Origin of the sequence: Lactobacillus sp. ESL0785 (genome assembly GCF_029395455.1) — a bacterium.
Lineage (GTDB): Bacteria > Bacillota > Bacilli > Lactobacillales > Lactobacillaceae > Lactobacillus.
This window is the reverse complement of sequence record NZ_CP113916.1, coordinates 346,027-576,712: the sequence shown is the minus strand read 5'-3', so window position 1 is coordinate 576,712 and position 230,686 is coordinate 346,027. Positions and strand designations below refer to the sequence as shown.

At 37.2% G+C, this 230,686-nt stretch carries 202 protein-coding genes, 32 tRNA genes, 3 rRNA genes, 1 riboswitch and 2 other annotated features (2 of these 240 running past the window's edge); of the genes, 38 read left to right on the top strand and 199 right to left on the bottom strand.

Features of this window, described 5'->3' with window-relative positions; all coding sequences use genetic code 11:
• Positions 1 to 293, bottom strand: the 5' portion of a protein-coding gene (locus OZY43_RS02880; RefSeq protein WP_277165774.1) for a PTS glucitol/sorbitol transporter subunit IIA. Its footprint begins 88 nt before the window's first position; only the first 293 of its 381 coding nucleotides appear in the window; it begins with the start codon at positions 291 to 293; the stop codon falls past the left edge of the window.
• Positions 294 to 370: 77 nt separating this feature from the next.
• Positions 371 to 3,136: a cation-transporting P-type ATPase gene (locus OZY43_RS02875; protein WP_277165772.1), complete on the bottom strand. Its 2,766-nt coding sequence runs from the start codon at positions 3,134 to 3,136 to the stop codon at positions 371 to 373.
• A gap of 158 nt (positions 3,137 to 3,294) precedes the next feature.
• On the opposite strand from OZY43_RS02875, the gene OZY43_RS02870 reads away from it, so the two are divergent.
• Complete coding sequence (locus OZY43_RS02870; protein WP_277165770.1) at positions 3,295 to 4,320, top strand: lactonase family protein; 1,026 nt, start codon at positions 3,295 to 3,297, stop codon at positions 4,318 to 4,320.
• A gap of 50 nt (positions 4,321 to 4,370) precedes the next feature.
• Here the strand turns inward: OZY43_RS02870 and OZY43_RS02865 are convergent, their stop codons facing one another.
• The 8 genes from OZY43_RS02865 to OZY43_RS02830 form a co-directional block, all read right to left on the bottom strand.
• Entirely contained in the window at positions 4,371 to 5,729 is a 1,359-nt protein-coding gene (locus tag OZY43_RS02865) for a HAMP domain-containing sensor histidine kinase (RefSeq protein ID WP_277165768.1), read from the bottom strand.
• On the bottom strand, positions 5,696 to 6,379 hold the full coding sequence (locus tag OZY43_RS02860) for a response regulator transcription factor (protein ID WP_277165767.1): 684 nt from the start codon (positions 6,377 to 6,379) through the stop codon (positions 5,696 to 5,698). The genes OZY43_RS02865 and OZY43_RS02860 overlap by 34 nt, the downstream gene beginning before the upstream one ends.
• A 23-nt stretch (positions 6,380 to 6,402) precedes the next feature.
• Entirely contained in the window at positions 6,403 to 7,149 is a 747-nt protein-coding gene (locus OZY43_RS02855; protein WP_277165765.1) for a lantibiotic immunity ABC transporter MutG family permease subunit, read from the bottom strand.
• Entirely contained in the window at positions 7,146 to 7,883 is a 738-nt protein-coding gene (locus OZY43_RS02850; protein WP_277165764.1) for a lantibiotic immunity ABC transporter MutE/EpiE family permease subunit, read from the bottom strand. The genes OZY43_RS02855 and OZY43_RS02850 overlap by 4 nt, the downstream gene beginning before the upstream one ends.
• Positions 7,876 to 8,589: a lantibiotic protection ABC transporter ATP-binding protein gene (locus OZY43_RS02845; protein WP_277165762.1), complete on the bottom strand. Its 714-nt coding sequence runs from the start codon at positions 8,587 to 8,589 to the stop codon at positions 7,876 to 7,878. The genes OZY43_RS02850 and OZY43_RS02845 overlap by 8 nt, the downstream gene beginning before the upstream one ends.
• An 84-nt stretch (positions 8,590 to 8,673) precedes the next feature.
• Complete coding sequence (locus OZY43_RS02840; RefSeq protein ID WP_277165760.1) at positions 8,674 to 9,567, bottom strand: RluA family pseudouridine synthase; 894 nt, start codon at positions 9,565 to 9,567, stop codon at positions 8,674 to 8,676.
• The gene (locus OZY43_RS02835) at positions 9,554 to 10,360 is read right to left on the bottom strand and encodes an NAD kinase (RefSeq protein WP_277165758.1); all 807 of its coding nucleotides are present in this window, start codon (positions 10,358 to 10,360) and stop codon (positions 9,554 to 9,556) included. The genes OZY43_RS02840 and OZY43_RS02835 overlap by 14 nt, the downstream gene beginning before the upstream one ends.
• Complete coding sequence (locus OZY43_RS02830; protein WP_277165756.1) at positions 10,357 to 10,989, bottom strand: GTP pyrophosphokinase family protein; 633 nt, start codon at positions 10,987 to 10,989, stop codon at positions 10,357 to 10,359. The genes OZY43_RS02835 and OZY43_RS02830 overlap by 4 nt, the downstream gene beginning before the upstream one ends.
• Before the next feature lie 73 nt (positions 10,990 to 11,062).
• On the opposite strand from OZY43_RS02830, the gene OZY43_RS02825 reads away from it, so the two are divergent.
• Both OZY43_RS02825 and OZY43_RS02820 read left to right on the top strand, forming a co-directional pair.
• Entirely contained in the window at positions 11,063 to 11,695 is a 633-nt protein-coding gene (locus OZY43_RS02825; RefSeq protein WP_277165754.1) for a CYTH domain-containing protein, read from the top strand.
• 72 nt (positions 11,696 to 11,767) lie between these two features.
• Complete coding sequence (locus OZY43_RS02820; RefSeq protein ID WP_277165752.1) at positions 11,768 to 12,409, top strand: DsbA family protein; 642 nt, start codon at positions 11,768 to 11,770, stop codon at positions 12,407 to 12,409.
• Here OZY43_RS02820 and OZY43_RS02815 read toward each other — a convergent pair.
• The 6 genes from OZY43_RS02815 to OZY43_RS02790 all read right to left on the bottom strand — a co-directional run bounded on the left by OZY43_RS02815 (position 12,372) and on the right by OZY43_RS02790 (position 17,039).
• Complete coding sequence (locus OZY43_RS02815) at positions 12,372 to 13,244, bottom strand: competence protein CoiA family protein (RefSeq protein ID WP_277165750.1); 873 nt, start codon at positions 13,242 to 13,244, stop codon at positions 12,372 to 12,374. The genes OZY43_RS02820 and OZY43_RS02815 overlap by 38 nt on opposite strands.
• 69 nt (positions 13,245 to 13,313) lie before the next feature.
• On the bottom strand, positions 13,314 to 14,045 hold the full coding sequence (locus OZY43_RS02810) for an adaptor protein MecA (RefSeq protein WP_277165747.1): 732 nt from the start codon (positions 14,043 to 14,045) through the stop codon (positions 13,314 to 13,316).
• Between the two features lie 107 nt (positions 14,046 to 14,152).
• On the bottom strand, positions 14,153 to 14,551 hold the full coding sequence (gene spxA / locus OZY43_RS02805) for a transcriptional regulator SpxA (RefSeq protein ID WP_277165745.1): 399 nt from the start codon (positions 14,549 to 14,551) through the stop codon (positions 14,153 to 14,155).
• Positions 14,552 to 14,747: 196 nt separating this feature from the next.
• Entirely contained in the window at positions 14,748 to 16,478 is a 1,731-nt protein-coding gene (gene ptsP / locus OZY43_RS02800) for a phosphoenolpyruvate--protein phosphotransferase (RefSeq protein WP_277165743.1), read from the bottom strand.
• Positions 16,478 to 16,744: a phosphocarrier protein HPr gene (locus OZY43_RS02795; RefSeq protein WP_277165741.1), complete on the bottom strand. Its 267-nt coding sequence runs from the start codon at positions 16,742 to 16,744 to the stop codon at positions 16,478 to 16,480. Before OZY43_RS02795 ends, ptsP begins: the two co-directional genes overlap by 1 nt.
• 112 nt (positions 16,745 to 16,856) lie before the next feature.
• Entirely contained in the window at positions 16,857 to 17,039 is a 183-nt protein-coding gene (locus OZY43_RS02790) for a hypothetical protein (protein WP_277165739.1), read from the bottom strand.
• Between the two features lie 228 nt (positions 17,040 to 17,267).
• On the opposite strand from OZY43_RS02790, the gene OZY43_RS02785 reads away from it, so the two are divergent.
• Positions 17,268 to 19,475: an ATP-dependent Clp protease ATP-binding subunit gene (locus OZY43_RS02785; RefSeq protein ID WP_277165737.1), complete on the top strand. Its 2,208-nt coding sequence runs from the start codon at positions 17,268 to 17,270 to the stop codon at positions 19,473 to 19,475.
• 127 nt (positions 19,476 to 19,602) lie between these two features.
• Positions 19,603 to 19,884 (top strand): DUF1827 family protein, encoded by a 282-nt coding sequence (locus tag OZY43_RS02780; protein WP_277165735.1) that lies wholly within the window; start codon positions 19,603 to 19,605, stop codon positions 19,882 to 19,884.
• Positions 19,885 to 19,999: 115 nt separating this feature from the next.
• On the opposite strand, the gene OZY43_RS02775 is transcribed toward OZY43_RS02780, so the two are convergent.
• Together OZY43_RS02775 and OZY43_RS02770 are read right to left on the bottom strand one after the other, a co-directional pair.
• On the bottom strand, positions 20,000 to 21,571 hold the full coding sequence (locus OZY43_RS02775) for a peptide chain release factor 3 (RefSeq protein ID WP_277165732.1): 1,572 nt from the start codon (positions 21,569 to 21,571) through the stop codon (positions 20,000 to 20,002).
• A 104-nt stretch (positions 21,572 to 21,675) separates the two neighbouring features.
• Entirely contained in the window at positions 21,676 to 22,545 is an 870-nt protein-coding gene (locus OZY43_RS02770) for a hemolysin family protein (RefSeq protein ID WP_277165730.1), read from the bottom strand.
• Between the two features lie 101 nt (positions 22,546 to 22,646).
• Here OZY43_RS02770 and OZY43_RS02765 point away from each other — a divergent pair, with 101 nt between their 5' ends.
• Positions 22,647 to 23,108 (top strand): hypothetical protein, encoded by a 462-nt coding sequence (locus OZY43_RS02765; protein WP_277165728.1) that lies wholly within the window; start codon positions 22,647 to 22,649, stop codon positions 23,106 to 23,108.
• Positions 23,109 to 23,112: 4 nt separating this feature from the next.
• Here OZY43_RS02765 and OZY43_RS02760 read toward each other — a convergent pair whose 3' ends face one another.
• A complete protein-coding gene (locus tag OZY43_RS02760) occupies positions 23,113 to 23,589 on the bottom strand; it encodes a hypothetical protein (RefSeq protein ID WP_277165726.1) in 477 nt (158 codons plus the stop codon).
• Positions 23,590 to 23,598: 9 nt separating this feature from the next.
• Positions 23,599 to 24,414: a recombination regulator RecX gene (gene recX, locus OZY43_RS02755; protein ID WP_277165724.1), complete on the bottom strand. Its 816-nt coding sequence runs from the start codon at positions 24,412 to 24,414 to the stop codon at positions 23,599 to 23,601.
• Positions 24,415 to 24,537: 123 nt separating this feature from the next.
• On the opposite strand from recX, the gene rlmD (OZY43_RS02750) reads away from it, so the two are divergent.
• Positions 24,538 to 25,917 carry a 23S rRNA (uracil(1939)-C(5))-methyltransferase RlmD gene (rlmD, locus tag OZY43_RS02750; protein WP_277165722.1) on the top strand — a complete coding sequence of 460 codons (1,380 nt, stop codon included), beginning with the start codon at positions 24,538 to 24,540 and terminating at the stop codon, positions 25,915 to 25,917.
• A 171-nt stretch (positions 25,918 to 26,088) separates the two neighbouring features.
• On the opposite strand, the gene OZY43_RS02745 is transcribed toward rlmD (OZY43_RS02750), so the two are convergent.
• Entirely contained in the window at positions 26,089 to 27,045 is a 957-nt protein-coding gene (locus OZY43_RS02745; RefSeq protein ID WP_277165720.1) for an alpha/beta hydrolase, read from the bottom strand.
• 71 nt (positions 27,046 to 27,116) lie between these two features.
• Here OZY43_RS02745 and OZY43_RS02740 point away from each other — a divergent pair, with 71 nt between their 5' ends.
• Complete coding sequence (locus tag OZY43_RS02740; protein ID WP_277165718.1) at positions 27,117 to 27,401, top strand: hypothetical protein; 285 nt, start codon at positions 27,117 to 27,119, stop codon at positions 27,399 to 27,401.
• A 32-nt stretch (positions 27,402 to 27,433) separates the two neighbouring features.
• Here OZY43_RS02740 and OZY43_RS02735 read toward each other — a convergent pair whose 3' ends face one another.
• The 6 genes from OZY43_RS02735 to map all read right to left on the bottom strand — a co-directional run bounded on the left by OZY43_RS02735 (position 27,434) and on the right by map (position 33,831).
• The gene (locus tag OZY43_RS02735) at positions 27,434 to 28,597 is read right to left on the bottom strand and encodes a hydroxymethylglutaryl-CoA synthase (RefSeq protein ID WP_277165716.1); all 1,164 of its coding nucleotides are present in this window, start codon (positions 28,595 to 28,597) and stop codon (positions 27,434 to 27,436) included.
• Positions 28,597 to 29,805, bottom strand: coding sequence for a hydroxymethylglutaryl-CoA reductase, degradative (locus OZY43_RS02730; RefSeq protein ID WP_277165714.1), 1,209 nt, complete (start codon positions 29,803 to 29,805; stop codon positions 28,597 to 28,599). Before OZY43_RS02730 ends, OZY43_RS02735 begins: the two co-directional genes overlap by 1 nt.
• Positions 29,806 to 30,954: a thiolase family protein gene (locus OZY43_RS02725; protein ID WP_277165712.1), complete on the bottom strand. Its 1,149-nt coding sequence runs from the start codon at positions 30,952 to 30,954 to the stop codon at positions 29,806 to 29,808. It lies immediately after the preceding gene.
• Between the two features lie 161 nt (positions 30,955 to 31,115).
• Positions 31,116 to 32,012, bottom strand: coding sequence for a UTP--glucose-1-phosphate uridylyltransferase GalU (gene galU / locus OZY43_RS02720; RefSeq protein WP_277165710.1), 897 nt, complete (start codon positions 32,010 to 32,012; stop codon positions 31,116 to 31,118).
• Between the two features lie 68 nt (positions 32,013 to 32,080).
• Complete coding sequence (locus tag OZY43_RS02715; protein ID WP_277165708.1) at positions 32,081 to 32,998, bottom strand: YihY/virulence factor BrkB family protein; 918 nt, start codon at positions 32,996 to 32,998, stop codon at positions 32,081 to 32,083.
• A gap of 5 nt (positions 32,999 to 33,003) precedes the next feature.
• Entirely contained in the window at positions 33,004 to 33,831 is an 828-nt protein-coding gene (map, locus tag OZY43_RS02710) for a type I methionyl aminopeptidase (protein WP_277165706.1), read from the bottom strand.
• Between the two features lie 132 nt (positions 33,832 to 33,963).
• Between map and OZY43_RS02705 the strand changes: the two genes are divergently transcribed.
• The 3 genes from OZY43_RS02705 (at position 33,964) to OZY43_RS02695 (ending at position 36,303) form a co-directional block, all read left to right on the top strand.
• Positions 33,964 to 34,410, top strand: a complete 447-nt coding sequence (locus OZY43_RS02705) for a flavodoxin (RefSeq protein WP_277165704.1) — start codon at positions 33,964 to 33,966, stop codon at positions 34,408 to 34,410.
• Positions 34,403 to 34,891 (top strand): GtrA family protein, encoded by a 489-nt coding sequence (locus OZY43_RS02700; protein ID WP_277165703.1) that lies wholly within the window; start codon positions 34,403 to 34,405, stop codon positions 34,889 to 34,891. Before OZY43_RS02705 ends, OZY43_RS02700 begins: the two co-directional genes overlap by 8 nt.
• 218 nt (positions 34,892 to 35,109) lie before the next feature.
• Entirely contained in the window at positions 35,110 to 36,303 is a 1,194-nt protein-coding gene (locus OZY43_RS02695) for an MFS transporter (RefSeq protein ID WP_277165701.1), read from the top strand.
• A gap of 141 nt (positions 36,304 to 36,444) precedes the next feature.
• Here the strand turns inward: OZY43_RS02695 and aroD are convergent, their stop codons facing one another.
• The 4 genes from aroD to OZY43_RS02675 are packed head-to-tail and all read right to left on the bottom strand — an operon-like array spanning position 36,445 to position 41,135.
• Complete coding sequence (gene aroD, locus OZY43_RS02690) at positions 36,445 to 37,200, bottom strand: type I 3-dehydroquinate dehydratase (protein WP_277165699.1); 756 nt, start codon at positions 37,198 to 37,200, stop codon at positions 36,445 to 36,447.
• Positions 37,201 to 37,213: 13 nt separating this feature from the next.
• Entirely contained in the window at positions 37,214 to 38,128 is a 915-nt protein-coding gene (locus OZY43_RS02685) for a shikimate dehydrogenase (RefSeq protein ID WP_277165697.1), read from the bottom strand.
• 37 nt (positions 38,129 to 38,165) lie between these two features.
• The gene (locus OZY43_RS02680; protein ID WP_277165695.1) at positions 38,166 to 39,920 is read right to left on the bottom strand and encodes an FAD-dependent oxidoreductase; all 1,755 of its coding nucleotides are present in this window, start codon (positions 39,918 to 39,920) and stop codon (positions 38,166 to 38,168) included.
• A gap of 15 nt (positions 39,921 to 39,935) precedes the next feature.
• Positions 39,936 to 41,135, bottom strand: a complete 1,200-nt coding sequence (locus tag OZY43_RS02675) for an MFS transporter (RefSeq protein ID WP_277165693.1) — start codon at positions 41,133 to 41,135, stop codon at positions 39,936 to 39,938.
• A gap of 183 nt (positions 41,136 to 41,318) precedes the next feature.
• Between OZY43_RS02675 and OZY43_RS02670 the strand changes: the two genes are divergently transcribed.
• The gene (locus OZY43_RS02670; RefSeq protein WP_277165691.1) at positions 41,319 to 42,230 is read left to right on the top strand and encodes a LysR family transcriptional regulator; all 912 of its coding nucleotides are present in this window, start codon (positions 41,319 to 41,321) and stop codon (positions 42,228 to 42,230) included.
• Positions 42,231 to 42,465: 235 nt separating this feature from the next.
• On the opposite strand, the gene wecB is transcribed toward OZY43_RS02670, so the two are convergent.
• Positions 42,466 to 43,608, bottom strand: coding sequence for a UDP-N-acetylglucosamine 2-epimerase (non-hydrolyzing) (gene wecB, locus OZY43_RS02665; RefSeq protein WP_277165689.1), 1,143 nt, complete (start codon positions 43,606 to 43,608; stop codon positions 42,466 to 42,468).
• Between the two features lie 95 nt (positions 43,609 to 43,703).
• Between wecB and OZY43_RS02660 the strand changes: the two genes are divergently transcribed.
• Positions 43,704 to 43,883, top strand: a complete 180-nt coding sequence (locus tag OZY43_RS02660; protein ID WP_277165688.1) for a hypothetical protein — start codon at positions 43,704 to 43,706, stop codon at positions 43,881 to 43,883.
• 117 nt (positions 43,884 to 44,000) lie between these two features.
• On the opposite strand, the gene OZY43_RS02655 is transcribed toward OZY43_RS02660, so the two are convergent.
• The 6 genes from OZY43_RS02655 to OZY43_RS02630 form a co-directional block, all read right to left on the bottom strand.
• On the bottom strand, positions 44,001 to 44,663 hold the full coding sequence (locus OZY43_RS02655; protein ID WP_277165686.1) for a hypothetical protein: 663 nt from the start codon (positions 44,661 to 44,663) through the stop codon (positions 44,001 to 44,003).
• A gap of 156 nt (positions 44,664 to 44,819) precedes the next feature.
• Positions 44,820 to 45,026, bottom strand: a complete 207-nt coding sequence (locus tag OZY43_RS02650; protein WP_277165684.1) for a hypothetical protein — start codon at positions 45,024 to 45,026, stop codon at positions 44,820 to 44,822.
• Positions 45,027 to 45,689: 663 nt separating this feature from the next.
• Positions 45,690 to 46,673 carry a tyrosine-protein phosphatase gene (locus tag OZY43_RS02645; protein ID WP_277165682.1) on the bottom strand — a complete coding sequence of 328 codons (984 nt, stop codon included), beginning with the start codon at positions 46,671 to 46,673 and terminating at the stop codon, positions 45,690 to 45,692.
• 25 nt (positions 46,674 to 46,698) lie between these two features.
• The gene (locus OZY43_RS02640) at positions 46,699 to 47,754 is read right to left on the bottom strand and encodes an alpha/beta hydrolase (RefSeq protein ID WP_277165680.1); all 1,056 of its coding nucleotides are present in this window, start codon (positions 47,752 to 47,754) and stop codon (positions 46,699 to 46,701) included.
• A gap of 20 nt (positions 47,755 to 47,774) precedes the next feature.
• Positions 47,775 to 49,667 (bottom strand): glucose PTS transporter subunit IIA, encoded by a 1,893-nt coding sequence (locus tag OZY43_RS02635; protein WP_277165678.1) that lies wholly within the window; start codon positions 49,665 to 49,667, stop codon positions 47,775 to 47,777.
• A 94-nt stretch (positions 49,668 to 49,761) separates the two neighbouring features.
• On the bottom strand, positions 49,762 to 50,610 hold the full coding sequence (locus OZY43_RS02630; protein WP_277165676.1) for a PRD domain-containing protein: 849 nt from the start codon (positions 50,608 to 50,610) through the stop codon (positions 49,762 to 49,764).
• 318 nt (positions 50,611 to 50,928) lie between these two features.
• Between OZY43_RS02630 and OZY43_RS02625 the strand changes: the two genes are divergently transcribed.
• Positions 50,929 to 51,144: an SHOCT domain-containing protein gene (locus tag OZY43_RS02625; RefSeq protein ID WP_277165674.1), complete on the top strand. Its 216-nt coding sequence runs from the start codon at positions 50,929 to 50,931 to the stop codon at positions 51,142 to 51,144.
• Positions 51,145 to 51,590: 446 nt separating this feature from the next.
• Here the strand turns inward: OZY43_RS02625 and OZY43_RS02620 are convergent, their stop codons facing one another.
• Positions 51,591 to 51,713, bottom strand: a complete 123-nt coding sequence (locus OZY43_RS02620; RefSeq protein ID WP_277165672.1) for a hypothetical protein — start codon at positions 51,711 to 51,713, stop codon at positions 51,591 to 51,593.
• A 304-nt stretch (positions 51,714 to 52,017) separates the two neighbouring features.
• Here OZY43_RS02620 and OZY43_RS02615 point away from each other — a divergent pair, with 304 nt between their 5' ends.
• Positions 52,018 to 52,275: a type II toxin-antitoxin system HicB family antitoxin gene (locus OZY43_RS02615; protein WP_348535304.1), complete on the top strand. Its 258-nt coding sequence runs from the start codon at positions 52,018 to 52,020 to the stop codon at positions 52,273 to 52,275.
• Between the two features lie 83 nt (positions 52,276 to 52,358).
• Positions 52,359 to 52,664, top strand: a complete 306-nt coding sequence (locus OZY43_RS02610; RefSeq protein ID WP_277165671.1) for a type II toxin-antitoxin system HicB family antitoxin — start codon at positions 52,359 to 52,361, stop codon at positions 52,662 to 52,664.
• A gap of 139 nt (positions 52,665 to 52,803) precedes the next feature.
• Here OZY43_RS02610 and OZY43_RS02605 read toward each other — a convergent pair.
• From OZY43_RS02605 to OZY43_RS02560, 10 genes are all read right to left on the bottom strand, one after another.
• Positions 52,804 to 52,876: transfer RNA gene (locus OZY43_RS02605), tRNA-Arg, on the bottom strand.
• 53 nt (positions 52,877 to 52,929) lie between these two features.
• Positions 52,930 to 54,258: a PTS transporter subunit EIIC gene (locus OZY43_RS02600; RefSeq protein ID WP_277165669.1), complete on the bottom strand. Its 1,329-nt coding sequence runs from the start codon at positions 54,256 to 54,258 to the stop codon at positions 52,930 to 52,932.
• Positions 54,255 to 55,499, bottom strand: a complete 1,245-nt coding sequence (locus tag OZY43_RS02595; protein WP_277166332.1) for a DEAD/DEAH box helicase — start codon at positions 55,497 to 55,499, stop codon at positions 54,255 to 54,257. Before OZY43_RS02595 ends, OZY43_RS02600 begins: the two co-directional genes overlap by 4 nt.
• A complete protein-coding gene (locus tag OZY43_RS02590) occupies positions 55,496 to 56,206 on the bottom strand; it encodes a GH25 family lysozyme (protein ID WP_277165667.1) in 711 nt (236 codons plus the stop codon). Before OZY43_RS02590 ends, OZY43_RS02595 begins: the two co-directional genes overlap by 4 nt.
• Before the next feature lie 140 nt (positions 56,207 to 56,346).
• A complete protein-coding gene (locus tag OZY43_RS02585; protein WP_277165665.1) occupies positions 56,347 to 57,348 on the bottom strand; it encodes an NAD(P)-dependent oxidoreductase in 1,002 nt (333 codons plus the stop codon).
• Between the two features lie 108 nt (positions 57,349 to 57,456).
• Positions 57,457 to 58,938 carry an MFS transporter gene (locus OZY43_RS02580; protein WP_277165663.1) on the bottom strand — a complete coding sequence of 494 codons (1,482 nt, stop codon included), beginning with the start codon at positions 58,936 to 58,938 and terminating at the stop codon, positions 57,457 to 57,459.
• Positions 58,939 to 59,070: 132 nt separating this feature from the next.
• Positions 59,071 to 60,252, bottom strand: a complete 1,182-nt coding sequence (locus OZY43_RS02575; protein WP_277165661.1) for an amidohydrolase family protein — start codon at positions 60,250 to 60,252, stop codon at positions 59,071 to 59,073.
• A 115-nt stretch (positions 60,253 to 60,367) separates the two neighbouring features.
• Positions 60,368 to 61,552 carry an amidohydrolase family protein gene (locus OZY43_RS02570; protein WP_277165659.1) on the bottom strand — a complete coding sequence of 395 codons (1,185 nt, stop codon included), beginning with the start codon at positions 61,550 to 61,552 and terminating at the stop codon, positions 60,368 to 60,370.
• Between the two features lie 44 nt (positions 61,553 to 61,596).
• Positions 61,597 to 61,836: a binding site (T-box leader), on the bottom strand.
• A 57-nt stretch (positions 61,837 to 61,893) separates the two neighbouring features.
• Positions 61,894 to 63,078 (bottom strand): amidohydrolase family protein, encoded by a 1,185-nt coding sequence (locus tag OZY43_RS02565; RefSeq protein ID WP_277165657.1) that lies wholly within the window; start codon positions 63,076 to 63,078, stop codon positions 61,894 to 61,896.
• A 28-nt stretch (positions 63,079 to 63,106) separates the two neighbouring features.
• Positions 63,107 to 64,306, bottom strand: coding sequence for an amidohydrolase family protein (locus OZY43_RS02560; protein WP_277165655.1), 1,200 nt, complete (start codon positions 64,304 to 64,306; stop codon positions 63,107 to 63,109).
• 171 nt (positions 64,307 to 64,477) lie between these two features.
• On the opposite strand from OZY43_RS02560, the gene OZY43_RS02555 reads away from it, so the two are divergent.
• Positions 64,478 to 65,665, top strand: coding sequence for a hypothetical protein (locus tag OZY43_RS02555; RefSeq protein WP_277166330.1), 1,188 nt, complete (start codon positions 64,478 to 64,480; stop codon positions 65,663 to 65,665).
• A 73-nt stretch (positions 65,666 to 65,738) separates the two neighbouring features.
• Here the strand turns inward: OZY43_RS02555 and OZY43_RS02550 are convergent, their stop codons facing one another.
• The 4 genes from OZY43_RS02550 to rlmD (OZY43_RS02535) form a co-directional block, all read right to left on the bottom strand.
• Entirely contained in the window at positions 65,739 to 66,206 is a 468-nt protein-coding gene (locus OZY43_RS02550) for a GNAT family N-acetyltransferase (RefSeq protein WP_277166328.1), read from the bottom strand.
• Positions 66,207 to 66,539: 333 nt separating this feature from the next.
• Positions 66,540 to 68,429 (bottom strand): AbiA family abortive infection protein, encoded by a 1,890-nt coding sequence (locus OZY43_RS02545; protein WP_277165653.1) that lies wholly within the window; start codon positions 68,427 to 68,429, stop codon positions 66,540 to 66,542.
• A 245-nt stretch (positions 68,430 to 68,674) separates the two neighbouring features.
• The gene (locus OZY43_RS02540; RefSeq protein WP_277165651.1) at positions 68,675 to 69,007 is read right to left on the bottom strand and encodes a hypothetical protein; all 333 of its coding nucleotides are present in this window, start codon (positions 69,005 to 69,007) and stop codon (positions 68,675 to 68,677) included.
• A 321-nt stretch (positions 69,008 to 69,328) separates the two neighbouring features.
• Entirely contained in the window at positions 69,329 to 70,675 is a 1,347-nt protein-coding gene (rlmD, locus tag OZY43_RS02535) for a 23S rRNA (uracil(1939)-C(5))-methyltransferase RlmD (RefSeq protein WP_277165649.1), read from the bottom strand.
• Between the two features lie 243 nt (positions 70,676 to 70,918).
• On the opposite strand from rlmD (OZY43_RS02535), the gene OZY43_RS02530 reads away from it, so the two are divergent.
• On the top strand, positions 70,919 to 71,629 hold the full coding sequence (locus tag OZY43_RS02530) for a Bax inhibitor-1/YccA family protein (protein ID WP_277165647.1): 711 nt from the start codon (positions 70,919 to 70,921) through the stop codon (positions 71,627 to 71,629).
• 70 nt (positions 71,630 to 71,699) lie between these two features.
• Here the strand turns inward: OZY43_RS02530 and OZY43_RS02525 are convergent, their stop codons facing one another.
• From OZY43_RS02525 to OZY43_RS02425, 21 genes are all read right to left on the bottom strand, one after another.
• Positions 71,700 to 81,224, bottom strand: a complete 9,525-nt coding sequence (locus OZY43_RS02525) for a DUF1542 domain-containing protein (protein WP_277165645.1) — start codon at positions 81,222 to 81,224, stop codon at positions 71,700 to 71,702.
• 334 nt (positions 81,225 to 81,558) lie between these two features.
• Entirely contained in the window at positions 81,559 to 82,479 is a 921-nt protein-coding gene (locus tag OZY43_RS02520; protein ID WP_277165643.1) for a diacylglycerol kinase family lipid kinase, read from the bottom strand.
• Between the two features lie 29 nt (positions 82,480 to 82,508).
• Positions 82,509 to 83,939: an Asp-tRNA(Asn)/Glu-tRNA(Gln) amidotransferase subunit GatB gene (gene gatB, locus OZY43_RS02515; protein ID WP_277165641.1), complete on the bottom strand. Its 1,431-nt coding sequence runs from the start codon at positions 83,937 to 83,939 to the stop codon at positions 82,509 to 82,511.
• 3 nt (positions 83,940 to 83,942) lie between these two features.
• A complete protein-coding gene (gene gatA / locus OZY43_RS02510; protein ID WP_277165638.1) occupies positions 83,943 to 85,382 on the bottom strand; it encodes an Asp-tRNA(Asn)/Glu-tRNA(Gln) amidotransferase subunit GatA in 1,440 nt (479 codons plus the stop codon).
• Positions 85,382 to 85,684, bottom strand: coding sequence for an Asp-tRNA(Asn)/Glu-tRNA(Gln) amidotransferase subunit GatC (gene gatC, locus OZY43_RS02505; RefSeq protein WP_277165636.1), 303 nt, complete (start codon positions 85,682 to 85,684; stop codon positions 85,382 to 85,384). The genes gatA and gatC overlap by 1 nt, the downstream gene beginning before the upstream one ends.
• A 13-nt stretch (positions 85,685 to 85,697) precedes the next feature.
• Positions 85,698 to 86,834, bottom strand: coding sequence for a CamS family sex pheromone protein (locus tag OZY43_RS02500; RefSeq protein WP_277165634.1), 1,137 nt, complete (start codon positions 86,832 to 86,834; stop codon positions 85,698 to 85,700).
• 1 nt (position 86,835) lies between these two features.
• The gene (ligA, locus tag OZY43_RS02495; protein ID WP_277165632.1) at positions 86,836 to 88,860 is read right to left on the bottom strand and encodes an NAD-dependent DNA ligase LigA; all 2,025 of its coding nucleotides are present in this window, start codon (positions 88,858 to 88,860) and stop codon (positions 86,836 to 86,838) included.
• Positions 88,861 to 88,893: 33 nt separating this feature from the next.
• Positions 88,894 to 91,137, bottom strand: a complete 2,244-nt coding sequence (pcrA, locus tag OZY43_RS02490; protein WP_277165630.1) for a DNA helicase PcrA — start codon at positions 91,135 to 91,137, stop codon at positions 88,894 to 88,896.
• A 78-nt stretch (positions 91,138 to 91,215) separates the two neighbouring features.
• A complete protein-coding gene (locus tag OZY43_RS02485) occupies positions 91,216 to 91,863 on the bottom strand; it encodes a glycoside hydrolase family 73 protein (RefSeq protein WP_277165628.1) in 648 nt (215 codons plus the stop codon).
• A gap of 158 nt (positions 91,864 to 92,021) precedes the next feature.
• Positions 92,022 to 92,107 (bottom strand) — tRNA-Leu (locus tag OZY43_RS02480).
• Positions 92,108 to 92,175: 68 nt separating this feature from the next.
• The gene (locus tag OZY43_RS02475) at positions 92,176 to 93,927 is read right to left on the bottom strand and encodes an ABC transporter ATP-binding protein (RefSeq protein WP_277165626.1); all 1,752 of its coding nucleotides are present in this window, start codon (positions 93,925 to 93,927) and stop codon (positions 92,176 to 92,178) included.
• Between the two features lie 31 nt (positions 93,928 to 93,958).
• Positions 93,959 to 94,642: a MarR family transcriptional regulator gene (locus tag OZY43_RS02470; RefSeq protein ID WP_277165624.1), complete on the bottom strand. Its 684-nt coding sequence runs from the start codon at positions 94,640 to 94,642 to the stop codon at positions 93,959 to 93,961.
• 125 nt (positions 94,643 to 94,767) lie between these two features.
• A complete protein-coding gene (locus OZY43_RS02465; RefSeq protein WP_277165622.1) occupies positions 94,768 to 95,220 on the bottom strand; it encodes a SprT family protein in 453 nt (150 codons plus the stop codon).
• Between the two features lies 1 nt (position 95,221).
• On the bottom strand, positions 95,222 to 95,920 hold the full coding sequence (locus OZY43_RS02460) for a glycosyltransferase (protein WP_277165620.1): 699 nt from the start codon (positions 95,918 to 95,920) through the stop codon (positions 95,222 to 95,224).
• Positions 95,921 to 95,922: 2 nt separating this feature from the next.
• Positions 95,923 to 97,353, bottom strand: a complete 1,431-nt coding sequence (locus tag OZY43_RS02455; protein WP_277165618.1) for an oligosaccharide flippase family protein — start codon at positions 97,351 to 97,353, stop codon at positions 95,923 to 95,925.
• A gap of 9 nt (positions 97,354 to 97,362) precedes the next feature.
• On the bottom strand, positions 97,363 to 98,517 hold the full coding sequence (locus tag OZY43_RS02450; protein ID WP_277165616.1) for a CDP-glycerol glycerophosphotransferase family protein: 1,155 nt from the start codon (positions 98,515 to 98,517) through the stop codon (positions 97,363 to 97,365).
• Between the two features lie 100 nt (positions 98,518 to 98,617).
• On the bottom strand, positions 98,618 to 99,271 hold the full coding sequence (locus tag OZY43_RS02445; protein ID WP_277165614.1) for an amino acid ABC transporter permease: 654 nt from the start codon (positions 99,269 to 99,271) through the stop codon (positions 98,618 to 98,620).
• A gap of 15 nt (positions 99,272 to 99,286) precedes the next feature.
• Positions 99,287 to 99,925 (bottom strand): amino acid ABC transporter permease, encoded by a 639-nt coding sequence (locus OZY43_RS02440; RefSeq protein ID WP_277165612.1) that lies wholly within the window; start codon positions 99,923 to 99,925, stop codon positions 99,287 to 99,289.
• Positions 99,922 to 100,737, bottom strand: a complete 816-nt coding sequence (locus OZY43_RS02435; protein ID WP_277165610.1) for a transporter substrate-binding domain-containing protein — start codon at positions 100,735 to 100,737, stop codon at positions 99,922 to 99,924. The genes OZY43_RS02440 and OZY43_RS02435 overlap by 4 nt, the downstream gene beginning before the upstream one ends.
• Before the next feature lie 12 nt (positions 100,738 to 100,749).
• Positions 100,750 to 101,487 carry an amino acid ABC transporter ATP-binding protein gene (locus tag OZY43_RS02430; RefSeq protein WP_277166326.1) on the bottom strand — a complete coding sequence of 246 codons (738 nt, stop codon included), beginning with the start codon at positions 101,485 to 101,487 and terminating at the stop codon, positions 100,750 to 100,752.
• 200 nt (positions 101,488 to 101,687) lie between these two features.
• A complete protein-coding gene (locus tag OZY43_RS02425; protein WP_277166324.1) occupies positions 101,688 to 103,094 on the bottom strand; it encodes a DHA2 family efflux MFS transporter permease subunit in 1,407 nt (468 codons plus the stop codon).
• A 143-nt stretch (positions 103,095 to 103,237) separates the two neighbouring features.
• On the opposite strand from OZY43_RS02425, the gene OZY43_RS02420 reads away from it, so the two are divergent.
• Complete coding sequence (locus OZY43_RS02420; protein ID WP_277165608.1) at positions 103,238 to 103,687, top strand: GAF domain-containing protein; 450 nt, start codon at positions 103,238 to 103,240, stop codon at positions 103,685 to 103,687.
• 98 nt (positions 103,688 to 103,785) lie between these two features.
• On the opposite strand, the gene OZY43_RS02415 is transcribed toward OZY43_RS02420, so the two are convergent.
• The 6 genes from OZY43_RS02415 to OZY43_RS02390 form a co-directional block, all read right to left on the bottom strand.
• Positions 103,786 to 106,455, bottom strand: coding sequence for a calcium-translocating P-type ATPase, PMCA-type (locus OZY43_RS02415; RefSeq protein WP_277165606.1), 2,670 nt, complete (start codon positions 106,453 to 106,455; stop codon positions 103,786 to 103,788).
• Positions 106,456 to 106,646: 191 nt separating this feature from the next.
• Positions 106,647 to 108,269, bottom strand: a complete 1,623-nt coding sequence (locus OZY43_RS02410) for a peptide ABC transporter substrate-binding protein (protein ID WP_277165604.1) — start codon at positions 108,267 to 108,269, stop codon at positions 106,647 to 106,649.
• 12 nt (positions 108,270 to 108,281) lie between these two features.
• Complete coding sequence (locus OZY43_RS02405; RefSeq protein ID WP_277165602.1) at positions 108,282 to 109,178, bottom strand: proline iminopeptidase-family hydrolase; 897 nt, start codon at positions 109,176 to 109,178, stop codon at positions 108,282 to 108,284.
• A 59-nt stretch (positions 109,179 to 109,237) separates the two neighbouring features.
• Positions 109,238 to 109,475: a binding site (T-box leader), on the bottom strand.
• A 76-nt stretch (positions 109,476 to 109,551) separates the two neighbouring features.
• A complete protein-coding gene (locus tag OZY43_RS02400; protein ID WP_277165599.1) occupies positions 109,552 to 110,724 on the bottom strand; it encodes a nucleoside transporter C-terminal domain-containing protein in 1,173 nt (390 codons plus the stop codon).
• 10 nt (positions 110,725 to 110,734) lie between these two features.
• A complete protein-coding gene (locus OZY43_RS02395; RefSeq protein WP_277165597.1) occupies positions 110,735 to 111,928 on the bottom strand; it encodes a metallophosphoesterase in 1,194 nt (397 codons plus the stop codon).
• Positions 111,929 to 112,162: 234 nt separating this feature from the next.
• Positions 112,163 to 114,562, bottom strand: coding sequence for a phosphoketolase family protein (locus OZY43_RS02390; RefSeq protein WP_277165595.1), 2,400 nt, complete (start codon positions 114,560 to 114,562; stop codon positions 112,163 to 112,165).
• A gap of 285 nt (positions 114,563 to 114,847) precedes the next feature.
• Between OZY43_RS02390 and OZY43_RS02385 the strand changes: the two genes are divergently transcribed.
• Complete coding sequence (locus OZY43_RS02385; RefSeq protein WP_277165593.1) at positions 114,848 to 115,612, top strand: DeoR/GlpR family DNA-binding transcription regulator; 765 nt, start codon at positions 114,848 to 114,850, stop codon at positions 115,610 to 115,612.
• 85 nt (positions 115,613 to 115,697) lie between these two features.
• On the opposite strand, the gene OZY43_RS02380 is transcribed toward OZY43_RS02385, so the two are convergent.
• The 7 genes from OZY43_RS02380 to OZY43_RS02350 all read right to left on the bottom strand — a co-directional run bounded on the left by OZY43_RS02380 (position 115,698) and on the right by OZY43_RS02350 (position 121,153).
• Positions 115,698 to 116,423 (bottom strand): GntR family transcriptional regulator, encoded by a 726-nt coding sequence (locus OZY43_RS02380; RefSeq protein WP_277165591.1) that lies wholly within the window; start codon positions 116,421 to 116,423, stop codon positions 115,698 to 115,700.
• Between the two features lie 11 nt (positions 116,424 to 116,434).
• Complete coding sequence (locus tag OZY43_RS02375) at positions 116,435 to 117,355, bottom strand: nucleoside hydrolase (protein WP_277165589.1); 921 nt, start codon at positions 117,353 to 117,355, stop codon at positions 116,435 to 116,437.
• Between the two features lie 99 nt (positions 117,356 to 117,454).
• Positions 117,455 to 118,147 carry a ribose-5-phosphate isomerase RpiA gene (rpiA, locus tag OZY43_RS02370; RefSeq protein ID WP_277165587.1) on the bottom strand — a complete coding sequence of 231 codons (693 nt, stop codon included), beginning with the start codon at positions 118,145 to 118,147 and terminating at the stop codon, positions 117,455 to 117,457.
• Positions 118,148 to 118,273: 126 nt separating this feature from the next.
• Positions 118,274 to 118,744, bottom strand: a complete 471-nt coding sequence (locus OZY43_RS02365) for a DNA starvation/stationary phase protection protein (protein ID WP_277141253.1) — start codon at positions 118,742 to 118,744, stop codon at positions 118,274 to 118,276.
• Positions 118,745 to 118,910: 166 nt separating this feature from the next.
• Positions 118,911 to 120,272, bottom strand: a complete 1,362-nt coding sequence (gene celB, locus OZY43_RS02360; RefSeq protein WP_277165585.1) for a PTS cellobiose transporter subunit IIC — start codon at positions 120,270 to 120,272, stop codon at positions 118,911 to 118,913.
• Positions 120,273 to 120,309: 37 nt separating this feature from the next.
• Complete coding sequence (locus tag OZY43_RS02355; protein WP_277165583.1) at positions 120,310 to 120,804, bottom strand: PTS cellobiose transporter subunit IIA; 495 nt, start codon at positions 120,802 to 120,804, stop codon at positions 120,310 to 120,312.
• Positions 120,805 to 120,817: 13 nt separating this feature from the next.
• Positions 120,818 to 121,153, bottom strand: a complete 336-nt coding sequence (locus OZY43_RS02350) for a PTS sugar transporter subunit IIB (protein ID WP_277165581.1) — start codon at positions 121,151 to 121,153, stop codon at positions 120,818 to 120,820.
• Between the two features lie 186 nt (positions 121,154 to 121,339).
• On the opposite strand from OZY43_RS02350, the gene OZY43_RS02345 reads away from it, so the two are divergent.
• On the top strand, positions 121,340 to 122,788 hold the full coding sequence (locus OZY43_RS02345) for a 6-phospho-beta-glucosidase (protein WP_277165579.1): 1,449 nt from the start codon (positions 121,340 to 121,342) through the stop codon (positions 122,786 to 122,788).
• A 75-nt stretch (positions 122,789 to 122,863) separates the two neighbouring features.
• On the opposite strand, the gene OZY43_RS02340 is transcribed toward OZY43_RS02345, so the two are convergent.
• The 6 genes from OZY43_RS02340 to scrK form a co-directional block, all read right to left on the bottom strand.
• A complete protein-coding gene (locus tag OZY43_RS02340; RefSeq protein WP_277165577.1) occupies positions 122,864 to 124,330 on the bottom strand; it encodes a DASS family sodium-coupled anion symporter in 1,467 nt (488 codons plus the stop codon).
• 124 nt (positions 124,331 to 124,454) lie between these two features.
• Entirely contained in the window at positions 124,455 to 125,750 is a 1,296-nt protein-coding gene (locus OZY43_RS02335; protein ID WP_277165574.1) for a glycosyltransferase, read from the bottom strand.
• 201 nt (positions 125,751 to 125,951) lie between these two features.
• Positions 125,952 to 126,146: an immunity protein gene (locus OZY43_RS02330; protein WP_277165572.1), complete on the bottom strand. Its 195-nt coding sequence runs from the start codon at positions 126,144 to 126,146 to the stop codon at positions 125,952 to 125,954.
• Between the two features lie 109 nt (positions 126,147 to 126,255).
• Positions 126,256 to 126,642, bottom strand: a complete 387-nt coding sequence (locus tag OZY43_RS02325; protein WP_277165570.1) for a PTS lactose/cellobiose transporter subunit IIA — start codon at positions 126,640 to 126,642, stop codon at positions 126,256 to 126,258.
• Between the two features lie 204 nt (positions 126,643 to 126,846).
• The gene (locus OZY43_RS02320; protein WP_277165568.1) at positions 126,847 to 127,062 is read right to left on the bottom strand and encodes an immunity protein; all 216 of its coding nucleotides are present in this window, start codon (positions 127,060 to 127,062) and stop codon (positions 126,847 to 126,849) included.
• A 304-nt stretch (positions 127,063 to 127,366) separates the two neighbouring features.
• On the bottom strand, positions 127,367 to 128,239 hold the full coding sequence (gene scrK / locus OZY43_RS02315) for a fructokinase ScrK (RefSeq protein WP_277165566.1): 873 nt from the start codon (positions 128,237 to 128,239) through the stop codon (positions 127,367 to 127,369).
• A gap of 415 nt (positions 128,240 to 128,654) precedes the next feature.
• On the opposite strand from scrK, the gene udk reads away from it, so the two are divergent.
• Entirely contained in the window at positions 128,655 to 129,296 is a 642-nt protein-coding gene (gene udk / locus OZY43_RS02310; RefSeq protein ID WP_277165564.1) for a uridine kinase, read from the top strand.
• A gap of 35 nt (positions 129,297 to 129,331) precedes the next feature.
• Here udk and OZY43_RS02305 read toward each other — a convergent pair whose 3' ends face one another.
• The 12 genes from OZY43_RS02305 to OZY43_RS02250 form a co-directional block, all read right to left on the bottom strand.
• On the bottom strand, positions 129,332 to 129,910 hold the full coding sequence (locus tag OZY43_RS02305) for an ECF transporter S component (RefSeq protein ID WP_277166322.1): 579 nt from the start codon (positions 129,908 to 129,910) through the stop codon (positions 129,332 to 129,334).
• A gap of 22 nt (positions 129,911 to 129,932) precedes the next feature.
• Positions 129,933 to 130,511: an ECF transporter S component gene (locus tag OZY43_RS02300; RefSeq protein WP_277165562.1), complete on the bottom strand. Its 579-nt coding sequence runs from the start codon at positions 130,509 to 130,511 to the stop codon at positions 129,933 to 129,935.
• A gap of 48 nt (positions 130,512 to 130,559) precedes the next feature.
• Positions 130,560 to 130,648: riboswitch (TPP riboswitch) on the bottom strand.
• Between the two features lie 63 nt (positions 130,649 to 130,711).
• Positions 130,712 to 131,032, bottom strand: a complete 321-nt coding sequence (locus tag OZY43_RS02295) for a hypothetical protein (protein ID WP_277165559.1) — start codon at positions 131,030 to 131,032, stop codon at positions 130,712 to 130,714.
• Positions 131,032 to 132,129 (bottom strand): MupG family TIM beta-alpha barrel fold protein, encoded by a 1,098-nt coding sequence (locus OZY43_RS02290; RefSeq protein WP_277165557.1) that lies wholly within the window; start codon positions 132,127 to 132,129, stop codon positions 131,032 to 131,034. The genes OZY43_RS02295 and OZY43_RS02290 overlap by 1 nt, the downstream gene beginning before the upstream one ends.
• 66 nt (positions 132,130 to 132,195) lie before the next feature.
• Positions 132,196 to 132,507 carry a PTS fructose transporter subunit IIA gene (locus tag OZY43_RS02285; RefSeq protein ID WP_277165555.1) on the bottom strand — a complete coding sequence of 104 codons (312 nt, stop codon included), beginning with the start codon at positions 132,505 to 132,507 and terminating at the stop codon, positions 132,196 to 132,198.
• A gap of 21 nt (positions 132,508 to 132,528) precedes the next feature.
• Entirely contained in the window at positions 132,529 to 133,842 is a 1,314-nt protein-coding gene (locus tag OZY43_RS02280; protein ID WP_277165552.1) for a PTS transporter subunit EIIC, read from the bottom strand.
• Positions 133,843 to 133,882: 40 nt separating this feature from the next.
• Positions 133,883 to 134,212 carry a PTS lactose/cellobiose transporter subunit IIA gene (locus tag OZY43_RS02275; protein WP_277165550.1) on the bottom strand — a complete coding sequence of 110 codons (330 nt, stop codon included), beginning with the start codon at positions 134,210 to 134,212 and terminating at the stop codon, positions 133,883 to 133,885.
• Between the two features lie 36 nt (positions 134,213 to 134,248).
• The gene (locus OZY43_RS02270; protein WP_277165547.1) at positions 134,249 to 135,118 is read right to left on the bottom strand and encodes a BadF/BadG/BcrA/BcrD ATPase family protein; all 870 of its coding nucleotides are present in this window, start codon (positions 135,116 to 135,118) and stop codon (positions 134,249 to 134,251) included.
• Positions 135,115 to 136,920 carry a penicillin binding protein PBP4B gene (gene pbp4b / locus OZY43_RS02265; RefSeq protein ID WP_277165544.1) on the bottom strand — a complete coding sequence of 602 codons (1,806 nt, stop codon included), beginning with the start codon at positions 136,918 to 136,920 and terminating at the stop codon, positions 135,115 to 135,117. Before pbp4b ends, OZY43_RS02270 begins: the two co-directional genes overlap by 4 nt.
• Positions 136,913 to 137,755: an alpha/beta hydrolase-fold protein gene (locus tag OZY43_RS02260; RefSeq protein WP_277165541.1), complete on the bottom strand. Its 843-nt coding sequence runs from the start codon at positions 137,753 to 137,755 to the stop codon at positions 136,913 to 136,915. Before OZY43_RS02260 ends, pbp4b begins: the two co-directional genes overlap by 8 nt.
• A gap of 183 nt (positions 137,756 to 137,938) precedes the next feature.
• The gene (locus tag OZY43_RS02255) at positions 137,939 to 139,162 is read right to left on the bottom strand and encodes an MFS transporter (RefSeq protein ID WP_277165539.1); all 1,224 of its coding nucleotides are present in this window, start codon (positions 139,160 to 139,162) and stop codon (positions 137,939 to 137,941) included.
• A 98-nt stretch (positions 139,163 to 139,260) separates the two neighbouring features.
• Positions 139,261 to 140,343 (bottom strand): M42 family peptidase, encoded by a 1,083-nt coding sequence (locus OZY43_RS02250; RefSeq protein WP_277165537.1) that lies wholly within the window; start codon positions 140,341 to 140,343, stop codon positions 139,261 to 139,263.
• A gap of 239 nt (positions 140,344 to 140,582) precedes the next feature.
• Here OZY43_RS02250 and hpt point away from each other — a divergent pair, with 239 nt between their 5' ends.
• Positions 140,583 to 141,152 (top strand): hypoxanthine phosphoribosyltransferase, encoded by a 570-nt coding sequence (gene hpt, locus OZY43_RS02245; RefSeq protein ID WP_277165534.1) that lies wholly within the window; start codon positions 140,583 to 140,585, stop codon positions 141,150 to 141,152.
• Between the two features lie 51 nt (positions 141,153 to 141,203).
• On the opposite strand, the gene OZY43_RS02240 is transcribed toward hpt, so the two are convergent.
• The 39 genes from OZY43_RS02240 to OZY43_RS02050 form a co-directional block, all read right to left on the bottom strand.
• On the bottom strand, positions 141,204 to 142,547 hold the full coding sequence (locus OZY43_RS02240) for a hemolysin family protein (protein WP_277165531.1): 1,344 nt from the start codon (positions 142,545 to 142,547) through the stop codon (positions 141,204 to 141,206).
• Positions 142,548 to 142,633: 86 nt separating this feature from the next.
• Positions 142,634 to 143,290, bottom strand: a complete 657-nt coding sequence (locus tag OZY43_RS02235) for a nitroreductase (RefSeq protein ID WP_277165528.1) — start codon at positions 143,288 to 143,290, stop codon at positions 142,634 to 142,636.
• 455 nt (positions 143,291 to 143,745) lie between these two features.
• Positions 143,746 to 144,201, bottom strand: a complete 456-nt coding sequence (gene smpB / locus OZY43_RS02230) for an SsrA-binding protein SmpB (RefSeq protein WP_277165526.1) — start codon at positions 144,199 to 144,201, stop codon at positions 143,746 to 143,748.
• A gap of 12 nt (positions 144,202 to 144,213) precedes the next feature.
• Positions 144,214 to 146,559, bottom strand: coding sequence for a ribonuclease R (gene rnr, locus OZY43_RS02225; RefSeq protein ID WP_277165524.1), 2,346 nt, complete (start codon positions 146,557 to 146,559; stop codon positions 144,214 to 144,216).
• 72 nt (positions 146,560 to 146,631) lie between these two features.
• Complete coding sequence (secG, locus tag OZY43_RS02220) at positions 146,632 to 146,865, bottom strand: preprotein translocase subunit SecG (RefSeq protein ID WP_056970831.1); 234 nt, start codon at positions 146,863 to 146,865, stop codon at positions 146,632 to 146,634.
• Between the two features lie 70 nt (positions 146,866 to 146,935).
• Entirely contained in the window at positions 146,936 to 148,996 is a 2,061-nt protein-coding gene (locus OZY43_RS02215) for an LTA synthase family protein (protein ID WP_277165521.1), read from the bottom strand.
• A 69-nt stretch (positions 148,997 to 149,065) separates the two neighbouring features.
• Positions 149,066 to 150,091: a lysylphosphatidylglycerol synthase transmembrane domain-containing protein gene (locus OZY43_RS02210; protein WP_277165518.1), complete on the bottom strand. Its 1,026-nt coding sequence runs from the start codon at positions 150,089 to 150,091 to the stop codon at positions 149,066 to 149,068.
• The gene (locus OZY43_RS02205) at positions 150,091 to 151,134 is read right to left on the bottom strand and encodes a glycosyltransferase family 4 protein (RefSeq protein WP_277165515.1); all 1,044 of its coding nucleotides are present in this window, start codon (positions 151,132 to 151,134) and stop codon (positions 150,091 to 150,093) included. The genes OZY43_RS02210 and OZY43_RS02205 overlap by 1 nt, the downstream gene beginning before the upstream one ends.
• Positions 151,127 to 152,287 (bottom strand): glycosyltransferase family 4 protein, encoded by a 1,161-nt coding sequence (locus tag OZY43_RS02200; protein WP_277165512.1) that lies wholly within the window; start codon positions 152,285 to 152,287, stop codon positions 151,127 to 151,129. The genes OZY43_RS02205 and OZY43_RS02200 overlap by 8 nt, the downstream gene beginning before the upstream one ends.
• Before the next feature lie 118 nt (positions 152,288 to 152,405).
• Positions 152,406 to 152,490 (bottom strand) — tRNA-Leu (locus tag OZY43_RS02195).
• Positions 152,491 to 152,533: 43 nt separating this feature from the next.
• Positions 152,534 to 152,604: transfer RNA gene (locus tag OZY43_RS02190), tRNA-Cys, on the bottom strand.
• A 21-nt stretch (positions 152,605 to 152,625) separates the two neighbouring features.
• A tRNA-Gln gene (locus OZY43_RS02185) sits at positions 152,626 to 152,697 on the bottom strand.
• A 7-nt stretch (positions 152,698 to 152,704) separates the two neighbouring features.
• Positions 152,705 to 152,777: transfer RNA gene (locus OZY43_RS02180), tRNA-His, on the bottom strand.
• A gap of 12 nt (positions 152,778 to 152,789) precedes the next feature.
• A tRNA-Trp gene (locus OZY43_RS02175) sits at positions 152,790 to 152,860 on the bottom strand.
• Between the two features lie 4 nt (positions 152,861 to 152,864).
• Positions 152,865 to 152,946: transfer RNA gene (locus OZY43_RS02170), tRNA-Tyr, on the bottom strand.
• 7 nt (positions 152,947 to 152,953) lie between these two features.
• Positions 152,954 to 153,026: transfer RNA gene (locus tag OZY43_RS02165), tRNA-Phe, on the bottom strand.
• A 6-nt stretch (positions 153,027 to 153,032) separates the two neighbouring features.
• Positions 153,033 to 153,106 (bottom strand) — tRNA-Asp (locus tag OZY43_RS02160).
• A 3-nt stretch (positions 153,107 to 153,109) separates the two neighbouring features.
• Positions 153,110 to 153,183: transfer RNA gene (locus tag OZY43_RS02155), tRNA-Met, on the bottom strand.
• A gap of 10 nt (positions 153,184 to 153,193) precedes the next feature.
• Positions 153,194 to 153,280: transfer RNA gene (locus OZY43_RS02150), tRNA-Ser, on the bottom strand.
• A gap of 32 nt (positions 153,281 to 153,312) precedes the next feature.
• Positions 153,313 to 153,384: transfer RNA gene (locus OZY43_RS02145), tRNA-Glu, on the bottom strand.
• A gap of 524 nt (positions 153,385 to 153,908) precedes the next feature.
• Positions 153,909 to 153,998, bottom strand: a tRNA-Ser gene (locus OZY43_RS02140).
• A gap of 2 nt (positions 153,999 to 154,000) precedes the next feature.
• Positions 154,001 to 154,074: transfer RNA gene (locus tag OZY43_RS02135), tRNA-Ile, on the bottom strand.
• A 4-nt stretch (positions 154,075 to 154,078) separates the two neighbouring features.
• Positions 154,079 to 154,149, bottom strand: a tRNA-Gly gene (locus tag OZY43_RS02130).
• 17 nt (positions 154,150 to 154,166) lie between these two features.
• Positions 154,167 to 154,239, bottom strand: a tRNA-Phe gene (locus tag OZY43_RS02125).
• Positions 154,240 to 154,245: 6 nt separating this feature from the next.
• Positions 154,246 to 154,319: transfer RNA gene (locus OZY43_RS02120), tRNA-Asp, on the bottom strand.
• 3 nt (positions 154,320 to 154,322) lie between these two features.
• Positions 154,323 to 154,396: transfer RNA gene (locus OZY43_RS02115), tRNA-Met, on the bottom strand.
• Positions 154,397 to 154,431: 35 nt separating this feature from the next.
• Positions 154,432 to 154,505, bottom strand: a tRNA-Ile gene (locus OZY43_RS02110).
• Between the two features lie 12 nt (positions 154,506 to 154,517).
• A tRNA-Met gene (locus OZY43_RS02105) sits at positions 154,518 to 154,591 on the bottom strand.
• A 33-nt stretch (positions 154,592 to 154,624) separates the two neighbouring features.
• Positions 154,625 to 154,698, bottom strand: a tRNA-Pro gene (locus OZY43_RS02100).
• 8 nt (positions 154,699 to 154,706) lie between these two features.
• Positions 154,707 to 154,780, bottom strand: a tRNA-Arg gene (locus OZY43_RS02095).
• A gap of 9 nt (positions 154,781 to 154,789) precedes the next feature.
• A tRNA-Leu gene (locus OZY43_RS02090) sits at positions 154,790 to 154,875 on the bottom strand.
• Between the two features lie 9 nt (positions 154,876 to 154,884).
• Positions 154,885 to 154,956, bottom strand: a tRNA-Gly gene (locus OZY43_RS02085).
• A gap of 12 nt (positions 154,957 to 154,968) precedes the next feature.
• Positions 154,969 to 155,041: transfer RNA gene (locus tag OZY43_RS02080), tRNA-Thr, on the bottom strand.
• Positions 155,042 to 155,072: 31 nt separating this feature from the next.
• Positions 155,073 to 155,154 (bottom strand) — tRNA-Leu (locus OZY43_RS02075).
• A gap of 12 nt (positions 155,155 to 155,166) precedes the next feature.
• A tRNA-Lys gene (locus OZY43_RS02070) sits at positions 155,167 to 155,239 on the bottom strand.
• A 4-nt stretch (positions 155,240 to 155,243) separates the two neighbouring features.
• Positions 155,244 to 155,316 (bottom strand) — tRNA-Val (locus OZY43_RS02065).
• A 3-nt stretch (positions 155,317 to 155,319) separates the two neighbouring features.
• Positions 155,320 to 155,436 (bottom strand): 5S ribosomal RNA (gene rrf / locus OZY43_RS02060).
• 83 nt (positions 155,437 to 155,519) lie between these two features.
• Positions 155,520 to 158,430, bottom strand: a 23S ribosomal RNA gene (locus tag OZY43_RS02055).
• A gap of 217 nt (positions 158,431 to 158,647) precedes the next feature.
• Positions 158,648 to 160,215, bottom strand: a 16S ribosomal RNA gene (locus tag OZY43_RS02050).
• The 16S, 23S and 5S rRNA genes sit together here with 16 tRNA genes alongside, the layout of an rRNA operon.
• 460 nt (positions 160,216 to 160,675) lie before the next feature.
• Between OZY43_RS02050 and OZY43_RS02045 the strand changes: the two genes are divergently transcribed.
• A complete protein-coding gene (locus tag OZY43_RS02045) occupies positions 160,676 to 161,653 on the top strand; it encodes an NAD(P)/FAD-dependent oxidoreductase (RefSeq protein WP_277165509.1) in 978 nt (325 codons plus the stop codon).
• Between the two features lie 11 nt (positions 161,654 to 161,664).
• The gene (locus tag OZY43_RS02040) at positions 161,665 to 162,315 is read left to right on the top strand and encodes a VTT domain-containing protein (RefSeq protein ID WP_277165507.1); all 651 of its coding nucleotides are present in this window, start codon (positions 161,665 to 161,667) and stop codon (positions 162,313 to 162,315) included.
• 13 nt (positions 162,316 to 162,328) lie between these two features.
• Here the strand turns inward: OZY43_RS02040 and OZY43_RS02035 are convergent, their stop codons facing one another.
• The 5 genes from OZY43_RS02035 to OZY43_RS02015 are packed head-to-tail and all read right to left on the bottom strand — an operon-like array spanning position 162,329 to position 166,020.
• Positions 162,329 to 162,937, bottom strand: a complete 609-nt coding sequence (locus OZY43_RS02035) for a TIGR01906 family membrane protein (RefSeq protein WP_277165504.1) — start codon at positions 162,935 to 162,937, stop codon at positions 162,329 to 162,331.
• Positions 162,934 to 163,707, bottom strand: coding sequence for a TIGR01457 family HAD-type hydrolase (locus OZY43_RS02030; protein WP_277165502.1), 774 nt, complete (start codon positions 163,705 to 163,707; stop codon positions 162,934 to 162,936). Before OZY43_RS02030 ends, OZY43_RS02035 begins: the two co-directional genes overlap by 4 nt.
• Positions 163,708 to 164,298, bottom strand: coding sequence for a YutD family protein (locus tag OZY43_RS02025; protein WP_277165500.1), 591 nt, complete (start codon positions 164,296 to 164,298; stop codon positions 163,708 to 163,710). It lies immediately after the preceding gene.
• Between the two features lie 5 nt (positions 164,299 to 164,303).
• Positions 164,304 to 165,674: a bifunctional UDP-sugar hydrolase/5'-nucleotidase gene (locus OZY43_RS02020; RefSeq protein ID WP_277165497.1), complete on the bottom strand. Its 1,371-nt coding sequence runs from the start codon at positions 165,672 to 165,674 to the stop codon at positions 164,304 to 164,306.
• Between the two features lie 13 nt (positions 165,675 to 165,687).
• Positions 165,688 to 166,020 carry a hypothetical protein gene (locus OZY43_RS02015; RefSeq protein WP_277165495.1) on the bottom strand — a complete coding sequence of 111 codons (333 nt, stop codon included), beginning with the start codon at positions 166,018 to 166,020 and terminating at the stop codon, positions 165,688 to 165,690.
• A gap of 84 nt (positions 166,021 to 166,104) precedes the next feature.
• On the opposite strand from OZY43_RS02015, the gene OZY43_RS02010 reads away from it, so the two are divergent.
• Positions 166,105 to 167,475 (top strand): glycerophosphodiester phosphodiesterase, encoded by a 1,371-nt coding sequence (locus OZY43_RS02010; protein ID WP_277165493.1) that lies wholly within the window; start codon positions 166,105 to 166,107, stop codon positions 167,473 to 167,475.
• 49 nt (positions 167,476 to 167,524) lie between these two features.
• On the opposite strand, the gene OZY43_RS02005 is transcribed toward OZY43_RS02010, so the two are convergent.
• Positions 167,525 to 168,526, bottom strand: a complete 1,002-nt coding sequence (locus OZY43_RS02005; protein WP_277165491.1) for a substrate-binding domain-containing protein — start codon at positions 168,524 to 168,526, stop codon at positions 167,525 to 167,527.
• 150 nt (positions 168,527 to 168,676) lie between these two features.
• Between OZY43_RS02005 and OZY43_RS02000 the strand changes: the two genes are divergently transcribed.
• Positions 168,677 to 169,783: a Xaa-Pro peptidase family protein gene (locus OZY43_RS02000; RefSeq protein WP_277165490.1), complete on the top strand. Its 1,107-nt coding sequence runs from the start codon at positions 168,677 to 168,679 to the stop codon at positions 169,781 to 169,783.
• Between the two features lie 75 nt (positions 169,784 to 169,858).
• Here OZY43_RS02000 and OZY43_RS01995 read toward each other — a convergent pair whose 3' ends face one another.
• Both OZY43_RS01995 and OZY43_RS01990 read right to left on the bottom strand, forming a co-directional pair.
• Entirely contained in the window at positions 169,859 to 170,224 is a 366-nt protein-coding gene (locus OZY43_RS01995; RefSeq protein WP_277165487.1) for a DUF1269 domain-containing family protein, read from the bottom strand.
• Between the two features lie 18 nt (positions 170,225 to 170,242).
• The gene (locus OZY43_RS01990; protein WP_277165485.1) at positions 170,243 to 170,668 is read right to left on the bottom strand and encodes a DUF948 domain-containing protein; all 426 of its coding nucleotides are present in this window, start codon (positions 170,666 to 170,668) and stop codon (positions 170,243 to 170,245) included.
• A 111-nt stretch (positions 170,669 to 170,779) separates the two neighbouring features.
• Between OZY43_RS01990 and OZY43_RS01985 the strand changes: the two genes are divergently transcribed.
• Positions 170,780 to 171,595 carry a mechanosensitive ion channel family protein gene (locus OZY43_RS01985; protein ID WP_277165483.1) on the top strand — a complete coding sequence of 272 codons (816 nt, stop codon included), beginning with the start codon at positions 170,780 to 170,782 and terminating at the stop codon, positions 171,593 to 171,595.
• A 36-nt stretch (positions 171,596 to 171,631) separates the two neighbouring features.
• On the opposite strand, the gene OZY43_RS01980 is transcribed toward OZY43_RS01985, so the two are convergent.
• Together OZY43_RS01980 and murI are read right to left on the bottom strand one after the other, a co-directional pair.
• Positions 171,632 to 172,252 (bottom strand): XTP/dITP diphosphatase, encoded by a 621-nt coding sequence (locus OZY43_RS01980; protein ID WP_277165481.1) that lies wholly within the window; start codon positions 172,250 to 172,252, stop codon positions 171,632 to 171,634.
• Positions 172,245 to 173,054 carry a glutamate racemase gene (murI, locus tag OZY43_RS01975; protein ID WP_277165479.1) on the bottom strand — a complete coding sequence of 270 codons (810 nt, stop codon included), beginning with the start codon at positions 173,052 to 173,054 and terminating at the stop codon, positions 172,245 to 172,247. The genes OZY43_RS01980 and murI overlap by 8 nt, the downstream gene beginning before the upstream one ends.
• A gap of 81 nt (positions 173,055 to 173,135) precedes the next feature.
• Between murI and OZY43_RS01970 the strand changes: the two genes are divergently transcribed.
• Positions 173,136 to 173,543 carry a YslB family protein gene (locus tag OZY43_RS01970; RefSeq protein WP_277165478.1) on the top strand — a complete coding sequence of 136 codons (408 nt, stop codon included), beginning with the start codon at positions 173,136 to 173,138 and terminating at the stop codon, positions 173,541 to 173,543.
• A 69-nt stretch (positions 173,544 to 173,612) separates the two neighbouring features.
• Positions 173,613 to 173,987, top strand: a complete 375-nt coding sequence (gene mscL / locus OZY43_RS01965; protein ID WP_277165476.1) for a large-conductance mechanosensitive channel protein MscL — start codon at positions 173,613 to 173,615, stop codon at positions 173,985 to 173,987.
• 30 nt (positions 173,988 to 174,017) lie between these two features.
• On the opposite strand, the gene trxA is transcribed toward mscL, so the two are convergent.
• From trxA to OZY43_RS01895, 14 genes are all read right to left on the bottom strand, one after another.
• Positions 174,018 to 174,329: a thioredoxin gene (trxA, locus tag OZY43_RS01960; RefSeq protein WP_277165473.1), complete on the bottom strand. Its 312-nt coding sequence runs from the start codon at positions 174,327 to 174,329 to the stop codon at positions 174,018 to 174,020.
• Positions 174,330 to 174,407: 78 nt separating this feature from the next.
• Entirely contained in the window at positions 174,408 to 176,759 is a 2,352-nt protein-coding gene (locus OZY43_RS01955; RefSeq protein ID WP_277165471.1) for an endonuclease MutS2, read from the bottom strand.
• Positions 176,760 to 176,815: 56 nt separating this feature from the next.
• Complete coding sequence (locus OZY43_RS01950; protein ID WP_277165469.1) at positions 176,816 to 177,121, bottom strand: DUF1292 domain-containing protein; 306 nt, start codon at positions 177,119 to 177,121, stop codon at positions 176,816 to 176,818.
• 1 nt (position 177,122) lies between these two features.
• Positions 177,123 to 177,551 (bottom strand): Holliday junction resolvase RuvX, encoded by a 429-nt coding sequence (ruvX, locus tag OZY43_RS01945; RefSeq protein ID WP_277165467.1) that lies wholly within the window; start codon positions 177,549 to 177,551, stop codon positions 177,123 to 177,125.
• Positions 177,551 to 177,808, bottom strand: coding sequence for an IreB family regulatory phosphoprotein (locus OZY43_RS01940; RefSeq protein ID WP_004045418.1), 258 nt, complete (start codon positions 177,806 to 177,808; stop codon positions 177,551 to 177,553). Before OZY43_RS01940 ends, ruvX begins: the two co-directional genes overlap by 1 nt.
• 53 nt (positions 177,809 to 177,861) lie before the next feature.
• Entirely contained in the window at positions 177,862 to 180,501 is a 2,640-nt protein-coding gene (alaS, locus tag OZY43_RS01935; RefSeq protein WP_277165461.1) for an alanine--tRNA ligase, read from the bottom strand.
• Positions 180,502 to 180,776: 275 nt separating this feature from the next.
• A complete protein-coding gene (locus OZY43_RS01930) occupies positions 180,777 to 181,241 on the bottom strand; it encodes an isochorismatase family protein (protein WP_277165459.1) in 465 nt (154 codons plus the stop codon).
• 320 nt (positions 181,242 to 181,561) lie between these two features.
• Positions 181,562 to 182,155, bottom strand: coding sequence for a histidine phosphatase family protein (locus tag OZY43_RS01925; RefSeq protein WP_277165457.1), 594 nt, complete (start codon positions 182,153 to 182,155; stop codon positions 181,562 to 181,564).
• A gap of 101 nt (positions 182,156 to 182,256) precedes the next feature.
• Complete coding sequence (locus tag OZY43_RS01920; RefSeq protein ID WP_277165455.1) at positions 182,257 to 183,318, bottom strand: LLM class flavin-dependent oxidoreductase; 1,062 nt, start codon at positions 183,316 to 183,318, stop codon at positions 182,257 to 182,259.
• A gap of 172 nt (positions 183,319 to 183,490) precedes the next feature.
• On the bottom strand, positions 183,491 to 184,780 hold the full coding sequence (locus OZY43_RS01915; protein ID WP_277165453.1) for an SLAP domain-containing protein: 1,290 nt from the start codon (positions 184,778 to 184,780) through the stop codon (positions 183,491 to 183,493).
• 146 nt (positions 184,781 to 184,926) lie between these two features.
• Positions 184,927 to 185,757, bottom strand: a complete 831-nt coding sequence (nadE, locus tag OZY43_RS01910) for an ammonia-dependent NAD(+) synthetase (RefSeq protein ID WP_277165451.1) — start codon at positions 185,755 to 185,757, stop codon at positions 184,927 to 184,929.
• Positions 185,754 to 187,232, bottom strand: a complete 1,479-nt coding sequence (locus OZY43_RS01905) for a nicotinate phosphoribosyltransferase (RefSeq protein ID WP_277165449.1) — start codon at positions 187,230 to 187,232, stop codon at positions 185,754 to 185,756. Before OZY43_RS01905 ends, nadE begins: the two co-directional genes overlap by 4 nt.
• Positions 187,233 to 187,307: 75 nt before the next feature.
• The gene (locus tag OZY43_RS01900; protein ID WP_277165447.1) at positions 187,308 to 188,405 is read right to left on the bottom strand and encodes a glycosyltransferase; all 1,098 of its coding nucleotides are present in this window, start codon (positions 188,403 to 188,405) and stop codon (positions 187,308 to 187,310) included.
• Between the two features lie 2 nt (positions 188,406 to 188,407).
• Complete coding sequence (locus tag OZY43_RS01895) at positions 188,408 to 189,139, bottom strand: WecB/TagA/CpsF family glycosyltransferase (RefSeq protein WP_277165445.1); 732 nt, start codon at positions 189,137 to 189,139, stop codon at positions 188,408 to 188,410.
• 126 nt (positions 189,140 to 189,265) lie between these two features.
• Here OZY43_RS01895 and tagD point away from each other — a divergent pair, with 126 nt between their 5' ends.
• Positions 189,266 to 189,652, top strand: coding sequence for a glycerol-3-phosphate cytidylyltransferase (gene tagD / locus OZY43_RS01890; protein WP_277165443.1), 387 nt, complete (start codon positions 189,266 to 189,268; stop codon positions 189,650 to 189,652).
• Between the two features lie 76 nt (positions 189,653 to 189,728).
• Here the strand turns inward: tagD and OZY43_RS01885 are convergent, their stop codons facing one another.
• Together OZY43_RS01885 and OZY43_RS01880 are read right to left on the bottom strand one after the other, a co-directional pair.
• Positions 189,729 to 190,427 carry a GntR family transcriptional regulator gene (locus tag OZY43_RS01885; RefSeq protein ID WP_277165441.1) on the bottom strand — a complete coding sequence of 233 codons (699 nt, stop codon included), beginning with the start codon at positions 190,425 to 190,427 and terminating at the stop codon, positions 189,729 to 189,731.
• Between the two features lie 81 nt (positions 190,428 to 190,508).
• Complete coding sequence (locus tag OZY43_RS01880; RefSeq protein WP_277165439.1) at positions 190,509 to 191,624, bottom strand: hypothetical protein; 1,116 nt, start codon at positions 191,622 to 191,624, stop codon at positions 190,509 to 190,511.
• 224 nt (positions 191,625 to 191,848) lie between these two features.
• On the opposite strand from OZY43_RS01880, the gene OZY43_RS01875 reads away from it, so the two are divergent.
• A complete protein-coding gene (locus tag OZY43_RS01875; protein ID WP_277165437.1) occupies positions 191,849 to 192,811 on the top strand; it encodes an SLAP domain-containing protein in 963 nt (320 codons plus the stop codon).
• 269 nt (positions 192,812 to 193,080) lie between these two features.
• Positions 193,081 to 194,901 (top strand): BspA family leucine-rich repeat surface protein, encoded by a 1,821-nt coding sequence (locus OZY43_RS01870; RefSeq protein ID WP_277165435.1) that lies wholly within the window; start codon positions 193,081 to 193,083, stop codon positions 194,899 to 194,901.
• A gap of 109 nt (positions 194,902 to 195,010) precedes the next feature.
• Here the strand turns inward: OZY43_RS01870 and OZY43_RS01865 are convergent.
• The 6 genes from OZY43_RS01865 to OZY43_RS01840 all read right to left on the bottom strand — a co-directional run bounded on the left by OZY43_RS01865 (position 195,011) and on the right by OZY43_RS01840 (position 198,738).
• A tRNA-Gln gene (locus OZY43_RS01865) sits at positions 195,011 to 195,082 on the bottom strand.
• Between the two features lie 5 nt (positions 195,083 to 195,087).
• A tRNA-Tyr gene (locus OZY43_RS01860) sits at positions 195,088 to 195,169 on the bottom strand.
• Between the two features lie 61 nt (positions 195,170 to 195,230).
• Positions 195,231 to 196,412 carry an aminotransferase class I/II-fold pyridoxal phosphate-dependent enzyme gene (locus OZY43_RS01855; RefSeq protein WP_277165433.1) on the bottom strand — a complete coding sequence of 394 codons (1,182 nt, stop codon included), beginning with the start codon at positions 196,410 to 196,412 and terminating at the stop codon, positions 195,231 to 195,233.
• A gap of 98 nt (positions 196,413 to 196,510) precedes the next feature.
• A complete protein-coding gene (locus tag OZY43_RS01850) occupies positions 196,511 to 197,209 on the bottom strand; it encodes a glycerophosphodiester phosphodiesterase family protein (protein ID WP_277165431.1) in 699 nt (232 codons plus the stop codon).
• An 856-nt stretch (positions 197,210 to 198,065) separates the two neighbouring features.
• Positions 198,066 to 198,137, bottom strand: a tRNA-Gln gene (locus OZY43_RS01845).
• Between the two features lie 82 nt (positions 198,138 to 198,219).
• Complete coding sequence (locus tag OZY43_RS01840) at positions 198,220 to 198,738, bottom strand: GNAT family N-acetyltransferase (protein ID WP_348535301.1); 519 nt, start codon at positions 198,736 to 198,738, stop codon at positions 198,220 to 198,222.
• 84 nt (positions 198,739 to 198,822) lie between these two features.
• Between OZY43_RS01840 and OZY43_RS01835 the strand changes: the two genes are divergently transcribed.
• Positions 198,823 to 199,632 (top strand): Cof-type HAD-IIB family hydrolase, encoded by an 810-nt coding sequence (locus tag OZY43_RS01835; RefSeq protein ID WP_277165429.1) that lies wholly within the window; start codon positions 198,823 to 198,825, stop codon positions 199,630 to 199,632.
• Between the two features lie 53 nt (positions 199,633 to 199,685).
• Here OZY43_RS01835 and OZY43_RS01830 read toward each other — a convergent pair whose 3' ends face one another.
• Positions 199,686 to 200,732, bottom strand: coding sequence for an SEC10/PgrA surface exclusion domain-containing protein (locus OZY43_RS01830; protein ID WP_277165427.1), 1,047 nt, complete (start codon positions 200,730 to 200,732; stop codon positions 199,686 to 199,688).
• Positions 200,733 to 200,928: 196 nt separating this feature from the next.
• On the opposite strand from OZY43_RS01830, the gene OZY43_RS01825 reads away from it, so the two are divergent.
• On the top strand, positions 200,929 to 202,095 hold the full coding sequence (locus OZY43_RS01825) for an MFS transporter (RefSeq protein WP_277165425.1): 1,167 nt from the start codon (positions 200,929 to 200,931) through the stop codon (positions 202,093 to 202,095).
• An 88-nt stretch (positions 202,096 to 202,183) separates the two neighbouring features.
• On the opposite strand, the gene OZY43_RS01820 is transcribed toward OZY43_RS01825, so the two are convergent.
• Entirely contained in the window at positions 202,184 to 202,867 is a 684-nt protein-coding gene (locus tag OZY43_RS01820; RefSeq protein ID WP_277165423.1) for a hypothetical protein, read from the bottom strand.
• 649 nt (positions 202,868 to 203,516) lie between these two features.
• Here OZY43_RS01820 and OZY43_RS01815 point away from each other — a divergent pair.
• Positions 203,517 to 204,053 carry a TetR/AcrR family transcriptional regulator gene (locus OZY43_RS01815; protein ID WP_277165421.1) on the top strand — a complete coding sequence of 179 codons (537 nt, stop codon included), beginning with the start codon at positions 203,517 to 203,519 and terminating at the stop codon, positions 204,051 to 204,053.
• Position 204,054: 1 nt separating this feature from the next.
• Complete coding sequence (locus tag OZY43_RS01810) at positions 204,055 to 204,639, top strand: NAD(P)H-dependent oxidoreductase (RefSeq protein ID WP_277165419.1); 585 nt, start codon at positions 204,055 to 204,057, stop codon at positions 204,637 to 204,639.
• A gap of 38 nt (positions 204,640 to 204,677) precedes the next feature.
• On the opposite strand, the gene OZY43_RS01805 is transcribed toward OZY43_RS01810, so the two are convergent.
• The 7 genes from OZY43_RS01805 to OZY43_RS01775 all read right to left on the bottom strand — a co-directional run bounded on the left by OZY43_RS01805 (position 204,678) and on the right by OZY43_RS01775 (position 218,971).
• Positions 204,678 to 205,844, bottom strand: coding sequence for a mannitol-1-phosphate 5-dehydrogenase (locus OZY43_RS01805; RefSeq protein ID WP_277165418.1), 1,167 nt, complete (start codon positions 205,842 to 205,844; stop codon positions 204,678 to 204,680).
• Positions 205,845 to 206,291 carry a PTS sugar transporter subunit IIA gene (locus OZY43_RS01800; RefSeq protein ID WP_277165416.1) on the bottom strand — a complete coding sequence of 149 codons (447 nt, stop codon included), beginning with the start codon at positions 206,289 to 206,291 and terminating at the stop codon, positions 205,845 to 205,847.
• A gap of 14 nt (positions 206,292 to 206,305) precedes the next feature.
• A complete protein-coding gene (locus OZY43_RS01795; protein ID WP_277166316.1) occupies positions 206,306 to 208,087 on the bottom strand; it encodes a PTS mannitol transporter subunit IICBA in 1,782 nt (593 codons plus the stop codon).
• A gap of 127 nt (positions 208,088 to 208,214) precedes the next feature.
• Positions 208,215 to 210,269 carry an HTH domain-containing protein gene (locus OZY43_RS01790; protein ID WP_277165414.1) on the bottom strand — a complete coding sequence of 685 codons (2,055 nt, stop codon included), beginning with the start codon at positions 210,267 to 210,269 and terminating at the stop codon, positions 208,215 to 208,217.
• Positions 210,270 to 210,482: 213 nt separating this feature from the next.
• Positions 210,483 to 211,478 (bottom strand): tagatose 1,6-diphosphate aldolase, encoded by a 996-nt coding sequence (locus tag OZY43_RS01785; RefSeq protein WP_277165412.1) that lies wholly within the window; start codon positions 211,476 to 211,478, stop codon positions 210,483 to 210,485.
• Between the two features lie 117 nt (positions 211,479 to 211,595).
• Positions 211,596 to 212,939, bottom strand: a complete 1,344-nt coding sequence (locus OZY43_RS01780) for a histidine-type phosphatase (RefSeq protein ID WP_277165410.1) — start codon at positions 212,937 to 212,939, stop codon at positions 211,596 to 211,598.
• 104 nt (positions 212,940 to 213,043) lie between these two features.
• Complete coding sequence (locus OZY43_RS01775; protein WP_277165408.1) at positions 213,044 to 218,971, bottom strand: Rib/alpha-like domain-containing protein; 5,928 nt, start codon at positions 218,969 to 218,971, stop codon at positions 213,044 to 213,046.
• Positions 218,972 to 219,197: 226 nt separating this feature from the next.
• Here OZY43_RS01775 and OZY43_RS01770 point away from each other — a divergent pair, with 226 nt between their 5' ends.
• A complete protein-coding gene (locus OZY43_RS01770; RefSeq protein WP_277165407.1) occupies positions 219,198 to 221,219 on the top strand; it encodes a hypothetical protein in 2,022 nt (673 codons plus the stop codon).
• A 72-nt stretch (positions 221,220 to 221,291) separates the two neighbouring features.
• Here the strand turns inward: OZY43_RS01770 and OZY43_RS01765 are convergent, their stop codons facing one another.
• The 14 genes from OZY43_RS01765 to OZY43_RS01700 form a co-directional block, all read right to left on the bottom strand.
• On the bottom strand, positions 221,292 to 221,693 hold the full coding sequence (locus OZY43_RS01765) for a PTS sugar transporter subunit IIA (protein WP_277165405.1): 402 nt from the start codon (positions 221,691 to 221,693) through the stop codon (positions 221,292 to 221,294).
• Between the two features lie 21 nt (positions 221,694 to 221,714).
• Positions 221,715 to 222,530: a PTS system mannose/fructose/sorbose family transporter subunit IID gene (locus OZY43_RS01760; protein ID WP_277165403.1), complete on the bottom strand. Its 816-nt coding sequence runs from the start codon at positions 222,528 to 222,530 to the stop codon at positions 221,715 to 221,717.
• The gene (locus OZY43_RS01755; RefSeq protein ID WP_277165401.1) at positions 222,517 to 223,419 is read right to left on the bottom strand and encodes a PTS sugar transporter subunit IIC; all 903 of its coding nucleotides are present in this window, start codon (positions 223,417 to 223,419) and stop codon (positions 222,517 to 222,519) included. Before OZY43_RS01755 ends, OZY43_RS01760 begins: the two co-directional genes overlap by 14 nt.
• A gap of 11 nt (positions 223,420 to 223,430) precedes the next feature.
• Positions 223,431 to 223,919, bottom strand: coding sequence for a PTS sugar transporter subunit IIB (locus OZY43_RS01750; RefSeq protein WP_277165399.1), 489 nt, complete (start codon positions 223,917 to 223,919; stop codon positions 223,431 to 223,433).
• A gap of 187 nt (positions 223,920 to 224,106) precedes the next feature.
• Complete coding sequence (locus OZY43_RS01745) at positions 224,107 to 225,276, bottom strand: SIS domain-containing protein (protein ID WP_277165397.1); 1,170 nt, start codon at positions 225,274 to 225,276, stop codon at positions 224,107 to 224,109.
• A 26-nt stretch (positions 225,277 to 225,302) separates the two neighbouring features.
• A complete protein-coding gene (locus tag OZY43_RS01740) occupies positions 225,303 to 226,019 on the bottom strand; it encodes a GntR family transcriptional regulator (protein WP_277165395.1) in 717 nt (238 codons plus the stop codon).
• A gap of 280 nt (positions 226,020 to 226,299) precedes the next feature.
• The gene (locus tag OZY43_RS01735; protein WP_277165393.1) at positions 226,300 to 226,761 is read right to left on the bottom strand and encodes a hypothetical protein; all 462 of its coding nucleotides are present in this window, start codon (positions 226,759 to 226,761) and stop codon (positions 226,300 to 226,302) included.
• A 62-nt stretch (positions 226,762 to 226,823) separates the two neighbouring features.
• Positions 226,824 to 227,261: a PTS sugar transporter subunit IIA gene (locus OZY43_RS01730; RefSeq protein ID WP_277165391.1), complete on the bottom strand. Its 438-nt coding sequence runs from the start codon at positions 227,259 to 227,261 to the stop codon at positions 226,824 to 226,826.
• A 23-nt stretch (positions 227,262 to 227,284) separates the two neighbouring features.
• Positions 227,285 to 228,094 carry a PTS galactosamine transporter subunit IID gene (gene agaD / locus OZY43_RS01725; protein WP_277153275.1) on the bottom strand — a complete coding sequence of 270 codons (810 nt, stop codon included), beginning with the start codon at positions 228,092 to 228,094 and terminating at the stop codon, positions 227,285 to 227,287.
• Complete coding sequence (agaC, locus tag OZY43_RS01720) at positions 228,084 to 228,887, bottom strand: PTS galactosamine transporter subunit IIC (RefSeq protein WP_277165389.1); 804 nt, start codon at positions 228,885 to 228,887, stop codon at positions 228,084 to 228,086. Before agaC ends, agaD begins: the two co-directional genes overlap by 11 nt.
• A 30-nt stretch (positions 228,888 to 228,917) precedes the next feature.
• Positions 228,918 to 229,409: a PTS galactosamine transporter subunit IIB gene (agaB, locus tag OZY43_RS01715; protein WP_277165387.1), complete on the bottom strand. Its 492-nt coding sequence runs from the start codon at positions 229,407 to 229,409 to the stop codon at positions 228,918 to 228,920.
• Between the two features lie 216 nt (positions 229,410 to 229,625).
• Entirely contained in the window at positions 229,626 to 230,144 is a 519-nt protein-coding gene (lacB, locus tag OZY43_RS01710; RefSeq protein ID WP_277166314.1) for a galactose-6-phosphate isomerase subunit LacB, read from the bottom strand.
• A 70-nt stretch (positions 230,145 to 230,214) separates the two neighbouring features.
• Positions 230,215 to 230,643 (bottom strand): galactose-6-phosphate isomerase subunit LacA, encoded by a 429-nt coding sequence (gene lacA, locus OZY43_RS01705; protein WP_277165385.1) that lies wholly within the window; start codon positions 230,641 to 230,643, stop codon positions 230,215 to 230,217.
• A gap of 23 nt (positions 230,644 to 230,666) precedes the next feature.
• Positions 230,667 to 230,686, bottom strand: partial view of a DeoR/GlpR family DNA-binding transcription regulator gene (locus OZY43_RS01700; protein ID WP_277165383.1) — the end only. The gene runs 736 nt beyond the window's last position; 20 of the gene's 756 nt are visible here — the last part of the coding sequence; its start codon lies beyond the right edge, outside the window; the stop codon is at positions 230,667 to 230,669.

Sequence of the window (230,686 nt, the reverse complement as noted above, 5' to 3'; positions counted from 1 at the left end):
AACGGATTTTGCGGGACTTTTTGTCCAAAATACAATGTTACGTGCCCCATAGTTTTCATGTTGCTCTGCGTCATCGCACCAACAAAAGTAGCAGCATAAGTTTGCCCAGCAATTGTGATTGTATCACCTTTTTTAAAGATAAAATCATTAAGTGATGTTGCCTGAGCAAATCGCTGTGTAATTGCTACTTTCTTTAAATCTTGATTAACATTTTCACCGAATAAAATTACCATTTTAGTCTTCGGTTCGAGTGCTTGTGCACCAATATTAACAATCTTTGCTATCCATTTCATTTTTGCACTACTCCTTAAAGGTTAATTTTAGCATAAATAAAAATCGCTTACCTAACAAGATAAGCGATTTTATTTTTTTACTTATTAGTTTCCTTGTGGAAAAACAGCCATTTACGTAATTCATCAATTAAAACCAGTGGGATTGGCAGACAGAAGAGGAATAACCAATCTGTTGGCAATAATCTAGTGGTATTGAATAATTGCTGTAAACCTGGTGTTACCGTCAAAACTAAGAAAAGCAGAACTTCAAAGATAATACCATACCAAATATTATGGTTACTGAACAAGCCCTTCTTAAAAATTGAAACCTTGTTAGTCCGGCAATTTAAAACATTAGCAATTTGCGTAAAGACGATTGCTCCTAGAACCATCGTCGTTGCCCGCATGTAAACAGAACCACTGGAAGCTAAAGCAGCTTGCGGCCATCCATTTTGAGTATTAACAAAGAAGTAGGCACCAATCGAAATAATACTTGAAATAAGACCGTACCATAAAAACGCATGAAGAATAACACTGCGATTAAGCAAATGTTCATTTCGCTTTCTTGGCGCCTGTTTCATCACATCTGGATCAACAGCTTCACCACCAAGCCCTAATGCTGGCAGCATATCTGTTCCCAAGTCAACCGTTAAAATCTGCATAACTGTCATTGGCAGTGGAATTAAGCCACCAGAGAACAAGAACAAAATTGATGGAAAGGCTTCAGGAACATTAGAGGTCAAAATATATGTTAAGAACTTCCGAATGTTACTGTAAACAGCTCGGCCTTCTTCAATTGCGGCAACAATTGAAGCAAAGTTATCATCAGTTAGAATAATGTTAGCAGCATCTTTGGCAACATCTGTCCCGGTCATTCCCATCGCAATTCCAATATCGGCTTGTTTCAAAGCAGGAGCATCATTAACACCATCACCAGTCGAAGCTACAATTTCACCATTTTCCTGCAAGGTCTTAACAACCTTGTACTTTTGCTCAGGTGCAACCCGTGCAAAAATAACTTCACCCTTGAGTGCCTCACGTAATTCACTGTCACTCATTTCTTCAAGCTCAGTTCCTGAAATAACTCGTGCCTTATCCGAAGTTAATCCGATTTGAACAGCAACTGACTTAGCCGTCAATTTTGAGTCACCAGTAACCATAATGATTTTGATTTTAGCTTCATGACACCGTTTAACTGCATTGTAAATTTCTGGACGTGGCGGGTCACTCATTGTTGTCAAACCAACAAAGACTAAGTGCGTTTCAGCATCAGCAATTGTGAGCTTGTTAACATCCGTTGCCGCACGTTCAACAATCCGATAGGCCATCGCCATACTACGTAAGCCTTTTGCTGCATAATTAGCATTCACTTTGTCCGCACGTTCATGATCATCCTGCGTTAATTCACGGACCTGACCATCAACTTGAATTTGGTCACATTGCTTAATTACATCACTGAAAGAACCCTTAGTAAAAATAATATATTGCTTGTCATTCCAGCGGTGAATTGTTGACATCCGTTTTCTATCAGAATCAAACGGCAATTCGCGTAGTCTTGGATACTTAACCAAAACTTTTTGCCGGTCAAAACCAGCCTTTTGCGCCATGATAATTAATGATGCTTCAGTTGGCGTACCTAAAATCTTAGGTTTGCCGCCCTTAACCTTGCTTGGCTGCACCGCGGTATCATTATCAAGAGAAGCAATCTGAATTAATTTATGTAAGTCGGGATTTTCTTCATACCATAATTGCTTACCATTTAATTCAACCTGACCATTGTTAACATAGCCATTGCCAGTTACCTTATATTCGTTTTTAGGTGTCCAAATATAATGAATCGTCATTTGGTTTTGCGTCAAGGTACCAGTCTTATCAGAACAAATAACCGTTGTTTCACCTAAAGTTTCAACCGAATTTAATTCCTTAACTAGTGCGTGCTTTTTGGCCATTCGGCGAACACCCTGAGCCAAACTCAAAGTAACTGTTGGTAATAATCCTTCTGGAATAAAAGCAACAATCATCCCTAAGGCAAAGATAAATGCCTTAGCAAACGGATATTTAACGAAGAAAATAGCGGCAATTAAGAAGATAACCCCAATTGAAACAGCAATAATTGATAATTGCTTTGTCAGCCGGTTAAGTTCCTGCGTCAACGGACTATCAACTTTTTCTTGCTTCTGCGTTAATTGGGCAATGCGACCAAATTCAGTCTCCATCCCCGTTGCAAACGCAATTGCACGTGCTGTTCCGGCACCAACTGTTGTCCCTGAATAAACTAAATTGGTTTCAGCATAGCTGCCTTCACCTGCATCATACTTAGTTGTCTTAGATTCAGGAACTGATTCACCATTTAACGCACTCTGATCAACCTGCATTGAACTAGCTGAAATCAACCGTGCATCAGCTGGGATTGCATTACCAGCCTGCAAAATAAAGACATCTCCTGGGACTAATTCTTTGGAATCAATCTGCATCTTTTTGCCGTCACGAACAACCTGCACATACGTTGGCAGCATATTATTCAACGCATCAGTTGCCCGTTTGGCAGCACGTTCCTGCCAAAAGCTAAACAAGCCGTTAATAATATTAACCAACCAAATGGCAATTCCTAATTCAATTGTGCCGCTTAACATTGCAATTGCACCAGAAATCCACAGCAAAATCGCCATCATGCTAACGAAATTCTTAAAGAATACTTTCCATTGCGATTCATCCTGAGATTTTTTAATCTCATTAGGGCCATACTTCTGCAGTCTTTTAGCAGCTTCCGCGGAACTCAAACCATCAGATGAGGAATGTAAATTTGTAAAAACTTCTGCAACATCATTTTTGGCATAAAGTTCACGGATTTTATTTTCATCCATTTTAGTGTTACCTTCTTAACTAAAAATTTTCACTTTTGCTAAAGTCGACAACTTACTTTAACACTTTTTTAGGTATATTAACTACTTAAATTTTAAAGATATGTCGTGCTATACTAATTATGCCAATTATATTACAAATTTTAAATGGAGGCTCAAATATGAAGTTATTAATTGGAGGTTACACCAAAAAAAGTGCCACTGGCATTTATGAATTGGTCCTCTCTAACACGGGTTCACAGCCCCAAATTGGTTCTGCAAAAGAAATAATTAAAGTTGGTGGACCAACCTACTTTGTTCAAGATCATGACTTAATTTTTACAATTAACAATGCTGGTGAAAAAGGTGGTATCAGTGCCTTTAAACTAATTGATGGAACTTATCAGGAAACTGATTCTTACTTAACCCCCGGTTCTTCACCCGCCTATGTCGGCATTAACAAAGAAAAGCAATTAATCTACACCGCCAACTATCACACTGCTGTCTTAGCTGTCCTTTCGTATACCTCTCAAGGCAAATTGACTTTACTAGATTCAGTTACCCACACCGCTGATACCTTAGGACCACGACCTGAACAAGTTGACGGCCCGCACCCACACTTTTTTGATGAAACACCTCAAGGTAACTTAGTTAGTTGTGACTTAGGCAATGACCGCATTGATTTTTATAGCTTTAAGGAGCAAAAATTAACCCACTTAGCCAGCTACCATAATGATCCCGGCTTTGGCAGTCGTCACATTGTCTTTAGTCAGGACGGCAAGTACTTTTACGTTGCTGGTGAATTGTCTAGCAAGATTAATGTCGTCCAGTTTAATGAACAAAATTGGACTTTTGAAAATATCGCCACTTACTCAACTATTCCTGCTGGTTTCACTGATCACAACGGTGCTGCGGCTATTCGGATTAGTCAGGATGGCAAATTCATTTACGTTTCTAACCGCGGTCACAATTCGCTTGCTGTCTTTGCCATTAAAGCTGATCATACTTTGCAATTAGTACAGCACATTGCCACTTTTGGTGAATTTCCCCGCGACTTTAATTGGGACGAAAATGAACAATACGTGGTAGTCGCTAACCAAAATACTGACAACGCTACGCTTTACACTCGCAATGCAGATAATGGCTGCCTGACACCTATCCAAAAAAATATTGCTGTTCCAGAAGGTACTTGTGTTTTATTTGAATAATTAATTTTAACCTGACAAAAAGGAGTTCATTCACTAAGAATGGGCTCCTTTTAGTTTTCACGTTTATTGACAACTTTTGCTAAATCTATCAAAACAATGCCACCACTAGAACCATTTTTGATAATTAGTTGTCCCTTATTTTTACTAACAACATCATTGGCAAACCATAGCCCTAGGCCACTATGCCCATTAATCTTGCGTGCTTGGTCTTCTTTCCAAAAACGTCTAGTTGCATTCAACAAGGCACTTTTAGAAAAGCCTGGACCTTGGTCATAAATACTAATTTGTACTTGCCCTGGTTGATTTTTAAAAGTTAACTTAATTTCCCTGTCTGCAGGCGTAAAGGTAACTGCATTTTCAATAACATTAATTATTGCTCTAATGACATGATTTTTTTGTAAATAAGCATAACCTGACATGGTGCCTCTTACTATTAACTTAATTTTTTTAGTATGAACTAATTCTTCGGCATGCCGAAGAATTACACTTTGCAAAGTATTAAGATTAACATTTTCTGCCTGTTCAACATTGCCATTAGTTGCCGCTCTTAACGAATTTAAATATTCATTAGCCTGCAAAGTATTACGCATAATACTTTGTAAATCTTTTCGCTGCTGCTGAGTCAAATTATTATCTTCGAGTAACAACTCACTATTACCGTGAATAATAGTGAGCGGGGTTTTCAGGTCATGACTAAGAGCAGAGATTTCCTGCTGCTGGCTTTGTTCCTGTGCCCATTTGCTCGTCAAAGACTTTTTTAAAGCTGATCGCATTTTTGCCATTGCATTCAAAGCATGCTCAAATTCTCTAATATTGGATTGTGGTATTTTAAAATCTAAGTTCTGTTGAGCAATGTTTTCACCAACTTGATGAAATAAATTGACTGACCTAACAATCTTATTTCTTAATAAAATTGTCGTCACAACCAGGCAAAACAAAATTAAGAATAACAATATCCCTAAAGAAAAATATTCATATGGAGGCAAAATTTTCTGCAAAACTGGATTAATATATCGAATTAAATAGTAATAATGCAAGACCACAACTGATTTATCCGGATAACGTACAAGTTGGTAATCATAAACAGTCTGGTCAGGATAATGCAAATACTGACTCATTTTTTGCCTGTCAGTTTGAGTAGCATTAGTCTTCAAGATGTGATACTGAGTATTAAATAAAGCATAACTTACATTATCAGGTACTGCATCAGCATTAAACACACGCTTATGACGTTGTTTTTTAACAAACTGTTGAACTTTCTGTTCATCATAATTAGCTGGATGGACAACACCACTATTCGACAAATACTGGGCACTAAAAAACCAGATACAAGTCAAAAAAATAATTATTCCACCATTAATCAGTAAAAATTTAATTAGTAAGTAGGAAATACCCCTTCTTCTTGCCATTTATAACCCACTCCCCAGACAGTCACAATTGGTGTTAACGAAAATATTTTTAATTTAGCACGAATATTCTTGATATGCTCAGCAATTGCGGCATTGTCATGAGCAGTATTAAAACCAAAAACTGTTTCATACAATTGTTCCTTGGTATAAACCTGCCCTGGATGCTCTGCTAGCTGAGCTGCCAACTGAAACTCACCTTTGGTAAAAGGAACAGTTTTCCCATGAACATAGGCTTTTCTCTCTGATAAATTAAAGAGTACACCTGAGCGTTCGTACGCATGAAGTGGCTGCCGCTGCTCACGACGCAAATGAGCATTAACTCGTGCACGTAATTCAGCCAAGCTAAACGGCTTTTTAATATAATCATCACCGCCTAGTCCTAATCCACGCACCAATGCAGTATCATCAGTTTTAGCCGTTAAAAAAATAATTGGGCCATCATATACTGGCCTAATTCGCTGACAAAAATCAAATCCATCTTCATCAGGCATCATTACATCAACTAGCAACAATTGATAAAAGCGACAACTTTCAGCAGTTAATTCTTTTGTTGAACACCTAGTATCAACAATGTAGCCTTCACGAGTTAATGCTCTTTTAACCAATACTAGCAAATCTTGATCGTCATCAATGGCAAGAATTTTAGACATAATCTTCTCCTCTCGATAAATCATCAACCTTCATTCCTGCGTCCTTCCCACTGATTGAACCAACAAAAAGAAAAAATTAACATTGCTAATGTCAAACTAATAATTATTGATAAAGCAAAATGTATTGGAATAAATGAGACGACTTTTAAATTAAAGAATGCCATTGTATAAATTCGCACGAGGTGTTCACCCCAACTACTAGGAAAAAATGGCCAAAGCAAATTACCTAAATCTGTTAGTAACAGGGCTGCTAATAAAAATTCAAGAGCAGCACAAACTAAGCTAACATTATGACCAAACTTTAATTCCAAAAAGCTATGAACAAGATATGCTAAGCAGTTACTGCCCCAAAGTAACAAACACATTCCTAACAAATAACTTACATTAATTAGTATTTTAACGCGCATTATTTTAAGCAAACAAATAAATGTAAAGATTGCCATCAAGCAAGAAACTAAGCTACCAATTAATAGATAAAATAATTTAACTAGCAGAATTTGCCAACGACTCGTTACACTTAAGAGATTAAAACAATCACTACTTATTTCTTGCGCAAAAATACTGTTACAAGCGTAACTACAAGCAAATGGATAACAAAGCGCAATTACTAAGAAATAATCAATTAAAAAGCTAGTAAATTGATAATTAGTCATCAAAAAGTAACCAGCACATAATGTTCCCCCTAATAAAGGAAGGGCCATATGAATTAGAAAATAATTTGTATGCCGTAATTTAAAAAACTCAGCTTGGATTAAATTTAGTAACTTCATAACCTATCTTCTTTAAAGTAATAATTAAGTACAAGTACGCAAATTCCAAATAGTGTAATAGTAAGTAAAACACCTGGTAAAATAACATTCTTTGTATGTAAAAAACTATTTTTGGCTAACACAACACCATTAGGATTCACACCCAAGATAGCCGCCATTAGTCTAGCAGGAATTGCAAAAGGAATTAGCCACAATATCTTATTGCCAGCAAAAGTTTGGCTAGCAAAAAATACATTTACAGTAACCATAACAATTAAAGTAAAAACTGCTGGTAATTTAAGTTCTAACAACATACCAAGTGGAATTTGCCAGGCAAAGCTTACCGTCAATAAAATAGTTGCCAGAAAGACCTGGCCAAACATTAACTGCTTACCAAACAGCCTTCCCACTAATAAAACCAAAAGCATCATAATTAAATTAGTAAATAACAAATAGCAGCAACCCGTTAAAATTTTGGCAAGACAAATTTTAAGGGTAGGAATTGGTGTCAGCTTAAGATTAAAATAATTCTGTTGTTCATCGCTTTCGAGCAAATAAACACTAATTAAGGCAACTTCTGCAGGCAACATAACCATATACCACCAATTAAAGACAGCCTGCTGTAATTGTTTTCCTGCCAATAAAAAGGTTGCTAAAATTGTTGTTATTAAAGGTAACAGCCATAGACTGAGTGCGATAAAAGTATGACGATTTTTAATAATTTCTGCCTTAATTAAATTTCGGATTTTATTCATTAACCCGCTCTTTTCTTACTACTGTCATAAACAATTTCTCTAGTTTCTCAGTATTATCTGGTATTTTGCCTTGGTAACCTAACTTACCAGCAGCAATAATCCCAATTTCATCGGCTACATTCTCAACCTCAGCTAAAATATGACTTGAAAAAATAACCGTAACTCCCTTTTTAGGAAGAGAACAAATTAATTTACGCAAAAATTCAATTCCCAGAGGATCAAGACCATTGGTTGGTTCATCCAAGATAAGTAATCTAGGATTATTAATCAACGCAAGAGCAATTCCTAAACGTTGCTTCATCCCTAAAGAAAATTGCTTAACCTTTTTCTTACCTGTATTCGTTAAATCAACTATTGCCAATACCTCATTGATTCTCTCTTTTGGTAAACCTAAAGAAGTTGTCCTAACCAGTAAATTTTCAAATGCAGTTAAGTTGCCATACAAAGGTGGATTTTCAATTAGCGCACCAATTTCATGTAAGTCCTGTCTTTGCCATGGTTTACCTTTATACCAAATACTCCCACTAGTTAGTCGAACGATTCCGGTAATCATTTTAAGTGTTGTCGATTTTCCCGCACCATTTGCTCCTAATAGACCATAAATTGTATTTTTAGGAATTGTTATCGATAGATTTTTAATTACTGCAGTTTGACCATATTTTTTAGTCAAATTTTTTGTTGCTAACAATAATTCATTGTCACTCACTGTTTAACCTCCCTTTTTGATAAGCTTATCAACTATTTATCAGGAAATTATAAGGAAAAAAATAAAAGTATGCTTTGCATACTTTTATCCTTGTAAATTCTGCCATAACTGTTGCATATCAAGCGGCTCGGGAATTTTAATTTCTACTTGTTGATCTAAATCAAATGGATCCGGAAAAGCCAAATAGTAGCAATTCAACGCTTGCCTAGAAAAAACATCTTTAACACCATACAATGGATCACCGAATAAAGGATGTCCCAACGACTGCATATGAACACGAATTTGGTGCGTGCGGCCAGTAAACAAGCGTAATTCAACTAAACTTGCACCTTTGACTTGCTCAAGAACATGATATTCAGTTGCGGCTGTCTGACCAGTAGGATCAATTTGACGAACAACAGTGCCATTCTTTTGACCAATTGGTGCCTTAATTATCCCTGTTAACTCGCCGTGGTTAAAATTGCCATGAACAATCGCGTGGTACTTTTTAACAAAATCAACCTTACTTAACTTAGCAAAACGTGCATGGGCAATCGGATTCTTGCCAATTAATACCAACCCCGATGTATCACGATCAAGCCGAGTAATCACATGCGGCTTTAGGTCAGATTGTCTTTGATAATTAAAATAACCCAGTACCCGATTAACCAAGGCATCATTATCTTCATAACGTGACGGAATCGACAAAACGCCTGCAGGTTTATTCACAACTAAATAATTTTGCTCTTCTTTGACAATTGTTAGCGGCTTATCTGATGATTTAAGCCACGGATTAGCTTGCTCACATCCCGGGACAAAAATAATTTCATCACCTAAGTGAAGCTTATAACTCGTATAACGACGTCTATGATTAACTAAAATCAAGCCTTGATGATTTTTAGCATTATTAATGGCTTGTTTAGAAAAACCATTTTTCATTAAAAAAGCCCCCAACTGCTGTGGACTTTTACTTTGGACAGTTAACTTAAAGTTTGTCATTACGCTCACCAATAAAAGCACTCTGAACCCGAGACCAAAAATGCGTATGACCAAAACGATCAAAACGAATTACCTTGTTTGAAATTCGATAATTGATTTTTTTCGCATTTCGAACATCAATTCGCTTACCGTCAACTGTCATTACAAAGTGGTCAGCATTGGGTACAATAGTAATCCATTGATCGGGAGCAATTACAATCGGCGACGAAAGCGTCCGAAAAACTCGATTATTAATTGACGCAATCTCTGCCATCTGCAGAGCCTTTAACTGCGGATGGATAACTGCACCACCAAGTGACTTGTTATAACCAGTTGAGCCTGTCGGTGTTGAAATGCAAAGCCCATCCCCGCGGAAGTTCTCGAACAATTGGTCATCAATATAGACATCGGCTTCTAGTGTATGTGATACCCGCTTAACTGCGGATTCATTTAACGCCAAAAAGCGTTTTTTCTCGCCTGCTTCTGTTACCAGTTCAATTTCAAGCAACGGATATTTAGCAGATTCTGGCTCACGCAAAAAAAGCGCATCTGTCATTTTACCGACATCCTGCCCGCGCCAATCAGTATAAAAGCCCAAATGTCCCGTATGAATACCAATAAAACGAATCGAGCTGACCTGATTTTCATAGCGATGGAAAGCATTAATTAAAGTTCCATCCCCGCCAACTGTAATTACCACATCCGGGTATTTTGCATCAAAGACAACACCATCTTTTTTTTGCAAAAGGGTCTTGAGGTGAGCCACAACCTTTAAAGTTTTATCATTGGTATTATGAGCAATCGCTATTCTCATGATTTTTCCTTACCCTTATTTTTGGTAAAAATTTTCTGTGCTTCCTGCACTTCATCCTTAATTAATGACATCTCTTCATCAAGTTTATAAGCCGTTTCGGCTGTTGACTTCAACCGTTTCGAAATATCAGCTGGATATGAGCCCTGATACTTATAATTCAAGGTGTGTTCAACTGTTGCCCAAAAATTCATCGCCAAAGTGCGTACCTGAATTTCGGCAAGCAATTTTTTAGCACCTTCAGGTAAATATACTGTATAAGCAATTACCATATGGTAAGAACGATACCCTGATGGCTTAGCGTTCTGCACGTAATCACGTTCTTCCAAAACTTCCATGTCTTGGCGTCCATGAATTAAATCTACCACTTTATAAATATCATCAACAAACTGACAGACAATGCGAATTCCTGCAATATCCTGCATATCCGTTTCAATTACATCAGGACTAATTACCCGCCGCTTCATTTTTTCCTTAATTGAATCAACTGTTTTAACCCGGCCAACTACAAATTCAATTGGCGAATGTTCTCCCTTAGTCAGAAAACTCTGTCTTAAGGAACGGAACTTTACTTTTAACTCGTTTACTGCCTCACCATAAGGCCATAAAAAATTATCCCAATCCATTTTCATCGAATTAATTCCTTTCTCAAGCAGCATATTCATTTTACCATATAATATAGATAAACAGATTGGAGTAATTATTATGTCAGAAAACAACGAAATTGAAGCCAAAACTATTTTAACTAAAGAAACTTACCGTACTTTATGCCGTGCTTTTCCCATTAAACATGACTTACAGCAGGTCAATTATTATTTTGACACTGCTACTAGCTTACTCAAGCAGCATCATATCAGCTGTCGTATACGTTTGTTCACTGATTATGCCGAACAAACATTAAAAGTCCCCAACTCACAACCAGTGCAGCATCATTTTCATGAAGCACTAGAAATTAACGATACCTTAAAATTATCTGATGCACAAAATTTACTTACTCAAGCACAAAAAAAGCACATCATTACCTTTAGTGCCAACGTAGGAATATATTTACAAGCACATTTTGGTTCTAATTTAAAATTAGAATTGCAAACTTTTAGTAAAACACACCGTATTTTAGCTGCTGGTCCCCAAAATTGTGAGCTAACCTTTGATGCCACAAGTTATCCTGATGACTACGAAGATTTTGAATTGGAAATCGAAAATTCTAATCCTAATCTAATCAAAAAGGTACTAGAGCAATTAGAAGAAAAGTATCATTTTCAGCAAACTAAGACTACTAAAAATCAACCTAAAATTGCTCGTGCTTATCTCCATCAGAAAAAAATCAATAATATGTGAGCGTATTCTTTGTTTATATAGCAGTTATTTGGTAAAGTAAAAATTGATCGTTAGATATGGAGGAGCTTGGTTATGTTTGAGATTTTTCTTTTCGTTAATCCAATTGGCATTTATTGCTACGACACAGAAGTCTTAATTAAACAAGCGATTAATGAACTTAATATTGATACTAGTTTTCATTTTATTCCCATTACTAATACTGAAGTTATTAAGCATGACATTATTCGCCGCAAAAAAGATGGGCAAAAAGCCATTGATATTCCGCAATATACTATTGCTGCATTCCAGACTTTGCGGATTTATCATGCAATTAAGTTCGAATATGGTAATAAAAAAGCCCGCTATTATTTAATCAAATTACAGCAGGCACTAAATCGTGATTTTAATGTCTATTCTGAAAAATTGCAACAAGAAATCATCAAAAAATTAAATTTAAATTTTAAACGACTTAAAGATCCTAAAATTAGCAAATATATTGATGATTCAATTGAGCGCGATAAGCAACTAGCAAAGAAATCTAAGGTTTACAACATTCCAACAACTGTTATTTATAATGAGAGTGGTAATTACAACGGTATTATGCTTGAAGGGCTGGTCGCTCATGACAAGTTAATCCGGCTATTTAAGAACGATAGTCGTTTAATTGACGAAAAAAAACAGCCAACAGCAAACGTCTCTAGCGTTTCCTCTGGTTGTCACTTGCGTTTAATTTAAAATATTGTGTTACATTATCTGAATAGTTAACTTCCCTCATTTTACCAAAAACCCAACTAGGCAAATCATTAATTGTCATCTGCCGTTGGTATAACTGCCACGCAATTTGACTACCCTTTTTACTTTTTTCAGCAAGTTGCAGCTCTAAGTAATGCTTTTGCTTAGCAGGCTGAACTTCATATTGTTTAAGTGCAGGCTGAAATTGCCATAAGGCTCGTAACCCCGTAGCATCTAGGCTAAAATATTCTATCTGATAATGTAATTTATTCGTTAATGGTTCAAGCAGCACGTTATATTTTAAACGTAGCTGCCTATGATAAGGATCTATTTCAAAATAATAAGTACGCCACACCTGGTTTTTGCGAAAGAAAATTAGCTGTGACGTTTTTATTTTTGCCTGTAAATAATGACGACGACCAACTACCCAAAGATCAGCAATTCCTATTTGACAATATAACTGATGACGATGAGTAAACTCTGTTTTACTCAAAGGAGCACATTGGACCTCAAATGCTAGCTGTGAACTAGCTAAAACATCAGCGCGCAACTGACCAGCTGCAAGTGTAACTTCTGTTTGTGCCCTAAAACCAGCAGCACATAAAGCCGACTGCAATAAAGCCTTGCTCATTGCGTGCTCCTCTTTTTCGCCCTGCAGATGGCTAATTCTTGGTCGATGCTTAAAGTAAGGCTTACTTGCTTTAATAATTAATTGCACTCTTTTATGGCAACGGGGACACAAATATTGCTGACCGACCAACCTTTTTTCGCCCCGCCTAATTAAATCAGCTTCCGTCACTGCCAAAACTAAATTTTTATTTAAAAGTGCTGCATACAAAATAATCACCCATGATTAAGTACGCAAAAAAGGCAGGTTTTTACCCTGCCTTTAATTATTAATTACAATTTAACGCTTAGCATGACCAAAATAATGCCGTAATTGACCTAACGCATCACTAGCAATCAAACACTTACCTGTTGTTCTAACACGCGCCATTTCTTCTGACTTAACTTTTAAGCCATACTCATTGGCAATTGCCCACGCATCAGCTGGTTTAATCTCCGCATAATCTTCATTTGCAAAAGTTAATTCAAGGAAAAACTTTCCCCGTTCAAAGTAAAGACTCGATCCCAAATCACTAACTCGTAAGTTATCTGCCAACTCTGTCAGAGCATCTAAATCATCAAAGCTGTAAGCCTGTTTCTTTTGAAATTTCCAAAACGACTTGTCCTTTTTCGGAGTAGCCGTTTCTGCTGGGATAGTGGTGGGAGCAGGTTGTGCTTGCACCTCATTATCAGCATCCAAATCAATAAATGAACGCCGCGAGTCTAAATCATCTTCTGCTTCTGCAGTTTCACCATCATCATTCAAAAACTGGGCTAAATTATTACGATCCTTATCAGTTACCTTGCTAATTAACAGGTCAAGTCCACCCTTATTTGGCATTACCTGAAAAGTTACTGGTGCATCCTGACTAAAAGAATGGTCCGTATCAACTTCATCTAAAATTGAATAGAAAAAGTGCTGAATCTTACTTTTATCACCCAGCAAATCTAACACCTTGAGTCCGCGGTTAGCTAATTCATTTTTATCTATTCTTACCCGAATAGTATTTTCGTTAATATGATCAACATGCACGAGTTCTCACCTCCATCGGATTCTTTTATCCATTGTAGCGTATTTTAGAGATAAAAGAAAAGCGTTAGTCGAAAAAACTAACGCTTTTTAATAAAAAGCTGGTAAGATTACATGTCAGCAATCTTTTGCATTTCCTCAAGCTCAAGACGACGAACTTTCCGTGGCAAAAACCGCCGAATTTCATCTTCATTATAGCCAACCTGCAACCGCCGATCGTCCATAATAATTGGTCGTCTTAACAAACTAGGATTTTTCTCTACTAAGTCAAGCAACTGATCAATTGATAAATCATCAAGATTAACTTTTAATTGTTGAAAAGCTCTTGAACGCGTAGAAATAATTTCTTCGGTACCATTTTCAGTCATTCGTAAAATTTGAATAAGTTCGTCTTTAGTTAACGGCTCAGAGAAAATATTTCTTTCTTTAAAAGCAATGTCATGCTTCTTCAACCAAGCTTTCGCCTTCCGACATGAGGTACAACTCGGAGATATATATAAATTTACCATATATTTCACGCTCCTTTGAACAATACACTTTTTAACCTTAGTAATATTATAACACATTACTTCTTTTTTGTAAGTAGTATTTTAATATTCCAGCTATATTTTTATCATAGGAGCTAAAAGTGAATAAATTGTGAAGTTTTTATCAAGAAATAATAAAAGAACATATTGACGAAGTCAATATGTTCTTTTGCAATTATTAGTTAACTTTTTTCATCAAGTCAGCTACTAATTTTTCATTCTCTTCTGCCGTTTCGGAAACGTAACATGCTTTGTTAGCTAATTCCTTAATATCCGCAGTTGAAAACTTCTTCATTAAGCTTCTAATCCGCAAAATCGAAGTAGCACTCATTGAATATTCATCTAGACCCATCGACAGTAAAATTGGGAACATAGTGTTATCACCAGCGGCTTCACCACACATGCCACACCAAATACCATTTTCATGGGCTGCATCAATCGTATGCTTGATTAAACGCAAAACCGATGGATTAGCTGGTTGGTAAAGATAAGAAACATTGTCATTACCCCGATCAGCAGCCATTGTGTATTGAATTAAGTCATTGGTTCCAATTGAGAAGAAATCAACTTCCTTAGCAAATTGGTCAGCTAAAACAGCTGCGGCTGGAACTTCAATCATCATTCCAACTTGTAAGTCTGCACCAACTTTAATACCCTTAGCAGTTAATTTATCTTTTTCTTCAGCTAAAATTGACTTGGCTTTGCGCAATTCACCCAAAGTACCAATCATTGGGAACATAATTCCCAGCTTGCCATAAGCAGAAGCTCTAAGCAAAGCACGTAACTGTGTCCGGAAGATTTCTTCATTCTTCAGCGATAACCTAATTGCCCGAACACCTAAGAAAGGATTCATTTCATCTGGTAAGTCCCAGTAATCAAGGTGCTTGTCGCCACCAATATCCATGGTTCTAATGATAACTTGCTTACCATGCATTCCTTCGATTACTTCTTTATAAGCAGTGAATTGTTGGTCCTCAGTTGGAAAGTCTTTAGAATCCATGTACAAGAACTCAGTTCTGTACAAGCCAACGGCTTCAGCACCATTGTCATTAACACCCTGCATATCATTTGGCGTACCAATATTAGCAGCGATTGTAAACTTCTTACCGTCCTTAGTTACCGAAGGTTCGTTCTTCAACTTCTCCCATTCAGCCTTTTGGACTAAGAAAGCTTCGCTCTTCTTTTGATAATCAACAACTTGGTCATCACTTGGTTCAACAACAGCATCACCGTTAAGACCATCTACAACTAAAGTCTGACCATTTTGGACATCCTTAGTAATTGAATCAGTCCCAACAACAGCTGGCAATTCAAGTGAACGTGCCATAATAGCTGAGTGCGCAGTCCGACCACCAATATCGGTTACAAAGCCCTTAACAAATTTCTTATTTAATTGAGCAGTGTCACTTGGCGTTAAGTCGTGCGCAACTACAACTACTTCATGATCAATTGCGGCTGGATTAGGCAATTCTTTATTCAACAGGTGGGCCATTACTCGCTTAGACACATCGCGTACATCAGCAGCACGTTGTTGCATATAAGCGTTATCAGTCATACCTTCAAAAATCGCAATAAATTTTTGTGCAGTTTCATCAAGAGCAGCTTCGCTATTAACTTGTTGATCCTTGATTTCAGTTTCAATGGCACCAGTAAATTCAGGGTCATTCAAAATCATTAAATGAGCTTCAAAAACTTGAGCTTCATCCTCGCCTAAACTCTTCTTGGCACGATCACGAATTGCCTCAACTTCTTTAGTTGAAGCCGCAATTGCCTTTTTAAAACGAGCCAATTCACTATCAGCATCACTGACAGTAGTCTTTGTAAAAGAAAGATCTGGTTCTACCAAGAGATAGGCTGGAGCAACAGCAATCCCGTCACTAGCAGCAATTCCTTTTAAAGTCTTGGTCATTATTCAGCTAAGCCCTCTTTTTTCATTGTGTCAGAAATAGCACTGATTGCATCTTTTTCGTCATCACCATCAGCAGTGATTGTAACATCTGCACCCTTACCGACACCAAGTGACATAACGCCCATGATTGACTTCAAATTAACTGACTTGCCGTTATATTCCAAGTTAATATCTGAACCAAACTTAGAAGCAGCCTGTACTAAAAGTGTGGCTGGACGAGCATGAATACCTGTTTCTGCAACAACATGAAAATCGCGTTTCTCCATTATAATTATCTCCTTTAATATTGAAAAATCAAAACGGTAGTAAATACCTATTCGAGTATTAGACTATCATTTTTTTGTGAATTAGACAACATAAATGTAACAGTTTACATCATTAATTTTCAGACTTTGACTGTGAATAAATAATTTTCCCACCACGTAAAGCCCGACCTGTGATATTTTGTCGTTTACCAAAAGCTCGCAACGCTGCCTGAAAATCAAAGGCATCCTTAGGTTCAACAATATACTGCTCAAGCTCACCGTTGACAAGTTGTTCAAGAATTTTTTGATAATTCAATAATTTCACCATCTTTTTAAATTTATGTTAAAAATTCCACTTAAATTAAAATCTTACATTAAAGTTTCTCTTTAAGTCTTTTTATCATAATCCAAAATTTACTAAAATTGAAATTGCAGCCCTTACGCAGTTGCTTACAAAAAATAAGTTTTTAAGTTTTAGCACTTGATTATTGAGAGTGCTAATTATATAATTTAGTAAACTTGAAATGAAAGGCGGTAAATATAATTGCTTTGTCAAAACTGTCAAAAGCGGCCTGCTTCCATTCACCTCTATGCAAAGGTTAATGGTCAAAGCCGTGAAATTAATTTATGTGGACAATGTTATCAAGAACTTAAACAACAAGGAAATATTAATATGAATAATGACAACAATGGTTTCTTCGGCGACTTTGATGATTTATTTAATAATCTAGGCGGAAATAACGCTGCGTTTAACAATGCTGGTCAAGGCGGTCAAGGTCAACCACGGATGAGTAACGGCGGTTCTGGTCATGGCGGCAATCACAGCTTACTTGACCAATATGGTACTGACCTAACAGCCCTAGCCAAAAAAGGTAAGATTGATCCGGTAATTGGCCGTGACAAGGAGATCGCCCGCGTAATTGAGATTTTAAATAGAAGAACTAAGAATAATCCGGTATTAATTGGTGAAGCCGGTGTAGGTAAAACAGCAGTTGTTGAAGGCTTAGCTCAACAAATTGTTGATGGTTCTGTCCCCGCTAAACTACAGGATAAACGCATCATTTCTTTAAATGTCGTTTCACTTGTTCAAGGTACTGGTATTCGTGGCCAATTCGAGCAGCGGATGCAACAATTAATTAAAGAATTACAACAGCATGACGATATTATTTTATTCATTGATGAAATTCACGAAATTGTTGGTGCAGGTAATGCTGAAGGCGGTATGGATGCCGGTAATATCATTAAGCCAGCCTTAGCTCGCGGTGATTTACAACTAGTCGGTGCAACTACCTTAAAAGAATATCGGGAAATTGAAAAAGATTCTGCTCTAGCCCGACGGTTTCAACCAGTTGACGTTAAAGAGCCTTCAGTTGCCGAAACGATCCGTATTTTAAAGGGTATTCAGAAGCGGTATGAAGACTACCACCATGTTCATTATACTGATGATGCAATCAAGGCAGCAGCAGAATTGTCTGAGCGTTATATCCAAGACCGGTTTTTACCAGACAAGGCCATCGATCTCCTTGACGAAGCCGGTTCAAGAATGAACTTAACCATTCCTTACGTTGACAAGGATAAAATCAAAGAACGGATTGCAGCGGCACAGCAACTAAAGCAAGAATCGCTTAAAAACGAAGATTACGAAAAAGCTGCTTATTATCGCGATCAAATTGAAAAGTATAACAAAGTAAAAGATCAAAAAATTGATCCTGACAAATCCCCTGTTATTACAGACAAGATTATGAATAAGATTGTTGAAGAAAAAACAGGTATCCCGGTTGGTGACTTACAAAAACAAGAAGAAAATCAACTGCAAAATTTAGCACCTACTTTGAAAGCACATGTGATCGGCCAAGATAGCGCTGTTGACAAAGTTGCCCGTGCAATTCGCCGCAACCGGATTGGCTTTAACAAATCCGGTCGGCCAATCGGTTCCTTCCTCTTCGTCGGTCCTACTGGTGTTGGTAAAACAGAATTGGCTAAACAGTTAGCTAAGCAAATGTTTGGTTCAGAAGATGCCATGATTCGTTTTGATATGTCCGAATATATGGAATCATATTCTGTTTCCAAATTAATTGGTTCTGCCCCCGGCTATGTCGGCTATGAAGAAGCAGGTCAATTAACCGAACAAGTACGCCGCCACCCATACAGCCTGATTTTATTAGATGAGATTGAAAAAGCTGATCCGTCAGTCATGAATTTGTTCTTACAGATTTTGGATGACGGTCGCTTAACTGACTCACAGGGTAGAACAGTTTCCTTCAAGGATACAATTATCATCATGACTTCAAATGCTGGTCAAGGAATTAAAAAAGCTAGTGTGGGGTTTGCTGCTGAAAATGCTACTGAAGAAAAAGATTCTGCAAGAAGTTCAATGAGTCAATTCTTCAAGCCAGAATTTTTGAACAGATTAGATGATGTGATTGAATTCAATGAATTAACGAAGGATAACCTCATTCAAATTGTTAATTTGATGCTTGATAAAACCAATGAAATGGTTAAAAATCAAGGCCTACAAATTACAGTTACTGACGCTGCTAAAAAGAAGCTCGTTGAAGACGGCTATAATCCAGCAATGGGTGCTAGACCGTTACGTCGAACTATTCAAGAAGAGATTGAAGACAAGGTTGCTGATTTTAAATTAGACCACCCTGAGAGTAAGCAGCTCACAGCTGACGTTAACAATGATCAAATCATTATTAGTGCGCAAGATCCTGAACAAGCAGTTACACCTGAAAGTCCAAAACTTTAATTATTAAATTGATTTTTAAACATGATTATTACTAATGATAATAATCATGTTTTTATTTACAGAAAAAAGACCAATTTAGCGTTATACTTAGAAGAGAAGAATTACTACAAGAAACGGGTGAGGTTTTATGCATTTAATAGATGTAACCAATAGTTATAGCAATCTAGTCCATAATCAGCTCAATTCGACTGATGCCAATTATATTAAAGTTTACTCTTTGGGCAATACTTCAGTTATTTACACTGAAAGTGATCAGGCAATTGGTATTGCTATAGAAAATCATGATCGACGTGTGCGTAAAGATGAAGTCGAATTTATCATCAAGCGTTTAATTAAAGAAGCAGATCCTTCATATCAGTTGACTTTTGATAAAAATCAACAAGTAGTTGAAATTCACATTGATAAATAGTGACTTGCTATTTTAACCGGCACTTCAGCTTTACTCTAAAATACCGGTTTTTTTAGTTTCACTATTCTACATATAAAAAATGGTTGACAATCAGTGCCAACCATTTTTATTTTGTTTATAACTTTTCTGTTAATTTAACATCCGGATACTTATCTTGGAAGAATCGTTCTGCAAATTGATTTTCAAATAAGAAGAGCGGTTGATCATAGCGATCTTTAACTAGCAAGTTACGACTATTTGACATTGCCGGATCAAGCTGGTCTGGATCAATCCAACGTGCCACCCGATGACCAATGCTAGTCATTTCTACATCAGAATTATATTCGTTCTTCATTCTAAACTTGAAGACTTCAAATTGCAGTTGTCCGACAGCACCTAAAATGTATTCGTCAGTTTGGTAATTACGGTAAAGTTGGATTGCACCCTCTTGTACCAATTGAGTCATCCCCTTGTGGAATGACTTTTGCTTCATTACGTTTTTAGCGGTGACACGAACAAATAATTCAGGTGTAAATTCAGGTAAAGCCGGATACACTATCTTATGTTTACCCGCATAAATACTATCACCAATCTGAAAATTACCTGTATCATAGAGTCCGACAATATCACCAGCAACGGCATCAGTTACTTGTACCCGTTCACTAGACATAAATTCCGTTGCATTGTTTAATCTAATCGGCTTACCTGTTCGTGCCAACGTGACATCTAAGCCCTTTTTAAATTCACCGCTGCCTACTCTGACAAAGGCGATTCGATCACGATGATGTGGGTTCATATTTGCTTGAATCTTAAAGACAAAACCAGAGAATTCCGCGTCATCAGGACTAAGCTGCTCATCGTCATTAACTGTATGACTTTCAGGCGCTGGCGCTAATTGCACAAAACTCTTTAAAAAAGTTTCCACACCAAAATTAGTTAAGGCTGAACCGAAGAAAACAGGTGTCTGATCACCTTTGATAATTTTATTAATGTCAAAAGTATTACCCGCTTCTTTAATTAAGTCAATTTCATCTAAAGTATCTTGGAATTGCGGATTTTGACTAAAAGGTTCGCTATCTGCCAATTTGCCATCCTTATCTAACGGTAAGAAACGGTCTGGGCCATCCTTGTGGTACATTTCAACTTGATTGTTGGCAATATCATATAGTCCCTGCAAGGTTTGTCCTGAGCCAATCGGCCAGTTCATTGCCACGCCTTCGATCCCAAGCAAATCTTCCAATTCGGCAATTAGGTCTAACGGCGGCCTACCATCACGATCGAGTTTATTCATAAAAGTAAAAATCGGAATCCCACGCTGCTTAACAACTTTAAATAGCTTTTTCGTTTGCGGCTCAATTCCCTTAGCCGAATCAATTACCATTACAGCAGAATCGACGGCCATTAGTGTCCGGTAAGTATCTTCTGAGAAATCTTGGTGTCCTGGGGTATCAAGAATATTAATTCGCTTACCTTGATACTCAAACTGCATAACTGAACTAGTAACTGAAATTCCCCGCTGCTTTTCAATTTCCATCCAATCACTAGTAGCATAATGACCCGTCTTACGAGCCTTAACGGTACCAGCACTCCGAATAACACCACCAAAAAGAAGCATTTGCTCTGTAATCGTCGTTTTTCCCGCATCGGGGTGTGAAATAATTGCAAATGTTCTTCTTGTCTTTACCTTATCTAATAATCCTGCACTCATTAATTACTCTCTTTTTCTTTTGCTTTACTACCCAATTAATTGATAACTTTTTAATTTTATAAAATAGGCATCAATTAATGTTCACAAAGAAGTTCTTCACTCATTTAATTATCTTGCTCCTCTTTTTCTTGCTTGTTTTCTGGAATTGTCAATAACACGGTTAGCAATCTTGACCGCATCATTCTTCTAGTTGTTAAGACCATGCCATTATCTAACTTAACCGCTAATTTTTCACCTTTAGCCGGAATAATTCCTAACTTAGTAATCATAAAGCCAGCAATAGTATCAACATCTTCCATCTCAAGATCGGTGCCAAATTGCTCATTAAAATCAACTAGTGGCATTTTTCCATAAATCACATACTTATTAGGTGCAATCTGGTTAAATAATACTTCGGTATGATCAACTTCATCATCAATATTACCGACAATTTCCTCAATTAAATCTTCAATTGTCGCAATCCCGACAACTCCACCGTATTCATCCGTTAGAATTGCTAATTGTTGCTGGGTCTGCTGCATCTCTACTAACAACTCGCTTAAGTCAGTTGTTTCTGGTGCAAACAACGGCGGATTCATCACATCATCATAATCAATATTGGCAAAACCCTTCTCACGTGCCTTACGCAAAACTGTTCGAATATGAATTACCCCGATAATCTTATCTTTATCCTGTTGATAAACCGGAATTCGTGAATACGGCTCACGCAAGATTTCATCAAGATTGTCTTGAAAACTATCACCGCAATCTACCATATAAGCGTCAATCCGTGGAACCATTACCTCACGGACCATCCGCCCTTGAAAATCCAAAACATTATTTAACATGGAATATTCGGTTTCGCTGATCTTTTTCTGCTCGTGCAAAGCCACAATTTCCTTAATTAAATGTTCCTTCGTTTCTTCATCACTTGCAGGGGAAAATTTATTTTTAAAACGTTCAAATAAATTCCCCTTGGCAGGGTCGCTAGTCATAATTTTTCTCTCTTTCTTAAAATCTCAATATAAATAATAACATTATATCATGTTAGGTGCTTGATATGTTAGAATAGCACGTAAGAAACGAGGTTATTCCAATGAAAAAAAGTCACGTCTTACTTGTCTTTACATTTTTACTACTAATTCCTTATTTATGCAGTTTATTAATCATCGGCATTGGCTATGACGCGCTAGTGCTGCACTCAGCTGACTTATTCAGAACAACTATCGGTGCACTTGTCGGTGCTTTAATCATGTTTGCTATTAAAGCAACCATCCAGCGACCTGTTGACCTACTTGCAATGGAAGTTAATGACAGCCTGCTAAAACAACTACTACGCTTCTTTAGTATCCGGCGACGTTACTTTTTGTTATTAGCCAACATGATCCTAGACTTTATCCTTTGCTTTGCGGCTACTTTTATCGTGCGCAACTTTCTCACCCTTGACCAAATTGTCGGCAAGTCTGTCGGCATGGTCTTCTTGATTATGCTTTTATCAACTTGTCTTGGCGCCTACGTTGAATATGACAACCTGTCAATTGATCCCCAACAACACTAACTTACTAGTTGTCTTCAAGATACAAGTCTTGAGACAATTTTTTTGTGCTTAAATTTAAGTGTTGCAAAATATACGGCGTCAAACTGTCACCTGGGTTCTCATAGACTTGAATACCTTCAGCACTAACCTTAGCTAAGAATGGCGGCAATACCGTATTCAGCGGCTGATTAAACCAGGCTAGTGTTTGTTCAGATAGTTCTTCTTCAGCTACTTGGCCTTGTGGCAGAACAAACCGCATTAAACCAGCAGGTGCAACAGTTTCTGCTGGCGCAATTACCCCATACCAGTACATAAAATGCTCTGGTCCAAAGACAATTAAGCTACTGCGCTTAGATTGTAACTTGTTATCCTGCAAGAATTTTTGAAAATTTTGATCATTCTCCATTTGAGCATTACATTCAGCAAAAGATTTTTGTTGATCCATTAAGCTATCTGCAAATGGGCGACCAATAAAAGCAAGCTTTTCTTGTGATTTTTTCATTTTATCCTCCTAATATTCAGCCAATTCATCTAATGGAATAATCTCACCCGCCAGAAAAGCATCGATCTCACTGCTAGAAAAACCGTGAGTAAACAAATAATTTCTAATCTTAGTTTTTCGCTCACCTTCATTAAAACGGCGAAAACGTTTGTAGGCTTTCACACCCTGCTTTTTTAATGCTTCAACTTGAGCGGCTTCATCAGGCTGCAGATCAATTTCAGCAATTATTGAACCAACAATTGCACTATTGAAACCATGACTCATTAATTTAGCCCGCATTTTGCGTGTTAATTCACGTTCAGAAAGCTTGCCAACCTTATTTTTCATTGATTTTAAAACACGCTGTCCAGCACCCAGCCAATCTTCGTCAGCAATTCCGTCTAATTCCGTCTGAATTAATGCTGGATCAATTCCCTTTTGCGTCAACTTCCGCGTTAATGTCAACGGGCCATCTGTTCCCGAGCGTAAATTTTGCTTAATCGCCAGCGCAACATATTTTTGATCATCCAAAAAGCCCATTGCTGATAGCTGTGCTACTGCATTTTGCGCTGAGTCATCCGCAATGTCGTGCTTTTTCAGATATTGCAGAACCTCATAGACAGTCCGTGCTTGGTAACTCAAATAATTAGAAGCCAAGCTTGTTGCCTTACTATCAGCATCAAACTGTTTAACTTCAGCTATTTTTTTAGGTGTTAATTCTTGTCCTTTTAAAAGGACAAAGGTTGCAACTGTCTGTTCACTTGCCGCAAAAGCATATTGACCATCCAAAAAGATATTGTAGCGTCCTGGTCGCTTTTGACTACTGACTTTAGTAATAATTGGCATCTTTTGTCACCTTTCACTTTCCTACCTTATATGCTAGCAAATTTTTCCTATTCTTGCTAAAAACTTTTTTGAAGGAGTACAATAAACTATTAGTAGTTAATAGATTATTGTAGAAAGAACATTATGCGAAAAAATTTTAAACGACATGAACCAAAAGAAAAAGACGTTATTATTACTGTTAAACGTCTAGGAATTAACGGTGAAGGTATTGGTTACTACCGTAAAAAGATTATTTTTATTCCCGGAGCTTTACCAGATGAGGTTGTGGTAGCCAAAATCCTTGAAGAATTTCCTCACTATATTCAAGCAGAACTCGTCCGCATTAAGCAGCAAAGTCCCGACCGCGTTACTTTTCCTAAGGGAGTTAATCCCGCAATTGGCGGCTTAGAACTAGCTCATTTGACTTATGACAAACAACTTGAATTTAAACGCGATAACATGCTTGAAGCTCTGAAGAAGTTTCATCCTCGTGGCTACAACAAATATAAAGTCAAGCGGACAATCGCAGCACCTAACCCATGGCATTACCGTAATAAAGCGCAATATCAAATTGAACAAGATCACGGCAAGGTTAAATTAGGATTATTTGCTCCTAATTCTCATGAACTTTATGATCTGCCGGTAATGCCGACACAAAGTGAAGCTACCCAGAAAACAGAACGGCAAATCAAGGCCTTAGTTGAAAAAATGCACGTGACAATTGCTAATCCATACCGTCGTTCAGCTGGATTAAAAACTATTGTTGTTCGGCAGGCAGAAGCTACGCAAGAAATTCAGGTAACTCTAATTACTGTTGGCCACGAGATCAAAAATCTTTTACCATTAAGTAAGGAAATTATGAAATTGCCTAACGTTGTCAGTGTCTATCAAAATGAAACTGATTGGCGCAATCCACAAGTTTGGGGCAACAAAACCGAAAAATTAGCTGGCAAAAATCAAATTACTGAAGAAATTCTTGGTAAGAAATTCGCCTTATCGCCACGCGCCTTTTTCCAATTGAATCCAGTACAAACCGTTAACTTATATTCCGAAGCATTAAAATTCTTAGATCTAAATAAAGATGAAACCTTAATTGATGCTTACAGCGGCGTTGGTACTTTAGGAATTATTGCCAGTGACCACGTTAAACAAGTTATCGGTATCGAAACCATTCCAGAAGCCGTTGATGATGCTAAACACAACGTTGAACTTAATCATATTAAGAATGCGGACTACATTCAAGGTAGTGTTGAAAAAGTTCTCCCCCGTCTGCAAGAAGATGGTATTGCAATTGATGCTTTAATCGTTGATCCACCACGCACAGGATTGGCTAAAAGCCTAATTAAAACTTTACTGCGAATTAAACCACGGACTTTTGTTTATGTCTCTTGTAACCCTTCCACATTAGCTCAAGACCTCGTTTTATTAAGTGAAGCATACGATGTCCGCTTGATTGAGAATGTTGACATGTTACCGCAGACACCGCGGTGTGAGTGCATTGCTAAATTAACTTTACGTAAATAAAAAAACAGTTGCCTCTATGATGGGCAACTGTTTTTATTTAGAAGATAACGTATATTACTACTAACACACTTATTTAGTAGAGCATTTCGACAATATACATTTTTAAGATTTAAAATTTTACTTTTATCTATTATATCAGTTATTGTAAGCGCTAGCAAGAACATCTAAAAATTACTTGAGATATTTAGCCAAAAAACTTTTAACATGCGCTTTATATGTTTGCGGATGGTCCGCAAAAGAATCAGCATGTTTAGATTTGGGTGCTACCCATAATTCTTTTGGCCCCTTAGTGGCCTGATAGTTACGATAAACCATCTTTGTTGGCACAAACGTATCATTACCACCATGAATAAACAGCATTGGGCGGTAATTATGGTGCAGCTGCTTAATGCTGGAACCATCATTCAAAAAGTAGCCTACTTTGATGCGATTAATCCCGCTCAAAATCTCAACCATTGGAAAACGCGGAAAGGCCGGCATATTATACAAAGCTTGTGCTTCATGTTCAATTTCATCTTTTACGCTGGTATAGCCACAATCTTCGACAAAAGCCTTAACTTGCTTAGGCAATTGCAAGCCACTGACCATCATCGTTGTTGCCCCACCCATGCTGACACCAAAAACAACAATCTGCTGGTCAGGACCGTTTTTAGCAAGCAAGAGGTTAATCCATTTTTTAATGTCGGCCTTTTCAACCCAACCATAACCAATGTACTTACCTTGGCTCTTACCTTGAGCACGCGGATCTGGCGTTAAAGTGTTATAGCCCATTTCATGAAAAAGGGCATCATACTTACCCATATCTTCCTTAACATTCATGTAGCCGGGCAAAATAACTGCTGTCTTATGTGAATCTTTACTAGGAATATAATTGGCATCCAACCGGTACTTGTTATCCGCAGACTTCATGTACCACTTATCCTTTTTGGCTTTTTTAAACCAAATTTTCTGTTTATACAGTGGATCAGACTTCTTAATTACTTTGCTTGATGATGATAAAAAGCTCTTGTGTCCTGGCACACAAGCAACTTTAAAGAAGTAACAACCTGCACCAATAAATAATAAACAAATTAATAATATGACTGATACTAATGAAAGCCATAATTTTTTGTGTTTTAATTGTCTCAAAAGACGAAACCAACTTTCTATTAAAATCTGATAGCATCAGTATAACATTTTAATTTTGTATAGGAAATATTATGCGACTAACCGACTTATTACAACTTACCAACGATTTAAATGAACAAACCAAATTTTACCTGACAATTAACGGTGCCATGCAGCCACTGGCTCGCTTAAAAATTTCGAGTAGTTGTTGTCTACTTTATCCGGGCAAAAAACCAATTACCAAGGCAAAAATTATCAGCCTCGTTAGCCACTTACACGGCCGCAGTATTCCCCTTAGGATAAAGCTGGATGACACTCAGCTAGCCATTTATGGTGTGCAGATTTTGCCGGCAAGCAATGCCGTTAGATTAACATAAAAAAACTAATGAAAAAATTCATTAGTTTTTTCTTAAACTTGACGATATTGCCGCACTTGGCCCTTGGTCCCAGCAAAATACCAGTAACCCACCTGCTCATCACTAGTCAGCTCAAGTCCATCACTAGGATCAAGTAATGCATTATTAAAGACTTGTTCATACTGCGCAACGGTCAAACGTTGACGCCGTGCTAACATTTTTTGATCTTGCACCACATCGAGCTGCCGCTCATAACCTGACACCACTTGACCTGAATAAAATTCTCCCATTGCTCCCGAGCCATAAGAAAATAATCCTATTTTATTATCAGGCTGTAATTTTTTATTCTCTAACAAACTTAACAAACTTAAGTACAGTGATGCGGTATAAATATTCCCTACTGTGCGACCATACTGTGCGGCAGCGGTAAAATTCTTTTCTAAGCGTGTTTTAGTTACTTCAGCTTGACCAGCAACGGCCAACCGATTTGCCTTCAGACCCATTTTAGTAAATGGCAAATGATAGGCTAGCGCCGTAAAATCACTGGTTTGCCAACCCTTTAACTTTTTATACTGCTTAAATGTTTGCGTAAAAAAATCCAAATAAACTTGGGTTGAATATTTACCGTCAACTAGAGCCGTTGCCATTCCATTAGGTCGCCAAAAGTCATTAATATCCTGACTAAAAGCACTATGGCCCTCATTAATAGCCAAAATTCGCGGCTCAGCTGCAATTAATAAGCTAACACTACCAGCTCCTTGCGTCACTTCGCCGCCACTGCCAACACCATAGCGCGCAATGTCACTACCAATGACAATTGCCGTCTGGTGTGGATGCAGACGAACATAATCGCGCGCAATCATTACACCAGCAGTCATGCCAAAGCAGGCTTCCTTAACCTCAAAAGTCCGTACCTCTGGTGGTAATTTTAAGGCACTTTTAACAAATAGAGATGCTGATTTAGATTGATCTACCCCACTCTCAGTTCCAAAAATTAGTAAGCCAACTCGTTGGCGCTCTATCCGCTTAAGATAGAATTGCGTGGCATTAATTCCCATTGACACTGCATCTTGCGTTTGATCAGCTACACTCATCTGACTCTGACCAATACCAATTAAATATTTATCAGGATCTTCCTGACGAGCATGAGCTAAATCAACCATGTCAACGTACTTATTCGGTGTATAAAAACCGATCTGATCAATTCCAACCCGCATTATTGTTCCCCTCTGATTTGCTTCAAATACTCAGCGACAGCTGCCTGTGAATATTTTTTATTTTTAACCATTAACTTTAACACATGTGACCGCTCAGCAGCTGTCATTGGTATATTAGCGACTAGGTTGCGAGCTTGTAATTTCATATGGCCTACCTGAATGCCTGTGGTAGCAATCGCCAGCAGAGCTGCGAGATTATTAGCTAGACCAACTGCCGTAATTATGTTAGCTAACTCGCTTGTAGTAATGTTACCTAATATCCGATAAGCTTGCTGGACATCCTTGCGAGCTGTAATTGAACCGCCAACGGTCCCAATAGCGAGTGGCAACGTCAACTCACCACACAATTGGTTATCGACAACTTGCCACTTACTCAAACTAGAATATTGCCCACTTTGACTAGCCAAAACTCCACACGCAGCTTCAACTGCACGTACATCATTACCAGTTGCCGTTAAGACAGCATCAACGCCATTCATAATACCCTTATTATTGGTAACAGCACGGTAAACATCTGTTTGACCAATTTGACTAAGTAGGGCAATTTTTTGCGCAACTTGCAGGCCGCCAAGTAAGCTAAGATCCAACTTAACTTGTGCCTTAGTCAATTGACTGGGATAATTCGACAAGATTGCAAACAGCTTAGCTGTAATTCCTGGCAGCTGAACTAATTTTTCTGCCAAAAATTCCAAAATCGAATTTACCTTATTAGCACCCATTGCTTCTGCTGGATCAACTAAAACCTGTAAATAAAGCAGTTCAGCTTCACGCCGCATTTTGATATTTTTTACACCACCGCCATGATTGACTAAACTGCTAAATTGTTTATTAGCTAAAGCAATTAATTGTGGAAATTGTTCCTGCAATTTAATTAAGTCGATATCTGCAGTAATTTGCAGAATAATCTGCCCATAGATACCATCACGCTTACTAACAGATTGAACTCCGCCACTACGTGCAAACAGAGTCGCGCCATGATTAGCAGCTGCCACAACTGAAGGTTCTTCCGTGGCTAGTGGCACAAGATAACTGTGGCCGTTAACCAACAATCCTGTTACTAAACCCAAAGGTAGTCGCAATTGTCCAACCACATTTTCACTTAATTGATCTAACCGTTCTAACGTTGACGCCTCAATTTCATCTAATTTAATTCCTTGTTTACTTAAAAGTGCCCGCCTTTGAGCTGGTGTTAATTGATAAAATTTCATCTAATTATCTCGAATTAATTCACACGCAATTGCCTGACCGCCGCCAATACAAAGCGTAATTAAAGCTCGGTGACCATGAAGCTTTTCCAAGCCATTAAGAGCCGTTGTTACTAACCGCGTTCCCGTTGCCGCCAAGGGATGACCCAAAGCAATCGCACCACCAAAGGGATTTAGACGCTTTTCAGGGATTGCTAAAGCCCGCGTTAAAGCAACACTTGGTGCCGCAAAGGCTTCATTAACTTCAATAACATCATAATCAGCAATTTTTTGACCTGTTTTTTTAAGCAGCTTTTTAACAGCATAATATGGTGCCATTCCCATATAAGCCGGATCCGTTCCTGATTCTGCAAAAGCACCAAGACGAGCCAATGGCCTTAAGTGTAACTCCTGTACCTTAGTAGCCGTTGCTAGTAATACCATACTGGCGCCATCACTTAAGGGTGAAGCATTACCAGCAGTAACTAACCCATTTTCTTTAAAAGCTGGTCGTAATTGTCCCAAGGCTGACATACTTGTATCCAACCTAATATTTTCATCACGAGTAATTTGGTGGTTATGAAGATTAATTGGCACTATTTCAGTTGCTAAATCACCTCTAGCAGCAGCTCGTGCAGCCTTTTGGTGTGAGTGCAGACTGTACTCGTCCATTTCTTGCCTCGTAATATGATATCGCATTGCCACATTTTCTGCTGTCAATCCCATATGCTGATGTGAAAAAGCATCTGTCAAACCGTCTTTAATCATTGTACTTGCTAACGGCATATTTTTTTCAGCAGCATAGTAAGCAGCATTAGTCATACTCTCACTGCCGCCAACTGCTACTAATTCACAATCACCTAGTTCCATTTGTCCTTGTGCTAATCGCAAGGCCTTCAAACTGGACCCACAAACCTCGTTAATTGTCACACTACTGCTGGTTTCTTTCATCCCCGCAGCGAATGCCACCTGCCGGGCCACGTTTTGCCCCAGACCAGCACTAAGAACGTTACCCATAAAAAGCGCATCTAATTCCGTAGGTGCAAGTGCCGCACTTTCAATTACTCCAGTTAATGCCAGCTGGCCTAACTCAACAGCAGTTTGTCCAGCTAGTTGACCACGAAAACGACCAAACGGCGTTCTTTTAGCAGCAACCAAAAAAATATCTTTCATCAATTTTCTCCTGCCTAATCTAAAATCTACGACAAATCTTACCTAATCTTGTTTCCGCAGCATAGCTATTGACCCGACATTAAGGAAAAATTTAAAGTTAGCGCCAATAATAAGACTAATACAAAAAGAAGCCGCTCTGTGCGGCTTCTAATAACTTTAGTTTACTTTTTCTTATCTTGAGCTGCTAATTGCTTACCTAAAGCAATAATGTATTGCTTCAGGTCATCTTTAGTCTCAGGGTGGTTCAGACCGTACTCAATTGAAGTTTCAAGATAACTTTCCTTATTACCAACATCGTGACGCTCACCCTTAAAGACATGGGCAAAAACCCGCTGCGTCTTATTCATGGTGTCAATTGCGTCCGTTAACTGGATTTCACCACCACGACCTGGCTTTTGATTTGCTAAAACATCAAAGATTTCCGGTGTTAACAAATAGCGGCCAATAATAGCATAATCACTCGGTGCCTTGTCAATTTCCGGCTTTTCCACAAATGACTTAACGTTAATTAATCCCGGCATAATTTCTGTGTCTGGTTCAATTACGCCATACTTAGAAACTTCTTTATGAGGTACTGGCATCACTGCAATCGTTGATGCATGAGTTTCATTATAACGATTAATTAGCTGCTTCGTCAGCGGCACCTTATCAATCATTAAGTCGTCACCTAACATGACAACAAATGGCTCATCCCCCACAAAACTGCGACCACGCGCAATTGCATCACCTAGACCAGCAGGAGAAGGCTGCCGTGTGTAATAAATATTAATCCCTAAATGCGTAATTTCTTGCGACATTTTAAGAAGATCAGTTTTCCCTGTTTTCTGTAAATTCTGCTCAAGTTCAGGATTAGAATCAAAGTGATCCTCAATCGGACGCTTGTTTTTACCAGTAACAATTAAAATATCTTCAATTCCAGAGTGCTTGGCTTCTTCGACAATAAACTGAATCGTTGGCTTATCGACAATCGGTAGCATCTCTTTCGGCATAGCCTTAGTGACAGGCATAAATCGCGTTCCTAAACCAGCAGCTGGAATAATTGCTTTTCTTACTTTCATGTTTTTACGCTTTCTTTTTCAAGTCTTTAAAAACCAATATAGCAGATTTTTAATAAATGTGCTAGTCCCTATTGTTTCCGCTTTCTTTGAATATATTCAGCTAAGTGCCCAACTGAATATTGTACCTGGCCGACACGCAAAGCAGTAATTGCGGCATTGACACAAGTCCCTAACAGCAAGAGAATTGATGCAATATTAAGCCATAACATGAAAATAATAAAGGTCCCAATAATGCCATAATTTTCCCAGCTAATATGAAAATGATGTAAATAAAAACTAAACAAATAAGATAGCAATAGCCAACCAACTAAAGTTGTTAAAACACCAGGCCAAATAACCCGTTTTTTAAGGCGAATATTCGGCAAAACATAGTTTAAATAATACAGTGTAAAAATCAGTATAATCAAAACCACTGGATAGCGATAACTGAAGATCTTTTCAATTTCGCCAACCGAAAAAAAGAAAATTGGCCGCAAAAACTCCAACACTTGTTGCCCAAAAATCAAAGTAAGGCTAAGTAGTGTAAAAATAATAATCATCAGGTTGGTCAATAAAATCGTAATTGACCGCGTCCAAACTGTTACTTGCCATTTTTGCCGCAATTCAATTGCCCGAACACCATAAACACGGTTCATCCCAATGCGAATTGCGTTAACTAATGATGAAACTGACCAAATCGCCAAAATGATACCAAAAGAAATATAACCAGTAGACTTCCGTTTTAACAACGAATTAATAATTGGCATGATAAACTTAGCAATTCGATCTGGAAAAATCAAATCAATATAACTGGCAATTGGCGTTGTATTGATATGAAACAATGGCAAAATATTTCCGATAATAATAATTAACGGAAAAATCGAAAATAAAACATAATAAGCAATCACAATTGCACTTGTCAGAACTTCACCTTGTGAAAATTTAAGTGACAAGGTTTTATAAAATAAGGCAACCCGATTTGGTGTTGCCTTCTTTTTACTATTCATGCACGCTAATCATCCATTTCATCAAAATGTGGCAAATATTTTTCATAGCCATCATACGGCTTTTGCAAAGTTAAAATCTTTGGCCCATCCTTGGTAATGGCAAAAGTATGTTCAAACTGTGCCGACTTAGAACCATCTGGTGTCGCATAATAAACCCAATCATCGTTAGGATCACTAACTGTCTTTTGTTCAATGCGCCAGTCGCCGCCAGCTTCAACCATTGGCTCAACCGTGATTGTCATGCCTTCACGCAACCGCAAGCCATGACCAGCCTTGCCCCAATGCGGTACTTCTGGATCTTCATGGATACTTGGCTGGATGCCGTGGCCAACTAACTCTTTAACATCGCCGTAGCCGTGTTCATCTTCGACAAAATGTTGGATTACCGCACCAATATCACCAATTCGGTTACCCAAAATCGCTTGATCGATTCCGAGGTACATTGCCTTTTTGGTTGTTTCCATCAAATCACGGTCGGCATCCGAAATTTTACCAACTGGGTAAGTGGTACAAGAATCAGTTTCAAAGCCGTTAAGATTACAAGTAACATCAACCTTAACCAAGTCACCTTCATTTAAAATGGTGTCTTTACGCGGCGTTGCGTGAGCAATCTGGTCATTAACTGAGATACAGGTACCGTACTTATACCCTTCAAAACCTTGTTCAGACAGACGTCCGCCGCGGCTCTTAACAAATTTTTGACAAAACTCCTCAATCTCCCAAGTTGTAATTCCCGGCTTAATCACAGCGCGCAAACCTTCAAACATTGATGCTAATAACCGGCCTGAAGCCTGCATCCCTTTAAGTTCTCTAATCGATTTAATTGTAATCAAAACTAACTCTCCTCTTAAAAATCATCTTTGTTTACATTATAGCGTTTTTTAAAAGTTTACTAAAGATTTTCATCAATCTGTCTAAATTATGTATAATAATATGATGAATTAAATACGAAAGGTATGAAAAGCATGAAGGCAAGAATTGTCTACGCTAGTATGACTGGTAATGATGCAGATATGGCAGATATTTTAGAAGAAGATCTGCAAGATTATGATTTTGACGTGGAAACCAGTGAGGCTGAGTTTACTGATGCCAGCGATTATTTAGCAAGTGACCTTTGCATCTTCGTTACCTACACCTATGGTGAAGGCAAAATGACTGATGATGTTGCTGATTTTTATGAACAATTAAGAGAACTAGATTTAAGTGGTAAATACTTTGCCGTAATGGGCAGTGGTGATAAGACTTACAATGATCATTTTTGTGAAAATGTTTTTGATTTTGAAAAAATGTTTAAGCAAGTCGGCGCTGAAGAAATCGTTAAACCTGTAACAATCGAAAATGCACCAGATGATGCGGCTATCGATGCAATTGACAAGGCTGCAAAGGAAATGGCTGAGCGATTAAATGGCTAATAGAATTAATCCATGGCGGCATCCCATTAAGTTTGTTAAACGACACCGCAACTTATTTGTCTATATGATTTTTGGCTTTATTGCTGCATTAATTAATACAATTGTCTTCATGGCTCTACACAAATGGTGGGGCGGTTCAGTTTTCTTTTCTAATATTATCGCGTTTGTAATTTCTAATTTAGCTTCCTACTTCTTTAATCAAAAAGCTGTCTTTATCAACAATGTTGACCAAGATCACTCAACCTGGCATAAGTTGATTGTTTTTTTCACTTACAGAATTATTAGTTTAATTCCTGACCAGATGATTATGTCCGTTGGTATTTCATGGCTGCATTTAAATGCCTTACTCGTTAAGATAGTTGATCAACTCCTGGTTGGGATTTTCAATTATCTGACAACAAGGTCAGTATTCCAAGCACAAGAAACAACCATGATTGAACGTGCTAAGAAGCGAATTCAAAATCATAAAAATAACAAATAAAAAAGGCAAAAATTCTTAATTGAATTTTTGCTTTTTGTTTTGACTAGTTTTTACTTTTATCAAATAAAAACAAATCATTTTTTATTCAAAATGTATTAAAAAAATTAATTTTACCTATTTTTAGAACTAATTGATAATAATGATTGTGTAATTAGCAACACATCATTAAAGTGTCTCATGCTTTACAATCAATTATTAGTTCAAATATAGGAGGTTATATGAAAAATACTGCCACATTATCAGCCAAACAACGTATGCGTTTAACTACAAGTTTATACCTAAATTATTTGGTTCACGGATTTAGTTTAATTATTATTGCGCAAAACATGGCAAATTTAAGTCAAACTTTTAATACAACGATTGCTCAAATTTCTTTTATCACATCAGGAACAGGAATTGGTCGTTTGCTCGGTTATCTTCTCACTGCCTATCTTTCTGATCGTTACCCACGTAAAGCTACAATTATTAGTGGCATGCTTTGCTACTTTATCTTTGCTTGGGGTATTATCCTTGCACCAAACTTAATCGTTTTATATTGCATGACAACATTAACCGGATTAGGAAATTCACTACTTGATGCTGGAACTTATACTACTTTAGTTGAAATTAATCATGGTGAAGGCTATGCTACCATTTTAATTAAAGGATTTACTTCAATCGGTGAGTTCATATTACCCTTAATTGTTACTGCTTTACAACAAGCAAATTTATGGTATGGCTGGTCATTCATTATTATGGGATTATTAATTTCCTTAAACTTTTTCTTGCTTTTACCAATTCATTTTCCAAATTTGGGTATTGAAGAAACTCAAGAAATTGAAAACTTTTCAGGAATATCAAACAAAACGAATCTTTTCTTAACAGTTTTGTTAAGTATTTATGGCTATGCTTCCATGGCGCTAATGATTTGGTTTACACAATGGATTAGTATTTACGGTACTCGATTCTTACATTATTCCAACATCATTAGTCACGGCTTAATGTCTTCCTATAGCGTTGGTTCTATGCTTGGTGTTATTACACTTTATTTATTATCCCGCAAAAAAGTAAACAATACCAAATTACTAGTTATTTGTAATAGTTTGGCCCTTCTAGCCTTAACAATAATTTTAATCAACAAACAAACAGTGATTATCACTTTAGCCTGTATGACATTCGGCTTCGGTTCAGCGGGTGGAGCTATGCAACTTGGTTTAACTGTTTTAATGAACCTTCATCCTAAACACCGAGGACTGATGACTAGTCTTTATTACTTTTTTGGTAGTTTAGCTTCAATTTCGGTACCAATTATCTCAGGACAACTTTTTAAATCAAGTACTTATTTGGCATTAGGATCTGACATCATCATTGCATTCCTTGCAGTACTTTTAGTATTCACCATCGCTATCATGTTAAAGCCTAATCGTGAATAACTTCTAGTACTTTATGAAACCTTAGTTACACTTACATCAGTCAACAGCTAAAATTTCTTTTACAATCAAAATATTCTAGCTTTTTACTACTTATATAACAAAAAAACCACAAGATAATTTATCTTGTGGTTTTTAGCACTACTAAAAAGCCAAGTAGCTTTCAGTATTACGTAAATCTTCAATTGATAACTGGCCTGGTGCTGATGTTTTACCAACAGCACCAAAGGATAGACTTGAGCCGAATAACTGACCAGCCACTCTTGTTACCTTACCAATTTCACCCATTGCCATCGTAATTAATGGTTGATCAATAGCTTGATGAACCTCATTAGTTGCTGCGAGTAACGTTAAAACATCTTTAGCATTATGTGGCATGCAAGCCAACTTAGCAATATCTGCACCCAATTCTGCCATCTTCTTTAATCTAAATTCAATAACATCCTTAGGTGGTACTTTTTCAAAATCATGATTACTCATGATAACAACAACATTGTAGTTATGTGCCATTTGAACAAGTTCTTTAACTCTCGTTTCATCATGGAACAATTCAATATCTACTGCATCACCTAAACGCTGCTCAATAATTGTTTGTACTAAATTTAAATAAATTTCATCACTTAAACGTAAAACGCCACCCTCATTTTTAGTTCTAAAGGTTATCAAAATTGGCAAGTCAACAACAATTTTGCGTAGTTTTTTAGCTGTTGCAATTAACTTAGTATTATCTTGAATTCCAGCAACATAATAATCAATGCGCCATTCCATTAGATCGGGCTTAGCAATAGCAATCTTTTCAGCAGCAGCAAAGATTTCTTCTTCATTAGTTCCGACATTAGGAACTGCTATTTTGGGCAAGCCCTCTCCCAAAATAATATTTCTAATTTTTACTGTAGACATAATTTCCCCTTAATTATTTGTCTTCTTCAGAAAACATGATTTCTCTAATGTAATCAGTTGGCATATCTTGTCCTGTCCATAATTTAAATGAAGCAGCACCCTGATCAATCATCATGCCGATGCCATCAAAAACATGCTTAACACCTGCTTTTTGAGCAACTTTCATTAATTTAGTTGTTCTAGGTGCATAAACCGTGTCAAAAACAACCATATCTTTATGGAACCAAGAAGGATCTTCTACTAAAGATTGATCTTCGAGTGGTTTCATCCCTACACCAGTAGCATCACAATAAATGTCACTAGCTGCAATCGCTTCTTTAAAAGCATCTTGATCTGCTAAATCTGTTAGAGAAACTTTACAGTCAGTCTTTTCACTGATAATTCTAACTGTCTTTTCAGCTCGAGCCCATTTATCGTCTTTAATATTAAAAATTTTAATTTCTTTAACACCATCTAGGGCAGATTGAACAGCAATTGGCGTTGCTGCACCACCTGCGCCTGCTAAAGTCATAACCTTATCTTTAACGTCAATTCCTTCATCTTTGAGAGATTGAACAAAACCAATCCCATCAGTTGTGTATCCAGTCAAAACACCATGATCATTAACAATAGTATTAACGGCATCACACATTTCAGAAGCTGGAGACAATTTGTCCAAATATTGAATAACTTCTTTTTTATTTGGCATTGAAACGTTGGAACCGCGCATATCCAAAGTCCGAATTGCATCTACAGCTCCTTTTAACTTATCATTACCAATTTCAAAACAAAGATAAGTGAAATTTAAGCCCAATTTAGCAAAAGAATTATTATGCATCGTTGGTGACATTGAATGACGAATTGGATATGCCATTAATCCGATTAAATAAGTATGACCATCAAGCCAGCCGGTAATTGGACCATTTACACCTGTAATTTCGTTTTTCATTATTTTTCTCCTTTATAAATTATCTTAACTATTAATTTTACTTACTAGAGGCTCCAGAAGCTGCATCAGTTGGTTCTACTTGATAAAAATTTGTATTATCAGCAGCCGCTGTTCCTGCAACAAATCCAGAAGCATAACTCCATGAATTCATCATACTTGGCATCGAATCATGACCATTAGCCCCACCAATAATTTCACCTGCAGCATAAAAATTCTTAACAGCAGTTAAGTCTGTATTAAGCAATTGCATTTGGTTATTAGTCTCATAACCGCCTAAAGTTGTACAATACCGCAATTTTTGTTCTATAACATAATATGTAGAACCTTCAAATTCGTGCATAAATTTAGCCGGACGAGCAAACTCAGTGTCCTGTCCTGCCTTAACAGCTTCTTGATATGAAGCAACAGTTTTTTGTAAAACTTCAGCATTAATTCCAGCTTTTTGAGCAACTGTTGCCAAGTCGCCCTTAACTAAAACTGGGCTCTTTTTGCCATCAAGGTCAAAGAATCCTTGAACTTCATCAGCTGTAAAGCCATATTTAAGTAGCAATTCATAGAAACGATTCCATGTTCTTTCATCCATAACAATGTATGCAACTTGATCTTTTTGCTCAGCGATTGCATCCCTAAAATGAGTATATGGTGCAGATTCATTTACAATACGTTTACCATCTGTATTAACAAAGATTGCACCCATATCAGTTGCTTCTTTAGTCGAGTAAGTTGTTAATTTTGCAATACCAGGTTCAACCTCTAAACCATGTGGATATACCTTGTACCAATCAAGATTACGACTAATTAGGTTTAAATCCTTAGTAAAATCGAAATAGTCACCCGTTGATGTCATTGGACCATAATAAGGAATATTAGTTTTATGCTTTTGATAGTCTCTAGCTCCCCAGCCACCAGCAGCTAAAATTAATGATTTAAAGTTAACTTTAAGTGTTTGGTGCCTTCCTTCAGCAACTAAAGAAACAAGTTCACCTTGATTGTTTTGCTTTAATTGCTCTACTCGAGCATCAAGTATAATCTTGCCACCTTTTTCTTCAAATGCTTTAGCAACCTTCATTACAATCTCATAAGAACTCTGAGTTGGCATTTCAACTTGTCGATCAACTGAATGTTCAATAGTTTGTGTTTCAGCCTTTTGATAAGTTAAATCAGCAAAATCAGTAATAAAGTCAATTGCTCGACCAATATTGTTTACTAATAAGTTAGATAGTTGTGGATAGTTAGTACCACGACTTTCACGTGTTATATCATCGAATAATAGTTTAGCTGTGTCTTTCTTAGCATCTTGACCAAACAGTTTACTTGCCAATTTAGAACCAGTAGCAACAACATTAGAGCCATTTAAAGCAGTTGCACCACCAAGATAGCCATTCTTTTCTAAGACAATAACGCTTTTTCCCATTGACAACGCACGTGAAGCGGCCATCAATCCTGCCATACCAGAGCCAATAACAACTACATCAGCAGTTAATATTTCTTCTTTATGACTAATATTTTTAGTTTTAGAGTTCAGAGTAACATTATTTTCTAGTAATGCTGCTTTACCTGAATCCAGCATTGCTTGTGTCATAATTGATGCTCCAGAAATTGCGTCAACTTCAAAACTTTGTTCAGAAATAACTTCATCCTTTAGCTTAGCAAAGGCTTGATTAAAAATTGCTGGTGTTTCAGCACTTTTTGTTACTGTCAAATCATTAATGTAGTTATCATTAATTTCAATTTCAAAATCGATTTGACCATTACGACCTTCTGCTTGTGTTTTAATTGTTTTCTTTACCATAGCAAATTCCCTATTCTAATTTTCAACTTTGAAATTACGACTGCGAATAATTAATACTAGCGTTAAAATAACTGAAACAATCGTAATGATTGCTGTAAACCAAAATACTGCTAGAGTACTGATTGAATTAGCTTTCAAAACGAAAGCAGCTACCAATGGAGCTACAAAATACACAACTGCAGGTGCAAAACTGTAGTAAGAAGTGATCTTACCATGACCTTGTGGGAAATATGATGTCAAAACTGACAAGCCGACTTGCCAAATTCCACCAGCAGCAAAGAAACCAATTAATAATGAACCAATTTCACCAGCAATTAATGACGGTCTAAGTACCATAAAGAGGAGACCTAAAGCTGACACGATAGAATAGATTATAATCAAAACTAATCGTTTAATTTTGGTTACCAATACCGAAGTCACAAAGACAGAAATTAACGAAGCAATTGAATACCAAGAAACTAACTGATTAGCATTTGCTGCGGATTCATTCAAAACATATTGTCCATAATATGGTGCATACAATGAAAAGATATAAAAAGTAAAGCACATCGTAAAGCCTAAAATAATTAGCATTAAGCCATCAATTGCCAATTTAGGTTGACTCCCACCCTCTGCTTTATCTTCAGTACTCTTTTCTTGTTCATCAGCTTCTGCTCCTTCAAGTTGTGGTGCAAACGCTGTTTTCATGGTAATAATTGTATCAATTATTATCAGCAAAACCAGCAAACACGCCGTAATTCTTGGATCATGAATCAACTTAACACAAAACGGAAAAATCATTTGCATAATCTGCATTGCTGCTTTTACAAATGAATTCATTGTTGCAGTTTTGTCTGGAAATGCATCAGCTAAAGCAGGATAGCCAGCTGTATCACCAAATGAGTTAGTTGCACCAAAGAACATGGCAGCAATGCCAGCCACCCAAACATTATTAGCAAAAGCGGCACCTATTAAGAAAATTGCATCACACACTAAAGCAATCAATAAGGTCTTCTTTCTACCAATTCTATCTGAAATTGCACCAGCAAATAGAATTGTAATAATTCTACCTAGGCCAACCATTGCCATTACCAATGAAATTGCTGCAGATGTTGCGTGCCAAGACTGCGCTAAAACTTCGCGATATTGACTAATAAAAATTGTTGCAGCACCGACAACTGCATAGTTTAAATAAACTGAAGCTGCTGCTCCAACGTAACTTTCTTCTTTCTTCATAAAACCACCTTTTAAAAAATCACAAATTTCGTAATTTATTATCTAAACAAAACTCTAAATAGTAAAATTCATAATTATTTAACATGTATCATTTTTATGAATAATAATAAAAATCACAAATTTCCTAATCGACGATGACAAAAGTGTATACTTTTTAGAGTAAAACTTTTAAGAGGTATTTTTATGAATCTAAATCAACTCTATTATTTTCGTGAAGTAGCCGATCAAAAACAATATACTAAGGCTGCAGCTAATCTTTTTATCGGACAACCTACTCTTTCGGTTGCAATTAAACAACTAGAATCAGAATTAAATTGTCAACTTTTCATCCATTCAGGTCATAATGTTGTATTGACAAAGTACGGTCGCAACTTTTATGCTACCGTTACTAAAACCTTAAATTCTTTAGAAAATGGTAAAAAAAGACTCACTCAAATGGTCAGCCAAGATCAACATAACATTCATATTGCTAGTATTCCAACTGCAATTGGTACTTTACTACCTAAGATCGTTAAAAAATTTAAAACTGATAGCTTAACAAAAGCACATTTTATTTATCACGACAATCCTTCACTGCAAATTTGCCAAGGGATTAACGCCGGGCGATATGATCTAGGAATTTGTTCATTTGTACCAGAATTTGATAATTTCACTTACCTACCCTTATACACTGAAGATATTATTGCAATTGTTGCTAAAGAAAGTAATCTTGCAGAAATCACAGAAATATCACCAGAAGAATTACGTGGCGACAACTTAATTACTTATTCACAAAATATACAAATTGGTAAAGATGTTACAGCTGCACTTTTAGCAAGTACACCAGATCTAACAATTATCAATCGTTTACACGATGAATTAGCAATCGCTGGTCAAGTGATTGCCGATAATGCAGTTGGAATTGTTGCTAATACTATTTATTTAAGTGGTTTCAGTATTCACAAAATCAAACTTACTTTACCTAAAAATACTAGACAAGTTTATCTTGTTTATAACTCTGACAGAGAATTATCACCTGAAATTTTAAATTTCATTGATTTCTTAAAGAGCAACAAAGATTTCATTCAAAAAACGGTTACTCAGGCCTTAATTTAATTTTGCAAGATTATAATTAAGCAGCATAGCCAACCATGTTACTTTTAAAATCAAGGCCATCAAAATTATACTTTCTGTTAAAATTACAATCTATAATGAACATTGTTCAAAATAAAATCATCGTAAAAAAATAAAGCTGTTAGAGTAATTCACTCTAACAGCTTTATTTTTTGTCAATATTGTATATAAATAGAAATTGAAGCAAAATTTGTTAAACCCAAGTACAATACATTTCCTATTCAAAATCTGCTGGTTTTTTTCCGTGCGGCTTTGCAAAATAATATGCAATATCATCCATAATTCGGTCGGAAGCATGACCGTCACCATATGGATTTTTGGCGCTAGCCATTTTTTGATAAGCTGCCTTATTTTCAAGCAAATTAAGCATCGCTTCACGTACCGCATCAACTTCAGTACCAACTAATTTAAGTGTACCAGCCTTGACACCCTCTGGACGTTCTGTTGTATCCCGCAAAACTAAGACCGGCTTATTAAGTGAAGGTGCTTCTTCTTGCACACCGCCTGAATCCGTCATAATGAAGTAACTGCGTTTGGCTAAATTATGAAAATCGACCACATCAAGTGGTGCAATCAGATGAATGCGTGGATCATTACCTAAAATTTCTTGAGCAACTTGTTGAACACGCGGTGACAAGTGGACAGGATAGATAATCTCAACATCCTCATGACTGTCAACCACCTGCTTCATCACCTTAAACACGCGCCGCATCGGTTCACCCTGATTTTCACGGCGATGCATCGTTACCAAGATGACCTTATGACCCGGTGCGATTAAATCAAGGACATCATGATGATAATCTTGTTGAACCGTTTGCTTGAGAGCATCAATTGCAGTATTACCAGTGACAAAAATATTATTAGCACGATGATTTTCTTTTAACAAATTCGCTTTACTTAATTCAGTTGGCGCAAAGTATAAGTCAGCTAAATCATCAGTCATCTGCCGATTCATTTCTTCAGGATACGGCGAATACTTGTTCCAAGTTCGCAGCCCTGCCTCAACGTGCCCAATTGTACTCTGCTCATAAAAGCTAGCTAAACTAGCCGCAAAACTAGTCGTTGTATCACCGTGTACCAGCACAATATCCGGCTTTTCTTTCCTAATCACTTTGGCTAAGTCAATCATTACCTTGGCCGTAATTTCTTCAAGTGATTGATTCTGTTTCATAATGTTAAAGTCGTAATCCGGCTTAATTTTAAAAATTTCTAGAACTTGGTCCAGCATCTCACGGTGCTGCGCACTAACTACCGTTACTTCATCAAAACGGTTATCTGCCTTAAGCTTAAGCACTAATGGCGCCATTTTAATTGCTTCAGGTCTAGTACCAAAAACCGTCATTACCTTAATTTTCATCATAAAAGCCTCCATCTTGATACAATGATACCTGATTTAATAGGTTAAAAACAAGCCAGTATGGTTTAATTAAGTCATAAATTAGAAAAGAGCGCTCAATGTTTATTTTATTATTAAGTACCGGCATCTTAATTGTCTTTGCCAGTTTCAGTCTTGTTTTTAGTTTTGATAATACAAAAAGTCGCCATTTTCGGCAACTTTTATTTGGTATTAGTGTTGTTTTATTTGTCATCATTAGTTTGCTCATTAAACTAATGATGGCGCGACCAATTGGATAGCCGTAGCCTTTTAAAAATTAAATTACTTTAACAATAATCAAAAAAAAACGCCCTAAACAATAACTTAGAGAAGCTATCCAGGACGGATTTAAAAAACATTATTAACTTCTAAGATTGCTAGAAGCTTGTAACAACTGTAGTGCCAATATCAGGGATAGCTGCCTTACAAAGTGAGCTGTCTTTCTTTCCCGGCCGCTCTTGTCTTACATTAAAGTGACCAACTTTATTCTTAAGTTCACTAGCAGGCAAGACTACCTGCGTATTTTCAGCAGTAACTTTAACAGCTATAATTTTTTCATTACCATAATAAAAGTCTAACGTACAACCCTTATTAGTTTCTACATTATAGGTAGCAGAACCATCTGATTCCCGCACAGCTTTTATCACTGTTGGAGTTGGAGCGGCATATTGCTCTCTACTTACTTTCATTTTAGGTGTTGCTTTTTGATTATTTTTATTCACACCATACAAAGTTAATCCTTGATATCCTTTGAAGGTTAAATTAGCGTTAAAGTTACCTTGTTTGTTAACTTTAGTTGTTTTTATTTTTTTATTATTATAAAAAATTTTAACTTTTTTCAATCCTTTGGCATTACCTTTAACTTGCAACTGTTTCTTATCAGTATCATAAGAGAATTTGATATTACTCAATTTATAAACTGTCTTAGTATTATAACTAGCAGCACTGATATCAGTTATATTCACGGCACTTAAGCCAGCAACTCCTAGTCCTAATACAATGGCACACATGTACATTAAGATCTGTTTTTTTACTTTCATAACATTTGTACCCCCTTAATAAAAGCTCATTATTTTCACATTAATAATACCACTATTTTTTAAAATCACACAACCGTAAATATCAGCTGCAAGTTTTTAAGCCAAGAATCATTTGATTTCCTGATCAACTAGCTAATTAAGTGTATCAAGCTACTATTAAAAGTAGTACAATAATTTCAGATTTAACAACCCATTAGCTACCAACATTAAGGTAATGTAATTGACATTAGCACAACGTTTGCCTACTTTATTATACCAATGGATATCAGTTTCATAATATAATTTGGCTTCATAAATATAATTCTTATTTTCAACATAGTCAGGTCTTTCATTTAGCTTAAGCAAGTTCTTATCAACAAACAAACCAAGTTACCCAATGGCTATGTAAGTTTTCTTACTTACTTCATACATTGAAGGCTCAAATTTATTTATCGCTGCTATCAATTCCTGATTATCTGTATTTACTACAAAAATCTTAATATGGTTTTCCATATTTTTTCTTCTAGTCTATTTATTTCTTACAGTTCTTTCCATTTACTTTCTTAACTTCTCATTAATTATCTCCATACAAAAAAGGAGCATTGCCAACATCAATGTTCCTTTTTTTACTTATTATTTTTATCTGACACATGATTTTCCAAAAATAAATACTACATTTCAATCCTCAATTGAGAACAAGATAAATAAAACAACAGAGTAGAAAATTACTACTAATCGAATTCAAATAAATAACATATTTTTCACTTCAAGTGTAGCATAGCTACTTGTTCCCTTTATCAATTTTTTCGGAATAAACTCCAATTTTTATTATTATAGAGTTCATTAGTATACTTCTTAAAATGCTGGTGTGCATCCCGATGTAAATTGTCTTCTGACATCTCATTCATTATCTTTAATAATTTCAATATTTTTAGCGAATCGTTTACTAAATTAAATATATCAAGCAATTTATCTATTACAATACTTTCAATAAATTCAGTATCATTTGTTTCAAAATACGACATGATCGTATCTCTGAAAACGTTTTTACTTTAAAAACTTATTTTGCAACTGTTTAATTTGCTTGTTGGTTAATCCTACTTGATTAATTAAATAAGACTTAGTAGAGCCATAATTAGTATCAATTTCGTCAAAGAAGGCATCAAGGCAAGTTGAAGAAACTCCGATTATAGCATTTTGAGCGTCAATGAATCCTTGAGGAAAATTTTTAGCAGCCAATTCCTGCTTTCTGGCAGTGATTGCCTTTTCATAATAATTATTCGACAATAAATAATCTTGCTTAATTTGCTTACGGCTAACACCCAGTGCTGATAAGACCAAAGCTACAGTAGTTCCTGTGCGATCTTTTCCGGAAGTGCAATGGATATCTGTGGCACCCCTACTCTTCAATAAGACTTTAAACACTTGGCGATAACCTTGCTGGCTGTTTTTAGAACTAGCTAAGCTACGCATCACATCAGAAAAATTTTGTACATAAGCAGTAGGACTGCCGCCCCAATTCATATATTCGATATATTTGGGTTCCTGAGCAAATTCAGCTTCCTTCCCCTCCTGTGCAATCAGGTTTTCTTTAACAGCGGCTTGCTTTTTAGCTAAATCATTTAAAAAGTCCGTACCATATAAGTCAATAACATGTTCTTTGACATCAGTGATCTTGGGATCAGGTTGAGTAGTGGCATCTGTTTGACCACGCAAATCAATGACATCAGTCAAATGATACTTTTTAGTTAAAGTCTTTAAATCACCTTTTGTGGCCGTATATAATTTGCCAGTTCGCAGCAATTTATTAGCTTTCAGCTTGCGCTTCTTAGTCCCGATTAAACCAGTGATTTTTCTTGCGTTATCGACACCTTTCAGTTTTAAGCTGTACGGTAATTTCTTACTACTTACACTTGCCTTAGTTGCAGCAACTGCAGGTACACCTGAATTACCAATAGTTTCAGCACCAGCAGCACTAAGCATTACCAATGCTAACAAGCTGGTAACTGTTTTGACAGAACATTTTTTCATCTTACATACCTTAGATCTTTAGAAACTATTCCATAACTTTATGAATTTCATCCGCTATTTCTAAACAGACTTCTTCTGCTTGAGGTGCGATCCCAATTAGGTCAAAAAAGCCGTGATCGCAGCCTAAATAGCGTATTGAATTGATTTTTTTGCCTTGCTCAGCCGCCTTCTTAATAAAGGCATCACTGCCTAATTTAAGCAGGTCATATTGGCTGGAAATGATGGTCATTGCTGGTATCTGATTAAAATCAGAAATTTCACCTAAATTAACTATCGGATCAGCTGTTTTAACTTTGTCCATTAAATATAAGGACTCGTCTTGAGAATTTTTCATCTTATTTAATCGTGAGTAAACCAAATCCCGTTCTTCCGAAACAATCGGGAATTTGTCGGCAATTTCCAGTTTACTAATCTGATTGTCAATGACTGGATACAATTCAACGATTAATTTAATATCTTTAAATTCATTTTTCACCAAAACTGAATTGATTAAGTTGCCGCCAGCACTGTCGCCAATCATAACCACTTTTTCAGTTCCTACTCCTAGCTGAACATGATTTTTCTTAACCCACTGTAAAGTTTCTAGGCAGTCATCAATAGCAGCCGGATATGGATTTTCTGGTGCCAAACGATATTCTGGGAAGATCACTAAACACTGAGTTGTTTCTGCTAAATACCGCATTTCATTACGATACAAATCAATATTTCCCGCGGTAAAACCACCACCATGCAAATAAATCAAAATTGGCAAAGTATTATCAAAGTTAGCGGACTTAAATATAAAAACATCAATGTATCGTTCATTGCCGATTTTGATTAGCTTTTCTTCTTGCGCTACATCTTCATGAGTAATATCATAGTTGACCTTATCAGGGCGATTCCGCGTATGATATAACGAATAACCTCTACTTTTAGACTTGGCAGCTGCCTTCTTTTTAATGACTTCCTTAATCCGAGGATCCAAGATGTTTCTCGCTTCGCTATCAGGTACCGGCTTAAAGATATAGGTTACGCCATTTTTCTTAATCTGTTCAACATTTGTATGCAACTTAGTAACTAATTCATCAGGATATTTCTTCATAAAAATAACCTCCCTAACTTTTAAATTTCTGTCGCCATTATCTTAGTATCAAGGGTAAGTGGACTTGTTACTGTAGAAAAGCTAATTTTCTTATAGCTGGTGGAATTGGTAATCGCTACAATTGTAGTATCGTCAATATTATTGTCCGCAAATACCTGTTTATCGTATTCAGCTATTAACTGACCTACCTTTACCGTCTGACCTGTTTCAACCAAGTTAGTAATACCTTTGCCGTTAAGATTTACCGAGTCAATACCAATATGAATTAAAACTTCGGCACCATGTTCACTAGTAATACCAATCGCATGTTTAGTCTTAAAGACCATTGTGACTTTACCTGCACAAGGAGCATAAATTTTACCATCTTCGGAAATAACACCGTAAGCCTGACCTAAAGTACCCTGAGCAAACACATTATCGTTGATTTCTGCCATCGGAACATATTGTCCTTTAGCTACTGCTGTAAACTCCTCAGCACTTGTTTCTACACTTTCCGTAGCTTTTTCATCATCACTATCGCTAGCATCTTCTGCAAAACTAGAATCATCAAAGCCTAAGACCAAAGTTAAGATAAAGGAAACACCAATTGAAATCGCTGCTGTGATACAAGCGTTAATAAAGTTAGGCATATCATGAGCATTACCTAAGTAAGCTGCCAAAGCAGTAATCGAATAACCACCAAAGGCATAAGCCTTTAAGCCAGTAAAGCCAGCGTAAACACCAGCAACAGTTGCACCTATTACTTTGGCAACGAATGGTCGCTTCATTTTATACTCAATACCGTAAAGTGATGGTTCACTTATTCCACCAAATAAACCAGCTAAAGCCGCTGGACCGGCAATACTCTTTAATTTATTTTGCTTAGTTTTTAAGAAAGTTGCTAAAGCAACACCACCAGATGCAACCGTATTGCACAAGAACCAAACATTAATAATCTTATCGAAGCCAACCTTAGCAATTGATTGCACAGCAAGTGGAACTAATGCGAGGTGCATGCCACCCATCGAGATAATTGGTCCAACTGCCGTAATAATTGGAACCGCAATAGCTCCCATATTATTAGACATCCACTGAACAGCAATAGAGATGTAATTACTCAGAACTTGTCCCAAAGGACCAGCTGCAGTTAACAGAATGATTGCCATAATTAGCACCAAGCTTAATGGCTTCAAGAAATTCTTTAACGCGTCAGGAATGATTTTATTGAGCCACTTGTCGAGTTTACTCATAATCCAAACCGACAGGATTATTGGAACTACTGAGCTGCTGTAGGCCGTTTTTATTACTGGGATGCCAAAGAAAGTTAGTGCTTTTTTGGATGCCAGTAGAGTTGTCATATCGGGATGCAGAATAAAGCAAGCCAGAACTACAGCTAGAACCACATTAGTATCAAACAATTTAGCTGATGTTATTGCTAGATAAACCGGTAAAAAATAAAAAACTGCATCAGTTAGAGTGTTAAGAATTATGTATGTAGAACTGGTTGTCGTTATTATCCCTGTCATCTGTAACAAGATTTGAATAACCTTAACAAAACCAGCTACTGATAATGCCGGAACAATCGGTGCAAAAATTCTAGCCAACAATTGCATAAACTTTTCAATTAACTTAATTGGGTTCAAGCTAGTTTTTTCTTTATGTTCATTTTTTCTTGCACCACCACCTATTTGGCGATTAATTTCATCTACTACTTCTTCAACATAAGTACCAATTACAACTTGATATTGCTCAGTACTCTTATCAATCCCGACTACCTCGTTAATCCTGTTTAAAGCTTTTTCATCAACCTTAGCACGATCAGTCAGATACATTCTGACCCTGGTTGAGCAGTGATCTGCTAACTCAATATTTTCTTTTCCGCCCACAGCTGCAATGATTTTTTTAGCTAGTTCAGGAATATTTCGTTTTGCCATAAGAATTCCTTTCAAAAAAATACCAAGTAATAACTCTAGGTAGCTAGAGTTATTACTTGGTAATGCCAACAATAATTGTTGTTACAATCCAATTTTATTTTTTAACCGTTGAGTTTATATAAATTTCATGAATGTGAATCGCCAAATACATCAATTCAGAATTTTCAACCTGTTTACCGTATTTCTTCTTGATAAATTTTGCGACTTGTTCAGCACATTCATAACTTTCATGATAGGCCGTTTTAATGTAGTCATACATGTGTGTATCTACGGGCCGTTTTTCTTCTGTATCAGTAGATAACAAACGCTGTGAAAAGAACTTTAGATGCGTCAAAAACCTTTGATAAGCAAAACTTTGCTCATCAATATCTAAAAGCAATTGATACTTCACGATATTAAACACTTCGTGTATCAAAGTCATCGCCTTTTGCGCGCCAATTTGCCCACTGCCATCTTCATAGTTCACAATATGAAAAGCAATAAAGCCCGCTTCATCTTTAGGTAAGCTGATTTTTAAATAGCGATTTACAATTCCTAAAGCTTCTAAGCCAATTTCATATTCTTGCGCATAAAAACGACTGATATCACTTAACAAAAAGTTGGGTAAATCTACACCTGCTAGTAGTCTTTTAACTGCTTGTTGTAAATGATCTAGCAAGGCAAAATAAAAACTACTATCAAATTTCTGTTTAAGCCGCTTTTGTGCAATTTGAACTATCTCATTACAAATTTCAAAGTATTCAGGTCTAGTATTGTTTAAAAGGCGATCAAATTCTTTTGAATTTTTTGTTTTTTTATTCCAAAAGATTTGGTCTATTCTAGCCTTTGGAACAGTATCATTGGCTTTTAAATTAAAACCAATTCCCTTTCCAAATACAATAACTTTTTCTCCTTCTTCTTCAGCGATGACCACATTATTATTTAGTTTTCTTACAACTCTCAATGGAATCACCCACTGTTCTAATAACAATTTTTGTGGGTAATGCTTGCACTAACACAATTACAATCCCCAAATGACTCATGAGTCATTTTAAGCATATAATAGTTGGTAAGCGCTGTCAACATATTTTTTAAAAATGAAAAAGAGCAGCTACTTAAAAAATATCAGTGCCGCCATTTTGATTATTACTATCTTTTTTAAATATTATCTGCTATCACGTCAGCAACATTCTTGCTTGAATAGAGTACAAATCCAGCCTCAGTACTGGGCATAACTGATAATAGCGAATTTGAAATTAAATTTGTAATTATCAAAAGTGAGATGACCAGTGCTCGTGTCAATAGCGCATATTCTCAATTAGAACACGTAATTTCCATTCTTGATACTTGGCAGGATTATGAAACAGAAAAAAAGCAAAAAAAGAAACAAACTAACGACATCATGAAAGAACTAATAAACTATAAAGCATTATTAGAAGCTGATATTATTACCAAAGAAGATTTTGATGCTAAAAAGAAACAATTATTAGATCTTTAAATAAAAAATAAGACCTAGCTGTTAATTCAGCTAGGTCTTTTAGTTCAAATTTTGTCTACCTATCTTTTAATAACTCCAGTGTTCTATTAGATAGATGCAAGTGAAATTTAAGCTTAGTAGCTCTCTTCTCAATCCGAAATGTAATTCTTAAATATTTTATTTAATCAATCAGCCTTTTGCGATTATCTTTCTAATTATATCTAATATGATTGCCAATATAATCGCTATCACAGCAGATGTATAATATTTCTTTTCTTTTTTAGTCATGTTATTCCGCACTAGTCTAGTCAATCTTCAAAAGTACCTTTCTAATATATGTAAGAACTTTATGGTAATAGTTTAAAAATTATTGTTATTATTGAACAAACGAATATTATTGTCTGAGCTGTACATTTACTCATTGTTTTCTCCTTTATTAAATCTTATATGTTCAATGCTTCTCTTAGTTAAGGCTTAATACCATAGTACAAAAGAATTGCAATAACTGCTGAAATAATTGATGCAATTGCTGCAGCTATATCCAAAGCAGATGCTTTATCTTTTTGTTTTTTCATGTTTTTACTTTTCATTTTTCTTTGCTCTAGTTATTTTAGCAATTTTATTATTTCTGCGATTACTATAATTATCAATCCTGCTAAAACTAATTTTTTAGGTCTTAAATCAATTGTTGTATTGATAATGATATTACCTTTTTTATTTTGGTAATGATATTTGTATATTTTCACTTGTTTATTTCCCTCATCATTCTTAGACTCCTTACATATTATCAAGGAATTATTATTAGTTAAAAATAATAAATGCTTTCATTACTTAATCATTATACACGTTTATTGTATATAATGATTAGGAAAGGATGATAGAGATAAAAAATTAATTTATCCAGTTATTATTACTGAAGTAACTGATGAAGACGGTCATTATTTTTGTGTAAGTTCGCCAAATATAAAAGGCATGGTTACTCAAAGTGACACTTTTGAAGATGCGGTGTCTTGGGCAGAAGACGCCATTGCCACTATGATTGAGGGTGAAGAATATCCTGAGCCACAAGACCCAAAGAATTGGGAATTAGAACCTAATGAAAGCATAGTTTATGTCACTGTTGACATGGAAAAATGGTTACAGGACAAGTAACCTAAAATCATAAATCGCACCTAGGTATTTGGCAAAAAATTTATTAAACTAAACACGTAAAGTTAAGAAGGATTGTATAATTTATGCAGAATTTATTGGCTTACCCAGTAATTATTTGGCCAGCTGAAAACGGCTATAATGTTCTAGTACCAGATTTTGGGAAAAATGGATTAGCTACTCAAGGAACTGATTTAGATAATGCTATTTATATGGCAAACGATTTAATTGGCTGCATGCTAGCTGATACTACTGATTATCCTGAAGCTACACCACTTGATAAAGTTGTAATTCCTCATGAAGCTAAAAATGCTATTACAACGATGATCCCAATTAACATTAAAGAATACGGATATCAAACAGCTAAAACTGTTAAGAAAATAGATTATTAAAAGACTAAAAAAAAGACCTTTAGATACATAAATAAACCCCAAAAGCTAGTTACTCTAACTTTTGGGGTTTACTATATCTATCCTTGGCTAACCATAATACTAAAAGCTTGATTTGTAAGACATTACAGCTATATTTCAATGACCCTGGTGAGATTCGAACTCACCTCTACGGTTTAGGAGACCATTGTTCTATCCAGATGAACTACAGGGCCGTAATAAATTAACTTTACCAAATTTACGTGATAAAAGCCAATTTTTTTAGTAACTAATATTGTCTTGTATAATATGGCCGCGGGCTGTTTGTATCTGCTAACTTGTCAGCGGCAAATACAAACGGCGTCCAGATTGCTAAAGCAATTAACATATTAATGATGCTCAAGACAATTGCCCGCCAATCATAATTGCAAGCCAAAAACGGACCGAGAATTGGCGGCATAACTGCCGGAACCGCTGCTTGCACCGGATTAACTAACCCCATCATCGTCACCCAATAAGAAAAAGCAACATTAACTAACGGCGCAAGAATAAATGGAATAAAGTAGACGGGATTAAGAACTACTGGCAAACCTAAAACAACTGGTTCATTAATATTAAAAATTCCGGGGGCTAATGCTACCTTGGCAATGGTACGATAATCACTACGTTTAGAAAAAAGTAGGATCGCGATAATCAGCATCAACGTGCCACCAGCACCGCCGAACCAAGCAAAAACATCAAAGGAACTACGCGCCCACAATAATGGTGCAGCTTTACCGTTACGAACTGCTGTAATATTAACATTTTGCGCAGTCAGCCAGATTGAATCAAGCATCGGTGCCATTACACTTAAGCCATTAATGCCAAAGAACCAAAAAATTTGTACTAATAAGGTAACCAGCATTACCATGCCAAACCCTTGCCCCATTCTGACCAGCGGCCATTGAATTGTATGCAGCAACCAATTACCAAAAAAGGTCCCCGTCACTGATTGAAAAACAAAATTAATTGCCCCAACACCAAAAATTGCAATAATTGCTGGTACAAGTGAATCAAAAGCACGCTGTTCAGCATATGGCAAATTAGTTTCCAAATGAATCATTATACGGGCTTTAAAGCACATTGCATAAATCGACACTCCAATTGTGCCAAATAAAATTGCTGTAAAAATTCCCGTTGTCGAAAACTGTTCAATATCAAAAGCATGTGGTAAGAAAATCACTTTGCTATTAACTTGCAATTTAGTTAAATTAGCAATACTCATTGCTAAAGACGACAAAGAAACAATTGCACCTGCAAGTGAATCAACTTCGAAACTTTTAGCCAAGTGATAACCTAATGATAATGCTAAAAAAAGTGCAAATAAGGCAAAAGTTCCCCGCCAAACAACGTCACTGATTAACACTAACGGTTGCATTGTCCAAGCAAAAGCTTTCCAACCTAAATTTGTCTTTGCAGCAGCAATTAAGCTCTTAATTAGAACGGCCATTGAACCTGCAATTGTAATTGGCATTACTGAGATAAAGGCATCCCGCAATGCAACCAGCCAACGCACCTGACCAATTTTACTTGCCAGCGGTAAAACATAATCCTCCAGCCAGGCTACTAATCGACTCATTTTTGCTCCTTTTTCTTTAAATAATGGGGATGATATCCCTTATTTTTATTCTTATGCTTTTGGTGCTTCTTCTTTTTAATTGGCGTAACGACTTCTTTAGCCGCAGCTGAGGCCACAAGCTTCTTCTTTTTTTTCTTCTTGGGCAGTTCAGGCGTTAACCTAAATCCAGCAAAATATACGCGCTCTAAGTCAACTTCAGCATCTAATAGCTTCTTTAAATCACGAAAATCATGGTCATCTCCCAAAGTTACAACATAACCATTAGCACCCATCCGACCTGTACGCCCAGCTCGATGTAAGTAAGTATTGCGATCACTAGGAAGATCAAAATTAATAACATAAGTGACACCTGGAATATCAAGCCCCCGCGCTGCTAAATCTGTCGCTAGCAGCAAGCCTGTTTTCCCAGTTTTTAAGTCACATAATGCTTGTTCTCTTTTTTCTTTGCCAAATTCATTCGCCAACAATGTAAACTTAGTCTTCGTATGGGCAAAGATACCAGCAAAACGCATCATTGTTTGGTTAGAATCAAAAAATAATATACCTTTAAAATGATCAAGACGTGTCAACCGCTGGACAAAATCAATTTTATGAGCATTATCAATTTGCAAAAAATAATTTTTTACCGTTGTTGCTTGCCTTGAGCGGACATCAATCAATAAGAACACCCGACCAAAAATTTCTTCAGCACTTTGTGTAATCTCTGATTCGGTCGCACCAAATAACAGAATTTGAGCATCAGAAGCCATATTCTGCCCTAAAGAACTAAGCAGCTCCATTTTACTAAATTCTAAAATATCGTCAGCTTCATCAATTACCAAAGTTTTAATCTGATCAACTTTAATTCGGTTACTTGAAAAGAAATCAAAAAAGCGGCCTGGTGTAGCTACAACAACTTCCGGATGTTTCTTTTTTAAATTATCTTCTTGACGCTTACGGTTACCAGCGCCCACCAAACTCACCCCAGTTAATCCCAAAGCATGAATAAAAGGATTAATGGCATGTCTAATCTGCACCGCCAGCTCAGTTGTCGGGGCAATAATCACGAGACTATTTGGTTCTCCAGAAATGACCCGTTCTAGAGCTGGCAAAGCATAGGCCAGTGTTTTTCCTGTACCTGTTTTTGCCAGTGCCACCAAGCTTGCACCATTTAAAATGGCAGTTTGGGTTTCTTGTTGAATTAAAGTCGGCTTAGTTAAGCCCAATTTGTTTAAGACTGTTATGATTTCTTGTTTCATTATTGTGTTAATTGTCCATATTTCTGTTTATATTGTGCTACCGTACCATTATATGCCAGCATTGCAACGCCACCACTTTCTAGTTCATGTACATTATTTACCCGACCATTATTTGTGTACCGCCAAAATGAATACTGTAATTTATTCGGTTCTTTCTTACTATCCGTCATAAACTTGACGTCTGCTGGAAAATACGACTTATACTTAACCGCCAAATCAACCATTACCAACTTACCGCTGCGCTCAAGGATTCGGGTAAAGGCAGCCATTTGCTTAATATAGCTTAATTTACGCTCACTTACAGCTGGTTCAATTAAAATCGGTAAACTGCCCGTATCCCCGCCGACCTTTTTTACAAAATAGCGATAGTGTTCTTGCGGAGTTGACTCATTACTATAAGCAATGCTTGTTCCAAAAGCCAGCTTCGTCCCCAAAATTTGATCGCGATAAGATAGATAATCATCATCAAAATATGACCTGCCCTGTGTGCTGCGCAAATAAACAAAAGAAATTCCATTAGCCTGTAATTCATGCAAATCAACATAGCCATAACTTTGGTTCAATTCCACGCCAATTGCACTAGAATTAGCATCTGGTGGGAGCGTCGTTTGCTTTTTAAAATTAGCCAAGCCTACTAAAAGAAGACTCACCACAATTAGCAGCATCATTAAAATAGCTGGCAGTGTATATTTATGATGAAACCTCTTCATCGTAATTCTCCATTAAATTATAACAACGTCAATCAATTATACCAACACTTTAATTATAAGCGAAGAACAACACTTTTGATAATCAAACAAAAAACAAGTGACTAACAGAAGTTAGTCACTTATTACATTAAATCTAACAATTACAATTCAACAAGATAAACCGGCTTTTGTCCGTTTAATACCCGTTTAATATCAGTCAAGCTATGAACAATCATATTTTTAACCGAAGTCTTAGTATAGTAAGCAGAGTGTGGTGTTACGACAACATTCGGCATTTTCGCCAATTCTTGATAAGTCTGCGGCAATTCCGAAATATCATTGAATTTCTTCATAAAGAAGTCATTTTCCTCAGTCAAAACATCTAAAGCAGCACCAGCAATTTCGTGCTCTTTTAGAGCTTCAACTAAGTCTTGAGTATTAATCAACGGTCCCCGTGCTGCATTAATTATAATTGCGCTATTCTTCATTTCCTTAAACTGCTTAGCACTAATCATATCAACAATTGACGGATCAAGTGGCGTATGCAAAGTCAAAATGTCTGCATTCTGAATAACGGTGTCAAAATCAGTATATTCAAGAAAAGCTTCATTAGCAGGATTTTCAATCAAATCATTTCCAATAACCTTAGCTCCCAAAGAACTAAAAATTTCGGCAACAGCAGACCCAATTCGACCCAAGCCAATAATCCCGACTGTCTTATTGTAAATTTCGTCACTCATTAAGTTTTCTTCACGAACAAAATTTAAATCATGCTGTTCGTTATAGAAGATTTGTCCCCAGTTACGCAACAAATACATTGCAGAAGTCAATACGTTTTCAGCAACAGCACGCGGTGAATATGCTGGTGTGTTGGTAACGAACAAATCATATTTATGAACGTAATCCCAATTAATAATATTGTAACCAACTGAACGCAAAGCAATTTGTTTAATCCCAAATGAAGCCAGCTTCTTATAAACTTCCTCTTCATCAATATCAACAACTTGCATTAAACTTACACAGTCAAAGTCCTTAGCCTCATCAACTGTTGACGCATCCAAAATTTCTTCAGTTGTTTCGATATCATCTTCTGGATGTTCTTCACGCCATTGCTTAACGTAAAACATTTGCTCTGGTGTCATATTATACAGTAAAACTTTCATTAAGAATAAATCCTCCTTTAAATAAAAAATTCTTTGTTTCTATTTTACCCAACATGGACAAAGAATTAAAGATTTATTGGAAAATTATTTAAAATAAATTTGAAGAAATTAATTTTGACTAAACTTATGATGTTGCTGTACATCTACATGCCAATTAAAATAAAAATTAAGAATTAACGCGATTACCAAGAGCAATAGTGAAACAGCCATAATTTCTTTAATCCCAGCATGAAAAATCTGACGCATTAGCGGTAACAATTGATGTGGTAATAATTTAGCTGTTTTGGCATCACTCAATTCATTCATCATGTGCATGGTAATCCCTGAATGACGCTGTACTCCGCGCGCTAAAGCCATATTCATAATAACGCCATAAACAGCAGACATTATTGTTTGCGCTAAAATCCGAATTAAATACGAAGTTGATGTCGCTGTCGCCATATTAGTCAAACCCGCATCAACCTGCACTTTCACCTGCAGTGCAACAAAGATAAAACCAACACCAATTCCAGAAAAAGCACAAACAAAAGTTAAAAATTGAATTGGTGTATGCAAGTCAGCCCAAAACAAGCCGCTAACAGAAATACCGATACTGATAATTCCAATCAAAACTAGCGTAAAAGTCCGAACTCTACCGCTAATAAACGACACACTCTGCGATGCCATAATATCAACCATTGAATTGGGGACTAATGTCATGCCACCGATTAATGCTGTAGTACCAAGCAATGCCTGAGCCCACATTGGCAGATAAGTATTAACCGCAAGATATGCGCCCCAAGTAAAAGCAAACAGTAAGAAGTCACCATTCAATGCCCGATTTTTGAAAATTACTAAGGGAATAATTGGGTTAGTTGCTCGTTTTTCCCGCCAAAGAAAACCACCAATAAAAATCAGACTAATTACAACTAGCAATCCTACAAGTAAGTTACTGGTCAAGCCCAAAAGTTGAATTCCCATTAAGAAAGTTAACAATCCTAAAGCCAATAAAAAGGCACCAGAAAAGTCAAATTTACGTTTAGACTTTGGTGTAACAGGTCTAAAGTAGAGTACACTCAAAACCACGGCAACAATACCAATGGGAATATTCAAATAAAAGACCCAATGCCATGACATTGCATCAATAATTGTGCCGCCAACCAGCGGCCCCATAATTGCTGCTACATTAAAGCTAGCTGTCAAATAACCTAAAATCCGCGTCCGTGTTTTAATATTAGGATAAATGTAACCAACAATGATATAGGGTAACGATCCCATCCCACCGGCACCAATGCCCATCACTAGTCGAGCAGCCAAAAAGAAGAAGATATTTGGTGCCAATCCTTCAAAAATCGAACCGATAATGAATAAAACTAATGACAATTCAAAGGCTAGTTTGTTAGTAATCTTTTCTCCGATTTTAGTCCACAAGGGAATTGAAATCGACATCCCCAATAAAAAGATAGCAACAATCCACCCCATAAACTGAATCCCATGCAAGGCCGCAACAATCGCGGGGATCGCGGTATTAATTATCGTTCCATCCAATCCTGACATAATGTTACCAAGCATCAGCGCCAGCGTAACATATTTAATCTGTTTCTTAGTCATTCTACTTCCTCTAAATCAATTCAGACAAAAATTCCTACCACGGCAAAGTGATAGGAACTTATTTTTCTTGTTACAATTATGAAACTATCTGCTAAAAAATCAAGGGATTAATAGTCATTTTTGAGCAAAAATTTAATATGCCCTGTGGCCCTTCTTGTAAACAGCCTTATCTTCTTGAGCAACGGCCTTAATATCTGCTAATGGATCGTTATCCAAAACCAAGAAGTCCGCATATTTACCAGCTGCTAACGTACCATATTCATTAGCAATTTGCATCAACTTAGCGGAATTAACACTAGTTTGCAAGGCTTCAAATGTACTGAAGCCATCATCAACCAACAGTTGCAATTCAGTTGGCGTCTTGTCAAAACCGTTAAAAGTTGTACCAGCATCAGTACCTAAAGTAATCTTAACGCCACGGTCCTTGGCATGAGCAATATTTTGGCGTAAATCAGCCAAAGCTTTCTTTGCCTTGTTCATTTCCCAATCTGGCGCAATCCCAGCTGCATATTCTGGAAAAGCCCATGCTGCAATAATTGTTGGTGTCAAGTAGGTTCCTTTTTCCAACATCAGATCAATGGCTTCATCATTGACATAAAAACCGTGTTCGATTGAGTCGACACCCGCTTCAATCGCGTTCATAATACCAGCAATTCCTTCCGCATGAGCCGCAACCGTAATGCCTTTATGGTGCGCTTCATCAACTGCAGCCTTAATTTCGGCAACACTAAGTTGAGGATCATCCATAAAGTCACGCTCAGTCATAATCCCACCAGTGGTCATCACCTTAATTACCTTGGCACCGCGCTTTAAGCCTTGACGAACTGCCTTACGCATTTCATCTGGTGAATCAACAACGTAGCCAAAATTAGGAATATCCCCGTGACCGCCAGTCATTGAATATGGACGTCCTGATGGCATCACCTCAGGTACATCAGTAATTTTGCCTTCATTAATCATTTGTGCAATTGTTAAATCAATGTCAAAAGTCGAACCGCACTCACGCACATATGTAACCCCAGACCTAAGCATTTCATGCAAATGCTTAACAGAATCAACTGTCGTCTCCACCACGTTAAAGTCAGTTACGCCACGTGGATCAGTTGGATCCATCACCATGTGGTCGTGACAATTAATTAGTCCCGGCATCACATACTTGCCTTGCAAATCGACTACTTTATCAGCTTGTGGTGCATCGCCGCTGCCTAAAGCCATAATTTTACCGGTTTGTTCATCAACTTCTAGCCAAGAATTAGTTTGAATTTGGTTATGTTCACCGTCAAACAAATTCAAATTTTGATATACAGTTTTCATTCATTATCTCCTTTATCTTATTAATTATATTTTATTCTGTTTGACTCGCACTAACAACTACCAACAACCACGTAAAAAACGCCTCTTCATAATGAAAAGACGTTTTTCAATAAAATTAATATGCTCGTTGCCCCTTTTTATAGACTGCCTTGTTTTCTTGAACAACAGCGGTAATATCAGCTAGCGGGTTTTTATCTAAAACTAAGAAGTCCGCATACTTGTCGGCTTCTAGCGTGCCATATTCATTGTCAATCTTCATTAACTTGGCATCATTGAGGCTTGTTTGCAAAGCTTCAAAGTTGGTAAACCCTTGCTCAACTAACAGCGGCAACTCTTGCGGTGTCATCGTGAAGTCATTAAATGGCGTACCGGCATCTGTGCCTAATGTAATCTTAACACCAGCATTTTTGGCTTTAGTAATATTGCCCCGCAGATCTTTCCAAGCGGCAGAAATTTTAGCCATTTCCCAATCAGGAATCTTACCGGGAGCGTACGCAATAAAGGCCCACGCACCAACAATTGTTGGCGTTAAATATGTTCCTTTTTCAAGCATCAATTCAATCTCTTCATCATTAACATAAAAACCATGTTCAATTGAATCCACGCCTGCCTTAATTGCATTCAAAATCCCCGGATTGCCTTCAGCGTGCGCCGCAACAATCAAGCCCTTGTGGTGAGCTTCCTCAACTGCCACATGCATTTCGGCTTCACTCAATTGCGGCTGGTCTAGTGCATCACTTTCGGTCATGACACCACCAGTCGCCATAATTTTAATTGCTTTTGCCCCCTCTTTAATTCCCTGACGAACGGCCTTGCGCATTTCATCAGGCGAATCAACCAGACGACCAAAGTTTGGCATGTCACCATGACCGCCAGTCATTGAAAAAGGATGACCTGCAGGCATAATTTCGGGTACCCGACTTAACTTACCTGCCTTAATTAATTTATCCAGTTCAATATCAATATTATAAGTACTGCCGCATTCACGAATATAAGTAACGCCAGATTTTAACAAATCATGCAAATGCTGGACGGCACGGACAGTTGAGGGAACAACCCCAGCACTTGAACCACCATCAGGAGTTGTCGGATCCATAAAAATATGCGTATGACAATTCATTAATCCCGGCATCACATACTTGCCGACCAAATCAACTGTCTTATCAGCTTGTGGCAGCTCACCAGAACCCACCTGGACAATTTTGCCCGTTTTGTCATCAATCAACAAGTAGCTGTCTGCCTTAATTTCATTATCTTTGCCATTAAATAAATTAATATTAGTAAAAACCGTCTTACTCATCAAAATGCCTCCTATTTTGGCAATTAAAAAAGCACCCGTCCTAATTCAAGGACGAGTGCTCGTGTTACCACCTTTAATTTGTTTGCCATTCACACGACAAACCTCACTAGCTATCTGACAATAGCTTGCATTGATAACGGCTGCAACCCCGCTGCTAGTTAACTATCACCAGCAGTCACCAATTCAAAGCCCATGTTCACTACCACAAGCCTAACAACTTTCATCATAATGTCGTCTCGCTTTAAAGACTGGCAAATAGCTACTCTGCTTTTCAAGATGTTTAATATTTAGTTATAATAAATTTATCATCACTATTTAATCTTGTCAATGACATATCATAATTAATATGCGCGTTGACCCTTCTTGTAAACAGCCTTGTCTTCTTGGGCAACAGCCTTAATATCCTCCAGTGGATTACCATCAAGTACCAAGAAGTCGGCATACTTACCTTCTGCCAAAGTGCCATATTCATCATCAATCTTCATCAATTGTGCAGAATGGACACTGGTTCTTAAAGCTTCATAATTGGTAAAGCCTTGCTCTGCTAGTAATTGCAATTCAGTTGGCGTCATTGAAAAGTCATTAAATGGCGTACCGGCATCAGTACCCAAAGTAATCTTAACGCCACGATCCTTAGCATGAGTGATATTTTTACGCAAATCGCCAAGTGCATCAGAAGCCTTCTTAATTTCCCAATCCGGAACTTTACCTTCGGCATAAGTTGGAAAGGCCCAGTCAGCAACAACTGTTGGTGTTAAATACGTCCCCTGTTTAAGCATCAAGTCAATTTCTTCATCGTTAACATAAAAACCATGTTCGATTGAATCAACGCCGGCCTTAATCGCATTCATAATTCCTGGATTACCTTCAGCGTGGGCAGCAACAATCAAACCCTTGTGGTGTGCTTCTTCGACTGCGGCATGAATTTCAGCGACGCTCAATTGTGGGTCGGTCATAAAGTCGTTCTTGGTCATAACACCACCAGTAGCCATCACCTTAATTGACTTCGCACCCTTCTTCAAGCCTTGACGAACTGCCTTACGCATTTCATCGGGTGAATCAACTAAGTGACCAAAGTTTGGCATGTCACCGTGACCACCAGTCATTGAATATGGGCGACCAGATGGCATAACCTCTGGCACCTTAGTGATTTTACCTTCATCAATCATATGGGCAATTGTAATGTCGACGTCATAAGTTGAGCCACATTCACGAACATAAGTAACGCCAGATTTAAGCATCGTGTGCAGATTTTTGACAGAATTGACAGTTGTCCGGACAACATCTGTTGCCGTTCCACCAGTTGGGTCATCTGGATCCATAATCATATGATCATGGCAGTTAATTAGCCCCGGCATTACATATTTACCAGCCAAGTCAATTGTCTTATCGGCAGTAGGAGCAGCTCCTGTACCAATTGCTGTAATTTTGCCAGTTTCATCATCGACAACCAAATAACTACCAGTAGTAACTTTTTCTTGTTCACCATCATAAAGATTCATATTTGTATATGCAGTTTTAGTCATTTAAAATACCTCCTAAAATTATTTTTAATTATTTTACTAATTTACCATTTTGATAAACTTGCTTATCTTCTTGAGCAACAGCCTTAATATCTTCTAACGGATTATCTTTCAAAACAAGGAAGTCAGCTTTCTTACCTGCTGCCAAACTACCGTAATCCTCACTTAATTGAATTAATTCTGCAGCATACTTAGTTGCACCAAGTAATGCTTGCAATGGAGTTTCACCAGCTTCTACCAATAATTGCATTTCCGTTGTTGTTCCATTATCAAAGCGATTGAATGGCGTACCAGCATCTGTACCAACAACAATTTTGACACCCTTCTTGATAGCTTTACCGATATTCTTAAAGAAAATATCCTTAACCTCAATATCTTTTTTAATCATGTAATCGGGAATTGAGCCTTTTGGTGCATCAAAGATACATTGACAAGCATTCAAGGTTGGCACTAAGCAGGTACCTTGCTTGATCATCAGGTCCATCTGTTCTTCATCAACATAAATACCATGTTCAATTGAGTCAACACCAGCTTCAAGTGATAATTGAATACCACGGTTACCTTGAGCATGTGAAGCTACTGTCATATGTTTAGAGTGGGCTTCTTCAACTGCGGCATTCAATTCTTCAGCGGTTAACTCAGTGTCATCAACACGATCAGTTGGTGACATAACGCCGCCAGTAGCCATGACCTTGATATTCTTCGCACCATGCTTGAATTCTTCCCGTACGCTTTGACGCATATCAGCTGCACAAGTAGTCAAATGGCCCCAAACTTCCTTACCATCATCACCTTCTGGGAAGTCACCATGACCTCCCAAAATACTCATTGGTCTACCGGAAGGGACAATTTCTGGGCCTTCAACTCTGCCTTGGTGCATTAACTTCATTAACTTAACGTCCGTGTCACTAACCGCACCACAATCACGAATGGCCACGACACCGTTACGCAACAAAGTCTTCAAGTTTTTAATTGCATTGACAGTCGCTTCAGTTTCCGTTAAGTAAGCCGTGTGATTGTCCATTGGATCCATCATGATGTGCGTATGAGCATTAATCAAGCCCGGAATCACGTATTGTCCCTGCAAGTCTACCGTCTGATCAGCTTTAGGTGCTGGGCCTTTACCGCTAGCACCAACTAAGCCTTCATCATCAACTAACAGCCAGGCAGCTTCTTGCATTTTTTCTTTATCTGTATCAAGCAGATTGCAATTCTTATATAAAGTTGTCATTTTGCACTCCTTATTTTATTTATTTTTTAATTTAATGATTATATTTTAAGATTGTTTTTCATATTTTACAATGTTTTTTAAAAAAATATTGCTAAATTAAAGTTTATCTTTTATAATCAATTTCATACAAATTTAATTTATTTTTTAGGAGGAGCATTTATGAATCCAGCAATGTATGCTGCAATTTCATTTGCAGTTGTTATGTTATTTATTATGATTGGTGAATGGGTATCGTCTCTAACCAACGCTTATGTACCGTCTGTCTTTATCACAGCTGTCTTGTTCGCTATTGGTTATTGGACATTCTTGCCAAAAGACTTCGTTGCCAAGGCTTCTTTTGGTCCTGACTTTGCTAACATCTGTATTTCATTATTGCTGGTTCACTTGGGAACTCTCATGAATCTGAAAGAATTGATTCAACAGTGGAAGGCTGTTTGTATTTCTTTACTGGGAGTTGCCGGCACACTACTGTTAACCCTAACTATTGGTACCAAAATCTTTGACTGGCATACAGTAATCGCTGCTGTTCCACCATTAACTGGGGGGTTAGTTTCCGCATTACTCATGACTAACGGCTTAAAGGCTGCTGGTATTACTACTTTAGTCGCACTGCCAATTGCCATGTTTGTTATGCACTCAGTTGTCGGCTACCCATTAACAGCTTGGATGCTCAAGCGTGAAGGTCGCCGTGTTGCTAATGAATACCAAAAAGGTAACATTCAAAAACCTGTTTCAATTGAAGAAATCAAAGAAAAAGAAGGTAAAAAATCCATTTTTAAACTGCCAAAAGAGTACCACACAGCTGCCTTTATCTTAGTTAAAGTTGGTATTGTCGCTGCTCTTGCTAACTGGTTATCATTCTGGTTAAAATCTTCATTCAATTTTGACTTGAATGCCAACGTTGTTTGTTTAATCTTCGGTGTTATTGCGCACCAAGTAGGTTTCCTTGAAGATAGTGCGTTAAACAAGGCTAACGTCTTTCAATGGTTAATGTATGGTCTGCTTGCTTACATCTTTTCCCAATTAAGCATCACTACCCCACAAATCATTTGTCAGGTTTTCGTTCAGATTATAGTTTTAATGTTGCTTGGGATCTTAGGAATGTTCATCGCTTCAGCGATCTTAGCTAAGCCTTTCGGCATGAGTCCAGAAATGGCCTTTGCCTGTTCCTTAACTGCACTCTTCGGCTTTCCTGCTGATTACATCCTGACAACTGAAATTTGTCATAATGTTGCTAAAGATAAAGATGAGGAAGCAGTTTTAGTTGACCAAATTTTACCAAAAATGTTAGTCGGTGGCTTCGCAACAGTATCAGTTGCTTCTGTTATCATTGCTTCCATCTTCTTAAAGCTACTGTAATTTTAAACAATACCAATTTATTAAAAAACGTCTTCTCACAATTAGTGAAAAGACGTTTTTGTTATGTCAGTAATTATTCAACTTTAAAATGGTAAAACCCTGAACTCATCTGCTTTAATGTTGCAATCACTGATGCAGTATTAAGCTTTTTACCCGTTGTTAAAATCTGAAACTCACCATCAGCATCCATTAATTTGGCTGATGTCTGGTGAAAACCATTCCGCTCATAAAAGTGCAGCCGGCGCACACGCTGTGAATAATTCTTAGCAGCTTTAGTTACCGGCTCAATATCCAGCGTTAACTGCTTATCTGGAAATTCAGCTTGAAGATGTTGCAAAATCTGCGTGCCATAACCTTGCCCGCGCAGATTAGGATTAACCGCCAAGTAAAGCAAATAAACAGTTTGGCTGCCGACAGTATAATATACCAAGCCGCAAAATTTGCCATTATCATAGAGTGCTTGAAAATGCACATTCTTATGCCGTGCCATCAAGTTAAGCTGCCATAATGGAAATCGTTCCCACTTAGGAAATGCTGACAGATACAGACTTTTAGCTTCACGATAAGCTTGATTAGGATAAATAGCAGATTTAGAAATTAAAATAAATAGTCACCTTCACTAAGAAAATAATACTATTTAATAGTATAACCTACTTGGTCTGTAATGCCAGAGACTTCTGCAACTTTCGCCATAATGGCAAGAATATCACGAGCCGAATAATTCGTTTCAATTTGCAGACCATTCTTCAAACTAGCTGGGTTACGCTGAAAATAACTAAATAGACTAAATCCGAAGCGAACAAATATTACCTATCAAGTTTTGGCTTTCAAAGATTACCCATAGATGATTTATTATTATACAATTCTAGGCAAGCTAGTCTATCCTTTTTTCTAAAATAATTAAAATTTTATTCAATTCGTAAATACTTTCTTGTATTTCAGTATTTCTTACATTATCATTACTCAAAATTTCCGAACTTGCATGATCTATAGGATTATGATTTCTTAATTTACATGCTTGCTCTACAATACTTTGGAATTCTTCATTTTCACTTTGAGAAATATATTTTTTATTATAAAGTTTTTTAAAATATTTTGTTGCCTGTTTTACCGTGTACGTAGCATTATATGCAATCGGCTTTTTAAAACACCTAAATAAATTTAGAGTATTAGTCAGCTTTCTATCAAAATAATTCTTATAGTAAGCAAATTTTTCAAGAACCATAGATTTATTAGCATTTGACTTATACATTAAATATAAAAAGTTCTGCTTAAAGTCTGAATACAACTTATTATTACCTATAACAAATAATTGCCTAAAGTCTTCTTCAGTATAATGATAATATTTACTTTGCTTACAATATAATTTTATATAATTAAATATTTTCGGATTTTCATCTTTTATTAGATTTAACAAACTACTATGGCAAAAATTTCTCGCTAACAAATATTGAATAGCCATCAGCAAATTATATTGAGAAAAATAAGTACTTCTGCTATTTTTAAAAATTTCATTCAAGAATTTTTTTATATAATTCGTATCATTTGTATTCAAAATCATTTGCATAAATTGTCTACTATAATAAATAAAAATATATTTTTTATGATTTGCAATATTAAACAACAATTCTTTTACTTTAGATTCTTTGAAATAATCTTGTTTATCGTAAATATACTTATTAATAAGCTCATTACTATTATAGTCAATTTTTTCTTTTTTTAGTGAACACTCAATTGTATCCTTAACTTCATTAAAAGAACATGTACCTTCCAACTTATTAAGATTTTTAAGTAAATTAATTAACGTATCTAAGTCGCAATATTTATCTTCATCCAAATCTTCATATTCAAATGCATAAATGTTGCATGAATCATTATATAAATCAAATTTTATATTTTCACATTTATCAAATTTTCGTTTAGCAACATTTTCAGTAATTCTTGAATCTTTAACAGCATCTTGAAATTTAATTAATATTTCTAATTTACAATCTTTATACAAATCATCATCACAATCAAAGAATATATATGCATCATCTACATATCTCACAATTTTATATTTTTTGATAATATTGCTTTTCCCCAATAATTCGTACAATAGTTTATCAAAATTATATAAATAACAAATTGTTGCAATGTATGAAAGCCCAACATTACCATCAACTATAGGAAATTTACCATTTCCTATGTATTCAATTAAATTTCTATATATTAATAATGATCTTTCACTCTCATTTGGACATAAATTTCTAATACGCTTAAACAATAATCCAACATCAATGCTTGGAAAGAAATTGCTTAGATCAGTTTTACAATAATATTTATATTTTTTACTATATTTTTTTAATTTATCAGTATATTTTTTATATGGAATCTTATAATAATAAATATTATTTTCAAAATCTCCCACATAATAAGCTTCGGAATATTTATTTATTTTGATATTTCTTGAAAGATGATATCCAATAACTATTAATAGTAAGTATATCAATGGTGTAACTAATTCGATACTACGCAGACTTCCATTACCCTTTTGAATAAAGTTATCAATTACCTTTAAGTACATATCTTTACCAATAACTATTCCATTTTTTATATATTGATCAAAAAATTTTTCACTTTCTATATACTCTCTTTGTTTATTAGTAAATCTAATAAATGGATATGTCTGTAGATGTTTATCTAATTGTGAATTTAAAATGCTAAAAAAGCCTGTAACTGCTGCATTCCAATCTTCATAAGTCAAATCCCATAATTCTTCCATTATTTTTCCTTTTTTACCAAAAAAAATATTAATAAAGTATCCAATGTAATACATTATATTATATTTAATTAAGCATATTCAAAAGAGCCTTTTAAATTAAAAATAAATTATTACCTAAATATACTTAAGATAATAGTCCAGCCTTAAGATATTAAGCTTTTTAATTATAAAAGTATATACATGCTCCATTTCTATTTTGAAATAGTTACAAAAATCAAATTTATATCTTTTAGCCTAAAATAAACTTAATTTTCAGATGCAAGCCAATTATATTTTATGTCCTTAAGAATTTTTTCAGTTGTTAATAATTTAGCGTCTAAGGTTGGATCTATAACAATATATAATCCAAAGAACATAACTAAAATTCCTGAAATTTCAATAAATAATTCTATAACATTTTTAAAAAGTAGTAAATTGATGGAGATCAACTTACTATCAACAATTTTAAAAAATAAACCCATAACTATAACAGAAAAAATCACCCAAATAGAATTAATAAATAATGAACCTACTCTAATATAATTGCTCACCTTCTCTTTTCTATTTTGTTTTAATTCATTAATTTCATTTAAAAGCATATCAACTTGCTTTATATTATAAATTCCATTTTCATATAGTACTTTTCTTACTTCAAAATAAGTATATTTAGGATAAAACTTCGGTATGACATTCATTTTAAAATAGCGATAATAAAAATAGATGATCACAGTAAATATTGTTGTACTGATCCCTGATTCATTTTAAAAAAAGTAAGTCATATAAATAACATATCCAGACCAAAGCATTGCTCCTATATATGATCTATAATCTATAATCTTTAAGTGATAATTTAATATATTGTGTAGTTATTTTAAAAAATTCATTTTTAATTTTTTGTAAGCAGTTACTCATTTATTATTCTATTTTCTTGTCAATACCGCCACTGCTTCGACATGTGGCGTTTGTGGGAACATATCAACAGGATCAATTCGGTTGAAGTCATAACCAAGCTTTTGGAATTCCTGCAAGTCGCGCACAAGTGTGGCAGGGTTACATGAAATATAAACAATCTTCTTCGGGCCAGTCTTAACTGCGCCGGCAATAAATTCTGGCGTCAGACCCTTTCTTGGGGGATCAACAAAAATCACGTCGCTAGTGATGCCCTTGTCGGCCCAACGCGGCATCAATTCTTCAGCTTTACCAACGAAATATTTGGCATTGTGAATGTCGTTCATTTCGGCATTGTCATTGGCATCCTTAACCGCGTCCCGCACAACTTCAATTCCACGCACGCTCTTGACGTGCTTGGCAACGCTCAAACCAATTGTCCCGATACCAGAATAAGCATCAATCACCGTATCCGTTTCCTTTAAGTCAGCTTGCTTAATTGCCAAGTCATACAATCTTGGCGTTTGCAACGAGTTAATTTGAAAGAAACTTTCCGGCGAAATTCTGAACTTAACATCACCAATTTGGTCAACAATCTGTGGTTTACCAAAGATTAAGTAGTCTGCTTTACCTAAGATGACATTGGTCTTCTTCGGGTTATAATTCAAAACTAGGCTCGTGACACCTGCAATTTTCTTAATTTCTGCGGCAATTTTCTCTAATTGCGGAAAGTCCTTGTGCAGACAAACCAAGATAACCATAATTTCACCATTAGCTTTGCTGCGGCGTACATCAAGATAACGAACCTCGCCCTTATTATGAATTTCATCATAAGCTGGCACATCGCTGGCACGTAAAATGTCACGCACGGCAACTAAGACACGATCAATCTCGGGATCAGTCGTAAAGAAGTTTGTTAGTGGCACCAAGTCGTGTGAATGCCGTCTGAAAAAGCCAATCTCCAATTGGCCATTAACTGTTCGCACCGGCACTTGCGCCTTGTTGCGATAGCCTGTCTCTTCTGGGCTTGGCAAAGTCTGACCAACTTCCACATTATCCAAGTGCGCCTTTTGCAGTAAGTTAACGACCTGATTGCGCTTAAATTCTAGCTGCTTGTCATACTTAATGTGTGCTAATGATGCCAGGCCAGTCTGCACCCATTGATTAAGCTCAATATTTACCCGGTCGGGACTTTCCTTAATAATCTTTTCGATTTTAGCAAAAGCAAACCGCTTCTTAACCTTTAAAATTTTAGCACTGACTGTTTCACCCGGCAGCGCATTGGTGACAAAGACGGTCATCCCTTCGTAATGCGCTACTCCCATTGCCTCGTAAGACAAGTCGGTGATTTCTAAGTCAATAATTTGATTCTTTTCCATTTTTCGTCCTTTTTTACAAACACTGATTAACATTTCTATTTTACATGAAAATGCGAGAAAAGTATTGTAGTAAAAATATTAAACATTTTAAATGGCTAAGGGAAGAATTAATTTTAATATTAATTGATCTAGGTACACATGATAACTTAAATAGATTAGCCTAATTTTTAATTCTTTTCCTTCACTCTTAACCATAATTGTGTTAATTTAGTACAAACAATCATAGCTAGAAAGGAAGTTTCTATGAATAATTTTGATACTAATCCTGAACATAGGCGGCAAATTCACACGCTCTCTGAAACCAATGGCTTTTTAACCAAGATGTACGCGTTAATGGGTGTCGCAGTGCTGGTCTCAGCTCTAACCGCCTACTTAACAATGACTGTCTTTAGAAGTGCGGTCATGCAAATGCCGGTCGCAATGATGTGGATCATCTTACTGGTACCCTTGGGCTTGTCAATGGGCATCAGCTTCAAGGCCAATCGTAATCCGGTTGCCAGTTTAATTATGTTAATGCTTATAGCCGTCATTTACGGCTTCGAATTTGCTTTAATCGCGGGGTTTTACACTGGCACGCAATTGACAACTGCCTTTATTTCATCAGCAGCCGTCTTTATTGCCATGGCAGCTTTTGGCACCTTCACCAAAAAAGATTTAACTAACTGGGGTTCTTACTTTAGTGCTGCCTTGTTCGGCTTCTTGATTGCTTGGATTGTCAACATGTTCTTGCACAACCCAACAATTACTTACATCTTCTCCTTTATTGGTGTTATTATTTTTACCGGCTTAATTGCCAGCGATGCCAACAAAATGAAGTTAATCTACAATAACTATGGTGACCAAGTTTCAAGTAATGGTCTCGCCGTCTTAGGTGCATTGCAGCTCTACCTCGACTTTATTAATATTTTCCTTTTCATTTTGGAAATTTTTGGTTACGGCAACAATAATAATTAATTTCTATTCTATAATTTTGCATGAAAAAAGGTTAAGCTCTTCAGCTTAACCTTTTTCTTTAGGTAAAAAATTAATAAGGAACTACCTTAACTGTAAAATTACCTTGTTTGACATATTGATTCTTACCAACAATATAATATTTCTTACTGCCAATCTTGACGGCATCACCATAAACAGTGACCTGCTTGCCACGTTTCAAGGCCTTCTTGTTAGCCCGTTTGCCTGCGCCATTGTAAATATAAGCATTGTGAATTAGACTAAATTTTTGTCCAAAAATATTAGTAGCTACCACATAGTATCCGTTGGTTAGCTTAGCAAATTCACGACCGTTAATCGTTGTTGTCCCAACAACTTCCACGACTGAACTAGTAGTCAAGGTTGCCTGCCCAACACGTTTACCTTGGTCATCATATAAGTATGCATCATGCATTATCCACTTTTCGTTTTGTGCTAATACTACATTAGCACTTGGTGTACTGGTATTTGTTGTCAAGCCAAAGTTAACTGCTTTGACATATTGACCAGCACCAACAATGAAGTATTGCTTGCCACCAATTTTGACAGGATCACCATAAGTAGTAAATTGTGCACCCTTCTTGAGCAAAGTCTTACCAATTCGTTTACCATTCTTATTATAAATATAGGCATTACGCGTCAATTTTTGCTTAATACCAGTAATATTACCAGCAGCTAAGTAGTACTTATGACCTTGATTTTTCAAGACAAAGTAACTTTGACCGTTAATCTCTTGTGTACCATAAGTCTTAACTATTGAGCCAGCCTTTAGCACTACTTTATTAACTCGCTTACCATTTTCATCGTAAAGATATGCATTGTGCAATAAAGTCTGATCAGTTCCTACTGAATCTTCTGGCTTAGGAGTTGACGTGGTTGGTGGAGTAGTTGTACCGCCACTAGTTGGATTACCGGTAACTGCAGCCACAATATTGTTAATTGCCGTTTGGCCATTATTCAAAGCATCATTAATTTCACTAGCATTAGTTGCACCATCAACTTTATCCTTGGCTGTATTCAAAGCATCTTGAACTGCCTGCTTCTGTTCATCCTTTTCGGCTGCTGACAAACTTGAATTATCAATTGCCGTATTTGCTGCAGCAGCAGTTTCGTCTAACTTATCCTTGGCTTTGTCTTTGGCTTTGTCTATACCTTGGTTTAGATAACTATTGATATCCTGAACCGCGTTAGTACTTAGATCATTGATCTTGGCTTCTTTACCTGCAACATCCCCATCAGGTTGTGTCACACCATTAATTGCTGCAATTGCTGTAGCCGCTGCTTGATCAATTTGATTAAGCAAGTTGGTCTTATCAGCTGGGCTAAGCTGATCATCAGGAATGTTATTAACGTTGTCCTTGGCTGCTTGTGCAGCTGCATTGACCTTTTGTTCAGCGAGAAGCTTATTCAAAGCAGTCTTACCTTGATCGTAAGCAGCAACTGCTTCTTCCAAGTTACTTGCTGATTTCAAGCCATTAATTCCAGCTTCAATATCATTAATTAAAGCACTATATTTAGCTTTTTCCTCAGCAGTTAAAGTTAAGCCTTGATAACTAGTTTCTAAGTCAGTAGTATTTTCAATTTCGTGATTGAACCATGGATAGCTATGAGCATTATCTTTATTTAAAACATCCTGAACCTTACTGATTGCCCCATCTTTAGCAGCTGCAAGTTCAGTATCATTAGTTGTCGCCAAGATTGCTGTCTTAATACCATCGTAAGCAGTATTAATATCAGAAATTGCAGCTTCCTTTTGTTCAGGAGTCAAACTTGATTTATTAACGATTGCAATTAATCTCGCTTGTTCATCCTTAACCGCATCTAGGGCTTGACATTGGCGACCGGCAAATTCAGCTGCTGTCGTAATCTCATCAAGTTTCGTTTTACCACTGGCTAATTCTGCATCAGCTGCACTAACATCAGATGCTGTTAAGATACTATCCTTAGCGGCATCAACCGCAGTTTGAACAGCATCTAACTCCTTTTGTTGCTTATCTGCTGGCAGACCTGATTGTTCAATCTTCTGCTTAGCATCTGCTGCGTAATCTTCAAGCTGCTTAATATTATCTTGCTTATGTTCATAAGTTGCTTGATCAGCTGCTGCACTATGAGCAACTGCAACAATTTTGTCAATTCCTGCTTCACCAAAGTTAACAGTTTCACCTGCTGTAGCAATACCCTTTTCAGCATTCTCCACTTGCGTCTTAGCTGTTGCTAAATCAGCAGTTGTAGCATTAGCCGGCAGTTGTACATCGTTAATCTTGTCAACCGCCTTCTTACGAGCAGCTTCAACTTGTGCTTGTAAGTCAGCCTTATGCTCATCAGTTAAGTCCAAGCCACTGATTTCAGTATCTTTAGCAGCTGCATAAGCATTGATAGCAGCAATTTGCTGGTTCTTTTCAGCTATCAACTCAGTTGGCAGAGTTGCATTAGTAATTGCTGATTCTCCAGCAGCCTCAGCTGTAGCCAAAGCAGTACTATCAGCAGCACTATTAATCTTAGAAATTGCATCATTTAATGCAGCATCAATCAAGGCACCAGCAGAATCTAGTTGATTACTACTCAAGAATGGATGATTAGCATCCGCTGGATTATTAGCAATTGTTGTCAAGTGTTCCTTAGCGGCCGCAGCTTGATCTTGCAAATCTTTGATAGCCTCTGCCTTATCAGCAAACAAATTACTAATATTTTCAATTGCAGTAACACCGTCATTTTTGGCATTAGTCATATTAGTAAACGGATCTGAACTGTCCTTAGCTTCCTTAACTTTATCAGCAGCCTTAACACGTTCATCTTCAACTTCGGCCTTCATCTGTTGCTTTTGTTCTGGAGTAATTCCGGAAAGTTGATCAATTGCAGTATTAGCTTGCGAAGCTGCTGTTTGCAGGGCCTGTAAATTATTATTAAGGGCTTCTTCAACAGCTTGGGCTGCACTAACAGCATTCAAAGCGGTTGTTCCCGTTGCTTCAGCTTGATTGACTTCCGCTGGTGTAGTTGCTTGATTAATTGCCGTAATTGCGTTATCCAAAGCAGTTTGAACTTGATTAGTTAAAGCAGTATATTGCTCATGGTCAAGTTTACCATCTTGATATGCTTGGTTCAGATCTTCTTTCAATTGATCAGCATGTTCCGTTAATTTGTTTTTAGCATCACTAGCAGCTTCTATTAATTCAGAATCTTCACCATGATCTTTAATATTCGTAATTGCTGTTTGACCGGATACTAAAGCAGCATTAACACCGGGTTCATCCGTTGCAGCATTAACATTATTCTGTGCTTTTTCTAATTCACTAGCAACTAAACTCTTCAGTTCATCCTTCTTAGTTTGACTAACAGCTAAAGCATCAATTGCCGTAGTTGTTTCTTGAGCAGTCTGTGCTAGCTCTTGATTAGCAGCATTCTTCTTGCCTTGCAAATTAGCATCAACTAGTGCTTGATTAATGTTAGTAATTCCTGTGTGCTTTTCGGCAGCAATTGTGTTAGCATCTTGAGCACCATTAATTGCAGCAACTGCTTGATCATAAGCATGCTCTGCTTGCGCCTTGTAAGTTAATTTTTCTTCAGCAGTTAAATTATTATTATTGCTAATTTGGGCCAAGACACCCAGATTAGCTGACGTACCATCACCATTTAATTCTTTATCTAATGCAGCAATTGCATCATCCTTGGCACTATTTAGTTCAGCGCTTGTCTTAATATTATTAATTCCCGCAATTGCTAATTCCTTAATATTGTTAACTTCTGTCGAACTAGTAGCAGCATCAATATTAGTATTAGCGGCTGTTTGAATTGATTCTGCCCGTGTCTTTTCAGCGGCATCAAATTGAGCAGCATCAATTGCATCTTGAATTGCCTGCTTAGCAATCCGTTTATTAGCTTCTAACGTTGCTAGACTGACTACTTGGTAAATGTTTGACTTACCTGTATCTTCTGCACTCGTTACACCAGCGACATTAGATGCAGCATTAATTGCAGTATTCGCAGCAACAGCAGCAGCATCAATTGCCTGCCGAGCAGCTGCCTTTTCTGGCTCTGTCATGCCCCGACTTGGATCATCAAGCTGTGATTTAGCATTAGCAACAGCAGCCGCAATTGCTTGATTGGCAGTATTTTTAGCTGCGGCTAAAATTGTATCATTTTCAGCTTGCAAAATAGCCGTTTCACCAGCTTGTTCAGCTGCCTTAATGTCTGCCAAATTATCCTTAGCAGCAACATTTGCTTTTGCAGTATCGCGAGCAGTATTAATTGCTGCTGTTGCAGCCTGCTTATCCTCATCTGTCATGTCTGCTGCATTAACCCGATCAACTGCCTCTTGAGCAACTTGATCCAGTTTATCTTGATATTCTTTAATCGTGGTATCCAAGTCACCAGCATCAATCAGAACATTTTGCATCTGGTCAATTCCCGTGTCACGCTCAGTATTTACTTGCGCAATCGTTGCTGGGTTAGGATTGTTAACCTTGTTAACAGCAGCAGTATAGAAATTATTAACCTTAGCAATTAGAGCAGCCTTACCAACATTATCAATATTATCTAAATTATTGATGGCAGCAATCACTGCTGTTTGTTTTGCCTGCAAAGCTTTCTCAGCAGCAATCTGAGCCGATTTCAAATCAGCAGCATCTTTAACTTGGTTAATTGCATCCCGACCATTAGTGGCAGCAATTGCAACTTGGTCTTTAGTTGTTGCTCCAGTAACATTGGCCTTGGCCTGATTCAATGCAGCATCAACTTGGCTTTCGTAAGTTAATTTTTCATCAGGGCCTAAGTTAGCATCATTTCTAATGTGTTCCTTAACCATTTCTGCCAATTGATTTAAGCCAATTGGGTCACCTTCATGATCAATTGCATCATTCTTTGCAGCAACAATTTCTTGATCAGCAGTATCTTCTGCATCAACTGCTACACCGTTCATCGCGTTAATACCAGCAGTTTTATCAATGATAATTTGCGTGCTAGTTGTGTCTGCATTTACCTTTTCAGCAGCAGCAACATAAAAGTCATCGATTTGACCTTTGAGTTGAGCTTGTTTAGCGGCATCAATCTTGTTGGCAGCAGCTAAAGCATCAATCTTTTGTTTATTAGTAGCTTGAGCTGCCTGCAATTCTGCTAGTGCCTGTGACTTAGCTGCGGCCAAATTAGCAGCAGCTTGAACTTGAGCTATCTCAGTTTTGCCTGCAGTTGCCGCACTTGTGACTGCTTCAGGAGTAGTTGCCGCATTAACATTATTCGTTGCCGCCGTTAATTTTTGATCAACTTGCTGCTTATAGCTTTCCTTTTCACTTGAACTTAATTGATCATCTGGAATCGCATCAATTGCTGCTTTAGCTTCTTGGGCTGCTTGATTAAGTTCACCAATCGCAGCACTTTGAGCTGTTTGCAATTCCTGATTTTGGTTATGCGCCTGTGACACAATATTATTAATATTGGTTTCAGCGGTTGTTTTGGCAGTGTCAATGGCTGTTGGCGTAGTTGCAGTTCCTATTGTACTTGCTGCTTGATCAACTTGATCTTGCACATCTTGCTTGGCTTTTGCCTTATCTTCAGCACTCAAACTTGTTTGGTCAATTGCTGCATTAGCATTATTTTGTGCCGTATGCAGTTGATCCATTGCTTCATTACGCAATGAAGCAATAGTTTGTTCTGCCAGTAAAGCAGACATTGCTGCAAGACCTTGAGTTACAGCATCACTTACTTCAGATTGACTTGTAGCGGCAGCCACCTGATCTCCATAACCAGTATGTTGGCTATTAGTCAACAAGTCTTTAGCCGTTTGAATTGCATTGTCACGTTCTTCAGCACTCAGGCCAGAAAGGTTATTCAAGCCATTCTCAATTTCTTTTAACTTTTGATTAAGCTGTTCTTGCGCACCAACCTTGTCAATTGCAACTAACCCAGCAGTCGTTACTTGCTCTAAATTAGCACTCGTAGTTGTGTCACTTGTGACATTAGTAATTGCATCGTTTAAAGCAGTATCAATGCCTTGATTGATTTTGTCAACAATTGCTTGATTATCACTTGATCCAGATATTGGATACATTGCAGCATATTCTGCCTTTTGATCATCTGCTTCTTTTTGTAATTCAGTTAAAGCATTTAACTTATTAATTGCATCTTGAGCTTCTTGCTTTTTAGTAGTTAAATCAGCTTCACTAGTTGCATAATCAAGTGCATTAATCTTTGCTTGGGCAGCAGTTAGTGCATCTTGAACTTGTGAATTAGTACTACTTTGCAATGCATCATGAGCCGTATTATAGGCATTTTGTAAATCAGTCTTAGCTGAACTGTGGTAAGCTGAGACGATTTGGTCAAGAGCAGCCTTCCCAGCAGCTAAATCACTAGTACCGTGATCAATCTGATCTTCATAGGTTGCTGATTCACTATCCAATTGGTCAGCCAAACTTGGATATGCAGTCTTTAAATCATTTCTGTACGTCCGTAAAGCTGAAACTGTATTAGCAGTATCAAAAACTTTCTGCGTATTTGTTTTTGCATCTTGATAAGCTTGCCCAGCAGTATCTAAATTATCTGCTGCTGCAATTGCACCCAAACCTGCACTAGAAGCTGCTTGCAATTCATCATCATACTTAGTCTGTTGTGCTGATGACAAAGCTAAAGTATTCTTAATTTCATTTGAATTAGTATTCGTATTCGCTGTCACAGCTGCTTGTGCTTTAGTCTTAAACTCAGCTAAAATATTATCCTTAGCCGTAGTCACAGCAGTATTAATATCTGCACCAGTGGCAGCATCAATCGCACTATTTGCCGCATCAACATAAGCCTTGATTGCTTCATCTTCAGTTGTACCCAAATATTGATTAGCCTTTTGAGCATACTCGGCAACTGCTTGTTTGGCAATAGCACGGGCAGCTCCTGCATTCTCCGTTTGGGCATCTATTACTTGCTGATTAATGGCAGTAATTGCGTTATCACGACGCGTCGTAATTTCAGTATTATCTGTTGTCCCATAAACTGAATCAGTCGAAGTTGGGTCATTAGCCGTTGACTTGGTGACCCACTCATCAATTGCATCTAGATATGGTTGTGCCTTAGTGGGATCTGAACCCAATAAAGCATTTATTTCTTGCTTAGCTGCTGTAGCGGCATCGTTAATTGCCTTAGCTGCATCTGCTTGCCGCTTAGGTATTAGTTCAGCTGCGGAATAGAGTTTTGCAGTCTGCGGATTTTGCGAGTCTGTAAGTGATGGGTCACCTTCAACGAAATTCTTCGTTGCCGTTAATGTGACTACACTACCTGATGTAACACCAGCAAGCTGACTACTTGGAATTGTTACCGTAAACTTAAACTTACCTTGATGATCGCCACTAGTTTCCGCAGTCGCTGCAGAAACCGCTGCATATTTAATTCCTTGATCTGCTTCTTTATGGTATGGACTAGTTACTGTACCCACGCGGCTATTATTTGGCATTACTGCTGCAATGTATGCATCACCTTCATTCGCATAACCAGTAATTATTTCATTACCATCATCATCAATTGTAATATCGTTCTCATTAATTGGATCAATTGTTAAAAAGCCTTCATTGGCATTAATAAATTCTAAAGTTGGCAAATTTTTATTATTAATTAATGCAATCGCAGCATCTTCATCGCTTGGACTAATCCCTTCAATTGCATTACTTAAAGTTGATATCGTACCAGTGCTATTACCTTTAAAGCCGAACGTTCTGAAGGCCTTAGAAATTGTTTCACCTGGCTGCTTCAATCTAACACTGTTAAGCGTGAAGTTACCTGTTGAAATGATATTAGCTAAATCATTCGAACCTCTATCAAGCAAGAAATCATCGGGATTAGTGATTGTCGTGCCACTACCAGGATTAAGCAAGGTTAATTTACCAGTACCTGGATTAGCAGTTAATTTGATCCTAAAATCACTGCCAGTGATTGCAGAAGTACCACTAATATTCATTAAGGTGCCAGCAAAGTTGCCCATATTGGACCCAGTAATATTAAAATAAGCTTTCTTGCCAACGGTTAAATTACCACCAATATTAACTAAAGTATTTGCTGGTCCTCTTTTAGACTGATCACTAATATTACCGTTAGTTACAATATTTAAATTACCACCGTCTTCAACAGTTAAATTCGAGCCGCTATCTGCTAAATTAATTGCTTTAGCCTTACGATTATTAATCGTACCAGTATAATCAGTTGTCCCACCAACATTGATATTAATCGTACCACCTCGTTGAATGTCAACTAAGCCTTTTCCACTGTAAATTAAAATCCCATTAGCAGAGTTACTATTTTCAACACTATTAGGACTATCAGGCATTGCTCCACCTTTAGGATTCAAAGTAACGTTAGCACCAGTTTTAACAATTACCTCGTTATCATTAGCCAGTTGCACACCATTAATTGTATCAAAGCCGGTTGACCCATTAGACATCTCAATAACGTTGCCACTATATGTTGTCCCTGTAAATTGAGTGCCATCCTCAAAAATTAACCGGCCACCTTCATTAGTAAATTGAAATAATTGCTGAGTAGTAGATTGGGTATTATAAGTTCCCCAACTATTGGTATAACTCTTAACTGTTTGCGCTGTATTAGTGCCATAAAAATGCACTTCAGTATGAGCACCAACGTACATCATCTGCGAGCCAATAAAATCAATATCCTTAAAATTAACAATTGCTCGCGTATTACTACTTGTTTGCATCAAGCCAAAATAGGTCTGACTATAAATTTTCAAGTTCTCATAAGTTACGTTTACATTAGGTGTGATATTAAAGTCTCGTGGTTGATACATTTGAAAATCAATCGTGTAACGTGGATTATCAGCAGGATTATCTGGATCAGTAACTGCAGATTTAATTACCAAGTTTCTAGTAGCAACCCGGATATCACCGAGACTATAAGTAAATGCTTGAATATCATTAATAATATTAATTTCATGAATATTACTATTATTGTAAGCTGCAACTAAGCCAGTCCATGAACCAACGTTAACAGAGGATTCTGTCGTTGTTGCCAAATTGAGCGTTTCCAGTAAGCCTTGAGCTTGTGGTGTTTGTTTTTGTCCTTTAGTAACTGAATTAGTTGCAGGCTCTTTAGCAGTTGTATTAGTTTCTGCAGCTGAAGTAGTTGGTGCATCATTAGTAGTGGGATTCTGATCAGTTGTTGTCGCCGCTTCAGTTGGTTGTGCTGTCGTTGAATCATCAGCAACAGGCTTAGTTGATTCATTATTATCTGATGAAACTGTTTTTTCTTGTGTACCAGATTTCAAAAAAGATTTCAAATTTGCATAGGTGTCTAATTTCACATCATCTTTTACAGAAGTATTCTTTGCTGCAGGCTCCTGTTTGGAAGTGACTGAATTACCATCAGCTGTTGCCTCCGGCTTAGTTTCATTTGCACTTGTATTCGTCTGCTCAACTTGTGTTTTAGCTGGATCAACAGCGTCAGCCTTAACTGTTTGCCCTTTTACTCCCATAAAAGTAAAACCCAACAGGACCGAAGCTGTTCCTACAGTGAGTTTTCTAATCGAAAAACGGTCTTTTTTAGATTGTAAGTCAATTTTTCCCAACTGTTCTTTATAGTTATTTTTTCCTAACATATTTCTACTCCTATATTAGCTATACAAAAATGCGTTATTTATAAGCGCTTTCTAAACTTTACAAATTAATAATATAACCTAAGATTTTTATTAGCAATAAATCAGCTTTGTAACTATATGAAACAATGCTTTGGGCATTTTAAGTCTAATATAATTGGGTTTTTAGGATAATAAAAAACAGGAAAATGTCGATTTTCCTGCTAAAGCAAATATTATTACTGTCATTATTTACATTGAAGTTATCAATAATTTTCAAGCAAATATATTGATTGATAGCATTAATAAAAATAAAAAAATAGTGTTATCAATCTACCAGAAAAATAACACTATTAATTTATTCACCAACGTAAAATTCAATTCGCTTTTGTAAATTCTTAAAAGTAACTGGGCAATAGTCGCCAATTTCACCATCTAAATTAACCGGTAACTTTTGACCAATACTCTTACCAACTAACTCAATTTTTAAGCTCCGAGTTTTAGTATAAATAATATCCGGGTCATCTACATGTTTGCCATTCAAGGCTAACGCAATCAGCCGCAACAATTTAACTGGATCAGCTGGTTTAACAATGATTAGTTGAAACAGGCCATCACTAAGTTGGGCATCTGGCATAATTTGTTCAAAACCACCAATCGAATTAGTCATCCCCAGCAGCAGCATTGACAATTTACCTTCATAAACACCCGCATCATAAGTTAAACGCAATTCATTTTCTGTTAAATGCGGTAGCATCTCTGCACCCTTGATTAAATAGGCAGTATACCCCAAAGCTGATTTAATTTCAGACGGAACACCATAAGTTAATTCTGTCAGCGACCCACATGCAGCAATATTAATAAAATATTGCTCTTCACCAGCAAAGTTTGCTTGACCGATATCCATCTTGCGTGTTTTATTATTTAAAATCACTTCAGCAGCTTCGCCAATATTATCTCGCGGAATATTCAAGGCACGTGCATAATCATTAGTTGTTCCTGCTGGAATAATTGCCATTTTCGGTCTTTCTTCCAAAAAGGCAATGCCATTAACCACCTCATTAATCGTGCCGTCACCACCAGCGGCAACAATCAAATCAAAGCCTTCAGTTGCTGCCCGTGTAGCTTCTTTTTGCGCACTTTTTTTGGCTGGTGTAGTTCTAAAAGCACTTGCTTCATAACCAACACGTTCCAAGACGTCCAAAATATCAGCGACATTTTTAGGCATCTGTTCATGACCAGATACAGGATTATAAATCAGCCTTGCTTTTTTAGTCATAGTTACACCTTATTACTTAAAAATTTTCATTAGCGCTTATTTAATTCTTCATTAAGCAACTTATTGATTACCTTTGGATTAGCTTTACCACGAGTTTGTTTCATGATCTGGCCAACTAGATAACCAATTGCTCGATCCTTCCCATTCTTAAAGTCTTCAACTGATTGCGGATTGTTGTCAACAACCTTCTTAACCATTGGTGCCAAGACACTAGTATCAGATAATTGCACCATGCCTTTATCTTCAACGTATTTCTTGGGATCAGTACCATTGGCAATAGTTTCAGCAAAAACCTTCTTAGCAATTTTAGAAGAAATCGTACCATCTTTGATTAACTTAATCATCGCAGCTAAATGTTCCGGCGTTAATTTAATCTCACTCAAGTCAACACGATTATCATTTAAATAACCGTTAACTTGTGTGTTCATCCAATTAGCAGCAAGTTGAGGATCAGCACCTGCAGCAACTGCCTGATCAAAGAAATCAGAACTTTCTTTAGTTTGCAATAAAACCTTAGCATCATAATCTTTTAAGCCAAAATCAGTAACATATTGGCTATAACGCTCTTCGGCAGACCGTGGCAACGTCTTAGCGATTTCATCAATCCAATCTTGACTAATATGATCAGGCGCAATATCTGGCTCTGGGAAATAACGATAATCAGCGTCGCCTTCCTTAACCCGTTCTAAGACAGTCTTACCTGTTGCTTCATCAAAACGACGGGTGGAAAGTTGAACCCGACCACCGGATAACAAAACTTGAGCTTGCCGCTTTTCTTCATAAGCTAAAGACTTACGTACGTGCTCAAAAGAGTTCAAGTTCTTCATTTCTACCTTGGTGCCTAGTTCTTTTTGACCAGCAGGGCGAATGGAAATGTTAGTATCGACCCGCATTGAACCCTCTTCCATCTTAACGTCAGAAGCACCAGTAAATTGTACAATCTTACGTAACTTTTCTAAGTAAGCATAACCTTCATCAGGATCAGCAATTTCTGGTTCAGAAACTACTTCTAGCAATGGCACACCTTGACGGTTCAAGTCAACATAAGAAAAGCCATTGGTTCCGTGGGTGTTCTTACCTGCATCTTCTTCAATATGCATTTCATGAATACCAATACGCTTCTTCTTACCATGAACCTCAATTTCAACATAGCCATCACGAGCTAATGGTTGAAAGAACTGCGTAATCTGATAAGCCTTAGGACTATCTGGATAGTAGTAATTTTTTCGGTCAAAATGCGTTGTCGGCAAAATGTGAGCGTGCGTAGCTAAGGCAACCATAATTCCTAAACGATAAACGTCCTTGTTAACAAATGGCAAGACACCAGGCATTGCCCAATCAATGACGTTTGTTTCTGTGTTAGCTTCAGCACCATAACTTACTGGAGAAGGTGAGAAAATTTTACTCTTAGTTTTTAATTCGAAGTGAACTTCGAATCCAATTGTTGATTTAAAATTCATCAGTTAATCCTCCATTCCTGCTGGTGTTTTTTCATAAAACTTATTCGTCCGTTCAATAAAGTCAGCTGTCTTAAAAATGCTGCCTTCATCAAAACGCTTAGCCATAATTTGCAAACCTACAGGCATCCCATCAACTAAACCAGCGGGAACACTAGCAGCTGGAATACCGGCTAAATTGGCAGAAATTGTTAAAATATCGTTATTGTACATTTTAATTGGGTCAGAAATCTCACTACCAATGTCAAATGCTGGCTCTGTAGTTGTTGGCCCTACCATGACATCATTATTAGCAAAGATTTCATCAAATTCATCACAAATTAAGGTTCTCACCTTAGCTGCTTGTCTAAAGAAGCGGTCATATGAACCAGCTGACAAGGCAAATGAACCTAACATAATCCGCCGCTTAACTTCAGTACCAAAGCCTTCTGAACGTGACTTAACGTAAACATCAAGCAAGTTCTTAGTGTCCTCAGCCCGGTAACCATAACGAATACCGTCATACCGCTGCAAGTTAGATGAAGCCTCACTTGAAGCAATAATGTAATAATCAGGAACAACATATTTCGTTAATGGCAATGAAACTTCACTAATAATTGCACCTGCATTTTCCAAAGCATCAATTTGTGCTTGAATAACCTTGCGCATTTCACCATCAACGGCATCCATATATTCCTTAACAACTGCAACACGTAATCCCTTAACATCTTGACCAATAAATTGGGTAAAGTCAGGTACTTCTCTTGTAGATAAAGTTGAATCATGTTCATCGCTACCGGCAATAACATTCAAGACCTCAGCTGCAGACTTAGCCCGTTTACTCATAACCCCAATTTCATCAAGTGATGAACCAAAGGCGATTAAGCCCCAACGTGATACACGGCCATAAGTTGGCTTAATACCGAAAATTCCATTAAAGGCAGCCGGCTGCCGAATCGAACCACCAGTATCTGAACCTAAAGCCGCAACAACTTGACCAGAAGCAACAGCAACAGCTGAACCACCGGATGAGCCGCCAGGCACCTTATCCAAATTCCACGGATTATGTGTTGCACCAAAATAGGAATGTTCAGTTGAAGAACCCATTGCAAATTCATCCATGTTAGTTTTACCAACAAAAGTTGCTTGGGCCTTCTTCAATCTTTCAATAACAGTTGCATCATAAACTGGAATATAGTTGTCCAAAATATGACTGGCAGCCGTAGTCTTAACACCATCAGTAATGATGTTATCCTTAATAGCAATTGGAATCCCAGCCAATTTATTCTTCGCAAAGTCTAAATCAGCTGCAGGCTTCGCGTCTTCTTGAACTGTAATCCAAGCATTCAGCTGGTCGTCAGTCTTCTTAATATTTGCTACAGTATCTTGTGCAAGCTTTTCAGCTGACAAGCTGCCTTGCGCAAGTTTTTCATTTAATGAGTCAATATCTTCATTTAAGTAGTTCATTACTCGTCCTCATCTTTATTAATAATTACAGGAACCTTAATAAAGCCATTAGCTTGTTCAGGAACATTCTTCATTAATTCAGCACGGTCTTGCCAATGTGCTGGCTTATCTTCTCTAAAAACAGTATCACGATCAACTACTTGTACTGTTTCACTGACACCATCAGTATTGACCTCTGATAATTGATCAGCCATGTTGATAATCGAATTCATTTGTTCGGTAACCTTACCGATTTCGTCTTGATTGAATTCAAGCCGCGACAAAACTGCTACGTGCTTGATTGTGTCTTCTGTGATTTCCACTGTTAGACCCTCCTTATTCACCGCCATAAATATGGACTTGATAACTACTATCTCCTGTTTCTTTAGCAACTAATGCCTGAATATCATTAACTGAACCAATCTTTATCTCAATCGGTACATCATTTGCTAAATACTTTTTCGCTGTTGATAAAACGAGCCGGGTAAAACTCTGCACCTGCTCATACCCATAGAACTGAGTCGTAATTGAAATATTTTCTTGGCTTAATTTACCATTTTCATAGCGTAATATTGCTGTTACACCACTGATATTCGGGAAATAATTTTGAATTGATTCCTTAAAGCTATTAAAACTTGAAGCATCACTACTATTAATTGCCTTTTTATTGCCAACAGTCGGCAGTACTTCCGCCTGTGCGGAAATAGATTTCCATTTAGTTATTTTACTACTATTAGCAGCCGCTGTCCCGCTCAAAAAGTATGTTCCGCCAACTAATGAATCTTTACTAGTTTTAGAAAATAATCCAATAGTAATCGGAATTTTCTTCAATGCCTTACGTTGACGCAAGCGCATCACTATTTGTTCAGCTGCAGTTTGCCCAGCAGTGGTTTGAGCAGTACGAGAAATTTGTTCTTGATATTCGGGACCACCCGTTGTTTTTTGATAATAATCAATCGAATTCATGGCTAAGCCAATACTAATTCCACCAATATGGTAATTTGAGCCCGAGCCTGTCAAATAATCCTGCTCTAATATTTCTTCTAAATAAAACGGCTTATAATGCTTCTTTTCTCCCTGCTCAGGATTAAGCCCTGAGGGATTCGACTTAGACTTCCGAGCCAACCAATCATTAGCAGTAGCGGCACTAATATACTGTCCTTCTTGAAAAACATAAGAATTAGTTGAATATACGCCCTTAGAAATTTGAACAAGACCCCGTTCAATTTCACGGGTATCAACTGAATTATCATTACCAGTTGCAGTTAAGCCGGCAATAGGACTAGTAACATAGTGACCATTCTTTAACAAAACAGTATAGCCATTATTTCCCGTATCAGTTGTCTGATATGTTTTCGTCTTAGTATTTGACGTTTTTGCATTATTAGCTAAATCCGAATTTTTTAAATTACCACAAGCTGTTAATGTTAAAGCTGCTGCCAAAAGTACCAAAATGTGCAAAAATTTTTTCAATTTAGTTATTCCTTTGCTTTATTTGAGCAATTGCTGCTTCCTCAGTTAAAACTGGTACTCCCAGTTTTTGAGCTTTGGTAAATTTAGAGCCCGCATCCTTACCATAAATAACATAGTCAGTCTTACTTGAAACAGAACCAGTAACCTTTGCCCCAAGTGACTGCAGCTGCTTGGTAAATTCACTACGCGTATAATGCGCCAATGAACCTGTCAGAACAACCTTTTTATCCTTAAAATAATTATCTGGAATTGCAGCAGACTCTTCAGCAGTTACACCAAGATAAGCCATATTAACGCCACTCTGTACCAATTCATTAATTAATTGCGTAACTTCGGGCTGAGCAAAATAAGTTGTGAGCGATTCAGCAATCGTCATGCCTATTGTAGCGATTGCTGCCACATCTTGCACGCTAGCTGCCATAATCTTTGTCATATTTTTAAATTTTTGGGCAATTAACCGCGCAGCTTTTGCACCAACATGATCAATTCCCAAACCTGTTAAAAGCAGCTCCACCGAGTTTTTCTTAGAATTAGTAATTGCGGTCAACAGATTATTAATTGATTTTTCCTTAAAATGATCTAACTTAGCCAAATCCGTTTCATCTAACTTATAAAGGTCGGCAACATTATGCACAAGTTCATTACTAATTAATTGCCGCACAATTTTCGGCCCTAAACCATCAATATTCATTGCCGGACGTGAAGCAAAGTGGGTAATCCCCTCCTCAATTTGAGCAGGACAAGATGGATTAACGCAACGCAATGCGACTTCACCTTCAAGCCTAATTAACTTTTCGCCGCAAGACGGACATTTAGTTGGAATTGGATATGGCAGCGCATCTTTAGGTCTTTTAGCTAAAACAACTTGTGAAATTTCCGGAATAATATCGCCAGCTTTATGCAGCAAGACTGTATCACCAATGCGGACATCCTTTTCTTTTAGTAAGTCGGCATTATGCAAAACTGCATGGGAAACCGTTGTTCCCGCAAGCTGTACTGGATCCATAATTGCTGTGGGAGTTACTACCCCTGTACGCCCAACTGTCCATTTTATTTCATGAACCACTGTTTCCTGTTCTTCTGGTGGAAACTTATAGGCAATTTCCCACCGCGGTACCTTAACAGTATTGCCCATCGTCTTTTGCAGACTAAGGTCATCAACCTTCAAGACAATTCCGTCAATCCCATAAGACAACGTATCTCTTTTAGCAGTATATTCGTCAATAAAAGCAAAAATTTCGGCCATTTTTGCCAATTTTTGCCCCGTTTTATTAGTATGGAAACCCAGCCGCGCCATTTCGCTAATTGCCTGATGCTGACTGGTAATTGCTTCAGGTGGATTAACCCACGTATAAATAAAAGTACTTAAATGCCGCTCTTTAGTTATCCGCGCATGCAATTGTCGCAGTGAACCAGCAGCCGCATTACGCGGATTAGCAAAAGCAGCTTCACCTTTTTCATCACGTGCTTGGTTCAACTTTGCGAAGGCATCCTTATCCATATAACATTCGCCACGCACTTCGGTCGTGATTTTTTTCGGTAACGTTTGGGGTATATCTGCAATATAGCGTGCATTAGCTGTTACATCTTCACCCACTTGACCGTTACCCCGCGTTGAAGCTCGCACCAGCTTACCTTCTATATATTCAAGATCAATTGACAAACCGTCAATTTTTAATTCAACATTATAAGCCACTGGATGACCAACTAGCTTTTGCACACGGTCATCAAATTCCTGTAATTCCTGTTTAGAAAAAACATCTCCCATTGACAACATTGGAATTTCATGATCAACTTTGGTGAACTCAGAGTTAATTCGACCGCCAACTCTTTGCGTAATTGAGTCCGGTGTTACTAACTGAGGAAACCGATGTTCGAGTTCAACTAACCGCCGATATTTTTGATCATAAACATTATCTTCAACCTGCGGTGCATCCTTAGTATAGTAAGCCTCTGCCCACTCATCTAATTCTATTCTAAGTTTGATAACCTCTTTTTGGGCTTCATCAAGAGTTAAATCTGTCATTTTCTTCCTCCTGACTAAATACTATTAAGTTAATTATACCTTTTTAATTGGGGCGAAGGCTGCTAAAAGCCGCTTAATTCCCTTGCCTGTGAAGGCAATATCAAGTTCCATGTCCTCACCTGTCCCGTTAACCTTAGTAACAACACCACGACCCCAAGACTTATGTTCTACTTGGTCACCGATATTCCAACCCTTCTTTTCAGCACCAACTGCTCCTGCTGGCTTAACTCTTGGAGTGTAAACTTGAGCTCGCGCCCGTTCATCAACCTTAGCAAAGGGAGCTGTTTGAGCTTGAAAGTCACTGGCAATAATATTACCAGCATTGGGATTTTCAACTTCTAAGTCCTTAGCGTCAATTTCTTCTAAAAATCTTGAAGGGGGATTATTCTGCATTCGACCAAACATCATTCGCGAATATGCATTAGTCAAAAACAGTTCCTGTCTAGCTCGGGTAATGCCAACGTAGGCTAGCCGGCGTTCCTCCTCTAATTGATCATCTTCTAATAAAGCACGAGAAAGTGGAAATAACCCATCTTCCATACCAATTAAGAAAACAACTGGAAATTCCAAACCTTTAGCAGCATGCAAAGTCATCAATGCCACTTGCTCATCATTATTAGCTAGATCATCTTGATCACTCAATAATGAAACTTCTGCCAAAAAATCACTCAACGGATTGCTATCATCATTTTCCGCTTCGTATTGTTCATCAAAACGTTTAGTAACTGATAAAAATTCATCCAAGTTTTCCAGCCTAGTTGCAGCCTCAATTGTATGTTCAGCTTTTAATGCCGCTGTATAGCCAAAATCCTGTAAAATCTTTTCTGTCAATCCAGTGACACTATGATCTTGAGCAAATTTAATTGCATCGCGTAATTTAACACCAAAATCAGCCAATTTAGCAGCCGCACGCGTTGAAATACCTGCGTTTGCTAAATTAGCAAATGCTGCCAATAATGATAAATTGTTTGCTTGAGCAAAAGTCATGAATTTATCTACTGTCACTGCACCAATTCCGCGTTTAGGAACATTGACGATCCGATTAAAGCTCAGAGCATCACTGGGATTAGCTACCAGTTTAAGATAAGCCATAATGTCCATAATTTCTTTGCGATCATAGAACTTGTGACCGCCAACTATCTGATAAGGAACATTTGCCTTCACAAAAGCCTCTTCAACCGTTCGCGATTGCGCATTAGTGCGGTACAAAACCGCAAAATCTTTGTAAGAACGCTTTTTTTCCTTAAATTCTTCCTGAATTTTGCTAATGATAAAATGAGCCTCATCATCACCACTTTGTGCTTTATAATAGGTAACCTTGGCACCTTCGCCTTGATCAGTCCACAAATTTTTAGCTTTTCGATTATGATTATTCTTAATAACTGCGTTAGCAGCAGCTAAAATATGACCAGTTGAGCGATAATTCTGTTCCAATTTAACTGTCTGCACACCAGCGTTTTTATAATCCTGCTCAAAATTCATGATATTTTCCATATTAGCTCCGCGCCAACCATAAATTGACTGGTCAGCATCCCCAACAACACAAATGTTTTGGTACTGCGCTGCTAATTCATGACATAATTCGTACTGTGCCTGATTGGTATCCTGATACTCATCCACAAGCAAGTAACGAAATTTATTTTGATAATAATGAAGAACCGTCGGGTCTTTTTTGAACAATACCAAAGTCTGCATGATTAAATCATCAAAATCCATAATTTGGTCATGCTTGAGGCGTCTTTGATATTCCGTATAAACTTGAGCTGTTACTTTGTCAAAAGGAGAACTCGCACTAGCAGCGAAGGCATCTGGCGTCAATAAATCATTTTTAGCATTTGAAATCGCTGATAAAATTCTCCGTGGTTCGTACATCTTGGGATTAATATTTAATTCCTTAGCAATATGCTTAACTAAAGTTAACTGCTCTGCCGAATCTGCAATTGAAAAATTATGACTATAAGCAATCTTATCGGCATCACGGCGTAAAATTCGCACACATAAAGCATGAAATGTTGACATCCAAATATCATTAGCACTTGGTCCCAACAGTTTTTGTTCCCGTTCGCGCATTTCACTAGCTGCTTTATTGGTAAAAGTAATTGCCAGAATATTCCACGGCAATACCTGCTTTTCTTCAACTAGGTAAGCAATTCGGCGCGTTAAGACTGAGGTCTTGCCTGATCCAGCACCAGCAACAACTAGCAAAGGTCCTTCAGTAATTTGGACGGCCTTTTTTTGCTGCGGATTTAATCCTGCTAAAATTGATTCTTCGCTCATTCTAATTCCCTTCACAAAATTTTTTTCATAACTATTTTATTGTACCAAAAACCAAGACAAAATCCGGCTAGTAGCCTTTTAATTATCAAACCGGTCAAGATTATACTGCTTGATTAAATTAATCAACTTGTCGGCGTAATCGGGATCAGTCGCATAACCATCTTGCACAAGTGCGTGTGCCTGCTTTTGGTAATCTTTAGCAGCCAAAACATGCCGGTATTGCTTGTTATTCCAACTAGTACCCTTCTGAAAAAGTTCTGCATGGGCACGAATTGATGCTTCATAAGAATCATAGATTTGAAAGCGCGCCTTAACAACAAGCCATTTATTCTTAACGTATTCTTTAGTTGTCAACACTGCCGAGGTATTGGGATTAGTACCCTTAACGCCAAACAGATTATTATACTTTTGTGACAAACTACTCTGACCATAATCACTCTCAAGACAAGCCTGAGCAATCGTAATACTTGGCAGTAAATCATATGATTTATCCACTTCTTTAGCAATTGGACCAATTTTTTTAATAAATGTCTTATGCTGCTTGATAATTTTTTCTCTTGCTTGCTCGCGCTCTAACTGTTCCTGTCGAATTTGCTCCGATTGAATTGCCTGTCTACGATAATATCGTAAAGCCACAAATGCAATTATTAATAAAAACAAGATAATAAACGCGCGCAAAATAATTTGCCAACTTGATTGTGTCTTATGTTTACGTCTTTTTGCCATGAAAATTTCCTTACTTAAAAATGTTTACTTTAAGTATAACCTGTCTAGAGAAATAAACTATGCAATGTAATTAATTTTTAAAACAAAAAAAGGATCTTCTTCATCAAGAATATCCTTTTGCCCAACAAAAAATGGAGCCTAAGCTCCATCATAGTTAGTGCGGGCAAGAAGACTCGAACTTCCACGATCTAAAAACGATCACAAGATCCTTAGTCTTGCGCGTCTGCCATTCCGCCATGCCCGCAACACAATCAATACTATAACGCAAAATTGTTTTCAGCACAAGACTTTTCTTCATCTTTTTTCTAAAAGTTAGTCAACCATCTGCTCTTGAACGTAACGCGCGTATAATTCATGTGTTGCTAACAGTTCATGGTGCGTGCCTTGTCCAGTAACACGACCATTTTCAATAAAGTAAATTTGATCGGCATCGACAATTGTTGACAACCGGTGTGCAATTACCAAAGTCGTCCGTCCTACCATTAACTGATCAAGAGCCTGTTGTACCTTACCCTCTGACTCAGAATCAAGACTAGCTGTTGCTTCATCCAGCATCAAGATTTTGGGATCACGCAAAAAGGCACGTGCAATTGCCAAGCGTTGCTTTTGCCCACCTGAAAGTTTGATCCCACGTTCACCGATTTCCGTTTCTAATTGATGTGGAAACGCACGTACGAATTGCTCGGCATAAGCTAACTGCAACCCATGCCATAATTGAGCTTCCGTTAATTCATGTGTTAAACCGTACTGTAAGTTCTCCCGAATAGTTCCAGAAAAAATCGCACTGTTTTGAGAAACATAACCAATTTGTGACCGCCAATTGTGTAAGTCAATTGCTGCAATATCTTGCCCACCAATTGTAATTTGGCCACTTTCTGGTTGATAAAAGCGCTCCAATAAAGCAAAAATTGTTGATTTGCCACCACCACTAGGTCCCGCAAAGGCAATTACCGTATTAGGCTTGGCAGTAAAAGAAATTTCATGCAGAACCGGTTCATCTGGCTCATAGCTGAAGACTAGATTGCTAGCAGTTAAGTTTTTACCTTCTACATTAATTCGTTTATGTCCCATTGCTTGTTCTGGCTTTAGCTGCAGAATTTCTTGAATCCGTTCGGTTGAACCCATTGCTTTTTGTAATTGTGAAAAGAAAACTGCAAAATTGCCAACTGGAGCAATCACGTTAAATAAGTACAAAATAAAGGCTACTAATGTCCCAGAAGTCAAGGTGCCTTGGCTCATCCGCACAATACCATATGCCAAAATTCCGGCAAAAACGGCCATCATAATCGTTGTCATAATTGGCTGCAAAACTGCTTCAACCCGCGCATCCTTAATTCCAATCGCAAAAATCTGAGCAATAAAATTTTCGCCGCGTTCTTGCTCAATTTGTTCTCCATTACTGGCCTTAATTAAGCGCATATCGGCCAATTTTTCACTAACATCACCATTAAAGTTAGCCGTAGCTGTTTGCAGTTTTCGCCCTAATCGCGCCATGATTCGCCCTACTGGCACAAAGACAGCCACAATAAATGGCACACTAATAAACATTAATGTAGCCATTTGCCAATCCATTATAAATAGGATAACAACTGAAAATACCAATTGAATTGCACCCGTAATAAAGTTAGGAAATTGGGAAGCAATTAAATCCTTAATCACGCCAGTATCATTAACTAACCGCGAACTACTTTCGCCAGCCTTATTAACATCAAAATACGCTACCGGCAGGCGCAAAAGTTGCGTCCACAATTTTTCTCGTAAATTTTTAACTGCACTCTCACCAAAATAACGCAAGACATAACTGCCAATTGTTCCCAAAATAAGCTGCAAAATAAATAGTCCAACTAAAATAACTAGCACGGTAAAATTAAATTTTGTCAAGCTGCTCGTGTCAATCAGCTGCTTAGTCAACAGTGGCAATATTAAATTAGCACTACTAGTAATCAAGCTAAAAGCAAGTCCTAGCAAAAATAACGATTTTTTTAGTTGCAGAGATCTCAGCAAGTGAAAAAAATCTTTTAGCTTAACCCGTTTTTCCTTGTCTACTTTTGACTTAGACACCATTTAATTACCACTTTCTTATTTGTATTTTTAACTATATTTCATCATCTTCATTATGCCAAAAATTATGCCAAAAGTCTCGGTTATATTCGCACATTTTTTCATAATCTTCTGGGTTGCATCGTGCAACATTATTATCACAATCATAATGGCAGCTACGATGGTGCCAGTTTCTTATTTTTCGGCGACAAGTGCGCATTTCAGCTGGAGAGTCATCATTCTGTCTTAACCTACGCCAATTCATCATTGCTTCCATTCGCGCAGTCGGATCTAAAAAGCGCTCTGTTTGCTGGCGAAAATCCGTATCCCAGCCAGTTGCAATTTTTTCTAAATATTGACTAAATTGGTCTTGCTCAGTAGCAGTAAGACCTGCAAAAAAATCATTTTCAGAATTTGGGCTAGCCAATTCCTCTAATTCGGCAAGTGTCTCTTTGCCTGCAGCCGTTAAATAAACCCGCTTAACTCGCTTATCATCTGCATCAGTTTCACGGCGTATCTCACCTTTTATTTCCAGCTTTTTCAGTAATTCAGCTAATGAACCCGGCTTTAATGCCAAAACTTCAGCTAAATAGTTTTGCGTTAAGCCATCTTCAAGTTTTAACACTGCCAAAACTCGTTTTTGCCCCGAAAGTGGCCGTTGATTTTGATGCAAAAAGTAACGACTTGCACGCATAATAAATTGCAATTGATTCATTAATTTTTGCCCAGTTTGTGTCATAATAGCTCTCCTTTATTTAATTGTGTCACGTACATAATACTACTAATTCAAATTATAGTTAGGTACCTAATATTTTGTCAAATAAAAATAGCTTTAAGATTGTACAGTGCCTCTTAAAGCTACTTTTATTTTTTAATTAAACTTAATTGCGCACCACATTTGCCGCAACTATATCGGTGAACGTTTATTTTACGAACTCGGAAATATTTTTGCCCGCACTTACGGCAGACATAGACATATTTAGCCTTTTGCTGGTGACGTAAGCCAATATCAGGGGCATAACGCAGACCACCAACATGCCTAAGCAATAATTTAAAGTCAGCATCACGATGACGAAAACCGCGACCAGCCAAGTGTAAATGGTAATGCACTAGCTCATGTTTAATAATGCCAAGTAGTTCTTCATGATATTGCGGTGCTAAAAAATGCGCATTAATTTCAAGATGATGATCAGTTAAATGATACCGACCGCCGGTCGTTGTCATTCGCCGATTAATCTTAACTCGATGGCGAAAACGCCGACCAAAATATTGCAACGACAGCTTTTCAACTAACTGTTGTAACTCTTGCTCCGTCATTTTACCTAATCAGGCGCGCATACAAGGCAGCCTGCCGTTTGGTCTTAATTCGAACTTTAAGTGCAGTCACTAACTTACGCTTGCAAGGCTTAGATCCCTCCATCCAAGTTCCAGTAAAAACGTGGATTGTCTTACTAGCAGGCGATGGATTACAGAGCACGCCATCAGGGTAGACATGAATATCACTTTTTAAAATTTGTTCCTGATTATTAGCAAGCGCCCCATATTTTTCTTTTAAAATATCAGAAACAGACACCGTATTGACACCAGCTAATTGATCTTGACTATCAAAAGTAAAATTGCGGTTATTATAATAATCCAACATATCTTTTAATAACGGGTGACCCGCTTCAGCACCAAAAACTGCAGTAAACGGGTTAGCTTGATTTTCAAAGCCCACAAAAGCACGATTATTAAGTAATTCCGTTAAGCTATCTAAAACTAAAACATCAGTATCTAAATATATACCACCCATTTCATAAACCGCTTTAGCTCGAATATAATCAGAAACAAAAGCCCATTTTCGTGCTTGATAAGCCTGTTCAACATACTTATTTTCGTGGATATCAAAATTATCTTCATTCCATTCAATAATTTGATAACCCTGTAAGTGCTTTTGCCATGTCTTCATACAACGCTGAATATTTTTAGGCTTGGGATTGCCACCAACCCAAACATAATGAATAATTTTCGGAATCATTTTTAACCTCGCTTAAAAAATTTCTTAAGTAGCTGCATAATATCTTGATTAAAATCTAGCCGCATCAGCCACATCAAGACAAGATACAAAGCAAACATTATAATCGACTTAATTATCATATTTAAAAAATCTGATGCTACAACTTGTGGCATTAACAGCCCCACTGCTAAGACCACTGCCGCAATCACAAAATATTTAGGTATTTCTTTAAAAGAATACCTAAAATCATAACCATCACGGACAATCCATAACCGTAATAATAAAACGACAAATTCTGTAATTAGAATTGCGATCATAGCTCCAGTTGCACCATAAAATCGATCTAAGAAAAAGCTCAAAACCACTTCCAAAACTGCTCCCACAATCACTGGTAAAGCATAATCTTGATCGCGATGATTGGCTAAGGCAAATTGATTGGCAAATACCCCACCGGTGGGAATCATAATGATTGTCAAAGTAAAGAAAAACATTAATGGCACCATGGGCGTAAATTTGACTCCAAAGAAAAACGGCACAAATTCCCGTGTATTAGCCATAATAATTACCGCAAACATCGTCCCCAGCCAAACTGTTGCTTCCAACGATTTTTTTAAGACAATCCGTTGTTCATCTTTACCCTCACTTGCCATTTTGGGCATAATTACAAGTGAAATACTAGTAATCACACCTAAAACCATGTTCGAAATTCGCTGTGAATTATCATAAAAAGCTACTTGCGTCGAATTTTGAAAAATACCCAGAATTGGTTTATCTAATGAAGTATAAATCTGCGTGGCAATTTGTGGAATTAGCAGTGTAATAATTGCCTTAATCGTCGTTTGGTACCGGTAAAAATGCTTAACCGGCCCGCCAACATAACGGTGAATGTCAAACCAAAAGACAAACGAACCCAGCATTGTCGATACTGACATAATTAACATATATTTCCACAAGTCACCAGGATTTTTTACCCATAAAAGGATTAACACAACCGAAACCAGCTTCACTGCCGTGTTTTTCACAACTACCCGACCAAAATCAGCTAATCCTTGAAAAAACCACGAAATGTCTACTTGCGCTGAAATCAAATACGGCACCATTAGGAGCAGGTAATTCCAATATTTAATATGAAAAACACTTGCAACACTGATAACCAGCACAATTGTAACTACTCCAGCTAATGCTTGAAAGTACCATAACCCCCAAAAGGCTTCCGTTAGTTCTTGCTTAGTTCCAAAAGTTCGCGTCTGTGAAATCGTCCGCATTCCGATATAAGAAATTGATAACGTACAAAAGATCATCAAAAACTGCATGATATTATTGACGTTACTATAAATTCCGTAAGTCTTAGGACCCAAAATCCGTGACAAATAAGGTACCGTAATTATCGGCACTAAAACAAGGAAAATTTGGTAAACTGCATTATATAAAATATTTAAAAATGTTTTCTTCACAATTTCCCTCTAATAATTCTGCGTCATAAAATTAAATACCCGCGCGCAATTATCACCAGTCTGAACTTCATTAATTAAATTAAGCCAATACTGCCGCTTTTGCTTGTAATCATCTTGACCGCAAGCTACTTGCGTTAATGCCGCCAATAATTCTGTCTGCGTCTTAACACACGGCCCCGGTACAATTTCTTCATAAGGACTTAATAATAGTCCCCGTGTCTGCTCGTATTTTTCTAAATAATTAGTAACAAAAATCATGGGCTTCGCCAAATTTAAGTAATCAAAATAAATTGACGAAAAATCCGTTACCAAAAAATCTGTTGCACCAAGTAATTCATACAAATCATAATCATTTTTAGCTAAATAATCATTATTAAGAAACGCAATATTAGAAAAATCACTAGTTAACTTATTAAATAATTGCATTTCGTAAGGATGGAGTTTAACAATTAAATATTGATGCTGCTTTTTTAAAGCTTCATTCAATCTAGCACCGGCAAAATCAGCTAAGGCAAAAAAATTGCCAGCTTTAATCCGCGACATTACTTCTTGATCTTCTAATTCATAACGAAAAGTCGGCATGTAAATTCCAACTTGTGCTTGACTATCATCTGTATCAAATAAGTCCTGCACTAGCTGCTCTTTGCTAATTATTGACTGACGTAAAGCATCCAGCCGCGGAAAACCCAATTTTTGGTACTGCTTTGCTTCAATCCCAACACAGGCACTCATCAAAGTTTCATACAAATCCGAGCTTGAACACACTACATCTGCTTTATGCTGCCACAATTTGCGATTACGCTGATTATCCCTTGTCTTAGTATTATTAGCTAACAAGCCCATACGCTTCAACGGAATACCATGCCAAAATTGGATGTTAACCTGCTTTTGACGTATTTTAAAAGGCTGATGGGTAGTTACAACGTACTTGGCCGCACCAATTTTACGCCAAGTAGCCCACGGCAAATGAGCTGACGGCCACGGTTCAACTAATGTGACCACATAATCTGGCTGCTTTGCCCGCACGTACTTAGCAAACAAGTAGCCATTTGATCCTGACCGTCCCGCACCATTCAGAACGACAATTTCCTTATTATTTATTTTAGTAAAATGAGCCAGCAGCTTCATTACCTGTAAATAAAGGCGAAACAAAAAACTTTTCATAATCAATCTTTCTTAAATAATCTCTATTTTAAGCCTACAAAAAAAGCTCGAGCAAACTCAAGCTTTTCCGTATTATTTTTTAAAAATTTATAGTTTATCCTTATGACAATCGTTTACCAATCTGATTACCAATCACTGATAATGTGAAGCAAACAATAAAATATAACACTGCTAAGGCCGCAAACATCGGCAAAATATAGTTGGCATTTTGCCCATAAATAACCTGTGCATGTTGCATCATTTCCGGTACCACAATAATCGTGGCTAATGATGTATCCTTAATCAAAGAAACAAATTGACTGATAATTGTGGGGATCATATTCTTATATGCTTGCGGCAAAACAACATGCCATAAAGCCTGTACAAAACTCATTCCAGTCGAGCGAGCACCTTCCATTTGCCCCGGATCAACTGATTGAATACCTGAGCGCACAATTTCGGCAATCATCGTCGATTCAAAGACAGTCATTGCAATAATTGCCGCAGGAATTGTTTCTGGTCGTAAACCAAAATTCGGCAAACCAAAATACGTAAAGAAAATAATCAACAATAGTGGCACATTACGGATAATATCAATAATAAAGCCAACAATTTTAGAAATAAACTTAATCTTTGAATAACGAATAATTCCTAAAATTGAACCTAAGATAAAACTTAAAATAACTGATATAACTGAAATATAAATCGTTACCCACAGCCCCATCAACAAAAAGCGAACGTTGAGCCACGAAAAGGCGTTAATCCAATTTTGCATTTTCCTGCACCTCCTCTAGGCCAACTTTTTCTCTAAATGCTGCATATAATAACTAAGCGGCAAAGTAATTATTAAATATAAAACACCAACAACCAAGTAACTGTTGATTGTATCAAAAGTAGTTGAAGCAATTGAGTTAGCCTGATACATAAGATCAAAGCCAGCAACAAAGGCTAAAACCGACGAATTTTTTACCAAATTAACAAATTGATTACCCAGCGGTGGAATTACAATCTTAAAGGCTTGCGGCAAAATAATATACCGCATTGCTTGCCAATAGGTCATCCCCGTTGAACGAGCACCTTCCATCTGACCACCAGAAACCGATTGAATACCTGAACGTACCGTTTCAGCGATAAAAGCTGAAGTGTAGAGCGTTAACCCAATTGTTCCCGCTGTAAAACCGTTGATTTTAACAACATACATTGGAATAACAAGGTAAAAGAACATCGTAATTACCAACAGCGGAATATTTCGAAAAATTTCTACATAAGCACGACCAATTGTCCGCAAAACTTTATTTGGTACAATTTCCATAATTGCAAATAAGGTACCGATAATCAGGCTGAAGAATAAGGCAATCACGCTTGATAACACAGTCCAACCCAAGCCAACCAGCAGTTGACTGCTAAAATGAGAGAAAATATTAATCATTTGCGATACAACTCCTTATACTTAAATCCCGGTACATCACCAAACCATTTTTTAATTAAGCGGTTATATTCGCCATCGTGCTGCATTTCCAAAACCGCTTTGTCAACAGCTTTAGTAAAACCAATCTGCCCTTTGTTGACTGCAACACCATACGGCTCAACTGTAAATGTTCCACCACGAACTTCATAGCCCGGATTTTGAACAGCTAACCCAAACAAAATTCCGTTATCTGTTGTTAGTGCATCACCTTGGTGAGACTTTAATGCATTCATTGCCTGAGCATAATCCTGCAATTCAATTACACGTGCCTTAGGTGCCACTTTTTTAATATTAGGAACTGAATTAGCCCCCACAACACCAATTACTGTCTTGCCATTAAGGTCTTTAACACTATGGATTGACGAATTTTTGGGTACCAACAGTGACTGCCCCGCATCAAAATAAGACTTAGAAAAAGAAATTACCTTTTTCCGTTCCGGTGTGATTGACATCGTTGCAATCACCGCATCCACATTTCCGTTCTTCAATAGCGGAATCCGTGATTGCGAAGTTGTTGTTGTAAATTCAGCTTTACCCGTTGGACCTAAAATATGTTTGGTAATTGCCTTGGCCATATCAACGTCAAATCCTTTTTGCTGACCATCTTTAACATCAATTAAGCCAAATAATTTAACATCGCCCTTGACACCCCAAGAGATTGTATTAGTCCGCTTTACATTATCTAAAACCGATTGGTCACTCAAACTGCGACCACAACCAGTTAGCAAAAATAAACTAGCTACCAGAGAAAACAACCAAAATTTCTTTTTCATGATTGATCCTCCTTAGTGAGCAATAATTTTACTCAAAAATTGTTGTGCCCTTTCCGTCTTAGGCTGTTTGAAGAAACTTTCACTTTGATCATCTTCAACAATTCTACCCCGATCCATAAAAATCACTCGGTTAGCAACTTCTTTGGCAAAGCCCATCTCATGCGTCACAATTAATGAAGTCATGCCACTATCAGCCGTGACTTTTTTAATAACTTGCAGCACATCGTCAATCATTTCTGGATCAAGTGCAGAAGTTGGCTCATCATATAAGATCAATTTTGGCCGCATGGCTAGCGTTCGAGCAATTGCCACCCGTTGCTTTTGACCACCGGAAATCTGTGACGGCATATTATGCGCCCATTTTTCAAGGCCAACCATCTCAAGCAAGTGCATTGCCTGTTCCTTATTTTCTTTTTCCGGCATGTGGCTAACAATTCGTGGAGCCAACATAATATTTTCCAGAACATCTTTGTTCTTATATAAATTAAAATGCTGGAAGACCATTCCAACATCACGCCGCAAAATATTCAGATCAGTTTTAGGATCAGATAAATCATGATTATTCACAATCAATTGTCCCTTTTGAATTGATTCTAAGCCGTTAACAGTTCGTACCAATGTACTCTTTCCTGAACCAGATGGCCCAATTAGGACCACCGTTTCGCCTCGATCGATCTTTAAATTAATGTCATGCAGTGCGTGAAAATGGCCGTAAAACTTTTGCACATCATGAAATTCTATCATTGACATCATTGTCGCCCCTTTCATTATCATTGCAATAAAATTTAATCTATAACTATAGCTATTTTACTATACCAATTTATTTTTTAAAAAAATTAAGGCTTATTTTAAGTAAAATATTAAATACTTAATATTTTTTTAATTATATCAGTAAAAAATAACTTTTACCTCAAATTAAAAGATAAAAGTTATTTAAGTAGTATTATTTTTTAAGCATCAAGATCTTTACTTGGCGTTCTTGCACCAAAATTAATTCCCAATAAGACACCGACAATGGCTAATACAAGGGTAAAGAACAAACCATAGTGCACTCCGTTAGTAAACCGAGCGGCGTTGTCAGCACCTTGATAAGCTGCTTGTCCTAACCCAAGCAAGCTAGTAGCTAAAGCCGTTGCCAAGGCACCAACAATCTGTTGCATGGTATTCAAAATCGTACTGCCATCAGCCGATTCTTGCCCCTGCAAAGAATTTAAGGCGTAAGTTTGTGCCGGCGACATCGCTAACGGACAACCCACCATCAAAATGATGTGTGCTGCCACAACATAAGCCAAGCTGGAATGACTGTTAGACATTAATAACATCACGATCCCAACAATAGCCAAGATAAAGCCAAGTATTGCTGGAATTTTTGCTCCAAGTGAATCATACATTCTCCCAGCAAAAGCTGAAACTACTGCATTAATAATTCCACCTGGCAACATGATTAACCCAGTAATCGCAACTGGTAATGATAACCCTTTTTGCAAATATTGTGGCAATAAGTACATCGCTGACAAAATAATGGCAAAGTCGACCATCACACTTAATGCACCCAAAGTAAAGGCACGTTTATTAAAGACATGCAGATTCAAAACCGGCTCAGTCAAGTGTAATTGACGCTTGCCATAAAAGAATAAGACAATTATGCCAAGAACAAGTAATCCTAAGACAACTGGTGAACTCCAGCCCAAGCCACTTGCCAGGCTAACTGACATAACCAAACTTGAAAAACCAACCACTGACTCAACTACAGATAAGAAATCAACGCGCGGTTTAGTAATTTGACCAACGTTTTTTAACCCAAAAATGGCTAAAATTAATGCAATAACTAAGAATGGTACAAACAACCAGAAGACATAGCTCCACGATAACTTACCTAAGATAATTCCAGTTAAAGTTGGGCCGATTGCCGGTGCCAGCATAATAACCAAGCTGCAGACACCCATTGCTGTCCCCAACTTGTATGGTGGGAAAATCAACATCGCAACTGTAAAGGTAATCGGTAAAATTAAGCCCGTTCCAATTCCTTGAATCATTCGGCCAGTCAATAAAATGACAAAATTAGGTGCCATAGCTGAAATAACTGATCCAATAATAAAGGCCAATAACCCGGTAATAACGATTTTTCGTGTACTAAACCATTTAGTTAATAAACTTGAAAATGGCAAGATAATCCCAATAATTAACATGTAGCCTGTTACTAAAAATTGAATTTGTGAACTACTGACGCCAAAAGTTTTCATTAATTGGGGCAATGCGATGTTCAGTGATGTTTCTGACAGCATCCCCACAAAGGTGCCGATTAACATCCCTGCCATTACAAGCCAAGGCTTTTCCACCTTGACAATTGCGTCCATTTTTTTCATCAAAATTCCTCCTATTTCGTCCCTAATTTTTAGACGACTTATTTAGAATAACAAAATGAAATTAGTTTCGTAAGTTTGTTATCGTTTTCAAATTTAACGAATTAGTTTACACTAACTTTAATAAGGAGAAATAAATGAATAAACAAGAGAATTATCAATTGTTGCTCAAGCAGGCCAGTAGCTTACTTGCATGCGAACACGACCTGATTGCCAACATGAGTAACATTAGTGCACTATTATTCAGTGGTCTACCCAACGTTAGTTACGCCGGCTTTTACCGCTATCAAGATGGTGAATTAATTTTAGGACCATTCCAAGGACCCGTCGCCTGCATGCATATTCAACTTGGTAAGGGCGTTTGTGGCACAGCCGCTAAACTCAGGCAAACGCAAATTGTCCCAAACGTTCATCAATTTGCAGGTCATATTGCCTGTGATGCCACAACTAATTCCGAGATTGTCGTGCCACTAATTAAAAATGACAAATTAATTGCTGTCTTGGATTTAGACAGCAATGATTTCGCAACTTTTGACGAAGTTGACGCAGAATTTTTAAGTAAAATTGCAGAGTTAATTTTAAGCTAAAAAATATTATCCAGCATTTAGTCACCTAATATAGTAGTTTAAGTGGTTTTTTTATAACAAAAAAGGCGACCTAATACGATCGCCAATAACATTTACTTCTAATTTTTCCCCAATTTTCTCTGGGCCAACTTCACAATTTCTACAATGACAATCATACTAATTCCGGCTAAAAGCACAATCGACCATTGCCGACCATTTAATTCAGTTACATCAAAGAATTTCGTCATGAACGGTAATTCGACCGACGCCATCACTAATGCTGAAACCAAGATTGCCCAGTTAAACCATTTATTAGCAAACGTCTGCTTAGTAAAGATTGATTGGTGAATGTACTTTGAGTTAACCGCATGGAACAGTTGAATTAATCCTAGAGTTAAGAAGGCCATTGTTAGCGCATCTCCGTGCTGCAATTGACTATTGCCAACATGCGGGCCAAAATTAAGCCCCAATTGATAAGTTATTAATACCAAAATTCCTTCTAATATGCCTTGATAAATAATTGAGCTGGCAACCCCGCCACTAAAGAAATTAGACTTTTTACCCCGCGGACGCCGTTGCATAATACCTTTTTCCACGGGTTCAAGGCCTAGTGCAATTGCTGGCAAAGTGTCAGTAACTAAATTAATCCACAATAATTGCACAGGTGCCAAAATATCCCAACCTAACATGGTCATCATGAAGACCGTTAAAACTTCACCGACATTACAACTCATCAAATATAAAATGGCTTTTTGAATATTACTAAAGACCTTACGTCCTTGTTTAACTGCTTCCACAATCGTTGCAAAATTATCATCAGCTAAGATCATATCACTGGCACCCTTAGAAACTTCTGTTCCTGTAATTCCCATACCAATGCCAATATCCGCTTGCTTCAAGCTTGGGGCGTCATTAACCCCATCACCCGTCATGGCCACAATTTTGCCTTGAGCCTGCCATGCTTTAACAATTCGCACCTTATGCTCAGGTGAAACGCGGGCGTAAACACTATAATCTGCAACATGTTCAGCTAAATATTGATCACTCAATTCATCAAATTCAGCACCAGTCAAGACTTGTTGCTCTTGTCCCGGCTCTAAAATTCCTAATCGCTCGGCAATTGCCTGTGCAGTTACTTGAAAGTCACCGGTAATCATTACCGTTCTAATCCCTGCTTGGCGCGCCTGTGCAATTGCGGCTTTAGCTTCAGGCCTTTCAGGATCTATCATCCCAACTAAACCAGCAAAAACCAGATCTTGTTCAACATTTGCACTTGTCGGTTCAGTATAAATTTGATCAACATTTTTATATGCTAGTCCTAAGACGCGCAATGCTTTTTGTGCCATTTCCTGATTAACTGCTAAGATTTGCTCTTTTTGGCTAGCAGAAATTGGTACAATTTGCCCATTTTGCTCAATTTTGGTTACTCGCTGCAATAATTGGTCAGGTGCACCCTTAACTGCTACTAAAAAATGTGCGTCAAACTTATTTACCGTACTCATTAATTTGCGTTCAGAATCAAATGGTACTTCTTGAACACGTTGATGTTCTTGCAAAAGTTGCTGCACATTAATTTTTTGCTCCAATGCAAACTGCACTAATGCCGTTTCGGTGGGATCGCCCAAAAGCTGCTGGTGATTGGCAATTTTCGTATCATTTGCCAAAAGCATTGCAAGTAAAGCCGGGTTATCAGCTGGCATCAGCTGGCGGGCTTGGTGCTGCTGGCCATCATAATATAACTGCTCTACGGTCATTTTGTTTTGCGTCAGCGTACCCGTCTTATCTGAACAAATAACATCAGTTGCCCCTAAGGTTTCAACAGCTGGCAACTTACGCACAATCGACTTATGTTGGGCCATTACTTGCGTTCCCAAGGCTAAGATAATCGTGACAATAGCTGGCAATCCTTCTGGAATTGCCGCTACCGCTAACGAAACCGCCACTAAGAACATATCAATCGCTAATTTATCAGTCGGCTCAGTTCCTTGTTTAGTAAAAAAGCCGACAGCAAAAACAACGGCACAAATCACTAAAATCATGATCGTCAAGGTTTTACCCAACTGGTTCAAATTTTGTTTTAATGGTGTGTCTGTCTCATCAGTATTATTGAGTAAAGCCGCAATTTTACCTACTTCTGTCCGCATCCCGATTTGGGTAACTACACCTTCACCGCGACCATAAGTAACGTTAGTATTAGCAAAAGCCATGTTATCTTGATCAGCCAAAGCAACTTTTTTTGCTGCTAAAGGAGTTGCTATTTTATCAACAGGAATCGATTCACCTGTTAAAGCCGACTCTTCCACTTTTAGACTATTAACCGTAGTTAATCTTAAATCTGCTGGCACTACATCGCCGGCTTCTAACAGCACCACATCTCCTGGTACTAATTCAGTACTAGGAATTTCCACAACTTGACCAGCTCGTTTAACATGGGCATTCGGTGTCGCCATTTTTTTCAAAGCATTAATTGCCTCTTCCGAACGGGCTTCTTGGAAAACGCCTAAGCCAGCATTTAATAAAACCACAATCATAATAATCGCAGCATCAGTCCATTCTTGCGCAACCAAACCAGATAGTAACGCTGCAATAATTAAGACAATAATCATCAAATCTTTAAATTGTGCTAAAAAGCGTTGCCAAAGACTAACCTTCTTTTTACCTGCCAAACTATTCGGGCCATATTCATCTTGCAATTGCTCAACTTGCTTGGTTGTCAGGCCAGAAACCAAAGACGTGTCCAACTCTTGCGTCAATTCTTGGTTAGTTTGTGCATAATAATCTTGCGCCATTTACATACCTCCTAATAAAAAAGAGACTTATATGCTCACCGCACACAAGTCTCACTAATTAAGATAAGCCCAGAAAGTTTTGCTTTCGGCTGTTGGACTTATCGCAAGTAATTGCTGTTACTCCCTTATGATTATGTTAATTATATATTAATTATTATCACCAGTCCACTTTCAAGCTAAGTTTGCCTAAACTATTTTAAATAAGCCCGCGTATAATCATCTTCACCTACTGGATGACGCAGAACACCTACTAATTTTGAATTAACCAAATGACTTTCAACCATTTGATAGAGTGGAATGACCGGCATTGTTTGATTCAGATGCTTTTGCATTTTTCTCATTATTTGCCAATATTCCTTAGAACTGCTGGCTAAAGTAGCTTTTTGATACATTTTATTAAATTTGGCATCATTATATTTGCCACGATTTTGAGGATTATTACTCGTTAAAATGCCCATAAAACTTATTGGATCAGAAAAATCCGCCAGCCAAAATGTTTGGCCTAAATCAAACTTACCAGCCTGTGATTCACTAGACGAAGCTTTTTCAGGAATATTACGGATTGTTACTTTAACCTTAGGCAAATTCTTTTGCAGCGAATCCTGTAAAAATTCGGCAACATTCTTAGTAATCGTTTGGTCATCACCTAAAATTTCAAGATTAATTGTTTTAGTCAAATGACTCTCTTGGCACCCAGCTTGCCATAACTTCTTTGCCTTAGCAATATTAAGAGTTGTGTTAGTACTGGTTTCTTTAGCAAAATCCATCTTAGTAGTTGGGTCTATTGCCAAGTCTTTAGCTGTAAAAGTAGTAGCGGGCAGCGACCCATCAGCTAATATTTTTTTAGTTAATGCCTGCCGGTCTAAAACTAAATTTAATGCTTGCCGCATCTTAACATTAGTCAATGGTCGCCCATTACGTAAATTAACCCGTAAATAATAATTACCTGCTTTACGCTCATGCAGCAATGCCTTATCGCCCTGCAATTCTTTAGCAGTTACTCCCGTAATTGTTGCATCATCTAACTTATGTTGGTCAAACAATTCATGAGCTGTATTAGCATCTTTAACCACCAAATATTTCAACGCTGTTAAATGAATTTGCTTTTTGGCATAATAATATTTATTAGGCTTCAAGACCCAACTATCACTAGAGCCATTCCACTGTGTTACCTTAAATGGACCGTTGTAGTAAAGATATTGTGATTTAGTACCATAACGCGTTTTGAACTTCTTTAAAGCTGTACGATTTTCTGGGAAAAAGGCCGGCATTACCATCATTTTATTAAAATACGGCATTGGATGTGCTAATTGAACTTGCAAAGTATGATCATTTAATGCTTTAACCCCCAATTGACTAACCGGTTTCTTTCCCGCGATGATTTCATCAGCATTTTTAATTCCAGAAAAAATATAATTGTAGCCTGATTTAGAATTAGGAGAAATCGAACGTTGCCACGAAGTAACAAAATCTTGGGCATCAACGGGATCGCCATTACTCCATTTGGCATCTTTACGTAAATGAAAAGTATAGGTTAGACCACCATTAGTTGGCTTTACTACCTTAGTTGCCATCGCTGGCGCTGGTTGATTGTTACTATTAGCCTTATACAAGCCTTCCATCGAATTTTCTAAAGTATTCCAAGTTGGTACATCAGCATGCTCTGATGTATCCAATGATAACAAATCACTAGTCTGCATTAATGTAATTTCTTGTTTAGCCTTACCTGAAGTTGAATTACTTTTTTGACTGCAGCCAGTTAAAGTAACTGCTGCCAAACTCGCTACTAGTACTGCTAATGCTTGTCGTTTCATTATCATCATCTCCTAAAATCGACCATTTTCAACATCTGTCAAAAATTGTCGCAAAGTCTGAAAGAATGCCTGCGGATTATCAACACTATGACAGTGACCGCCATCAGGAGTTAATACAAACCGTGAATGTTTAATTTCATGGTGCATTCGTTCAGCGGCAGCTAATGGCATCGTATCATGATCGCCAAAAGTAAGTAGTGTTTTGTTAGTAATTTTATGAGTTTTCGAGCGGTGATCCCAATCTTTCAGAGTACCCGTCATCACGAATTCATTGTCACCTTGAAAATAATTATAAACAGCAGTGGCCCTAGTTGAAACAGTATGGTGACCATCATTTTCTGGATGCCGCGTGACGTATACCTTATACAGTTTAGCAACTAATTCATTATATTTGGGATCATCAAACCGCCCGTCTTTCTCAACTTCTTCCATATAATTAACTTCAAATTCAGGAAACATTTGCTTACGCAAATAATTAATATTTTTAATATATTCTGGAATATTATCAATCATGCTCATGATAATTAAGCCCTTAAGATGCTTGCCGTATTTCAATGCATATTCTTGGGCCAATATTCCACCCCAAGAATGACCTAATAAATAAAAATTATCTAAGCCTAATTTCTGCCGAACTTCCTCCAACTCAGATAAATAATAATCAATTGTCAAATACTTTTGATTAGCAGGGTCAGAAAAATCTGGTTGGTCAGAATAAAACGAACCTAATTGGTCATACATTGAAACTTGAACATGAGCGGGAGCTAGCTGCTCAGCAAAATTTTCAAATTCCTCATGGTTGCTGCCGGGACCGCCATGCACACATAATAATTTAATATTTCCTTCACCTACAGTTCTAGTAAATAAATGAAAGCCATTATCTAAAGTTAAAATTCTACTTCCTGTTGTCATATTTCTTCTCCCTTTACATTTTTGATAATAAAAAAATACCCTAATTAAGAATTGATCTTAATCAGGGCGCTATTGGCGTGGTACCACCTAATTTTGCTTTTTAATCAAAGCCTCTATTCACAAACAGCAATAACTGCAATTTGCTGCGAAAATAACGGTGGCATCCCGGCAATGCTTACTATAATTTCAGCTTGCAGCTCAAAAGTGATTTTCAACTACAAATACTCGTCTCTGCTTACACTAGACCAGATTCGCTAACCGAGATTTTTGGTTTACTTACTTCTTCATTGCTTTTTAATTTTATTATCATTTATATTTAACAAAAATAATAGGAGTTTTTTTAGTATTTGTCAACTACTTTTAGCATAATTTTTTAAAATGAATAGAATAATCCGGCTAAGGCACCGTTAATAATGCTGACACCGGTTGCCACTAAGAATAAACGTAACGCATGACTGGCAATTGCTTCACCATGTTCTTCATCAACCATGGTATGCATAATACCCAAAGTCGTTCCTAAATTAGGTAAATTAGCAAACGAAATTAAAAAGACACTAACTATTGCCTGTGTTTTAACTGGTACTGTATGCATATTAATTTGATTAATTGCAACAAAAATATTGGTAAAAGCTTTGGTTGCAAGCACTGTTCCAGCACTGACCATGGCATGAGGATCAATTCCCATCAAAAAGGCTACAGGTGCACATACATAACCAATCAAGGCAGTCAACGTTTTTCCACAAACCGACTTAAAGATAATATTAACAAATGTAATTAAAGCAACAAAGCCAATAATCGAAACAGAAATATTTATTGCCAATCTAAAACCAAGATTCATACTGTCAATTAGCCGTGTAATCAGTGATTTTTTGTTGGTATTTTTAGTTGAAATCTCATAATTAACCTTACTAATATCATAGGGAGCAACAATCTTAGCGACAATAATTGACGTAAATAAATTTAACACTAAGGCGACAATAATGTATTCCGACTTAATAATATGCATATAAGAAGCAATCATCGTGACCGTTGTGTTAGACAACGTATAGATTGATAACGTAAATAACTGGTTAGGTGCCATTTCTTTCATCTGGTCTTTAAAGGGCACAAAGACACCATTGCTGACAAACGGATAACTCAAAATGGTAAAGGCATTAATTTCATCAATATGAAACAACTTTTTAAGAACCTTCCCAACATACTTGATAATAAAAGGCAAAATTCGCAGATACTGCAGTAATTCAATTAAGGCACAAATAAAAATTAATGGTAACAAAACATCCAAGAAGAATTGTGAAGCAGCCGCTGGATTCTTTAAATCGCCAAAAACAAAATTAACTCCCTTGCTGCTAGAAACACTAATAATATTCAAGCTGCCCGCCAATCCCTTAAGCATCCAACTACCAACAGTTGTTTTTAAAATCAAAAATAAAATAACAATTTCCGTAATGAATAAGTAAATAATCGACTTATAGTCAATATGCTTGCGATCAAAACTTGCCCAATATAACAGACCAAGTACAGCTGCAATTCCAATTAATCCCATTTCTATCTCCTTAGTTATGCTTCTTTAAATAATATGAATATTCATCAAAAATATTGTCAACAAATTGTTCTGTTAACCGATATTCTGGAACCTGATAAGAGTTCGTCAAAATAACAAAATCTTGTGCACCCGGAGCAAAATGTTCAATCTTAAACGTCCAATCTTGTTGACAGAATGCCTGATATTCTGAATTATTCAAATGATAAATACGAACACCATAAGGAATTGTAAATGAAGCAATGACTTCTCGCCGTGTTTTCCCCTGTAAATTAATAAAAATACCCATATCTTGCCTAGCAAATTTATGTTGCAAAAATGCAACTAAGTAATCCAAGTTCAGTGGTTCTGCCAACCAATTTTGATACTCAGCTTCATCATAAAAATTATTAGAAACAGCGGGCAAAGTATTCGTCATGATAATTTCTTCTTTACGTTCTGTAATCTGTTTTTGATCATCAAAGGTAAAACTCATTCTGCCAAAGCATTGTCCCTGATAGCCACCTTGAACAACCAGAGTATCATTAATTCGTCCATGATTAATTCGGTGCTGGTGTCCACAACTGAAGCCATCAATTCCCGGTGTCTGTGAAACCAACTTAAAAGTTTCATCTTCACCAGTTGCATAATTTGTTTCACGTTGAGTTATCAAATCACGTTCAATGCCGCCATGATAACCAACTACGACTAAATCAACCTGATCACGTAAAAGCGCTACCTGTTTTTGCAATTCAGGTAACGCATCTTTTACAATAACTCCTGTTGTCACATCATAGTCACTAATCATTGCCATTCTGCTTGTTAATAAGCCAATTATGCCAACCTTAATACCTGCAATCTGCTTAATTGTAAAAGGTGGAAAAATCAAACTACCATTTCCTGAAAAAACATTGCAACAAACATAATCTGCCTGTAAATGTTTAACTTGCGTCTGCAAGTAAGTAAGACCGTGGTCAAAATCATGATTTCCAGGAATCATAACATCATAACCAACACGATTAGCATATTCTACCAGTGGTGAGATATGTTTTTGATCACAAAAGAAAGTTGTCAATGGGTTACCTACAAAGAAATCACCACTATCCATTAATAATGAATTAGGATATTGCTGCTTTAATCCTTGTAAAGCCAAAGCTGGTGATTGGCCCTGATTAGCAATAAAACCGTGAATGTCCGTTGTTGTTAAGATATTTATTTGCTTAGTCATATTTCCTTCCTTTACTTTGATTTGATAATATTAACTATTTTCTTAATTTTACACTATATCGTTCGTTAATATCAACATGAATTTGATTTTAGCAGCAACAAAATATTTATTACTGCAAATTTAACAAACAATAGCTTATCTATTGTTACTATGCACATGCAATATTAAAAAGAGCCTAACTTCATTCTCGAAGTTAAGCTCTTTTCTTATTTAGTAAGTTTTATTAGCGTGACTTTAGTTTAAGCCAGTCCATTTCCATTCAGTAACTTCTGGCATATCCTTACCATTATCACGAATATATTGGTGGTGCTTAGCAAGCAAACTATCCATCTTAGCAACAAAGCCGGCACTCTTGTCAGCTAAACGTGGTACGCTCAAAACGGCATCCTTAGCCAAGTGGAAGCGATCAAGTTCATTAACAACCCGCATATCAAATGGTGTTGTAATGTCGCCTTCTTCTTCGTAGCAGTGAATATGAATATTGCTGCGCTTGCGACCAAACCAGATTGATTGCATCATTGCTTTAAAACCGTGCCATGCAAAGATTACTGGTACATCACTTGGGAATAATTGATCGAATTCTTCGTCAGAAATTGCATCTGGATTGTCCTTAGTATTCATCAATTTCATGATATCAATCACATTGATGTAACGCATCTTCAAATCTGGAAATTCTTTGTGCAAAATATCAATTGCAGCCAGTGATTCCATTGTCGGTTCAGTTTCAGTTGAAGCAAAGACAACATCTGGCTTAGCATTATGATCAGTTGAAGCCCAGTCAATATATGACAACCCATGCTGCGCAATCTTAGTTGCTTCATCAATCGAGAACCATTGTGGCCGTGGCTGCTTAGAAGTAACCAAAATGTTGATACATTCACGTTCAGTTAAGGCCTTTTGTGAAATTGCCAACAGTGAGTTAGTATCTGATGGCAAATATTCATGAACTAAATCTGGACGGTTCTTTTCGTACATATGAGTCAAAATACCTGGGTCTTGGTGGGTATAGCCATTGTGATCTTGTTGGAACACAGTAGAAGTAGCAACAAAGTTTAACGATGGATAATCATGACGCCAATATTGTTCTTTTGCTTTACGCAACCACTTCATGTGTTGGGTTAACATTGAGTCAACCACGCGACCAAAGGCTTCATAAGTTGCAAAGAAACCATGACGACCAGTTAAAACGTAGCCTTCAAGCCAACCTTCATCTTGGTGTTCAGATAATTGTGAATCAATAATCCGACCACTTGGAGCCAAGTTTTCATCATTTGGATCATGAATTGGTTCTTCCCATTGCCGCTTTTGGTCATCAAGCAACTTAAACATCCGATTTGACTTGGTTTCATCTGGACCAAAGCCGCGGAACGTATCTGGGTTCAAATTAGCAACTTCGCTCAAATATTTTGCCCATTCAGCCATGTCTTGAGCTTCAACTGAACCTGGCTTGTCAAACTTCAAAGCATACTTACGGTAATCAGGCAAAGCCAAACGTTTAGGGTCTTTACCACCATTAGTAATTGGGTTCATTGCCATTCTTTGATCGCCGTGAACCATGTTCTGCTTAACTATTTCAGTTGGTGCACCATTTTCATCAAACAATTCTTCTGGCTTATAACTCTTAAGCCAGTCAATCAGCATATCCTTGTGTTCCATATCGTCTTGTTCAACAGGAATTGGAATTTGGTGTGCTCTAAATGAGTTTTCAATTGGATTGCCATCAAGGTCAAACTTCGGACCAGTCCAACCCTTAGGTACACGGAAAATAATCATTGGCCAGTGTGGCAAAGTAGCATCATTATTTTCACGAGCATGTTTCTGGATTGCCTTGATTTCTTCAATCACAGTATCCATTAACTTAGCCATTTCTTCGTGAACTTGCATGTGGTCCTTGTAACCATTAAATTCGCCGCCATTATAAGCAGAAATAATGTATGGGTGCCAGCCCATGCCTTCAAAGTACTTGGTCAATTCTTCGTCAGTCATTCGCGAAACAATGGTTGGATTAGAAATCTTAAACCCATTAATTTGTAAAATTGGCAACACTGCACCGTCTTTAACTGGGTTAATAAACTTATCGCTGAACCAACTAGTTGCTAGTGGTCCGGTTTCTGACTCACCATCACCAATTTCAACAGCAGCAATGACGTCTGGATTATCCAAAATTGCACCTGTACCGTGTGAGAGTGAATAACCTAACTCACCACCTTCATGCAACGAACCCGGTGTTTCGGGAGCCGCATGTGAAGCTGAACCACCTGGGAAACTGAACCGCTTGAATAACTTAGCCATACCTTCTTCATTTTGCTTGATATCAGGGAAGCGTTCACTATATGAGCCGTCAAGGTAGGCATTAGAAACCATTACTTGACCACCATGACCTGAACCTTCGATATAGAACATGTCCAAGTTGTACTTCTTAATTACTCGGTTTAAATGAGCATAAATGAAGTTCTGTGGTGAAATTGTGCCCCAGTGACCAATTGGCTTAGGCTTAACATCGCTGGCTTTTAAGTCGCGTTTTAATAGTGGATTGCTCATTAAGAAAAGCTGTCCAACAGATAAATAATTGGCTGCACGCCAATATGCATCAACACTCTTTAAATATTCTTGTGAATCGTAATCAACTGCCATAATTTTTCTCCTTTAGCAATTACTTACTTAATTTCTCTTTACACAACATATTATAGCAAGTTTTTTATAAAGTTCAACCATTTTAAAAATTGGTTCGTCCCAATTTTATAAATCAGCATTTACTGAAAATATAAATTAAAAAATATTGTTATAACGACATTTCATTAACTTACAATCAGTTAATATATGCTAAAATGCCAATAAATACAGATAATAATTCTGATTTTTTACAGATTTTGTTTCAAAAAAGCTATAAAATGTTAAATTAATCTCCGAGGAAAAAAGATGTCACAAGAGCAAAGACTACACGAAATTAAACAAATGCTAATCCAGCAAAATCACCTAATCACTCGTGATTTAGCTGACCACTTTAATATTTCATTTGATACAGCAAGACGCGATGTTATCCGGCTAGTCTCAACTGGTCAGGCAATTCGCGTTCATGGCGGGGTAATCAATAATAACTATGATGATGACGTACCATTTTTAACGAGAAATCACATTGACTCACCCATTAAAACAAAAATGGCAGAAATGGCTAAGCGTTTTATTCATCCTAAGCAATGTGATTTTATTGGACCATCGACAACATTGAAAAAACTATGTCAATTGATTAGTGGCACTAATTTACAGATTGTTACTAATTCAATTGATAATTCCCTTGAGTTGATGCGCACAGAATTCCCTGAAGTAATTATGCTAGGCGGCACAGTTAATAAGGAGCATCGCTTTAATTACTCTCTTGCTGCCCTTGATCTATTAAAACGAACTAGTTTTAATACTGCCTTCGTTGGTACCGCCAACGTTAAAAACGATGGTATCTATCTACCGAAAATTAACGATGCAGAATTAATTAGAACGGCTGCTTCCCGAGCAAAACGGGTAATCGTAGTCGCCGAAAAGCACAAGTTTAACAATCCTAAAGTTACGCCCTATCTGGCTGTTCCTCTCGATCAGATTGACGTTGTCATCACTGATGAACCATTGTCTGATGACATTCGGCAAAATTTTGCCAAAACAACGCAAATTATTCCAGTACTAAGGAAGTGACTGCCATTAGTTTCTCTTTTATATCGAATGTATCCAAAATAAAAACAAGTCGTAACCCAAAATTATTGAGCTACGACTTGTTTTTTTATTTATTCAAATTAACAAAGGTATTGAACCGCATGTATTTATAATGAATCCGCATCGTTGAAAATTCAAACGGTGTCCCATCATCTAAGAAAAAGATGCCGGCCATTACCCCAACTGGTTCAACTGGCTGAAGTTGAAGCCGCTTTTGGTCTTCTTCACTTGAAGATGCAACCGTAATATTTAAATATGCCTTGGTCACAACCTTATTCTGAGTATCCTCTAAGTAATTAAACAATGAGTTTTTCAAATGCTGCGGTTTCAATTCAGGTACAATTTTAATTGGTACATAACCTGTTTCAATCAAAAAAGGTTGATTATCCATTAATCGCAAACGGCGAAATTCATAGACAAAGTCATTTTTATTTAAGAATAGATCTTGAGCGATGCTTTCAGGTGTCTTAACAACGTGAAAATCAAGCAACTTAATTTTTTGCTGTTTACCGGGAACCTTTAAACTATCGGTTAAGCCCAAATTAGAACCTTCATAGCGAAATAAGGACTGATTTTTCAAATAAAGTGGGTTAATAAACGTGCCACTGCCGCGTTTTTTAAAGACAATTCCTTGTTGCGACAACAATTCCATTGCCCGCTTCATTGATGAACGGCTAACTTGATAGTGTTCGGCCAAGCTGCGCTCGTCAGGCAACCTCATCCCCTCGTATTTATTATTTAAAATGTTCTGCTTAATATCATGCATCACTGTCCGATAAACAAAGTCTGCCATTTATTGCCTCACTAATTTGCTTGCTTAATTGCCTGAATAATCCAATCGGAAAATACGTCTTGCTTTATCTTAACGCCAACTTGGGCATTAGCTGGTTTACCAAAGAAATTATTAAAGTCCATAATTGATGCGCCATACGCATGTGGGCTCTTAGTATCAACCACAATATAAGCCGGTTTAAAAGTGTACATCTTAGGATTTAACAGTATCCCTGCAGCCAAGGCATCATAAATCTCGCGACCATCAGTTTCTGTTTCATCATGCAAGTTAGTTAAAAGATGGTACAACATATCACCGGTCTTGCCCAAAACTTTAATCTTCTGCAGCGTTTCTTGGGTTATAAATGCTTGATGACCTAATTCAAGTGGTGCCACCTTGATTGGCACGCCACTGTCAAAAACAATCTGAGCAGCTTCGGGATCACCGGCAACATTATATTCACTATATGGACCCCAATTGCCACGACCAATCGCACCACCCATAATTACTAATTCTTCAATCTTAGCAAGGTCATCAGGATATTGTCTAAAGTACAAAGCAAAGTCTGTTGCCGGGCCAATCTGCATCAAAGTTACCTTGGTTCTACTTTTAGCAACTACTTCATGGATCGCTTCGGCAGCTATACCCGGAACCAATAACGAATTGTCAGCTTCAGGGAAATTATAGCCAGCCATGCCAGATTTACCGTGAACACTTGAAGCGTCAATTGCAGACCGTAATAATGGTCTTGAAGCTCCAGCTACTACTGGGACTTTAGTTCCTAAAAAAGTTTCTAACTTTAAGGCATTTTTTAATGTCTTATTCAGTGTCACATTACCCCAAGTTGCCGCAATTAATTTGACGTCTAATTCTTTGGCGAATAAGGCAATTGTAATTGCAACGGCATCATCAATTCCCGGATCTGTACTGATAATTAAAGGTTTCTTTATCATTGGTTTTCCTCTTTTAAAAAGTTTATATGTCAATCATACCAAATCTGTGAATTGTCTGCCGTTTTAATGTCAAAAATAAATATCACTAAAACTAGTCTACTATTTCTTCCGATCCTCAATCTCACCGTTGCGATGAGCAATAATAACTTCATCACACATATCAAGGAATAAGCCGTGTTCCACAACACCCACAGTGTGGTCAAGATAATCTGCCAACCCATGCGGTACGGGAATGCGATCAAGGTCTAAGTCAATAATATAATTACCATAGTGAGTTACGAAACGTTTACTATCAGCCATACGCCACTTAGGCTTTAAACCTTCTGCTTCAAAACGACGGAAATTTTGCTCACAAGAAATTGGTAAAACTTCCACAGGCAGCGCAAAACCACTCAAATGTTCTACAACCTTCGATTCATCAACAATCCACATTACTTTTTTTGAATTAACCGCAACGTTTTTTTCCAGTGTTAGGGCGCCGCCGCCGCCTTTAATGCCATCAAAGTTAGTCGCAAAGCGATCCGCGCCATCGATTGTTAAGTCAAGCTGGTCAATTTCAGCAAGCTGGTCAACTTTAAAGCCCCAACTCTCCATCTGCTTTTTACTTCTACTAGAAGTAGTGGCAATGGCAGCTAACTCCAAACCTTCTTCTTTTTTGCGTTTACCTAGAGCATCAATCAAAAAGGCTACTGTTGAACCAGTACCAATCCCTAATTTCATGCCCGGTTTAACCAAGCTAGCAGCTTTAATCCCAGCTTTTTGCTTTAATTTATCCTGTTCTTCTTTATCCATCGTCATACTTTCCCACTATTAAATCATCAACAACTCATAAATCAACCTTATTATAGCAAAATTTTCTATTAGTAATCACAATAAAAAAAGAGTAGCTTTATTCAAACTACTCTCTAACAATTATTTTTATTCTGGATCAATTCCTGGTGCCTGATTAATCTCTGCAGACATCATCCAAATGCGCTTTTCAACTTCTGTATGACAAGTGGTAAACATATCATTGGTTGAATAGTCGCCTTCTTCATCGCTGACTTCCAAACCCTTTTGGTAGTCTTGCTCCAATTGACGATAACCAGCAATAATTTTACTATAACGTTCATCAATTGTTTCATTCCAATTTGGCTCTTCGTCCTTGATGTTAGTCATTTTAGCAATATCGCTAAGTGTTGAAACTGGTGAACCATCTAAAGTAATTAATCGCTCTGCAACTAAATCTTGTTGATTAGCCAATTCGTCCATTACTTTATCAAGATATGGGTGCAACTTCAAAAAACGTTCACCACGCATGTACCAATGGTGCTGGTGCACAATCATGTGCATTTGCGTCAAATCTGCTACTAATTGATTTAAAACTTCTTTTGTCTTAGGATATTTCATAATAAAATTCCTCCTATTCAAACACTCTTGGTTACATTTTTATCATAACAAAAAGTGAGTTAGATTACTTAAAACTTGTTTGTGAAAAAGTGAGATTCAATGTCATTTTTTAAAACAAAAAGCAGTTAGTTCTAATAACTAGCTGCTTTTATTTATAAACTATCTTCTAAGCATTTTCTTGTACAGAAGTTTCTTTTTCTTGCTTCAATAAAACATTATCGTAATGCTTGATGAATGGATACCAAACAACAAACGCAACAATTGCACAAACGATTGACAAAACTGCACCTTGCCAACTTCCCGTTGCAACCAATCCACCTAAGCCAACTGGTGATGGCCATGGCTGTTGCGCAATAATTTTTGGTACTAGATGCGTTGCAATCCCTAGGTATGCTATCAAACTTGAAGCCATCGGCGCTACAATAAATGGAATCATTAAATTAGCATTGTAAACTACTGGCAAACCAAAAATCAAAGGTTCATTAATATTGAAGATTGCTGGAACAATTTCTACTTTACCAATTTCCTTTAACTGTGCCGAACGAGCTCGCAGTACTAACCAAATAGCGACACCTAATGTTGCTCCAGAACCACCAATCGTGACAAATGCATTCGTAAATTCACCAGCAAACACATGGTAAGCACCTCCGTGTTGATTAGCTTGTAAGTTAGCCAATACAATTGGAGTATAGAAAGAACTGATAATTGTTGCACCATGAATTCCAAACCACCATAAGAAGTGGATTAAGAACATGATAACTAGGATTCCCCACCAACTATCAGCAATATTGCTAATAAATGAGAATGGAACAAACAATACCTTAAATAAATCTGTTCCCATCAATACCAATGCCATATTAATTACAGCAACGATAATTGATACACAAGCTGTAGGAATTAACGCACTAAATGAGTTCGATACCCCAGCTGGTACTGAGGCTGGCATTTTAATTCGCCAATTATGCTTAATTGTATAGCGATAAATTTGAACCGTTAACCATGCAATTACTAAACCAATAAAGATCCCGACAGCACCAATCCGATAAATACCTGCAGTTTGTGATGCTTGGTAGCCACCTGCGAGCATTTTATCTTTAGTAAACATAGTAACAAATTGAACTGTACCATTCTTCCAAATTAATTCCGGTACGGTAATAAAGAAGGCCATTAAGAACATCATCAAGCCATTGACTGGAACTAAATTAATGTGTTCTTCATCGCGATATATCTTAGTATATGAGTATGCAAATGTCCCTGAAAAGACTAGTGCCAAAATACCCATCGTGGCATTATAAACAGCTTGATATAAATTATCAAATCGACCAATTGTACTATTATAAAAGCTGGTAAATCCAGGATTTCTAACTACATCAGGTAAAACCGTTAAAATTAAGAAAAATGCTCCGACAATAGTAAATGAAATTACACTGTAACCCGCATCCATGATAGCACGGACAAATCTAGTAGCCGCAAACTTACCAATTAATTTAGATATTCGATCTTTCATCGGCTTCTTCTCTTCAGCCATGACGTTCCTCCTCTAACACTAAAGCCTCTATCTGGCTTTAGTGATTCTTTTTAAATGTTGCAATTACTTTGGTATAGCGATCTTTTCCATTAATAATATTTTTAATTCGGACTTCACAACAACCAGCAAGAGCAATTCCAACCAATAAAATCGTTAAAATCAATACTTTACTGCTTTGATCAACAGCAAACGGGAAAAAATACTTTTCTATTGGAAGCTGTAACAAAATAATCAACAAAATATTTACTACAATTTGAATCCAAAAATAAATTCTAGTTATTGGCACATTTAAGTCGCGATTATGCATTTTACTTAGCTGCTCAATAGCTGCTGCCGCCGCAAAAATTGTCATTATTGCCGCCGCAATAATTCCAGCTATTCTTTTATATGGTAATGAAAATATCAACCAAAATATGTTTGTAAATAAATATGCTGAAACTGAATATCTCAACATTAGATAACGACTAAAATAAAGATATTTCAGATTATCTTCATATTTTTTACGAGCTATTTCATCCTTTTCATCAGCCATCTAATTAATACCCCTAACCGTTAATTAAATCTTCGGCTTGTTTAAGGACTTTTTCGCCATTCATCATGCCATAAGCTTGCATATCAATTACGGCAACAGGAATATCTTGACCATCTTTACCCTTGCCTTTAACCTTATCCTTCATATCATCTTCCATATAACGAACTTGCGGCCCAAGTAAGACACAATCAATACTCTCTTGACTAATATGCTGGGGTGCTTCCGACGCTGGACAAGCAAAGATCTTAACATCAAGACCTTGCTTTTTTGCTGCTTCTTGCATTTTGGTTACCAGCAATGATGTACTCATCCCTGCTGCACAATTGAGCATTATTGTTTGTTCTGCCATTTTAAATTCCTCCTGAATGTATCCAACAAATTATAATTGTTATACTTATTATTATAAAAACGCTTGCAAAAAAGTCAAACAAACATTAACTTTTTATTATGTTTAAATTCATACTTGAAGTGTATAAAAACCTTATAGTAAAATGCTTTTTGTAAACGTAATCAAATTTTAAAAAGAGGTTTTAATATGTATTCAGCAAAAATGCCAAATAACTTTTTATGGGGTGGCGCTGTTGCTGCCCATCAATTAGAAGGTTCCTGGAAGGAGGGAGGCAAGGGCGTATCAATGGCCGATGTCATGACTGTTGGTTCGGCTACTAAGCCTCGTGAAATAACCGATGGCGTTATTCCGGGTAAAAATTACCCCAATCACAGTGCCATTGACTTTTATCATCATTATGATGAAGATATCAAGTTAATGGCTGAAATGGGGTTTAAGGCCTTTAGAACATCTATTGCTTGGACACGAATTTTTCCTAATGGCGATGATGCTGAACCCAATGAAGCCGGATTAAAATTTTACGACAACTTATTCGATACCTGTCATAAATATGGTGTTGAACCTGTAATTACGCTATCTCACTTTGAGATGCCTTTCCACTTAGCCAAAAAATACAATGGCTTTACTAATCGCAAAGTCATTGACTTTTTCTTACGTTTTGCAACAGTGTGCTTCAAGCGCTATCAAAATAAGGTTAAGTATTGGATGACATTTAACGAAATTGATAATCAATCCGAATATAATAATGACTTTTCAATGGCCACTAACTCTGGTATTTTATTTAAACAAGGTATGACAGATGAAGAAAAAGAAGCTGCAATGTATCAAGCAGCCCATTACGAATTAGTCGCATCTGCTTTGGCTGTTAAGGTCGGACACAAAATTAACCCTAATTTTCAAATCGGCTGCATGATTAACTATTCTCCTGTACGGCCACTAACATCATCTTCAGATGATGTATTACTAGCCGATAAGTTTGAACAACGGCGTGATTGGTTCTCGGATGTCCATGTTTTTGGTGAATATCCTAAAGCAGTCGAGGCCTATATTGAGCATCATGGCTATCGTCCAGACATCACTGACGAAGATCGGATTGTTTTAAAAGAAGGCACTGTTGACTATGTCGGCTTCAGTTACTATCAGACAACAACCGTTTCTGCAGAAAAGGTTAAGCCAGATGAATTGACTGACTTGGCAAAAGCAATTGCTGTAAACCCAACTTTAGAGCGCAGTGACTGGGGCTGGGAAATTGACCCAGAAGGTCTACGCATCGCTTTAAATCATTTAACTGATCGCTACCACTTACCATTATTTATCGTTGAAAACGGTCTTGGTGCTTATGACAAAGTTGAAGCAGATGGCTCCGTTCATGATGATTATCGTGTTGATTACCTGCGCAAACATATTTCAGAAATGGAAAAGGCAGTTGCTATTGATGGTGTTGATCTCATGGGCTACCTTCCTTGGGGTCCAATTGATCTAGTTTCAGCTGGAACTGGTCAAATGGATAAACGTTATGGCTTTATCTACGTTGACAAAAATGATGCCGGCAAGGGAACCCTAAAGCGTTCACGTAAAGACTCATTCTATTGGTACCAAAAAGTAATTAAATCTAATGGTCAAGATTTAGATTAACTATTAAAATAAAAATAAATAGGACTTCTGCATTAATACAGAAGCCCTATTTGTTTCAACAATTTTTACCACATTTTACCACATACCCAAAACTTTCATCCATAATGTACCAATTACACCAAAGATTACTAGATAGACTAGACCAATAATAAAGTTGTTCTTCCACCATTCTCCCTGAGTAACATAACCCGTTGTTGCCAAAATTGATGCTGATGGATTAGCATAATGTGTTGACGAATTATTGATTACTGTAGTAAATGCTAATAACATCGCAGCTAATGGCAATGGTGCACCAGTTGCAACAGCCACTGACAAAAACGGTAAGTATAAAGCTGTCACATGAGCCGTTCCACTAGCAAAGAAATAATGCGTATAGAACATTACTAACACTAAAATAATTAAGACAATACTCCAACTAACACCATGCAAACTCCTCTGAATGGTCTGCGAGAACCAAGCAATAAAGCCAAATGAAATTAATTTCCCTGCCATAAAGACTAAGATTGACAGCCAAACCAAAATATTCCAAGCACCTGCTTGGTTAAAAATATCTTGAGCAGTTAATACACCTGTCAGAAGTAGCAAAGTGACTGCTAAAAAGGCAACAAAAGTTGCATCCAATTGTGGAACTTTGAAAATTCCTGACAAAATCCATAATAAAATTGCCAAGGCAAAAACAGTAGCCATAATCTTCTCAGGAACTGTTACCTTACCCATTTTTGTCAAATTATCTTTAGCCCATTGCTTAGCATTCGGTGTTTCCTTAATTTCCGGCGGATATATTTTATAAAGAAGCCACGGAACAATTACTGCTGAAATTGCGACTGGAACAATTGCTGTAATAAACCAACTTGCCCATGTCATTTGGTAGCCCTTTTGTGCTGCCATTTGCTGTGCAACAACATTTGCTGCCGCACCTGTTAAAAATAATGCCGTAGATAAGATATTGGCATGAAAAGCAACCAAGTCAATATAAGAACCTATTTTTTTACGTGACGGATCATTAGGTTTAGAATCATAACTTTTCGAAATTGATTCTGTCAGCGGCCAAACAACACCACCCGTTCTTGCACTATTAGATGGAATCAAAGCGCCTAAAATCAATTCTAGACCAGTAATTGCATAACCAATACCCAACGACTTTTTACCAAAACGTTCGATCATCCAATACGCAATCCGATTACCTAAACCTGTCTTAGTAATGCCATATGCCATAATGAAAGCCATAGCAATTAACCAAGCTGCAGAATTACTAAATGCGCTCAAGATACCCGTAGTTACAACGCCAGTTTTGGGATTAACAACGTTATTAATTGGCGCTAACCCAACTAACACCATAACTACTAAACCAGTTAAGGTAGTCCCACCAATTGGCAACGGCTTAGTAATACAACCAACAATTGTCGCCACAAAAATAGCAAACATTTCCCAAGCCTGCGGCGTCAGTCCAACAGGTCGCCATGGTGTAGCGCACCACAAAATAACGCCAACTATTAAGGGCGAAATAAACCCTTTATAGTTCACTCTTTCTAAAGTCTTCATATTTCCTCTCTTTCATATTGTGAATAATTTATTTTATACAAAATATTATATGTTTTTTATTAATTATTTACAACAACAAAAGGAGGACTTATTTTTAGAAAAAATGTAATTACTTTAATTTCAATTAAATTTTAAACACGACATTATCACACAAAGCTCTAACCGTAACTACATGAACATCAAATAAGTCTGCAGCATAATTTTTATTATTAATAATCAATTCATTAATCTTTTTTAGCTTATCTGCACTTCCGCGCAAAAAGTTAATTAATGGATGTTTGGGCTTGATACCCAACATTATGCACTTATTGCTATCATCTACAACAACAAAATTACCAATTGCTCGCAAATAACCAATAGGTGCTTGTAATTTTATTGGCTCAAATACAGCAATACCACCATAACGATCAAGTTGATCAATTAATTCTGTCACTTGATCATTAATAAATATTTTAAAGTATTCATTATTTTGATATTTTTGCCAGTTGTTTAAGTCAATTTTATTAGATAAATAAAAATTATTAGGCAACAGTGAAACTTGCGAATAGTATAAACTATCAGCAGCAAACTCACTGTTTTTTACTAACTGATTAGCTGCTAAATTTAGATTTTGAATTAACTCAATAAAGTACGACAAGTAATATCTAAATCCTGGCGTTTTCATATTAATTATCATTCTTTTTAACGCACAATATTCAGCTGCTATTCGATATTCTGTGGCACAATTATTAATTAAATCCTGATAAGCAGTAAAAATTCCAAATAAACGCGGATTAGTATACGAAGATGTTGTACTATCAGCATGCTTATAATAATTATAAAGTGCCTTAGGAACATATGAAAGTCTCTTACAATGACTAATTAGCGGAATCAAAATATCCAAATCTTCATAAGCCATCTTTTTAAAGCTATGATGCTGCCAAATTTCACGACGATATAGCTTATTCCATGAATAAGAATTACTCTGAGCCGTTGTAATATATGTAGCAATATCAATCACACCTTCACCACAAGGCAAAGTAACAACATCTTGTGCAGTTGCATTTTCTACAAAAATTTTATGAACATCACAAATTGCAATATCACTTTGATACTTAATTAGATTATTATATAACTCGGATAAATAATTCGGCTCAACCCAATCATCAGCATCAGTGAAACCAATATATTTACCTTGAGCACATTCTAATCCCACATTTCTTGCCATTCCCTGACCTTGATTTTTTTGATGAATAATTTTAAAAACATCCGGATATTCATGTTCAAATTGTTTAGCAATTGTCAAAGTCTGATCCGTACTGCCATCATCAACTACAATCACTTCATAGCTTTGACTAAAATCTTGCTCAGCCAAAGAAGTCAAACAACGACCCAGTAATTTTTCTTCATTATAGGCTGCAACAATAATTGAAATTTCCATTAATATTTACTCCTGCTAAATTTAACCTTCAACTCGACATAAATTATAACGGTAATCCATTAGTAAATAAATATATTTACGGATAATAAACTATTGGTGGCAAAATAATAACTGGACTCAACATAAGGTGAATTAACATTAAATCAAGTATAAAAAAGCAGTATTACAATTCGTAATACTGCAAAACAAAATTTATTTGAATTACTTAAACAAGTAATTCAAACCCAAAACAATTAATACTAGACCAAAAACGATTCCAGACCATAAAGCAAGTGGTAAAAATGCTGACGTACCCTTACCACCATGCTTCCTAACACCTTGATAGGACTTATATACTGCATACAACTCCCAGATTCCCAATAAAATAAGAATAACCTGAAAAGCTTTTTCAATCATTGTTTTCCTTCCATTTTATTTAAAATGTTACATTTAAATAATTATTATAATCACTCATAATATTTTGTAAATAAAAAAAGAAGACCAACTTGATCTTCCTTAGGTTAACCTATTCACCAGCCTTTTTTAGAGCATCTGCTTGATATAATTTTTCATATAAATCAACCATTTCTCCAGCCAAATCTCTAAAAGTTATCGCATTCATTAAGTGATCTTGTGAGTGAACAACTAGCAAAGTGATGTGTGTATGATCACCCTGAGCTTCCTTAGTTAACATATTGGTTTGCGAATTATGTGCTTGCAGTAAAGAATCATCTGCTTCTTTTAGCTTGGACCGTGCGGTATAAATATCACCCTTCTTGGCAGCTCTAATTGCCTCAAAAGCTAAACTTTTAGCATTGCCACCGTTAGCAATCAAGCCCATTGCAGCCATTAAAGTTTCTTGTTCCTTATCTTCAGCAGTTTTCTTTTCTGCATTTTCTTTATTATCAGCCATGTTATCTCCTTAATTTCTCCTAAATATTAATTTTATATAATATCATTATAGCGCTTTCAAATAAACAGTAAACAATTTAAATATTAAATTGTTTACAAGGCTAAAAATAAACGTTGGATCAGTCCCATACTACTAACTAGACCAAATATTAACTAAAAAAGCTTCTTAGACGTATCGCTCTAAGAAGCTTTACTTATTCATTAATTACAGCAATATCTTTAGCAAACAAATTACACCAGCAATAAAAAATAAAACACTGAAAACAATACTAAACCAATAAGAATTCAACAAAAAAGTAGAAGTTTCCTTATTACCATTAGTCCGAATAAACTGTAAATGCTTTCGAAAAGCATAAAATTCCCATAACCCAGCAAGAATACATACTACTCCCATGATTAGACCAATTAACGTATTACTCATTTATATCACCCTTTACATTATAAATATTGCTGGTTTTATATTAAGCTTAAGCAGTTGCTTTTGCAATACAACGTTATTTATTACATTTTTTATGCTTTTATTTATTACGAACTTGTATTTTTAAATAGCTGTAAATATATTATGTTTTATTAAGTAAAATATTACCAATAATTATCGGTATACTTTTTCCTGTTTCCAGACTAACCACAGAAATAATCTGTCGTTTTAATTTTGCTACTATTAAAGACACCTAGGAAACGTACAAAGTTCTCTCACATACCATCCCAATTATTTTATCAGCGATTTATTCCTTTAATAATCGCTTAGCCAAAGCAAAGTTACCCACAGTTGCTGAGCCATTATTAGCAATTGCTGGCATCACAATATACTTGGTTAAATCTGGTATATCAACATAGCCGTTTAACATCTTAGCAAAATCGCGTCGTACTTTTTGTAAGAACTTTTCACTTGTTACGCCGCCACCAAAAATAATTTTATCTGGTCGCAAAATTAGGGTTACCTGTAACGCAGCCTGAGCTACATAATAACTCATAATATCCCAAACAGGATCAGTCAATGGCACATTCTGTCCCGCTTGATGCAGCCTTGCTTCAAAGGTTGGTCCTGACACTAAGCCTTCAAGACAATCTTTGTGATATGGGCAGACTCCAGCAAAATCAAGATCATCTGGATGACGCTTAAGTAGAACGTGCCCCATCTCAGGATGACCTAATGCACCGACTAACTTACCATTAATAATTGCTCCGCCGCCGACACCAGTACCAATCGTGTAATAAACCAATGAATCAAGATCTTCGTTTGACAATAACGACATCACATATTCGCCATAAGCTGAGCCATTAACATCAGTTGTAAAGAACATTGGCACATTAACCTGTTTTTTCAAAAAGCCAATAAAATCAGTATCCTGCCAACCTTTTTTAGGGGTTGTCGTAATATAACCATATTTAGGCGATGTTTGACGGATTTCCAAAGGACCAAATGAGGCAACACTAATTGCATCAACAGTGAATTGCTTAAAATAATCCGCAGTCTTCTGTAAAGTTTCCTCTGGAGTAGTTGTTGGAAAAGTAATTGTATCCTTAACTTGATAATTTTCGTTACCGACTGCACATACAAATTTAGTACCACCGGCTTCAATTGAGCCTAATAACATAGTTTTTTCTCCTTAATTGCTTGTAATTTATAACTATAATCTCTACTTACTCGTATATTGTCTAAAATCTGTATCATGAGCATGTTTTTGCTCAGTTCATTCTGATATAGAACACCTATTTCATAAAAGTCAATTTTCTTTTTAATATTTCCCATCTCTTCAAAATTATTTTTTATACTGCCTTTTTTCATTTTTATTATCTAATATAATAATTATGTTAGCGCTTATATATTATCAATTCAAGTTTTTAAATAAGATAAAAGTATTGCAACTGTAAATTTATATAATAAATTACCTAGCTACTCTTTCACTTGTAATCCTTAGAGAATGTAATAAATTTTCACTTTAATCTTTTTTTAGTGGTATTCCGATAAAAACTAAAGTAAAATATTATGTGATAAAAAAGGAGAGTCTAATGTCTAAACTTGAAAAACCCGTCGTAATTGGCATTACTGGCGGCTCAGGCAGTGGAAAAACAACCATTGCCCATAAAATCGTTGATCAAATGCAAGAAAATGAGCATGTCTTGATTATGACGCAAGATTCATATTATAAAGATAATACTGGAATTCCAATGAGCCAAAGAATGACGATTAACTATGATCATCCCGATGCCTTTGATATTCCCCTATTAAAAGCTCAAATTAATGATCTGCTTAATTACCAACCAATTGAAATGCCTGTATACGACTTCAAAGAACACACTCGAAGCAAGCAAACAATCCATGTTGAACCCGCTGACATTATTATTCTAGAAGGAATTTTAGTCTTAGCCAGTGAGGAGATTCGTGATTTAATGGATATCAAAGTTTATGTCGATACTGATGATGATATCCGTTTCATTAGACGACTCGAGCGCGATATTCAGGATCGTGGTCGCTCAATTGATTCTGTAATTGAGCAATATTTAGGTACAGTTAAACCAATGTATCATCAATTCATTGAGCCAACTAAACGTTATGCCGACATTATTGTTCCCGAAGGCGGCGAAAACGACGTTGCAATCGATATGTTGACAACTAAGGTACATGCTATTTTAGGAAAAAAAGAAAAATAATAAAAAAGCCACGATATTAATCGTAGCTTTTTTTATTATTTAATTTTCGGTTTTAATCCTCGTGCAAATAACTTAGTAATCAACTTAACCAAAATGCCATCAAAAACAATGGCCGAACAAAGATCAATTAAAAAAATACTAAGTTGTAATTGCCACGAATAATAATTTAAACCATAAACAAGGTATCTTCTAACAAACGCACCAATGCCAGCGCAAACAGCTCCAGTTAAGACACTTTTCCACGAAAACTTTTGATATCGTTCTTTTTTCGGGAAAAAACCTATTTCATTTGTCGCTCCCTGAACTAAGCCAGAAACTATTGTCATAATGCCCCATTGACCACCTAGCAGCATTTCAACCACAGAAGCCAAAACTTCACCAATTATTCCAGCCCCTGGCAAGGGAACAAAGTACATGGTTAACGGTGCTGCAATTAGCCATAACCCTGTAAAGATAGAATCCGTTGCTGGTGCAAAGCCTGTCGGTACCAATAAGATTTTGCCTAAATTATATAAATTATCAACACCAAACTCGTAGATAAAACCTAATAAAATCCCAATTAAGACAACAAAAATAATTGCTTTAATATTCCATTTTGAAAATCTAATAAACATCATTCGCCAGATTCAAATTAATTTACGCTAAGCGCGGCCGCAAAGCACGATCAAATAAGTTGGTAATCAACTTTACCAAAACCCCGTCAAATACAAGTGCAGAAACAATGTCAGTAATAAACATGACAACTTGCAAAGTTATGCTAAATTTATTCCAACCATATAAGAAATAAGTTGGAATAAATGCACCTAGTCCTGCAAAAAATGCTCCAGTCATAACACTTTTCCACGTAAATTGTTGGTAACGTTCTTTTTTCGGGAAAAAGCCAATCTCGTTGGTTGCTCCTTGAATTAAGCCAGAAACAACGGTAATTGCACCCCATTGACCACCAATCGCCATTTCAACAATTGCTGCTAAGACTTCCCCAACTGTACCTGAACCTACAGTAGGGACAAAGTACATAGCCAATGGCGCTGCAATTAACCATAAACCAGAAAAGACAGTATCTGTCACTGGCGCAAAACCGGTTGGCAATAACGCCATTTTAACTAAGTTATAAGCCCAATTAAAGCCGTATGTATAAATGATACCCATAATAATACCTATTAAAGCCACCAAAATAATCGACTTCACATTCCATTTGGATGATCTTGTGAACATAAAAAATACTCCTAACTAACTATGACGTCAGCAAGGAGTACAAATTAAATGCTTGTATTAACACTTCCCTAACGCAGGTATTGTCCTGTTCAGGTTCCAAGGGTATTTCTCAGCTATCAGCACCCCTAGTGACGTTACTTATAAATTAGATATAGTATAGCACAATCATTACTATAAAAAAATCCCCCAATATAGCTTAATTAATGCTTTTTATTTTTGGTAGTTGTTTTACGAATCCATTTAGCAATTATTCCCTTGCCTTCACCCTTCATTGTCGCCTGAAAATTACGACTAAAGGCAATCAAAAAGACCATACAGCAAAAGGCAAAGATAACCATCGCTAACATAAGTACAACTTTATTTTTGCAATAAACCAGAATAATTGTTAGCAATACAATACTGATTACTTCAAGAAGAATACTGTAAATGCGATAACCCGCGCGATAAACCTGCGCGACCAATTTAAGAGCTACTAAAAACAAGACCAGCAAAACTACGACAATAACTAAAGCAGTACCCATTATTCATCCTGATGGCTTTCAAACTTAAATTTAGTCCACGGCCGCAAATATTTGAGTAATGACAATTCGCTTGGTTTAATTGCAGCAATCTTATTTTTCCGTTTATCACTATGCGGCTGTAAAACAACTTGTAGCTCATTCTTATAAATCCCGAAGTCATCATTACCAATTAAGATATCGCCGACTTGAAATTGTTCTTGATTATCATGAGCAGGATTAGCTTCATCACGATGCCAAACTCGTGGCATAGTTGAACGAGCTACTAAGGCATTGCTATCACCACGGCGAAAATGCTTATCTTCTAACAAAATTTGCTTTTCTAATGGACTAATACTTGGCAACAAATCAACATCAAAAGAAAGCATATATCTGTCTAATTCGCTCAGCCGACGTAATTCATCTTCACTAGCATATGAATTACCAATAATGACATCATCAATTAAATTAGTCATAAATAATGACTTAGCCTGTACCTCAATCGGTAAGTATCGGTCGTTTTCACGTGTTGGCAAACCATCATTCACATCCCATGGACCATGTTTACCACATTGACTAGAAACAAACGCAGCTGTATGAATACCATGCTTCTTAAAATTTTTACTACATTCCTCAAAGAAATGGTCTTCTAGGCCGCAACCTACTTGAGGATAAAAGTTATGACAACCATAAATAAACGGTTCATTAGCCTGATAGCTTAAAATATTATCTAAGTAGCCCGTATTGTTACTCATATTTAATTCAATAATCATCTGTTCAGGATTATAAGTCAATTCGGCCTCGGTCTTACCATCAAACCCTTCATCAAGCCTAATTGCTGCAGCACCTAACTCTTTAAAAAATGATAAATCAGTATATGAAACTCCTAATTGCTTAAAAATCCGGGGTGACACATCCAAAGTTGTACTGAAGCCATGCTTATTACCAAACTGAATAATATGTTGAAACTTTTTCTTAGTTGCTTCAACATCCTTAGCTTCTAACATACTCATAAAAATTCGGGTATAGCCATACTTTTCTCCCAGCAATAAATATTGCTCGTCTTTTTGGGCATCACTATGATCAGGATAAATGGATAACCCAATATGTCGCATTGTCATAAAATTTCTCCTTATCGTTTTAACAAAAAGCACTTCACCAATATCTGCTGAAGTGCTTTTTACAAATTATTTTTTCAATTCTTCATTTACTAGGTCAAGCAACTTACCCGCAGCTAGAGGATTATACATTGTTCGCGGAATCATAACAAACTTAATATTATGATCCTTAGCCTCATCTGCAACTGCTTGCTTACGGTAAACAGCCTGTGGTGCCAGTAAGACAACATCATATTGGTCAGCACTCAAATCATCAGCGACATTTTCAGTGCCTGTAGCCTTAACAATTACATCTTGACCACGTTTCTTACCTTCTTTTTCAAGACCTGTAGCAATCAATGATGAACTCATTCCACCACTGCATGATAATAAAATTTTCATCAGGTATCCTCCTAAAATTAATTAAGCCTTTGCAGCTTGAGCTTCTTCAGCAGCTGTTTCAGCTTCAATCTTAACTTGGTGCTTATCCCACATCTTGAAGAATGGGAAGTAAATCAAAGCAGAAACCGCAATATTAATTAACGTAACGATAATTGCCCGCCAATCATAACCAGTAGCCAGAAAGGCACCAATTGGTGCTGGAAGCGGCCATGGAACCATTGACGTTGTTTTATTTAATAGTCCCATTACTGTAGCTGCCCAAGTGATAATCCCATCAGCCATTGGCGCTAAAATAAACGGTACTGCAAAGTAAGGGTTTAACACAATTGGCAAACCAAAAATAATTGGCTCATTAATATTAAAGATACTTGGTACTAAAACAACTGCTCCCATTGCCTTACCAGTCTTAGACTTCGACATGAAAGCTAATAAAATACAAAGTGCCAAAATTGAACCAGAACCACCAATATAAACGAAGAATTGCAAGAATTGTTCAGTCATAAAGTGTGGCACAGTTGCAGCAGTTGCTCCATGAGCAATAGCAGCCATATTTGCATTCAAGTGTGCGTACCAGTATGGGACAACTGGTGTTGACGTAATAGCTCCGTGAATACCGAACATCCAAAACAGTGAATTAAAGAAGATTGGTACTAATACGGAAATCAAATTATCTTTACCAAAGTAAGCTAATGGTGACAATAATTGCATTAAGAAGGCATTAAAGTCAAAATTAAGTCCTACTCTAATAAACCAAGCTACAATAATTAAAACTGCAGCTGGAATTAACGAAGTAAAAGCATTTAAAACAGCTGGCGGAATAACATCCGGCATCTTAATAACTAAGTTATGCTTTTTAAAGAAACGAATAACTTCAACTGATAAAATGGCTACTACCATTGCGGTAAACAACCCGTAAGCACCAAAGTTTTGTGCTGGGAAAACCGTACCAGCTGCAATTCCAGTCGTTTTAGCCATTTGCGGCGTAATTGTTCCTGGCTTAATTGCTAATAGTAAGAAAACCATCGTTGCAATTGTACTGGTTGAATTACGATCCAGCTTATAAGTTTTAGCTAAACTTGCAGCAATTGCATAACAAGAAAACAACGCCATTAACCCAATTGAAAATGTTACTGGAATTGTTAAATCAGCTAAATATGGCGTTAAAGCTGGTTTTAATGCTGGGATCAATGTTGGCAGCTGTGCTACCAACGTAAAAAATGAACTAACAATTGATACCGGAATAATTACCGACATCCCATCACGAATAGCAGTAAAATAACGATTCCCAGCTAAGGATGCCATTCCGTTAGCTATTTTTTCTGAATTAAATTTCATATGTACTTCCTTCATAAGTGAATACAATTAATTTTTATAATTATTTTTCCTTTTCTTTTAGCTCAACTAGTTGCTTATTAATATTAACAATATATTGAGCTAAATCGCGAATCAACTCTGCCGCCATCATTTGATCTTCGGCATGAACTAATAGAATACTAAAAGGTAATTTCTTCTGATCTGCTTCAGAGCTAATTACCTTCAAATGCACCTTCTGTGCTGTTTTCAAGCAGTCATTAGCTTTCTTAAAATCAGCTTCATAATTATCAAAATTACCTTTATCTGCATCATCAATAATCTTCATCAATAACGATCTGGCTTCACCAGTATTGCTGATCATTTCAAAAGCAACCTGTTCAATTCCGTCCATTGGCATCACCTTCTTTCTTAATTTTACTACTTGCTATTAATATAAAACACCACAACTATTATTATCAGTAACAATATGTGCTTGAATTTGTGGATAAGTCTGCTTAATTTGTCTTAACAAGGTTACTCTAAATTGCTGGTTATTAGTCAAAACTGAACCAGATAAAGCTAGCAGCTTCGGCATTGGCTGCGGATAACGCTCTAACAAGCCCACAACTTCTACAGCCAAAGCTGCTGCCTGTTGGGTAATTACCTGTTCAGCCAAATGATCACTTGCAGCCAAAACTGCAATTTCTTTCGCAAAAGCAGCAATTTCTTCACGACTTAATTGATAATATTTTTTCACTAAAGCCGGCATTGTTGCTGTTTTAGTCAGTTGCAACAGCAAGCTTCCCAGAGTTGTTTCTTTTCCCTGATCATATTGTCGCAATGCTATTTGCGTTGCAGCTGCCGCAATCTTATAAGCACTGCCAGCATCATCCAGCAAGTTGCCCCAACCACCGAAGCGGTAACTTTGTCCCTGACAAGTGCCATAAACAATTGAACCTGTTCCAGCAATTACCAAAGTGCCATCTTGTCCGTGCAAGCCGTTAATTAATGCCAATTGTGCATCACTAACTAATTCAACTTTAAGCTGCAGCTGCTTCTGTAGTTCACTAGTTACTTCGTGCACATTACCATTAGTTTCAAGACCAGCAATGCCAATTAAAATTCGTGTGCAGTCAGCCTTACCCAATGCAGCCGTTAACTCATTAATTACCTCCAGCAGACGCCTAATTGTTCCTGTCTGATCCAAAAAAATATTCCCCGGACCAGCTGTCACCTGCTTTAGTAATTGCCCCTGCTCATCGAAGCTGCTAGCAACAATATGCGTACCGCCACTATCAATACCAATTCGATATTTCATGATTTTTCACCTAAATCTTCAGCTAAAAACTGCTTAATCTCTATTCCTAATGATGATTGAAGCAATTGACAAATATCGTGATTACTCTGAGCACGATCAATTACAGTTTGATACAGAGCCGCTAAATCCTGCTTATCAGCTTGAACAGCTGCTGCAGGCTGGATTACGATCTGAATATACTTTGATCGCAATAGATCCCATAATTTTTGATCATTAGCTGCAACACTATCTTCATCTAGCGCCGCATAAACTAAACTAATTAGGTCACCGTACTTGCCCACTAGATAATGGCTACCAGCAAAATCCTTCGTCTGCTGGTTAATAATCGGCGAATTACGCTTATTAGTCAGCAAAATAATTGCTATTTCACGTTGAAAGTCAACTAATGTCACCGTGCCTGTCCAACCTGTATGCCCAATTGTATTAGATCCAGGCTGGTTAGAAAAAATTCGTGCATAACCATCATCAGCCTGCCGCCGCCAACCCAAGCCAAAAGTTGGATCAGCAGATTTGGGTTTAGCAAATTCAGCTAAAGTATTCAAGTCAAAGAACTGTTGTCGCGCGTAGCCACCATAATTAAGTACCATTTGAGCTAAAACTGCTAAATCAGCTGCATTACTGAACAGACCAGCATGACCACTAACACCCTTCATTGTGTAATAAGCCTTAGAATCATGCACCTCACCTTGAATTGTATTCGTTCGAACATGATTAAAATAATTACAACCCGCAAAAGTGTTTCCGTCAAGTTCAGTTGCTGCAATCTGTTCACGATTAAAGCCATGTGCAAGTGGATTAAAAGTAATATGCAGCAATCCTAATGGCTCATAGATATTCTTAAAAACATATTCATCTTCACGTTGACCAGTAATTTTTTCAATAATTAATCCCAAAAGCATGTAGTCAACATCAGAATAAATTGTTTTTGTACCCGGCTGATAACTTAATGGTGTCGCACTAATCTTTGCTAAAATTTGACTCCGATCTTGGGTATAAATCCTAGCAGCCAGTGGATCATGATTATCAAAATACTGTGGGTCAGCTGGAAATCCAGCCTGGTGCTCCAACAAGTCTTGAACAGTCAAATCATTTTTACCCTTAATCTGATCGTCAGGTTGATCCTTAAAGATAGGAAAAATACTAGCAATCTTCGCTTTTAAATCTAGTTGCTGCTCATAAACTAATTTTTGTAAAGCTAAATTAGTAGCCCACATCTTAGTATTAGAAGCAATATCATAAAGTGTTCCATCAGTTACTCTAGGTGCAGCTGTCAACATCTGACCGGTTTGCGAATAGCGATTAACCCGTCCATAAGACTTCTGCTTCACAATTGCACCATTATGAATAACTACTAATTGTGCTGACGGAAAGCCTGCTGCAATTTCATTTTCAATTAACGTATCAATTAACTTAAAGCCATTATTTTTCTGATATTGCTTTGTCTGATCCACTAAAACTGGGTAAGGAATTTTAAGCTGCAGCTTTTGGTTAACGGTATTTAAACCAACTTGCAACTTATTAACCCCGTTAATTGTATAGCTGCTAATATCAACCTTTACCCAAACCAAAGCTGGTAAAGCCGCAAGTTCCAACGGTTGACCATTAATCAATAATTTATCTTTAGTCGCCGTTGCAGCCAATCTTAGATAAAGCACTCCTTGGCCAAAATATGACTGAAAAGTTTGCATTTGCAAGTTAAGAAGCGCCGTTGTTAAGTTCACTGCTGGTACTGCTTGAGGATAAGTAATATCCTGTTGAAAAGAGCCGTGTGGTTCACTTTCAAGTGCGATAAATTCAATCATGCTTGGCTTCACCATTATTTTTTAATTGCGCAATTACCCAACTATAAGCCTTAGGAGCTACTTTAGCCCAATAAGTCCAATTATGATCATCAATATTATCTTCGACGAACTTAACCTTAACCTGATTTTGCCGTAATTTTTGAACAAAATCTCTAACATCAGCAACTGGAACAACTGTATCTTTAGCCGTTGTTTCTACATAAAAACTACTTTCTTTACTTTGCGAATTAAGATAAGCCGTCGGAAAAGTTGCGTTATATAACTTAGTTGACCACGATTCTTCTTCATTCTGCCAAGCATGCAAAGTCTGCCGAAATTGATTATCTTCAGGTAAATCCCGCCACACAGCTGGTGACAGTAATATCGCCTTACTCCAATAATCAGGATACTTTAAGGCTAATCGGGCAGCACCATAACCGCCCATCGAAATTCCACCGATTATATGAGCTGCCTTTTCAGATTTTATCCGATATTTATGTTCAATTAACGAACACAAATCCTGCATAATTGCGGCTTCCATCTGCATCCCGCCAGCTTGGCCATTAATATAAAAAGAATTGAAGCCATCAACAAACACGCCAATCAGCTTTACACCACTTGCAGCAATCAGCTGATCTAGCATCTGTTGGGAATCAAATCGTTCTAACAAATTACGATGATTACCACCCAAGCCATGCAATAAATACAAGACAGGGTAACCGCCAGGATTATTTTTGTCATAGCCTGCCGGCAAGTAAACATCATAATTCCAATCCAAATTTAATTTAGATGAATAAAACATGTCAGTTATAACTTGACTCTTGGTTTCAATTCGATTATGTATATTTGTCATCATTATTATCTCGATAATTTTCTTAGTAATCGCTTACAGATAAATTGTATTATATCTGAAACAATGTTACCATATTTTTCTGTAAAATTTGTAATAATCTTTCGAGATTTTTTAATTATAACTTAAAAAAGTTCACGGCTGCAACTACGCAACTATGAACTTTTATGTTATTAAAATCAAACTACACTAATCTGCTAAGTTCTTTAATCCGGGCAAGCTAAACATAATTAGCAAACTAATGACATACAGACTAGACAAAAAGCCCATCACTACCGTTAAGTTGTAGTGATCCATTAAAATGCCAATAATTACCGAAGAAAAACCACCAATTGCTCGGCCAATATTAACAATAATGTTGTTAGCACTTGAACGAATTTCTGTTGGGTATAACCTACTGATAACCGCGCCATAGCCGCCAAACATCCCGTTAGAAAAGAAACCGACCACTGCCCCAATTAATAACAAGCTGAGTAAGCTATTCGCTAAACTCAAAGTGTATACCATGACTGCAGACCCAATTAAAAAAATTGCAAATGCGCGTCGCGGACCAAAATGATCAAAAATCGTTCCAAAAGTCATCATGCCAATACTCATTCCCACAATTGTTGCAATCATCCACAAACTTGAATTAGCCACATTTAAGTGTAACTGCTTCTGTACAATCGTTGGCAACCAATTCATTAAGCCAAAATATCCAGCAATTTGCACAGTCATCATGATCATTAATCCGATACTTTGCCAAGCAAGTCGAGCAGAAGCAAACATTTTTTGCGCAACATTAACTAATAATGAGCCCTTTTCTTCTGCTTTAACTGTTAAAAACTGCTTACTCTCATGTAAATGTCTTCTCACAAAGATAATTAAAACAACTGGTACAATTCCCACTAAAAATAACATGTGCCAACCTGCAGTTGGAATAATCCAAGCTGCAATTAAAGCGGCAAAAATGGCACCAACTTGGCCACCAACGGCTGCAATTGAAGTCATTTCCCCAATCTGATTTTTAGGAAAGGCTTCAGCAATTAAAGCTATTCCTACACCATACTCGCCACCAGCACCAATTCCAGCCAAAAACCGCAAGCCATAAATTAAGTAAAGATTATTCGCAAATGCCATACAAGCTGTTGCTACGGCAAAAATAATTACAGTATGACTAAAGGTCTTTACCCGACCAATTTTATCGCCCAAAATACCAAATACAATACCGCCAACTAGCATCCCCAAATTAGTAACTGATGAAATTAGCCCAGCAGCACCACCAGACAAATGTAGGTCGCTAATAATTGAGCTCATCGCAAACGATAAAAAAAGTACATCCATGTTCTCCAACATAAAACCAGACGAAGTTGACGCAATTGTCCACTTCTGTTCCTTAGTTAGGCCATGACTGTACTCATTAATTATATTCATCTTTAATTCCTCCGAAACAAGCGCTCTCTGTCGCTTAATTATTTCTTTGAAAGTTTATTTTACTCGTTTATTAATATTTTGCAACTAAAAAATTATTTTTAAAATTGACTAAAACTGGCTAATTTTTCCTTAGTTAAATCACGAATAATTGCCACTGTTAAATCAACTGCCGCCTTAAAATCTTGGTAAGCAGTAAAGCAATATGGCGAATGCTCATAACGAACTGGAATGCCAATTACAATCGTTGGTGCCCCATTTTCATAATAAATTGCGGCGCCATCTTGACCCCCACCAGTTCGAACTGAACGAGTATAGGCAATATGATTTTTATCAGCCTGATCACAAGCATATTGTTCAAACTTAGGATTAGGCAAAAACGAAGTATCCATGTCACGGATCATTGGACCATGCTTCAGAGCTGTTTGCGATAACCAATCAGGTGTAAAAGTGTCATCTGCTGGACATGATTCCAGCACAATGCCAACATCTGGTTTAATTGTTTTTGCTGTCACATAAGCACCACGCAGACCAACTTCTTCTTGACTAGACAGGGCCGCAACAACATTAAATGGAGTCTCTTCACCTTTTAAATTATCCAAGACATCAGCCATTGCTGCTGCACCAAAACGGTCATCAAAGTCTTTACCAAAAAACAAACCAGACTTTTCATGATATTCACACTTAACATCAACAAAAATAGGACAACCAGTATCGATTTTATAATCATTAATCGTTTCTGCACGAGAACTTGAACCAACATCAATTGACATTTCAGCAACTTCAGGTACATTGTTCCGTTCTTCTTGAGTCATAAAATGCGGTGGCTTAGTTGCAACCACACCTGGAATATACTCACCATCACGATTTCTCACTTTAACTCGCAAAGCTGGAATATTGTACTTCACCCAGCCGCCAAGGGGCACAAACTTTAACATACCACTCGGTCGCACTGCCTGCGTAATAAAACCAACCGAATCAGAGTGGGCATCAAGTTGAATGACGGGCTTATTAGCCTGATTCTCTTTTTTGGCTGCATACACATTCAACATCCCGTCGACCTTAACATCAGCAATATCTTTAACTGTCTTAGTAAACAATTTGACAAATTCTTCTTCAAAGCCAGAAGTTGAGTTAGCATCCGAAAATGCCTTTAACATCTTTATTTCTTGTTCTTTTTTCATTTGCTTAGCCTTTCACTTAAAAATATTTACTTTCATTGTAACAAAGATTCTTACGCGTGCCTTAATCAATTTAATCATTTTTTCAGATAAAACGATAAATTTTAATTTTTACAGAAGTTTAATATTGTCTTAGTCCTTAACCCCCTTAAAAAGTGCTAATCATCCTTCTTTTTCATCTAAAAAATGATATAATCAAACGTATTAGGAATCTTGAATTAGTTGAAGTGAAGGATAGATAAATGCCAAAAAACGACAATATTAATAGAATTATTGATCATAAATTATTTACTGAGGATGATATTCATCAAATGTGTGTCCGCTTAGGTAAGCAGCTGACCGAAGATTATGCCGGAAAAAAGCCACTAGTGGTTGGTGCTCTTAAGGGTGCGATTTTCTTTTTAACTGATTTAGTTCGTGAGATGGATGTTGAAGAAGAATTAGACTTTATGGACGTTTCCAGCTATGGCGAAGGATTCTCATCTTCAGGTAAAGTTGAGCTTGTCTCAGATTTAACTACTGATGTTAAAGATCGTGATGTTTTAATCGTTGAAGATATTGTTGATACCGGTTTAACTCTCCAATACATGAAGGATTTACTTAAAAAGCGTGGTGCTAAGAGCGTTAAATGTTGCGTTTTGCTTAATAAAGAAGCTAACAGAGCTACTGACGTTGAAATTGAATATTACGGTTCAAAAGTTGGTAATGAATTTGTCGTTGGTTACGGCCTTGATTTCATGAATGCTTTTCGCAATATCCGCTACATTGGCGTTTTAAAACCAGAAATCATTAAAATTGTTAACAACAAATAAGCAATAAAAAAGGACTACTTCATATAAGCAGTCTTTTTTTGTTAGTCAAAATTATTCAGATTTTTGCTTGGTATCCTTAGCCAATGGCTTCACAATAAACCAGCGCATAAAGCCCTGTTCAATGCTGTCAAGTTTAAATTCAAAGCCACCAAATTCAACTGCTTCATCCTTTTTAAGATCTGGATAATGCTCCATCATATAACCACCAATTGTTATGATATCACTATTTTGAAAGCTCTTTAAATCACTTCTGAAATAACGTTCAAAGTCATATAAGGTAGTCTTGCCAGACACATGAATTTTACCTTCTTTATCTTTGATAATGTAATCATCGGATACATCATCAATTTCATCCTTAACAGTACCGAACAATTCTTCATAAATGTCCTTATCTGTGACGATACCGCTTGTTCCACCATACTCATCTACTACGAGTACAATTGGTGTATGCTTTTTGATCATTAAATGCAGAATATCTTGAATTGGCATTGATTCCGGAACTGTAATCATTGTCCGAATGATCCGAGTAACGGCTACCTGAGCATCAATGCGACTCTGCTGCACAACATCAAAAGCATAAACATAACCAACAATGTCATCTTTATTATTGTTACGCACAACTGGTAATCTGCTCGCGCCTTCTTTAAGGTATGTTTTCAATGCTTGCGCAATTGTATCAGTCGAATTAATCACAATCAATCGCGTACGATCAGTCATAATATCTTTGGCAACCTTATCATTTAATTCAAATGCCCGCTTCATATAAGTTAAGTCATTCTTATCAAGTGAGCCACCATGAACTGCCTTACGTGATAACTTAATAATTTCGGATTGTGAATAAACCTGATTTTCTTCATCAGCAGGTTCAAAGCCTAAAATTTTCAACAAGCCATTAGAACTAGTATTAAGCAACCAAACAAAAGGATAAACAAGTGTGTGAAAACATTGTAATGGTGTTACTAATTCCAGCAGCATTTTAACAGGCATATCGATTGCAATATTCTTAGGTACAATTTCAGTTACTACTACTTCCAAGTAAGTTAACAAAATCACTCCTAGTAACGCGCTAATTGAACGAATAAGTGAATGGTTCAGATTAGTTAGATTAAGTAAATTAGCAAAAAGAGCTGCAAATGTATCTGCTGAAAACCAACCCAAAATGACACCAACAAGTGTCGTACCTACTTGGGTAGTTGATAAATATTCATTTAAATTATGCACCATGTGCAGTGCACGCTTCACCTTGCGGCGGTTGCCATTATTATTAGCTAACATATCTTCTAGCTGGCTTGATCTAGTCTGCACTAACGCAAACTCAGCCGCTACAAAGAATGCAGCAAAGATAAAAATTACTAAAGTCGCTATTAAGTAAGTAAGTATTTGGGCTGTACTCAAAATTATGATCACCTTTTGTTAAAAATTAAATCTTATAACTTATATTTTAGCATTAATAGCATTTTTTCTTCATCAAAAACTAGATTTTACTTAACTAATTTATAAATTTTTTCAAATGGTAATCGATCTGGATAAAATTTTGGATCATTAACTTCTGCTGATTTATCTTTATAGCCAAGGCCAATTGCCATCCCCACTAACTCATTTTCTGGAATCTTACCATACTTACGCACCAATTCAGGATACGAAACCATCGAGTGTGCCGGCATTACTGACAATCCTTCATCAAGTGCCAGCAACATAATACTCTGCGCAAAAATCCCTAAATCAAAAACTGACCAAGCAGGTGACGTTCGCGGAATTGTCAAAAAAGCAACATCCTGTGCGTTAAACATTGTATCATTAGCTTGCGTAAACAATTCCATGCGATTGCGGAAAAAGTATGGCTGTGACGCACCAACTGCTGCCATATTTTGACTCGGATATGAATCCCAATTAAGTGACAACATCGTCGCAAAATCTTCATGGGGATTAATATGATTCTTGATTTGCTCGGCAACTTCCTTCTTTAAACCGCTAAGTGCATCGCCGGTTACCATATAGATACGCCATGGTTGTGAATTAAGTAATGATGGTGATTGCTGTGCTTCTCTGATTATTTTAGCAAGTAATTTTTCATTAACTTTACGATTAGTAAACTTACGCGTTACACGTTCATGATTATATACATTATTAAATTCCATTCCCATTCAAATCCTTACATATAAACTGAGCATATTTAAAACACTCGTTATTATTAAATGAATAACTTTATAAATAAACCAAACACAGGTAGAGTCCTTTCCGCCACATAGGTATTCGCTAACTATTCCTTAAAAAAGCAATAAATTACGAACTACCATTAATTAAGTCAGTCATATACACACTAATAATATTAATAAATAATGCGCAATAATGCAAAGGTTATCAGTAAAGATAACAAATAATTTTTACTTATTTTTTTAATTAAGTAATATTAAGTTAATAATTGGTTTAATCGGCGTAATAGATACGAATATTACTTTAATGTTATTATTTTTTCAATAAATAACTTTCGTTTGTATTAGTCAAAACAGTTGCTTTTCCTTCTTTTCGTTTTTTAATAGCCGCAATATACAAAAATAGTAGTTTAATTAGGCAAACTAATTAAACTACTATTTTAAACTTTATACTTACGGCGAAGTTCACGTTCTTGATCGCGTTTCTTAATTGTTTCGCGCTTATCATATTGCTTTTTACCTTGACCAACGCCAATCAGAACCTTGGCAAAGCCATGCTTTAAGTATACTTTAAGCGGTACAATCGTAACCCCACGTTCTTGCTGTTCCTTAGCCAAGCGCGCTAATTCTTTTTTATGTAACAGCAGGCGACGACTACGAAGTGGTTCATGATTATAACGGTTACCTTCTTTATACTCACTGATATGCACATTTTCTAAAAAAGCCGAACCATTAATCACCTGAACATAACCATCACGCAGCGTAATTCTACGAGCGCGTACCGATTTGATTTCAGTACCAGTTAGTGCAATTCCTGCTTCATAGGTATCCTTGATGAAATAATCATGATGCGCTTTTTTATTTTGAGCAATTAAGTTTTCATTTTTTTCTTTCATCAGTTATCTGCCCTAGTGCTTATATTTACTAAAATGCGGATGATTTCCGTTTTTATGAAAACCACCATGTCCATTACGACTATTACCATTATGTCCGCCGCGATGACCATGATCATTGTGAAAGCCGCGATTGCCGCGCCGCCGGTTATTGTTACCACGGCTATTATGTGGATGCTTCGGTGCGTTAGGATCATAGACTTCAAAATCTAACTGATGTTGTTCAACATTAGCATTAATTAAGGTTACCTTGATTGGCATCCCTACTCGATATTGTTTGTGCGTACCACGCCCAGTTAAAGTTAAACTCTTTTCGTTAAAACTATAAAAGTCATCAGTTAAATTCGAAATATGAACTAAGCCTTCAACGGTATTCGGTAGTTGAATAAACATTCCAAAACTTGTAACAGATGAAACTACCGCATCAAAATGTTGCCCCACTTGATCGGCCATATACTCAGTCATCTTTAAATCATTAACTTCACGCTCAGTATCAACAGAAACTCGTTCTTGTGTTGAAGTTTGATCAGCTACATCTGGCAAATAATTAGCAAAATGTTGCTGCACTTCTTTACCAGTTCCTTGGTCACTATACGCATGAATCATGCGGTGCACCATTAAATCAGAATACCGTCTAATTGGTGAAGTAAAGTGAGTATAGAACTTAGCAGCTAACCCAAAGTGACCCAGTGCTTCTTCAGAATAATGGGCTTGCTTCAAACTACGCAGCATCATCATCTGCACAACAGCTTCTTCAGGAGTGTCCATTGTCTTAGCAACAACCTTCTGCAAATCAATCGGCTTTACATGATTAGGATCAGCTTTAATATTCAAACCAAAGGCACTACAAAATTCAAAGAAGCTCTTAATTCTTTCACCATCTGGAGTTTCGTGAACTCGATACAAAAAGGGAACATGCTTTTTGAAAAAATCTTCAGCAACTGTTTCATTGGCAATTAACATGAATGACTCAATCATTTTTTCGGCAGTACCACGATCATGTAAAACAATATCAGTTGGTTTACCCTGCTCATCAACGACAATTTTAGCTTCTGGTTCTTCAAAGTCAATTGCCCCACGCTCATGGCGCTTTTTGTATAAAGCATTATGCAATTCTGCCATGTCTTGCAACATTGGCCGCAATTTAATGTATTTTTCTTCTAATTGTTCAGTGTTATTTGGATCAAGGGCCTTATTAACATTATTATAAGTTAAACGTCCATGCGACCGCATTACCGACGGATGAATCCGGTAATTAACCCGATCGCCTGCTGGCGTAATTTCCATTTCACAAGATAAAACTAACCGATCTTGGCCCTCATTCAATGAACAAATTCCGTTAGATAATCGAAACGGTAGCATTGGAATTACGCGGTCAACTAAGTATGTACTATTACCTCGAGCAAAAGCTTCTTCATCAAGTGGTGTTTTTTCTGTCACATAGTGAGAAACATCGGCAATATGAACGCCCAAATGATAATTACCATTAGGTAATTTCCATAAAACAACGGCATCATCAAAGTCCTTAGAATCATCGCCGTCAATAGTAACTGCCGGTTGAGCCGTAATATCCTCACGATTAGCACGCTCTTGCGCTTCAATATGGTCTGGAATAGCATTGGCCTGCGCCATCGTATCTTCTGGCCATTCTGTCCGTACATCATGAGCGGATACAATTGACATAATATCAACACCGGGATCGTTCTTATTACCAATAATATCAATAACTAATCCTGCCATTGAATCAGGGTTATCCTTACTTGGATAATTAGCAATGGTGACTTTAACCATATCACCCATTTGCGGTCTTAAACCATCTTCACCGACATAAACACGGTACTTATGCAGCTTTTTATTGGTACTCAAAACATAGCCAACAAAATGACTTATTTTTACCTGCGCATCAGTTAAAGGATGAAATTCCCCAACCAAGGTCTCGAGACTACGCTCAATGATTTCCTCAACTTGACCTTCTGGTCCCTTACCATTCCATGGATTACCACCAGCTGTAATTTTAACGCGAACCTTATCACCATCAATTGCATAGGCGGTATAATCACTAGCAACAAAAATATCATCAGTCTCTTCATCTTCTAATTTTACAAAGCCAAACCCCTTATCATTAGCCTTGAAAGTCCCTTCAACTTCAGTATTTTCCTGTGCCAATTGATAATGACCATTACCATCGGTAATAATCTTTTTTTCTTGTTCCAAAAAAGAAAGAGCCTTAACAATATCTGAAAAACTGCCTAGACGATCTCGCCGCAACATTCGATCAATCTGCTCTACTTGATATTGACTTTTGGGATTACGGCGAAAGATTTCTAAAACATTAGCTAAGATCTTTTCATTTTGTGCCATGCACTAATCTCCGTTTCTTATTTAAAAATATAAAAAAATTCCTCCCATCGTTTGATCGGGAGGAACTATCACTTACTTTGAAGACAAATAAGCTAATATGATAGCAAAAGCGAAAAAGAGAACCAGCAAAACGGCCGTTACTTTTTCCATAAATGCTTCAAAACCACGTTTCTTCGTTTGGCCACTAAAAACTGCGCCGCCTGACAAGGCATTCAATGCATCCTGTTGCTTCTGCGGCTGCATCATTGTCGCAATCACGATTAAAATCGAGACAATAATTAGTAGCGTCATAAATAAATTGTACAATGCGCTGCCTCCAATATCCAGATACGATTATTCATCAATTTTATCATAAAAGTCGACTTTTTTCGAGTATTTATTTTTTAAGTTCTGGTGCATCTGTCTTAAATTTAGACTGCGTTGATTTCCGATGATTCTGATACCACAAAGATGATTTAACAGGTTTAAACAGCTTCTTTAAGGCTTTGTCCTTGTTATAGTCATAATCACGTGCCTTAACCTTTTTAAACCACTTTGGCTTGTAAAAGCGCAGCAAATTACCATCAATTACACGATCAGATAAAGATAACTGCGTCGTTACCTTGTTGGAAATTGCCGTTAACTTCAATTTGAGTTTTTTATTCGGCGCAACAAGTTCTGTTCCTGTCTTAGTATCATAATAAGTACCACTGACCTTAGCATATTGCGGTGTGATAAAGTCGCCATTACGCTGGGCGACAATCTGTGGTGCCTTATTACTTAATAAATCATGGCCAAACTGAATAGTACCTTGATTATTAATTCCCAATAAATTAAGCAGCGTCGGTAAAACATCAATTTCGCCGCCATAAGTCTTCCTAATGCCGCCTTTAAGGCCTGCCATATGAAACATTAATGGCACCCGTTGAAACTTCAAATTATCAAAATCCGTAAATTCATCCTGCTTCAGCAATTGTGCACTTGCCTTGTGGTGATTACCTGAAATACCGTAATGATCGCCATACAATACAACTAAAGTTTTTTTATCAAGTCCTGTTTTCTTCAGCCAATGCATTAACTCACCAATTGCTTGATCCAAATAATGAGCTGTCTGCACATAGCCGTCAACAGTTTCATCCCCAGTATCTGTCTTTGCAATTGTTTGGTTTTTCTTATCAATGTCATAGGGATAATGGTTAGTTACCGTAATCAGCTTTAAATAAAATGGCTGCGGTAAACGTTCAATATACTTAATTGACTGATCAAAAAAGATTTTATCTTTCAAGCCATAGCCAACATAATATTTCGGCTTATTTTGATAATAAGATAATGGCATAAAATACTGATAGCCAAATTGCTTATAGGCATTATTACGATTCCAAAATGAACCAGCGCCACCGTGCATGACCGCAGTTGTATAGCCAGCCCGCTGATTTAAAATCGCTGGTGCACTTTCAAACGTGTTCGACGTGCCGTAACTCGACATTGCAGAGCCTGATTGCAAACCATAAAGCGAATTTTCCAACATCATTTCAGCATCAGATGTCTTACCTTGACCGACTTGATTATAAAAGTTAGCAAAACTCAAAGTATCTTTAGCATGATATAACTTACTTAGGTTAGGCGTAACTGCCTTTCCCTTCCATTTATACCCAATCAAAAATTGCTGAAAACTTTCTAAGTGAATAACTAGGACATTTTTCCCCTTAGCTACACCAGTATATTGCGGATTCGGCTTAACATAATTTGCCTGCAGATATTTTTGCACCGAACTCAAATCCGAAACATTTGCTTTAGCCATCTGGGCACTTGTCTGTGCAGTCTTAAAGCCATCATAGACAGCATAATCGTTCATCCCCAGATACTTAACAATATAATTATTATCAAACGTCCGCGTCAATAAACCCGAACGGTCTTTTTGTGCCATTAATACGTTAAGACCAATTAAAACTACGGCTAATCCTTCTAATAATAGATTGAATTTCAACTTAAATGGTCGTAAGTCATACTTAATAATGCCACTACAAAGTAAACAAATAATCGCACCTACATCAATAAACGTTAGAAAGTCAGTAGCGTGTGTAATCCCAACAATACTTTTACCAAGATTATCTGCAGTTGAACCCGAAGTCTTAATAATTGATAACGATAAAAAATTTGAAAACTCACGGTAATACAAAATGTTAGCAAATAACCATAAGCTCAGTACAAAATCAATTGCAATAACAATCCAATACGATTTGCGGCCCTTAAAGAATAAACCAATTCCTAATAGAAGCAAGCCTGCTGGTAATGGATTAAGTAAGAGTAAAAAATTTTGAGTTGCTCCTACTGCTCCCAAATTAAATTTTGTTAAATAGATTGCGTATGTTTTCAGCCAAAAAGTCACTAAAACAATAGTGAAAAAGCCTAATTTGGTTCCTGTCAACCTTTGCAAAAAAGACTTGATCCGTGTCATTTCCTTCTCCTCTCACCACGTTAATATACTACGCTAAAGCGAAATTAAACATAGTGATTTTAGCAAAAATTAATCATTTGCCGGACTAATAATTTTTTGTGGTTTAAATATCCAACCGAAAATTCCTAGAATCATCCCAAAGAAATACGTCACAAACCGCCACAAAAACATCCCTAAAACCAAGGTCCCATTAGTTGAAATAAAAGTAGCAAAGAGCGTCTGAAAACTGTATTCAGCACCACCTGAAGCTCCTGGAATCGGAATAATTGCCATAAACATAATAATCATAATATTCATTTGCGTTACACTAGCCCAGTTAGCTGGTACATTCAAGGTTACTAATACCAGATACGGAATTGAATAAAAACAAAGCAACTGTAAAATCGTAAACACACCACTTAAAAGCAGCTTGGTTTTTTCTTTTTTTAATTTTTGACTTTCACGATAAAAAGTATCAATTTTAACCATTGTCGCTTGCCGCCAAACAGCGACACGTTGCGGATTAATCACTTTTGCCAGCAGATTCATTAACCAATCAGCTGCTTTTTTAGTCCAATTATAAGCAAATAAAATCGCTAGTAAAAAAATGATCGAGCTAACATGAATTAAAAAGCCAATTGCAATAAAAAATGCAAGTCCGGCAAATTTAGTTACGACCATATGAAACCCGCTGATAATGGTCACAACATAAGCTAAAAATACTACTATTTGATAAATAATAAATTTCATCAGCAATAGTGATGTTGCACGACCACCTTCAATACCCATTTGTACCATAGCCGCTAATTGTGATGGCTGTCCACCCGTCGACATTGGTGTGATGGCATTAAATAAGGCTTGAATAAGTGGAATCCTCATAAATGACCATTTTGAACGCTTAGGCTCATTCTTTCTATGTGCTAAGACTGCCAAAATACTTGCTTCAAAAACATAAGATAATAACATTAAACCAAAAACAGCAATTAAACTCCAAAGATTGATTTTCTTTGCTGCCGCTAAAAGTTGTGCTACTGGCGTTTCTTTTAAGTCAACAAACAAAACACCGCTGCTGATTGCTAAGACAATAAGTATTCCCCACAAATGTTTTTTATTCATCAGTGGATCTGCCCCATTCTTTTACCAATTTCATATTGTTCATGATAAAAATTATTCCAAATTTGTGCCAAATGCTCCTCAGAATACTTTTGACTAGCTAAATTAGACAAATTTTGGTACTTATTCAGCAATTCCTTGTCATTAACTATTCTTTGCAGCTGGGCATTCATCGCCTCAAAATCAGGCCCACTAAGATAGTAGCCACTAATAATAGCCTGATATAAATCCAAATCTCGCAACAAAACTGGTGTACCACAGCTAAAGGCTTCGAGCACAGACATCGGGAACAACTCATCATAAGACGGCAAAACGAATAAATCTGCAATATTGAGGTAGTCAACTAATTCTGCACGCTCAATAATTCCCGTAAATTTAAGGTTTGCTGGTGGATTATCAACTAATTTTTTAAAATGATCATACCCATCCGTGATTTTTCCAAAAGAGAAACCACCAGCCCAAATAAATTGAATATCAGGATTAGCTGTAGCCATTTTAACAAAATCATCAACACCCTTACGAGCTTGTACCTGACCGTCGCCAAAGACAACAAATTTGTCTAGCGGTATCCCCAATTGATGACGAAACGCATTTTTCTTCTCTTGCCGCTCAGGATAAAATTCCGTCTTCGAAACAAAATTGGGAATATATTTTACTCGGTCACGTTTAATGCCATACTTAACCAATTTATCAATAAAAATTGGATTAACAACAACAATTTGATCCATTCGCTTATAAAAATCAATTACATACTTGTAAAAAACTTTTTTAGCAAAACCGGGTAACTTAATTGAACCTTCCAAAGTTTCCGGCAAAAAATGCACGTAGCCAATTTTACGACCACGACTCGGTGAAAAGCTATTAGCAAAATACGTGGGATTAATCGTATGGTAATGCGTTAAATCACTTGCACCATACTTATTATTGGTCACATAAAACTCATCAACTAAGCGTGTCCTAAGTAAGCCAATTAATTCGTTATAGGCTGAGCCAACACCCTGGCCTTTAACTGAAGCAGCTTGAGAGAACATATTTATTCTAATCATTAGATTCCTCTTTATAGTTATCAATTACTTCCTGGTAAAACTGATGAACACTCCTACCAAAATGTTCGGCTGAAATTTGGTCAAGTTTAGCAGTCAATTTTTCTTTAGGAATTGTGTATTGTCCCTGCCGCAAATAACCTAGAATATCTGTCAGCATCTCACTTGGCTGAGTAAACACTTGACCAAAATCAGGATCATCAAAAACGTGTTCAGTATAATCCGTATCATAAACAACACACTTGGTTCCAGCAGCCAAGGCTTCAATGTAAGTCAAGCCCTGCGTTTCCGTATCACTAGCAGATACAAAAAGATTGGCCATTCGATAATAAGCACCCACATCTTCATGCAAAACATTACCGGCAAAAATAACATAATCTTCGAGAGTTAGACGTTCAACTTGCTGTTTGAGATCATCAACATCTGGACCATCGCCAGCGATTACTAAGCGTACCGTTGGAAATTCATCAATGATTTCAGGCATTGCATTCAATATCCGGTCAATTTTTTTCTCACTTGCAATGCGACTGAGCGTTAATAGAACGGGAGCGTCTTTAGCAATTCCAAGTTCTTGACGAACATCATGAATTGCCGCTTGATTCATTTCTTTAATGTCCACACCAGTCGGAATTACGCGCATAGGTATACTTACACCATAGCGGTACAAAAGAGCTTCTACGCGCTTACTTGGGGCAATTACACCGTCCATATTTTTAAGAAAAACATTGGTAAATTGCTTAACGTGATATGGCCGCAGTAAATGGCCATTCAGAACATAATGCAGATAATCTTCATACATTGTGTGATAGGTATGAATTGCCGGAATTTTAAGTTGATGGGCAACATACTTACCAATCATTCCTAATGCAAATTCAGTTTGTGTATGAACAACATCTAGCTTAACCTCACGAGCAACCTTAGTTGCTTCAAAAAAGCCGCGAAAGGCCACTCGACGAGCAGTAAATGAAATAAACGGTACACTGCTAAAACGAAAGACATTAGCTTCAACTGTCCCTTTTTTGACATGTGGATCAGTCGTTGTAAAAATAAAAACATTATGCCCCTCTGCTTCAAGGGCATCCTTAAGCGTTTTAATCGATGTTGCCACACCACTAATTTGTGGAAAATATGTATCGGTAAAAATACCAATATTCATCTGAATACCTCCGTATACTGGTATTATAAAGATTATGCATTGCATGTGCAATTATTATAAGAAAAATTATTATTTATAAAACAAAAAAACAACTCCCGTTAGGAGCTGTTTCTAATAATAGCGGTGATCGGGGTCGAACCGATACGTCCGAAAAGGACACCAGATTTTGAGTCTGACGCGTCTGCCAATTCCGCCACACCGCCATAATATTAAATTATTAATTAATAGTCCGTGCAATGAACCAAAAGGCGGGGATCGGATTTGAACCGACGATTAAGGTTTTGCAGACCTCTGCCTTACCACTTGGCTACACCGCCATTAGCTATTTTAATAATAGATTGGGATAGCTGGATTCGAACCAGCGCATAATAGAGTCAAAGTCTAGTGCCTTACCGCTTGGCTATATCCCAATGCTAGGGCGGAATATGGGATTCGAACCCATGTATGCCGGATCCACAAACCGGTGTGTTAACCCCTTCACCAATTCCGCCATGAAGGTAAACAGGGATAGTAGGAATTGAACCCACACTAGCGGTTTTGGAGACCGATGTACTACCTTTATACGATATCCCTATTATGGAGGAGGGTGGATTCGAACCGCCGAACTCAGAGAGAGCGGTTTTACAGACCGCCGCGTTTAGCCACTTCGCTACTCCTCCAGGCTGATGGCGCGGGACGGAATCGAACCGCCGACACAAGGAGCTTCAATCCTTTGCTCTACCAACTGAGCTACCGAGCCATCTTACGGTCCATATCAGATTTGAACTGATGATCTTCTCCGTGACAGGGAGACGAGATAAACCACTGCTCCAATGGACCATATTGCGGGAGATGGATTTGAACCACCGACCTTCGGGTTATGAGCCCGACGAGCTACCTAACTGCTCCATCCCGCGATGTTATTAAAGGAGGATGTGGGATTTGAACCCACGCACGAGAAACCCGTCTAACGGTTTTCAAAACCGTCCCCTTAAGCCACTTGGGTAATCCTCCAAAATGTAAAAAATACCAAAACTTGTTGGCAATGACCCGTACGGGATTTGAACCCATGTTACCGCCGTGAAAGGGCGATGTCTTAACCGCTTGACCAACGGGTCATATTCTTTTCTTCTTACAACATAAGACGCTTAATTATAATACCTAATATTGTCTGAAAAGTCAACTATTTTATTTTGTAAATTCAAGTGTTGCATTACATACCTGAATCACAACGTTATTAATAATACAGGATTACACCGAATCTTGCAAGACTTTTATATAAAAAAGTTTGCTTTTTTGTATAACAGTTATCTAACCATTGATATTTCAACCTTTTATCTATCAAGTAAATGGAAGTTTTATTCTAAAAACTACCTAAGTTTGCTATATTATACTTACTCTGCAAACAAATTTTTACTTATGTGAACTAATCTTGAACCTAAAATAAAAATCACTCTTCAGTATAACGAGTAGTCAAGAATAACTTGAAAGTTATCAGAAAATATATAAACCTTATTTTGACGACTGCTGAATAATAACGTTAGCCAGTAAATACTAATCTGAATTTTTGAAAATACATTATACCAAATAAAACACTTTAAGAATTAATACTCAAAGTGTTTCTAAAATAATATTCAATTAACGGAGACTGAGGGATTCGAACTCTCGCACCGGAATAACCCGATCTACACCCTTAGCAGGGGCGCCTCTTCAGCCACTTGAGTAAGTCTCCAATGGGCCTAAATGGACTTGAACCATCGACCTCACGCTTATCAGGCGTGCGCTCTAACCAGCTGAGCTATAGGCCCATTAAGCGGGTAACGAGAATCGGACTCGCGACTAAAGCTTGGAAGGCTTTCGTTTTACCACTAAACCATACCCGCACAAATATGTAAAATAATGGCGCGGGACGGAATCGAACCGCCGACACAAGGAGCTTCAATCCTTTGCTCTACCAACTGAGCTACCGAGCCATCTTACGGTCCATATCAGATTTGAACTGATGATCTTCTCCGTGACAGGGAGACGAGATAAACCACTGCTCCAATGGACCATATTGCGGGAGATGGATTTGAACCACCGACCTTCGGGTTATGAGCCCGACGAGCTACCTAACTGCTCCATCCCGCGATGTTATTAAAATAAAAAGTACAAAATCCAAATTATGGACCTTGTAGGACTCGAACCTACGACAGGACGGTTATGAGCCGTCTGCTCTAACCAACTGAGCTAAAGGTCCAAGCTCTAGCAATAGCGGCGGGGGGGATCGAACCCTCGACCTCCCGGGTATGAACCGGACGCTCTAGCCAGCTGAGCTACACCGCCAAGAAGTAATCACAAAAAACATAAGATTACAAATCGGGAAGACAGGATTCGAACCTGCGACCCCCTGGTCCCAAACCAGGTGCTCTACCAAACTGAGCCACTTCCCGTTTATGCATGCGCCCTGAAGGATTTGAACCTTCAACCTTCTGATTCGTAGTCAGACACTCTATCCAGTTGCGCTAAGGGCGCGTCATTATATGCCGAGGACCGGAGTCGAACCGGTACGGTTGAAACCAACCGCGGGATTTTAAGTCCCGTGCGTCTGCCAATTCCGCCACCCCGGCAAGTAATGAAGCGGAAGACGGGATTCGAACCCGCGACCCCCACCATGGCAAGGTGATGTTCTACCACTGAACTACTTCCGCGTAATATATAAATGCCGATTATACGATTTGAACGTACGACCCCCTGTTTACAAGACAGATGCTCTACCAACTGAGCTAAATCGGCATGATGTAAATATGGTAACTATATTGGCCAATACGGGTGGTGGGACTTGAACCCACACGTCCGAAAACACTAGAACCTAAATCTAGCGCGTCTGCCAATTCCGCCACACCCGCAAAATGGGGTCATGAGTCGTGACGGGCTTGAACCGTCGACCCTCTGATTAAAAGTCAGATGCTCTACCGACTGAGCTAACGACTCGGTATGGAGGATACAGGGCTCGAACCTGTGACCTCCTGCTTGTAAGGCAGATGCTCTCCCAGCTGAGCTAATCCTCCAAAGCACGGCAGCGTCCTACCCTCGCAGGCAGTCTCCCACCAACTACTCTCGGCGTGAAGAAGCTTAACTGCTGTGTTCGGCATGGTTACAGGTGTTTCCTTCTTGCTATTGCCACCGTACTTTTTCTGTTTGAGTTCTTACACTCAAAACTAAATATAATCTCTTAAAAAAAACTTACTTACAATCCCAGATTGCTCAAGCTCTGGTCAAGTCCTCGACTGATTAGTACTAGTCCGCTCCAAGTCTCACGACTCTTCCACTCCTAGCCTATCTACCTCTTAGTCTTTGAGGTGTCTTACTACTTTCGTATGGGAAATCTCATCTTGAGGGGGGCTTCGCACTTAGATGCTTTCAGCGCTTATCCCTGCCATACTTAGCTACCCAGCTATGCCTTTGGCAAGACAACTGGTACACCAGCGGTATGTCCATCCCGGTCCTCTCGTACTAAGGACAGCTCCTCTCAAATTTCCAACGCCCACGACGGATAGGGACCGAACTGTCTCACGACGTTCTGAACCCAGCTCGCGTGCCGCTTTAATGGGCGAACAGCCCAACCCTTGGGACCTACTTCAGCCCCAGGATGCGACGAGCCGACATCGAGGTGCCAAACCTCCCCGTCGATGTGAACTCTTGGGGGAGATAAGCCTGTTATCCCCAGGGTAGCTTTTATCCGTTGAGTGATGGCCCTTCCATGCGGTACCACCAGATCACTAAGCCCGACTTTCGTCCCTGCTCGAGTTGTCTCTCTCGCAGTCAAGCTCCCTTATACCTTTACACTCTGTGAATGATTTCCAACCATTCTGAGGGAACCTTTGGGCGCCTCCGTTACTCTTTAGGAGGCGACCGCCCCAGTCAAACTGTCCATCTGACACTGTCCTATATCTCGCTTAGAGATATTAGTTAGAGCAGCCATCAAACAAGGGTAGTATCCCAACATTGCCTCTGATAAGACTAGCGTCCTATCTTCTCTGGCTCCTACCTATCCTGTACATGTTTAACAGCTACTCAATATCAAATTGCAGTAAAGCTCCATGGGGTCTTTCCGTCCTGTCGCGGGTAACCCGCATCTTCACGGGTATTATAATTTCACCGAGTCTCTCGTTGAGACAGTGCCCAAATCATTACACCTTTCGTGCAGGTCGGAACTTACCCGACAAGGAATTTCGCTACCTTAGGACCGTTATAGTTACGGCCGCCGTTTACTGGGGCTTCAGTTCGAACCTTCGTCTTACGACTAAGCTCTCTCCTTAACCTTCCAGCACCGGGCAGGTGTCAGCACCTATACGTCGTCTTACGACTTTGCAGATACCTGTGTTTTTGATAAACAGTTGTTTGGGCCTATTCACTGCGGCTGGCTCTTACACCAGCACCCCTTCTTCCGAAGTTACGGGGCGATTTTGCCGAGTTCCTTAACGAGAGTTCTCTCGCTCACCTTAGTGTTCTCCACTCGACTACCTGTGTCGGTTTGCGGTACGGGTACGTTAGCTCTCACTAGAAGCTTTTCTTGGCAGTGTGACTTCCAAACCTTCGCTACTTTAATTTCGCTCCTCATCACGACTCATGATTATTAAAAGCAAGCATTTAACTCACTCTCTCACTTATCGCTTGAACATGGCTTCCAGCGCCATGCGTTCTTTGCCTCCTGCGTCCCTCCTTCGTTTTTAACGATCTAACGCAGTACAGGAATCTCTACCTGTTGTCCATCGGCTACGCCTTTCGGCCTTACCTTAGGTCCCGACTTACCCTGGGCGGACGAGCCTGCCCCAGGAAACCTTAGTCTTTCGGCGGATAGGATTCTCACCTATCTTGCGCTACTCATACCGGCATTCTCACTTCTAAACGCTCCAACTATCCTCTCGATTAGCCTTCACCGCATTTAGAACGCTCTCCTACCACGTGTATTACTACACATCCACAGTTTCGGTACTATGCTTAGCCCCGGTAAATTTTCGGCGCAGCGTCACTCGACTAGTGAGCTATTACGCACTCTTTTAATGATGGCTGCTTCTAAGCCAACATCCTAGTTGTCTACGCAACTCCACATCCTTTTCCACTTAGCATAGATTTTGGGACCTTAACTGGTGATCTGGGCTGTTTCCCTTTCGACTACGGATCTTATCACTCGCAGTCTGACTCCAGTGCTTTGATATCTGGAATTCGCAGTTTATCTGAATTCAGTAACCCCTGACGGGCCCTTCGTCCAAACAGAGCTCTACCTCCATTATCATCCTCGCACCAGGCTAGCCCTAAAGCTATTTCGGAGAGAACCAGCTATCTCCAAGTTCGTTTGGAATTTCACCGCTACCCACAGCTCATCCCCGCAATTTTTAACTTACGTGGGTTCGGTCCTCCAGTGCGTTTTACCGCACCTTCAACCTGGCCATGGGTAGGTCACTTGGTTTCGGGTCTACATCAACTAACTATCTCGCCCTATTCAGACTCGCTTTCGCTACGGCTCCGTCTTTTCTGACTTAACCTCGCTAGTTAACGTAACTCGCCGGTTCATTCTACAAAAGGCACGCCATCACCCTTTAATGGGCTCTGACTACTTGTAGGCACACGGTTTCAGGTTCTCTTTCACTCCCCTTCCGGGGTTCTTTTCACCTTTCCCTCACGGTACTGGTTCACTATCGGTCACAATTTAGTATTTAGCCTTGCGAGATGGTCCTCGCTGCTTCAACCGGAATTCCTCGTGTTCCGGCCTACTCAGGATTCTGCTCAGCGTACTTTCAATTTCGCTTACGGGGCTCTCACCCTCTCTGGCTTATCTTCCCAGATAATTCTGCTATCTCCTGTACTACCTTCTTGCAGTCCTACAACCCCAATTGATAAATCAACTGGTTTGGGCTCTTTCCTCTTCGCTCGCCGCTACTAGGGAAATCGATTTTTCTTTCTCTTCCTGCAGCTACTTAGATGTTTCAGTTCACTGCGTCTTGCCCTAACTGACTATCTATTCATCAGCTAGTAATATGATCTCTCATACTGGGTTCCCCCATTCGGATACCTCCGGATCTCTGCGTACTTACCGCTCCCCGAAGCATTTCGCTGTTTGTCACGTCCTTCTTCGCCTTATTGTGCCTAGGCATTCACCGTGCGCCCTTCTTTTCTTGACCTTACTCAAGATACTCTCTCGGTCGCTCTTGCAATCTGTTTCTTTTCTTCAATGATTGTGTCTCGGTTTTTTTCTTGGATTATATTCAGTTTTCAATGTACTAACTCTTTTTGAGGTACTACCCTCAAAACTAAACAATGTTCGCGCCTTTCGTGTGCTTCCGTTGCTCCTAGGCTTCCTCTAGTATCTCTACTCTCCACCTATTCGCTCTTCCTTAGAAAGGAGGTGATCCAGCCGCAGGTTCTCCTACGGCTACCTTGTTACGACTTCACCCTAATCATCTGTCCTACCTTAGACGGCTGACTCCCCGAAGGGTTATCCTACCGGCTTTGGGTATTACAGACTCTCATGGTGTGACGGGCGGTGTGTACAAGGCCCGGGAACGTATTCACCGCGGCGTTCTGATCCGCGATTACTAGCGATTCCAGCTTCATGCACTCGAGTTGCAGAGTGCAATCCGAACTGAGATTAGCTTTAAGAGATTCGCTTGCCTTCACAGGTTCGCTCCTCGTTGTACTAACCATTGTAGCACGTGTGTAGCCCAGGTCATAAGGGGCATGATGACTTGACGTCGTCCCCACCTTCCTCCGGTTTGTCACCGGCAGTCTCATTAGAGTGCCCAACTTAATGCTGGCAACTAATAATAAGGGTTGCGCTCGTTGCGGGACTTAACCCAACATCTCACGACACGAGCTGACGACAGCCATGCACCACCTGTCTTAGTGTCTCCGAAGAGAACTTCATATCTCTATGAATTGCACTAGATGTCAAGACCTGGTAAGGTTCTTCGCGTTGCTTCGAATTAAACCACATGCTCCACCGCTTGTGCGGGCCCCCGTCAATTCCTTTGAGTTTTAACCTTGCGGTCGTACTCCCCAGGCGGAGTGCTTAATGCGTTAGCTGCAGCACTGAGAGGCGGAAACCTCCCAACACTTAGCACTCATCGTTTACGGCATGGACTACCAGGGTATCTAATCCTGTTCGCTACCCATGCTTTCGAACCTCAGCGTCAGTTACAGACCAGAGAGCCGCCTTCGCCACTGGTGTTCTTCCATATATCTACGCATTCCACCGCTACACATGGAGTTCCACTCTCCTCTTCTGCACTCAAGAAAGGCAGTTTCAGATGCAATTCCCCGGTTGAGCCGAGGGCTTTCACATCTGACTTGTCTTCCCGCCTGCGTTCGCTTTACGCCCAATAAATCCGGACAACGCTTGCCACCTACGTATTACCGCGGCTGCTGGCACGTAGTTAGCCGTGACTTTCTGGTTGATTACCGTCAAATAGATAACAGTTACTCTATCTATCCTTCTTCACCAACAACAGAGCTTTACGATCCGAAAACCTTCTTCACTCACGCGGCGTTGCTCCATCAGACTTGCGTCCATTGTGGAAGATTCCCTACTGCTGCCTCCCGTAGGAGTTTGGGCCGTGTCTCAGTCCCAATGTGGCCGTTCAGTCTCTCAACTCGGCTATGCATCATCGCCTTGGTAAGCCATTACCTTACCAACTAGCTAATGCACCGCGGGTCCATCCTCTAGTGACAGCTCGAAAGCCGCCTTTCATAGCTAGATCATGCGATCTTACTTCTTATTCGGTATTAGCATCTGTTTCCAAATGGTATCCCAATCTAGAGGGCAGGTTACCCACGTGTTACTCACCCATCCGCCGCTCGCGCTTTTATCTTCCTACCCGAAGGTATTCTGTTAAAATTGCTCGCTCGACTTGCATGTATTAGGCACGCCGCCAGCGTTCGTCCTGAGCCAGGATCAAACTCTCATTTTTAAATGTTTGTTTGAATGTTTGCTCATTCGTTCCAAGATTTGCATCTCGGATTTATTTGCTTGCGAAATTGACTTCGCTTTTTTGTTTTGGGTTCTTACACCCGCACACTTTTTGCGAAAACATTGTTCAGTTTTCAAGGTACTACCCGCTGATGCATTAGCTGCACCAGCGCTTTTTTATTTTAACAGAAGCAATTTCTTTTGTCAAGAACTTTCTTCTGCAACGCTCTTGATGAATTCTCGCTTCACTCAACAGCGTTTATTATCTTACTAAACCTTTCACTCTTTGTCAACTGCTTAGCTTGATCTTTTTTCGCCGCCTCTGACTCTCAAGCCTTTCGCTCTCTTGCCCGACGACAGTTATTAATACTACCAACTTACTCTCTCTTTTGCAAGCTTTTTTTGCAAATTATTAAAATGACTTACTTCTAATTTCATGGTAAAGTTGTTATATCAACGTTTTGAGGGGAGTTTTTAAAATAAAAAAATTTGACATTGCAATCATCGGCGCAGGTCCAATTGGACTTTTTGCTGCTAATTTTGCTCATTTACATGGTCTAAAAACAATTGTATTCGATTCATTAGAGGAGGTGGGCGGCCAACCTAAATTACTTTATCCATTCAAAAAGATTTTTGACATTCCCGTTTTTGCCTCAATTACGGGTCGGAATTTAATTACACAGTTAAAGTTGCAAGCTGAAAAAAATGCTTCTTTTTCTTTAAATCATCGTGTAAGTGAAATTAATCATGACGATGATCATTTCCTAATTGACCATGAATTTCTTGTTAAAAGCGTTATTATTGCTACAGGAACCGGCTCATTTTCACCTAAAAAATTTCCACTTAAGATGGATAAAGAGCAAACTAAGCACGTTCACTACTATATAAGAGAGCCTAAAAAATTCGCCAAGCAAACAATAGGAGTTTTTGGCGGTGGTGATTCAGCACTCGATTGGGCACTAGAATTAGCTCAGCAGCCGGACACACAAATCAAACTAATCCATCGACGAAACGAATTTCGCGGTTTAGAAGGTAGTCTAACGCAACTAAAAAGTTTAAAAAATGTTGAAATTCTAACGCCTTATCTTCCTAAAACCTTACAATTAGTGAATAATCAGCTAAGCATCGGCTTAAAACAAGTCGGCACAACAACTATTAATCAGCAAATTTTTGACCAAATTGTTGTTGCCTATGGTTTTCGCGCTAATAATAACTTTGTTCGCAAGTGGGGCGTTAATCTATCTGGAGGACAAATTACAGTCTCTAGTGAAATGAAAACTAACATTCCCGGTATTTACGCAATCGGTGATGCTACTACCTATCCTGGGCGCGTACCAGTGATTGGTCTTGGTTTTGGCGAAGCACAAATCGCAATTACTTCAATTATGCGGTCACTTTTCCCAGAGAAAACTTTAACCATCCACTCAACTAGCATTTAGGAGAGAGCTTTATGACGCTAATCAACTTTATCCTACACATTGACCAGCACTTGATTACTATCGTTAATCAATTCGGTAATTGGACCTATATCATTCTCTTTGGCATTATTTTTATTGAAACTGGCCTCGTGATCTTTCCGTTTTTACCCGGAGATTCGCTGATCTTTGCTGCCAGTTCCATGGCAGTTAATCCCAAGTATCACTTAGATATTTGGCTAGTTTACCTCACAGTGCTACTTGCAGCTGTTCTCGGCGATGCCTGCAATTATGAATTAGGTGTTCGCTCAGTCAACGCTGGCATTCGCCATTCCTGGTTTAACAAGTTAATCAATCAAAAAAACCGTTTAGCTGCAGAACAATTTTTTGAGCGTCACGGTCCAATCACGATTGTTATCGGTCGTTTTATTCCGTTTATCAGAACTTTTGTCCCTTTTATTTCTGGGGGTAGCAAAATGCATTATGGTAAATTTGCTAGCTATAACTTAATCGGCGGTATTCTCTGGTGTGGCGTATTTACTGTTATCGGATTTTTCTTCGGCAACATTCCATTTGTAAAAGAACATTTTTCGTTATTAATCCTCGCAATTATTTTTATTTCAATTGTTCCAATTTTGATTATGACAGTTAAAAAACACATTTCATTAAAAAAGGAGTTCCATTAATGGAACTCCTTTTTTAACGCTGCAATAGTTTTTCAGCAAAATATAATTCATAAATCACACCGCTAACCGCAAAACAGGCCGCAAAAAAGCCTTCTGTCAGTAAATTAATAATCGGATCAGTTGCCGGATCAAACAGCCACGTAGTGCTACCTGCAAAAAGCAAATGATGAAAAACAACAAAAAAACTATCAAAATTAGTTAATGCAAACGGCAAAATGGCAATCGGCAATAATAAAAAGAGCAAGGCCCAAACTTTATTTAATTTAAGTGCCTTACTTTTTTGTTTGCGACACCAAAAATTAATTACCAGACAGCACAAGAAAGCAACAAATGCCAACACAAACAGCCGCTTAACGTCAGCGAAATGCCGTGCTGCCATTACAGAAGTCGGTAAATCGCGCATTTTTAATCGGTGCTTAAATGGCCAAATCAAGTACCATAACAATTGATCATAATTAAACATTACCTGACCTAGTGACAAATTAACTGTTCTGTTAGTTTTTTGCACCACAACAAAAACTAACAGTAACGGCCAACTGGCAATTATAGCGCCAACCACACTACTCGTTAACGCAAAAATAAAGTGATAAATTATCGTTAAAATGTTATTTTTTTTGCTCATAATTTAAATTTATCCAAACTATCGACCACAAATGTTGGCTGCCTCTTACCCTGAAGGTCAGCCAATTGAGTAATTCCAGTTGTTACCAATAACTGATCAACTTGACTATTAAAGCCTGCCTTAATATCCGTTTGATAATTGTCGCCAACTAGAATTGCCTGTTCTTTTTGACAATGCATCTTGGCTAAGGCCATTTTAACAATTATCGGTGACGGCTTACCAATATAAAGCGGCTCGTGCCCACTTGATACAGCAATCATCGCGCATTGTGACCCATTACCGGGCAGCAACCCCTCATCACTCGGTAAATTCAAATCTGCATTAGTCCCGATAAAGACAGCGCCATTCCTAATAGCGTCAGCTGCTACCTGCACCTTATGATAAGTCAAATCACGATCCATTCCTACAATAACATAATCTGGATTTTTGTTATTTAATTCAAATTCCGTATGCTGCCAAAATTCCTGCTGCAAACCAATTTCACCAATTAAATAAACGCCAATCGGCAGCTGACCAGAAGCATGTTCTAGTAAATAACTCACGCTTGCCATGCTAGGAGTATACACATGTGCAGTATCAGTTTTTACACCATGAAGCGCCAACTTATCCACAACCATCTCTGGTGTTCGCGTCGTATTATTTGTTAAAAAAAGGTAGTCTTTGCCCGCTTGCTCTAATCGGTGAACAAACCGAACTCCGGCTTCAATCGTACCCTTGCCTCGATAAATTGTTCCGTCAAGGTCAATTAAAAATAATTGATAATCTTTCACTTACTTGCTACCCTTTCTTTTTTTGATTACAAAAGAATGATGGTTGCTGCGCTCTTTTTTCACAGCTACTGTTTCGTGTTTTTTAAAGCTAGTTTTGTAAACTTTACGCCGCTTAAAAGTTGTCTTTGAGTGCTTGGCAGCTGCTCCTTGCCGATGCCACGAACCTGCACGATGCCAATTCTTATGTTGCTTAGTGCGATAATGATGCACTGGATTCATTAGTTGCAAAATAAAATAACCAGCCCCAGGATTACAATACTCCATGAGATAATCTGCAATCGTTTGCTCTTTACGATCAATTGCCGTCCGCATATTATCCCGATAAAAGCCCTTTAAGCGTAAATGCTCACTAGAAACATCCCCAACTAAAAAATCATACTGATCAAGATACGGATCATATTTTTGCCTAAGCATTTCAATATCTAACGCATCGCGCTTATTTATCAGCAGCTGATAAGTCTGCTGATTAATTTTGATTTTGTCATCATCTTGACCGACAACTGCCAGTGAATGGCGTAAAGGCTGCTCCTTAACAAATTTATTTTCATGATCTAAGTGACTGTTTTCGTTTTCGCTCGATTTAGTTGTCATCTGCTTCACTTCCTATTAATCGGGTACTCTTGAGCTAAATAATTACCAATTACTTCACGTAAAAACTGTGGGAATAAAAATTTATTATCACCAACAATTGCTAATGTTGGAAAAAATGGAACTAAAACATAATGGTCAAGAACTGCTATTTGATAATCTGTTTGCGGATCAATTTCTTGCCCATTAACATAAACAATGCGGCTAACCGGATCAAACTTAATTCCGCGATAATACATTTGACCAAAAATCTTCCCGCGAAAGCTCATCCCCTGCAAGTGAAAATGCTCCAGATAATGCCGATTCTTTTCAATTTCCATAACTAATCGCCACAAATCGCTGCCCCTTAAAGTTGAACGAACAACATGCATGGAATGTGGTAAACATTTTTGCAAATCATACTTAGTTAAAATTCCTTTTTTAAATGGTGCCAAAAATAAGCCCGAACTAAGCATTGCCAAATCTGTACCAGCAAAATTTGCAATCGCATCAAGCGATACCTGAATTGCGGCCTGACGATTATCAGCAAATTTGGCAGGTAAATCAGCAACTTTTTCTTTTTCTAAAATCTCCTGCCCACGTTGTTCATATCCCTGAATAACTTTTTCATCAGCTTTTTCAGCCTTCATCAAGCTAGTTGATTCAACACACGGTACAATTTTTTGAACATGGTGGTGGTCATCAAGTTCAACGTGAATATTACCGACATAATTGCCCCACTTACCCGTCTGCGTCAACCAAACACCATTGACCTGTTCACCATGCTTAAGCAAATTATGACTATGACCGCCAATAATCAAATTAATTTGTGGATAATGCCGTGCTAAAAAGCGGTCCATGTTCAAGCCAATATGCGTTAATAGGATCAAAACATCATATTTACCTGCCAATCGTGGTAAAACTTGATCCATTGTTTCTTTAAGCATTTTGACATGCCAATGATTGGGCTTATAAGATAATGGATATGCAGCAGTTAAGCCTACTAAAGCAATTCGCGTGCCCTTTTTAGTTATTAATAACTTGTCTTGCACACACCAATGAGGCATCGACTCGTCTTCTTCACGCAAATTAGCCAAAATCACCGGGAACTTAGCCCGATCAAACAACCGCTCAACCACTTCATGTGAATTTGAAATGCCTTCATTATTGCCAATTGTAATGGCATCGTAATGAAAGGAATTCATTAAATCAATGTTTGCTTGCCCAAAAGTCGCGTCAGTTAACGGATGCGAGCGATCCATAAAATCACCGGCATCAAAGGTTAAAATTTGATCGACTGATTTATCTGCCTGTGCCTGCTTTAAGTAGCGCCCAATTTTAGGAAAATGCTCAAAGTGCGAATGTAAATCATTAGTGTGTAAAATTCGAAGTGTCTCCATTTTCCCCGCTTTTCTATCCAATTTGGTTGGATTTTAAAATCATTTGATAAGCATCTAGAATTTTACCCTTAGGCTTGTCCCATTCTACCCAACTTGGATTTTTCCAATCATCTTCATTAGTTAAGGTTTCCAGCTGATAATTTTTATTAATATATTCTTCATACGTAATTAACGCTTTGGTCCGGGGAATATTTAGCTGTAAAATGCGCACGTTCTTAATCATCCCGTGATCAACAGCTAATTCCGCAATTCCATTTTGATCAATATTGGAAATTTCAAAATATTTACTGTTATCATTACGCGTAATTTCTTCAATTAAATCTAGTTCTTCATATTGTTGATCCATTAACTCACCTACATGAAATAAAAATTTTGCTATATAGCAAAAAATGTGTAACCATGCTATTGTATAAGCGATAGGGGTGTACACATGAAACATAAAAGCCAAATGCTTCTGGCTCTTTTTTTTAGCTTAATCTTTGTAACAACTAGTGGTTTTACTGTTGTCGGCCACAGAGGCGATCCAAGTAAGTATCCTGAGGAAACCATCCAAAGTGACAATTCCGCATTCAATTCTGGTGCCGATTATGTTGAACTCGACCTTCACCTGTCATCTGACGGCGTGCCGGTTGTTTCACATGATGATGACTTATTTCGAGTTACTCATACACATGCAATTGTATCACAAAATACTTGGCAAACACTCAGTCAGTTAACATATGATAATGGTGAACATGTGCTTAGTCTAGCACAACTCTTTCACCATTACCGCAATCAGCCAAACACAAAATTTGTTCTGGAAACCAAAATTGACCATTCTGTTGATCCATCGTACCAATTAGAAGACGAGATTGCACAAACCATTAAAAAATATCATATGCAAGACCGCGTAATGATCCATTCATTTTCAGCAGCTAGTTTATTCCATCTCCGCGCTCTTCTGCCAGATGCCTACTTAATTCTAATTGTTGGCAGCCTTAAGCGAATTAACTTCAGTAACTTGCCACAGGTCAATGCTGTCAATGTTTCATCTGATGTTATTCAAAATCATTCTTGGCTAATTCACTGGCTGCACTTACTCAATAAGCAAGTTTATGTTTGGGCTGAGATGGATGAGTCACCAGCCTTGTGGCATTGGCTAATTAATAAGAACGTTGACGGTGTTGTCACTAACTTCCCAGCGACTGGCTTCAAATATAAATTGGCTAAGGAAGGCACCAGTAAATATGATATCCACAGAAATGGTATTTACTTGGGCAAAACTAAAACACCAATTATGATGAATCCTTATGTCCGCATTAAGCAGCACAAGTACATTTATCCCGGCCAGAAACTTAATGTCATGTATGGTGTGCGGGCACACAATCAGCTCTTTTATCAAGTTGCCGATCAAACATTTATTTCAGCTGAATTTGTTAACCTCGACCTTAAACCCCAAGATATTGCGCCATATCAGGATAAACAAATTATCGCTAAACCCCATAAGCAAGTCCCAATCTACCGCTATCCAGATAATCAGTCCAAGACTAACCAACAATTAGCTAACAATCAACTCTATAAAATTGAAAACTTTAACGGTAGTCCTCAAAGTCTATGGCTTGATACTAAACTTGGGTGGATCAAAGCTCAAGATATTCTCTTCTATGGTTTTTTTGATCAAACAAGTTGGCGTAATTACCGGCAATTACCACGAATCAGCCGTTATCACAATATCGCTTTAACAGCTTACCTGCTGCCAGAAATTCCGCAAATTAAAAAATTGCCACAATTAATTCAGGCTACTAGCAAACTTTGTAACTAAAAAAGTCGCTTTACCTCCTTGGTGATGTAAAGCGACTTTTATTTGTAATCTATTCGTTAGTTGTACTTTGCTTTTTTAATAATTCATATGGTAGCTCAATTTGAGTATCAGTTACTTCTTCATTGTTCATTAACTTCGTCAGCATTCTCATTGCAACTGCCCCCATGTCATATAGCGGTTGCCGAATTGCCGTTAAAGCTGGCCGAACAACTGAAGCAATTTGAGTTGCACTAGCAGTAATAATTTCCAAATCATTCGGTACCTTTTTACCTGCATCAATTGCAGAATTTAAAATACCAACTGCGGTAATATCACGTGTCACAACTACGCCATCAACGCCATCTTGCAATAATTGAGAATATAAATTGTAACCATCAGAATGGTCTTTAATATTAGTATAAATATGACCTTCGCCCAAATTATGATCAGCCATAAATTGCTTGTATGCTGGAATCCGATAATTAGCATTAATCACAGCTTCTGCATCATCTACAACTAGACCCAAATTCTTTTTGCCATCATTGTAAAGCAAGTTCAAAGCTTCTGTATCAGCCTTAGTGTAATCAATGGTTACTGACGGAAATTCCTTGTGATTGTCCTTAGTGCCAGCAAGTACGACTGGCGTATCAGTCCGTTTAAAAGCCTCGACAGCTTCTTTAGGTAAACTATTAGCCATGTAAATCACACCATCAACCTGTTTGTTTAACAGTCCTTGAATAGCTTGATCTTCCTTCATCAACCGATTTTCAATACTTGTAATAATAATATTGTACTTGTACAAAAGAGCAATATCATCAATTCCCTTGGATAATTCAGCAAAATAAAGATTGGTCAGATCCGGCACAATCAAACCAACTGTTGTTGTTCTCTTAGAAGCAAGTCCTTGAGCAACAGCGTTTGGCTGATAATGCAACCGATTGATTACTTTCATTACCCGTTCACGTGTGTCTTTACGTACATTAGTATTGCCGTTAACTACTCGTGAAACGGTAGCCATTGAAACCTTGGCTTCCCGAGCAACATCATAAATTGTAATTTCTTGTTTACGCATTCTTAATCCCCTATCTAAAAAATATTCATTATAAAATTTAGCATGTATTGCTATTAATTGCAAACGTTTACAACTATTCTTTCATTTTTTCATGCCTAGAACATGATATACTTTTCTTAATCAGATATTTGATTTGAAAGGAATATGCACATGAATTTAACTAAATTACAAGAATGGCTGCAAAGTTCTGGCAACGATGTAGCTTACATTTCTAATCCAATTACAATTGCTTATTTTACCGGCTACGAAATGGAACCACACGAGCGCATTTTTGCTCTCTTAGCCTTTAAGGACAAGGAGCCCTTTATTTTTACTCCGGCCTTGAACGTTGAAGAAGCCAAAAACTCAGCTTGGAACGGTGATGTTTATGGTTACCTCGATTCTGAAGATCCATGGGCCATCATTGCTGACAAAGTTAAAAGCAGAACTTCAGACTATCACAAATGGGCCCTGGAGAAAAATAATTTGTCTGTTGCTCATTACCAATTAATTCACCAGCAATTTCCTGATGCCGATTTTAGCGGTGATGTTTCTAACTTTATTGCCAAAATTAGGCTTTACAAAACTCCAGAAGAAATTAAGCAGTTACAAGCTGCTGGCCGTGAAGCTGACTTTGCTTTTGAAATTGGCTTCAATGCCATTAAGACTGGAGTTACTGAACGTTATATTGCAGGTCAAATTGATTACCAATTAAAGCTGCAAAAAGGTGTCATGCATGAAAGTTTTGAAACCATTGTTCAAGCTGGTGCCAATGCTGCTAACCCACACCTAGGGCCATCAATGACTAAAATTAAGCCTAATGAATTAGTTTTGTTTGATCTTGGTACGATGCACAATGGCTATGCTTCTGACTCTAGTCGAACAGTTGCTTATGGTGAACCATCAGCTAAGGAAAGAGAAATTTACGAGATTGATCGTGAAGCTCAACAAGCAGCTATTGAAGCTGTTAGACCCGGAATGACTGCTAGTGAACTAGATGGTGTTGCCCGTGATATTATTACCAAAGCTGGTTATGGGCAATACTTTATCCACCGACTAGGTCACGGTATCGGCAAGGATGTACACGAATATCCATCAATCGTTCAAGGTAACGACTTAATTATTGAAGAAGGAATGTGCTTCTCAATTGAACCTGGAATCTATATTCCTGGAGTAGCCGGCGTTAGAATTGAAGATTGTGGTGTTGTTACTAAAGATGGCTATAAGCCATTCACTCGTACTGACAAGCAATTAAAGGTTTTACCAATCAACGATTAATTTAATCACTAACTAAAATGCACCAAGTAAGAATTACTCCTACTTGGTGCATTTAATTTAAATTACTTGCTGCTTTTACGCACGTGGATAAGCATCAGTTGCGGGATCATCACTTGCTTCAGCATGATGCAAGTCATCAACCGTCTTTTCTGCATTATCCTTTTGAGCAATGTCATTATCCTTAGAATCATCAATAACAATATCATCAAAATCTTTTAATTCAGAATCATCTTCAACATTCTTAGGAAAAGATGCCAATTGGTTCTTAACTACTTCAGTTCCATTATCATATTTTTTCTTTAGATCTTGAACAGTATCATTGTTCTTAACCTTGCTTTTCAGATCATCAACTTGATCGTCACTAACTAAGAGTGAACCAGCGATAAAGCCAGCAGCTGAGCCAACGATTGTTCCTAAGACAAAACTTGTTAATTTTTTCATACAAGTAACTCCTTTTATTTAATCTTCACCTTTACGTCGTTTTCGCCGTGCAAACATCGATGCTAAAGCAGAAGCAACAACTCCATTACGCTTAAAGTGAACTTGGCTGACACGTTCCGCCATTTTACGCGAAGAAGCATTAACATCTGAAACACTCTCACCTAAGTCGGCAGCTGCCTGCACAACAGGATCCAGAGTCTTCATTTTACTGTTAACATCCGCTAGCAAGACATTCGTCTTGTCGAGCAAATCATTTGTTTGATCAAGCAAGCCATCAACATCTTTTGCAAACAGCTGAATCGATTTATCCACAGTTTTAATTGTTTTTTCTGCTTCTTTAGTAGCCTTTTCAGCACGAACTAGCACTGGAATTGTAAAAAGTACTAAAATTATCAATGCAACAGCAGCAATCAATCCTGCCAGTGCACCATAGGAAATTTCCATCTTCTACCTCCAATTTTACATCTAAAAAAAGTCTAGCATGTAAACACTTTAATCTCAACCTATATATCATATTTTGCTATAGTTAATTTAGATAAATGAAAGTCAGGCACCATGAATAACTTACTTAAAATATATCTCAAATTTTTAAAATTAAATTGGGACAGTATTGGCGAACATTTACTCACAATTATTTGGCAACTAGTCTTATCAACAGCTGTTTTTTATATAATTGATTACTGCGGTAAAAGAATTATCAACCATTACTTAATACACAAAAAAAGACCACAAAATAAGCGAACAAGGACTGTAACCGCCTTAATTAATAGTATTTTTAGCTACACCGTAATTTTCTTTTACTTATTTGGGGTTTTATCAATTTTGGGGATTCCAATTGGTACGCTTCTAGCAAGTGCCGGAATTTTTTCCCTAGCTTTAGGGATGGGGGCGCAAGGTTTTGTTAGCGATCTAGTCAACGGATTTTTCATTTTAAGTGAAGATCAATTTGATGTTGGCGATATTGTACAGATTAATAATCAAACCGGCACCGTTATTCAATTAGGTCTTAGAACCACTCGCCTCAAAGGCAGCGATGGCTCAATCATCTATATTCCTAACCGCAATATTTCAATTGTGCAGAATCTGGCTCATGGCGGCATCGGCTTAGATATTACCTTGCAATTAAATGTCCAAAATGACTTTGACAAAGTCCGCGCCCTGATTAAACAGGCTAATAATCAGGTGGGACTTGCTAAAAAGACTTTGGTGCAAGGACCGAAGATTATTGGAATTACTAATCAAACCGCTAAAACTGTTGATTATGTAATTCACTTTCAGGTAAAGCCCGGCAAAGAGGCAATTGTTCAAGATAAGTATTTAAGTTACTATTTAAAAATTCTTCAAGAACATCAAATTACTTTAGCAGGATAAAAAGCAGGCCAATTTCATCAGAAATTGACCTGCTTTTTAATTAAACTGAGCTAACCATTCAGGCCAACTCTTGAGTAACTTTTTAATTGCCCTTCCGCGATGCGACAGGCTATTTTTTTCATCCAAAGTCATTTGCGCAAAAGTTTTACCCTTTTCTGGTACGTAAAATAGCGGATCATAGCCAAAGCCATCTTCACCACGTGGTACAGCTAAGATTTGGCCGCTGCATTGACCACTAACGACTAGATCACGGTCAAATTGACCTGGCCTTGAAGCAACAATTGTTGTATTGAACTTGGCTGTTCTTTTTTCTTGCGGGACTCCGCCAAGCTCTGCCAATAATTTCGCATTATTCTGGGCATCATTATGGCCTTCACCAGCATAACGTGCAGAATGCACTCCCGGAGCACCATCAAGCGCATCAACCATTAACCCCGAATCATCGGCAATTGTAATCATTCCACTAAAGTCAGCGAGTTCATGAGCCTTGAGCTTGGCATTCTGTTCAAAAGTTGTTCCGTATTCATCCACAATTGGTGGATTATCCAAGTCCACGTTAGTTTTAATCACAGACTCAATCCCTGCCTGTGCAAAAGCCTCACGCAATTCTTTAACCTTACCCTGATTAGTTGTCGCAAATAGTATCTCCTTAACCATGATTTTCTCCCTCATCAAGATGGCGAGCACTAAACATTGGCTCACCTAAAAAGCTGCGGCCTAATTCATTTACCATCGCCACATCACCAGTCGTGTAATACTCATGACTGACCATTGCTTGCGGACTACTAAATAAATCATCTCGCTTCATCACATTGTAAGTATACTGCGCAACCTGATCAGCTGGATCAACAATCTGCACCCGCTTACTGAGCACTTGGGCAAATTGATCGCGAATAATCGGAAAATGCGTACACCCTAAAATTATGGTATCAAAATCTTGCTGCTTAATCGGCGCTAGACTTTCTTTTACCGCCGTTAAGCAAGTTGCCGCATCAGCATCACGCTCAATTAGCGGCACTAATTTAGGTGCAGCTAGTTCTGTCACCTTAATTTCAGGATCTCGAAATTTAAGTTCTTTTTGGTAAGCATGTGACGCCGCCGTTACTTGTGTGCCAACAACTGCTACCCGCTTATTCTTCGTTACACCTGCAGCAGCCAAACTACCAGATTGAATAACACCAATAATTTGTTGGTCAACCTCTTTTTGAATTGTCGGCATTGCCGCAGCAGTGGCCGTATTGCAAGCAAAAATAATTAGTTTAACATCCTTACTTAATAAAAACTTAACACTTTGACGAGTTAATGCAATAATCTCTTCCTTAGACTTGTCACCATAAGGAATATGAGCATTATCACCAATAAAAACAGTTGATTCGTGTGGCATCTTTTGCATAACCTTTTTAACAACAGTTAAGCCACCAACACCAGAATCCAACAGACCAATTGGTCGATTATCCATAATACAAAATTCTCCCTAAATATTTTCTACTTTTATCAATTTTACGGTAAAATAGATAAGAATAAAAGGGATGAATACTTTATGCAAAACAACAACGAACAAAGTGAACATGTATATTTTGTCAATCAACTATACCGCGATTTTTTATTACCCCAGATTTTAGGAGATGATACTGAAGCAATTCTTTATTGGGCCGGCAAGCAAATTGCCCGCAAATACGATCTTGCATCGTATGAAGATATTAACAGCTTTTTCACAATTACTGAATTTGGTTCATTAAGCAAAAGCAAAGAGAAAAAAGCCACAATTACCTTTGAATTATCAGGACAAAATGTTACTGATAGATTAAATAGCGGCAGTCATGAATTTTCACTTGAAGCCGGTATTATCGCTGAAGCAATCCAAAAAGAAACCGGACGCACAACTGAATGCGAGTTGGCAATCAATGATAAAAAGCAAATTGTCCAATTAACCGCTCGCCTTGATTAAGCATGCTCAATTAATTGAATTTCTACTACTATTTGCAATATGATTAAAGTAAATAGAGGAGGAACTAAAATGCTTCGAGAATTTAAAGAATTTATTCAACGCGGTAATGTTATGGATCTTGCTGTTGGTGTTATCATTGGTGGTGCATTTACCAACATTGTTAATTCACTTGTAAAAAATCTCATCAATCCACTTCTGGGTTTATTCATTGGGCGCATTGATCTATCGAATTTAGCAATCAAAGTTGGTGGTGCAACCTTTAAATATGGTGCATTTATTAATGCAATCATCAATTTTTTGATTATTGCTTTCATTGTTTTCTTACTAGTCAAAGCCATTAATAAACTATCAAATAAGAAAGCTCCAGAAGCAAAACCAGCCCCACCAACTGCTGAAGACTACTTAAAAGAAATTCGTGACCTATTAGAAAAACAAGGCAAATAAAAAAGCTTCCTGAATACAGGAAGCTTTTTATTAATCAGTATATTGATTTAAGATCTGGTTAAGCTTGGGTTTTGGGGTATAACCAGTTAACCGATCAACGATTTTACCATCTTTCTTAATGATCATTGTTGGAATGGCCATAATGCCTAAAGAACTTGGGGTTTCCTTGTTCTGGTCAACATCCATTTTAGTAAATTTAACATCTTGACGCTCTTCAGCCAATTGATCGATAACTGGTGACTGCATCTTGCATGGACCACACCAAGTTGCCCAAAAGTCCGTCAATACAACACCACTATTAGTTTCTTCTTCAAAGTTTGTATCAGTTAATTCATCAACCATGAATATACCTCCTAATTAATCTAAGACTTTTTCTTAATAAATTTAGTATAGCAAGTTAACTTACTTTTTACAAGTAGTTCACTTTAAATGAACAATCGTAGCCCCATTGCCGCCTTCATTGGCTGGCGCATAATTATAGCTGGCAACATGACTGCTAGATTTTAAATATTGCCAAACACCTTTGCGAATTGCACCGGTACCAATACCATGAATAATCGTAACTATATCAAGTCCAGCTAAAAGAACAGAATCAAAATAGCGGTCTAAATTAGTCATTGCCTCTTCATAGCGCTGACCGCGCAAATCCAATTCACTTCGGGCATTACTACGGCGGTTAGCACTAACTGCATGAACAGTCTTTTGCTTAGCTTTAGGTTCATTACTAATCTTGGCCACATCACGATCGCTGACCTTCACTTTCATAATACCTAATTGCACTTCGTATTGGTGATCACCCAATTTTTTAGTAATGGTACCAACTTGACCGTAAGATAAAACTTTAACGCGGTTGCCAACTTCGACATGGTGTCGTTTCTTTTCACGTTGTAATACCTTGTTATGCGCTAAATTTTCTTCTTGCTTAGCTAATTGATTAAACTCACCTTTAGCTGCAATCACTTCATTTTGCTTAACGTTACCATGCTGCTGCTCCAATTGAGCAATAATTCGGTCAGCTTTTTTACGCTTTTTCGCTACAACTTCATTAGCACGATCTTGAGCAAATTCCAGCTGTTTTTGCACTCGTTGATTATACCAATCTAGTGCTTGCTGCAATTTGATTTCCAGTTTTTCACTCCGATCAAGACTGCTAGCCAAGTGATTGTGCGCATCAGTTGCTTCTTTAGTTTGGCGGTTCAATTTGGCAATCATCGTATTAATATCTGTATTTTCATCAGACATTAATCCCTGAGCCGTCTTCACAACGTCTTCACGCATTCCAAGCCGTCGAGCAATCGCAAATGCATTACTGTGTCCCGGAATACCGATTTGCAGGCGATAAGTTGGCGACAAAGTCTTCAAGTCAAACTCCATCGAAGCATTAGTAGTTTTAGGACGATTATAGCCATACAACTTCAATTCGGGATAATGAGTAGTTACCATAATTTTAGCTTTTTTCTTCCGCAAAAAGTCCAAAATACTAATTGCTAAACTTGCTCCTTCTTCAGGATCAGTTCCTGCACCAATTTCATCAATTAAAACTAAAGTTTTTTCATTAACCCTTTTCATAATCTGAACAATATCATTAATATGCGATGAAAAAGTACTAAGTGATTGCTCTATCGACTGTTCATCACCAATATCAGCACAAATATCCTGAAAGACACCAACCTGACTGCCTTCTGCCGTAGGAATAAACAATCCTGCTTGAGCCATCAACTGAAGCAAGCCAACGGTTTTTAACGTAATGGTCTTACCACCAGTGTTCGGCCCTGTAATCAAAATAGTATCAAATTCGCCGCCTAGCCGAATATCATTTGGAACAACTTTTTCAGGAGCAATCAAGGGATGGCGTGCTTGCAACAAGTGCAATTCATTAGCGGCACTCAACTTAGGTTCTGTTGCCTGCATTGCCTTAGCTAACTGAGCCTTGGCTTGCAAGAAATCCAGCTCAGTTAATGCTGCAGCAATCGCATCCAACTGGTCAACTTCTGTACGTGCTAAGTCTGACAAGTGCCGTAAAATACGGTGAATTTCTTGTCTTTCTTGTGCCAATAAGTTCTGCTGCCGGTTATTCAAGTTCAAAACTGCTCCAGGTTCAACAAACAAAGTTTGACCACTAGCACTTTGATCATGTACTACCCCACCAAATTTAGCACGATATTCTTGCTTAACCGGGATAACATAGCGATCATCACGAATTGTCACAATTTGCTCAGATAAATACTTACTGTCGTTGCCTTTGATGTAAGTATCCATGCGTGCTTTAATTTCTTCATCGTTACTTTTCAAGTCATGTCGCAGCCGCGCTAAATTGCTCGATGCAGTGTCCAAAACTTCGCCATCATAATCTAATGCTCGTTTAAGCTCGTTTAACAGCATTTCCGGAATATTTAATTCTGCCAAAATTATCTTGATTGCTGCTAAATCAACTTTTTCTTCGTCCACATCAGCAACAAAACTAGTAATTTCCTTAGCTAACGTCAAAACCAATAGTAAATTACCTAATTCTTTGGCATTTAAATTTGCTTTAATACGCAACCGTTTAGTACTAGGGCGCACATCAACAAAATCAGTCAATGGTAATTGACCTTCAACACGTAGCAAATTAACAAGTACTAGTGTTTGTGCCAATGATGTTTTTACTTGTTGGTAATCACCACTAGGCTGCAACTTCATTGCTCTTTCTTTAGCTGGCTTGGTAATTGCCTGCTGACTCAATTTTTGTGTAATTTTCGCAAATTCCAACGTTTTTAATATTTTATTATTCATTAGTATTAATTTTTCTCTATTAATAAAAAAAGACTGGCTAAGCCAGTCTTTTCTTTTTATTCACCACTTAAACGGTCATCATCCAAGAAGGTGTTGAGCACCCCTTGAACCATATTCCATTCATCATCTGCTTCAATTTCGTGCAAATCGCTGCTGGTTACATCGCCTGCATCATCAGCATCATAACTAAATGCCTGAACTTCAACTTCCTCATCATCGCCAACAGCGGCAGGATAAAGCAAGATATAGGACTTATCATAGTCATCTGAGTGAAATGTAAACAAAACTTCGTATAATTCTTCATTACCTTTGTCATCAACAAGGGTAATTTGCCGGTCATCACCGTGAACTTCTTGTGTCATATTAATCCTTTCGGTGTAAGTCTAAATAATTTTGTAAAATCAAGACAGCAGCCATCTGGTCAATCACCTGCTTACGTTGATGACGATCATGCATTCCTACTTCTTCAACCAGCACTCTGCGTGACTCAATTGTCGTTAACCGCTCATCTGAATAATAAACAGGCAACCCAAACTTAGCAATTAGCCGATCACCATAAGCCTTACTGCGAGCAACCGAATTACCTGACGAGCCATCCATGTTTTTGGGTAGACCTAAAACAAAACCGTCTGCATCATATTGCCGCACAATCTTCTTTAATGGTCGCATCCCAAAGCTGAACTTATCTTCATCAATCGGAATTGTTGTTACTTTTTGGGCAGTAATTCCCAATTCGTCACTTACCGCAACACCTACTGTCTTAGAGCCGACATCTAAACCTATTAAGCGCATTATTTATCTTTGCCAAGATAACTTTTGACAAGTTCTTCAATTATTTCATCACGCTCATGTTTTAAAATTAAATTACGAGCGTCATTGTGCCGTGGAATATATGCTGGATCACCAGACAATAAGTAGCCGACAATCTGATTAATTGGATTATAACCCTTTTCTTCAAGTGCATTATAAACATCTTGCAGAGTATCATAAACATTTTTGCCTTTATTTTGGTTAAAGTCAAAATGCATCGTTTTATCTAGCGAACTCATTTTTTATTCCTCCTAACACAATTTTACTTGAAAAACAGTTTAAACTCAATCAATTAATTTATATTAATTGCGTCAACGACTGTCTTAATGGCTTCATCAAGTCCTTCTGGCTTTTTACCACCAGCTTGAGCCATATTCGGACGACCACCGCCGCCACCACCAAAGATTGGTGCAGCTTGCTTGATTAAAGCGCCTGCCTTTAAGCCTTTATCTAGTGCTTTTTGACCCAAACTGATAATCATATTTGCTTTGCCATCGTTAGCAGCTGCCAAAACAAGAACATCGGACTTATTGCCACTCTTCCAAGTGTCCGCAAGCTCGCGTAAATCATTCATGCCGTTAACATCAACCTTCTTAGCAATAACGGTCAAGTCGCCTGCTTTTTGAATATCATTAAAAATTTCTCCAGCCTTAGCTTGGTTAATCTTCAAATTCAAATCTTCAACTTGCTTTTGGCTATCATGCAGTTCTTTTTCAAGACTATCAACTTTATCAATAATATCTTCTGGCTTAGTCGACTTAACTTCTGCTTGAATTTCATCAAGTAACTCTGAACGATCAGCAAGGTAAGCATAAGCCTTCTTAGACATGACAGCTTCAATTCTTCTAACACCGGCACCAACAGCTGATTCGGAAGTAATCTTAAAAATTCCGATTTGGTTAGTATTATCACAGTGCGTACCACCACAGAATTCACTGGAGAAATCGCCCATTTGGACAACGCGAACCTTGTCGCCGTACTTACCGTCAAATAAGGCTAAACCACCCATCTTTTTACCAGTTTCTTCATCAGTAATTGTCGTCTTAACGTCTAGAGCTTCCCAAATCTTTTGGTTAACCAATTCTTCAACTGACTTCAGTTCCTTATCAGTTAACGGTTCAATCGCTGTAAAGTCAAAGCGTAAATAATCTGGTTCAACTAAACTACCAGCCTGATGTGTATGGTCACCTAAAATACTGCGCAATGCCGCATGCAGCAAGTGCGTTGCTGAGTGCGAATGACGCAAACCCTCACGGCGCTTACGGTCAATCTTTAAAACGTATTCTTGGCCCTTTTCTAATGGCAAAATTACTTGAACCAAGTGCATATTCTGGTCATTTGGCGCATGTTGGACGTCAGTTACTTCGGCAACCAATTCGCCTTCTTGATCGTAAATTCTACCATGATCGGCAACTTGACCACCACGTTCTGCGTAAAATGGCGTTTTATCAAAAATAAGCATTGCCTGTTCACTGTCAGTCTTATCAACTAACTTATCGTCAACAATAATATCAATCAGTTTAGCGTGCTTTTCTTCATAAATGCCGTATTCAAACTCAGACTTATCCTTAATATTCATTAAAGTAACATCTTGAGCACCCATTGATTGCAAATTCCCCCGAGCATTACGTGCACGATCTTTTTGGGCTTGCATTTCGGCATCAAAGCCCTTCTTATCAACCTTTAAACCGGCATCTTGAGCAGATTCAAACGTTAATTCGTAAGGGAAGCCGTAAGTATCAAATAATTTGAAAGCATCCTTACCAGAAATCGTCTTATCATCTGAATCTTTACCCTTGGCAATTAAGTCATCAAGTAGGGTCAAGCCAGATTCAAGTGTCACTTGGAATCTTTCTTCCTCATTCTTAATTACCTTAGCGATGAAGTCCTTTTGGTCAGTCACTTCTGGATAGTGGCTTTGCATGATTTCGCCAACAACTGGCACTAATTTATAAAGGAAAGCTCCCTTAATTCCCAAGCGTTGACCATTCAGGTCGGCACGCCGAATTAATCGCCGCAAAACATAGCCGCGTCCAGTGTTTGATGGCAAAGCTCCATCAGCAATGGCAAAACTAACAGTCCGCACGTGGTCAGCAATAATCTTGAATGCTGGAGTATTTTCATCAGCAATCTCGTACTTCTTACCTGGTGTCATCTTTTCGGTTTCATGGATAATCGGCAAGAATAAGTCGGTTTCAAAGTTAGTTGGCGCATCCTGCAAAATTGACAGAACTCGTTCTAGTCCCATCCCCGTATCAATATTCTTATGTGGCTGATCGACGTACTTACCATTAGCTAAATGGTTATATTGTGAAAACACAATATTCCAGATTTCAAGGTAACGCGCATTTTCACCACCCGGGAAGTTCTCTGGGTCATCTTCAGCGACATCGTTATTTTCTTGACCACGATCATAAAAGATTTCGGAGTCAGGACCACATGGACCTTCACCAATATCCCAGAAGTTTTCTTCTAGCTTCACGATGTGGTCTTCAGGCATCCCAGCCTTTTTCCAAATTTCTTGTGCTTCAGTATCTTTAGGATAAACCGTGCAATACAACTTATCCTTATCTAATCCGAGCCAGTCAGGACTGGTCAAAAATTCCCAAGCCCACGGAATTGCTTCCTTCTTAAAGTAATCACCAACTGAGAAGTTACCAAGCATTTCAAAGAAAGTTTGGTGACGCGCGGTTTTACCCACGTTTTCAATATCGTTAGTTCTAATTGACTTCTGTGAGCTAGTAATTCGGTGATTCTTGGGCACAACTGAACCATCAAAATACTTCTTCATCGTAGCAACTCCAGAGTTAATCCACAATAATGTTGGATCATCTTGCGGAATCAGTGATTGACTCGGCAACACCATGTGGCCATGCTCTTTAAAGAAGTCTAAGAACATTTGTCTAAATTCAGAACTTGTCAGTTTCTTCATTAATATTCTCCTTTTTTAATAAAATAAAAAACACTGTCAGCAAACCTGAGGACGCTACTAAACGCGGTACCACCTCAATTGCAACAGTGCTTGTTACCTCTTAATTATTATTATTTAACGCTCAAGGAGCATTTTTTAAGCAGTCATGAACCCTTCTCAGCACTCGGTTTTCTCTTTGAATGATTAACTTAAAAAACATATCTTCAGTTAAAAATAATTGTACTACTTGAACAATCTTTGTCAATCTTTAATGCAACCAAAACTATTATCAACAACTAATCTGAAATTATTTGACATCTCATCTTTTGCCATTTTTGTATTGTTCGCTCAAATTTTTTTACTTTTTTGGCACCTATGCAATTTAACTTAACTGAAACAGAGTAGCCATTTTTTATGCTTGCCATTATCGATGAATTCACACAATAATTGCCATCAACGCCAACAAATTCCAACTGATTAGCATTCTTATTTTTCAAAAAAGTTTGCAAATTCTTATTTGTCAGACAAGAAGCATGTCTTTTTTCATAAACTAAAGATGAGACAACATCTAAATTTGGGGCTAATTTTTTAACATGATGTCTACTTTCCCACAAAAAACGATTAACAACATAAATCACCTGATCGGCAGGATACAAGGCAATTCTCTTATTAATTTTAGAAATCAACTTAGGATCAGCAAATTTCTTTTCTGCACCTACATAATCGGTTTGCATATCTATTACAATAAGATAATTTTGCATTCTATTACGTCCTGATTAAACTGAGTATAAGAAAAAAGGTCTTCTGCAATTTTGCAGAATCCCTTACCCTTCAAACAACAAGCAAAATTTTAAAAACTGTTGCGACTATCTTGTACAATACCAGGAAATGGCGCTACCTTAACCATTAGGTATAATCTTGCATTCAAAAGCAGCCACTGTTCCCAAAACTTCCTGATTTTTGTTTGATTGCTTAATTATAACAAAACATTCATATGTGAAAAAGTCTTTTCAAGCAAGTTTACTGATAATTTTCGATTTTTCACAATTAAATTATCAGTAATAAAACATCGCCAGTATCGTTAATCAGATACTTTTTCAACATCTAACATTTCTTGAAAAGTAAATTGACCAGCATCATAAGTAAAATGCAAAACACAACAATTGGGTAAATCTTTGATTTTAGTTATTAATTCTTGTAGTGACAGCCATTTAGTCAAAAACATCAAAATTGCTGCGCCATGACTAACCACTAACACTTGGTGATTATCAGGGTAAGCCATAATTTGACTGATTGTGTCGTTTACCCGCTGCATTACCTGCATTGCCGACTCCCCACCATAAGGAACAAAAAACTCGGCTTCCGCTGGATCCTGAAAAGTAAACTTGGGCAATAAGTACTCAGCTTGAGCTTCAAACAAGCCAAAGTCCCATTCCTTAAGCCCCTTTAATCGTTTATACGGCTGCTTAGTAATTAATTCTAACGTATCACTAGCTCGCTCCTGGGTTGAAGTATAAGCATGATCAAAGGTTAAACCTTCTTTTTGCAAATATTTACCCATTTTAATTGCATCCCTGATTCCCGTCTTGGTCAACGGCGAATCAACTGCCCCTTGAACCAATTTACGTTGATTAAAAATTGTTTCTCCATGACGCATTAAATATAAATCTTTCATTGTAATGTTTCCTTTGTCTAAAATAATATTCATTATTAACGTTATTTTAGCAAGACAAAAATAAGCACACAAGTTTAATTCATTTGCTTATGTTATTTAAATCACCTATATTGGTATGTACCCGACGTAATTAAATCTTTAACCATCGGCACCACTTTTTGACCATAAAGTTTGAGAATTTGTTCTCGAAGAACTGCAGGTTGACCACCAGCTCCATAAATAAAGTCAAATCGCTTCACACCAACTTTTGTCATTTTATCGGCAATCTTATGTGCAACATGTTCAGGCGTACCAATATAATAAGCACCTGTTTGAACTTCATAATCAAATCGTTCCTTAGTCATTGGCGGCCACCCGCGGTCACTACCAATTCGATCCATTGAACGACGCAAATATTGCCACCCAATTTCATAAGCTTCGGCATCAGTTTCCGCAATTACTCCGTGAGAATGCATACCCAATGGATATTGTGGATTATGAAATTTAGCTGCTGCCTGCTGATAAAGATCAACTAATGATCTAAATCTAACCGGATCACCACCAATAATCGCCATAATTACCGGAAAGCCATAACGAGCAGCCCGAATAACTGAGCTTGGAGTTCCACCAACACCAATATAAGTATCTAACTTATGACCTTGAATTTTAGGGTATACCTGGATATTATCAAGATTTTGAGTATAATCACTAGTCCATGTTACTGGCTGGCCTTTACGCAACTCACTAAACAAGGCAACTTTTTCTTCGAACAATTCATTATAGTCATTTAAATCATAACCAAATAAGGGAAACGACTCCGTAAATGAACCCCGACCCAGCATTATCTGCGCACGACCATTAGAAATATTATCTAAGGTTGCAAAGCGTTCATAAACCCGAACAGGATCATCAGAACTCAAAACCGTTACACCTGTACTTAGTTTAATCTGCTTAGTAACACTGGCAATCGCTGCCAGCATTATTTCTGGACTAGAAATTGCATATTCTGGACGATGATGTTCACCAAGAGCAATCACATCAATGCCCAATTCATCGGCCAACTGTGCTTCTTTAATGATTTGTTTGAGGGCAGTATCATAAGTCACAGGCTGATTTGTTTCCAGATTATCAGGAACATCACCAAATGAGTCTACGCCAAAAATCAATTCATTATTAAGTATCATCGTTTAATCCCCTCTTTTGTTCTAGCCATTCTTACTTTTTGTAAGTGATTAACAAAAGATACCTTATTTTAACGACACACGTCAAGTTTTTATACCTTACTTTTTCCTTTAAAATATAAAAACTGCAAATAAAAATGGAAGTTTAATTATTCAACTTCCATCTTAGCTTAACTTATTTAACTACTGTATCGGCCGTATTAACCGGTGTTAATTGCGAACCTGATACATATTCAACATCAGCTGCCTTAACAAATTCGCCATTTTCAATTCCTAAATATTCTGGCCCTGATACATAAGGCGAGCGCAATTTATAAAATAATTCTGCTTTTTGCTCACTCGGAACCCACAGATAACGTGCTTCAGTTACATATTCTTCAGTATTCTTTTTAATTTGCACAGTTGTATCTTTAACTTGAGTTTCATGCGTTTGATTAGGGTGTTTAGGATCTACCAAAGCTATATTATGCGCTGGATCAAAATGATCGATGACATTAGTACCAGTACTGGTATATAAATTGCTATCACTTAAAACCTTAACTTTCATTACTCCAAGCGGTTGATCATAATTAAGTAAAGCATGACCATGATAGCCAAAAGTAATGCTTATAAATTCCTTAGTATCCTTAATATGATAAAACATTTGCTTATAACCATCATCATCGTCATCGTCGCCATAAATACCGGTCAAAACATATGGATCAATGGTTCGATCAACAATAATCTTTTGCCCTATCTTAAGTTGCTTTGGAGTCGCTTTACCTTGATCATTAAAAACTGTCACACTATCTTTCTTAAAATTACACATTTCCTTAGTAATTTTTACTGGTTCTTGATCCGTAAAAACAACGTTACTGTTGATGAAATTTACATTAGCAGCCTTAATATAGCCACCATCGCCAATATTATAGTATGCCGTACCGCGAATTACCTTATATGGTAACCAACTATATTGCTTTTCATTATTAGAAACTAAAAAATACTTCTTACCATCAACATTATTAAGTGAAACAACATCATCAATATGACCGATGGCAGTACCGTTTTTGAGTAATGAGCTTTGACCATGATATTGCCATAATTTTTTGCCATATTTGTTGTAAACTCGTGAATTATGTCCGATAGTCATTGCAGCACGATTATTTATTTTAGTAACTCTGCTTGTATCTATATAACCACCATGACCAACATCATAACATTTCATATTATCGACAGTTTTAACTATCCCATTAGTGTTAAGTTTAGTATTATCTTTTAATTTACCATATTCATTTACACCAGGATATTTATAATTAATGCCACCATCCTTAGTATATACATCTGTACTAGCAATCGTAATTTGATATTTACTTTGCGCACTTCTTGATACTGCTAGAACCTGATTAGCATTACCGGCAATTGTTATCCATGAAATACCAATCGCCAGCATAACTGCCAAGCTAGTAAGCAACCTCTTGTTTTTCATAATTCTACTCCTTGTTAAAAAATTATTATATAATCTAAATAAATAATAGCACTTACATTATCATTTGTTAATTAAAATCTAAAGCTACTATAACTTTTGAAAAGCCTAATAAAAAAGCTTATTACAATTAAGCAATAAGCCCTTTTTTACTTTTCATAAAAATCATCAAATATTGTCACAGGCAAATGCCGCTTGTGTTCGCTCTTTAACCACAAAGCTTCAATCTGCTTGGCAGCAGCTGTTGGAACTTCACGCCCTTCTAAGTAATCATCAATTTCATTATAAGTGACACCAAGCGCCTTTTCATCAGGCAAATCTGGCCGGTCTTCTTCTAAGTCAGCTGTTGGCGTCTTCAGATAAAGATGCTCAGGACAACCCAATTCTTTTAGTAGTAGCTTACCTTGCCGTTTATCCAAGCGGAACAACGGTGTCACATCGGCGGCACCATCACCGTACTTAGTATAAAAGCCACTAAAATTTTCAGCTGCATGATCAGTCCCCACAACACCACCTTGATGTGCTCCAGCAATCGCATATTGCACAATCATCCGCTGCCGGGCCTTGATATTTCCCTTATTGAAGTCGGTAATTGTTACCCCGGCAGCTTCTAAACTAGCAACCGTTGCATCAACACTAGACTTAATGTTCACAATTAAGTCCTGATCAGGGTTTTGCCATGCAATCGCATCAGCCGCGTCTTGAGCATCAGCTTGGGCTCCATAAGGCAGCCGCACTGCAATAAACTGATAAGAATTATCGCCCGTTTCTGCACGCATTTCATCAATTGCCAGCTGCGTCAATTTTCCAGTTAAAGTGGAATCTTGACCACCAGAAATCCCCAACACATAAGATTTTAAGAACGGATTAGCCTTCAAGTAGTTTTTCAAAAAATCAACTGAACGTCTGATTTCTTGTTTAGGATCAATCTCAGGCAAAACATGTTCATAAGCGATTATTTCTTTTTGCAGTGGTCTCATTTAACCTTATTCCTCTCAGTGATCTTTTCACGAATATCTTTAATTAAATTCATCTTACTATCGTACAAATCTTGTGACAAGTCCACTGGATATTCTTGTGGATTAAGCATCCGTTTATATTCATCCCAAAGCCCATCAAGATTTTGCGCACAGAACTTTTTAATATCAATTAATTTCGGTTGTTCATAAACTAACTGACCATTCTTAAAGATTTCCTTTAAAAGTGGTTCAGCTGTATAATCACGCACTACCTTATTAATATAGGTATATTGTGGGTGGAACATGTAGAGAGAATCAAACTCGCGTGGATCGACACCAGCACGAGCAATCCAATCACCCTCATTCTTCTTTTTCTGATTAGCTGAAATCCGCCAAACTTGCTTTTTACCCGGATTAGAAACCTTAATTGCATTTGAAGAAATTTTAAGCGTATCCTGCATTTGCCCATGGTCATCTTCCATTGATACCAACTTGTAAACTGCACCTAATGCTGGTTGGTCAAAGGCAGTAATATACTTAGTTCCAATCCCCCACACGTCAATTTTAGCACCTTGCATCTTCAAACTGGTAATCGTGGTTTCGTCCAAGTCATTAGAAGCAAAAATCTTGGCATTCGGGTAGCCAGCTTCGTCTAATTCCTTACGTACTTGCTTAGAAATATAGGCCATGTCACCAGAATCAATCCGTACTCCTTGGAAGTTAATCTTGTCGCCCATTTCATTAGCAACGCGAATTGCATTCGGCACGCCACTGCGGACTGTATCATAAGTATCTACCAAGAAGACGCAGTTCTTATGCGTTTCTGCATAAGCCTTAAAGCCTTCATATTCACTGCCAAAAGCTTCAACTAACGAATGAGCATGTGTACCAGAAACTGGAATACCAAATAACTTACCAGCACGTACATTACTGGTAGAATCAAAGCCGCCAATATAAGCAGCACGTGTCCCCCAAATTGCCGCATCAGCTTCTTGGGCACGGCGAGTACCAAATTCCATGACGCCATCGCCTTGCACTGCTAACTTAACGCGAGCAGCCTTAGTTGCCAGCAGCGTTTGAAAGTTAATAATATTTAAAATCGCAGTTTCAACTAATTGGCATTGAGCTAACGGCCCCTCAATTTGTACCAATGGCTCGTTAGCAAAAACAATTTCACCTTCACGCATTGACCGCACATTTAACTTAAATCTAAAGTTACGCAGATAATCAATAAAATCATCGTCATAACCTACTTCTTCTTTTAAATATTGCAGGTCGCTTTCTTTAAACTTCAGATTTTGCAAGTACATAATAACATGTTCAAGTCCCGCAAATACTGAATAGCCATTACCAAACGGTTCTGTCCGGTAAAAAGCTTCAAAAACAGCATTACGATCTGCAATTCCCTTTTTAAAGTAAGTATACATCATATTCAACTCATACAAATCTGTGTGCAAGATTAACGAATCATCTTGATCCAATTCTTGATAAAACATGTTATCCCCTTATATCAATTTTCTGATTATTTTGCCCTTAATTATAATCATTTGTATGAGTATAAGCAATAGTAATTAACGCTTAATTATTGCTTGATATTCTTGTATAATGGTTTCAAGTTGGCTTTTTAAAGAAAAATGTTCGGAAAGATAGCTTTTTTCACGGATTGCCATTTCACATAATTCACTTTTTGGCATTGCCACTGCTTGCCTCAAAACAGCTGTTATCGAATCAAGATCACCAACTTGAGCAACAAAACCACTATCTTGATCTGGTATCATCATTTTAATATCACCAACTGCTGTTGACATTAATGGCAGTAAGTTATCACTAGCTTCTAATAAAACTAAGGGGAAACTTTCTGAATAAGAAGTTAGCACTGCCAAATCCATTCGCCGATATAAATTAGTTAGCTGCTTTTGTGTCATAAATCCTTGAAAAGTTACCTGTGGACCTAATTCCAACTTCTGTGTCAATTCTTTTAAATGAGCTAATTGGGAACCGTCACCTGCAAGATAAAGATGTACATTAGCATTATCTAATTTTTTCAACGCTTGCAGCAATAACTTTTGCCCTTTAACTTTTTCTGCTCGCGCAACATTGACAATATTAAAATTCGGATGTTGATACTTAGCCGGAATTTGACTATCTTGATGAAAAGAGAGGCCATTATAAATTACATGCACGCTATTGCAATTAACTCGCGCTTTTTTAATTAATAAATCCGCAAAAGTTTTCGTCACTGCAAACACACAATCAGCACGCCGAATAGCATATAAGTTAGCATTGGTAAACAACTTACCGCTTAATCCCCGACCAGAAAAATCTAAATAGGGATCAGAATGAACCGTCACACACCACTTAGCATCAAACTTGTGCCTAACTAAAGCTACAAATAAGTTAGCTCGTGCGCCGTGTGTATGTACAATATCATAATTACCAGCATTAATAAACGAAGCCAGTTGTCTTAAACCACCTAGATCATAACGGCTATTAAATCCCAAAACATCAACTTGTAATCCAGCCAAGCGAGCAGCTTGCGCTACTGGTCCTTCCGCTAGACACAGTAAGCTAAAATTTTCGCCTGTTTTTTTAGCTTCTTTCAATAAATTAACAATATGTGTCAAGCCCCCGCCTGCTTCTAAACCAGCGTTGACATGCAAAACCTTCATCGTTACTTCTTTTCCTTTTTAGCTTCTCGAACATTAACAACAAACTTAGGCAAGACTAACATTCGCTTCCAGCGAGTTGGATTCGTAATTAACCGATAAAACCATTCTAGATGTGCATTTTGCCAAAAAAGTGGTGCTCGTTTGACAGCACCTGCAAAAACATCAAAACTACCACCAACTCCCATCATTAACGCTGGGAGTAAATTCTTTCGCAATAAAGCTAGCAGCTGTTCCTGTTTAGGTGAGCCTAACGCCGCAAAAACTAAATCTGGTTCGGTTCGTTCAATTTGATAAGCTACAATTTCCAAATCTTCGTTAAAATAGCCATCTTTTGCACCAACTAATTGAATACCAGAATATTCACGCGCAACTTTTTCTTGAACAGCATGAATTACCTGAGGCTTAGCACCAATTAAGTAAACCCGCAAATTGCGCTCACTGGCAACCCTCATTAGCCACGTAAACAAATCATACCCGGTTACCCGTTCCTGCAAAGGCGTACCCAGCATTTGTGCTGCCTTCACAATTCCAATCCCATCAGGCGTAATATAATCTGCATCATAATTCAAAATTTTCATGAATTCTGGATTTTCATTAGCAGCCATTACAATTTCAGGATTAGCAGTAACAGTAAAAGTTGATTGATGCATGTTAATTCGACCAATAAACTCATTTTGAAATTGCTTAAAACTTTTATTGTCAAAATCGACGCCCAAAATATTTATCTTACTCAATTGACAACCCTCCTTGAGCATTTCTTAATCTTATTTTAGCAAATAATTACAACTTGCGGGTTATGTTTTAACCTTTATACTATAAATAGAAGATTGGCACAAATTCATGATAGGAGTGGTCAACAAATGAAAAAAGTAATTACCTACGGTACATTTGACCTATTGCATTATGGTCACGTTCGTTTACTTAAACGCGCTAAAGAATTAGGCGACTACTTAATCGTCGGCTTATCAACCGATGAGTTTAACGAATTACAAAAGCATAAGGAATCATATAATAATTACGCTGAACGTAAATATATTTTAGAAGCCATTCGCTATGTCGACGAAGTTATTCCCGAACAAGATTGGGACCAAAAAATTAATGATGTTCAAAAATATCACATTGATACCTTCGTAATGGGTAACGATTGGCAAGGTAAATTTGACTTTTTAAAACAATACTGCAATGTGATTTACTTACCACGGACTCCCGGCATTTCGACTAGCAAAATCAAAAAGGATCTAAAATAAAAAAACTCTGAACTAGCAACTTAAGATCACCCTCTCATTTTTGAGATTCTGATTAATGAAGTTTAGTTCAGGGTTTTTATTTGGAAAAAGTAAATTCAAAACGATCAGCAACATAGTTTGCTCGTGTATATTCAAACGGATCACCAGTTGATAGTTCTGTCACCTGTAATCGCGTAATCAAGGCCTCACCTTTTTTAGCATCTAATAAACGCGCCGCATTTTCATTCGCCACTGCTGCAGAAATATGTTCCGTCACACGACCAATCTGATAACCGTTCTTTTCTAGAGTTTGGTAAAGATGGGCAGAAATATCAGCTTTAGACATTTTTTTAATCAGCTTATAAGGAATTGTCACGACTTCATAGCAAATTGGAACTTCATCAGCGTAGCGGATACGCTCCATCCGCAAAACTTGTTCCTGGTCAACTAACTTAAGACGTTCTTTTTCAGATAAAGATGGCTTACCAATATTAAAGGAAATCAGCTTACTTGATGGTGTCTGACCATTGGCATGGGTAATCTCAGTAAACGACATAATCCCTGACATCTTTTCCTGAACTTTTTGGTTAGCAACATAAGTACCACTGCCAACACGCCGCTCCAAAATTCCTTCATCCTCAAGCGTCTTAATTGCTTGGCGCAAGGTCATGCGTGAAACACCAAACTTCATTGCTAATTGTCTCTCAGCTGGAATTCTACTGCCAACATGATAAACATGATTCTCAATATCTCGCTTAATTTGATTATGAATTTTGATATACATTGGCTCTTCCATCAGTGCACCTCCAAATGTATTTCTTATTATAATCTAAATTGGTCTATTGTACATAAGCAAACGTAAATTAATTTTTAGCACCTATTTTTTCTTAGCGGTCCACTTTATTCCCAGAATATTAATATTTGCTTCAGGACTACATTCAACAGTAATTGGTTCTGCAGTAGATGCTACCACACTGACATGTAAACTTGCATTATTCTGCACTGCTAGGTCCGCACCATTAGCATTAAAAACTAAGTCATGTCCTTCTAATTGAGCATGATCACTAATTGCCAAAAAATATTGATATTCCATGCCACCATTAAAAGTTGTCCGGCGTGTTATACAGTGAACCTGATCTTGAAAATCTGCATGGTTCAAAATGACTGAATTGACTAAAGTAATTTGTGCCTCATTGACCGCAATTAACCGATTAAGTTCACTATTTTGTATAATCACATGTGGCTTTTTGTCTAGATAAACGCCACCGACAAATTTACTATCAATAATATTTACCCAAGAATCATCAGTAATATACATGCAGGCATCATCGTCTGACAAAATCTTACTGTTCAACATGTTCAGCCATGTCTGTCCCTGCAATAAAATCGTATCGGCAACCGAATTGTTTAGATCAACTTCGGCATTAGTTTTGACAAAAGTATCAATACTGCCATGAATACGTGAATTATTAATAATTGCTGTCCCGTGACCTTCTAAAGCTAAGACGCCAAATTCTTCGGCAACATTTTCAATCGAAGAATCATTCATTTCTAAGCGAAAATCAGCATCCTTAAACAAGGATACTGAGCCATTTAATACTTTTGTTGAATACAGTTCTAAAGTGATTTTGCCATTAGCTGCAATCGCTGCGGTATCATTGCCAAATCCCTTGATGACACAATTACGTAAACTAAGGTAAGTATTGGCTTCAGCGGGAACAAATAAGCTATTGTTGTCCTTGTTAGTATTGAGGCACAGATTTTCTAAATTAACAAACCGACTGCCAACAGCAATATCAATATGACCCAAAATCGTTGTATCTTCAGGTAAATTACCTGTGCCTTTAATCGTAATATCAGCCAAGGTAATCCCTTGTGGCAACTCATAAAATCCTGGCTCCAGAAATAACACGTCATCAGCACACAAATCTTTTAGAGCTTCATGCCAGCTAATTTCACCGCCACCAGCTCCCACTTTAATTAATCTCGGCATCGCAATCCCTTTCTAAGTGAAAAACAAACTAGCTACTATTGTACTATTTTTCCTGCAGCAATAGTTAAGGTCCGATTTTAAAATAGCTATCGTTCATAAATAAAAGTAACATATTCCCAGATAATAATTAGGTGAGAAATACTTGGTAAATTACTTGATTTTAGCGTAATATTAGTGTATGTAGAATTTTTCACTTAATAAATAACAGAAAGGTTGTTCCTTATATGCAAAAATTTGATAATATAAAATCGCAAGTAGCTAATGACAATTGTTTTAAATTAAATAAAGAAAAAATTGCTGTATATAGCATTAGCGCGCTATTGTTAGGAACCAGCTTAATTAGTCTTAACCAACAGCCTGTAAGTGCTAATACCACAAGTCCTACAGTAACTCAAGCTTCACCAAAATCTTCATCATTTGATCCGACTGCTAAGTTGTTGCATCATAATGCTTATCTTTATGATAAAAATGGTAACCGTGCTAACGATATTACAATTACCGCTGGTTCAACCGTGGAAACATACGGCACTACTAATATTGGCAACCGCAAATTTTATGATCTTGGTAATCAAATTTATTTGGCAGCTGGCAATATTGACGAGCAATCACGTGAGTTAGCACGTAATTCCTACGTTTACAATCAATATGGTCAAAGAGAAGTACCTTTAATTTTAGCTAAAGGACAATATATTACAACTCATGGTGATCCTGTAACTATTCAAGGTACTGAATACTACTTAATTGATGCTGACCACTTAGTTAAGAAAAACAACTTTGTTGCGGTAACTCCAACTCCTAAGCGTCCTGGCTATGTAAATGGCCTTGTTGTCAATGGTCTACTTAAACATAAAGCATATATCTATGATCAAAATGGCAACCGTACTAACAAGCTAATCCTAAAAATTGGCACTAAATGTTACGCAGCTATCAGTGAAATCATCAACGGTCAAAAATATTATGAATTCAATTATGGCCGCAACCGAATTTTAGCTGAGAATATTGATGGTACGAAGAGAAGCTTAAGTAATAATGCTTATCTTTATAACCAGTATGGGCAACGAATTGGTCATAAAGTATTGCCAGCAGGTACAAGTGTCCGCACATATGGTCAACCAGTAACCATTAAAGGACAGAACTACTATACAATTGACAACAATTACTTTGTCAAAGCAGCAAACTTTAATTAATTACCGTTAAAATAATCCAATTTAATTAGTAATTATTAACCCTTATTTACTGCAAATAATTATTTAAATAACATTTTAATAAATAACATTTTTTAGTAACGATAAACTAAGCGCTTTATTAACCACCTGCTTAATTTATCGTTTTTTATTAGCCTTTAAATAACTAAAAGCATCATATACTGCGGTTCAGATATTTGACCTATTAGTAGCATCGCTGTATACCTTGTTATGTAGGGGAAAATATAAATTACATAAAGGTGGTTTTTGTTATGTTAAAGTTAAATATCACTGGTCATAGAATCACAAGTCACCATTCTATTAAGAATAACAGTACGAAGATTATTTCATATAGTTTAACTGTTTCAGTATTAATAAGTTCTTGCTTAGTCTTTGGTAAACAGGTCGTAGCAGCCGAGCAAAATTCTCCCAATTTTTCAATCCAAGAGCAGATTCATAATCCCGTAAATAATGTAACCGTAATTAATAATTTGGAGATTCCTTATGGCGGACTTATTCGCGGCAAAGATAATTCCTGTACATGGATTTTTGATAATCGCTCAGGCACGTTAACAATTGAATCTGGTTTTTTATCAGATACACCACTTAGTGAATTGCTGACAGCAGCTAACTATAAGGGGCTTTCAATTACTCCTCAAGATGTCCATCATATTGTTTTTAAAATTACAACAACAGACAATAAGCAAAACGGTGACATCGTCCTAGCTTCTAATTGTAACCGTAAATTTGCTAACTTGCCAAATTTAATTGATATTGATGGACTCTACAATGTTGACGCTAGCAATGTCGACGACATGAGCAGTATGTTTGCCCAAGACCCGCAACTCACCTACTTGGATTTAAATGCTTGGAACACCAGCAGCCTCACTGACATGAATAGCATGTTCAAACAAGATAACAATCTTACCAATTTAAACTTGAATGACTTAAATACAAGTAGTGTTTTTGATATGAGTCACTTATTTGAAGGCGATACTGCTTTAACCAACCTCAAGCTAGCTGGCTGGAAAACAGGCAACGTTACCGATATGAATAATATGTTTAATGGCATTGCTGTTACTAACCTCAATGATATTAATAACTGGAGCACTTATAATGTGACTGACATGAGCTATCTGTTTAATGATCCTGAATTGAGGCAGCTTAACTTAAGTCGTTGGGATACTGCTAACGTCGTTGATATGACTAACATGTTTGCCAATCTTGGTGCAACTTCTGCTGGCTTTGCCCTTACCTTGGGCAAGCATCACTTAGCTTCTAACGCATTAGCTTCTTTACAAATGAAAGCAATTATTCCCGTTGCCAGTGGAACACCAGCTGCACCAGCAGGTAAGACAATTTCACTTTCTGAACTTAAAAATCGTTATAGTGCCACAGACAATGATTGTCCTACAGAAACTTATGTAAGTCAGCCAATTAAATGGTCGTATAATCCACTTGATTTTGCCAAAAATGATGATGAGAGTCCATTTAATCATTTACCTAATACCTCACCAAGCAAAACACCAACAAACGGTGACTCGACTTCAAGTAATTATCAACCGCCAATCAATAATGGTGCTGCAAGCCCTGACCAAACTCCCGACAAATCATTTAACCCACCACAAGCACCAGGCAGTGATAGTTCAAAAACTACTCAGGTAACGGCTACTCCTCCGGTAAACATACCAGCAACTAATGACCCCAATGCAAAAGCTAAAAAAGTTACCAAAATACCACAAAAGCTTTATTATCCCATCCAACTTTATAATCAAATAGGCGAACCAATTAAGAATTCTATTTTGAAGGCTGGACTAACAATTGAAACTTATGGTACACAGATAATCAATAACCAGAAGTTTTATATACTCGGGCAAAATATTTATGCTAATAGCACAGATATTGATGGTCAAACCAAACGAGTAACTCACAACGCTTATACCTATAACCGCAATGGTAAACGGCTCAAGAATAAGGCAGTGCTTAAGAAAAACCATCATGTTCAAGTTTTTGGCAAAGCAATCACAATTAAAAACAAGCTTTATTTTATTGTTGATACTAATCAATATGTTAAAGCACAAAATTTAGAATAGTAAAGAACATAAGCAGCCGGTGCAAATGAGCCGGCTGTTTTATTATATAAAAAGAAGCAGCTCCAAAATTGGAACTGCTTCTTTCGGGTTGGGTGTTCGTAAAGAACAATTGGGTTAGCTGGATTCGAACCAGCGCATACTAGTACCAAAAACTAGTGCCTTACCGCTTGGCTATAACCCAATGAATGGAGGAGGGTGGATTCGAACCGCCGAACTCAGAGAGAGCGGTTTTACAGACCGCCGCGTTTAGCCACTTCGCTACTCCTCCATAACGCACGTTAACTATATTACCGAAAAACGTGCGTAATTGCAAGTAAAAATTTTAAATTTTATTTCTTATTTTCTTTAACAAATTTCTCGAGCCGTTTCAAACCCTCATTAATTGTTTCCATCGAAACTGCATAAGAAAATCTAATCCAACCCTTGCCGGCTTTAGCAAAACAAGAACCAGCAGTTACGGCTACACGAGCCTTATCAACCAATTCATAGATGAACTTTTCATCATCTTGTTCAAGGCCATCTGGAATCTTAGCAAAAATGTAGAATGCACCATCAGGTTTAACACATTCAAAGCCAATCTTGGTCAAACCATTATATAGCACATCGCGCCGCTTCAAGAATTCTGCCTTCATTGGCTGCGCATCATCCATGCCATTCTTAAAGGCTTCTTCAGCAGCATCCTGCATTGGTGTCGGTTCGGTGGTGTTCACTGCTTGATGGACCTTGGCAATTTGTTCCAAAATATCTTTCGGTGCACAAACAATTCCAATCCGATAACCAGTCATTGCCCAAGACTTGGAGACCCCATTCATCAAGATTACTTGGTCATGCAAGCTCTTTTCCATTGAGGCATGTGGTTGGTCGTAATTTAATTCACTATAAATTTCATCACAAACAACAAAAATTGGCTTATCACGAACAACATCAGCCAAAGCATCGAGCTCTTCTTGGCTGTACATTGCACCAGTCGGGTTGCTCGGATAATTCATAATCAGCATCCGAACTTTATCACCATATTCATCAAGGGCTTTTTGCAACTTGGCTGGCGTTAACTTAAACTCATCAGCAGAAGTATCAATTTCAACGATTTTAACACCTGTACCGATAACCGTCTCATCAGTCATATACAGTGAGAAAACTGGTGTTGGCACAATTATTACATCGCCAGGATTTAAGCAAGCCATCTCCGCATCAAAAATTGACTCTGTTACCCCATTAGTGACTAACACTTCTGTTGCTGGGTCATACTTTTGCCCATACTTTTTAGCTAAAAACTGACTTGCTGCCGTTCTAAGTCCCATTGTACCGTTAGACGGGGCATAGTGAGAATGGTTGTCATCAATCCCCTTTTTAGCAGCTTCTTTAATATGATCCGGTGTGTTAAAGTCAGGTTCACCCAACGTGAACTTCAAAACATTCGGAATCTTGCTAGCATAATCAGAAAACTTCAAAATTGGATTCGAAGGGGCATCAGCTAAGCCTTTTTTCATGTAATTAATTAATTTAACCATATATTTCACCAAACTTTCTTAAATCGTTTGCATAAATTATACAATTAATGTCATCATATTTCTACAAGTTTTTTTTAATTATAAACTAATTTTTTTGCTTAACCCTGCACTTGATCGCGCAACTTAAGCATCATTGGATAATTATTGGTAAAAATCCCCGCAACATAGTGCTTAAAATATTTTTTAGCAGTATCAGGATCATCAACTGTCCAAATACGTTGTGTAATTGCCTCTGGCGATGCAATAAACTTACCTGGATGAATACCAGCAAAATGATTTTCTTTAATTAACTTAGCTGAATTAGCAACGGTCTGATCCGTTAAATAACAATAAATTTGCTTAGGATCAAGCTCCTGACAGTTCTTTAATGTAATGTAATCAAATGATGAATAAATAATCGGATGAACAAACTGATATTTTTTAGCTAGATTTAAAACCGTCCGTTCAATTCCTTCATAATGAATAATTCCTGTCTTGAACTCCAAATTAATCAGGATATCCTGGCCATCAAGTAACGTAAACAATTCCTGTAATTCCGGCACCGGCTCACCATTAGTTAAATGAAGCTGTCTTAATTGTTTTAACGTAAAATCCTTGATATAGCCTGTGCCATCAGTTGTACGATCAACCTTTTCATCGTGCATCACAACTGGAATCCCATCCTTAGTTAAATGCACATCAAATTCAACACCTTCAGCGCCATTTTTAATAGCATGACGAAAGCCTTCAAGCGAATTTTTCGCAAACTTAGCTGGATAGCCGCGATGACCAAAGATAATTGTTTTGTTTTTATTCATAATTTTACTTGTCTAAACCTCTACTAAATATTAATCAAAGTCAAATTACAGTGGATATCTTAACTCTATTAGTAGAATTTTTAAATAGAAACGACAGAATAATTTATTTATTAAACTATATTGCTTAGACCTCTTTTGAATCCCAAGATTGGTTTGAATCTGCTATAATAAAAAAGAGCAGTGGTATTGCCCACACGCTCCTTTTTTGAAATTATTGCTTATGATGACGTCTGATATAATCGACAATCATATCAGCAATAACATTGGCTAGTATTCCTGATACTAAGCCAACTATAAATGTTGACATTGGGGTAAACCTCCAAAGTCCTAAAGTTGGTTACTTTAGGCAGTCATTAAAATGATCCTCTGTTAGCGCAGAGGATTTTTTAATACCGTCACGAAACGTTACTCAATACCGTTTCGGTACCCAGCAAGGTTTTACTAGGCTGTAAACAATTTAACACCCTAAAGGAATGCACCGAATTTTGTACCTACATATTAATTAAATCCGATTATTTCAATCTATTACACAATCAATACTAAAAACTTTGCACCGCACTTTTTTACTAAAAACTGGTTAACTTAAATAAATGGCAAACAAAAAGAAAGCCCGCTATTAAGGCTTTCTTGAGGTATCTAAACTACTAGATTTAAATTACTGAATACATTTATTATAGTATTTTTCGGGTCACTTTTTTACGTTTAGACCAATTTTAGAATATTTTGATTAGCCTACCTTTGCCTAAAATTTTGCACCGATTCTTAAAATTACAGCTAATTTATCTAATTCCTAACAACAAAAAAAGTCTTAACACCAACGCTTGAAGCTAATTGACATTAAGACTAATTACATCTATTGGGTTAGCTGGATTCGAACCAGCGCATACTAGTACCAAAAACTAGTGCCTTACCGCTTGGCTATAACCCAAACATTTGAGCTTTTACTTGTTGCTCAACATTTATAAGTATAGAGAATTGTGCTGCCCAAGTCAAGCAAAAAATTTATTTTCTTATGCTAAGTTCAGTTCATAAGCATACCGGGCACCATCCGAGGTTGGATTCACATGTATTATTCCACAATAATGATATCCGACTTTTTTAATTAAGCCCTGCATCCGCTTATTCAAAGCATGCGTATCAATACGGAAATTATGAAAACCTAAAAATTGACCTCGAGACAATAAATTTGAAATAAAGATTTGCCCTAAATGTTGACCACGATATTTGTCAGAAAATGCAATGCGATGGATGGTCGCATACGGCATCGTTGAATTACGCCAGGCACCATCAATCTGAACATAACTTAATTCAGGCGTTGTTTGCAAAACCGCGACGCCAGCTACTTCTTGACCAACTATTAGCACATAAGCCCGCTTTTGTGCAATATCCGCTTTAAACATTTCCTCATTAGGATGACCATCTTGCCACTGCGGACTACCGTCACTCTTTAATAATTGTTTTGCTTGAGCAATAATTGCCATCATTGCTGGTAAGTCCTTAGCTTCAGCCCAGCGAATATAAATTGCCATTATTTTTTCTCCACCTCTACTATGATTAATAATTTAATTTTAGTATAATGACAGTAAAAATCGCAATAGCTAGGAGGAATTTAAATGGCGATTAAACTAATTGCACTTGACACCGACGGAACATTATTAAATTCAAACGGGCAAATTTTACCTAGTACCAAAGTAGCAGTTACTCAAGCTTTAAAGCAAGGCATTAAGGTCGTGCTCTGTTCTGGTAGACCAATTGCTGGTTTAAAGTCCTATATGGATGAATTGGGAATTACTGGCAAAGAGCAATATGCCGTGACATTAAACGGTGCAATCACGCGCAACGCAGCAGGTAAAATTATTACTAAAGATCTAGTTTCCAACCAACTTTACCGCAAAATGACTGCTTTTGCATTAGCCCATCAATTACCATTTAACATTGTCGACGAAGATTCACATATTATCACAGCCAATCATAATATTGATTACGTTGTTTATTTGCAAGCTTACGAAAACACTGCCCCTTTATATGTGCGTACTCCCGACGACTTACCAAAGAATTTTGGTGTTGCTAAAGGCTGCTTTGTTGGAGCAGCTGACCTACTTGATCAATGGGAACAAGCTATTAATCAGGTTTTCGGTCAAGAATTATACGTCATTCGCTCTGACCCACATTTTATTGAATTACTTAATCCAAAGGTTAACAAGGGTAATGGCCTCAAAGAATTATGTGCTGCACTCAATCTTCAATCAAGTGAAGTCATGGCTATGGGGGATGAGCGTAATGACATTTCTATGTTTGACTTTGCTGGTACTAGTGTCTGTATGGCAAACGGTAGTCAACCTGCCAAGGATAAAGCTGATTATGTTACTGCAACAAATGACCAAGATGGTATTAGCCAAGCCTTTAACAAATTTGTATTTTAATCAATTAAAAAAGTAGTTCACAGTTACGTGGACCACTTTTTAATTGCACAAAATCAAGGCTTAAATCCAAGATTATATTTTTTACTTTTAACAACATAACTAGGAACACTGATAAAGTGGATCGACCAAATATTATCAGTTCGTGACATGCTCAACCCAAAGTAATTATAATCACCATCATGAAGCGTTCCCTGAGTATTAAACAGATCGCCTGCATGGCCCCATTCCTGATAATAATTACGCTCATTGCGCTGACTTTCACCACTACCAACATAACCAAAAATCATCTGCTTAATTCCAAAGTAAATACTTTTCTTTAACTCTGTCATCGATAACGCTGATTCTTGATTATAAAAGCCAGCCATATCTTCAACATAATTATCATCCAGATTCAGGCCATTAGCTTGACAAGCACGGACAATTCCGGGAACATAGTGACCTTCCTTAATTGTTTTGCCATTTTTGGAATATTCAAAAGCAATATCTTGTGCTAATTTTTGCGTTCCTTGACTTGCCTGCCAAGGCTTCAATCCTAAATTGCTTCTAGCTTCATTAATTAAGCGTAAAGAAAAAGCTGTTAGTTCAGCTAATTGCGCTGTCGTAATTGCATCTAAATCAACTTGCAGATGATCATCTGTCTTATTTTCTGCAATCTTATTACGACTAAAATTATTCTGCTTCATCCCCTGCATTGCAGCAGCAACAAAAGCATTACTTGGCTTCCCTTGGTAAGCCTTAAGCAGCTCAGTGCGGGTATAGCCACTTGGCAGCTTGATTTTTGCTTCAACATAAACCGTTCGCTGACTAACATGAACGTCCTTAGCTAAAACCCAATGGGCATTATTACCAATTTTATAAGCAAGCCGTTTTTGTTTGCCAATTTTCTTTTCTACACTGTACGGATAACGTTTTTTGGTTAACGCATAAAAGCGAGAAAGCTTACCAGTTGCATAATAAAGTCGAACCTTCTTCTTAGCTTTAACTTTTACATAGCCTTTAACTGCAGCTGTCACCGGCTGTGGCTGACTTAGCACCCCAGTAATTGATGATGACAATAAAATAGCACTGATTAAAGTAACAGTGAATCTTTTTTTCTTCATTTAACTTCCTCAAGAATATTCTTTGTCAGTATCCCTCTTGTAGCTTTATCTGTCATTTTAAAACTTATTAGTAGTTAATGCCAATTAATTTAATTCTTTTTAACTTCCTAAAAATCAAGTATTTGCCAAATGATTATTTTTCCATTAAAGTTATTTATTGGTGTTTTTTACAACTAACTAGAAAGAACGTGTTAATTTGAAAAAGAAAAATTTTTTAATCGGATTAGGCATTTTATTAATTGCAGCCAACTTACGTTTGCCAATTACAATGATGCCGCCAATTCTACCCTGGCTAGAAGCAAAAATTGGTTTTGCTCCCAGCATGAGCGGTTGGTTAACCACTATTCCATTATTAATGTTTGCTTTATTATCGCCGCTAATTGCTCATTTAGGAATTAAACAAGGCAATGCTGTTGTCCTATTCTTTACGCTATTAATTTTGGTAATTGGCAGCTATCTGCGAGTTGTTCCCAACAGTATCTTCTTATTATTAGGAACGCTTTTAGTCGGAATCGGTATCTCTGGTGGCAATGTTTTACTTCCCGCTGTTATTCAAGAATATTTTCCGACTAAAGCCACTATTTTTACAAGCCTTTATACTTTTACAATGGGTCTAGTGGCCTCTTTAGGTACCGGTTTAGCAGCGCCTTTAGTCAAGCAACTGCACCTTCCAACTACCCTAGCCTTATTCAGCCTTGTTGGCCTAATTGCCTTTATCGTATGGACCATAGTAACTTGCGTTGTGCCTAAACCCAAACATGCAAAACTGACTGCTCAGCGACCAGCTTCCATTAATCACTACAGTTTGACTTGGATTATTACCTTTTTCTTTGGTATCCAATCATTGCTTTACTACTCCATGCTGACTTGGCTACCAACTTTTTGGTCAACAAGTGGCTTCAATGTCACAACTGCCGGACTTTTAGCTACCATCTTCCAATTATGCGGGATGCCGATGTCACTATTAACACCAATTATTGCCCGTAAAAAATCCGGCATGATGTTAGCTTCCGGGATTGTTGGCGGCGGCTTTGCTATTGGTGCAGCCCTATTACTGATCTGCAAAGGGAATTTTATTGCCAACGCGATTTTAGCTTTTATTATGGGCATTGGTGCAGGATCAGCTTTTAGTCTTTGTGTTGTTTTCTTTCAAAAGAAAACAGCTAATTTTAGACAAACGGCTCAACTTTCAGGAACTGCTCAATCATTTGGCTATCTCTTAGCAGCCATTGGGCCGACTTTATCAGGCTATCTTCAAGGATTACTTCATTCTTGGACACCAATTTTTCTTGCTTATACAATTTTAGGCATTCTTTTATTACTAGCTGGTTTTATAATCACGAATAAACAACCACTTAAATAACCACAACCAAAATAAACGCTAGTCTGATTGACTAACGTTTATTTTTTAATTAATTGGTATTGACTATTTAATATTGACAGTTTAAAAATTAGTACCAACCATTTGCTTGCCAGAAAGCCTTAGCAGCTGTCCATGAGCCATAACGACTAGCAACATAGTTATCAGCAACTTTTTCTTGATTAGCAGCAGAGTAATCACCATTAAGGTAAGCCGAAGAAAGTTGGTACTTACCGATGTATTGACCATTTTGTGCACTGTATGAGCCACCAGATTCACGACCAGCAATCCAAGCCTTGGCGCTAGCTTCTGAATCAGAAGCATTAGCTGCATAAGTTTGACTAGTAGAAGTTGAGGCAGTTGTAACTGTAGCAGTATTAGTAGTAGCAGAATTAGTATTTTCTTGGTTAGTGTTAGTTACTGTTTCTGCCTTGGTATTATCAGCTGGATAGTAGCCCTTGTTAACGTATTGAGCTCTAACCCATTGATTCTTACCCAAGTCATACCACTTATTGCCTTGAGCATCATAAGCTGTTCTAATCACTTTCCAAGAAGAAGCACTTGGTAAAATTTGACCAGTAGCAACCGGATTTTCGTAGCTATTCCAAACGTGAATGCTATTGCCCTCAACATAATTAACAGTTACGACTGCTGCATCATTAGCAACAGTTGCTGCATGAACAGTGTTTGTTTTAACACTATTCATTACGGCAACACCCGAAACTGATAACGCTGCTACAGCTGCTGATTTAACTAAGATAGATTTTACCTTCAAAAATATTCTCTCCTTAATAAAAAAATTTCATATCTATTCTTTTCTAAATTGATAAAAGCACCGTAGTGCTAATCCCAATTGATTGTCTATATACTACAGTGTTAACGTGTCAGAACCATAACAAAAATATCTCTCGGCTTTTAAGAATCAATTACTTGCAAATTAAAATATGTAACATTTGTAATATTATTTTTTATTGCCAATTTAAAGCAAGAATCCCTTAGTTACAAGGGGTCAACAGCATTATTTTTCATTGGAGCGTGCGTTTGCATCTAGCAACTGGTCTAGACATTCTGCTAAACTGCAACACAATTGCAAAATAAAATACTAGGATTTCCCGTCTAATCAACCTAAAAGTGCTATAGTTAAATTGTATTTTTAAAGAAAGGAACATCATTATGAGCAAGTACGTTGTCAAACTAGATGAAAAAGACCTGCAAATGATTAAAGACTGTCACTCCAAAAACCCTTCATTGATGAAGGCAATGAATGAAGCCAAAAAGGTCGAAGATTAATTTAAATAAAAAAGCTTCCTTATATAAGGAAGTTTTTTTATTGTATAAAATTTGCTTGATCCCTTTTGATAACAGTGTTATCATTCTTTTTAAATATCGGATAACACCGTTATCTAGAACAAGAGGTATAAATTATGAAAGAAACAGAAAAGCAATTGGTTGAAAAAGCGATCAAAGTTATTGACCAAGAAGGATTTCAAAACTTTTCGCTGCGCAAGCTGACAGCTGCCATTGGCTTGACTACTGGCGCTTTTTACAAACACTTTAATAGCAAGGATGACCTATTTAAACAAGCAACTATTCAGCTATCGCAAGAATTTATTGCCCAAATAAACTTTCACAGCAAGGCACCAGAAAAACAACTCTTACAAATTGCCGACTATTTTATTAAACAAGTGCAAGAACATCCCAATATAATGGAATTTCTCTTTTTCAACAATAACGCAACACTAGCTTTTAAAAATAGCGATCATCAATTCCCTTTTTTAACAAAAATGCTGCAATTAACTGACCAAATTACTCAAAACAGCAATATTACCGGCCACGATTTTTTCATTCAAATTTGGTCCTTTATCCAAGGTTATTCACTTCTAATTAAAAATGGAATCACTAATTACGATAAGCAGCTAATCCAAACAACATTAACCCAATTAGCTAAAGGAACTAACTAAAATGAAAACATTAATTATCTACTGTCATCCATATAACAAAAGCTTTAACCATGCTGTCCTAATGGCTACCAAAGAAAACCTCATTAAAAATAAGCGTGACTTTATCATAATCGATCTCTACCAAGATGGTTTTAACCCAACTTACGATCAAGAAGAACTGCGTTTATTCCACGAAGGTGGCACACATGACCCTCTTGTCAAAAAATATTTAACAATGCTAAAAGAAACATCAACCATAATTTTTATTACTCCTCTTTGGTGGAATAGTATTCCCGGTATGCTCAAAGGCTTTATCGATAAAGTAATGAAAGAAGGAACGGGGCTGTCACACACTGTTTCTAAAACGGGAATTCATGGCGAACTAAACAACATCAAACATACGTACGTCCTAACAACCTCAACTTCACCAAAATTTTATCTTCGCTTGTTTTGCGGTAATGCAATTAAAAGGATTTTTATTAATCAAACCTTACGTCAGCTGGATATGCAAGACCGCCATTGGTTACACTTTGGCGGTATCACTAATTCTTCACTAGTTAGACGTCAAAAGTACTTGGCAAAAATCACACAATATCAATTTAAGTAAAAAAAGAAACTTCAAAATTGAAGTTTCTTTTTTAGCAATTATTTTATAGAAGCCTTAGCTGTTTGATACGAATCAGCAATTTGATCAACTAAATCTTGGTCATCTTTTAATCCTGTTGTTGTGATTATAACTTGTTGGAGGTCATCTGTTTTAAGCATTTCTTGTAACTTTTGACTTTCAGCATCTTTAGGCTCATCAAACAAATATATTCTACCAACAGTTGTCACTAAAGCACTATAATCAAGACCACGTTCTTTAAGTTCTCTAATTGGTCGAATAAATCTTTCATCATAGCCTAATTTACGAATTGGTGTTCTGCCAACACGTGCAACATCATCAGAAATATACGGATTTTGGAATCTATGCAAAATTTTTGTGTGATACTCTTCTAAGCTTTCTTCCGTAAAAATTTGATGCCATTTACTATAAAGTAATGCTCTAGTTTCACCTAAAACACTCTTTACTTGTTTTAACACTAACGGATCTTTAATTGCATCGCCAATGGTTTCATAACCTAGGCTCTTTCCAGTATATGCTACAGTTGCGTGTCCAGTATTAACAGAGAATAATTTTCGTTCGATATATGGCTCAAGGTCTTCAGCGTAATCAACTCCCTTAAGTTTAATATCCTTATTCTTCATCTGGCTTTCGTCAATAACCCATTCTTTAAAATCTTCAACAGAAACAAACAATGGATCATCATGATTTTGAATAGGTACAATTCGATCAACGGCAGCATTCGGAAAACCTACATACTGATCAATTTGGGGCTTAATTTCATCATCTAAATGACTATAAACATATTCCTTTAAATGACTTGAACCACCAATCATATTCTCACATGCAATGACATCTAATGGCTTTGTATTACCAGCATTAATTCTTGCTGTTAAACCTTCAGCAATTAAAGGTGCAATAATTGGTAATATTTTAGGCCCAATAGCCGTAGTGATCATATCTGTTGATTTAATTGCTTCAACTACCTTCTTAGGATCTTTACCATTGTTAATTCCGTCAACATTTGTAACGTGTATTTTCTTTTTCCCTGGAGCAGCCAGTTCAATATCATATTCGCCACGTTTATTTAACTCATCGATAATAGTTTCATTAACATCAACAAAATCTACGCCAAAACCATTATCATTTAAAGTTTCACCAATAAAACCTCTGCCTATATTTCCTGCACCAAAGTGTACTGCTCTCATTTAATTTCCTACTCCTTGTAATAAACTAATAATTTCGTCTGGATATTTTGCATCAGCAATTTTTGCAACATTCGAAACATCACTACAAAACAAAGCAATTTGTGACAAAATGTTTAGATGTTCATTGCCCTTACCAGCAATACCAAAAACAACTGTTACTAATTGTTCCTGATCTTCATCCGGATCACTGAAGTCAACACCCATTGGAATTTGGACAACTGATATTCCTGTTTCCTTGATATATTTTTTACCACTATCAGTACCATGCGGAATCGCAATAAAATTACCCATATAAGTTGATACATCATTATTTCTAGCAATCATTGAGTCAATATAATCAGGTTCAACACAACCCCCATCAACTAATAATTGACCCGCAATTCTTATTGCTTGATCTCTAGTCGGTACTTCCTGATCAAGTTTTATCATATTTGTTTTTAATTCCATTAAAATTTCATCTCCTAGTTAAGTTTAGCAACTATTTCAGCCAATTCTTTTCCTTGAAGCAAATCATCCTCAACTATCACTTGAATTTTACTATAACGCAATTTCAAATTATTTTCAGCTTCTGGAGTAACTATTACTAAATGACTCGGATCATCTTTTAGATCTTCAATTCTAACTGCTTTCACTAGAACTGACTTATTAGCTTCTTTTAATTTATTAGTAAATAAATTTGTGGCCATTGTTGATGTCCCAATATGTTGGTCATGACGGATAAAGTTAACTTCTTTAATTTCATCAAAATTAATATCAGCTAAAGTATTTGTCTTATTTAAAGATATATTTTTAGAATTATCGTCATTTACCTGATTTAAAGTTGTAAGATTAGCAACAATTTCATCATACTTAGGACTATTTAAGAAATTATCAACCGAAACATGCATTGCACTAGGAGTTTTTTGTAATGAACGATCTGCAAGTTGATTCTGACTTACTACTAATAAATTACTATCATCATGAAGATTTCTAATTGCCATATTAGTTACAGCAATATTAATACCGGCCTTTTTAAATTTATCACGCAAAAGTGAGGCACCCATTGCTGACGAACCCATACCAGCATCACAAGCAAAAATAACTTTTTTAACATTAGCATAAGATTGTACAGAATTTGCAGCACTTTCAGAAGGAGCAATTTCTTGTCCTTTAGAAACTGCCTTCATTGACTGCATTTGTGCCTGCTTAGCAGCTAAGTCCCCGTCAACACTTTTATCATTCTTTAAAATAATTGCTGAAATAGCAAAAGAAACTAGTGTCGAACCAAGGACACCTACAATATTACCAAAATATGTTCCCTTAGCAGAAACAAGCAACATCGCAATAATTGATCCTGGAGAAGCTGCAGCCTTTAATCCACCACCTAATAATGAAAACAAGAATGTTCCTGATACACCACCAGCAATAGCAGCGATAATTAGAATTGGCTTCATTAAAATATATGGGAAATAAATTTCATGAATACCACCAAAAAATTCAATAATTGCTGCACCTGGGGCAGAACTCTTAGAACTGCCTTTACCAAATAGCATAAATGCAAGCAGAATTCCTAAACCAGGACCAGGATTAGATTCCATCATAAACAAAACTGATTTCCCAGCTTGAGCAGCTTGTTGAATTCCTAACGGAACTAAAATACCATTACCAATAGCATTATTTAAAAACAGTACCTTAGCAGGTTCAATAATAATATTAGCTAGTGGCAACAGGTGAACTCTGATAATTGCATCAACAGCTGTACTTGCCCATCTACTACCTGTTACCATGATTGGATTGACAATAAAATAAGCAAAAATCGCTAACATCAATCCTAAAATACCTAGTGAGAAGTTATCATAAATCATTTCAAAGCCAGATTTAATTTTGTCACGAAACAGATTATCCAGCTTTTTCATCAACCAAGCACTTAAAGGCCCCATAATCATCGCACCTAAAAACATTGGCTGGTCAGTACCTACAATAACACCAATTGTTGCAACAGAACCAATAACTGCCCCACGCTCTTCATCAATCATCTTACCGCCAGTATAACCAATCAATAACGGTAAAAGATAATTAAGCATCGGCTTGATTAAATTATTAATTTTAGCATTAGGGAACCAACCATTTGGCGTCATAAAAATGGCTGCCGTCAATCCCCAAGCAATAATAGCACCAATATTTGGCATAATCATTCCAGATAGAAATGTACCAAATTTCTGAATCTTCACTTTAACAGAAGATTTAGTATTTTCTTGAGACATCATATCTCCTCCTTCAATTCTTAACTTACTATTTAATAATAATATTTATAGTAATCGCTTTCAATAAAATGAAGAAGTGACTTTGGCACACTTTTTGATGACAAAGTTTGTAAAAAATATAACTTGCTTAATACTTATATAAAATATCAGTCAAACATTCTCTAGCCACCACATCCTTGATTTGCTGCTCACTGCCCACGCTGAATAACTTTAAGTTAACATCATTCATAATTATCATACTGCTTATTAAACTCATCACCTTTTGTTCAGCCGACGACAAGTTATCAGGGCCGAGCATTAACAAAATTCTATTAACATCAATATAATTATGATCCATTGATTCAAGTTTTAATTTCTTCTTTAAATCAAAAATGGTAAATTGACACCTTTTAATTGCAATGTTACTTGTATGAAAAAGGGCAATGTTACTATCTGGGATGCCAACTGGCGCAATTTTAATTCGCTCATATATTTTTTGGGCCACCATATTTCCATCTCTGACGACTGAACTACTTATTTTTAGTAGACATTGTGCAATTAAATCTATAATATCGACATAATTCGTCGTAATTTGTTCGACCTTAATGCTGTTAACTAGCTCATTACAAAATAATAAATCAATAGTTGCTTGCGATAGTCTTTTTTCTGCACCCTGAGTATTTACATCATGAGACTGCTGTTTTACTTGGTTGTTTTTAATTCGGGGATGAGCCAAATAATTTTTAATTCTAGTAACCTGTTCTTTCGGTAATAATGGACTTACTAGTAAATAATCATGAGTAAAATTTCTTAATTCAGTAGTTGACAAAATTAAATTATATTTTTTCAAATTCAAATTTTGTAAATCAGATATCTTACTTAAAGTTATATTATTAATATTTGGAATTTCTTGCATAATTCGGCTTCGTAAAATTGAAGAAACTCCTATACCATTTTCACATACAATTAAGGCCGCAAAAGTTTTATTATTTATATTTGTATATTCGTTAGCGAAATAGAGTAATAACAATTCCAATTCTGATAAAGAAAGAGGATACTGCTGAAATTCTTTTGCCCAAACTTTTTTAATAATTTTATATAAATTCGGGAATCTTTTTCTTAAATTCTCTAAAGTTTCTATTTTTGTATTAGGAAGTGGTTCAACGTTATTTTCAAGTAAGCCCAAAATGTGACTGGTTATTTTGTTAATAAAACTGGTGTTTCTTTTAAAGTCGTATTCTGCTTCTTTAGAAACAAGATTAATAAACTTTTTTACTTTCAACGAAATAGATAATTCATAATCATTGTCATAATGAAGCTCTGCTTGATGCTTATCGACACTTGCAAGTTTCTGCGCTAAATATGCTTTATCCCAGGAATTAATCTTTACGTCAATTTTAGCTGTTATATTTCGGTCAAAATCAGCCACCAAGGTAGTAAATGAGGGATTTATATTAATCTTAGTAATTTTTTGTAATTGCTGACCCTTTTTAATACGTAAAACAGTTATTGTAAAAGCTAAAATTATTTTAATTAACTCTTGATCATTTTCTATATTAAGTTTTGAAAAAATAGTTTGATTAAGTACCAATGCAACATTTTTTAAAATTGTTCCCGGTAACATTGCAACAAAGAAATCATCAACTTGATCAGTTTGATCATGTAAATAACAAAAGAATTCATAATCGTTAATTTCACTTAAAAAGATATTAGTTAAAATATCTCTACGTTTTTCTTCATTAACCTGAACATAAATGCCCAAACCTCTTTTCTTTTCCAATTTAATACCATTCATCTGAAAAGATTTATTCATCAAATTCAAATCGTTGCTAATTGTCGTCTCACTAACATTTAGGTCTAACGCTAAATTAAGAATTTTTTGTGGCTCATCACTCAATAACAGCAAAATCATGATCGCACTTTGCCGCTGTCTGATAGATAATTCATCTGGTACTGCTTTAATAGAAAGGTTAGCTTTAAGTTCAGTTATTGCTTTGCGACTTCCTTGAATAAAATAAACATGATGCTGGTGAACTATTTTTAATGATGTTTTTTTTAGAAATCCCTGCAATCTATCAATTTCTCGATAAACTGTCCTTTTGCTAACTTTAAAAGCATTCGTAAATTCTTCAATATTTAGTCCACTTTTTTCATGTAATAATTTTGTTAAAATCAATTTCTGTCGTTTAGTTAAGATATCCATTATTCAGCCTTTATATATTAATTAGTTAAGATCTTTACTCCTATATTTTACCTTTTTTAATTTAATAAGACTTTAAATTTACCAATAAATATCAAAATATATATTGTAATGAAAGCTAAGTCAGCAGATCCATCCATAACAGATTAATCAGCACAAACTGAAAAAACATTCTATGATTTTATCCATAGAATGTTTTATTTTCAGTCAATTATTTTATTTTTCAATTGTTAGCTTGTCGCGCCAAGATTTTGCTCCTGTTAAGACTTTATTCAAGTTTTCGATATTTTCTTTACCTTGAGTAGCTAACCATTTCTTACCAACTTCTTCACCTTCGGCAGCAAATGGTTTAATTGCTGGCTTCCATGTAGCACGACCACAAAGAACACCATTAAAGTCAGCACCTGCTTCTTTCGCCATCTTGATTTCAGCAATAAATTCTTCGGATGTAACTCCAGCTGATAAGAAGATATATGGCAAATCTGTTATATCTGATTGTCTCTTCAACAATTCTTTAGCTTGGGCTTGAGTATAGACAACTTCGTTATCCCCATTAAAGCCTTCAACAAACTTAATATTAAACGGAATTTCTACTTTCAAAACTGTTACACCATATTTTAGTGCTGAAAATTCCTTCATGGTTTTCAAAACTTTGTCGGCTTTTATCTTGGCAAAATCTACACCTTTAGCATCAGCGATATTAGCATCATAGGTAAGTAATTCCAAGAACAACGGTAATTCATTAGCTTTAGCTTCAGCACCGACTCTTTCAACAAAGGCTTGCTTTTTGTCATTAATTTCTTTACCTTCATCTGGGTCGTAATATAGCAGAAACTTAATTGCATCGCCACCTTCATTTTTAATCCGTAATCCTGATTGGTTAGCAATTAAATCTGGCATTCTACCCGGCTCAGTAGTATCATAACCGGTCTTTTCGTAAGAAAGCAATAGTCCACAATTTTTATCTCTAACCTTAGTTGCAGGCAAGCCATATTCTGGATCAGTTAGAATTGACGAAGCATATGGTGTTAATTCACTTGAAATTGCTTTTTTAAAATCAACAATTGTTGTTTTATCAGCTGGTTTATTAGCAGCTTCTGCCAACATTTTTTTCAATGAACCACGTTGGTCAATTGCCAAGGCACTAATTACGCCTTCATTGGTTGACAAGTTAGCCATATGTTTGGCAACTTCTGAAGAAATTGTTCTCATTATTTTTCTCCTTTAATTCAAATCAATCGCACATTACTATTATATACTCATACCAACCACTTTTAAACCTATACATATGTAAAGCTTTACCTTTTTTATTCTTAACTTAGTAAAACTTTACTTCAACGCATCATATGAACTTATTGCCTGCTTAAATCTTGCAAGTACATCATTATAGTCGTACATTCCATCAGCATTTTTAGTCATACCGTTAAATGATAAATCATACACCATTGGTGGATGATCCAAATTCATTGCCTGCATATGACGCAGTTGATCAACAGAAAAGTAAACTAGCTTAAAGGTTACAAACTTTTGCCCGCTCTTATTGGTCCAAACTTCCATTACAACTTTACCACCAATTGGTGTTGTCTTTTCAACACTATTAGGCAATTGATACTCCTTAACATCAAGAGCCGTTAGAACACTAGCAATGTTTGAATCATGACCACATAAAAAAGTAAATTTACGTGAATTATTAGATAATTCGTTGTCTATTTCTTGCAGCATTGGATGAGCGACATTTTTAGCAACACTAGGTGCTTTAAAGAGAACCTTGCCATAGGTATCGGTAATCTGGGCAATTTGATCCCATTGCTTAGCAGTTAATTTATGTCCAAAAGCTGCTTTTACAGCATTATGCTCTTCGTAGTACTGTAACACCAAAGCATCGGCTGCAGTAGTTGCTACTTTTAATGAACCAGTCATTGATGGTTCCTGATTCAAATTAAAGTTAACTTGCAGGTCATTTAACGGAAACTTAGTGTAGCCTTCTTTCAAGCCTTTTTCTGAATGCTTCAGATCAAGAACCTTAGCAAGTAGTTTATAGTTTTTACTTAGATTTCGTTCAATTCCAGCAAAACCTTTTTTACCACCCATTTTGGCAATTTCAGTTAGTGCTTGCTGCTTGAAATTATCATTAACATAAGTCAATTGCGGACTAAAGACAGGATCCATTGTTCCCAATTCATTATGATATTCAATAGGAACGTTAGCTACAGGCAAGAAGCCACTTGAGAAGTATTCTGCAGTAGCAATTGTCCGCTGCATTGAATTGGCATAGAAACGAACCTCTTTAGTATTAGGACGGGCATTTTCAGCAATTAATCCTTTTTTAGCCAGATATTTTCTAAAATACTGTCCCATTAAGGTTTCTAAATCACCGCCTAAAAGCGATAATTCACCGGCATTGCTTGACCAATCAATCCATTTATGCGATGTCATTTTATACAAATCTGACCCTTTAGTTGAAAGTGGTGCACGAACATTATGCCTGCTCAAAACTACGACTTTAGCCAATTGATAATCTTGATCTTTAACCTTTGAAACTACTGTTACTTTAGTTGAATTAGTTGCTTTGCTACTTTTAGCCGCTGTATTTGAAACACCTGTTACTAATAATAAAGTTGTAAAAACTAGTGCTAACAAATTTTTAAATTTAAACTTTCTATGTTTTTTCATTATTTTTCCTTAAATCAACAAACTTGATTGCTTAGCCTTCAAGTGCCAAGCAACCAAGTTCCATATTATTCAAAAAATTATTAATTACAACATGGTAAACAGATCTAGCTGAAATTATTTGCCTTTACAAACCTGTTCTTATCAATAATATAATATTTCTTACCTTTAATAGTTACAGAACTACCATATGTTATAATTTGCTTCTTTCTTCGTAATATCTTATGTCCTACCTTTTTACCACGTTTGTTGTAAATAAACGAATTATGCTTTAATTTACGTAATTTGCCATCAATATTACCAGCAGCAACATATGTACCATTGCCTAAATCATAAAACTTTTGGGCGTTTATTGTCTTAATACCCTGAATTTCAATAATTGTTCCTACTTTAAGAACCGGTTGACCAGTAATTCTCTTTCCATTTCCGTCATACAAATATACATTATGCATTATTTTTTTCTTAGTAACTTGCTTATCTTTATCTGGCAAATTATTTTTATCTTTGTCAGAATTTACATTACTTGGTAAATTATTGCTTGGCACACTTATTACTTCGTTGCCCGGAACTGCCTTAACATGAACCACTACTGTTACTTTAGTAGTTGAGCCATCAGGATATGTAATTGTTATTTCTCCTGTTGTATCGCCTACTTTACTTACGTCTGGCACTTTACTCCAGTTATATTTTGTTCCTGCGGGGAGATCTTTGGCATTAATAATCGCTGAGTCTGCGTCCGGCAGTTTCTCATTTACTTTAACCGTCACATCACGACCATTTGGGGTGTTTGTTTCTGCATCGGTTGGCGCTGCCTTAACATGAACTACTACTGTTACTTTGGTAGTTGAGCCATCAGGATATGTAATTGTTACTTCTCCCGTCGTATCGCCTACTTTACTTACATCCGGCTCTTTACTCCAGTTATATTTTGTTCCTGCGGGGAGATCTTTGGCATTAATAATCGCTGAGTCTGCGTCCGGCAGCTTCTCATTTACTTTAACCGTCACATCACGACCACTTGGGGTATTTGTTTCTGCATCGGTTGGCGCTGCCTTAACATGAACTACTACTGTTACTTTGGTAGTTGAGCCATCAGGATATGTAATTGTTACTTCTCCCGTCGTATCGCCTACTTTACTTACATCCGGCTCTTTACTCCAGTTATATTTTGTTCCTGCGGGGAGATCTTTGGCATTAATAATCGCTGAGTCTGCGTCCGGCAGTTTCTCATTTACTTTAACCGTCACATCACGACCACTTGGGGTATTTGTTTCTGCATCGGTTGGCGCTGCCTTAACATGAACTACTACTGTTACTTTGGTAGTTGAGCCATCAGGATATGTAATTGTTACTTCTCCCGTCGTATCGCCTACTTTACTTACATCCGGCTCTTTACTCCAGTTATATTTTGTTCCTGCGGGGAGATCTTTGGCATTAATAATCGCTGAGTCTGCGTCCGGCAGTTTCTCATTTACTTTAACCGTCACATCACGACCACTTGGGGTATTTGTTTCTGCATCGGTTGGCGCTGCCTTAACATGAACTACTACTGTTACTTTGGTAGTTGAGCCATCAGGATATGTAATTGTTACTTCTCCCGTCGTATCGCCTACTTTACTTACATCCGGCTCTTTACTCCAGTTATACTTCGTTCCTGCGGGGAGATCTTTGGCATTAATAATCGCCGAGTCTGCGTCCGGCAGCTTCTCATTTACTTTAACCGTCACATCACGACCACTTGGGGTATTTGTTTCTGCATCGGTTTCACTATTAACTTCTACTGAAACAGTATTTGAATCTTCCGGTTCATACTCCAAAGCAAACTGGTTTGCCAACAACTGTTGATCAAGCTTAAATGAAATACTATGACAATTTATAGGTTTTAGAGCTTTGAACTGAATTGTTGCAATAATTCCAAAATTATTACCGATATTTATTCTCGGAGCTTCTCCCTTATTACTGTATACTACGTTAACATCACTATTACCATCCGAATGAGTTTTATCCTTAGCGAAACTAACCATTCCATTAGTTAAATCGCCAGATGTTATACTTTCAAAACTTAGTTCATCTTTATCATATGGTAATCTTGCTGATAAAGCATTAACGTGACTTAACTTGTTACCGAGTACAGTAACTGTAATCGTATCACCTTTCTTATACTTGCTCTTATCAGTTTTTATCGTCATATTGCCTGATGGAATGACATAGCCGTCTGAAGCAAAATGTGCTCCTCCGCCTAATTTACTCATTGTGTAATTAATGTCAAAAGCATCTATTCGACCATTTTGATTTAAATCAGCATTTTCAACATAGCCAGTAAAGTCATTATCGGCATACTTAGTTTCGCCTATATAATTCAATAAAAATGTTTGATCATTGTCATTAATAACACCGTCGTTATTAAAATCACCAGGGACTGAAACTACAGAATTAGGCTTCTTATATAGTAAAAGTTCTTGTCCAGAGAAGTAATTGCCTCTAGTGGCACCATTAGGAATAGTAAATTTAACATAATATGCTTTTGTTCCTGGAGCAAATTTCAGTACTTTTTTAGTATTGTCCCATTGCCAACCTGAAGCGCTAGCGGTGATCTTATTCCAATGAAGGCCATCAATACTTGTTGACACTTCAATAGCCGAAATATTACCATTACCACCATTATCTCTTGGCACATATACTAATTTATCTAGATCCGTAATACCATCTAACTTAGTGCTGATGGTAATTGGAGTAACATTCTTTCCTGTTGGTGGGTACCAATTAGTGTGCGCCAAAGTTGATAAGTCCTGATCAAATAAATTTTTAACGGGACAACCAGATTGCCAAATATCTTTATCAGTTGTACCAATATCAGTTGTAGTACTTTGATATGTAATCTTAACCGCATCTTTCAATGGATCTTCTGCAGATGAAAAACTCTGTTCTTCACTCCAAGGCGATACTCCAGTTGCTGTAACAGTCTGAACTTGGAATGTATGTGTAGTATTAGGTTTTAGTTCTTTTAAAACAAAGCTAGTATCTGGAATACCAGTATAGATAACATCATCAGCCTTAATGTTATAACTTTTAGCACCATCTACAGAATCCCATTTAATTCCTACTGTTGTTGGAGTAGTTGTCGTCTTGTCTTCAACAATATTAGCAGGTACTTTTACTTCAGTACTTTCACCAGGAATACCATTGCTAATATTTGGCGTTTCATCAACACCGCTAATCCGCAGTTCAATGCCATTTTGCCTTACATCTGTTTGCCCTAGTTTGACTCGCAAGAAGCTCTGCTCTAAGCCGCTTCCTACTTCCTTCAAATATGGATTAGTTAAATATGCATCATCATAATAGTAAACATTGCTTGACTTCTCGTAGTCTGCCAAGTCTGTTGCCTCGCGTAAGGTGACTTCCTTACCGCCAACTGTTGCTTTAACTTCACTTGGAGCTTTCTTAGTTCTAATGTTAAATTCAGTAGTTCTCTTAGTGTCAATTCCGTCGTAACTACCCTTGGTTGGCGAAACTGTTACCGTTAATTTATCTCCATCCAAGCTGCTCTTTACTTCTGTTTCGGCACTCTTGTCTGACTTGTATTGTGCTGAAATACCATCATCTTCATAGACACTAGCTTCTGTGGTACCACTTGGATAGATCTCAAATTGACGGGCATTTCTTCCTGCTAAATAGTCTTTAGGAGTATTCGTTGCCGCAGCGGTTGGGACAATTGCGCCTGCCTTAACAAACAATGGCAGTTTCCATAATGGTGCGGTATAGTTATTAATTACTTGACCGCCTTGATATTCTTTACCAGTATAGTAATCAATCCAAATTTGATTTTTATCAGGCAAATAGATGCCATTACGAATATCATCACCGTTAGCAGCCATCTTGGTATTTTGATAAATTGGCGCAACTAAGAAGTTGTCACCCCACATGTATTGATACTTAACTAGGTCAGTATATGCTTCAGGGATATCTGGATAATCTAAGAACATTGCCCGTACCATTGGCTTACCGCTGGCAGTTGCGTCATGTGCCATCGTGTAAATATACGGCATTAACATCGTCTTTTGTTTCAGGTAAGCTCGGTTAATCTTGGTTACTTCAGGATTAGTATCATCAAAAGCATACGGGTTCTTGGGATTATAACCCCAGCCATCCATGTTCAATTGAATTGGCGTGAAAGCCTTCCACTCATATTCACGGGCATTAATAATTGGGTTATTACCACCAAAAATACCATCCATATCAGAAGCTGAGTTAGGCTGGCCGGAAAGACCTTCGCCAATGTAAGTAGGAATCTGGAAGCGAATGTATTCCCAGTCACCACCAGTCTCATCGCCTGTCCAAACTGCAGCTGTGTTTTGGGTTCCTGCCCAACCATCAAGAGAGATAATAAATGGTCTTAAAGTATCGCCTTTAATATTCTTAATCATGTTAGCAGCAGTCTGAGTGGCATTTAGACCAAATGAATAACCGTTACCAACCCAGGCAACGTCAGTCTTTAAGGCAACAACACCATTTTCAACTTCTTTTTCAAAGTCACGGTCTGACGGCTTAGGGTTATTAGGATCAGCTGGTGACAAGTTCTGCTGGGTCCACAAACCCACTTGAATTCCCTTAGAATTGGCATATTCGATAAAGTTCTTCAGATTCTCTAAATTACCAGCTAAAGTATCAGTTTGACCGTAGCCAGCACCATAGCCGTCATTTGGTAAGAACCAGCCTAATGGCATGTCGTGTTTAAGATATTGGTCAATTACTGCCCGCGCGCTGAACTGGTAGCTAGGATCATTTTCTCCCTTATCACCATTCAAAGTTTCACGAATCGCCGAGTCTTTCTTATCACTTGGTAAAGCACTTGGCTGATATTCTACATAATAGTTTCCATCTGGATATTTAATAGCGCCACTAGTCCCTTTAGGCATCTTAACCCAATAATCACGGTTATAAGCGTTTAAATGTGCTTCATAAAAGCCATAAATTGGAGTTAATGCTGGCAAGCCAGTTAATTCTTGATAATCATGAATTAGATCATATGGTGAGTCATCAAAAAAGTAAATTGCATCAAACCGATCTTCATTGTGAGTTGTAATGATGTCACCGTTGCCTTCACTGTCAAAGTCATAATTTCCAGGTTTGAAAGTATAACGCACAACACCATAACCTTTGGTTGACCAATAAAATGGGTTTGGTGAAGACACACCCTTGTCTACCCAATTGTTTGTATTTGCAATTTTGACATTTTCCTTGTCCAAATTAAACTTACCATTCTGGGTACCACCACCGTAATAACGCGTTTTACCGTCATCTTTAAGAGTTTGACTGGACCTTCCTGATCCAACTTCAACTTGTTTAGCTTCTTGTAAAACAGTCTTGCCATTCTTAGCAACACTCATTGTACCAGCAGCTTTATCAAAATTAATTGAAATTGCGCTATTTGCTAGTGTCCAACCGTCATTATTCTGAGTTACTGCAGTGTCTGCCAGACCACCCGTTCCTTTGGGATCTACTTCATCTGCCAAGATTTTGGCATTCAATCCTTTTTGAGATTGTTCTGGTTCATCATATTTCTTATCAGGATCAATATAATAACGGAAAGTCTTGTCATTCAACATGTACAATCTAGCAACTTGACCGTTCTTATAAGTGACTTCAAAATACTTGTCTTGCTTGACCACATTTTCGATTCCAGATGTAACAGCAGTATTAGAATCATTAGTTGTTGTTTCAGTTTGTTCAGCCACACCTTGTTCTTGAGATTGCTTAGGCTGAACCACTTTATTCGTCTTAGTAGTCACTAAGTGTTTTTTCCGTTTCAATTGCGACTTTGGTTCAACCACATATTTAGACTTCTTGGTTTTTCCTACTTTAGTGGTACTAATTGTTTTGGCCGAGACCTCTTGTGGTGCTTGCATTACACCAAAAATAAAACCGCAAGCAACGGCAATCGAAGCGGCTCCCGTACTTAAGCGACGTAATGACCATCTCACAATTTGATCACTACTGCTCTTCTTCCTTTCCAATAAATTATTTCTGCTAGACATAAGTAAACCTCCTAGCTTTTTATAAATATTTATTTTTTACAAAGAAAGCGCTTTATAAGCAGATTATACATTACACGTGTTATTTAATAAATAGCTTTTATAAATAAAACGGTCCACCCATATATCTTTATTTTTACTATGTTTAATTACAAAAATTATCAATAATTTTATGCTAAAATTTAGCTATAAATATTTAATCATTTAGCAGATTAATTAGGAGAACACTATGGCGTTTATTTATACTCTAAGATATATGCTTGATCCACGGACAAACACACCTGCAAAAGACCAAAAATTACTTAATTTTGTTAAAAAAGGCAAAATAGATGATGTAGCTTTCTTCATTAATGGTGAAGAGTTAAATCACAGCCACCTAACTGCTGAAGAAACTCAAGTGTGGCTAGATGCAATTAAACCCCTGCAAAAAAAATTACAAGAAATCGGTGTAACTACCAGCTTGAATCCATGGACTACCATCATGCATTCAGATCGCGGCTTTAGTATCAATCCAAAAATCGGTTTTCGAACTTTCATCGATCTTAACGGTCACCAAGCAAAAGATATGGCTTGTCCAGCAGATCCAACTTGGCGTAAATATATTACAGAAACTTATGCTCAATATGCTAGTATTCATCCCCGCCGATTATGGCTTGAAGATGACTTCCGCCATTATAATCATACCCCACTAAAATTAATGTGTTTTTGTGATTACCATATGAAGCTTTACCAACAAAAATTAGGCAAAGCTGAATTGCGGGCAACCTTTGTTAAAAATATGCTCAAACCCGGCAAGCCACTTCCTGAACGCAAAATTTACCTTGATCAAGCTCGGCAAGAGATGATTGAAAATGAACATTTAATTGAACACGCTGTACACCAAGTCAGTCCTGAAACTGACCTTGCACAGATGACGTCGTTTCCTGATTGGCATGCCATCGAAGGTCGCGACTGGCAAAAATTATTTGCTGCACAAGCAGGAGATGGTCATCCCCAAGTAGCTAGACCGCATTTACCAGCATATAACGAAGTCGCACCTTTAAAATATGGACGGGCATTTGAGGAATATACCCGTGTTACAGCTAGTTATTTAGGAGAAAATACAGAGCTATATCCTGAACTTGAAAATTATATGTTTTCGCCACTGGTCAAGTCGTTGTCTTTTATCAAATTTCAAATAATCACTACTGCTCTAGTCAGCAGCAAAGGAATTTTATTAAATCTCTTTGATATGATGGGCAATGGCATCAATGATTCATGGCATTATGCAGAAGCACTAGCTGAAATCAAACCTTTTGCCAGCAAATTATTAGAAAATAGGTTACATGTTGAACATCTGAGGGGTATTAAAATTCTAGTCGACCAAGACTCTAGTTACAGTATCCATACTACTAACGGTGTTGCGAGCGAAGAATTACTACCTCATGAAAAAAATTGGGCCAGTCTCCTATCTTCCTTTGGGTTTGCAACTACCATTCTGCCAGTCAATAATCAAACTCAACTGCACAATCAAATCATTGCAATTGCTGGACAGCTGCTACGCAATTTCTCTAATCAAAGAATCACCAACCTAATTCAAAATAATACGGTGATTCTTGATGGTGAAAGCATTAATGTACTAGTTGAACGTGGATTAGGTGACCTGCTGCATATCAAACAAGCTGAATGGCACAAGGTTCGTTCAGCATATCAATCATTTGAACAAGCAGATGGCTGCATTGTTGACGGTGTACAGAATCCTCGTATTACGATGTTGCAGCATACCGGTAATTACCTAAAGCTTGATTACGATGAAAATAGTGATGTTGTCGTTTGGTCTAAAGCATATAACTCAACTGATAAGGAATTGGGTAATATGATGGCAGTAATTGATCAGCACATTATCGTACTGCCAATTGATCAGGACCCCAAACACGGTTGGGAAGCACAATTTACAACTTATAAACAAGGCCTTTTGCAGCAAATGCTAGCTAGTATCGTCTCAATTGACTACTTAATTGCCATGCCTAATGTTAAATTAAATATTCAAAATGACGGTCATCTTGCTTGGCTGGCAAACTTTACTTTAGATGCCTATCACCAAATTCGGTGGCACCTTAGTAAGCCGCTAAGCAATACTCATGCCACAATTATTCGTCAACAAGGCAAAACAGTCAGTGCAAAGCAAGTACCAATAAATATTAAAGATGGCATTGCTATTATTAACGAAGAACTCAAGCCGTTAGAAACCATCCAACTAATATTTGATTAAAGTTAGTTGGATTTCAGATAGCAAAACACCGTAAGATTAATCATCTTACGGTGTTTTTATGTAATAAATATTTTATTTCTTCATGTTAGCGAGCATTTCGGTAATATTAACCATGCCCGCTTTGCCAGCAGTAATATAATCAGAGTCATTACCATTCATTTGACTGTTAAGCCATTCAATAACTAATGGCAAGTTCATGCCTGATATTAATTGCAGCTTTTGTCCACCCATAATCATTTGGCTGACGACATTAGCTGGCGTACCACCCATTAAATCGGCAAAAACAGTAATATCGCTAATGTTCATTCCTGCAATTGCTTCGGTAAACTTTTTCTTAAAATCGTCTGGACTTTCATCAGGCAATAAACACACGGAATGAACATGTTCTTGTTCACCCATAATTAACTCTGCACTATCCTTTAGGCCTGTAGCCATCGTACCATGACTAATTAAAATTAATTCTTTCTCTGCCATTAAAAGTTCTTTCTCCAATTACTAAACTTTAGCGATAATACCAGTACCGCCAAGAACAATACACAAAACTAGTACAATCAAAATTGCCTTAGTTGAAGTCATACCCTTCTTACCAAGTAACCAATAAACAAAGGCGACTACAGCAGCTGGCAACAATTTAGGAATAATCATATCCAAATTATTTTGAATATTCATCGAAACTTGACCAATTTTTGGTACGCCAAACTTAATGTTAACCATCGTGGCAACTAACGCACCAACCATGAATACCCCCATTACAGTAGCTGAATCAGTTAAGGCATTTAATTGATCACGCATATCTGTAACCAAAGATACCCCTTCTTTATAGGCAAAGTGCAATTGCTTCCAACGAAAGACACAGATTAATAGGGAGGCAACTACCCAAATAATAACTCCAATTGGATTACCTTCGTGGGCCATTGAAGCAGCTAAGGCACCAAAAATTGTTGGAATTAGTGACGCAAAAATTGAGTCACCAATTGCGGCAAACGAGCCCATCAAGCCGACCTTCATACCTGTAACCGTATCCTTGCCCTTAATTCCTTCATTTTCCTCAACTGCAAGGTCAATTCCTGTAATAATTGTGTTAAAGAAGTTAGAAGTATTGAAGAACTGCATATGCGTTTTCATCATTTCTCTTAACTCAGGACTGTCATCGCCATAAATTTTCCGTAATTGCGGCAAAATTGTGTACAAATAACCACTATTCTGCATTCTTTCGTAGTTCCAGCCCAGTTGATAGCCAAATAGTGACCGCCGGTTAATTTGGTTAAAGTCCTTATCAGTTAACTTATATCTTGGTTTAGAGTTCGTCATCAGTGATCTCTCCTTCGTCATTATTAACATTTGAGCTTGTTTCTTTACTTTGTGTAGTATTGTTATTAATTGGAATATTCTTGTAATGTAACATTGCCAAAGCTAAGGCAATCAACGCAATAGCTAACATTGGTAGGCCATTGAAGACACTCGTGAAGCTCTTGTTAACTGCAGTTACACCAACACCCAATGCTTGGATACTGCTGAATAAAACTGAAAACAATGTTGTAATAGTAAAGCCCAAAATCAAGTAAGCTGCATGCTTTTTAATTGGTAAGTAGCGTAGTAAAATAGCAAACCCAACTGCTGGTAATGTTGCACCAGCAACAGTTAAACCTTGACCTAACCAGAGCAAGTTACCATTCAAGGCATTAGCAATTGTTTGCACTAATCCTCGACCAAAAGCTAAAGCAATGAAAACCGGAATGGCACGAGATAATGACCATGGCAGAGCACCATACAAGACATTTCTCTCAACAGCCTTATAGTTAATATGTTCTTGATCAATCAAATGATCAATTCTGTGTGAAAAGTACGTGTTGGCAAATCTAGCTAAGACGTCTAACTCAACCATGATTGTCGCAACCGGAACTGCAATTGCTGAAATTGCGGCCTGTGGACTCATACCCTTAATGCTAACTGAAAGGGCAGTTGCTAAAACCGTACCAGTAGTCGCATCAATTCTTGACGCCCCACCAAAAGTACCAACACCTAAAACCATCAACTGCATTGAAGCACCAATAAATAATCCTGTAGGCATATTGCCCATAATTAAACCAGCGATTAATCCAGCGCCAACGGGTGTATTTAATGCTGAATAAATTTGCAATTCATCTAAAATTTCTAGACCCGCATATAACGTCAGCAGTAATATTTGCCACCAAGCCATTTTTCTACCTCCTAATTCATCTTTTCATCAATTAGTTTCATAAAATCCCGTGCGTCAACACTAGGATTTACTTGAGCAATCAACTTAACACCTTGACCAGCTATCTGCTTAAACAGCTTGACATCTTCTTCATTGATGTTAACTTGCTTAGTTAATTCAGTTGTGTCATCGCGTTTAGACATATTACCAACATTAATCAAATCAAGTTTAACTCCCAAATTAAGAAGATCTAAAAACTTCTCTGGTCGCTTAGCAACAAGAAATAATCTCTGATTACCGTAACGATTTTTTAGTAAATGGTCTGCAGCAACTGCGGTTGGTAAAACACTTAATCGTGTTGTCATTGGTGTGGCCATTCTTAACCCACTCTTTTGGATATCATCTTTCGCGGCAGCTTCATCAAGTACAATGATGCGTTCTACCTGCAACTTAGGTGTCCAAAGATTGGCAACTTGACCATGCACTAATCGTTCATCGATTCTTGCACCCACAATATTCATATAACGTACCTCCAAAACATAACAGGCTTCAGCTATGTGGAACCGATATGATAAATACTAAATTCATTATTTATAAAGCGCTTTCAATGAATATAATAAGGTACCTACCACTTTTTGTCAACTGTAACTTGCAAAAACAGAAAAAGGAAGGTATTTAAAATAAAAACACCTTCCTTGAGATTAAATATTATTCATTAAATTTATGAATAGTTACACCTTTAACTACCCGATTAACTGTTCCTGTAGGTGATGGCGTATCTGGCTTATTATTAACCTTTACTGAGGTAAGCAAGGCAACTGTTTGACCAAACATCACATCAGGCAAGGCCAAATAGGCATCAGGTAATAGTTCATCTGCCTTAAAGATAAAGGATTTACCCGCAAAATTTTGGCCTTCTTTTTCTTGACCAACAGCCATCACCAACGGTACGATTTGATCACCTTTAATCTCATTCAAAATATCTAAATCATACTGTCTAGTATATGAATCGTTAGAAACGTAATCAAAGACAATCGTTTTCTTATCTAAAAATGATTTAGGTCCATGACGCAAGCCCATTGAAGTATCAAATAATGCCGCAACTTCTCCAGCAGTCAATTCCAAAATCTTTAACCGAGTTTCTTCAGCTAAACCGCCTAAAGCACCACTACCAACATAAGTAATCCGGTCAAAATTCGTATCGACAATTGCTTGAATTTCTGCTTCACGGTCAACGACACTTTGACCCATTTGGACGATCTCACCAATAATTTTTTCTTTACATTGATTATCCAAAGTATCAAAAATCAACAGAGCTGTTAAACTCATACATGAAAATGAACCAGTCATTGCAAAGCCCTGGTCCAAGGACTTAGCTGGTGTTAATACAACTAGCCCTGAAGGATCATGTTCTAGATCCTTAGCTAGTTGGCCTTCAGGAGCACAAGTAATTGCAATTTGGTATAAATTTTTAACTAATTTTTTAGCAAGTTCAACTGTGGCAACCGACTCTGGTGAATCACCGCTGCGCGCAAAAGAAACTAAGATTGTCGGCGTATCTTTTTCGAGATAATCTTGCGGCGTCGAAACAATTTTAGTTGTATCAATTGCTTCAAAATTATACTTAGTCCGGTCACCATGACGTTGCAAATACGGCATAACCATATTACCAACATACGCACTCGTACCAGCACCGGTAAAAATTACTCGTACTTTGCCCCATTTTTGATTAATTTTACTTAAGAAAGCCTGAATTTCTGCCTTTTTTTCTTGATAAATTGACCAAGTTTCCTGCCACAAATCAGGTTGCTGCTGAATCTCACGCGTCGTAATCTTGGCACTAATTTGTTCTAATTCTTCATCTGTTTTTGAAAACATTTCACTAATTCCTACCTTTCACTAAATTAAAGAAAATGATTATATTGCTTTGATCGATAAATAAATTTATCACTACGAGCCAGTGAAATCGTAAATTCAATTGGGACATTTTTATCATTAATTGTTTTACGATAGATTTTTAAACTAGCTGCACCAGCTTTTTCTGCTAAAAACTTACTTTCCGTGGCTGACAGGTTTACAGCCTGGACATCCTCAAACGCCATAACACTAAGTTGACTATATTTGCTTTTTAATACGCTATAAAGAGTGTCAGCTTGCAAATCGCTAAGTTTAAGATCTGGAAAAAGTTTTTTCGGTAAATAAGTTGTACTAAAAATCTGCGGTTCATCATTTGCCAATCGAATACGAACAAGCTTGTAAGTTTGTTCATCACTTACTAAATTTAATTGTTTCGCAATTTGCTCACTTGGCGTTACTAACTCTAAACTCTGATTTTTAGTTGTTGCCTTTTGTCCGGCACGCTTTATTTCTTCAGAGAAAGAATACATCCCGCCGATATTCGGTTGGTCAAGATACATACTTGAAACAAATGTTCCTTTACCATGCAGCCGATAAATTAGTCCTCTTTGCTCTAAGTCTTGTAATGCCAACCTAATAGTGTTACGACTAACACCATATTGCATTAACAATTTTCGCTCGCTTGGTAATTTATCATTAGCTTTTAATTTACTAATTCTCATCTCTAAATCTGAAATTACTTGTCGATATAATGGTTTTTGCATTAGCAGCATCTCCTTTATAACTGGTTGATACCACTTTAAATTTTAGCAAAGACAGTACTTGTTTTCAATGAGTATTTTAATAATATTTATTATCTTTTTCACAAAAAAGACCGCAATTCCTAACTTGAGCTCATTTACCCAAATTACGATTTGCGGTTTTGTCTAATTAATAGTACTAATCCATCTATTTAGTTCACGATTATTGAAATACAGCTATCGTTCATTGCAATCGATTACATATATAATTAGCGATTTTAACATATTCAATGTTATACATGACTTAAGTACTACTATTTTTTGAAACTTTATTGAAATTCCTTAACGTTACAAGTTTTCCACCTAAAAATTTTTGTAACTCATTATTATTCATTATTAATTTGCTTTTTTTAATGGTAATAATAGAAGATGAAAGTTGCATTTTTTCACTATTAAACCAATTATTTCTAATAAGCTGATTGACATTGTGGAAATAATATTTAATTGCATTATCAGGAACAAGTTTAATTGTATTATCTTTCACTGAATATTTTCCTTCTTCAATTTGAAAAACTGCTTGTTTACTAACTTTGTTACCTAAGATAGTTTTATTGATAATATAACGTCCCGTTTCAGATAATTTAATTACTAGACCATCATCATTATTGACAAAATTACCAATATAAAAATATTTTTTGCGTTGTAATACAAGTAACAACAACATTATTACAAAACTAAGTAAAATAAGACAAATACCAATCGTCATACTAATACTTGCTCCTCTATAAAAAGAGGCATGAATGGTCATGCCTCTTATAATGATTTGACTTAAATACCATCACTATCAATATCTTGATTTTGATTAGTAGATTTTATGTCATTTAGCGAAAAAATCTGTGTTCCCTTTTTAGAAATTTCCACAATATCTCGTGCATACTCAGCTGCATTATCATAATCCGTGAACAAAGTTTCTAATAACGAACCGAGATTTCCACCGGAAACAATTGAAATTCCAGCACTTTTAGTCGATAAAGTCGCAGAAACTTTATATGGAGTACCACCAGCTAGATCTGTAAAAAATAGCACTTGATCTTGATCAAAATTGATAATTTTTGTATATTGCTTTTCTAAATCTGTATCGCTCATGCCTTCAGAAAAATCAATAAAAAACCAATTATCGGGAATTTTAGCTAATAATTTTAAAGCACCTTTAATACCAGAAGCAAACAAACCGTGGCCTGTTACTATTACTTTAACTTTACTCACTATGCGTCTCCTATAGAAGATTATTACATCCAACCAATTGCTGCCATTACAATTGCCAAAGCAAATGTAATAACTATCAACCAAATTGGATTAATATTTTTCTTCAATAACCAATATAGCAAAAATACGAATGCAAATGGCAAAATATTAGGGAAAATTTTGTCTAGTAAAGCTTTCTGTAAGCTAATTGCTGAATTACCAGCACTAATCTTTACAGTTAGAGACATTTTTACGTAACTGGCAATTAATGCTCCAATTACAGTCAAGCCCAAAATAGAAGCAACATGAGAAATAATTGTGGAATTATCCTGAATAACATCTATTGATTTAGTCCCTAAATTATATCCTAAATGAGCTAAAGGAATTCTGCTCCAAAATAGGAACAAATATACAAGAAAGAATAGAATTGGTCCTAATACATTACCATCTTTACCAATAGATGCACTAATACCACCCACAATTGGCATAATTGTAAACCAGAAAATTGCATCACCAATTCCTGCCATTGGACCAAAGATTGCATTCTTTAAACCTTTGATAGTAGCACGATCTACGTGCTTTTCTTCCATCGTTAACAGTAAGCCCATCAGAATAGGATACAAAGGCGGTGAACTGTTAATAAATTCCATATTATCGGTCATTACGGCTTTTAACCCTTCAGGATCATCTTTATATATTTTTTCCCAAAATGGTAATTGTGCCCATGTCCAACCTGGTGCATGCATTCTCTCGTATGAGAAGGAAGCCTGAACTAAGTTAGACCGAATTCCCAACATCGATATTTCATGTTTAGTAAAGATGCTATCTTTATTTTCTTTACTGTTAGATGCCATCGTCCATACCTCCTGCAGAATTACGTTGATCATTTAAAATCTTAGTTTCTAATTTTGCTTGGTCACGATTATGATAAAATTCGATCATTGCAAAAACGACACCAACTAAAGCAACTGGCAAAACATTTGAGAATGGAATCATTGATGCCATTACGAAACCTAAAATTAGATATGATAAATATTGACCCTTTAACATAACCTTTAGTAACATTGCAAAACCAACTGCTGGAAGCATACCTCCGGCTAATTCAAAACCATGTGTTAACCAATGTGGCATTGAATTTACTAATACTTTCATTGGTCCTTGAGCTGCATAAGCACTCAAGAATGCAACAATACCAAATGAAACAGTAACAATAATTAACGGAATATAATTCAAGCGCTTAAAAGCCTTGGCATTACCTTCTTCAGCATACTTATCAAATTTAGATAAAAATAATGAGAATGTTGAATAGAAGAACAACAATATATACTGCATAAGCATTGCAAATGGTAATGATAAACCAATTGCAGTAGTTGGAGAAATATTGTTCATTGCTGCAATAACAACAGTCATAATACCGCAAAGTACAGTATTAGGCGGTTGTGTCCCACCGGCAGGAGTTAATCCCGCAAATGCTAGTTCAGTCAAACTACCAGCAATAACACCTAACCGCAAATCACCTAAAATTAAACCAGTAATAGTACATACAATTATAGGTCTAAAAATATAAAATGCTTGCAGCCAACAATCTAATCCTGCTATCATTGCCCAAATTGCAATTAAAACACCTTGTGTGAATGTGATAGCCATATTACTTCACTCCTTTCATACTATGAATTTTTAAACCTTAGCAAGAAGTTCAGGTGTAATAGGATATTTCCTATCACCAGGATAATCTTCAATGAAAATATCAACGCCAAAATTTGCAATTGCTAATAAATCATCCTTATCCTGCTGATCTACATAAACTTTTTTGGAAATTTCAACCTTGCCTTTTTGAGGATGCATATTTCCAACATTAACCTGCTTAATAGGAACAGAATTCTCAATTAATTTCCGCGCATCAGCAGGAGTTTTGACAACAATAAAAATATGTTGTCTTGCAGCAGCTTTATTGATAATGTCAATAGTGTGCTGAATAGTAAAAAATCTAATTCCAGCACCTGAGCTATCTGCTGTAACAGACATTAACTTTTGCTGTAATGGATCTTGAGCTGCTTGGTCATTTGCAACAACAATTAAATTTGCTCCAACAGCTTTTGTCCAGCTAACCCCCACTTGTCCGTGAACCAATCGATTATCAATTCTAGTAAATACAATATCTGCAGACATATTAGTTCTCCTTTCATTCACTATTTAAAGTAATACAAAAGCTATGTTCAAAATAGATTAAAATTGTTCGTTTTTGTTCGCTTTATATGATAATTTTACTTCATTTTCTATTTATTGCAAGCGCTTTTTTAAAATAAATATAAAAAAAGCAGCTCATAGTCAGTGAGTTGCTTTTTTCGTGTGCGATTAAATTCTATTATTTTTATTTATTCTAAATTAGTCGTGATATACACCTTCGGACCATTTTCTGTTTTCTTCATCAAAAAAGTGAACATTATCTTTTTGATCCGGATTTGGTATAGCAATATGATCTATTTTATCAATAAGTTTTCTATTAGCATCAGATGGTTCATATTTAGCATTCAGATATGAGTCTACAATATCAAAAATGAAATCACGTCCCAGGACAATTCCACCAAATCCCAAAATATTGGCATTTAATTCGCGTCTAGCATATTCAGCCTGAGCAACATCGCCAACCATGGCAGCACGAACACCTTCATTTTTATTCGCTGCGGTTGAAATACCTATTCCTGTACCACAAAGAACAACACCCAGATCTGCACGGCCATCAGCTACATCTTCAGCAACTCTTTTACCATACATTGGGTAATGAGTTCTAGTGTTATCATGGGTACCCTCATCAATAACTTGGTAGCCCTCTTCTTTTAAATGATCAGAAATAGCCATTTTTACTGGAGTAACAATATGGTCATTACCCAAAGCAATTACCATGTGCTTATCAATTTTAGGATCAATAAATTCTGGTTGTGGTCTATCATTATCAAACATCTGCAAAACCTCCTTAAATCATTTCCTCAAGCATATTTAAGCGAATTTGATGACGACCGCCAGCGTACTCAGTATCAAGATAGTGTTGCACAATTGAATACGCAAGTTTGTCACCAACAATGCCACTACCCAAAGCAATTGCTTTAGCACCATTATGCATCGCCGTCATATGAGCTGTTCTTTCCTCATTAACATTGGCTGTAACCATACCTTTAACTTTATTTGAAGCCATAGCAGAACCAACACCATATTCGTCAAACATGATTGCTTTTTTAATCCCGTTATCCATTACCTCATGAGTAACTTTTAAACTTGATTCAACAAAATCTTCTGCTGGCTCTGGCGTTACATCTAAAACGTCATAATCACGGGCGTTAAGATAATTTTTCACCTTTTCTTTTAATTCAAAACCATCTTGATCGCTACCAATAACAACTCTCATAGTTTAATCTCCTCTCAGTAAAACTACTTGTAAACAGTTGTAA

Bases quoted from the DNA above. Each gene is read 5' to 3' on its own strand.
- OZY43_RS02875 (WP_277165772.1), bottom strand. From the start codon at position 3,136: ATGGATGAAAATAAAATCCGTGAACTTTATGCCAAAAATGATGTTGCA.
- OZY43_RS02870 (WP_277165770.1), top strand. From the start codon at position 3,295: ATGAAGTTATTAATTGGAGGTTACACCAAAAAAAGTGCCACTGGCATT.
- OZY43_RS02865 (WP_277165768.1), bottom strand. From the start codon at position 5,729: ATGGCAAGAAGAAGGGGTATTTCCTACTTACTAATTAAATTTTTACTG.
- OZY43_RS02860 (WP_277165767.1), bottom strand. From the start codon at position 6,379: ATGTCTAAAATTCTTGCCATTGATGACGATCAAGATTTGCTAGTATTG.
- OZY43_RS02855 (WP_277165765.1), bottom strand. From the start codon at position 7,149: ATGAAGTTACTAAATTTAATCCAAGCTGAGTTTTTTAAATTACGGCAT.
- OZY43_RS02850 (WP_277165764.1), bottom strand. From the start codon at position 7,883: ATGAATAAAATCCGAAATTTAATTAAGGCAGAAATTATTAAAAATCGT.
- OZY43_RS02840 (WP_277165760.1), bottom strand. From the start codon at position 9,567: ATGACAAACTTTAAGTTAACTGTCCAAAGTAAAAGTCCACAGCAGTTG.
- OZY43_RS02835 (WP_277165758.1), bottom strand. From the start codon at position 10,360: ATGAGAATAGCGATTGCTCATAATACCAATGATAAAACTTTAAAGGTT.
- OZY43_RS02830 (WP_277165756.1), bottom strand. From the start codon at position 10,989: ATGAAAATGGATTGGGATAATTTTTTATGGCCTTATGGTGAGGCAGTA.
- OZY43_RS02825 (WP_277165754.1), top strand. From the start codon at position 11,063: ATGTCAGAAAACAACGAAATTGAAGCCAAAACTATTTTAACTAAAGAA.
- OZY43_RS02820 (WP_277165752.1), top strand. From the start codon at position 11,768: ATGTTTGAGATTTTTCTTTTCGTTAATCCAATTGGCATTTATTGCTAC.
- spxA (WP_277165745.1), bottom strand. From the start codon at position 14,551: ATGGTAAATTTATATATATCTCCGAGTTGTACCTCATGTCGGAAGGCG.
- ptsP (WP_277165743.1), bottom strand. From the start codon at position 16,478: ATGACCAAGACTTTAAAAGGAATTGCTGCTAGTGACGGGATTGCTGTT.
- OZY43_RS02795 (WP_277165741.1), bottom strand. From the start codon at position 16,744: ATGGAGAAACGCGATTTTCATGTTGTTGCAGAAACAGGTATTCATGCT.
- OZY43_RS02780 (WP_277165735.1), top strand. From the start codon at position 19,603: ATGCATTTAATAGATGTAACCAATAGTTATAGCAATCTAGTCCATAAT.
- OZY43_RS02775 (WP_277165732.1), bottom strand. From the start codon at position 21,571: ATGAGTGCAGGATTATTAGATAAGGTAAAGACAAGAAGAACATTTGCA.
- OZY43_RS02770 (WP_277165730.1), bottom strand. From the start codon at position 22,545: ATGACTAGCGACCCTGCCAAGGGGAATTTATTTGAACGTTTTAAAAAT.
- OZY43_RS02765 (WP_277165728.1), top strand. From the start codon at position 22,647: ATGAAAAAAAGTCACGTCTTACTTGTCTTTACATTTTTACTACTAATT.
- OZY43_RS02760 (WP_277165726.1), bottom strand. From the start codon at position 23,589: ATGAAAAAATCACAAGAAAAGCTTGCTTTTATTGGTCGCCCATTTGCA.
- recX (WP_277165724.1), bottom strand. From the start codon at position 24,414: ATGCCAATTATTACTAAAGTCAGTAGTCAAAAGCGACCAGGACGCTAC.
- rlmD (WP_277165722.1), top strand. From the start codon at position 24,538: ATGCGAAAAAATTTTAAACGACATGAACCAAAAGAAAAAGACGTTATT.
- OZY43_RS02740 (WP_277165718.1), top strand. From the start codon at position 27,117: ATGCGACTAACCGACTTATTACAACTTACCAACGATTTAAATGAACAA.
- OZY43_RS02735 (WP_277165716.1), bottom strand. From the start codon at position 28,597: ATGCGGGTTGGAATTGATCAGATCGGTTTTTATACACCGAATAAGTAC.
- OZY43_RS02730 (WP_277165714.1), bottom strand. From the start codon at position 29,805: ATGAAATTTTATCAATTAACACCAGCTCAAAGGCGGGCACTTTTAAGT.
- OZY43_RS02725 (WP_277165712.1), bottom strand. From the start codon at position 30,954: ATGAAAGATATTTTTTTGGTTGCTGCTAAAAGAACGCCGTTTGGTCGT.
- galU (WP_277165710.1), bottom strand. From the start codon at position 32,012: ATGAAAGTAAGAAAAGCAATTATTCCAGCTGCTGGTTTAGGAACGCGA.
- OZY43_RS02715 (WP_277165708.1), bottom strand. From the start codon at position 32,998: ATGAATAGTAAAAAGAAGGCAACACCAAATCGGGTTGCCTTATTTTAT.
- OZY43_RS02705 (WP_277165704.1), top strand. From the start codon at position 33,964: ATGAAGGCAAGAATTGTCTACGCTAGTATGACTGGTAATGATGCAGAT.
- OZY43_RS02700 (WP_277165703.1), top strand. From the start codon at position 34,403: ATGGCTAATAGAATTAATCCATGGCGGCATCCCATTAAGTTTGTTAAA.
- OZY43_RS02695 (WP_277165701.1), top strand. From the start codon at position 35,110: ATGAAAAATACTGCCACATTATCAGCCAAACAACGTATGCGTTTAACT.
- aroD (WP_277165699.1), bottom strand. From the start codon at position 37,200: ATGTCTACAGTAAAAATTAGAAATATTATTTTGGGAGAGGGCTTGCCC.
- OZY43_RS02685 (WP_277165697.1), bottom strand. From the start codon at position 38,128: ATGAAAAACGAAATTACAGGTGTAAATGGTCCAATTACCGGCTGGCTT.
- OZY43_RS02680 (WP_277165695.1), bottom strand. From the start codon at position 39,920: ATGGTAAAGAAAACAATTAAAACACAAGCAGAAGGTCGTAATGGTCAA.
- OZY43_RS02675 (WP_277165693.1), bottom strand. From the start codon at position 41,135: ATGAAGAAAGAAGAAAGTTACGTTGGAGCAGCAGCTTCAGTTTATTTA.
- OZY43_RS02670 (WP_277165691.1), top strand. From the start codon at position 41,319: ATGAATCTAAATCAACTCTATTATTTTCGTGAAGTAGCCGATCAAAAA.
- wecB (WP_277165689.1), bottom strand. From the start codon at position 43,608: ATGATGAAAATTAAGGTAATGACGGTTTTTGGTACTAGACCTGAAGCA.
- OZY43_RS02660 (WP_277165688.1), top strand. From the start codon at position 43,704: ATGTTTATTTTATTATTAAGTACCGGCATCTTAATTGTCTTTGCCAGT.
- OZY43_RS02655 (WP_277165686.1), bottom strand. From the start codon at position 44,663: ATGAAAGTAAAAAAACAGATCTTAATGTACATGTGTGCCATTGTATTA.
- OZY43_RS02645 (WP_277165682.1), bottom strand. From the start codon at position 46,673: ATGAAAAAATGTTCTGTCAAAACAGTTACCAGCTTGTTAGCATTGGTA.
- OZY43_RS02640 (WP_277165680.1), bottom strand. From the start codon at position 47,754: ATGAAGAAATATCCTGATGAATTAGTTACTAAGTTGCATACAAATGTT.
- OZY43_RS02635 (WP_277165678.1), bottom strand. From the start codon at position 49,667: ATGGCAAAACGAAATATTCCTGAACTAGCTAAAAAAATCATTGCAGCT.
- OZY43_RS02625 (WP_277165674.1), top strand. From the start codon at position 50,929: ATGACCAGTGCTCGTGTCAATAGCGCATATTCTCAATTAGAACACGTA.
- OZY43_RS02620 (WP_277165672.1), bottom strand. From the start codon at position 51,713: ATGAAAAGTAAAAACATGAAAAAACAAAAAGATAAAGCATCTGCTTTG.
- OZY43_RS02610 (WP_277165671.1), top strand. From the start codon at position 52,359: ATGCAGAATTTATTGGCTTACCCAGTAATTATTTGGCCAGCTGAAAAC.
- OZY43_RS02600 (WP_277165669.1), bottom strand. From the start codon at position 54,258: ATGAGTCGATTAGTAGCCTGGCTGGAGGATTATGTTTTACCGCTGGCA.
- OZY43_RS02590 (WP_277165667.1), bottom strand. From the start codon at position 56,206: ATGAAGAGGTTTCATCATAAATATACACTGCCAGCTATTTTAATGATG.
- OZY43_RS02585 (WP_277165665.1), bottom strand. From the start codon at position 57,348: ATGAAAGTTTTACTGTATAATATGACACCAGAGCAAATGTTTTACGTT.
- OZY43_RS02580 (WP_277165663.1), bottom strand. From the start codon at position 58,938: ATGACTAAGAAACAGATTAAATATGTTACGCTGGCGCTGATGCTTGGT.
- OZY43_RS02575 (WP_277165661.1), bottom strand. From the start codon at position 60,252: ATGAAAACTGTATATCAAAATTTGAATTTGTTTGACGGTGAACATAAC.
- OZY43_RS02570 (WP_277165659.1), bottom strand. From the start codon at position 61,552: ATGAGTAAGACGGTTTTTACTAATATTAATTTATTTAATGGCAAAGAT.
- OZY43_RS02565 (WP_277165657.1), bottom strand. From the start codon at position 63,078: ATGACTAAAACTGCATATACAAATATGAATCTTTATGATGGTGAACAA.
- OZY43_RS02560 (WP_277165655.1), bottom strand. From the start codon at position 64,306: ATGACAACTTTATATAAGAATTGCAATCTGCTTGATACAGATAAAGAA.
- OZY43_RS02555 (WP_277166330.1), top strand. From the start codon at position 64,478: ATGTATGCTGCAATTTCATTTGCAGTTGTTATGTTATTTATTATGATT.
- OZY43_RS02545 (WP_277165653.1), bottom strand. From the start codon at position 68,429: ATGGAAGAATTATGGGATTTGACTTATGAAGATTGGAATGCAGCAGTT.
- OZY43_RS02540 (WP_277165651.1), bottom strand. From the start codon at position 69,007: ATGCTTTTAAATGAAATTAATGAATTAAAACAAAATAGAAAAGAGAAG.
- rlmD (WP_277165649.1), bottom strand. From the start codon at position 70,675: ATGGAAAAGAATCAAATTATTGACTTAGAAATCACCGACTTGTCTTAC.
- OZY43_RS02530 (WP_277165647.1), top strand. From the start codon at position 70,919: ATGAATAATTTTGATACTAATCCTGAACATAGGCGGCAAATTCACACG.
- OZY43_RS02525 (WP_277165645.1), bottom strand. From the start codon at position 81,224: ATGTTAGGAAAAAATAACTATAAAGAACAGTTGGGAAAAATTGACTTA.
- OZY43_RS02520 (WP_277165643.1), bottom strand. From the start codon at position 82,479: ATGACTAAAAAAGCAAGGCTGATTTATAATCCTGTATCTGGTCATGAA.
- gatB (WP_277165641.1), bottom strand. From the start codon at position 83,939: ATGAATTTTAAATCAACAATTGGATTCGAAGTTCACTTCGAATTAAAA.
- gatA (WP_277165638.1), bottom strand. From the start codon at position 85,382: ATGAACTACTTAAATGAAGATATTGACTCATTAAATGAAAAACTTGCG.
- ligA (WP_277165632.1), bottom strand. From the start codon at position 88,860: ATGACAGATTTAACTCTTGATGAAGCCCAAAAAGAGGTTATCAAACTT.
- pcrA (WP_277165630.1), bottom strand. From the start codon at position 91,137: ATGAGCGAAGAATCAATTTTAGCAGGATTAAATCCGCAGCAAAAAAAG.
- OZY43_RS02485 (WP_277165628.1), bottom strand. From the start codon at position 91,863: ATGGCAAAAAGACGTAAACATAAGACACAATCAAGTTGGCAAATTATT.
- OZY43_RS02475 (WP_277165626.1), bottom strand. From the start codon at position 93,927: ATGGTGTCTAAGTCAAAAGTAGACAAGGAAAAACGGGTTAAGCTAAAA.
- OZY43_RS02470 (WP_277165624.1), bottom strand. From the start codon at position 94,642: ATGACACAAACTGGGCAAAAATTAATGAATCAATTGCAATTTATTATG.
- OZY43_RS02465 (WP_277165622.1), bottom strand. From the start codon at position 95,220: ATGACGGAGCAAGAGTTACAACAGTTAGTTGAAAAGCTGTCGTTGCAA.
- OZY43_RS02460 (WP_277165620.1), bottom strand. From the start codon at position 95,920: ATGATTCCGAAAATTATTCATTATGTTTGGGTTGGTGGCAATCCCAAG.
- OZY43_RS02450 (WP_277165616.1), bottom strand. From the start codon at position 98,517: ATGAAAAGTTTTTTGTTTCGCCTTTATTTACAGGTAATGAAGCTGCTG.
- OZY43_RS02445 (WP_277165614.1), bottom strand. From the start codon at position 99,271: ATGCAAAATTGGATTAACGCCTTTTCGTGGCTCAACGTTCGCTTTTTG.
- OZY43_RS02440 (WP_277165612.1), bottom strand. From the start codon at position 99,925: ATGATTAATATTTTCTCTCATTTTAGCAGTCAACTGCTGGTTGGCTTG.
- OZY43_RS02435 (WP_277165610.1), bottom strand. From the start codon at position 100,737: ATGAAAAAGAAATTTTGGTTGTTTTCTCTGGTAGCTAGTTTATTTTTG.
- OZY43_RS02430 (WP_277166326.1), bottom strand. From the start codon at position 101,487: ATGTCAATGATAGAATTTCATGATGTGCAAAAGTTTTACGGCCATTTT.
- OZY43_RS02425 (WP_277166324.1), bottom strand. From the start codon at position 103,094: ATGGACGCAATTGTCAAGGTGGAAAAGCCTTGGCTTGTAATGGCAGGG.
- OZY43_RS02420 (WP_277165608.1), top strand. From the start codon at position 103,238: ATGAATAAACAAGAGAATTATCAATTGTTGCTCAAGCAGGCCAGTAGC.
- OZY43_RS02415 (WP_277165606.1), bottom strand. From the start codon at position 106,455: ATGGCGCAAGATTATTATGCACAAACTAACCAAGAATTGACGCAAGAG.
- OZY43_RS02410 (WP_277165604.1), bottom strand. From the start codon at position 108,269: ATGAAACGACAAGCATTAGCAGTACTAGTAGCGAGTTTGGCAGCAGTT.
- OZY43_RS02405 (WP_277165602.1), bottom strand. From the start codon at position 109,178: ATGACAACAGGAAGTAGAATTTTAACTTTAGATAATGGCTTTCATTTA.
- OZY43_RS02400 (WP_277165599.1), bottom strand. From the start codon at position 110,724: ATGGGATTAATTGGAATTGCAGCTGTACTTGGTCTGTTATATTGGGCA.
- OZY43_RS02395 (WP_277165597.1), bottom strand. From the start codon at position 111,928: ATGACTAAGCAAATAAATATCTTAACAACAACGGACATTCACGGTTTT.
- OZY43_RS02390 (WP_277165595.1), bottom strand. From the start codon at position 114,562: ATGGCAGTTGATTACGATTCACAAGAATATTTAAAGAGTGTTGATGCA.
- OZY43_RS02385 (WP_277165593.1), top strand. From the start codon at position 114,848: ATGTCACAAGAGCAAAGACTACACGAAATTAAACAAATGCTAATCCAG.
- OZY43_RS02380 (WP_277165591.1), bottom strand. From the start codon at position 116,423: ATGGCAGACTTTGTTTATCGGACAGTGATGCATGATATTAAGCAGAAC.
- OZY43_RS02375 (WP_277165589.1), bottom strand. From the start codon at position 117,355: ATGATAAAGAAACCTTTAATTATCAGTACAGATCCGGGAATTGATGAT.
- rpiA (WP_277165587.1), bottom strand. From the start codon at position 118,147: ATGGATAAAGAAGAACAGGATAAATTAAAGCAAAAAGCTGGGATTAAA.
- OZY43_RS02365 (WP_277141253.1), bottom strand. From the start codon at position 118,744: ATGAAATATCCTAAGACAAAAGAAGTTTTAAATCAATTAGTAGCAGAT.
- celB (WP_277165585.1), bottom strand. From the start codon at position 120,272: ATGGCTGAAGAGAAGAAGCCGATGAAAGATCGAATATCTAAATTAATT.
- OZY43_RS02355 (WP_277165583.1), bottom strand. From the start codon at position 120,804: ATGGCTGATGAAAAGGATGAAATAGCTCGTAAAAAATATGAAGATAAT.
- OZY43_RS02350 (WP_277165581.1), bottom strand. From the start codon at position 121,153: ATGGCAGAACAAACAATAATGCTCAATTGTGCAGCAGGGATGAGTACA.
- OZY43_RS02345 (WP_277165579.1), top strand. From the start codon at position 121,340: ATGTATTCAGCAAAAATGCCAAATAACTTTTTATGGGGTGGCGCTGTT.
- OZY43_RS02340 (WP_277165577.1), bottom strand. From the start codon at position 124,330: ATGAAGACTTTAGAAAGAGTGAACTATAAAGGGTTTATTTCGCCCTTA.
- OZY43_RS02335 (WP_277165574.1), bottom strand. From the start codon at position 125,750: ATGGAAATTTCAATTATTGTTGCAGCCTATAATGAAGAAAAATTACTG.
- OZY43_RS02330 (WP_277165572.1), bottom strand. From the start codon at position 126,146: ATGATTGAAAAAGCTTTTCAGGTTATTCTTATTTTATTGGGAATCTGG.
- OZY43_RS02325 (WP_277165570.1), bottom strand. From the start codon at position 126,642: ATGGCTGATAATAAAGAAAATGCAGAAAAGAAAACTGCTGAAGATAAG.
- OZY43_RS02320 (WP_277165568.1), bottom strand. From the start codon at position 127,062: ATGAGTAATACGTTAATTGGTCTAATCATGGGAGTAGTATGTATTCTT.
- scrK (WP_277165566.1), bottom strand. From the start codon at position 128,239: ATGTTATTAGGCTCAATTGAAGCCGGTGGTACTAAATTTGTATGTGCA.
- udk (WP_277165564.1), top strand. From the start codon at position 128,655: ATGTCTAAACTTGAAAAACCCGTCGTAATTGGCATTACTGGCGGCTCA.
- OZY43_RS02305 (WP_277166322.1), bottom strand. From the start codon at position 129,910: ATGTTTATTAGATTTTCAAAATGGAATATTAAAGCAATTATTTTTGTT.
- OZY43_RS02300 (WP_277165562.1), bottom strand. From the start codon at position 130,511: ATGTTCACAAGATCATCCAAATGGAATGTGAAGTCGATTATTTTGGTG.
- OZY43_RS02295 (WP_277165559.1), bottom strand. From the start codon at position 131,032: ATGGGTACTGCTTTAGTTATTGTCGTAGTTTTGCTGGTCTTGTTTTTA.
- OZY43_RS02290 (WP_277165557.1), bottom strand. From the start codon at position 132,129: ATGACAATGCGACATATTGGGTTATCCATTTATCCTGATCATAGTGAT.
- OZY43_RS02285 (WP_277165555.1), bottom strand. From the start codon at position 132,507: ATGAAAATTTTATTATCATGCAGTGGTGGAATGAGTTCATCATTGATT.
- OZY43_RS02280 (WP_277165552.1), bottom strand. From the start codon at position 133,842: ATGAAATTTAATTCAGAAAAAATAGCTAACGGAATGGCATCCTTAGCT.
- OZY43_RS02275 (WP_277165550.1), bottom strand. From the start codon at position 134,212: ATGGACGGAATTGAACAGGTTGCTTTTGAAATGATCAGCAATACTGGT.
- OZY43_RS02270 (WP_277165547.1), bottom strand. From the start codon at position 135,118: ATGAAATATCGAATTGGTATTGATAGTGGCGGTACGCATATTGTTGCT.
- pbp4b (WP_277165544.1), bottom strand. From the start codon at position 136,920: ATGATTGAATTTATCGCACTTGAAAGTGAACCACACGGCTCTTTTCAA.
- OZY43_RS02260 (WP_277165541.1), bottom strand. From the start codon at position 137,755: ATGATGACAAATATACATAATCGAATTGAAACCAAGAGTCAAGTTATA.
- OZY43_RS02255 (WP_277165539.1), bottom strand. From the start codon at position 139,162: ATGAATATAATTAATGAGTACAGTCATGGCCTAACTAAGGAACAGAAG.
- OZY43_RS02250 (WP_277165537.1), bottom strand. From the start codon at position 140,343: ATGAAAAAAGAACAAGAAATAAAGATGTTAAAGGCATTTTCGGATGCT.
- hpt (WP_277165534.1), top strand. From the start codon at position 140,583: ATGCCAAAAAACGACAATATTAATAGAATTATTGATCATAAATTATTT.
- OZY43_RS02235 (WP_277165528.1), bottom strand. From the start codon at position 143,290: ATGGAATTTAATAATGTATATAATCATGAACGTGTAACGCGTAAGTTT.
- smpB (WP_277165526.1), bottom strand. From the start codon at position 144,201: ATGAAAGAAAAAAATGAAAACTTAATTGCTCAAAATAAAAAAGCGCAT.
- rnr (WP_277165524.1), bottom strand. From the start codon at position 146,559: ATGGCACAAAATGAAAAGATCTTAGCTAATGTTTTAGAAATCTTTCGC.
- OZY43_RS02215 (WP_277165521.1), bottom strand. From the start codon at position 148,996: ATGACACGGATCAAGTCTTTTTTGCAAAGGTTGACAGGAACCAAATTA.
- OZY43_RS02210 (WP_277165518.1), bottom strand. From the start codon at position 150,091: ATGAATAAAAAACATTTGTGGGGAATACTTATTGTCTTAGCAATCAGC.
- OZY43_RS02205 (WP_277165515.1), bottom strand. From the start codon at position 151,134: ATGATTAGAATAAATATGTTCTCTCAAGCTGCTTCAGTTAAAGGCCAG.
- OZY43_RS02200 (WP_277165512.1), bottom strand. From the start codon at position 152,287: ATGAATATTGGTATTTTTACCGATACATATTTTCCACAAATTAGTGGT.
- OZY43_RS02040 (WP_277165507.1), top strand. From the start codon at position 161,665: ATGACGCTAATCAACTTTATCCTACACATTGACCAGCACTTGATTACT.
- OZY43_RS02035 (WP_277165504.1), bottom strand. From the start codon at position 162,937: ATGAGCAAAAAAAATAACATTTTAACGATAATTTATCACTTTATTTTT.
- OZY43_RS02025 (WP_277165500.1), bottom strand. From the start codon at position 164,298: ATGACAACTAAATCGAGCGAAAACGAAAACAGTCACTTAGATCATGAA.
- OZY43_RS02020 (WP_277165497.1), bottom strand. From the start codon at position 165,674: ATGGAGACACTTCGAATTTTACACACTAATGATTTACATTCGCACTTT.
- OZY43_RS02015 (WP_277165495.1), bottom strand. From the start codon at position 166,020: ATGGATCAACAATATGAAGAACTAGATTTAATTGAAGAAATTACGCGT.
- OZY43_RS02010 (WP_277165493.1), top strand. From the start codon at position 166,105: ATGAAACATAAAAGCCAAATGCTTCTGGCTCTTTTTTTTAGCTTAATC.
- OZY43_RS02005 (WP_277165491.1), bottom strand. From the start codon at position 168,526: ATGCGTAAACAAGAAATTACAATTTATGATGTTGCTCGGGAAGCCAAG.
- OZY43_RS02000 (WP_277165490.1), top strand. From the start codon at position 168,677: ATGAATTTAACTAAATTACAAGAATGGCTGCAAAGTTCTGGCAACGAT.
- OZY43_RS01995 (WP_277165487.1), bottom strand. From the start codon at position 170,224: ATGAAAAAATTAACAAGTTTTGTCTTAGGAACAATCGTTGGCTCAGCT.
- OZY43_RS01990 (WP_277165485.1), bottom strand. From the start codon at position 170,668: ATGGAAATTTCCTATGGTGCACTGGCAGGATTGATTGCTGCTGTTGCA.
- OZY43_RS01985 (WP_277165483.1), top strand. From the start codon at position 170,780: ATGAATAACTTACTTAAAATATATCTCAAATTTTTAAAATTAAATTGG.
- OZY43_RS01980 (WP_277165481.1), bottom strand. From the start codon at position 172,252: ATGGTTAAGGAGATACTATTTGCGACAACTAATCAGGGTAAGGTTAAA.
- murI (WP_277165479.1), bottom strand. From the start codon at position 173,054: ATGGATAATCGACCAATTGGTCTGTTGGATTCTGGTGTTGGTGGCTTA.
- OZY43_RS01970 (WP_277165478.1), top strand. From the start codon at position 173,136: ATGCAAAACAACAACGAACAAAGTGAACATGTATATTTTGTCAATCAA.
- mscL (WP_277165476.1), top strand. From the start codon at position 173,613: ATGCTTCGAGAATTTAAAGAATTTATTCAACGCGGTAATGTTATGGAT.
- trxA (WP_277165473.1), bottom strand. From the start codon at position 174,329: ATGGTTGATGAATTAACTGATACAAACTTTGAAGAAGAAACTAATAGT.
- OZY43_RS01955 (WP_277165471.1), bottom strand. From the start codon at position 176,759: ATGAATAATAAAATATTAAAAACGTTGGAATTTGCGAAAATTACACAA.
- OZY43_RS01950 (WP_277165469.1), bottom strand. From the start codon at position 177,121: ATGACACAAGAAGTTCACGGTGATGACCGGCAAATTACCCTTGTTGAT.
- ruvX (WP_277165467.1), bottom strand. From the start codon at position 177,551: ATGCGCTTAATAGGTTTAGATGTCGGCTCTAAGACAGTAGGTGTTGCG.
- OZY43_RS01940 (WP_004045418.1), bottom strand. From the start codon at position 177,808: ATGAGTTCGCTAGATAAAACGATGCATTTTGACTTTAACCAAAATAAA.
- alaS (WP_277165461.1), bottom strand. From the start codon at position 180,501: ATGAAGAAACTGACAAGTTCTGAATTTAGACAAATGTTCTTAGACTTC.
- OZY43_RS01930 (WP_277165459.1), bottom strand. From the start codon at position 181,241: ATGCAAAATTATCTTATTGTAATAGATATGCAAACCGATTATGTAGGT.
- OZY43_RS01925 (WP_277165457.1), bottom strand. From the start codon at position 182,155: ATGAAAGATTTATATTTAATGCGTCATGGAGAAACAATTTTTAATCAA.
- OZY43_RS01920 (WP_277165455.1), bottom strand. From the start codon at position 183,318: ATGATACTTAATAATGAATTGATTTTTGGCGTAGACTCATTTGGTGAT.
- OZY43_RS01915 (WP_277165453.1), bottom strand. From the start codon at position 184,780: ATGAAAAACAAGAGGTTGCTTACTAGCTTGGCAGTTATGCTGGCGATT.
- nadE (WP_277165451.1), bottom strand. From the start codon at position 185,757: ATGAGACCACTGCAAAAAGAAATAATCGCTTATGAACATGTTTTGCCT.
- OZY43_RS01905 (WP_277165449.1), bottom strand. From the start codon at position 187,232: ATGTTTTATCAAGAATTGGATCAAGATGATTCGTTAATCTTGCACACA.
- OZY43_RS01900 (WP_277165447.1), bottom strand. From the start codon at position 188,405: ATGAAGGTTTTGCATGTCAACGCTGGTTTAGAAGCAGGCGGGGGCTTG.
- tagD (WP_277165443.1), top strand. From the start codon at position 189,266: ATGAAAAAAGTAATTACCTACGGTACATTTGACCTATTGCATTATGGT.
- OZY43_RS01885 (WP_277165441.1), bottom strand. From the start codon at position 190,427: ATGGAAGAGCCAATGTATATCAAAATTCATAATCAAATTAAGCGAGAT.
- OZY43_RS01880 (WP_277165439.1), bottom strand. From the start codon at position 191,624: ATGCCGAGATTAATTAAAGTGGGAGCTGGTGGCGGTGAAATTAGCTGG.
- OZY43_RS01875 (WP_277165437.1), top strand. From the start codon at position 191,849: ATGCAAAAATTTGATAATATAAAATCGCAAGTAGCTAATGACAATTGT.
- OZY43_RS01870 (WP_277165435.1), top strand. From the start codon at position 193,081: ATGTTAAAGTTAAATATCACTGGTCATAGAATCACAAGTCACCATTCT.
- OZY43_RS01855 (WP_277165433.1), bottom strand. From the start codon at position 196,412: ATGGTTAAATTAATTAATTACATGAAAAAAGGCTTAGCTGATGCCCCT.
- OZY43_RS01850 (WP_277165431.1), bottom strand. From the start codon at position 197,209: ATGAATAAAAACAAAACAATTATCTTTGGTCATCGCGGCTATCCAGCT.
- OZY43_RS01840 (WP_348535301.1), bottom strand. From the start codon at position 198,738: ATGGCAATTTATATTCGCTGGGCTGAAGCTAAGGACTTACCAGCAATG.
- OZY43_RS01835 (WP_277165429.1), top strand. From the start codon at position 198,823: ATGGCGATTAAACTAATTGCACTTGACACCGACGGAACATTATTAAAT.
- OZY43_RS01830 (WP_277165427.1), bottom strand. From the start codon at position 200,732: ATGAAGAAAAAAAGATTCACTGTTACTTTAATCAGTGCTATTTTATTG.
- OZY43_RS01815 (WP_277165421.1), top strand. From the start codon at position 203,517: ATGAAAGAAACAGAAAAGCAATTGGTTGAAAAAGCGATCAAAGTTATT.
- OZY43_RS01810 (WP_277165419.1), top strand. From the start codon at position 204,055: ATGAAAACATTAATTATCTACTGTCATCCATATAACAAAAGCTTTAAC.
- OZY43_RS01805 (WP_277165418.1), bottom strand. From the start codon at position 205,844: ATGAGAGCAGTACACTTTGGTGCAGGAAATATAGGCAGAGGTTTTATT.
- OZY43_RS01800 (WP_277165416.1), bottom strand. From the start codon at position 206,291: ATGGAATTAAAAACAAATATGATAAAACTTGATCAGGAAGTACCGACT.
- OZY43_RS01795 (WP_277166316.1), bottom strand. From the start codon at position 208,087: ATGTCTCAAGAAAATACTAAATCTTCTGTTAAAGTGAAGATTCAGAAA.
- OZY43_RS01790 (WP_277165414.1), bottom strand. From the start codon at position 210,269: ATGGATATCTTAACTAAACGACAGAAATTGATTTTAACAAAATTATTA.
- OZY43_RS01785 (WP_277165412.1), bottom strand. From the start codon at position 211,478: ATGAGAACAATTTCTTCAGAAGTTGCCAAACATATGGCTAACTTGTCA.
- OZY43_RS01780 (WP_277165410.1), bottom strand. From the start codon at position 212,939: ATGAAAAAACATAGAAAGTTTAAATTTAAAAATTTGTTAGCACTAGTT.
- OZY43_RS01775 (WP_277165408.1), bottom strand. From the start codon at position 218,971: ATGTCTAGCAGAAATAATTTATTGGAAAGGAAGAAGAGCAGTAGTGAT.
- OZY43_RS01770 (WP_277165407.1), top strand. From the start codon at position 219,198: ATGGCGTTTATTTATACTCTAAGATATATGCTTGATCCACGGACAAAC.
- OZY43_RS01765 (WP_277165405.1), bottom strand. From the start codon at position 221,693: ATGGCAGAGAAAGAATTAATTTTAATTAGTCATGGTACGATGGCTACA.
- OZY43_RS01760 (WP_277165403.1), bottom strand. From the start codon at position 222,530: ATGACGAACTCTAAACCAAGATATAAGTTAACTGATAAGGACTTTAAC.
- OZY43_RS01755 (WP_277165401.1), bottom strand. From the start codon at position 223,419: ATGGCTTGGTGGCAAATATTACTGCTGACGTTATATGCGGGTCTAGAA.
- OZY43_RS01750 (WP_277165399.1), bottom strand. From the start codon at position 223,919: ATGAATATTGTGGGTGCAAGAATCGATGAACGATTAGTGCATGGTCAA.
- OZY43_RS01745 (WP_277165397.1), bottom strand. From the start codon at position 225,276: ATGTTTTCAAAAACAGATGAAGAATTAGAACAAATTAGTGCCAAGATT.
- OZY43_RS01740 (WP_277165395.1), bottom strand. From the start codon at position 226,019: ATGCAAAAACCATTATATCGACAAGTAATTTCAGATTTAGAGATGAGA.
- OZY43_RS01735 (WP_277165393.1), bottom strand. From the start codon at position 226,761: ATGACGATTGGTATTTGTCTTATTTTACTTAGTTTTGTAATAATGTTG.
- agaD (WP_277153275.1), bottom strand. From the start codon at position 228,094: ATGGCATCTAACAGTAAAGAAAATAAAGATAGCATCTTTACTAAACAT.
- agaC (WP_277165389.1), bottom strand. From the start codon at position 228,887: ATGGCTATCACATTCACACAAGGTGTTTTAATTGCAATTTGGGCAATG.
- agaB (WP_277165387.1), bottom strand. From the start codon at position 229,409: ATGTCTGCAGATATTGTATTTACTAGAATTGATAATCGATTGGTTCAC.
- lacB (WP_277166314.1), bottom strand. From the start codon at position 230,144: ATGGTAATTGCTTTGGGTAATGACCATATTGTTACTCCAGTAAAAATG.
- lacA (WP_277165385.1), bottom strand. From the start codon at position 230,643: ATGAGAGTTGTTATTGGTAGCGATCAAGATGGTTTTGAATTAAAAGAA.